Genomic DNA, 207,688 nt, shown 5'->3' with positions numbered 1-207,688 from the left:
AGTTTCTTTCCTTTGACAGTCAGAAACCTAGACAGGAAGCGGCGTGCGGCCGTTAAGGCGCTCCGAAACACCCACGGATACAGCAGGGGAGCCAAAATCTCCGTCGAATTCGTTCGGGTCGATCGCGTCCGCATCGGCGTCGGCTCGGCGTCCACATCGGCGGCGGCTCGGCGGCGGCTCGGCGTCGGCTCGGCGTCGGCTCGGCGTCGGCTCGGCGTCGGCTCGGCGGCGGCGGCAGCGGCGCGGCACCGGCACCGGCACCGGCACCGAGCATAATCGCCTCGGAACACTCCAATCCGCGGACCTTCAGCGCCCACGGTCATTGGGCACACTCATCTGGCCGGGGAGGGGTCAGTTGGTGAGGGACTAATTGAGGATGAAGAACTGGTCCGCGATCTCGACCCGGGAACCACGCGGCACCAGATAGCGCCGGCCGGGTTCGCAGCGCACCGCCACCGCATCCGGGCGACGGATGATGGTGCCATTGCCCGAGTACCGGTCACTGACCCAGAACTCGCCATCGTACTGGCCGAACTCGAGGTGGCTCTTCGACACCGAACGGCCGAGGTCGTTGATCTGCACCAGGATGTCGACGCGTTCGGTCGGCTGGGGCAGCGGCCGGCGACCGATCAGGCCGGTGCCGAGGGCCGAGATCGTCTCCCCCGTGCTGAACTGGAGCACGAACAGGGACGCGGTAGGGGCGGGGGCCGGGGCGGGTTCCGGAGCCTGGAGCGGCACTGGGCCGGGAGCATCGACCGGAGCCGACACAACCGGCACCACGACCGGCACCGACACAACCGGCACCACGACCGGCACCGACACAACCGGCACCGAGATCACGGAGCGCCGACGGAGCGGCAGGATGACCGTTGTGTCGCTGGGCCGCGGGTCCGGTCGCTTCCGGGTTAGCGGGGTGGCCGTGCTCGAGCTGCCGCATTCGCCGCAGAACATGGCGCCGACGGGAAGCTGCGCACCGCAGATCAGACAGTTCATGGGCGGGCTCCTCCCGGTGCAGGGCCGCTCCCGCTCGGGGCAGATCGGCGAACGGATGCCCCTCCAGCGTACCGACCCAGCGAACGCAACGACACGAGGGCCCGAAGCCGGTCGGTGCGCCTGCTCCCCGCGTTGAGCGAGCGACGCAGGTCGGTGACCGCGGTCCACACGTCCTCGGCGGCGGCATTGCCCGGCCGTTCCGGGGAGAACACGGCACGGTCAACGGCGACGGCCAGTGTCAGAGGTTCCGCTCCCGGCACCAGCGCGGCCACTTCCGTGCGGGTGGCCCCCACCGGAACATCGATGCCATGGTCCACGGCGGCGTCGGCGAATTCTCGCCAGCCGCCCCGAATCCGGTCGAGCGGTGTGGACCGGGTGCGGCGCAGTTGCCGCCTGCGCGCTTTGGCCAGGGCGATCAGCAGGAGGGGCGAGATCAGTACGCCGAGACCGAGGAGCGTCCAGGCGGCGATGGTCGCCGCGGCGAGCAGGAAGACCAGCAGCGGGTTGAGCGGTTCCGGCGGGTCGTCGCTGGTGCTTTCCGGCGGGGCTGGCTCGCGCAGTTCCACCGGGTCGGGGAGGGCCGGGGGCACAACCGACTGCGGCCGGGAAACAACCGACGGGTCATCGGGGGCCCGAGCCGGGATGTCCCGCACGGCCGGGTTCGGATCGATCGTGGCCCAGCCCTCGGTAGAGGAAACCTCAATCCACGCCGAGATGTCGGAACCGACGACGGGGACCGCCTCGGCCCCGGAGGCGGCCTCGGCGCCGGCGGCCGCCTGCGGCACGAAGCCGATGACGACCCGGGCCGGGAAGCCGAGCCGGCGCGCCATCAGGGCCGCGGCCACGGCGTACTGCTCGGCGTCGCCGAGCATGGGCTGGTCGGTGAACAGCTCGCTGATGCGGTCGGCGCCGTGCCCGGACCGGCTCGCCGGTTCGTCCGGAAGGATGCCGTGGCTGATGTAACCATCCGTTTTCAGGCCGTCGAGCATGGCCTGCAGCTGCACACCGGGCGGGTCGCCGGCTTGCACGTAGCGGGCGAGCGTCTGTTCGACCTCGTCCGGCAGAACAGCGGGCACAGGCAGCACGGCGCTGCCGGGTCGCAGGTCGGCCAGGCTGTCCGGTGACCGCGGGATGACGCCCACGCTCTGGTAACCATCGCCCCGGACCAGCCCGGTGAGCACCGCGGCCGTGCCGCTGTTGTCGTTGTAATAGAAGGAGTCGGAGCGCAGGATCCGGGTGGGGCCGTTGAACGTGATGCGTTCGAGCTGTCCGGCGCCGGGCACCCAGACGCCGGTGTAGCCCTCGACGGTCACCGTGAGGGTGGCCGGGTCGCCGTCGACCAGGGACTGGTCGAGACGGTCCGGCAGCCGGGTGAAGGAGCCGGACGCGCTGCTGACCTGGTCGCTGCCGACCGAGTAGACGATCCCGTCGTAGCTGTCCAGGGTGGCCAAGCGGAGGCGGCCGCCGCTCGGGAGGCCGGTCACCTCCAGGAGCACCGCATCCGCCCGCCCGGCCTGCAGGTAACCGCGGAATTCGCTCAGCGGGCTCGGGTAGGCCCGAGGGTCGAACGGCTGCTGCACCCGAGCGCGCAGCACGTCGCGCGGCACGTCGGCCGGCAGCACGACCGCGGCCCCGGTTCCCGCGGCGATCGCCACCGCCACGATCACGGCTGCGCTGACCAGCCCGCGGGCCGCCGCGAGCCGCCGGTCGGACGACGACGCCGTGCTGCGGCGGGATTGCTGCAGGGCGAGCCGCACGCCGGAACGGCGGCGCATCCAGCGAAACCAGAGCAGCCAGAACAAGAGCACGACAAAGAGGCCGAGACCGGTTCCGATCGGCATGGTCGCGACCGTCGGGCCCAGCACGATGCCGCTGACGAACAGGATGGCGGGGGCCAGTGTGCCGAGCTCGCCGACCGGGGCGCGGAGGGCGACCGACAGCCCGATCACGGTGCTGAGCAGCACCAGAATGAAGGCGGGCACGAGCAGCGCCTGATAGGAACCGACCGGAAGCACGATGGTGACGAGCTGTTTCCAGCTCAGCGCGGTCGCGGCGAGCAGGTCGAGCAGGCCGTCCGGGGTGGGCAGGATGCCGCGCACCGCCCGACCAGGAACGGCCAGTGGCACCCCGGCGAGTAGGTAGACCCCCACGGTGGAAAGCGCCACCAGCCAGGTGCCCCAGCGGAACAGCGCCCCCAGTATGGCGACGACGGTACCCAGCCCGAAGGTGACGCCGACCAGCACGATGAACTCGCGGCTCTGATAGACCGGCCAGAGCGAGGCGCTCGCGATCAGGGTCGCCAGGAGCAGCCCGACGGTGTTGCCGACGATGAAGCGCCAGTCCAGACGGATGCCGCGGACCGCCATCCCGCCTCGGCGCGCGCCGCCCCTCCTCACCCACCGCGCGCTCATGCCGCCTTCGTTCGGGCGAGACTGTGCTGCAGGTCGTCGAGGTAGCCGATGGTGAGCACGCTCAACTCGGCCACGCGGCGGAGGCTGGGGACGGTCTCCGGGGCGCAGATCACGGCGACCACGTCGACGCCGGCCGGAAAACGGCTGGCGGCCGTGCGCACCTGCGTGAGGGTGGTGGCCGACCCGCACACCAGGAAGGCCACCGAGATGCCGGCCACGGTGTCCGCTGCGGCCCTGGCCAGCTCGCTGACCGGCAGGGCGGCCAAGGAGCGTTCCACGCCGCTGAGATCGTCGAGCAGCCGGGTGCGGGTGAGGGTGCTCAGCGGACGGAGTCCCGGCATCCGTCGTCGGCTGGAGTCCGGCGGCACCGCACTGGCGACAACGGAGACCGTGCGCGCGTCGCGGATGGCCCGCACCCCCAGGCTGCCGGCGACGCTGACGGCCATCTCGAATTCGTCCTCGCCGGCATAATCGGACTGCGCCAGGCTGAGAGCGACCATGAGGTGGCTGCGGCGGGATTCCTCGAACTGGCGCACCATGTAGCGGCCGGTCTTCGCGGTGCTCTTCCAGTGGATGGTGCGCCGCTCATCCCCGGGCACGTATTCGCGCAGCGCGTGGAACGAGACGTCGCTGTTGGTCAGGTCACGGGTGGGATTGCCCTCAAGGTCGCGGATGAAGCCCGTGCTCATGCTCGGGATCGAGACCGTGCGCGGGTGCACGAACAGCGAGACCTGTTCGGCCCAGACGATCTCCCGGCGCAGTAGCCCGATCGGGTCGGCGCGCGCCGTCCGCACCGGACCGATCGGCATCACGCCGCGTCTGCGGGTCGGCACGATGAAGACGTCCGAAAAGTCCTCACCGCGGGCGAGGCTCGGCATCGAGAATTCGGCCAGCCCGGAGCCGACCCGCACCTCGACGCCCACGCCCGGCAGTCTCCGGCGGGTCGGGTTCCGCACGCTCACCTGGCCGGGCACCCGCTCCCCCACGACCACCCGATCCACGGGCAGGTGCAGGTTGATCTCGAACGCGTTCCGACCGATCAGGAAACAGGATGCCGCCACCAGGAGCACGAGCCCGGCCCAGCCGATCACGATCAGCTCGGTCCAGCCCAGCGCATAGCCGAACAGGAACGAGACCCCCACGACCGCCAGGACGGCCCAGCCGAGCGGGGTGACCACGGACAAGACCGCACGCAGGGCGCCAGCGACACGAGCACCGCATTCCCACCCGAACCGGACTCCCGCCGCGACGAAGTCGGCCAGCCGGCCGTCACCGGAGACTGCGACCGGCAGAGTAGCGGGCGGCGCGGGCGCGAGCAGCGCAGGCGCGGTAGCTGTGCCTGCGCCCGGACCCGGCACGATCTGCGTCACGCAGCCTGCCTGTCGCTGGGCGGCGGAGTCTCGATCAGCACCCGGGCGATCACACTGGAGGCGGTGACGCCGTCGAATTCGGCTTCGGGGTCGAGCACGAGCCGGTGCCCGAGCACGGCGTGAGCCAGCTCCTTGATGTCATCGGGCACCACGTAATGGCGGCCGTTCGCGGCGGCGAGGGTCTTCGCGGTGCGGATCAGCGCGAGCGCCCCGCGCACGCTGACGCCCAGACGTACCTCGGAGCTCGTGCGGGTGCCGTCGATCAGTCGCGCCACGTAATCGTTGATGGTGGCGTCGACGTAGACGGTGCGGGCCAGGGCGGCGAGTTCGACGACGGTCGCCGCGGACACCACCGGAGGCACGGTCACCTCGTGCGCGCGCTGCCCGGCACCTTCGAGGATGCGAATGGTCGAGGCGTGGTCCGGGTAGCCGATGGAGGCCTTCATGATGAATCGGTCCAACTGCGCCTCGGGTAGCCGGTATGTGCCGGCCTGCTCGATCGGGTTCTGGGTGGCGATCACCATAAACGGGGCCGCCACCGGGTGGGTGACGCCGTCGGCGGTGATCTGACCCTCCTCCATCACCTCGAGCAGCGCGGCCTGGGTCTTCGGGCTGGCCCGGTTGATCTCGTCGGCCAGAACGATGTTGGCGAAGACCGGCCCGCGGTGGAATTCGAACGCCCCGCTGCGCTGGTCGTAGATGCTCACCCCGGTGATGTCGCCCGGCAGCAGGTCGGGGGTGAACTGCACCCGGTTGCTGGTACCGCGCACGCTCTGTGCGATGGCGCGCGCGAGCGAGGTCTTGCCGGTGCCGGGCACATCCTCGAGCAGCAGGTGTCCGCCGCTGAGAAGCGCGGTGAACGACATCCGGATGACGTGGTGCTTGCCCAGCAGCACCTGCTCGACCCCGGTCACCAGTCGGTCGAAAACGTCGGCGAACTGGGCCGCCTGCTCCGCGGTCATCGTCATGGGGTGATCACTTTCGTTGGTTCACGGCGCATAGGTATAGGTCTGATTATTCACGGTCACCGCCAGAAGCACGGCACCGGCCGGCGGGGGCGGCGCGCCGGTGCCGAACCTGCAGGTGTTCGGGGAGTCGGCATCCCGCGGGGTCACCGTGGCGTCGCCGGGCACCGAGCAGCCGTAGGCGGCGGGAAGGCCGTTGTTCTGAGGCCCATTGGTCCAGCTGATGACTCCGGTGGCCGGGTCGTAGGCAAGCCCGGTCACGGTGAAGCTGACGGAGGCCTCGGGCGCGCTCAGCGTGCCCGACCACGGCCCGCACGACCCCCAGTCGGTACAGGCCGAAACCTGATAACGCACGATCTCACCGAACGGGAGACTCAGAAGTTCGCGCGGCCAGCCGGCCCCGCCGAAGACGACCTCGGATCTCGGAACGACCCCGCCGGAGCCGTCGACCGCGCGCAGCCGGTAGTCCCGGATGCCCGCACTCGGGTTGATCCCGTCGACGCGCAGATCCCAAGCATCGCCCCGCGCCGCCATGGTGCTCTGCACATCGGTGACAGGTCCGGGCGCCGGGCGCACGAGAACACTCGCCACCGCCGTCGGGGCGCAGCCGCCCTTGTTGTACCCCCAGACGGCGAAGTAGTAGCGGCCGTTGTCCGCGAGGAGGCTGTCGAACACGGTGCTGGTCGCGTCACCGCCGAGCGCCTTCTGCTGGGCGACGATGCCGCCCTCTGTCGGTGGCTGAAGCTCCCCCGACGCGGACACCGTGCACGCCTGCGCACCCGTCGGAACCTGATCTTCGCGCAGCCGCTGCACGAAGTAGCCGCCGATGAGGGCGCCGCGGCCGTCGAACCCGTCCCACGTCACGGTCACCGCTCCGGCGGCGTCGGCCGCGCTGGCCGTGATCGCGCCGGCGCGGGCCGGGCCGAACGGCGTCGCACTCCCCACCGCGCTGTTCCAACCGGCCAGGGCCGGGTAGGCGTCGTTGCGGGCGCTGACCGTAAAGGGAGTGTTCACGCCGTTGACGAGGCCCATCACGTCGACGGAGCAGGTTCCCGCCGCGCAACTCGATCCGGAAGCGCTGACCTCCTCCTGGACGGCGCCGTTCCGGGTCACCACATAGCCGCGAATCGCCGTCCCGCCGCCCACCGGGGCAACGGTGTTCCAGCGCAGGCGCAGCCCGCCGTCGAGCGGCTCCGCAACCAGGCCGGTCGGCGCGGTCGGCACCGAGTCGGACCAGACCCGATCGGACAGCACGGTCGCCTCGGACAGCCCGATCCCGTTCTGCGCGGCGACCGACACTCGCAGAGCATTGCCCTGGCCGTTGCCGGGCGTCGCGACCTGGCAGGAGGTCGCTGAGCAGAGCGAGTTGGACAGCACGGCCCCCGACGCGGCGTCGAGGAGGGAAATCTGATACCCGGTGATCGCCGAGTTGTTGAAGGCCCCGGCGTTGAACGAGAAGGACAGGCCCCGATCGAAGAAGCCGGTGACGCGCAGGCTGGACACCGGGTCAGGTTTGTCCTGCACCGAGATGCGCACGGTGCCCCAGGCGTAGCGGGCAGGGTCGTTCGTCGCGTCGGCCACCTGGTACTGCAGGGTCAGGTCGGTCGGCGCGGCGTCCGAGGCCACCCGGACCGACAGCCGGCTTCGGTCCGTGCTGGGCGTGATGCTCACCCCGGCCGGAACGGCGCCGCCGTCCAGGCCGCGCACCGCGAGCACGCGCAGCGGCACGGACGGGAAAGGATTGGTGGCGCCGTCGTTCGCGAGCACGTCGACGACGGTCGTGCGACCGCGGGGAGCGACCGCGGCATCCGTCACGGGGATGGCGACGGGTCGCATTGACGCGACCACGCGCAGGTCGACCCGGCCGGCTCGGCCCTCCTGAACGCCGTCGCGCACGCCGATCGTGATCGTGCTCCGCGCGCCCTTCGGGGTAGATTCCGTGGCGCGCAGGGTGAGCGTCTGCCCGTCGAGCGCGTAGCTGAAACCGGTCGGAAGCGGGTCGAGCACGGTGTACGCCAGCTCAGGTTGGTCGTTCGGATACGGGTAACTGGTGAGTCGGGTCAGGTCGATGACCTTCTCCTGGTCGGGCTCGAACTCGAGCACCGCTCCATTGAAACCGGGCGGCTGATTCTCGCGGGGCGTGACCTCGATGGGCAGCACGATGGTCGCCGTGCGCCCATCCGGGTCTTCAGGCCCCGAACCGTCGGTGACCTCAAACGAAATGGACGCCGGCCCGAAGTATTTGTCGGTGCTCGCGAACGCGAGGCTGGTGTCGTTCCGGGCCAGGTCGGCCCCGTCCGAATGCGTCGCCCGCACGAGGCTGCGGTCGGTGAGGCGCACCTTTTTTCCGCCGACCGCGACGACATAGTCGTTGATGTCGATGGAGAGCAGCGCCTCGCTCTGCACGGTCAGCGGCGGGGCACCGCGGCGCACCTGGGGTAGGGCGTCGTCGGTCCCGGGAACCCAGATGAACGCGTAGGACACGATGCTCGCGTCCTCCGGGTGCGTCACCGCGAACGGGATGATCTGGCTGGTCGAGCCCACCGTGACCCGGATGCGCCGGGCCGGCGTCACCTCGGCGATTCCCGAGAAACGCTCGGGCACCGTCAGAGCCAATGCGGTGGCCGGCCCTTCCGCGAAGAAGACGTTGGCCAGCACGTCGACGTCGACGGTCCGGGCCTCGAGCACGTCGGACAGCGGCACGTGAGTGTCGCGTGCATCCGGACGCGAGCGCGGGGCGTCCTCGCGGACCACGACCGTGAGGAAGGTGGAACTCGTTCCGCCCCGCACGTTCTGGATTTCATAGATGAAGCCGTAGCGGCCCGGTGTCACGGGTGAGGTCACGGCCACGGTGTCGCCGTCGACGACGGCGGTGCCCGAGTCGGCCTCGCCGCTCGCCTGGCCGCTCGCCTGGCCGCTCGCCTCCACGCCGGTGATGCTCAGGGTGCCGCCGTCGGGGTCGGAGTCGTTTTCGAGCACCCGCACGGCAATCGTGCTGCCGGGGCGCACCACGACTTCATCCGGAGTGGCGACCGGGTTGCGGGCGCCGTCGAGGCGCGGGCTGATCCCCACCCGCACGGTGCCGACGGCCCGGGCCCCGAGCGCGTCGACCACCGAGTAACTGAACGTGTCCGTGCCGGCCGAGTACTCCCCGGCCGTGTAGTCGAGCGAGTCCACGCCTGTGACCGTGACCGACCCCTTCTCCGGACTGGTCTCCTGGCCGACCAGTTGCACGGAGTCGCCGTCGGTGTCGATGCCGGACAGCGGGATCGGGATGCTCACCGTGTCCCCGGCGAGCACACGGGCCGTCACGGTTTTCGGCACGGGGGCGCTGTTCGAGGTGGGATCGGCTTCCCGCACCGCGATGCTGACCTCGGCGTTCGCGAACTGGCCGTCTGGGGCGTTCACTCGGTAGACGGCGGTGACGTTGCCGGCCGTGTCCGGCGCCAGGAACCGCAGCACCCGGCCCGAGACGAAGAGCAGACCGCCGCCAGCGGGCAGTTCGGTCGCGAGCTCCGGCGCCAGGGTGAGGGTGTCGCCCTCGGGATGCTCGTCATTCGCGAGCACGGGGATGTCGATGGCGTCGCCGACGCGCACGGAGATCGAGTCCGGCACGGCGATCGGGGCCTGCTTTTGGGCCGGCGGCGGGATCTCGATCACGGTCACCGTGCCCGCGGCGTCGGCGAGGCCGTTGCTGACCCGGTAGCCGAACACGGCCGTACCGCCCTCGAGGGGTTTGGTCAGGGTCACGCGCAGGATGCGCTGGTCGAGGATCTCGATTCGAAGCCCGCTGTCGGCGGGGACATCCGTGATGCCCGTCACCAGGAGTACCCCACCGGCCGGATCGGAGTCCGTGGCGAGCACGTCCACGAGGGTGGCCTGCTGGCCGCGGATGAATGCGGTGTGCGGCACGGTGACGGGGGCGCTGCTGGCGTCGGGCGCGGCCGTCACGTTAACGCGGATGCGCCCGGTGGCGGTGAGTTCGCCATCCGTCACCGCGTACTCGATCTCGTGCACCCCCACCACGCTGCTCTGCAACCGGAAGGTGCCGGCGTCGAAGTCCGCAGTGATGTTCACCTCGGGTTTGGCCGGCACGCTGCTCAGGCGCAGCGGCGCCGATCCACCGCGCACATGCTCCAGCGGCGACACGGTCGCCTCGCTGCCGGCGGTCGCAAGCACCACGAACGCCTCGGCGACGATGGGCACCGAGCCGCTCGGCCGCACCATCACCGAGAGCGCGCCGGCCCCGCCGGCACGGCCGTCGGAGACGGTGAGGCCCACCGTTTTCGCGCCCCCGCCCGCGCCGGCATCCGTGTAGACGACGGACCCGGCCGGCGTGAAGCTGACCTGGTCCGGTGCGGGCGCGGTCGCCGCCGCCAGATAGAACGGGTCGCCGTCCGGGTCGACCCAGTCGCCCAGCACCGCCGTGGTCACCCGTCCATTGGCGCGCACCGTGGTGTTCGTCGTGCGGGCCTGCACGGGTGCGGCGTTCTCCTCGGGGGAGCGCACCGCGACCGTGACCGTCGCCGAGGCGCTCCCGCCGCGCCCGTCGTCGATGATGTAGTCGAAGCTCAGTGATCCGGATGCCTCCGGCGTGAGGGTCAGCTGCACCTGCTGAGTGTCCGCCACGAGCTCGAGCCGCCCGGCCGACTCGGGCACGGGGGTGAGCGCCGAGATCACCAGCACGTCGCCGTTGGGGTCGAAGTCGTTGAGCAGTACGGGCAGGGTGACGGTGCGTCCCGGCCGGCCGCCGAAAGCGTCATCGACAGCGACGGGTGGCACCTGGGACTTCTCGAACTCCGGCGGGGTGTCGTCAGCCGCCTGCTCGACCTGCTGCTGATCGGGGTCGGTGTCGATCAGTTCGGCCCAGTTGTCGATCAGTTCGTTGCCCTGCTGCACTGCCCAGGTCGTGCCGTTGCGGGCGTCGTTCAGCACGAGTCCGGTTCCGTTCCGGCGGAAGGCCAGCCGGGCGTCCCCGGCGACGCCGGACAGGGTGGCGGTGGCGCCGTCGCTTCCGGTGCCGCCCTCCGCGCCGGCCGCCGCGCAGTCGCGCCAGACGGTGCCGTCCGACCAGGCGGCATGGGCGCAGTAGGCGTCCTGTACAGGCGCGGCGGCGTCCCCGCTCCGGCCGGTGACGAGCGGAGTCAGGCGTCCGCCGGCACGGGGCACCGCAATGAGCCCCTCACGGTGGGCGATGAGAACGCGGTCGCCCGTCACGCTCGGCTCCGACAGGACGGGCTCATCCCCGGAACGGATGCTCCCGGACAGGTCTTCAACCCCCTCCGCCTGGAACAGTCGCCGGCTCGAGGCGTTGAGCAGCGCCCACCGGCCGTCGACGCTGGTCAGCTGGTAGCGGTCATCCTTTTCGCCGGCCGTGAGCGTGACCGTACTGGTAATGGTGTCCGCGGTGAGCAGGTCGACCTGGGAGAGTTCCCCCGTCGCCGGCGTGAAGGCGAACAGCACGCCGGCCTCGTCGAGGCTGACCACGGAGCCGGCACCGAAGGCCAGCGTCGGCTCGGTGGTGCTGTCGAACTCGGACAGCTGGCTCGCGGCCACGCTCCAGACGTCGCCGTTCGCGGTGACCACCGCCCGGTCGCCGGCCAAGAAGACCGAAGCAGCGTCCGGCGGCAGGGCCACGCTGTCGGCCACCTCCGCGGTCGCGGGGTCGAGGATGTCGAGGGCGCTGTTGCCACGGTCCAGCACCAGCACGGTGGCGCCCCGTTGCACCACGTCGAGGCTGGTGCTTCCGGCGCTGACCACCGTGTTCAGTTCGAAGACGGCCGTATTCGCTCGCCCGACGACCTGGCGCGCCTCGTTACTCACCCAGACGGCCGCGTCTCCGAGGTCGAGGCGCTGCGCGGTGTATCCACCGGAGGCGATGGCCACGGTGGCAATGACGGCCACGACCACGGTGCCGCTGAGCGCGGTGGCGAAGAGCGAGCGGTGGCGGGCGAGCCAGCGACGGATCACCCGGCGCCGCCGGACGCGCCCGGAAGGCCGGTGTCGACGCATTTTTCCCCGCTCGGAGCGCCGAGCTTGCCGTCCCGGTTGACCGTGACGGTCACACAGACCCGAGATTGTCCCTGCGGGTCGACCCGGAATTCCGTTCCCCGCTGGATGCTGCTCTGACCGCTGCGCAGGGTCACCACGAAGGTGTCGCCGTCCCGGACCCCGGGGTCGGCCCAGCTGAACACGATGGTTCCAGAGCGGAGCGCGCCATCCACATCACTGACCAGAGGGATGTCGGTGCCGGCCTGGGTCACCAGCACGGTCGCCGCCGTGGTCGCGAGTCCCACGATGATCACCGCCGCAGACACGAGTCCCCATACCGTAAGCGTGCGCCTCCGCTTCTTGGGCCGGGTGGTCACAGTGTCCCCCTGCGGGCCGGTGGTCAGCTGCCCGGTACTCAGCAGTGCCGAGGTCGCCGAGCGCGCGCCGAGGCCGGTTGGCGACGCCTTCCGGCGGCGGCGGCCGGCGTAGGCGTCGACTGAGTTGATGCCCGTGATCCGGGTCCGGTCCTCCTGGTCGGCGGGGGCAGCGACGGCCCAGCCGTCCTGCTCCACCTCGAGGGGCGTCTGCGCGAGACCGAGTTCGGCCTCCACCGATTGAAGCTCTCGGATGAGTTCCAGCACGCTCGGCTGCCGCAGTTCCGGCCGCCGCGACATCGAGCGATTCAGGATGGCGCCGAGCCGGGCCGGCACGTCGGCGCGGTCGAGCGGCGGCACGCGGGCCTTGTTGATGCGGGCCATCATCTGGGCCGAACCGTTCTCGGTACCGGCCACTTCGAACGGGGACATACCGGCCAGGAGCGAGTAGAGGGTGGCGCCGAGCGACCACACCTCCGAGGCGACCGACCCGGAGATCTCGCCGAGCAGCACCTCAGGGGCCGACCACGGAATGGAGAGCCCGATGGCGTCGCTCCTCTCGGCCTCGCCGAGGGTGGCAGCGATCCCGAAGTCCGACAGCACCGGGTGCCCATACGCGGTGACCAGGATGTTGGACGGCTTCAGGTCCCGGTGGAGCACCCCGGACCGGTGCGCGGTCTCGACAGCGCTCGCTATCTTCACACCGATCCGCAGGGTATCCGGCACCGAGAGCGGTTCAAAGCGGTAGCGCTGGCTGAGGGTCGAGGAGCAGTACTCCATGACGAGATACGGTCGTCCGTCCGCGGAGACACTCGCCTGGAAAACCGTGAGAATCGACGGATGCGAGCTCAGCTGGGCCATCAGGTTGGCCTCGGCCTGGAATAGCTGGCGCACGTGATCGTTGACGATCTCGGACAGGAGTACCTTGACCGCGACCTGGCGCCTGGGCATGTTCTGCTCGTAGAGGAACACGTCGGCGAAACCGCCGGATCCGAGCGGACGGAGATAGGAGAATCCCGGCAGGTTCGGCGGCGTGGAGGGTAAGCGCCGTGCCATGTCGCCTCCCGGTGTCATCATCAGTGCGGGTCGTGCGTGAGTAGGCGCATATCGACCGGGTGACTCGACAGGCGCTCCCTAATTTTAGGTGTCTCGCTGCCGGACGGGCGGTAGAAAGCTACCCCAACTCTGGGGGTACGACATCGCCGACGGTGATCACGTCGAGCACGATCACCGTGACGTTGTCGCGGCCACCGTTGTCGAGCGCGGCTTCCAAGAGAGCCCTGGCCGCGTCATCCGCCCGCGGGTTGGAGATCAAGAAATGACGGATGCCGTACGCCGTCAGCTCCTTGGTCAGGCCGTCGGAGCAGATCAGGAGCCGCATCCCGGCCTGCAGGGGGCGGATGCGATAGTCGGGCACGGGCGGTTCGTGGAAGCCCACGGCGCGGGTGACGATGTTGCCGTGCGGGTGCACATCCGCTTCGTCCCTGGTGATCCGGCCCGCGTCCACGAGTTCCTGGACCACGGAGTGGTCGGTGGTAACCTGCTCCAGCACGCCGGAGGTGAGCTGGTACACCCGGGAGTCGCCGATGTTGAACACGATCCACTGCGGCTCGCCGGAGACGACGGCCAGCGCGGCGCCCGTCACGGTCGTTCCGGTGCCAAGGTCGGTCACACCCTCGCCCGAGGCCATGTCGACGACGGAACGGCTGAGCGCGTCGTTGATCGCCTCCGCTTCGACGTGGTCCGTTCCGGCGAGCTCGGCCAGCCGGGTCACGACGGCGGCGCTGGCGACGTCGCCGGCGGAGTGACCGCCCATGCCGTCGGCGACCGCGAAGACGGGAATTTCGGCGACGAGGCTGTCTTCGTTGATCTGGCGGCGGTGCCCGGTGTCGGTGATCGCCGCCCAGGCCAGCGTCACGGTTTTCTGCACCGATGGAAGTACGACGATGGAACCGGTTGAGCCTTGACCAATCTGGGTCACGGTTGTGCCTTCCGAAATTGCCGTGCGATTACTGACCGGGCGTGTTGCCGGCTGCGGGGAGGATCTCGATGATATTACCGTCCCCTAAGTGCACCGTCGTACCGGGCAGCACTGCGAGCGATTGGCCGGAATGGAGCCGTTGCCTGCGCCCGCGTGGCGGAGCCACCACGGTGCCGTTCGTGGAACCGAGGTCGGTGACAACGACAGAGCCGCCCTCCTGTCGTATTTCCACGTGGGTTCCGGAGACGGCGGAGGTGGGCGAGGCAACCTCGATCAGCCGCACCGGCGCGGTGGCACTGATGCGCGGCGCTTGCGGTCGGCGACCGAGCCGGCAGGGAAGGTCCAGCGGGATCTCCTCCCCGTTCGGCAGCCGGAACGCAAAGCGAGCCTCGGCGGCCCGGGCCCGTGCGCCGGCCGCAGGCCCGGGCTGCCCGGGCGCCCGGACGTCGGAGATCAGGGTGTCGGCCCCGGCCGGGCGGGCGAGAACGGTGTCGGCGTCCGCCGCGCGGCCCGCAGAGCCGGAGCGCACGATCGTGGCATCGTCGGCAGGTGAATCGTCAGTCAGCGCAGCGTCGGCCTGCGCTGCGTCGGCCTGCGCAGCGTCGGCCTGCGCTGCCTCGGATTGGCTGTGCTCTGCCAACGACCAGAACAGGGTGTTCGCGAACACGGATCCGAGCCCGAATGGTCGGCCGGAGTCGAGGGCGCGCGAGGAGGCCACGGGTCGCCCGGTGGAACCCACCGTGAGACCGGTCACGGCCCGGAAGTCGGCCAGCAGCCAGGGGCGAATGCTGGCGTCCGAGAACCGGCGCGACCCACCGACCGAGTACACGTCGACCGCGACTTCGCCGCGAAGGACCACGGAGACGGGGATGCCGTCTTCGTCCGTGGGAGCGCGCTGAATGATCACCGCAAAATGCTCGACGGCGTGCTCGCCACCGAGTGGCAACAGGGCGACGAGCTCTTCGGCTTCGACGTGGGGTGCCGTCACCAGCGCGGCCAGGGTCAGGGTGATGCCCGACGGGGTGCCGGCGGGCAGGGCGGCGATGAAGCCGCGCCCCACGACGAAGATCCAGGCGGCTTCGGTGCCGAGACCGGTTTCGTATCCGACGCGCCCCACGGGAATGGTGCCTTTCCGTTACGTTGACGATCAATATTCGGACGCCGATTCAGTGGCCGATCAGGTCGGTGGCCGATGTATGACATGGCGTGCGTGATTTGCGCGTAGTCCGCGAACTCGTACATCGACAGGTCTTTACCGTAGCCGGAGTGCGTGAGTCCGCCGTGCGGCATCTCCGCGACGAGGCCATTGCTCCCGCCGCCGACACAATCGAGCAGTGGGCCGCGGCGCGGGATGAACGTCCGTTCCGGCCACCACGTCGATCCGAACCGAGCCGAGGATCAACTCCGTCCCGAACGAATTCGACGGAGATTCTGGCTGGATCGGCCCTGAACCCGCCAAAGCAGCTGGTTATAACCAAAATCTCCGTCGAATTGGTTATCCACGGTGGCCGCCGTTGACGAAATTGCGAAGGTCGCGAGCGCTCACGGGACTCCCGAGTGGTTCGATGAGCCGGCGGAACCTCCCCATTAGCGACCATCCCAGCGGCGGGAACCGAGCCTGAACCAGGCAAACTCCCAAGGATTCCGTTGTGTTTGACGTGAATTGCTTCGGAATCGCTTGCCTGAGGTCACTCCCGCTGGCATACTCGCTGGATGAGCGTAAACGGGCGCAATGCGGGCAGGCCGGCAGCACTGGATGAGGTCTCGAAGAAGATCATCGAGCAGCTCCAGAACGACGGCCGACGCTCGTATGCCGAAATCGGCAAGGCGGTGGGCCTGAGCGAGGCCGCAGTGCGGCAGCGCGTGCAGAAATTGACGGATGCCGGCGTCATGCAGGTCGTCGCCGTCACCGACCCGATGCAGCTGGGCTTCTACCGCCAGGCCATGATCGGCATCCGCGCGACCGGGGACACTCGACTGCTCGCGGACCGGCTGTCCGCCATTCCGGCCGTAGACTACGTCGTCCTGACGGCCGGATCCTTCGACCTGCTGGTCGAAGTTGTCTGCGAGGACGACGACGAGCTGATCGACCTCCTCAATTCACAGATCCGTGGTCTCGAGGGCGTCAGCTCCACCGAGACCTTCGTTTATCTCAAACTCCACAAGCAGTTCTACAACTGGGGAACACGGTAAAAAAATGACAATCACATTAGCCACCACCGACTCCGCCGCGCCCGTCACCGCAGTCGCCGCCGAAGTTGCCACCGACAGCACCGGCGACACCACAGCCGAGGCGTCGGCCACACCCCGCGTCTACACGGATGCAGAGAACGCCACCCTGCAGCAGAAGGCGAAAGACCACCTCTGGATGCACTTCTCGCGCCAGTCCGTGCTCGAAAGCGGCCACGGCGTGCCGATCATCACCAAGGGTGTCGGCCACCACATCTGGGACTCGAACGGCAAGAAGTACATCGACGGCCTGAGCGGGCTGTTCACCGTCAATGCCGGCCACGGCCGCAAGCGGCTCGCCCAGGTGGCGGCGAAGCAGGCCGAGGAACTCGCGTTCTTCCCAATCTGGTCCTACGCCCACCCGAGCGCCATCGAACTAGCCGATCGTCTGGCCGCAAACGCGCCCGGCGACCTCAACCGGGTCTTCTACTCGACCGGAGGCGGCGAGGCCGTGGAGACCGCCTTCAAGCTGGCCAAGTACTACTGGAAGCTGCAGGGTCGCCCCACCAAGCACAAGGTCATCTCCCGCAACGTGGCCTACCACGGCACCCCGCAGGGCGCCTTGGCCATTACGGGCATCCCGGCCATGAAGGAAATGTTCGAACCGGTCACCCCCGGCGGATTCCGCGTCCCGAACACCAACTTCTACCGCGCCGACGAGCTGGGTTCCGGGCTCGGTGACGACGTGGAGAAGTTTGGCCTGTGGGCCGCCAACCGCATCGAAGAGATGATTCAGTTCGAGGGCCCGGAGACCGTGGCCGCGGTGTTCCTGGAACCCGTGCAGAACTCTGGTGGCTGCTTCCCGCCGCCCCCCGGCTACTTCAAGCGGGTGCGCGAGATCTGCGACCAGTACGACGTGCTGCTGGTGGCCGACGAGGTCATCACCGCTTTCGGACGCATCGGCAACATGTTCGCATCCACGACCTTCGGGATCGAGCCGGACATGATCACCTGCGCGAAGGGCATGACCAGCGGCTACTCCCCGATCGGCGCCACCATTATCAGCGACCGCATCTACGAGCCCTTCAAGCACGGTGACACGACCTTTTATCACGGTTACACTTTCGGTGGCCACCCGGTTTCCGCGGCCGTGGCCATGGCCAACCTCGACATCTTCGAGGAGGAAAAGCTCAACGAGAACGTGCGTGAGAACTCGCCACTTTTCCGGGCCGAGCTCGAGAAGCTGCTCGCCCTGCCGATCGTGGGCGACGTGCGCGGCGAGGGCTACTTCTTCGGAATCGAGCTGGTGAAGGACAAGGTCACCAAGGAGACCTTCAACGACGCCGAGTCTGAGCGCCTGCTGCGCGGCTACCTTTCCAAGGCGTTGTTCGAGGCCGGGCTGTACTGCCGTGCCGACGACCGCGGAGACCCCGTCGTGCAGCTCGCTCCCCCGCTGACCATCGGCCCGGCCGAATTCAGCGAGATCGGCGACATCCTGTACGGCGTGCTGTCGGAGGCGCCCAAGTACCTGTAGCCGCTATGGCCAACCGGATGCCTGAAGCCGGTTACCTGCCGCCGGAAGTCCGATAGCGGCATTCCGCTCAGGCGTTTTCGGGTTCGTCCGGAGGGACCGCAAACGCCCAGTCTGGTAGGTGCCCCGAACCGAAAACGGTGTGGAGCAACTCAGCCATGCCGTACTGCCGGTCAATGGCGAGTGCCTGGTCGACGAAGATTCCGGCGACCGACCCGCGCCCCATCGCCCACGACAGCCAGGCCAGCATGCACAGCGGCGCCGGTCTGGCCGTGCGCGGCGCCAGAGCGACCAGCACCTTCAGCAGTCGGATCGCCGGCTCGATGCGTTCGGGGTCGGGGCGCTCCCGGCCGAGCCCGAGCATAAGGTCGCTCGTGACCCGGGAGTGCGGACTGTCGAGTCCGTCGGACTGCTCCTCAGCGATGATGTCGTCCAGGCTCCGCCCCGTGGCTCGCTGCAGGATGGCATACCGCAGGTTGAGGCAGTGCGTGTTGCGGCCGACCGTCTCTCCGAAGGCGAATTGCAGCATCATCTGGTCCCGGCAGGCCGGCCCCTGCATCAGGAACAGCAACGCGGCCGCGTCGTCAAGCCCCAGGTTCTGCGGGTCAAAACCGAGCGCCGCCTCCGCGGCCACCACCGGGTCGAGGATGTCACCGGCCAGCTCAAGCAGTTCGGGCATTGTGCCTGCCTGGCCGCCGAGGCGTTGATAGCGCGCCAGCCGGCGGCCGAGCCGCTCTCTCATCGACGGGTCGACCACCGGCAAGTCCGCGCGACTCTGCAGCGTCGCGAGGTCGCGGCGAACCTCGTCGGGGATGGCCCGGTGCACCTCGGAGGCGGCGATCGCGCGGAGCGGATGCCCGCCGGCCGGGCAGTCCGGGTCGAAGTACGAGCCCCACCCGTCGGCGGCCACGCACAGGGCGTCCCGAAGCAGGAAACCGGAGAGCCGGGCGCGAGCGCACAGCACCTCGACGAAGCGTTCCTGCGGCAGGCCGGCCACAGCCACGATGTTCTCGTCGCTGTAGACGACGGGCACCAGCGCGTCGACGTCCGGGATCTTGCAGAGCGTTCCCACGAGCGTGGTGGCGATGCGCTTGAGCACCTTCTCCGGTGCCGCAGGGTCGGGCAGGTTGAACCGCATCGCCCCGCAGGTACGGTTGCCACGGAAGGCGACGAGCACCAGGCTCTTCTCGGGCAAGAACCCGGCGAGCTGCGGCACGAGCGCGAGGAAGTCATGTGCTTCCCTGGTCTTGACGATTGTCCTATTCATGGGTCCACCCTCTCCGGAGCCGCCTCCACCTCCCGATCCAAGCCGGGTCGGTGCACGACTCGGCGGATTCACATTCTGGGGAGGACTGGCCACGTACTCTGGTTCAGACGGATGCGGCCGGTGGGCAAGCGCACGACACCGACAACAGGACGAGGTTCACGGATGGCATTCTCAATTTTTCTGGATGTGTTGCTGCTGGTCGTGCTGTTCGGCTACCTGATTTCCGGATACCGCAACGGCCTCATCGGCAGCATCGCCGGAATCGCCGGACTCGCGGCGGGTGCCGTCGCCGCCTACTTTCTGGTGCCGCTCGTGGGCACCTGGGTTCCCGCCGCGGAGTGGCGCACGGCCGCGACCCTCGCGGCCGCAGCTGTTCTGCTGATCGGCGGCCTCTCGCTCGGACGCTCCATCGGCAGGATCCTGACTCCCCAGGGCACTCGCAACAAGCTCCGGGTCGTCGACCGCGTGCTCGGCGCCGGCGCAGCCGTCGCGGTGTCGGCCCTCGTGGTCTCGATGATCGCCTTCAGCGTCGGTGCCCTCGGGGTCCCCGTGGTGTCGTCGGCGGTGAGCTCGTCGAGCGTGATCCGCTCGATCGACTCCCTGACCCCGGACCAGGTGAAGAGCTTCCTGGCCCAACTGCGCTCCATCGTGGTGACCGAGGGCATCCCGCGTGTCGTGGAGGCCTTCAACGGCGAGGCCCCGGTCGTGCCGAGCGTGGGCACCGACAGCGACGCCCTGCGCGCGGCGAGCGCGTCGGTGATGAAGATCAGCGGCACCGCCTATGCGTGCGGGCAGAACCAGTCCGGCAGCGGTTTCGTGGTCGCTCCGGAACGGGTACTCACCAACGCTCACGTCGTCGCCGGGGTGGAGGAGCCCGTCGTCGTCACGCCCGACGGCAGGTCCCGTTCGGGTCAGATCGTCTACTTCGACCCGATCGTGGACCTCGCCGTGATCGCAGTGTCGGGGCTCGATGCTCCCCCGCTCTCAATTGGCGACAATCTTCCCCCGGGCAGCCTTGCGGTGAGCAGCGGCTATCCCTTCGGCGGGCCATTCGAATCGGCGCCGGCCGAGGTCGTCGCCGTGGCCCCGGCCCTGGTAGCCGACATCTACGGGCAGGACCCGTCCTCCCGGCAGATCTACACGCTGGCTGCCGACGTCGACCACGGCGAATCGGGCGGCCCCTTGCTCAGCGAGGCCGGTATCGTAACGGGCGTCATCTTCGCGAAGTCGACCACCACCGAGAACCTCGGTTACGCCCTCGCCATGGAGGAAGTCGACCCGGTCGTAGAGCAGGCCGCCACGCTCGGCTCCCCGATCTCGTCCGGCACCTGCATCAGTGGCTAACTGAGTGAGTCCTCGTCGACTGACTGTGTCGCTGCCTGCGGTCAAAACTGACTGTGCCCGGTGGACCCTGGTCCTCCAGGGCCGGACGCCGCACCCGGTACCGAACCAATTCGACGGGGTGGGCGGAAGAGCCAGTCGAAAACCCCCGTCCGCGAACTCTCAGTGGCCGCGGCCATGAGGACTCGCCCATCTGGTCCGCGATGGCAGACTAGACAGGTCCTGAACCAGCGGGACCACAGGAAAGGCTCACTGTATGACGATCATCGCCGCCGCCGACGGTTCGGCTCTGGGCAATCCCGGCCCCGCCGGATGGGCCTGGTTCGTCAACGATTCCTGTTGGGCCGCCGGCGGCTGGAAGCACGCCACCAACAATCAGGGCGAACTGAAGGCCGTGCTCGAACTGTTCCGGGCCACCGCGCACCTCGACGACGACCTTCTCGTGCTGTGCGACAGCCAGTATGTGATCAACTCCATCACCAAGTGGATGCGCGGTTGGAAGGCCAAGGGCTGGCGCAAGGCGGATGGCAAGCCCGTGATGAACCTGGATCTGCTCCAGGAGCTCGACGAAGCTCTGGCCGGACGCCGCTACCGGTTCGAATGGGTCAAGGGCCACGCTAACCACCCGCTCAACGAGGCCGCGGACAGCCGGGCCCGAGCCGTGTCAGAGGCGTACCAGCGGAACGCGCCGATCAACGCCGGCCCCGGCTGGGTGCGGGGGGGCGATGCCGCACCGGTTCGGCGCCCCGCGCTGACCTCGGCCACGAAGGTACGGGCCGTCGCTTCGCCTGCCGCCACCCCGAAGCTCCCGGCCGGCCCGTCGCATCCGGAGCTGTTCGCGTTCGACGATCCGGATGCCTCCCACACCGTGTCTCTGCAACTCTCCGCCGACGAGCACGCCCGTCTGACCGATCGTGCCGCCAGGCTCGGCGTCAGCGTCGGAGAACTTCTTCACGGGCTTATCTGACCTCGGTCTGCTTCACCGCGTTCTTCGACGCGGTCTTCGCCGCGTTCTTCGGCGGCAGAAGGGTGTTCGCCTCGTCGAGGGACATGCCATTGGTCTCCGGGATCTTGGTCAGCACGAACACGAATGACAGCGCCGCGAACAGCGCATACAGGCCGTAGGTCAACGGCAGCGAGACTGCCGCCAGTGTCGGGAACGTGACGGCGATCAGGAAGTTCGCGATCCACTGGGCCGCTGCGGCGATACCGAGCGCCTTCACCCGGATGGTGTTCGGGAACATCTCGCCGAGCAGCACCCAGACCACCGGGCCCCAGGACGCACCGAAGAAGACCACGAACACATTGGCCGCAACCAGGGCGATCCCACCCCACGCACCGGGCAGGCTGATCTCGCCGCCCACAGTGACCGCCTGGCTGAAGGCGATCGCCATCGTGGCCAGCGACAGCGTCATGCCGATGGAACCGGTCATCAGGATCGGCCGACGTCCGATCCGGTCGATCAGGGCGATGGCGATGAAGGTGACCGCGATGTTGGTCAGGCCGGTGAACACCGAGATGGTGAGCGAGCTCGACTCCTCGAAGCCGACCGCCTTCCACAGGGTGGTCGAGTAGAAGAAGATCACGTTGATGCCGACGAACTGCTGGAACATCGACAAGAGGATGCCGATCCAGACGATCGGGCGCAGGCCGAAGGCCTTGCCACGCAGTGACCCGGTACGCTGACCCAGCGTGTCGGCCTTGATCGAGGCACGGATGTCGCGGATCTCGCGGTCCACATCGCCGTTGGGCCACACCTTCTGGAAGACCGCGCGGGCCTCCGTCTCACGGTCTTTCAGCACCAGGAACCGAGGGGACTCCGGGAGGATCTTCGCGATCACGAAGTACACGGCGGCGGGCAGCGCGCAGGCCAGGAACATCCAGCGCCAGGCGTCGATCCCGAACAGGGAGGGCTCACCCGCGCCTCCCGCGGTGTTGGCGAACAGGGCGTCGGATAGCAGAGCAGAGAAAATACCGATCGTGATGGCGAGTTGCTGGAGCGATCCGAGGCGTCCCCGAATCGCTCGCGGTGAGATCTCGGCGATGTACGCCGGCGCCACCACGGATGCGAGCCCGATGCCGAGACCGCCGACGATGCGCCAGAGCACGAGGTCGTAGATGCTGAAGGCGAAGGCGGAACCGACCGAACTGACGAAGAACATGATCGAGCCCAGAAGCATCACCGGAATTCGACCGTATCGATCGCCGACCCGGCCGCCCAGGTAGGCCCCGGCTGCGGCGCCCAGTAGCGCGCTCGCGACCGCGAAGCCGGTGAGGGTCGCCGTGAGCGCGTACTCGTCTTGAATGGCATTCACCGCGCCGTTGATCACGGACGCGTCGAACCCGAAAAGAAACCCGCCGAAGGCTCCCGCCACTGCCAGCGCAATGACCTTTCCGTTCGTGGATGGTTTCTCAGTCTGGGTCATCGTCAGGGCCTCTGTCCTTTTTGTTGAACAATCCGAAAAGACTACGCCCCAACGAAGGGGTGCCGAACCTCGGCGGAACCTGCGCCCGCCATCTCCCTGTGCTATCCATAACTCATGACGCGATTCCTCGGAGTTGACCTGGCCTGGGCCGAAGGCAGCACGTCGAAACCGGCCAATGAATCCGGCCTGGCTTGCATCGACGAGAGCGGCCGGGTGCTCGACGCCGGCTGGGCCCGCGGCACGGATGCTGTGATGCGCTGGATCGACTCCCTGTGGGAACCCGGCGCCGTGCTGGCGGTTGACGCGCCCCTGGTGGTGAACAACCCCACCGGTATGCGCCTGTGCGAGCGGGAAACCGGCAGTCGCTACGGCCGCTGGCATGTCTCCGCGAACGCGTCGAACCTCGGCCGCCCCTGGGCCGGCGGGGTGACGATCCGCCGCCGATTGGAAGCCTCCGGCTGGACCTACACCGACGGCCTCGCGCCGATGGATAAGACCACCCCCAGCTTCTTCGAGTGCTACCCCTACACGACGCTCGTGGGTGCGGCGGAGTTCGGCTACCTCGACAAGCGACCCCGCTACAAGCGCATGGGCACCTCTCTTCCGCCGGACGAACGCCGGACTGCGCGGGCCATGGTCTGCGATGACCTCATCCAGCGGATCTGGGGGCTCACCCGAGCGTCGCCGCCGCTCGACCTGGGCTCCCATCCCGTCTCGGACGCCCTGGTGACGGAGCATTCACCGTTGGTCGACCGAGCCTACAAACACCGGGAGGACCTGATCGACGCCCTGCTCTGCGCCTGGACGGCCTCGCTCTGGTGGCACCGGGGCACGGAGCGCTGCCAGGTTCTCGGCGCCCGGGACAACGTGTCGGAGCTCGGTCACCGACCGACCATCATCGCGCCGGCCCGGCCGGAGCAGCGCCGCGGCGACGAAGGGGCGCGGCTCGTCACCGCACCGGGTACCAGCGCGTCCTGACCCGCTCGGTCACCTGCCACGACACCGGCTCCACGTGGGTGCGGGCCGCGACGAGCACTCGGTCGCCGACCCGGAGGGCCATCGCGGCGTCATCCGCCGTGAAGCGCACGATCGCGCGCGGAGAACCGGCCACCACGGCAAGATCGGATGCCTCCACGGTCGTCAGCTCCGCGGCGGCGGCCGTCAGATGCGGCAGGACGGAGTCCGGGGCGATGCCCGAATGGAGAGCACCGATGATCAGGGTGATACGGAAAGACGGCATCCAGTCAGCGTAGGCGGGTGCGAACGAACAGGTGTCTACCGGTCTCAGGTGTTTCCCGACGTCCCGACAGAACCGACGACCCGACGACCCGACGACCCGACGATTCGACGGAATCGAGGCCCACCATGATCTGGCGCGGCCCTCTTCTAGCACTGCAGGCGTTCCTGACACTCACCTCCCGGTCGGGAGGTCTAACTCTGCAACTCGGGCTGGACGTGCTCAGTCCCCGGTGGCCGACGCGGAATCCGGCTCCGGCTCCGGCTCCTGCCCCGGCCCCGGCCCCGGAAAGCGCACCTCGACCCGGGTCCGGTCCGCCAGCTCGTCCCCGGCCGGATGAGTCAACTCAATGATCACGACGCTCGGTGACTGGCCGAGCAGGTCGAGGATGGATCCGATCTCCAACCCGGAGTAGGGGTCGTCGACATCGAGCACCTCCGGCCGCATCCCGAACAGAGGGTCGGACTCGGCGATCATCAGCACGGCGCCGCGGTGTTCGGCCTGTTCGAAGATGCGGCCGAGGTTGTCCTCGGTGGCGGCAGCGCTGGCTCCCACGACCTCGTTCAGGGGCACCGTCACGAGAGGCTTGCCCAGTTCGTTCGCGACGGATGCCGCGGCCTCGGCCTTCGCCACGGCATCCGCTCCCGTGAACACGGCGAGCGCACCTGCCCCGGCCAGCTTCACGACATCACGGACGGTTCCGACCACTGCCGTGCGCTCGGCTGCGTCCAGGGTGAACGAGGCCATCACGCCGAAGGACAGTCGCAGCGGTGCATTGGATGCCAGCCAGAGGGAGGTCAGCACCTCGTTGGTCAGCGGCGAGGGTGAGAGCCAGACCTGCAGGTTGTCTGCCGAGCCGATCGGGACGTTCAGCACGGGATGGCGTTCGATGGCGGCCCGCGCTGCACCGAAGGCACGGTGGCTGCCGGCATCCGTGTCGACGTCGTCGCCGGGAAAAGCACTCACCAGGTAGTGCAGCTCCGAAATCACTCGGCTGGGTCCCCTCTGGGTCTCCTCCCGATAACTGATCAGGCTGTCGTAGTAGAGGAACAGGTTGATGGAGGGGCCGATGACACCGGTGCGGGGTGCGCCGAGCACGTAGGCCGTGACCTGCAGCCCGATCGGCGGAGAAGACAGCAGTCGTTGGAGCGCGACGGTCGTCGAGGCGATGGCCTGGCCGTAGTTGGTGAGCGACGACATAGGGACCCCGGCTTCTGAGAGCTTCTGGATGCGAAAGTGAGCAGACAGTGCCACGGTACTCCGGCTCACCAACCAGGTCGAGGAGTTCGGCTGCACCACGGCGGAACCGGCCCGGTGCCCATCCCGCGGATGCCGTAGCCTGCTTCGATAGATGTGTTCCTCGCGATGTCCGCCTCAGTGAAGGAGTTCCATGGACTACTCGGCAACGATCGTGGCCCAGACCCACGTCACCAAGCCCGACGCACTGCGGCTGATCGCGGAGGCGGCCGGGTCGACCGTGCGAAATGCCGGGACGGCGCATCCGTTCGTGCCCCTCGTCGGCGGCGGTCGCGTCGAAGTGGAGATCCCCAAGTTCGGCGAGGGCCCGCCGCTCGCGATCGATGTCTTCAACCCCCACGGGGCCGAGCAGGCTCGGGCTTCGGCACTGTCATTGCAGGCTGCCCTCGCCAGCGTGACCGATTGGCCGACCGAGGTCAGGTAGCCGCGTGCGCGGCAACCCGCCCAGATAGACCCCCACCCGCCGCTGGACTCCTCCCCCCTTCCCGACGCGGATCAAGCCCCAGCAAACCTCGATGCGACGACCGCGTCCCGATGACGCGCTCCCGAGGTCTCCCTCCCGCCTGCCATCCGCGGCCAGACCCCTGCACGCCTCGCGGCGCACCTTATAAGGTCGGCGCAGGTTGGATCCTGCGCCGGCTTCCACGACCCGCGCCGCCCTGTGCCTGGACTCAAGCTCTGACTGACCTACAGCACCACACACTTGCGCGGCAGCTCGCTCAGGGGAAGTCGAGGGCTGCTCGGGTTACAGGTCACCTGCTGAGAAGTTTGACTCTAACGGTGTCGTGGTTGACCTACGGGCCGCGACGGACTCACGAGGCGCCCCGCGGGCGACGCTCACCACTCGGTGCGTGCACGCTCCTGCTCGACGACCTCTTCCCGGTCGACCAGGCGGCGCAGTCCGGCGAGCGGTTGCGCCATACGGTGATTGCCCCGGATGCGTGGCTCCACCCGGTCGAGGAAGGCCCAGTACCCGGCGGTGAACGGGCATGCGTCCTCGCCCAGGCGTTTCTTCGGGTTGAACGTGCACGCGCCACAGAAGTCGCTCATCTTCGAGATGTAGGCGCCCCCGGAGGCATACGGCTTCGTGGCGACGATCCCGCCGTCGGCGTGCTGGGACATCCCGACCACATTGGCGGGCATCACCCATGGGGCGCCGTCGACGAAGGAGTTCGTGAACCACTCGGTGAGCTCGGCCGGTTGGTAACCGCGCTGCAGCGCCCAGTTGCCGAGCACCATCAGCCGCTGAATGTGGTGCGCATAGCCCGTGCGGCGCACCTCGTCGAGCACATGGCTGAGGCACTTCGCCCGCACGGAACTGCCATCGAGCTCAAGGAACTCCCGCGGCAGGGCCACCCGCGCCTCGAGGTGGTTGCTGCGCCGCACGTAGTCCTCACCCAGGTGCCAGTACAGGTGCCAGACCCAGTCCCGCCAGCCCATGATTTGGCGCACCACGGCCTCCACGCTCTGCAGTGGGGCTCCCCCGGTCTCGTACGCGGCGACTACGGCGTCGATCACCTCCCGCGGATGCAGCAGCCCCAAATTAAGGGGAACGCTCAGCCTGGCGTGGGCCATCGTCTCATCCCCGAGCAGCGAGGCATCCTCGAAGGGGCCGAAGTCGCTCAAACGCGTCTCGACGAAATCGGCGAGCGCCACAAGCGCTTCCGCCCGGGTGGCGGCGAACCGGCGGGGTCCGTCTTCGCCGATCAGTCGAATGCGCCCCTCGGCCTGCCACCGGTCGAGGTCGGCGCGCACCTGCTCGTCGATGTCGTCCTCCACCGGATGGAAGGGGTCCGGCAGCCCCAGGCCCACCGCTCCCTTCGGCGGCGGCTGACGGTTGTCGTGGTCGAAGTTGAACCGGCCGCCCTCGGGATCGGGCCCGCGCATGAGCAGCCCGGTTTCCGTGCGTGCACGGCGATAGAACTGATCCATGATCAGCCGGGACGGCGGTCTCCCCGCGGCCCAGACGGCGAAGTCGGCCTCACTGGTCACGAAGCCGCGGCTGGGTAGCACCCGCGCGCCGAGCTCGTGAACCAGCGCGCGGGAACCCCACGAGGTGGGGTTGACCACCTCGAGGTCCCGGCCGGCCAGCACATCCCGGTAGTGCTCGGCGCGCAGGTACTCGACCCGATCACCGAGCTCCCTGGCCCGGTGCCTGAGGGCGCTGAGAATGAGGTGCGCCTTGGCGCGATGGTAGGGGCGCCGACCGAGAACGCCGACGGACTCCACCATCAGGATCGGTCCGCCGTCGTCGAAATGCGGGCCGAGCTGGTCGGCGAACAGAAAGCGAGGCACTGCCATGGCTTCGAGTTTAGATGCTTTGCCGCACGCAAGGTTCGAGGCCGATGCCCAGCCGCGACGGGTTAGCCTCGGACCATGGGCAGGTTCGTGGACAGTTGGCGGTCGCATCTTCTGGTGACCTTTTCGGGGAACGGGTCTGGTCGCCCGCAGTGGGTCGAAAAAATCGAACAGGGCGACGATATCGGCTTCTTCGGTCCGGGCTCCGCCTCCTGGGCCGTGCATGGTGGGATGGCGACGATGGTCGCCGGCATCCGTGCCCTGCTCATGCAGACCCTTCATCCCGGCGCGATGGCCGGCGTGCACGATTGGTCGCGCTATCGGGAAGACCCGCTCGGACGGCTCTCCGGCACCATTCAGTGGCTCGTCACCGTGACCTTCGCCGACACGACCCTGGCCGAGCACGAGTCGTCCCGCGTGGGGCGCTTCCACGACCGGGTCACCGGCACCTACCGCGACGCCCACGGTATCGAGCGCCCCTATGCCGCCGGGGACCCCGAACTGCTCGCCTGGGTGCACATCGTTTTCACCGACGCCTTCCTGGCCTCGCACACACTCTGGGGCGACCCTATCCCCGGCGGGGCCGATAGCTACGTGCGCGAATGGGCCAAGGCCGGAGAACTCGTCGGCGTGCACAATCCGCCGCGCTCCGCGTCCGAACTGCAGGCACAGCTGGATGCGTTCAAGGATGCCGGCATCCTCAAGAGCGACGAACGCGTGGCCGAGGCGGTGCGCTTCATTCGCAATCCTCCGCTCCGGCCCGCCATGATGCCCTTCTACCGGGTCATGTTCGCCGGCGCCGTCGCCTCGATCCCCCGCGAATACCGCGAGCTGCTCGGCCTGCGGCGCTCCCTGCTCCCGGTGGTCTGGGGCACCGGAGCCGTTCTCCGCCTGGTGCGCCTGCTCCTTGGCCGGTCGTCGACCTCAGAGGATGCCGCCCGGGCCCGTATCGCGCGTCTCTCCGCCGAGAACCCCGCCTAGACTGCACGGATGCCTCCGCGCCCTGACCTCTCGCGTACGGGCGCGACTCGCACTCGCCGCTTCCCCTTCCGACTGCTGGTGATCGGGCTGGCTGCCCTCGTTCTGACCTCACTGGGAATCTTCGCAGCCGTCAACCCCGACCTCTCGGAGACCGACGGGGACGTGCAGGTGACCCGCCCCACTGACCGCCCCCTGCGCGTGCTGTTCGTGGGCGATTCGATCAGCTACGGCCTCAACGCGGAACTGCAAGACCTGGGCTTCCGTCCGCTGATGGTCGATGCGCTCGCAGAGGGCGGCCCGGTTCAGGAATTCCACAAGAATCGGGCCGGTGCCACCACCCGCACGGTATCCAGGCTGGTCGATGTGCCGGAGAACCTCGACCTGGCCGTGGTCGAGCTGGGCACCAACGACGTGCTCGACCAGACCGCGCCCGACGAGTTCGCGCTCAGCTACCGGTCACTCCTGGACCGCGTGCACACCGAATCTCCGGGCGTCCCCCTCGTCTGCGTTGGCACCTGGGGCAGCGCGGATGAGACCGACGCGTACAACGACATCATCGACCACGAGTGCGCCCGAGAAGGCGGCGCCTTCGTCAGCCTCTACGACCTCTATCTGATCGAGGCCAATCGCGGCCCCGCCGGACGGGATGTCTTCGGCGGCACGAGCGATCGTTTCCACCCCAATGACGCAGGCTACCGAGCGATTGCCGAGCACCTTCTGGGCCGCATCAGCATACGCTGAACTGTTTTGCATATCGCGGGGTGAAAGTACACCCCCTTGATGATTTCCTCTCTGTGAGGAAACCTCCAAGCATGAGACAAAACGACTGGGTACTCACCGTCCACTGCCGGGAGTGCGGGATCGGCGGCACAGCCCAAGTCGGAACCGACCGGCGCATCGTCTGGCCGGTGATCGTGCACGAGGGCGACTGCGAACTCGCCGATGACAAGGACCTCGTGGAGTCCCGCTCCGGGCATCCCGTGCATGGGGTCCGCCAGTCGGCTTACGCGCTGTGACGCCCCGCGGCACCCCGAACGAGTTCGACGACGGCCAGCCACGTGCGGCCTGCCGTTAGACCTCCGAGGCGAAGAACGCGCCGATCGCCTTCCGGAGAGCGACCGGGTCGCTCACGTGGCACAATTCGCGGGCGGAATGCATCGAGAGCAGCGGGATACCCACGTCGACCGTGCGGATGCCGAGCCGCGTGGCGGTCAGCGGGCCGATTGTGGAGCCGCACGGCACCGTGTTGTTCGACACGAATTCCTGGTATTCCACGCCGGCCTGCGCGCAGGTTCGGGCCCAGAGGGCCGCACCCGCCGCATCCGTCGCGTAGCGCTGAGTGGCGTTGATTTTCAGCAGCGGGCCGCCCCCGGCGACGACCATGTTCGCCGGGTCGTGCTTCTCCGGGTAGTTCGGGTGCACCGAGTGACCCGCGTCGGCCGACACGCACCACGAGCCGGCGTAGGCGCGCAGGCGATCACTGACGGATGCCCCGAGTCCTACCCCGATCCGGGTCAGGATATCGCCCAGCAGCGGCCCGCTCGCACCCGTTCGGGTCTCGGAACCGAGTTCCTCGTGATCGAAGGCCGCGAGCACCAGGATCTGACCGGCCGGTGCCGGGGCTCCGATCAGGGCGACCAGGCCGGCGTGCACCGAGGAGAGATTGTCCATGCGCCCCGCGGCGAAGAGTTCGCGGCCGAGGCCGAACCGGGCCGGATTGGCCGTGTCGGCCGTGAGGATGTCGTAGCCGGCGACCTCCTCTCCCGCCAGCCCGGCCAGGCCCGCCAGATGCCCGACCAGGTCGGCCTGACTCGTTTCCCCCACCCCGAACACCGGGGTCAGGTGCCGCTGACGATCGAGAGTGAGGCCGGCGTTGGCGTCCCGGTCCAGGTGGATGGCCAGCTGCGGGATGCGGCAGAACGGGCCCGTGCGCACGAGGTGTTCGGTGCCGTCGATGGTGGTGAGGCGGCCGGCGAGTTCGAGTTCGCGGTCGAGCCAGGAGTTGAGCAGAGGACCGCCGTAGACCTCGATCCCGGCCTGCAGCCAGCCGTGGGCGCCGATGGTCGGCTTCGGCTTCAGCTTGAAACCGGGCGAATCGGTGTGCGCCCCCAGAATGCGAAACGGTGTCGTCGGGCCGGCCCCGTCCGGCTGCACCCAGGCGACGACCGCGCCGTCGCGCACGAGGTAGCGCCGTCCGGGCGCACCGGACCACTCCTCGGTTTCGCTCACCCGGTCGAAGCCGGCGGTGTCCAGGCGTCGGGCAACCTCCGCGGCAGCGTGGTACGACGACGGGGAGGCGGTGATGAACTCGGCGAAATCGTCGATGTAGTCCGGTGTGGATGTCATGGGTCATATCCAACCACCCTGCGTACTATGTCCACATTCAGGGCCGAGCAGTCACGGCCAGGCATTCACGGCCCAGAGGAGCGCCCATGAACCAGCCGAACCAGCCGAGCCAGCCGCCGCACCCGGCCCGCGCCGCCTTCGACGCCGTGATCTTCGACCTCGACGGCGTGGTCACCGACACGGCCGCCGTGCACGCCCGGGCGTGGAAGGCCCTGTTCGACGAGGCACTGCCGGGGCTGACGAAGTCGCCGGTGCCTTCGTTCGAAATCGAGAGCGACTACCGGCGGTACGTCGACGGGCGGGCGCGGGAGGACGGCATCCGTGCGTTCCTGGCCTCGCGCGGGATCGAACCGACGCATGGCCGGGCGACCATCGACGCTCTCGCCGGCCGCAAGCAGGAGCTGTTCACCCGCGAGCTCGCCGTCGGCGGCGTGCAGGCGTTCCCCGGCACGCTGGAGCTGCTGCGCCGGTTGAAAGAGCAGGGGCTGCCGGTGGCCCTCGTGACAGCGAGCCGCAACAGCGCCGCCGTGCTGACCGCGGCGCGCCTTACGGGCCTATTCGACGTCACGGTCGACGGCACCGACGCCGTGCGGATGCGCCTGGCCGGCAAACCCGACCCGGCCCTGTTCCTCGAGGCGGCCCGGCGACTGCACGTGACGCCGGACCGCACAGTGGTCGTCGAAGACTCCGAGGCCGGGGTGCAGGCCGCGGCGCGCGGCGGATTCGCCCTGGTCATCGGCATGGAGCGTACGGGCGACAGCCGGCTGCGCTCGGCCGGCGCCGATCTCGTGCTCACCGACCTCGCCGACCTGGACCTGGCCGGCCTGGACCCCGCTCTGACCGGGAAGAACCGCGGCTGGGCCGGAGGCGAGACCGGCAGCGACCCGTGGTTGCTGCGCTACATCGGCTATGACCCCGCGACCGAGGGGCTGCGGGAGGCGCTCTGCACACTCGGAAACGGCTACTGGGGCACTCGCGGCGCGGCGGCCGAGTCCACCGACGACGGCGTGCACTACCCCGGAACCTACCTCGCCGGCGTCTACAACCGGGTGCAGACGACCCTCGGCGAGCGCACCGTCGAAGACGAGCACCTGGTCAACGCCCCCAACTGGCTGCCGCTGGGATTCAGGGTGGCCGACGGGGACTGGTTCGACGTCGGCCACACCGAGCTGGTCACCTATCTGCAGGAGCTGGACCTGCGGCGCGGCGTGCTGACCCGGGTCATCCGTTTGCGCGACGAGGCGGGGCGCACCACCCGGGTGACCTCCCGGCGGTTCGTGTCCCAGGCCGCCCCGCATGTGGCCGTGCTCGACACCACGTTCGAGGCGGAGGACTGGACCGGCCCGGTGACCGTGCGCTCGGCCCTCGAGGGCCGGGTCTTCAACCGCAATGTTGCCGCCGACCGGCTTCTCACCAACGCTCACCTGATTCCCCACACCGGCACGCAAATCGACGCCGAGACCGTGCTGCTCGAGATGGAGACCACGCAGTCCGGCATCCACATCGCCCTGGCGGCCCGCACCCGGGTGCGGAGGGACGAGCAGCCGGTCGAGCCCCCGCGGCACCTGCTCACCGACGACGCCGGCTGGGTGGCGCACGAGTTCACCCTGGATCTGGAGCCGGGGCATCCGGTCAGGGTGGAGAAGACGGTCGTCGTCACCACCTCCCGCGACCGGGCCATCGCCTCGCCGGCCCGGGCGGTGGCCATCTGGTTGCGGCGCCTGCCGCACCCGGCGGACCTGTTGGAGGCGCACGAACGGGCCTGGCAGGTGCTCTGGGACGAGTTCGCGGTGGGCATGCGCGCGAGCGATCACCAGTCGCTCGCGCTCAACCTGAACACCTTCCACGTGCTGCAGACGGTGGCGGCCGTCGACGCCGACCTCGACGCGAGCATGCCGGCCCGAGGGCTGCACGGCGAGGGGTACCGCGGGCACGTCTTCTGGGACGAGCTGTTCGTCTACCCGATTCTCACCCTGCGCCGCCCCGACCTGAGCCGCGCCCTGCTCGGCTACCGGTACCGGCGCCTGGGCGAGGCCCGCGCGGCCGCACGGGGCATCGGCCGCGAGGGCGCGATGTTCCCCTGGCAGAGCGGCATCGACGGGCGTGAGGAGACCCCGACGAACCTCTTCAACCCGCTGAACCAGCAGTGGATGCCCGACAATTCCCAGAACCAGCGACATGTGGGCCTCGCCGTGGCCTACAGCGTCTGGGAGTATTACCAGTCCACCGGCAACACCGAATTCCTGATTCAGCAGGGTGCCGAAATGCTGCTCGAAGTGGCTCGTTTCTTCGCCAGCCTGGCCCGCTACGACGAGGTGGACGACCGCTACGACATTGACGGGGTGATGGGGCCGGACGAGTTCCACGACGGTTACCCCGGGGCGTCGGGCCACGGCCTCCGCAACAACGCGTACACGAACGTGATGACCGCGTGGGTACTGCACCGCGCGGTCGACACCGTGGCTCTGTTGCAGAACCGGTACTGCGGGCCCCTCTGGAACCGGCTGCGACTGCGGCCGGACGAGGTCGACCAGTGGGCCCGGATCAGCCTGCGGCTGCGGGTGCCGTTCCACGCCGACGGCGTGATCAGCCAGTTCGAGGGCTACGAGGGCCTGCCCGAGTTCGACTGGGACGCCTACCGGGCCCGGTATCCCTCGATCGCCCGCCTCGACTTGATCCTCAACGCTGAGGGCGACAGCACGAACAACTACCGGCTCTCCAAGCAGGCCGATGTGCTCATGCTGCTCTACCTGCTCTCCGCCGAGGAGCTGCGCGAACTGCTTGAGACCATGGGCTACGAACTGCCGCCGGAGGCGATTGTGCGAACGGTCGAGTTCTACTCGGCACGCTCCACGCACGGCTCCACGCTCAGCAACGTGGTGCACTCCTGGCTGGACGCCCGGCGCGACCGGGAACGGTCGTGGGACTATCTGACCCGGGCCCTCGACAGCGACCTTGGCGACATCCTCGGCGGCTCCACCCACGAGGGCATCCACCTCGGCGCGATGGCCGGATCGATCGACATGGTCGTGCGCTGCTACACCGGGCTGGAGATCCGGGAGAACATGCTCTGGCTGCATCCCGTGCTGCCGAAGGAGCTCGCGGAGGTCACCTTCGCCATCAACTACCGGGAACAGCCGATCCGGCTGAAGCTGACTCCCGGCAACGTGCGCCTGCAGCTGCGGGCAGGCGGCGCCGCTCCGATCCGGGTACGGGTCGAGGGCAAAGAGGCCGTGCTTGCGCCCGGCGAGACCCGCGATTTCCCGCTCGGTTAGCGTCGGTTGTCCCGGACTCCTGAAACCACTATCCCTGTGGGCCAAGGCCGCTCGGGGCAGCCTCGGGGTTGGCGAAGGCGGCCAGCAATTCCCCGATGCGGTGGCCACGATCCAGAGGGTGGCGAAGCGGCATTCCCGTGTTGAGGCGATAGATGTTGCGCCGTCCCTCCCGTTCGCGCTCGAGATAACCGGCGTCTTCGAGTTCGGTGACGATGCGTTGAGCCGCCCTCTCCGTGATGCCCACCTGGGCCGCGACGTCGCGCAATCGCACATTCGGGTTCTCCGCCACGCACAACAGCACGTGCGCGTGATTGGTTAAAAACGTCCACTGCGCCATTCTCCTATTCTCACCCAACTGACCATTGTTTCCTCACACGTGAATCCCGACACTCGATGCGTGCTATGTTTTTCGTGTTTTATGAATCGTGAGAGAAGGAGCAGCTTTGAACGAGAATGCGACGGTGGCAATGGTCCTGGCGGGGCCGTGGGTTGCCGTGCTCGCCTCAGCGATCGCCGGGCGTCTCGGCCGGAGCGGTGATCTGGTCGCTCGCATTGCCGCGGCGGTCGTCGGTCTGGGGTTCGTCTTTACGGCAGCCGTCGCCATTGCCGTGTCGACCCTGTGGACGGGTTCAATCCAGGTGGGCTTCGGGGAGACAAGCCTGCAACTCGATGCCCTGGCACTGATCATGTCGATGCTCGTTCTGGGGCTGTCCTCCCTCATTCAGGGGTTCGCCGTGCGCTACCTGCGCGGGGATCCTCGTCAGGTCTGGTTCGTGGTGACCGCGAACCCGCTCACCGGGTTCACCGTGCTGATGGTGTGTGCAGGGTCCGTGGCCCTGTTCGCGTGCGCCTGGGTCGGCGCCGGCGCCGCACTTGTGCTGCTTCTGGCCACCTACTGGCCGCTGGCACAGGCGCGGGAGGGTGTGTGGCGCACCGCGGTTCGCTTTGGTGCCGCCGACACCGCGTTCCTCCTCGCGGTGGCAGTGCTGCTCGTTGGTGCCGGCGGGGACGTGTCCTTCGATCAGCTCGGCGCCGGTGCGTCCGGCCTGAGCGCGCCGGCCCAGCTCACCCTCGCGGTAATGTTGGTCCTCGCCGCCCTGGCCCGATCCAGCCAGATCCCATTCCAGGGCTGGTTGCCGTTCACTCTCGGCGCCCCGACACCGGTCTCTGCGCTGTTGCATGCCGGGGTGGTCAACGCGGGCGCCATCCTGCTTCTGCGGTTCGCGCCGGCGATCGCCCCTCACCGGTCCGTGATGATCGTCGTCTGCGTGGTGGGCGCGGCCACCCTGGTGTTCGCGTCGGCGGTGCGCCTGGCACGCCCGGACGTGAAGGGCCGACTGGTATTCTCCACGATGGCGCAGATGGGGTTCATGATCATGGCCTGCGGGTTGGGCCTGTTCGCGGCTGCAATCTTCCACCTGGTTGCCCACTCCCTGTACAAATCGACACTCTTCCTCGGCGCGGGAACCGGAGTGCGACAGCACGCCACCGACCGCGACCTTCCCACCCGCACAGCCCCGTCGCGCCTGGTGGCGGGCCTCGCGGTGGCCATCTCCGTGACCGTAACGGTTGCCGTACTCGTGGCAGCCAAACTGGTGCTCTCCCCCGCCGTGTCGCCCTCCAGCATCGGCCTGTTGGCGTTCGTCGCCCTGACCGCCGGCGTCACCCTGGCCGTGGCACTGGCAACCCACTTCTCGATCCGCACGATGGTGGTCGGCACCACGGTGACGGCGGCCGTCGGAATCGGCTACGTAGCCTTCCTGCACCTGTTCACGGGAGCACTGCAACCCGGGGTGCCGGTCCAGGGGGCCCCTGGCTGGCTGCTCGTTCTGCCCGCGGTCGGCCTGATCGCCGTCGAGCTGCTGGCTCGAAGCAGCACCGGTGCGGTCTGGCTGCGCGATCGTGTCTACACGTCCGCACTTGCCGCCTCCCTGCCCCGTAACCCCATCAGAACTGGAGCACCCCTGTGAGTCTGATCCTACGCGCGCAGGTCGCTGCCGCCGCCCACGACATCGTTCCGGCCTGGCCGTTGGACTCCTTCATCGCCGTGAACCCGCTGGCCGGCCGCGAATCTTACCCATTCGAAACCGAAACAACCGCGGAGGCGGCAACCACCCGCCCCGGGAGCGCCTACCTGGCTGACTATCAGCGCGGTCGAATCACCCGTGATGACATCGACGCAGCACTCCTCGAACGTATCCCCCAGCTGGCCGACCGACGCTTGCGGATCGGCACCGCAGCCGTGTCCGCGGTCCGGGTTGCCGAACTCGATATGCGCCTGGTCGCAGCCGCACCTGCCCCCGAACCGGTTGCGGTGGCGGAGCTGACGTGGCTCGATGAATACCTGGCCGTCTGGGTTGCCGGCTATCTGTGTCCGGACCCGGCGTGGCCCATGCCACACCATGCCGACGGGTTCTACCGGGCCTGGCGAACCCTGGCCTGCCTCGATCCGTCCCTCCCCCGCACGGTTCGGCGCACCCTCACCACACTTTTGCCCGAACCGGACGCGGCGCTGGCGCACGCCCTGCAACGCCTCGGCATCACGGCGGCCGACGTCCCACGTGCCCTTCGGACCGCACTCGGGCACCTGCCCGGGTGGGTCGGGCACATCAAATGGCGGGCCGAGAAGGTCGGCGACATCGACCTGACCTCGTACCTGGCCGTCCGATTCACGGTCCAGGTTGCGCTCGGAATTACCCCAGCAGCCGACCAGACAACACAGACGGCACAGCGCGACCACACCACGCTGACCTCGGCACCGTTCTGGTTGCGGGCCGAACGGGTTGCGCAGGCGCTTACCGCCGCACGGCCGAGCCGCGAGGACGTCGCCGCGGTCGCTCGGGTTCTGTCCACCCATCCGATAACCGACCAGCGGTACACCTGGCAGAAAGCCTACGAACTGAACTACCGCACCGCCCTGATCGGGGCACTCCGCTCCACCGTCGAGACCCGGGACGGCCGCAACGTGCAGTTGGTGATGTGCATCGACCCCCGGTCCGAGGGGTTGCGCCGCCACCTCGAAGAAAGCTCCTCCGTCGAGACGTTCGGTTTCGCCGGCTTCTTCGGCGTCCCCATCCGGTTCGCCCGCTACCAGGCGCGCGGAGCAATCGACTCGCTCCCGGCACTGCTGAGCGCGCGCCACCACATCACCGAGATCCCCGTCGACCACGAACAAGCACACAGAGTCGTTGCCGCTGGAAAATTCCGAGACGCCCTGCGGCATGCCGTGCATACGGCGGACTCGACAGCGGCGACACCGTTCGCGTTCGCGGAAACGGCAGGATGGTTCTACGGCGGCATCAGCATCCTGCGCACCCTCACCCCGCGCATCCACGCACGGATCGTGCGCGCCCTCTCCCTCTCGCCCCGGGACCTGCGCAGTGACGTGACGATCGCGGACGCGTTCACGCTGGACGAGCGAGCCACGTTGGCCGAAACGGCCTTGCGGATGATGGGCCTGTCCCAGTTCGCCCCGCTGGTCGTTTTGGCAGGTCACGGCTCCGAATCGGAGAACAACCTCTACCAGTCCGCACTGGACTGCGGCGCGTGCGGCGGTAATCCGGGGCACGCCAACGCCCGCGCCGCCGCCGCCATCTTCAACGACCCAGAGGTGCGACTGCTGCTCGCCGACCGCGGGCTGCCGATTCCCTTCGACACGTTCTTCGTGGCCGCCGAACACAACACCGTCAGCGACATGGTCACCGTGCTCGACCGCCACCTGATCCCCGACAGCCACACGAGTTCGGCAGACCGCTTCGAGCAGCTTCAGCGCACCGCGGCGGACAAATTGGTGACCGAACGCGCCCGGCACCTACCGGGAGCATCACCCCGGCATTCCCCGGCACGACTGCGCGGACGTGCCCACGACTGGGCTGAGGTGTATCCAGAGCTCGGGTTGGCGGGAAACGCCACCATGATCATCGGACCCCGCGATATAACCAGGAACGTTGATTTGGGCCGGCGGGTGTTCCTGCACTCCTACCGCACCGAACTGGATCCCACCGGGGCCGCCCTGGAGACGATCATGACCGCCCCCCTCGTCGTGGCGCAGTGGATCAACCACCAGTACTACTTCACAGCCCTGAACCCCGACACTCTCGGCGCAGGAACGAAAACCATCCACAACGCCATCGGCACACTCGGCGTGATCTCGGGCCACAGCGGCGACCTCCGCCGCGGCCTGCCGTGGCAATCCGTGGGTCTGGGCACGGAGCTGTTCCATGAGCCGATGCGCCTCACCGTCGTTGTCGAAGCACCGCTGGCCCGCATCGGAGAGATCATCTCGCGCAACCAAGTCCTGCGAGATCTTTTCGACAATGACTGGATCACCCTCACCGCACGAGATCACCCCGCTGCCCTCTGGCACCGCTATACCGCCTACGGCTTCACAGCGACCGCAACCGCTACTCCCGCCGCCACTGCCACCCCGATGGAAGGACCACACACATGAACAATCTCACCAAGATGACCCGACTGGAGATCGTCGTGCCTGCGCGCGACGCCCCCGCCATCCGCGAGCTGGTTTCCTCCGCCGGCGCCACCGGGTACACCTCCGTCTCCGGTGTCTCCGGCATCGGACACCACGGACAACACTCTGGATCCCTGCTCTTCAACGAGTACGACACCCTCACCATGCTCATCACCGTGTTGCCCCCCGACAAAGCCGACGAACTCATCAACGCCGTGCGCGAGCTGCTGAACACCTCCAGCGGCGTCATGTTCGTCGCCGAGACCTACGTCTCAAGGCCCGACTACTTCCAATGACTTCCTCCCACGCCTACTATGCTGGGCGCCTGATCACCTTCGCCACCATGCACGGCAAGGAGCACCTCGCCCAACAGGCATTCCGCGACATTCTCGGCGCGACAGTCAGCGCTGCGGGGGGCCTGAACACTGACCAGTTCGGGACCTTCGCCGGCGATATCCCACGCACCCTCAGCCCCCGCTCGGCAGCCCGCGCCAAAGCGCGACTGGGTATGCAGATCGCCGACACCACTCTTGGACTTGCCTCCGAAGGCAGCTTCAGCTCCGGATTCGGTCCTCTCGTTGAAAACACGGAGATTCTCCTGTTCATCGACAAAACCCTGGGGTTGGAACTCGTCGAGGGCGCCGTGAATATCTCCGCGCTGCCTGGAGGCAGACGCGTCGACAACGCCGACAGCGCTCTCGCGTTCGCGTCAGCCGCGGGATTCCCCGAACAGGGAGTGATCGTGCAGAGCACAAACGATAATCACCTGACTGTCTACAAGAACTTCACGCAACTCAGCGACCTCGAGGAAACCGTCGACATGCTTCTGACGGACCAGTCCACCGTCACGATTCTGCCGGACTACCGAGCGCACAAATCGCCAGCGCGGGCAGAGACGATTCGCAGGCTGAGTTATCAGATGGCTCGTCGCCTCGCTACACCCTGCTCCCTGTGTCAAGCACCTGGGTTCGGTCAGGTAGACATCGAACGCGGCGTTCCCTGTTCCGACTGTAGATCAGCGACCGCATTGATCGCCGCGGACCTCCACGGCTGCGGACGCTGTACCCACAGGACCCGGATACCGCGTGGCCAGGCCACCGCCGACCCGCAATGGTGCGACTATTGCAACCCGTAGCGAGGTCAGGCGTTATTCGTGCTCCCCGTCGGCCTCATGCATGGTGGTCCGCGGCGCGCCTCAGACCTCGGACTGCAGGGCCGCCCGGGCGAACGCGGCCCCACCGGGCGTGACGATCCAGCGCGTGTAACTGCTGGTGCCGGCATCGAACACACCGAGTCGGCGCAGCAAGCGCCACTTCGGCAGCACCAGGTTGAACGCCGCGTCACTGGAGAGCGGGGCACCGTCGGCCCGCACCCAACCGATGGTCTCCAAACTGAGGGCCAGCAGCTGTTTGAACAGCTCGGCCTCGTCAAAACCCCGCCGCGCGATGAGTAGGAGCAGCAGCCTGGTGGCGTCGGACTCGGCCGGGTCGCGGCTCTGGTGCGCGGTTCTGGCCAGATGCCACCACAGATCGCGCGGCGCCTCGACGAGCGCCCGGCCGCGACTGGTCTGCAGCAGCATCCCCTTGCTCACTCGGAGCAGGCCCACGCTGCGCAGGTGTGCGCGCAACTCCAGCAGAGGCAGGAAGTGGCTCTCCCGGCTGGCCGTGACGGGCCAGCCCCAGTCGAGCTGGGTCGAGGCTTCCACGACCACCGCGGGCGGGAGGTAGCCGGCCTGGGTCAGACGGATACCGTGCTCACCGACGCGGCGCAGCATCCACTGCACGGGCGCCACCATGCGCTCCATCGCCCGCACCGGCAGCAGAATGGAGTCGGTCACCCGTGCCTCCGCGAGCACCAGGCGGAACCCGGCGACGGAGTCGGGGTGCATGCGTGTTTCGAGTTCCTGGACGACCTTCACGGTGCGAGCATAGCGAGGTGTGGCCGCGGAGCCTGATGCGACCGATCGTGTCGGGCATCCGCTCTGCCGTAGCCTTGGATCATGGCCAGAGACATTGCAACCACCACCACAGTCGACCTCGCCGAGATGCTCGCTTTCGTGCGCCCGAGGCACCGGATGCTGCTGGCCACCACCCGCACCGACGGCCGCCCGCAGATCTCGCCCGTGACCGGCGGGGTCGACCCCTCCGGCCGAATCGTGATCTCCTCCTATCCTGCCCGGGCGAAAACCCGCAACGCGGAGCGAAATGTGCTTGCCTCCGTACTGGTGCTCTCGGAAGACTGGGACGGCGGCTGGATCCAGGTCGACGGCGACGCCGAGGTGCTGCACATGCCCGAGGCCGGCGACGGGCTGGTCGAGTACTTCCGCTGCATCTCCGGCGAGCACTCCGACTGGGCCGAGTACCGGGCGGCGATGGCGCTTCAGGACAAGTCCCTGATCCGCATCACCCCCAGCCGGTGGAGCCCGATCGGCACGGGCGGCTTCCCGGCCGACGTCGCCGCCCGGTTCGACGCACTGTAGCCGCGCTCGCAGGATCGGCGTCGCGGCGCACCCTGGGGAAGCAGGCGCACGTTCGTCCGTGCGCCCGCTTCCATAACCTGCGCCGCGAGGCCTGGCGCCCGGCGCGCTGTCACCAGCATCTGCGAAGCTGGACGGATGACCGACACCCGCGCCGCCGCCCTCGAGATTCTGCGCAACCTGGTCGGGCGTGACGACGCCGACTTCCACGAGGGACAGTTCGAGGCGATCGAGACCCTCGTCGACCAGCGCCGACGGGCCCTGGTCGTGCAACGCACCGGGTGGGGCAAGTCGGCCGTCTACTTCGTCGCCACGCTGCTGCTGCGCCGCCAGGGAGCCGGCCCCACCATCCTGGTGTCGCCGCTGCTCGCCCTGATGCGCGACCAGGTGGCCGCGGCAGCCCGGGCCGGGGTGCGCGCCGTGTCGATCAACTCCTCCAACCCGCACGAGTGGGCAGAGGTGCAGCAGCAGCTGATCGACGACGAGGTCGATGTGCTGCTGGTGTCGCCGGAGCGACTCAACAACCCGAAGTTCCGCGACGAGCAGCTCCCCGCGCTCCTCGCCCGGGTGGGCCTGCTCGTCGTCGACGAGGCCCACTGCATCTCCGACTGGGGCCACGATTTCCGGCCCGACTATCGGCGCCTGCGCGACCTGATCGCCCAGATGCCCGCCGGGGTGCCGGTGCTGGCGACCACGGCCACGGCGAACAGCCGCGTGGTGACGGATGTCGCGGCACAGCTGGTCTCGACCGGCGCGACGGTCGCGAACGGCGCAACCGGCGTGGCAGGCGCTGAGGTGGTCACCATCCGCGGCCCGCTCGCCCGGGCATCCCTGCGCCTCGGCGTACTGCGCCTGCCCGACTCGCGCACCCGGCTGGCCTGGCTGCTCAGCCACATCGACGAGCTGCCCGGTAGCGGCATCATCTACACCCTCACCGTCTCGGCGGCGGAAGACACCGCACGTCTGCTGCGGGAGGCCGGGCACCCGGTGCGCGCCTATACCGGGCAGACCGACACCGCGGAGCGGGAAGAGTCCGAGGGCATGCTCAAGCGCAACAAGGTCAAGGCCCTCGTCGCCACCAGCGCCCTGGGCATGGGGTTCGACAAGCCCGACCTCGGCTTCGTGTTGCACCTGGGTGCCCCCTCCTCCCCCGTGGCCTACTACCAGCAGGTCGGCCGCGCCGGCCGCGCCACCGAGAACGCCGACGTGCTGCTGCTGCCCGGAGTCGAAGACGAAGACATCTGGCAGTACTTCGCCACCTCCTCGATGCCCAGCCAGCACAAGGCGGAAGCCGTGATCGGGGCGCTCACGGAGCACGGATTGGCCCCGCTGTCCACACCGGCGCTCGAGGCCCGCGTCGACCTCAAGCGCAGCCCGCTCGAGCTGCTGCTGAAGGTGCTCGACGTCGACGGCGCCGTGCGCCGCGTCACCGGCGGCTGGGTGTCCACCGGCCGGCCCTGGTTCTACGACCGGGAACGCTACGAACGCATCGCCGCCGCCCGGGTGAGCGAGCAGCAGGCGATGCTCGACTACGAGCGCACCACCGGCTGCCGGATGGAATTCTTGCAGCGCGCGCTCGACGACGACACCGCGGTGGCCTGCGGCCGCTGCGACAACTGCACCACGGCCTGGTTCCCCGGCGACGTGCGGCCCGAGATGACCTCGGCCGCCGCTCGAGCCCTCGACCGGGTCGGCGTGGCTCTCGAGCCGCGCGCGCAGTGGCCCACCGGGGTGGCGAGCCTGGGCGTGAACGTGCGCGGCAACATCCCGACCGGCGAACGGATGCTGCCCGGCCGCGCCCTCGCCCGCCTCACCGATCTGGGCTGGGGCGGCCCGCTACGCGACCTGTTCGCCACCCAGTCCTCCGACGCGCCGTCCACGGATGCCCCGGCGAGCCCAGCCCTGATCCAGGCCTGCATCCGCGTGCTGGTGGAGTGGGGCTGGGACGAACGGCCGGCCGCGGTGGTGAGCGTGCCCTCGCGGCGGCATCCGTTGCTGGTCGGATCGGTGGCTCGGGCGTTCGCCGAGGCCGGCCGCCTGCCCTGGCTCGGCTCGCTCGACCTCGTGAACGGCGGCCCCACCGGCACGGCGGGCGGCAACAGCGCCTACCGGCTCTCCAACGTCTGGGACCGTTTCGCGGTGGGACCGAAGCTGGCCGCGGCCCTCGACACGGTGCAGGGCCGACCGATCCTGCTCGTCGATGACCTCGCCGACAGCCGCTGGACGCTCACGGTTGCGGGCCGCCTACTGCGTCGCCAGGGGGTGGCGGCCGTGCTGCCGTTCGCGTTGGCGTTGAAGTCCTGAGCTGCCGGAGAACTGAAGCTTTCGCCCTGACGTCAACGCAGCGCGCGCAGCTTGACCGTGCGCTGCAAGCCGACCTCGTCGGCCCGGACTCCCCCGACCGTTCCGCAGTGGGCTGACTGCATGGACAGGCGCACCAGGTCAACGCCGCGCAGCCCCGGCCAGCCCTGCACCAGGTGGCGCCAGGTTGTTGGCACAGCTTCCAGCCCCCAGCGGGCGGCGGTCAGCGCGCCAGCGACACCTGCTACGGCGTCGGTGTCGCCGCCGCCGCGCGCCGCGACTTCGATGGCGCGACGCACCTGGCCGGCATCCGTTCCCCGGGCGTACGTGATCGCCGACCAGGCAGCCTGCAGGGTCTGCACGACCCAGCCGTTACCCGGGAAATCCGCGGGCCGTTCACGCTCGGCATCGTCGAACCGGGTAGACCAGTCCGCGCGGCGCTCGCTCGTCAGGGCGGACAGGCCCACCCGAATGTCGAGTTCGCCCTCGAGCACGGCGTGCCGCAAAGCGAGCCCGAACAGCACGCAGGCATCGCCTGCCTCGGTTTCACGGTGCGTCAGCTCGCTGACCAGGCGCGCGGCCTCGGCCAAGGCGACCGGATCGCCGAGGAACGCCAGCGCCACCGGCGCGGTTCTCAGGAGCGATCCGTTGCCGGCGCTGCGCCCGTTGCGATCATGCTGCTCCCTCGCCCCGCGACGCACGGAGTCGGCGTTCGGCTCGCTGCCCGAGAGCACCGCCCCCAACTGCACGCCCGCGTACGGTGCCGATTTCGCCCAGGCCACCCATTGGGCCACGACGATGTCGAGGACCGAGTCGTCTCTGAGATCCCCGCCCTCCGCCGCGGCGATCGCGAGCGGCACCGCCATGGCCGTGTAGTCGGTCCACTCGCCGGGTACCCAGTGGAAGCCGCCGCCGCCGCGCATGCTGACCGGGGTGGTTTCCGGTAGCGGCCCGGCAAACTCGTAGCCGGCCCCGAGCGCGTCCCCGCAGGCCATGCCCAGCAGCACCGCTGCTGATCGGTCGTGTTGGTCGGCAGTCAGCTTCATTGCAGGCTCCTTCGGGTCGGGCCGATTCGGGTCGGGTAAGGACCGGAGTACCTGCACATCCGAGAACGAACATCGGGTGCACGGGTCGAGCGCAGCCTATTCCGGCCCAAAATCCCCGGCAAGGCCATTGACCGGGGCCTAACCGGTGTGTGACGCGGCGCGTCACGGGAATACTTACCGGGGCGCACTCCTTGTTAGTCTTCAGACATCGCTTTTCGGCGATGAATACGCACCTGCAACCTCGGTTAGGCCAGAAAAATGAAGCTCAAGATCCTGTCGGCGGTATTACTCACAGCGCTCACCGTGTCGCTGGCCGGCTGCTCCGCGAGCACCGACACCGACGACGCAACCACCACCGGCGCCGACACCTCGCTGTCCTCCGTCATAGACGCGGGCGTGCTCATTATCGGCACCGAGGGCACGTACCGCCCGTTCACCTTCCACGAGGGTGGCTCCGGCGCACTGGCCGGCTACGACGTCGAGATCATCGAGGCCGTCGCAGCCGAGCTCGGAGTCACGGCCAAGTTTGAGGAAACCCAGTGGGACGGCATCTTCGCCGGCCTCGAGGCCGGCCGCTTCGACGTCATCGCCAACCAGGTCACGGCCACCCCGGAACGCGTCGCCAAGTACAACTTCTCGACCCCCTACACGTTCTCGACCGGCGTGATCGTGGTCAAGAGCGACAACACCTCGATCACCTCCTTCGAGACCCTGGCCGGCAAGACCACCGCCCAGTCGCTCACCAGCAACTGGAACACCCTCGCCACCGAGAGCGGCGCACGTGTGCAGGCCGTCGAGGGCTGGGCCCAGTCGGTCGCCCTGGTCGAACAGGGCCGCGTCGACGCGACCGTGAACGACAACCTTACCTTCCTCGACTACCAGAAGCAGACCGGCGCCACCGGGCTCAAGGTCGCCGCGAACACCGACGAAAAGTCCGCAACCTCGTTCGCTTTCGTCAAGGGAAGCACGGAGCTGACGGACGCCGTCGACGCGGCCCTCGAGAAGCTCGCCGCCGCCGGCACCCTGACGTCGATCTCGGAGAAGTACTTCGGGTCCGACGTTTCCCAGTAACCCCGTCCAGCCATGAACCAATCCGCCTGGGACCTGTTCTGGACCTCGCTCGGTCCCATCGTGCAGGGGGCGATTCTCGGCACCATCCCGCTGGCGCTCGCCTCGTTCACGATCGGTCTGGCGCTCGCGCTCGGGCTGGCGTTGATGCGCCTCTCCCGGCGCCGGTGGGTGTCCGGCATCGCCCGGGTCTACATCTCGATCGTGCGCGGTACCCCACTGTTGGTCCAGTTGTTCGTGATCTTCTACGGCCTGCCGTCGCTGGGCATCCTGATCGATCCGTGGCCGAGCGCTGTGATGGCGTTCTCGCTCAACGTCGGCGGCTACGCCGCCGAAGTGATTCGGGCTGCCATCCTCTCGGTGCCCAAGGGACAATGGGAGGCGGCCTACATGATCGGCATGTCGCACCGTCGCGCGCTGACCCGGATCATCCTGCCGCAGGCCGCCCGTGTCTCGGTTCCGCCCCTGTCGAACACCTTCATCAGCCTGGTCAAGGACACCTCCCTCGCCTCGCTGATCCTGGTCACGGAGCTGTTCCGCGAAGCACAGCAGGTGGCCGCCTTCAGCCAGGAATTCATGCTGCTCTACCTCGAAGCCGCCCTGGTCTACTGGGTGATCTGCCTGGGCCTGTCCTCGGTGCAGAGCGTTCTCGAGAAGCGATTGGACCGCTATGTCCCCCACTGATCCGATTGATCCGACCGAACCGACGGCCCCGGATGCCGCGGCGACCTCCGACGCCCTGCTCCGCGTGCGCGGGCTCCAGAAGAGTTTCGGCGCCAACCAGGTGTTGCAATCCATCGAGCTGACGGTGGGTCGCGGCCACGTGCTCGCCCTGATCGGACCCTCCGGTTCCGGCAAGACCACCATCCTGCGCTGCCTGAACGGCCTGGAACTGGCCGACGGCGGAACGATCGACGTGGCCGACGAACTGTCGGTCGACTTCGCAGCCATTCCGGGGAAGAGTCAGCGTGCGGCTCTGCGCGACCGGTCGGCCATGGTCTTCCAGCACTACAACCTGTTCCCGCACAAGACCGTACTGGAGAACGTGCTGGAGGGGCCCGTGGTGGTGCAGCGCCGCCCGAAGGCGGAGGTCGAAGCGGAGGCGCTCGCGTTGCTCGACCGCGTGGGCCTCAGCGCCAAGAAGGACAGCTACCCGTTCGAACTCTCCGGCGGCCAGCAGCAGCGTGTGGGCATCGTGCGCGCGCTCGCCCTGCGCCCGCAGCTGCTGCTCTTCGACGAGCCCACGTCATCCCTCGACCCGGAACTCGTGGGCGATGTTCTGCGCCTGATCAAGGAACTGGCGGTGGAGGGCTGGAGCATGGTGATCGTGACCCACGAACTCGAATTCGCGCGCGAGGTAGCCACCGAGGTGGCCTTCGTCGACGGTGGCCGGATCGTCGAGCATGGCGACCCGAATCAGCTGCTGCGCCACCCGAAGGAGGAACGCACCCGGCAGTTCCTGCACCGGCTGCTGTTCCCCTTCTAGGTGCACATCCAGGCGTGGGGCCGACCTCGCCGGGCAGCGGCTCAGCCCCTCACCTGTCCGTCAACTCTTGTGCCCGGAGTCGGGCTGATCCGCTGGTTCAGTCTCGGAATGATCCGCTGCCCGGAGTGAGCCGGCATGAGCTCGCACCGTGGGATCCTGGCGTGTCTTGATCAGGCTGGCGACCGTGGTCACGGTCAAGACCACACCGATGACGATCAGGCTGAGATTCGTGCTGATCTCCGGCACTCGGCCATCAAGGCCGTGTGCCCAATGCAGAACGAGTTTCACACCGATGAAGGCCAGGATGAGGGACAGGCCGGTCGACAGGTAGACCAGCCGGTCGAGGAGCCCCTTGACGAGGAAGAAGAGCGCACGGAGCCCGAGCAGCGCGAAGGCGTTGGCGGTGAAGACGATGTACGCCTCATCGGTGATTCCGAAGATCGCCGGGATCGAATCGAGTGCGAACAGGAGATCGGTGCTGCCGATCGCTATCAGCACGATAAACAGCGGTGTCACCGCGCGGCGGCCGGCGCTCCGCGTGAACATTCGACCGTCGACATAGTCGTCGGTAACGGTCAGGCCCCGACGGGCCACCCGGACCAGTACGTTGTCTTGCACGTCAGGGTCGACGTTACGGTGCCGGAAGAGCTGTACGGCTGTGAAGATCAGCACCAGACCGAAGATCAGGAACATGAATGAGAACAGCGAAAGCAGGGCGGAACCCAGTGCAATGAAGATCGCCCGCAGAATGAGTGCCAGGAGGATCCCGAAGATGAGAACTTTCTGCTGGTATTTTTCCGGGACCGCGAAGGTCGACATGATGATCACGAAGACGAAGAGGTTGTCGATGGACAGGCTCTTCTCAACGATGTACCCGGCGAAGTATTCCGCGCCGAACCCCCAGCCCACCTGCGCCGCGAAAACGAGACCGAACAGGATCGCGACCGCGATGTACAGCACCGACGAGAGTGCGGCCTCCCGAAACTTGACGACGTGCGGCCGGGCGATGGCCAAACCCAGGTCCAACGCGAGCAGACCCAGAATGACGGCGATGGTGAGCGTCCAGCGGAGCGCAGTTACTTCCAGCAACTGTGACCTTCCTGTCGTGTCCTCAGCGAGAATTTCAGCGTGAGCCTACTCATAAGAGGAACCAAATAAGCATGAACGTCAACAGTATCCTGCCTCTGCTGCTGTCCCCCTTCCGGGCAAGCGGCCTGCCCTGCTAAATCCCCAGCTCGTCCGCACTATTCTTTTCCAGTGACTTCAACAGCGATCTCTCCGGTGGGCTCCGACTCAGCATCGCCCTCCACCTTCCGGCAGCTTTCCGGTCTGCTGCGGATCGGCATGGGACTGCTGCTCCTCGCGAGCATCATTACGCAGATCACCGACCAGCTCTGGAACGACGCCTTCGTGGCGACCGAGTATTTCGGCTACTTCACCATCCAGTCGAGCCTGATGAACGTGGTCGTGCTGCTCGTGGGAGGTTCCCTCGCCCTTCGTCGAAGCACGGATTCCCAACTCCTCACCGGGGTGCGAATGTCGGTACTCACCTACGCGGTCGTCACCGGGGTCGTCTACAACGCGCTGCTGCGCAACGTCGTCTCCGATGGCTTCATCGGTGTCGGCTGGCCCAACGAGGTGTTGCACGTCTGGGCGCCGATCTTCATCGCGCTGGACTGGATCCTCTCGCCCGGGCGCCCGGCCCTGGCCTGGAAGCGCCTCGGTGTTGCCCTGATCTACCCGCTGGCTTGGGTGACTTACGCCGTGGTGCGGGGCACCCTGACCGGCTTCTACACCTATCCCTTCCTCGAACCGGCCCAGCCGGGCGGCTACGTGACCGTGATCTTCTACGTGCTCGGCATCGCGACCTTCATCACCGGTCTCGCCGCGGCCGCAATCGCCGCGAGCCGCCTCCGGCCACAGGTTTTGACGACCGAACCTGTGGCCTGATCCGCTGTCGCGGTCAGATCGATCGCGTTGGCGGCGCGAATGTGCTGAACGCGGCGATCATCTCGTCGACGCTGTGCGCCGCGGTCGACGGATGCCGGAACGGCCGGTTCCGCTCGATGCTGTAGTGATTGCGCCGCCCCACCCGTTCGCGGCGGATGTAGCCGGCCGTGACCAGGTCCGCCATGATGCTCAGCGCCGCCCGGGTTGACACCCCTACCGTGTCGGCGAGCTCCTGCACCCGCGCATCGGGGTTCCCCGCGATAGCCAGGAGCAGGTGCGCGTGGTGGGTGAGGAACGTCCACGGCTTGCCGGGGGCATCCGTCGGTCCAGGCGGCGGAACGGGCGGCGGTTCGGGCAGCATCTCGGTCATCGGAGGGTCTCGTTCACCTTCTTCTGCTCAGCCTTCTGTTCGGCCTTCTGCTCGGCATTCTGTGCCTTCTGCTCGGGCGTGCGGGCCGATCGGCGCCAGACCGGCTCCATCTGGGCGAGTTCCTCAGGGGTGGCCTCGCGGAACGAGCCGACGGGAGCGGCCTCGAACTCGCGCCGCCCCTGGCCCCGCGTGGCCCGGAGGCTGAGCATGACCGACACCGCGATGATCAGCGCGATCACAGATAGGGAAACGGTCGTCGGGATGTAGAAGACGTCGAGCAGCAGCATCTTGACGCCCACCCAGATCAGCACCAGCGAGAGACCAATCTTCAGGTAGACGAATCGGTGCATGAGGTCGGCGAGCAGGAAGTACATCGCCCGGAGGCCGAGGATTGCAAAGGCGTTGGCGGTGAAGACGATGAACGGTTCACTGGTGACCGCGAAGATGGCCGGGATGGAGTCCACGGCGAACACGACATCCGTCACCTCGACGAGCACGAGAACCGCCAGCAGCGGTGTGGCGAGCAGAATGCCGTTCTTGCGCACGAGTAAGCGCTGGCCGTGGAACGTCTCGGTCATCGGGATGAAGCGGCGGAAGAGGCGCAACACTTGGGATTTCTCGGGGTGCGCGTGCTCGTTGCGGGTGCGGATCATGCGGTAGCCCGTGAAGATCAGGAACGCAGCGAACACGTAGAGAATCCAGGAGAAGTTCTCGATCAACACGGCGCCCGCGGCGATGAAGATGCCGCGCAGCACGAGCGCACCGAGAACGCCGAGGAACAGCACCCGGTGCTGGTACTGGCGCGGCACCGCGAAAGCGGCGAAGATGATCGCCCAGACGAAGACGTTGTCGACCGCGAGGGACTTCTCGATCAGGTAGCCCGCGTAGTACTGCTGCCCGAACTCGGCCCCGGCCGTCACCCAGATCACGACGCCGAAGGAGATGCCGATGAGCACCCAGATCACGGACCAGATCGCGGCTTCGCGCACTCCGATCACATGGGCCTTGCGATGGGCGAACAGGTCGACGGCGAGCATGACGGCGATGATGCCGAACACCGCCAGCCAGGCGTAGAGGGGAACGTCCATGGGGAATGCCTTCCAGTCACTGCTTCGACTGGAGGTCTGGTCCAACCCGGATCGGGTCCCTGTGGCCGGGCTCCGATGACGGAACCGTAATGACGACCACACGCTGGGGATTACTCCCCTCCGAAAACAAGTGAAGCATACTTCACCCTTTGGCGCAAACAGCGGGGTTGACTGCGGCGGTTGAGCACTTCCGCCGCCGCGACTACCGCGCACTGGAACAACGGAGGATCCCATGACGGGTTTTGTCGACAAAATCGAGGACGCGGCCATCCGCAACTCGAATTTCCGCCAGGTGCTGTACACCGCCCGGGGGCTGCAGCTGGTCGTGATGGCGCTGGAGCCGGGCGAGGACATCGGGGAAGAGGTGCACCCGGATCGAAACCAGTACTTTCGGGTGGAGAAGGGCAAGGGCGAGATCTGGATCGACGGCACCAAGACGAAGATCAGGAAGAACTCCGCCATGGTCGTGCCGGCCGGCGCGCGGCACAATGTGCTCAACACGGGCGGCAAGGTGCTGCGGCTCACGGAGCCGAAGCCGAAGCAGAATTCACGCCAGGCGAAGCCGTCCGCCACGCAGGCTACGGCAAAGCCGACGTCGAAGACGGCCGCCAAGCCCGCCGCGAAGACACCACGCAAGCCGGCGGCAAAGCGCCCCTCGACGAGGGCGCGGTCCGCCGACACCAGCTAGCTGAGTGCGGCCTAACGAATTCGACGGAGATTTTGAGCATTTCGGGCTGAAACGGATGTTTGGGGCCGGTTTTGAGCAAAATCTCCGTCGAATTGGTTCGAGACCGCCTGGCTGGCGCCTAGCGGGTCCGGGCTCCGGCAGGCGCCGGCCGCACCCGCTGCGCCTGCAGCGTGCGTTCCCGCATTGCGAGGAAAAGCGGGAAGGTGAAGGCGAAGGCTGTCAGACCCGAGAGCACCACGTAGAGCCAACCCCGCTTCATCCCGATCCGCCTGGCCTCGACGATGATCAGGATGCTGCCGGCCACCGCCACCACCAGCAGGTCAACGGTCAGTGACGACACCGCCGGACCGCTGTTCACCCAGTCACCGACGAAGTCGCGTAGCTGCACGATCGCCAGCAGGTTGAAGGTCCAGGTGCCCACGAGGCCGCCGAGGCTGAGCGCCAGGTAGACGGCGGCGAGCGGGGTCCAGTTTTTGGTCATACGTCATTATTGCCGCCCGGTAGGGTCGAAAGCCGACCCTGGGAGCACCATGCCACACGCATCTCGCAAGCCTGCGTCAACCCGCAGCCGGCGTTCCAGGCGACGGCCCGTCACCGCCCTGATGGTGGTCCTGCCGCTCCTGGCTTTGGTCTGGGCGATCGTGGTCGGCGTGCCCGGCGTCACACCGGGCGAGACATCCGTTCCCTTCCCGGTCGGATCCACGGCCGCGGCCCCGGTGACCGGCGACGCGGCCGACCTGCTCGCCACCCTGCCGGTCAAGGGCAAGGCCGCGAAGACCGGCTACGACCGCACCGGCGAGTTCGGCTCCGCCTGGCGCGACGTGGACGACAACGGCTGCGACACCCGCAACGATATCCTGGCCCGCGACCTGGCCGCGATCGTGACCGACGCGTCCTGCCGGGTCTTGAGCGGCCAGCTGCTGGCGCCGTACACGGGCGAATCGGTGTCGTTCGAGCGCGGCGAGACCACCTCGATGCTCGTGCAGATCGACCATCTGGTCGCTTTGTCGAACGCCTGGCAAACCGGCGCCGCACAACTGACCCGGGAAGAGCGGATCGCCCTGGCCAACGACCCGCTGAACCTGCTGGCCTCCGACGGTGTCTCCAACTCGCAGAAGGGCGACGGGGACGCCGCCACCTGGCTACCCGCGGAGAAGTCGTTCCGCTGCGAATATGTGGCCCGCCAGATCTCCGTGAAGGCCACCTACGGCCTATGGGTGGCCCCGGCCGAGCACGACGCCATGGTGCGCGTGCTCGCGACCTGCCCCGGCCAGCCTGCCTACTCGGCCACGCCCGGTCTGGACTAGTCCCGCGCCGGCACAGCACGAACCGGCACAGCCCGGCTACACCGACACGAGGACCTCGTCGATCTCGCTGAAGCCCTGGTCGGTGACGGTGATGACCAGCTTGGCCGGGATCTGCTCCTTCATGGAGTCGACATGGCTGATCAGACCGATGGTGCGGCCGCCGGCGCGGAGACCGTCCAGGGTGCTCATCGCGGTTTCCAGGGTGGCGCCGTCGAGGGACCCGAAGCCCTCGTCGACGAACAGGGTGTCGAGGGCGATGCCGCCGGCCTGGTTCGACACGATTTCCGCCAGCCCGAGGGCGAGGGCCAATGACGCCAGGAACGTCTCGCCGCCGGAGAGCGACTGGGTGGGGCGGGCCCGCCCGGTGTGCGCGTCCCGGATCATCAGCCCGAGCCCGGACTGGCCACCACGGAACTGCACCGAGTCGTCGTGTTCGAGGGTGTAGCGGCCCCCGGTCATGGTGCGTAGCCGGTTGTTGGCCGCTGCAATGATCTGCTCGAGCTGCGCGGCGAGAACGTAGGTCTCCAGGCGCATCCGTTTCGTGTTGGGTTCGTCGCCGTGCACGGCCGCCGCCAACTCCCTAACCTGCGTCTGCGTGGACAGAAGCTCCGCGCCGGCGTCGAAGTGCACGCGGGCATCCGTGACCAGGCCGGTCATGACGGCCACCCGCTCCCCCAGGGAGCCGCGTTCGGCCAGCGCCGCATCCCGTTCCGCCGCCGCCGTCACCAGGGTTTCCCGGGCCGGACCGACGTCGGTCAGGCCGGCGGGAAGACCCGTGAGTGCCGGTTCAGCCAGCACCGAGCGCGCCGCCGCGCGCGAATCGTCGTGGCCGCGGATCAGCTCTTCCAGCTGCCGCACGTCGGCGTCGTTCTGGTGGGCGGCGGCCACGTCCTGCTCGTCGACGAAACCTTCGCGGTCCAGCTGAGCCTGAACGGATGCGCCGGCGGCGTTCCGCAGGCTCCGGCGCTCACGGCTGTGGTCGAGGGCCTCGCCGAGGGCCCGCGCGGAGGCCAGCTCTGCCCGCAGCCGATCGACCCGGTGGCCCACCGAGGCGAAGTCGCCGCGCTGGGCGGACACTCGGTCGTCGATGGCCTGTCGGGCGCTGCGGCGCTCGGCAAGCTGCACGGCCGCCTCATCGCGGGCGGAGCAGAGGCCTGCCAGGGCACGGCCGGCCTCGTCGAGTTCGGCCCGCAGCCGGCTCTTGTCGAGGCCGAGCGCTGCCGCCCGCACGCCCGCGTTCACGGCCGCGGCGAGGGCCACCTCGGACGCGGCCATTTCGGCGACGATTTCGTCGATGGTGCGCTCCCCGGCCCGGGCCCGGGCCTCGGCCAGGTCGGTGGCCACGGTGCCTGCGGCGGCGTGCGTCTGATCGAGTCGGGTCTGCGCCTGCTTCAGGCATGCCCGTGCCGCCACGATGTCGGCTTCGGTGACCGGTTCTTCGTCGCCGGTGGCGGGAGCCGGATGCGCGGTCGAGCCGCACACCTCGCACGGCTCCCCCGGCACGAGGTGCGAGGCCAACTCGACGGCGTGGCCGGCCAGCCGCCGGTCCACAAGGGTCTGGTAGCGCACCGCCGCCGCCGCGTTCTCGCCGGCGGCGACCGCGTCGGCCCGGTGCGCCACCTCCAGCTCCGCGTCGAGACGCCGCACCTGGCCGGCCGCGCCCTCGGCCGCCCGCAGCCGCTCCGCCTGGGCGCGCGCCTCGGGCTCGCTTGCCGCCGCCAGCGCGGCCGCCGCCAGGGCCTCGTCGACGTCATCCATCCGGTCCGGCAGCTCGTCCAGGAGCGCCTGGGTCTGCTCGACGGATGCCACGTGCAGGGCGAGCTCCTCCTGCAGCGTCACAATCTTGGCCTCGATGCCGGGCAGCAGCCGTTCGACGTCGAGAACGTCCTTCAACGATCCGAGCCGGCCCAGGAGATTCTCGATGACGGCCTTGAGGCTCTCAGTCGTTTCCACCAGACCTGGGTCGTCCTGGTACTCACGCCAGGCGCCGTGCGCGTACGATTCGCCGACCAGGGCACGTTCGAGCGCTTCCTCCGCCTCCCGACGCGTGCGGAGCGCCGGCCACACGCGGGACGCCCGGTTCGCGGCCAGCACGGCCGCCCGGTCGAGGGCGACCGTCACCTGCCGGGCCTCGAGAACGGCCAGGGCCGAGTGGGCTTCGTTGCGGCGGTCCTGCTGGCTGCGCAGGTCTTCCTGGGCCTGCACGTCGGCGGCGGCCAACTCCAGCGCCGACGTGGCCCGTTCGGCCCCCGCCGACGCCTCGGCCAGCAGCTCGTCCAGCTCCGCCAGGGCGGCGTCGAACCAGGCCCGGTCGCGACTGCCGGGCGCGTCATCGGAGTCGTCGCCGGGCAGGTCTTCGCGCTGCAAGTGCCGGGACGCGGTGGCCGCCAGACCGGCCAGGCGCTGGCGCACGGATTCCAGCCCATCATCGAGCGACTTGCGCCGGCTGATCAGCCCGAGTTCGAGCTGCTCGAACCGGGCGGTGCCGAAGAGGGTGCGCAGCACCCCTCGCCGGTCATCGGTCTTGGCCAGCAGGAACCGCTGGAACCGGTTCTGGGCCAGCAGGATCACCTGCAGAAACTGGTCCTGCTTGAGCGGCAGGATGCGGCTGAGCTCGTGCCCGACGTCGACCGGACGGGTCGCCACGCTGCGCCAGCCCTCAGGGGTGTCCCGGTCGTCGTGCAGGTCACGGATGTCGAGGCGCGCGTCGGGCGGTGACATGGTCGTACCCGGGCCACGCTTCTTGTTCTTCTCGTACCTGGGTGTGCGGTAGATGCGGTAGTCGTTCTCGTGCAGTGCGAATTCCAGCTCCACGAAAGTAGGGTCATCCGGTTCGCAGTGGTCACTGCGCAGCTGGGACTCCGTTCCCTCATAGCGCGGCACGCTGCCGTAGAGGGCGAAGCAGACGGCGTCGAGGATGCTGGACTTGCCGGCCCCGGTCTTGCCGGTGATCAGGAAGATTCCATCGGCATCGAAGCGCTCGAAGTCGATCACCTGTTCGTTCTTGTAGGGGCCGAATCCGGCGATCCGCAGGCGTTTGATCTTCATCGGCTCAGCTCCCTCAGGTCACCCTCGGTGAGGAGTTCCGCCACCAGGTCTCGTTCGAAATCGGATTGGCCGACCCCGTTGCGCACGAACTCGAGGAACCCGGCGACAATCTCGCGGTCACTCTGGCGGTCGATGCGCTCACCGTAGCTGACGGCATCCGAGTCGACGACGACAGCGGGCCGGTGCTCGAGCGTGACGCAGTGCGGGAATCGTTTCTGCAGGCGCCGGATGCCGTCGAGGGGACGCACCTGGTCGGTCAGGATTGCCGACACCCAGTCGGGCTCGAACTCGGCCAAGGCGTCATCGGTCAGGAGCTGTTCGATCTCGCCGGTGAGCACGCTGAGTCGCCGCGGGACCGGAAGCTCGATCCATTCGATGTCGGCGGCAGGGCCGGCCTGGAGCTCGACCAGCCAGCAGCCCCGCGGTTTGCCGGCCTCCGAGAAGGAGTAGTGCAGTGGTGCTCCCGAGTAGCGCACGCGGTCGGTGAGGTGGGCCCGCCCGTGGATGTGGCCGAGGGCGACGTAGTCCAGTCCTGTGAAGACCGACACGGGCACCAGATCGAGGCCGCCCGCGGTGATGTCCCGCACGGTATCGGTCGCCGCGGCCGCGGGCACTCCCGCCGCGAAGCAGTGGCTGAGCACCACCGATCGCCCGCCGCGCACGGCCAGGTCATCGCGGATGCGCTGCATCACGACGGTGAGCACCTGCTCGTGGGTCTTGAGCGGTTCGCCTGCCGGCCCGTGAAAAACGCTGAGGTGCCGGACCAGCGCCGGCTCCAGGTAGGGGATGCCATAGAAGTGCACTGGCCCGTGCTCGTCCGGCACGGTGACCGGTTCGAGGAACTGCTCCGGCCGGGTCAGCACATGGACGCCCGCGAGTGCGGCCCACTCCGCCTGGAAGCCGAGGCGGGTGGCGGAGTCGTGGTTGCCGCTGGTCATCACCACCGTGGCCCCTGCCTGCTTGATTTCCCGCAGCACCGCCGCGAGCAGCGTGTAGCTCTCGGCCGACGGCATGGCCGAGTCGAAGATGTCGCCGGCCACCGCCACCACGTCGATCCGGCGCTGCCGCACCACCTCCACCAGCGCATCCAGCACCTGATGCAGGGCATCCAGGGTCGAATGGGTGTGGAAGGTTCGCCCGATGTGCCAGTCGGAAGTGTGCAGGATCTTCATGATGCTCACGCTATCGCCGACGGCCGACACCCGGCGGCACCCGGCGGCGCCGGGCAGCACCGGGCAGCACCGCGCAGAGGGTTCTTTGTTTGTCTTTGTTTTTCTTGACAAACAAAAACAAACACAGGTAAAGTTTTTGTATTCTACAAATTCGTGGTTTCGGCCACTCAGCGTCGAGGAGGTCGCCATGTTCGCCGAAGAACGTCAGGCCCTGATCGTCGATCTGGTCACCAGTTCGAACCGGGTCACGGTCAGCGATCTCGCCTCCCGCTTCGATGTCACCCCCGAAACGGTGCGCCGCGACCTCGACAGCCTCGAGGGCGCCCGCCAGCTGCGCCGGGTGCACGGCGGCGCGGTCGCGTTCGACCGGCAAAGCATGTCCGAGCTCAGCCTCGAAGAACGCCAGACGCAACGGCAGGACGAGAAGCAGCGCATCGCGGCCGCCGCCCTCACCATGATTCCCTCGAGCCAGACCGGCTCCGTCTTGCTGGATGCCGGCACCACGACCGAGCTGCTCGCCGACCTCCTGCTCGACTGGACCCCGGCAGCCCCCGGTGACGAACTCCTGGTCATCACCAACGCGGTGCCGATCGCCACGAAACTCGCCGGCAACGACGCCATCTCGTTGTATATCCTCGGCGGCCGCGTGCGCGGCCTCACCCGCGCCGTCGTCGGTCCCAGCACCATCGCCCAGCTCGATTCGTTGCGGCCCGACATCGCGTTCGTCGGCGCCAACGGCGTGCACGCCGAATTCGGTTTCAGCACTCCGGATGCCGTTGAATCCGCCGTGAAGACAGCCATCGTCCGTTCGGCCCGTCGTGTTGTCGCACTGGCCGATTCGTCCAAGCTCGACAAGGAAACCCTGATCCGCTTCGCGGCCCTGGGCGACATCGACGTGCTGATCGCGGACGCTCTCCCATCAGATGAACTTGCCGCAGCCCTGGCCGCGGCCGACGTTGAGGTTGTGATCGCGTGATCATCACGCTTACTCCGAATCCGAGCCTGGATCGCACCATCGAGCTCCGCGCCCCGCTGGCCCGCGGCGAAGTTCAGCGCGCCGCTTCATCCCGCGAAGAACCGGGCGGCAAGGGCGTGAACATCGTTCGCGCCCTCGAGGCCTCGGACATCCTGAGCCTCGCCATCCTCCCCGGCGACGAGTTGGACCCCGTTCTGGTGGCCCTCCGGGCCGCGGGGGTGCCCCACCTCGGCATGCCGATCGGCGCCACGCTCCGGAGCAACGTCGCGCTGACCGAGATCGACGGCACCACCACCAAGGTGAACGTGCCCGGACCGGTGCTGACCGCCGCGCAGCAGAGCGACCTGATCGAACTCGTGCTGGAGAAGGCGGAGGGTGCCAGCTGGCTCGTGCTGGCCGGATCGCTGCCGCCTGGAGTGCCCGTCGACTTCTACGCCGACATCACCCGGGAGCTCCGCAGCCGGTTCGGCGCGAGCGCCCCTCGGGTGGCCGTCGACTCGTCCGGCGCGCCCCTCGCCGCCGCCGTCACGGCCGGACCGGACCTGATCAAGCCCAACGCGGAAGAACTGGCCGAGCTCACCGGCATCCCCGACCCGGAGAGCCTCGAGGGCAATCCGGTGCTCGTGGCCCGCGCCGCCGAGCGTCTCGTCGCCACCGGAGTTGGCGCCGTGTTGGCCACCCTCGGTTCCCAGGGTGCCGTGCTGGTGACCGAAGACGGCGCCTGGCTCGCGAAAACGCCGCCGATCAACGCGCGCAGCACCGTCGGAGCCGGCGATTCATCCCTGGCCGGCTACCTGCTCAGCAGCATCGCCGGCGGCTCCGCCCCCGACTCTCTCCGCCAGGCCGCAGCCCACGGGGCCGCAGCCGCGTCCCTGCCCGGATCAACCGTTCCGGCACTGCACCAAACCAGACCGGGCGACGTCACCCTGACGTCGCTCAACACCCATCCAAAGGAGGATGTCCAGTGAGTGCACTGATCACCCCGGAGCTTGTCGCTCTGGATAAGAACCTCGGAGCCGCACCCTCGAGCGTAATCCGGCATCTTGCCGAGCTCGTCGTAGGCGCCGGCCGCGCCACCGAGATCGAGAGCCTCTACGCGGATGCCCTCGCTCGCGAAGCGAAGACGGCAACCGGCATCCCCGGCGGCCTGGCCATCCCGCATTGCCGTTCGGCAGCGGTTACCGAGCCGACGCTGGCGTTGGCCCGACTGACTTCGCCGGTCGACTTCGGCGCCGCCGATGGCCCCGCGGACCTCGTCTTCCTGATCGCCGCTCCCGAGGGCGCGGACCAGGAACACCTCAAGATCCTGGCCAAGCTCGCCCGCTCGCTGATGAAGGCCCCCTTCACCGCCGCGCTGCGCGCCGCGAAGACCCAGGCCGAAATCGTCGAACTGGTCACCAGCGTCGTCTCCCCGGCTCCCGTGGCCGCCGGCGGCGTCGTCGGCGCCGGCGCCAACGTCGGAAGCACGCCCGCCGCATCCGCCGGTGTCAAGCGCATCGTCGCTGTGACCGCCTGCCCGACCGGCATCGCGCACACCTACATGGCTGCCGAATCGCTCGTTGCCGCGGCGAAGGCCGCCGGCGTCGACCTGCAGGTCGAAACCCAGGGCTCGGCCGGCCTCACGATGCTCGACCCGGCCGTCATCGCCGCGGCCGACGCGGTCATCTTCGCCGTCGACGTCGACGTTCGCGGTCGCGAGCGCTTCGCCGGTAAGCCCGTCATCCAGGTGCCCGTCAAACGCGGCATCGACGAACCGGCCAAGCTCATCCACGATGCCCTGGCCGCGGCCCAGAACCCCAACGCCCGCCGCGTCGGCGGCACCGTCGGTGCGGCCGAGGCCGAGGAGACCAGCGAGCACTTCGGCCAGAAGGTCAAGCGCGCCCTGCTCACCGGTGTCAGCTACATGATCCCGTTCGTCGCCGGTGGAGGTCTGCTGATCGCCCTCGGATTCCTCCTCGGAGGCTACGAGATCACCGAGGTCGCCGACACGGTCACCCTGGAGAACAACCTGTTCAACCTGCCGGAAGGCGGCATGCTGACCTATCTGGGAGCGGTCTTCTTCAAGATCGGCGCGCTGTCGATGGGCTTCCTGGTTCCGGCCCTGGCCGGCTACATCGCCTACGCGATCGCCGACCGTCCCGGAATCGCCCCCGGTTTCGTCGCCGGTGCCGTCGCCGGGTTCATGGGTGCCGGTTTCCTCGGCGGCATCGCCGGTGGTCTGCTGGCCGGTGTCGCAGCCGCCAGCTTCGCCAAGCTCGACGTGCCGCGCTGGCTGCGCAGCCTGATGCCCGTCGTCATCATCCCGCTGGTCGCGTCGATCGTCGCCTCGGGCCTGATGTTCCTGGTGCTCGGTGGCCCCATCGCGCTGCTGACCACCGCTCTGAACGAGTGGCTGTCCGGCATGACCGGCGCCTCCGCCATCCTGCTCGGCCTGATCCTGGGCCTCATGATGGGGTTCGACCTCGGCGGACCGGTCAACAAGGTTGCCTACGCCTTCGCCGTCGCCGGTCTCGGCACCGCAACCATGGCCAACCAGGCTCCGTGGCAGATCATGGCTGCGGTCATGGCCGCCGGCATGGTTCCGCCGCTCGCCATGGCCCTGGCCACGGTGCTCGACCGCCGACTGTTCACTGTCGCCGAGCGCGAAAACGGCAAGGCCGCCTGGCTGCTGGGTGCGTCGTTCATCTCCGAAGGCGCCATCCCGTTCGCTGCCGCAGACGTGCTCCGCGTGATCCCGGCCTCCATGGTGGGCGCCGGCGTGACCGGTGCTCTCTCGATGGCCTGGGGCGTCACCTCGAAGGCCCCGCACGGCGGAATGTTCGTCTTCTTCGCCATCGACAGCTTCGCGCTCTTCGCCCTGGCGATCGCGATCGGAACCGTCGTAACGGCCATCCTGGTGATCGCGCTGAAGCGATACGCTCGAAAGACACCGTTGGTCACCGCGGACGCAGCAGCGCCCGCCCTGGTCAACGCTTAACCGCACGTCGGCCGCTCCGAGAAATTCGGGGCGGCCGACGCGTAGCATCAATAGCGCAGTATTTCTGCTGCGCAAGAATAGAGGTTGTCCCGTGCAGAATTTCACTGGTGTAGGCGTAAGCCCCGGCCGGATCATCGGATCCGTTCGCCAGATGCCCAAACCGATCAGCGAACCCCCGGCAGGTGAACGCCTGGATGCGGCGACTACGCCCGAAGTCGCAACGGCAGAGCTGCGGACAGCCTCCAAGGTGGTGCAAACCGAGCTTCAGCGTCGCGCCGAAGCCGCCACGGGCGCCAGCAAGTCGGTTCTCGAAGCCACCGCGCTGATGGCCACCGACCCGATGCTGATAAAAGCTGCAGTGAAATTAATCGTTACCGGAACATCCGCCGAACGCGCGATCTGGGAGTCCGGCGCATCCGTCGCCGAGATGCTGCACAACCTCGGTGGCTACATGGCCGAGCGGGCCACGGATGTCCTCGACGTGCGGGCCCGGATCGTCGCCGAGCTGCGCGGCGTCACCGCCCCCGGCATCCCCCAGTCTGACGAGCCCTTCGTGCTCGTAGCCGAGGACCTCGCCCCGGCCGACACCGCCACCCTCGACCCGAACAAGATCCTCGCCCTGGTCACCAGCGGCGGCGGACCGCAGTCGCACACCGCGATCATCGCCCGCGCCCTCGGCCTGCCGGCCGTCGTCGCCGCCGCCGGCGTCGACGCCCTCACCGATGGCACCGAGGTCTACGTGGACGGCGCCGCCGGAACCCTCCAGGTTGACCCCGGCGACGACGAGCGCACCGCCGTCACGGCGTGGGAGCACGTCGCGGCCAGCCTGTCCGTGTTCGACGGCACCGGCACCACCGCCGACGGCCACCTCGTTCCGCTGCTGGCCAACGTGGGCGGGGCCGCTGACGCGGTCAAGGCCGCGGCCGCCGGCGCAGAGGGCGTCGGACTGCTCCGCACCGAGTTCTGCTTCCTCGAGCGCGACATCGAGCCCACCATCGATGAGCAGGTCGTGGCCTACCGCGGCGTGTTCGACGCGTTCCCCGGCAAGAAGGTCGTCGTGCGCACGCTCGACGCCGGCGCCGACAAGCCTCTGCCGTTCCTCACCGACAGCACGGAGCCCAACCCGTCGCTCGGCGTGCGCGGCTACCGCACCGACCTGACCAGCCCCGGCGTGCTCAAGCGCCAGCTCACAGCCATCGCCACCGCCGCGCAGGCCTCCTCCGCCGTGGTCTGGGTGATGGCTCCGATGATCGCCACAGTCGACGAGGCCGCCGACTTCGCCGCCATGTGCCGCGTCGCCGGGCTGAAGACCCCCGGCGTCATGGTGGAGGTTCCCTCCGCGGCGCTCCGCTCCGCGAGCATCCTGACCGAAGCCGAATTCGTCAGCCTCGGCACGAACGACCTCACCCAGTACACGATGGCCGCCGACCGTCAGCTCGGAACCCTCGCCGCGCTGAACTCGCCGTGGCAGCCCGCCGTGCTCCAGCTGATCCAGCTCACCGTCACGGGGGCGATATACGAGGGCCACAACAAGCCCGTCGGCGTCTGCGGCGAAGCCGCCGCCGACCCGGTTCTCGCCGTCGTACTCGTCGGGCTGGGTGTCAACACCCTGTCCATGACGGCCCGGTCGATGTCCGCCGTGGGCGCCGTGCTGAAGTCCGTGACGCTCGAACGGGCGCAGGAACTTGCCCAGATCGCCGTTTCGGCCCGTAATTCGGACGAAGCGCGTACCCGCGTGCGCGCCGGATTGCCCATACTTGAAGAGCTGGGTCTCTAGCCGCTTCGGATTTACGTCGCATCGCATCATCGCCGGCGAGCCACCCCTTCGCCGGGCACCAATTAGGAGGAACCATGTCCGAACGTAAAGCCACCATCGCGAGCCGTGTCGGCCTGCACGCGCGCCCCGCATCCATCTTCGCGGCGGCCGTCGGCGATCTGACCCTCGAGGTCACCATCGCCCTCGAGGCCGACCCGGCCGAGGACGCGATGGATGCCTCGAGCATCCTGTCGCTGATGAGCCTGGGTGCCGCCAACGGCGACATCGTCGTGCTGCGCGCCGAGGGCGACGGAGCCGATGAGGCTCTCGAATCCCTCGTCAAGCTCCTCGAAACGGACCTCGACGCCGAGTAGCACCCCCGACCGAAGGCACCCTCAGTCCGCGCGAATCATGCCGGAGCGAGGGTGCCTTTTCGTGGGTCAGGCTCCGACGCCGGAGGTCAGGCCCGGTCGGGCGTGACCAGGGTGATGAACGCGCTCAACTGGGCCAGGCTCTCCACACTCGAGGGCAGGGTCTCGGTCAGGGCCGGCGAGTAGACCAGCCAGGCCGCCCACTGGGCACGGGAGATGGCCACGTTGAGCCGGTTTGCCAGGAGCAGGAACTCGAGGCCGCGCGGTACGTCCTCTGCTGCGGAGGCGGCAAGCGAGACCACGGCGACCGCCGCCTCCCGGCCCTGGAACTTGTCGACGGTGCCCACCGGCACGTCACCCAGGCCGGCCTGCACGAGGTGGCGGCGCAGCAGCTCGACCTGCGCGTTGTAGGGCGCCACGACGATCACGTCGCCCTGCGCCAGCGGTGCGCTCCGGCCACCGGATGTCCAGGGTCGGCCGAGCAGACCGGTCACCAGTGAGACCACGGCTTCGGCCTCCTCCACCGACGAGGTGGAATTGAACCGGTGCGGCACGGGCACCGGGTGCAGGCCCGGCTCCACAGCCTCGAGTCGGCGATCGGAGGGGTGCGAGCGCAGCCGCCCCTCGTAGGACAGCGCCGACACCGGAGCGCAGATCCTCGGATGCATGCGCCAGCTGGTCTTCAGAAAGTAGCCGAATTCCGGCGGGAGCACCTGGTGTCCGTCGCTGAGCCAGCCCAGAGCCGAGCCGTCTACCGGTTCGGGGTGCGTGCCCTGGCTGACCTGCGGCAGCTGTTGCGGGTCGCCGAGCAGCAGCAGGCGCTCGGCCGCGACGGCTGCTGCGATGGTGCTGGCGAGGGAAAACTGGCCGGCCTCGTCGATCACGAGCAGGTCGAGGGAGCCCCGCGGCACCCGGTCGGCGTTGCTGAAGTCCCAGGCGGTGCCGCCGAGCACCCAGCCGCCGGACTGCCCGGTGAACCGGGCGAAGGTCTTGGTATCCAGGAGGGTCCACGGCACCGGCTTTTTCTCGTCGCCCTTTTTCGCTTTCTTCCCGACCTGGCCGGGCTCCAGCCCCGCCTCGATTCCGGCGGCGAGTACGGCCCGGAGCATGTTCTCGACCGCGGCGTGGGACTGCGCGACGACGCCCACGCGCCAGCCGTGCCGCACGACGAGGTCGGCGATCACCCTCGAGCCGACGAAGGTCTTGCCGGTTCCGGGCGGGCCCTGCACCGCGAGGTAGGACCGGTCGAGCACAAGCAGGGTGTCCCGGATGGCGGTGCGCACATCCCCCTCACCGTCGCCGTCGCCGGCACCATCGCCCTCGCCGTCCCCGGCACCGGCACCATCGCCGGGGCGCGCCGGTGGCTGCACCAGGGGCTGCGCCGGCCCACTTGCCCCGAGCAACCGGGGCGGGCGTCGGCGCAGCAGGTCGAAGGCCGCGTCCGGCAGCGGTTCCGGCCACCGGGAGAGCACGGCGCGGCCCCACTCCGAGATCGCGGTCACCTGGCTACCGGCTGGCGGCGGGGTGCCGGGGGTGAGGGCGATCGGCATTTCCCGGTGGGCGGGTGCATCGCGTTCGAGCACCTCCTCGACCAAATAGACCGACTCGTCGATCACGTCGATGATGGTCGCCCTGTTGTGCGCGGTGCGCGCTCCGGGGGCGTCGCTGCGGCTGATCGGCGGGTAGGGCAGGTCGTAGAGCAGGAACGGCTGCTGCCCGACCGTGAGCGAACTGCCCGGCGCGAGTGCCCCGGTCAGGCGCAGTACCCGGCGGTCGAGCGACTGGCGGCCTTCCCGGTGCCAGCCCAGGTGCAGGGCTGCTGTTTCGACGATGAGTACGTCCCTGGTGTCCGCCCAGTCGTCCACGGGCGCGCCCAGGCGACTGTAGTGGTCCCACCAGAACGATTTCTGCTCCCGCCGGTGGTAGTCGATCGCCGCCGAGGCGAGGGCGAGCGCGGTCTGGTCGGCGGTGCGCTCGGCCGGCGGAACGTCGGCAAGCAGCGCGGAGAGTTCCCGGTAGACCGGGTCCGGTTCCCGCACCGGCAGGGGCACGCCCGCCAGGGTCGCCGGCGACGCTGCGGTGGCGCCCGGCTGCTCGGCGGCGCGGGCCAGCAGCCAGTCGCGCAGGCGCAGGGTGGAGCGGCAGTCGTACGCGTTGTAGCGGGCGATGTCCGTGAGAATCTGCTCTGCGGCATCCGTCTGTCCGGTGGCCAACAGGGTGCGCGAGCGCACGTATTCGGTGATCGAATCGGCGGCGTTGGCCACGCCCTCGCGTTCCTCGAGCCCCATGTAGAGCGGTTCGAGCTTCTTGAGCGAGTAGCTGCGGCTGCCGATGCGTAAGCCCTGCCGCACGATCGGGTAGAGGTCAACGAGCACATTCCGGCGCAATAGGTCGTCGACCGCTTCTTCGCCGACCCCGTGCCGGGCGGCAAGGCCGAGCAGGTGGGTGCGCTCGTAGGGGGCGTAGTGGTAGATGTGGAGCCCCGGATGCCGCGAACGGCGCTCCCGCACATACTCCAGGAAGTCGATCAGGGCCTGACGTTCCTCGGCGTGGTCGTGCGCCCAGAAGGTGCGGAAGGTATCGTCCGGCAGGGCCAGACCGAACAGATAGTCCAGCCCCCACTGTCCGTTGCCGGCCTCCTGGTAGAGCGGGTCACCCTCGAAGTCGAAGAAGATGTCCCCCGCGTCGGGTGCGGGCAGCGCCGCGAGGGCGGCCGGGTTGATGATCTCCCAGTTCAGTGGCCGGCCGGGAGCTCGGGGGGCGATCTGCAGCCGGGCCTGCCCCTGCAGGGTCGCTAGCGTGGCGTCTGACAAACCGGGGACGGGCTCGCGCCGCGCGGCGAGGTCGTCGATGGAGCGGACGCCCGCGGAGCGCAGCCGGGCGCGCTGGCTGAGCCGCAGGTTCGCGACCAGGAGCACGTCCCGGTGCTGCTGCACCTGCTCCTCGCACAGGTCACAGCGGCCGCAGGCGGCGTAGCGAGGGTCACCCCACGGGGTGGGTGCAGGGTCGGCGAGGCGTTCGTCGACCAGCCGCTCGAGGCGGGCGCGCCGGGCGCGGTAGACCGGCAGGATGTCCTGCAACCGGTGCGAGCTCGTGCGGCCGTCGCCGAGCAGAAGGTGCACGTTCTCCCCCGTCGGGATGCCCATCCGCTGCAACTGGTCGCTATACGCCGCCAACTGCAGCAGCGCCGTGATCTTCGCCGAGCGTGCCAGCTTCGTGTCGTAGACCTCGTAGGTCGCGGCATGGTCGGCGGGGTCGGCGGGGTCGCTCGGGTCGCCGCTCCCGGTGCGGATGATGAAGTCCGCGTAGCCCAGGAATCGCCCGTCGAAGAACGCAGCCTGGAACACCACCTCGGCCCCTGCGCGCAGGGCCGCCTCGCTCATTTCAACGGCGGAACCGATGTCGGCGAGGTCGCCACGTTCGATCTCGACGACGGTGCGGGCCGCGCGCAGCTGTTCGAGCATCCGCAGTTCGTGGGCGTCGCCCAGCGCGGCGGTGCGCTGGAGCATGGCGTCAGCGGCTGCCGGGGCGGCGTCGATGCGTCCCAGTTTCGCGTCGAGTCGGCGCAACAGTGCCCACTCGCACGCGGCCGCGGCGCTGAGGTCGCTCGCCGAGTAGACAACGGTGGCAGGGTCTGGCAGGAACACGTCGATCTCCTCTTTGCGCACGCACAACCACACCGGAAGCGCTGGTCACGGTGGTTTCGAGGCTAGCCGACACCACCGACCAGAACAGGGGGTGCCGCGCCCTTCCCCCTGCAGCCGTGCTCAACTAGGGTTGGCCTACACGCGGCAGACGAGGTTTTTGATGGCTGTCCGCGCGGCGGTTCACTGTTGATCCGATTCTGGCCGATTGCGGGCCCGATGTGCGACGACCGAGTGCCGTATCCCTGCAACCAAGCGAGAAGGAACACACCGTGACTGACAGCCAGAACCCCGTACCCACTGCCAACGCCACCGGCCCCGACGCCCACAACATCAAGGACTGGACCGACCTCGGCAAGGAGATGTGGTCCTACCTGACCGGCAAGAGCGCCGCCATCAACTACAGCTTCATCGACATGACGGTGGAGGTGCCGCGCGACATCGGCCCCGACGCCCCCCGTGCCACTTGGAAGCTGAACGGCACACTGCGGGTCACCACGAGCGAGGGTTCAGGCACCGAACCGCTCACCAAGTAGTCATGAGCCCCACCACCCGCCTGGACATCGACCTGGAGTTCTCCCTCGCGGAGCCGGGCACACCGGGCGACACCACGGAGGCAACCGGCGCCGAGCAGATGGGCGGAACCATCACGGCCAGCGGCCTCGACGTCGAGATCTTCTCCAGCAAGCCCGAGATGTTCGTGCGCACCAGCACGATGAAGCTGAAGGAACTCCGCGGCCTGGCCGGCGACCTGGCCGAGCGCGGCCTGACCGTCTCCGTGTCCGGCCCCGACGGCCTGATCATCCGGCTGGGAGCCGTCAAGGCACCCGTCATCCAACGGCTGCTGACCGGTTCGTCGCACATTACGCTCGGCAGCCGGGCCGCGCTGGTTCCGCTCCTGCGGCGGCGCAGTGCCGCACCGGAGGCGGGCCTGTCCCTGCCGTTGCCGCCGGCCACCCTGTTGCCGTTGGTGCCGACCTTCGACCGGCGCATCCGTCGCCGGGTGACCACGACGCACTACACACCGGGGGCAGGCCGGCCCCGGCTGGTTTTTGTGATCGGCTCGAAGAACTGGAACGGTCAGATGCCGCGCGAGTTCGATCTGCTGCCGACGGTCACCACCATCGGTTCGGCCCCGGATGCCGACCTGCAGCTGGCCGGTCTGCAACCGTTCCATGCCGAAATCCGCCACGACGACAACGACGAGTACATTCTGTATCCGCTCGGCGACGTTTCCGGCGGAGCCAAGCGGAATTACCGGCAGGACGAGAACGACGGGCAGGTCCTGCGCACCGGCGCCCGGATCGAAATGGGTCCGTGGCGCATGGCCTACTTCCGTGAGGAGTATGCCGACCACGGCCGCCCCCACGGCGGTCGCGTGGGCGGGGAACTGTCCGTGCAAAAGCCGCAACCGAGCCGCCGCGCAGCCCGGTTGGAGCGCGAGGCCAACGCCGCCGGTGCCGGCACCACGAACGGCGGCACCGAGCCGATGACCGCGCGGCCGGGGCCGGTGGACGACTCCGAGATCTAGGGTCAGGTCCGGGTCGGCAGATCCTGGCTGCGCCACTCGCGGCGCACGCTGTGGAAGCCGGCACACGGTAGAACGTGTGCCGGCTTCTCTAGTATGAATCGCGACGGATTCCGCCGAGCCCTGCGCCGCCCTGCGCTGCCCCACGCTGCCCTGCCCTGCCCTGCCGCCCTGCCCTGCCCTGCCCTGCCCTGCCCTGCCCTGCCCTGCCCTGAACCAATTCGACGGAGATTCTGAGGAAAAAGCGGGTTAACGGGCTGTTTGGAATGATTGTGGGCAAAATCTCCGTCGAATTCGTTCGGGATTCGCGGTGGAGCACGGGGTGGCGGGTGGGGTGACGCACGGGGTCGCGGGTGGATGCAGAGCGCACCCGTGCGGCTGCAAATCCGGCGGGTGTTGTGGCCAACTCAGGAGATCCGTCCGGCCGGGACGGACATCCGCACCCGTTCCGCACTGGTCCGTGGGAGCCGGGCAATGCGGGCGACGGATGTCCTGAGTTGGCCACACGCGCAGGCTCGGCCGGGCCTGACCCGCGGCAGGTCTCCTGCGTTGGCCACACGCGCAGGCTCGGCCGGGCCTGACCCGCGGCAGGTCTCCTGCGTTGGCCACACGCGCAGGCTCGGCCGGGCCTGACGCGCGGCAGGTCTCCTGAGTTGGCCACACGCGCAGGCTCGGCCGGGCCTGACCCGCGGCGGAGCCCGGGATTCCCACACCCGCGAAACCCCCTGGCCGTCAGGTACACGCAGCTAGACGGGCTCCCCCGCGGTCTCGGCCGCCGGGATACTCTGGCCGGGGACGGCATCCTCGCGGCGCGACTCCGCGTGTGGCGCGGTGCCGGAAAGCCGTAGCGTCGCCAGGAAGCCGAGCACGAGGAACCCGGCTGCGGCGTACGCCGAGTAGCGGGTGCCGTCGCTGAACGCCTCGCGGGCGGCATCCGCCAGCTCGGGGCTCTGCTCTTCGAACGACGGGATCACCGAGCCCGCACTGTCGACGACCGCGTCGACGATCTGACTCCGGGTCTCGGCAGTCAGCCCGGGCACCTCGGCCAGCTTCGCATCGAGCGACGTACCGACCGTAGTGAACAGCACGGTGCCCAGCACCGCGATGCCGAGCGCCGAGCCGATCTGCCGGGCGGTGCTGGACGTGCCGGAGCCCTGGCCGCTCTGCGCCACCGGCACATCCTTGAGCACGACGCCGGTGAGCTGGGCGGTGGCCAGCCCCACGCCGATGCCGTAGACGAACAGGAACGGCACCACGACGAGCCAGGTGGACTCGGCCGTGATGACCAGGCCGAGGCCGGCGACGCCGATGATCTCGGCGACGATCCCGAACCGCACGATCGTCTCGGGTGAGATCTTGTTGCCGAACGCCCCGGACACCCCGCTGGCCACGAACGAGCCCAGCGCGAGGGCGAGCAGCACGAATCCGGTCTGCAGGGCGTCGTAGCCGAGCACATTCTGCAGCCAGAGCGGCAGTGAAAGGATGATGCCGAACTCACCGAGGGAGACGATCATGGCCGCGATGTTGCCGTTGCGGAACGACGGGATCGAGAACAGGGAGAAGGCGAGCAGGGTGGTCATGCCGGCCCGCTGGCGGTAGAGCCCCCAGTAGATGAAGGCCACGCCGGACACGACGGTGATCAGGAACACAAATGGAATAATCGACAGCGAGTACGGCCAGGTCCAGTCTCCCGCAACCGGCGCTTTGTCGGTGAGCCACCAGCCGTAGGTGCGTCCCTCGATCAGCCCGAAGACGAGCGACGCGCTGGTGATCACCGAGAGCACGGCGCCGACGACGTCGATGCGGCGCGGCTCGCCGGCATCCTTCGATTCGAGCACGAAGACCAGTACGCCGACGACGATGACGATGCCCAGTGGCACGTTGATGCCGAATGCCCAGCGCCAGGAGAAGGAGGTGGTGAGCCAGCCGCCGAGCAGGGGGCCGACGGCCACCATGCCGCCGATGGTCGAGCCCCAGATCGCGAACGCGATGCCTCGGTCACGGCCGCGGAACGTGGCGTTGATGATCGAGAGCGTGGTGGGCAGCACCATCGCACCGCCGACGCCCTGGATCAGCCGACCCAGGATCAGGAGTTCGCCCGTCTGCGCGAGCGCCGCGAAGACGGATGATGTGGCGAAGACGATTACGCCGAGAATCAGGATGCGCCGTCGACCGAACCGGTCGGCAAGCGTTCCGAAAACCAGCAGCAGGGCCGCGAAAACCAGGGTGTAGCTCTCCTGCACCCACTGCACCTGGGTCGAGGTGATCGCCAGGTCGTCGACGATCGAGGGGATGGCCACGTTGATGATCGTGGAATCGACGATGATCAGGGCGACGGCGACGCTGATGAAGACGAGACCGGCCCAGCGCCGGCGCGCCGAGGTGACGCCCGCCGGGGTGACAGGCAGGGTGGCCGGATCGCTCACGCGGTGACCGATCGGGACGTGGCGGATGTGGCGGACGTGACGGACCTGGAGGTGCGCACGCGCACGGTGATGGTGGCGATCAGGATGGCGGCCACGGCGACGATCGCCGCGATCGCCGTGGGAGTGGAGAGCAGGGCGCCGGCCAGCCGGGCCATGGCCACCCAGGCCAGGCCCCAGCACAGCGACGCGGCCGGGGCGAGGCGGCCGTGGCCGTAGATCGCGAGGACTACGCCGACCAGCCCGGCGACGGCGATGACCAGCACCGCCCACAGGTCCGCGCTGAGGCCGAAGCCTTCGAAGCCGGAGGCGACGAGCACCGCGGTGACGTTGGCGGCGGTGGCGATGGCCACCCAGCCGAGGTACAGGCCCACGGTGCCGTCGGCGACGATCGTCTCAATCAGGTTTTTGGGCCGGGTGCGGAGCGTGAGCTGGAACGCCCGGATCAGCACGACCAGCAGAAGCACGATCACGGGCACACTGAGCCAGAGCAGGTCGAACTGGATGCTCAGGATCCAGGCGGCGTTCAGCACGAGCGACGCTGCGATCGGGTAGCCCAGGGCGCGTTGGCGGTCATCCGTTCTCTGCGCCGGCAGGAGCTGCCACAGGGCGTAGGCGATGAGGCCGAGGTAGATCGCGGTCCAGATGCCGAAGGCCGGCCCGTCGGGGGCGATCGGGGTGGCGTCGGCGGCGAGCGCTCCGCCTGACGCGTTCTGGATCGGGGTTCCGCCGGCGGCGCCGGACCCGATGAACGATCCGACGACGGCCAGGATCACGCTCGCCAGCACCACCGTTTGACGCAGTGGATCGCTGCTCTTATTCATCTCGGTCTCCCAACAATCTGCCACCTTAATAGTCGACGGTTTCATCCTGACCTCTTCCGCCCCCTGGAGTATGCGAAACTGCCGCATGCGCATCAACGGAGTGCACCACATCGCCATTATCGCCAGCGACTACGACGTGTCCAAGGCCTTCTACCTCGACGTTCTCGGCTGCACGCTCGAAGCGGAATACTTCCGGGCCGCGCGCCGGTCGTGGATGGGCAAGCTTGCCCTGAACGGCCACTACCTGATCGAACTGTTCTCTTTTTCCGACACCCCGCCCCGGAAGAGCGGCCCGGAAGCGCTCGGACTGCGCCACCTCGCGTTCGAGGTCGACGACGTACCGGCCGCGCGCGACGAGCTGATCGGCAAGCACGTCGAGGTTGAGGAACTGAGGGTGGACCCGAACACCGGCAAAGCGATGTTCTTCTTCCGCGACCCCGACGGGCTGCCGCTGGAAATCTACGAGCGCTGAGTCGGGACGCTATTGCTCCGGGCTGCTACTGCTCGGTCACCAGGTGGAAGACCACTCCGTCATCTTGCACGGACACGCGCAGGCGGTCGAGACCGGAGACCACCAGGTCGGCCTCCAGGTCGGCGGCCCGATGGGTGCCGACGACGCCGATCGTGGCGCAGCCGGCGGCGCGGGCGGCGGCAAGGCCGGCTGGGGCATCCTCGACTACGACGCAGCGGGCCGGGTCGACACCGAGGCGTTCGGCAGCCAGCAGGAACGGCTCGGGGAACGGCTTGCCGCGGCTGGTGTCGTCGATGGTCACCACCGTGAGCGGCGCGGGGAAGCCGGCGGCGTCCAGGCGCACCAGGCACAGCTGCCGGGCACAGGACGTGACGATCGCCCGGCGGTCCTCGGGGATGCTCGCCATGAGTTCCGCCGCGCCGGCCAAAATCCTGACGCCATCCGTGTCGGCCAGTTCGAACTCGGTCAGCCGGGTGACGGATGTCTCGACCAGCTCCTCCGCCACCAGGGTCGCGATCATCTGACGCGCCGGCACCCCGTGCTCGGGGCCGGTGAACGACGGGCCGAGGCCGACCTCGGCACCCCAGCGCAGCCAGGACCGGGTGACCGCCTGAGTGGAGTCGACCAGGGTGCCGTCCATGTCGAAGAACACCGCCTGGAAGACCTGCCCCTGCAGGGCCTCCTCCCAGGAGGTTTCGAGCGGGGCGATTCCGGGCTGCGTCATTGTGGTTCCATTCGTCTCTGGGCTGGTACCCCTCAAGTCTGCGCCCTCACGGAACTACGCTATGACTCATGACCACTCCTCCCCGCGCGGTGCAGAAGCCACAGCAGCGCAGTTTCCATGACGACGTGTTCACCGACAACTACGAGTGGCTGCGCGACAAGGACAGCCCCGAGGTGATCGCGCACCTCGAAGCCGAGAACACCTTCACGGATGCCCGCACCGCCCACCTGGCCCTGCTGCAGGAGCAGGTCTTCGAGGAGATCAGGGGCCGCACCCAGGAGACCGACCTCAGCGTTCCGGTGCGACAGGGCCACTGGTGGTACTACACCCGCACGATGGAGGGGAAGGAATACGGCATCCACTGCCGTGCGCCGATCTCCGCGCCGGACGACTGGACCCCGCCGGTGCTTCCCGAGCAGATCCCCGAACAGACCAGCGGGCAGGCGAGCGGGACCGCCGGTCTCCCGGGCGAGCAGATCGTGCTCGACGACAACGCCGAGGCAGCCGGCCACGAGTTTTACTCGCTCGGCAGCACCGACGTGAGCGGCGACGAGAACCGGCTGCTCTACGCCGTCGACACCGAGGGCGACGAGCGGTACACCCTGCGCGTGCGCGACATCGCGACCGGCGAGAATCTCGCGGACGAGATCCCGAACACCGGCGAGGGTGCACTGTTCGACCCGAGCGGCCGCTACATCTTCTATACGACCGTGGACGACGCCTGGCGGCCCGACACCGTGTGGCGACACGAGGTGGGAACCGCGGTCGCCGCCGACATGTCGGTCTTCCACGAACCCGACGAGCGCTTCTGGGTGGGCATCGGCCTCACCCGCAGCCGCAGGTTCCTGCTGATCGAGGCCGGCTCGAGCGTGACCACCGAGACCCGGCTGCTCGACGCTGCCGACCCGACCGGCGAGTTCGCCCTGGTGTGGCCGCGGCTGGACGGCGTCGAGTACGACGTGGAGCACGCCGTGCTGAACGGCCAGGACCGCCTGCTGATCGTGCACAACCACCACGCGGTCAACTTCGAGCTGGTCAGCGTCTCCGTCGCCGACCCGCGGGGTGAGAAACGGATTCTGCTGCCCCACGATACGGCCGTGCGCCTCGAGAGCGTCGACGCATTCCGCGACTTCGTGGTGGCCGAATACCGGCGGGACGGACTCACCCGCGTTGCCGTGAGCGCCGAGGCAGCCGACGAGGAACTCGATTTCGTCGAGCTCGGCTTCGAGGAACCGCTGTACTCCGTGGGCACGTCGGCCAATCCCGAGTGGGACACGCCGACCATCCGTCTCGATTACACCAGCTTCGTCACGCCGTCGACGGTCTACGACCACGTGGTCGCCACCGGCGAGCGCCGGCTGCGGAAGCAGCAGCCCGTGCTCGGCCGCTACGACCCGACCCTGTTCGAGCAGCGCCGCGAGTGGGCTACCGCCGCCGACGGCACGCGCATCCCGATCTCCCTCGTCTACCGGCGTGACCTCGTCGTTCCGGGAACTCCCGCCCCGACCCTGCTCTACGGCTACGGCTCCTACGAGATCAGCATCGACCCGTCGTTCAGCATCGCCCGGCTCAGCCTGCTCGACCGCGGCATGATCTTCGCGATCGCCCACGTGCGCGGCGGCGGCGAGCTGGGTCGACTCTGGTACGAGAACGGCAAGAAGCTGCACAAGCGCAACAGCTTCACGGACTTCATCGACAGCGCCCGGCACCTGATCGACCAGGGCTACACCAGTCCCGACCGGCTCGTCGCCGAGGGCCGCAGCGCCGGCGGCCTGCTGATGGGCGCCGTGGCGAACCTGGCCCCGGAACTGTTCTCGGGCATCCTCGCCGGGGTGCCGTTCGTGGACGCGCTGACGTCGATCCTGGACCCGTCGCTTCCGCTGACCGTGATCGAGTGGGACGAGTGGGGCGACCCGCTGCACGACCCTGAGGTGTACGCCTATATGCGCGGCTACTCCCCCGTGGAGAACGTGCGCGACACGCACTACCCGCGGATACTCGCCGTGACCAGTCTCAACGACACCCGAGTGCTCTACGTCGAGCCGGCCAAGTGGGTGGCCCGGCTGCGCGAGGTGGGAGCGGATGTTCTGCTGAAGACCGAGATGTCGGCCGGCCATGGTGGGGTGTCCGGCCGGTACAGCCACTGGCGTGAAACGGCGTTCGACTTCGCCTGGATCATCGATGCCGCCAGGGCGCATCCGTCGAGGGAAGCGGCGGTCACCGCGGTGTAGCTGAGTGAGTCTCAGCCAGGGCCCGAGCCCCGTGCCCGAGCCCGAGGCCTGGCGACATCTCCGACCCGAACGAATTCGACGGAGATTCTGCCCAAAACACCCCCAAACAGCCCGCATAAGCAGTTTTCCGGCAAAATCTCCGTCGAATTGGTTCAACCGCGGACACTGCGCTCCGACCGCGCTGCCCACATGAGAGCATGGAGCCATGTCTGATGCCGGGTCTCCCCCGGCGCGGGCGGACTGGAAGCGGATCGCGGGACCCGTGCCCGGCGAACCGGGTGGGACCACCGATCTGCCCGTTCCGATGGGCCTCCTATTCGAGCTGCGAGAGCAGACGCCCCGCACGAACGACCGCTGGCGTGGTGCGACGGCCCGGCCGGTCACGAACGTGCGCCCCGGGCAGGGCGAGATCCGGCTCGGGGTGCGCCCGGTCATCCGAAGCGCCCGTGGCAACTGGGTGCGCACGGACGTGGCGTGGAACCAACTGGGCTTCCACCGCAACCGCCTCAACCTCAACCGCGAGCACCACCGCTGGCTGAGCCAGATCCTGGCCCTGCACCGGGCCGTGCGCGGCGTATACACCAGCCAGGAGACGGACTGGATCTACCTCGACGACTTCGTCAGCCCGCTGCTCTGGACCCTCTTCGACGAGGCCGAGACCCTGGGGCTGCGTCTCGTGGGCAGCACGAAGGATGCCACGGTCAGCGTGGGCCGCGCGGCCCACGTGAGCCTCGACGCAAGCCGGAACGCCGCCGGCGCGTTCAGCAACACAGGCGCCGCCGGCGCGTTAAGCAACACAGCCGCCGCCGGCACCCAGGGTCTGCTCCTGACCACCCGGCTCCTATTTGACGGCACCCCGCATCCCCCCGAGCATTCCGGGGCGATCGGCGGCCACGGGATCTACGGCTATGCCCTCGGGCCGCGCCCGGTGTTCACCCTGGCCCCGACCGTCGACGGTCCGCTCACCGCCGAGCAGCGCCGGCTGCTCGGTGCGCCCGGCACGGTTCTCGTGCCTGCCGACGAGACGGCCGAGTTCCTGGGCGACTTCTATCCGGCGCTGCGGCGCACCCTGCCGGTGATCAGCACGGATGGCTCCGTGCGCTTCCCCCAGGCCGACCCACCTCTGCTCGTGCTCACCGCCTGGTTCCGGCCGAGGCAGGCGCTGGAGCTGGCCTGGCATTGGGAGTACCGCGAGGGTTCCCTGCTGAAGAAGCTGCCCGTGCTGTCGTCCACGTCCACGTCCACGTCCACGTCCACGCCCACGCCCACGTCTCCCTCGACCGGAAGCCGCGACGAGCCCACCGAACGGGTCATCCACGAGCGGGCCAGGCGTCTCCTCGAGGAGGCCGGCCGCCCCGACGCAGGCCCGGCCGCGACATCCCTCACCCTGCGCGGCATCGATGCGGCCGAGGTGGCCGAACGTGCGCTCCCGCGGCTGGAAGCGCTGCCCGGCGTGCGCGTGGACATCCGCGGCACCCGGCCCGACTACCGCGAACTGACCGAGACTCCTGAGCTCACAATCAGCACGGTCGAGACGGACCAGCGGGACTGGTTCGACCTGGGCGTGATCGTCACGATCAATGGTCGGAGCGTGCCGTTCGGCCCGCTGTTTAAAGCTTTGGCGAAGGGGCAGGCGAAGCTCCTGCTGGTCGACAACAGCTACCTGTCGCTGCGGCAGCCGGCTTTCGAGCGCCTGCACGAACTGATCACCGAGGCCCGCGCCCTGCAGGAATGGGACACCGGCCTGCGCATCAGCCGCTATCAGGCTGCCCTCTGGAGCGACTTCGAGGACCTCGCCGACGACACCGAGCAGGCCGTGGCGTGGCGGGCGGCCGTGTCCGGGCTGATCGGCTTGTCCAAGGGCGCCGACGACGCCGAGCACGCCCCGCACGCCCCGCTGCCGACCGCCGTGCACGCCACCCTGCGCCCATACCAGGCGCAGGGCTTCACCTGGCTGACCTTCCTCTGGCAGCACCAGCTGGGCGGAATCCTCGCCGACGACATGGGCCTCGGCAAGACGCTGCAGACGCTCGCACTCCTGGCGCACGCGACCGCGCAGCCGGCCGAGCAGGCCCACCCAGCCGGGCACGCCCACCCGGCCGATCCGGCCCAGCGGCGGCCGTTCCTGGTCGTCGCCCCGACATCCGTCGTCGCCACCTGGCGCTCCGAGGCCGCCCGCTTCACGCCCGGCCTCGACGTTCGGGTGATCACAGCCACCGAGGCGGCCGACGGCATCCCGCTGACGGATGCCGCGGCCGGCGCCGACGTCGTCGTCACCTCCTACACGCTGTTCCGTCTCGACTTCGAGGCCTACCAGGCGCATGGCTGGGCCGGGCTGATCCTGGACGAGGCTCAATTCCTGAAGAATCGTGCCACCCGGGTGCACCTGTGCGCCCGCGACCTGACGACGCCGTTCAAGCTCGCGCTCACGGGCACGCCGATGGAGAACAGCCTGCTCGAGCTGCATGCCCTGTTCGCGATCGTGGCACCGGGCCTGTTCCCCTCCCTTCGGCGGTTCACGGAGGAGTATGTGCGCCCGATCGACCGCGGCGACACCCCCGAGGTGCTCACGCGGCTGCGCCGGCGCATCCGCCCACTGTTGCTGCGTCGCACCAAGGCGGTCGTCGCGCCCGAGCTGCCGCCCAAACAGGAGCAGGTGCTTGAGATCGAGCTGAACCCCCGGCACCGCGCGCTCTACGACACGTTCCTGCAGCGGGAGCGGCAGAAGCTGTTCGGCCTGATCGACGACCTCGACAAAAACCGGTTCATCGTGTTCCGCTCGCTGACCCTGCTGCGGCTGCTCAGCCTGGACCCGTCCCTGGTCGACGAGAAGTACGCCGGAGTGTCGTCCAGCAAACTCGACGCCCTCTTCGAACAGCTGGACGACGTCGTCGCCGAAGGTCACCGCGCGCTCGTCTTCAGCCAGTTCACGTCGTTCCTGAAGAAGGCGGCCGCGCGGCTCGAGGCCCGGGGCATCCCCTACTGCTACCTCGACGGGTCCACCCTGCGCCGCTCCGAGGTGATCGACCGGTTCAAGACCGGCAGTGAGCCGGTGTTCCTGATCAGTCTGAAGGCCGGCGGGTTCGGCCTCACCCTGACCGAGGCGGACTACGTCTTCCTGCTCGACCCGTGGTGGAACCCGGCCACCGAGACGCAGGCCATCGACCGCACCCACCGCATCGGCCAGACGAAGAACGTGATGGTCTACCGAATGGTCGCCACCGGCACCATCGAGGAGAAGGTCATGGCCCTGCAGAAACAGAAGGCCGAGCTCTTCGACCAGGTGCTGGGTGACGCCCCAGCGGATGCGTCGGGGTTCAGTGGGAACCTCACGGCCGACGACATCCGCAGCCTGCTGGAGAGTTAGACGGACAGCTCCCGGGCGATCTCCGCCGCCCATTCGTCGATCGCGACCCAGTTGCGGAAGTCGCCCTCGGGCAGCAGCTCGCGCCCACTCGGGATGCGCCGCACAAGTTTGTCCCGGCGGCCGAGCACGGTCGGGTCGAGCGCACCGAAGAACACCCGCATTCCGCGCGGCTGGAGCGACTGGCCGAACTCCTCGAACTGCTTCGGCTCACTCTCCTTGAGCAGATCTCGCCCCTGGGCGTCCTTCCCCGCGGTGCCGAGCGGCCCGCTGCTGAACAGCCACACCGGATGCGCCGTGATCAGTTCCTGGTGGCGCCGCACGAACTCCGTCGCGTCCTTGCGCCACGACCCCATGTAGGCGGAACTGCCGATCACGAAGGCATCGTACTCGTCCACCTGGTCAACGGATGCGACCGGCCGGGCCACAGCATCCTGCCCGGCCTCCCGCAGTTTGCGGGCGATGCGCTCGGCGATTCCCTCGGTGGCTCCGTACTTGCTCGAAAACCCCACCAGTGTCGTCATGATTGCCTCCAGCTCGTCGGTCGTTCACTCAATCGTAGGGCGGTGCGCCGCCGCGCCCCGTCCACGATTCCCCACCCCCAATCGAGCGGGTCGGTTGGTTCTCCGTCTTCCGCCGCTGCTAATCTGAGATTAGATAACGTGGGGGTTCCGTGCAGTTGAATTCAGGGGCGCCCTGCGGCCGCCTAGTTCGAGGTTTCTTTGCCAGGAGCGCCTCCTGGTCCGCCTGGCTGATGGCCGTTTTCCTGGGCAGCTACGTCATCGGCCTGCTGATGCCCGACGACGGATTCCACCTCTTCGTCGACGGCTGGCTGGCGTCCCTCCTGAAGTTGTCCATGGTCGTCGTGTGCTGGGCCGCCGTGACGCGCAAGCGCTCGCGGAGCCGAGTGCGGATCGCGGCCAGCGGTCTGGAGCGATTCCGGCATCCCGAACTCCTGCTCACGGCCGCGGCGGTCACCATCATCGCGATCGTCGATTCCTATTCCCTGTGGATGCTGATCTGGGGTGCCGAGATGTTCCCCCGCGTGAGCGAGGTCGGCTACCTCCTGTTCTTCGCCCTCATGCTATTCGTGCTGGTCATCATGGTGCGCCGCCAGCTGCGCGGCATGGTCTGGTCGGTGGTGCTGGACAGCGCCATCGGTGCACTCGGCGCGGCCTCGGTGCTGGCCGTGCTGCTCGGCCCGATGGCGAACTCAGTCGACGCGGCCGGGGCGAACAAGGCCATCGCCGCCGCCGTCGCCTACCCCCTGTTCGACCTGCTGCTGGTTGCCGTCGTCGTCGCACTCACCACCTCGCAGGGCCCGGTTGCCGGCCGCCGCTGGATCCTCCTCGTCTTCGGCCTGCTGATGTTCACGTCCACCGGTCTCGTCTTCGCGTTACTCGAAACCAGGTACGTTCTCGGCACTCCTCTGGACGCCGGCTGGGCCGTGGGTCTGGCCCTGATCGCGGTGTGGGCGGATGCCTCGTCGCGACCAGATCTGGTTCGGAACAACTCCTCCAACGGCGTGGCGGCCCTGGCGCTGCCGGCGGTGTCGACCGCGGCCGGCCTGGGTGTGCTGCTCCTCGCCAGCCAGACGCCGGTTCCCCACATCGCGATCGGGCTGGCGGCGGCGACCCTGGCCCTCGCAGCCGTTCCCCTGGTCTCCCGGCAGGTGGCCCTGCGTCGCCAGTCCAAGACCGACGAGCTGACCGGTCTGCCGAACCGGCGTGCGCTGTACGCCGAGGTCTCGTCGAGACTGGCCGACGACAGGAGCCGGAACCGGGCGCTGCTACTGCTGGACCTGGACCGCTTCAAAGAGGTCAACGACAGCCTCGGGCATGACGCCGGCGACCGGTTGCTCGTGCAGGTCGGCCGTCGTCTGCTGGAAGGACTGCAGTCCGGTGACCTGCTCGCGCGGTTGGGCGGCGACGAGTTCGCCGTCCTACTCGAGCGCACCGACCAGGTGGAGGCCGAGGCGGTGGCCAACAAACTCCGGGCCACCCTGGCCCAGCCGTTCACCCTGGAAGGCATCTCCCTGCAGACCAGCGCGAGCATCGGAATCGCGCTCTACCCCGACCAGGGCGATGACCTGACCGCACTGCTGCGCAAGGCCGACATGGCGATGTACAAGGCGAAGGCGACCCACAGCGGCCACCACGTCTACCGCAGCGCGGACAACCGCCACGGTGACGCCCGTCTGCGCACCCTGCAGGAGTTGCGCCTCGCCCTGACCGAGGACCAGCTGGTTCTGCACTACCAGCCGAAGATCTGCCTGAAGACCGGGTTCGTCTCAGGCGTCGAGGCCCTCGTGCGCTGGAACCACCCCGAGCGCGGTCTGGTGTTTCCCGACCAGTTCCTGACTCTGGTCGAAGAGGCCGGTCTCATGCACGCGCTGACCCAGGAGGTTCTGCGGAAGGCGTTGGACCAGTCCGTGCTCTGGGCGGCCCAGGCCCGTACCCTGACGGTTGCGGTGAACCTGTCCGCCAGCTCACTGATCGACGCCGATCTGCCCGAACGGGTGGGCACCATGCTGTCGGCCCGCGGTCTTCTGCCCACCGCGCTGATGCTCGAGATCACCGAGGACTTCCTGATGGCCGACCGCGACCGAGCCCGGGACATCCTGACCCGGTTGCGCGCCAGTGGTATCCGGATCTCCGTCGACGACTTCGGCACCGGTTACAGTTCGCTCGCCTATCTTCGTGACCTGCCCATCGACGAGCTCAAGCTGGACCAGTCCTTCATCTTCCCGATGGCCGACGACGCCCGGGCCGCCGCACTGGTGGCCTCCACGATCGACCTCGCGCACGGCCTCGGCCTGAAAATGGTCGCCGAGGGCGTGGAGAACAGCGTCGCCTACGACGAGCTGGTGCGCTACGGATGCGACTTCGCCCAGGGATACTTCATGTCACGCCCCCTCTCCGCCGCGGCACTCGACGAGTGGCTGACCGCGAGGCAGAGCGCGGCGGCCCTGCCATGACCGGCGGCACCCGTGAGCGGTTCCGCTTCGGCGCGCTGACGCTCATGCTGGTACTGGTCATCGCCTACACCCTCGGCCTGGCCCTGAAGGGCGATGACTTCAGCCCTCTGGTCGACGGCTGGCTCGCCATGCTCTCGGTGTGGGCACCCGTGCTCGTGGGCTGCGCCGCCGTCTACCGGGTCGGGCGCGGGCAGATCGAGGTGGGCCTCGCCACCGCCGCTCTGACCATGAACGCCCTGGCGGACACCTACTACCTCGTCAGCGCGGATGCCGACGGTGCGTCACCGTTTCCCTCGCCGGCCGACATCGGCTATCTGCTGTTCTACCTGCTCCTGCTCTGGGCGCTGGCGGTGCTCGTGAACCGGCAACTGCGCGGATCGGCCTGGTCCGTCTTCCTGGACACCGCCGTGGGTTCCCTGGGTGCCGCCGCAGTGCTGGCCGTCATCCTCAGCCCCGTCTTCGATTCCGCCGCCGCGGACCCGCTCAGCCTCGGTGCCGTCATCGCGGCCGCCTATCCGGTGCTCGACCTGCTGGTGGTGGCGGCGATCGCCGGGATCGTGGCGTCGCACGGGCCGGATGCCGGGAAGCGCTGGATGCTCCTCGTCGCCGGCCTGGTGGTCTTCGCCGGCGCCGACACCGTCTTCGCGCTGCAGGGTGACCTGTACACGGTGGGCACCCTGCTCGACGCGACCTGGAACATCGGGGTCGTACTGATTGCGCTCTGGGTGGACGGCACCTCCCTCCCGCGCCCGGTGCGGGATCGCAGGGCCACGGCCACAACCGTGTCCGCTCTGGCCGTGCCGATGGTGTCGACGATCGCCGGACTCGGGGTTCTGATCCTCGCCAGCCAGGTCACGGTGTCAAACCTCGCCGTGGCCTTGGCCGGGGCAACCATGGCGCTGGCGGTGGTGCCGCTGGTCGGCCGGCAACGGGTTCTGAACCTGCTGGCGCGAACGGACGACCTCACCGGTCTGCGCAACCGCCGCGCATTCAATGCGGACGTGCCCACCCGCCTGGCAGCGGTCGAGGGCCGGACGTGTGCCCTGCTGCTGCTGGACCTTGACCGGTTCAAGGAGGTCAACGACAGCCTCGGCCATGACGTGGGTGACCGGCTGCTGATCCAGGTCGGCATCCGTTTGAACCGGCAGCTGCGTGCCGGAGACCTCCTGGCCCGCCTCGGCGGCGACGAGTTCGCGATCCTGCTCACGGACTCCGCGCGGGAGGATGCCCTGACGGTGGCCGTCAAACTGCGCGCCGCGCTGGCCGAGCCGTTCATTCTGGAGGGCATCACGTTGCAGACCAGCGCCAGTGTCGGAATCTCCCTCTATCCCGACCAGGGCAAAGACCTGACGGCGCTGCTCCGCAAGGCCGACATGGCCATGTACAAGGCGAAAACGAGCCGCGGTGGCCACCACGTATACGACAGCGACGACGACAGCCACGGCGAGACCCGGCTGCGCACCCTGGCCGAACTGCGCCTCGCTCTCACCGATGAGCAGCTGGTGCTGCACTATCAGCCCAAGGTCGACCTCGGCAGCGGGGCGGTGCGGGACGTCGAGGCCCTTGTGCGCTGGAACCACCCCGAGCGCGGTCTGCTGCTGCCCGATCAGTTCGTGCCGATCATCGAAGAGGCCGGGCTGATGCACACCCTGACGCAGGTCGTGCTGCGGCAGGCGCTGGACCAGGCCGTGCTCTGGCAGGCGCAGGGGCATCCGTTGACCATCGCCGTGAACCTGTCGGCCAGCTCACTGGTCGACACGGAACTGCCGGACCGGATCGGTGCCATGATCGCCGCCCGCGGTCTGCCCTCGTCGATCCTGGCCCTGGAGATCACCGAGGAATTCCTGCTCAATGACCGGGGCCGGGCCCGAGGCATCCTCACCCGGCTACGCGAGCAAGACATCCGCATCTCCGTCGACGACTTCGGCACCGGCTATAGTTCGCTCGCCTACCTGCGCGATCTGCCCATCGACGAGCTCAAGCTCGACCGATCCTTCGTCTTCCCGATGGCCGGCGATGCCCGAGCCGCGACCCTGGTGTCCTCGACGATTGCGCTGGCCCACAGTCTGGGGCTGCGCATGGTGGCCGAGGGTGTGGACAGTGGCGCCGCCTACGACCAGCTGGTCGGCTTCGGCTGCGACTTCGCGCAGGGCTTCCACCTGTCGCAGCCGCTTTCCGCCGCCGAGCTGGACACCTGGCTCGCCGACCGACGAGTCGCAGATACCGCGTCGGCGCACGCGTGTGAGGTCGCACCCGCCGTGCCGCCCGGTGACCTTGTCGCGGAGCCGGCCGAGGTGTAGACCCCCCCTGCAAAGCGCGCCCTGTTCCCGTGGGGAGAGCACCGGGACGCGGATTGGGGATCATCATGACGCGGCGACGCTCACCACTGCGACGGATGCTGGTGGTCCCTCTTCTCCTGATTACGGGTTCGCCCGCTTGCTGGGGAGTGCGATCAGGGTCTGGTCCGGATTGACTTCGACTGGTGGTCGAAGCCAGTAGTCCGTTTCGGTTCGGATGATGCTCCATTGCTGGTTGTGCAGGAGCAGGTGGTGTGGGTGGCAGAGCAGCACTCCGTCGGCGAGGTCGGTGTAGCCGTTGTCGTTCAGCCAGTCGTTGATGTGGTGGGCTTCGCTCCAGGCGGGATCTGTCGCAGTCGACCCAGCGGCATCCGCCGTCGCGAACCCCCATTGGGGAAGGTACGCCGGGACGGACGGGATGTCGAAAGGCACCGACGCAGCACCGACGCAGCGCCGGCCGCGGCCCGGTTCTACACTGGGTGGAGCCGCGGGCCAGACCGACCCGGCACTCCCGGAAACGAGGAACCCACCCGATGGACGCGTCTGCTCAATCGGAGAAATCAGCTCAATCGGAAATATCGGACCCGATCGACCGTCTCGCAGTCGATCCCGCCGTTACCGATGCCGCCGAGATCGCTCGCCGGCTCGAGACCGACGCCGCCCGGGGCCTCACCGGCGCCGAAGCCGCGCGTCGCCTCACGGCCGAGGGCCCGAACGAGCTGCGCAGCGTGCGCCCGGTTCCGTTCTGGCGCCGGATCCTGGCCCAGTTCAACGACCCTCTGATCTACCTGCTGCTGGTCGCCACCGCGGTGTCAATCGGCGCCTGGCTGATCGAGGGGGCACCCGGCCTGCCCGTGGACGCCATCGTGATCGCCGTGATCGTAGTGCTCAACGCCGTGCTCGGCCTGGTGCAGGAGGCGCGCGCCGACAACGCCGTGGCCGCCCTGTCCACCATGACAGCGGCATCCTCGACCGTCATGCGCGACGGCCTGCTCACCACCGTGCCCAGCACCGAGCTGGTGCGCGGCGACCTGCTGGTTCTGGGTGAGGGCGACAGCGTGGGGGCGGATGCCCGCCTCACCGAGGCGAGTTCGCTGCGGATCGCGGAGGCCTCCCTCACCGGCGAAAGCGAGGCCGTCACCAAGAACCCGCGCACCCTTCCCGCCGCGGCCGCCCTCGGCGATCGCCTGAACACGGTCTTCAAGGGCACCGCCGTCAGCCAGGGCGTCGGCCGCTGCATCGTCACCGGAACCGGCATGAACACCGAGGTCGGCGCCATCGCCACGATGCTTGACCGCACCGAGGCGCACCCCACCCCGCTGCAAACCGAGATCGGCCACATCGGCAAGCTGCTCAGCGTCGTCGTGATCGCGATCGCCACGGTCGTGATGCTCACCATCGTGCTCGTGCAGGGCGTGTCCACGCCCGCCGACTTCGTGACCGTGTTCCTGCTCGGGGTATCCCTCGCGGTCGCAGCCGTTCCCGAGGGGCTGCCGGCAATCCTGTCGGTGATCCTCTCCATCGGGGTACAACGGATGGCGCGGCAGAACGCCGTTGTCAAGAACCTGAAATCCGTGGAGACCCTGGGCTCCGCATCCGTGATCTGCTGCGATAAGACCGGCACACTGACCCGCAACGAGATGACGATCCAGCAGTTGCTGACCGCCTCCGGCCGGGTAGATGTGACCGGGGTGGGCTACCGCCCCGAGGGCGAACTGCGCCAGGGCGCCGAACCGCTCACAGACCCGGCACTCCGCTTTGAGGCCCAGCTGGTGCTGGGCGTCGGTTCCCTCGCCGGCAACGCCCAGCTGACCGAGCAGGACGGCGAGTGGGAGATCCAGGGTGACCCCACGGAGGCCGCGTTCCTGGTGGCCGCGGCCAAACTCGAGGGCACCACCGGGCACATGGCCCGGTTCGAACGTCGGGGTGAGATGCCCTTCACCTCGGAACGCAAGATGATGTCCACCCTGCACCAGGAGACCGGCGACGACAGCCTGCGCATCTTCAGCAAGGGCGCGCCCGACGTGCTCCTCGAGCGCTGCGCCTACGTGCAAGTCGGCGAGACGGTCGTACCTCTGACCGCCGAGCAGCGGCCACGGATGCTTGCCGACATCCAGGCGCTCTCGGCTCAGGCCTTCCGCACCCTGGGTGTCGCCTACCGAGTCGCCGACGAGAACACGGCGCCGCTCGACGAGGCCGACGAGCAGGGCCTGATCTACGCCGGGGTGGTCGGCATCATCGACCCACCCCGCGCCGAGGTGACGTCAGCCGTCCAGGAAGCCCACCGGGCGGGCGTGCGTGTGATCATGATCACGGGCGATCACCCCGCCACGGCCGCGCGGATCGCGAGTGACCTGGGGATCGTCGAACCGGGGGCGACGGCGCTGGCGGGAGCAGACCTCGACCACCTCGACGAGCCGGGGCTGCGGGAGGCGGTGCGCGACACATCCGTGTTCGCCCGCGTCTCCCCGCGGCACAAGCTGCGGATCGTCGACGCCCTGCAGGCCAACGGCGACATCGTGGCGATGACCGGCGACGGCGTCAACGACGCCCCGGCCCTGAAGTCCGCCGACATCGGCGTGGCCATGGGCATCACGGGCACCGAGGTGACCAAGGAGGCCGCGAAGATGATCCTGGTCGACGACAACTTCGCCACCATCGTCGCCGCGGTGCGGGCCGGCCGGGTCATCCTCGACAACATCAAGAAGTTCCTGCGGTACCTGCTGTCCTCGAACATGGGCGAGGTGCTCACCGTGTTCGTCGGCGTGCTCCTCGCCGGGGCGCTGGGCCTGACCGGCGCCAGCAGCGAGACCGTGGTGCTGCCCCTGCTGATCACCCAGATCCTCTGGATCAACCTGATCACCGACTCCGGCCCGGCCCTGGCGATGGGCGTCGACCCGGAGATCGACGACGTGATGGCCCGCCCCCCGCGCGGGATCAACGACCGTATGATCGACCTGCGCATGTGGGTGGGCATCATGTCGACCGGCCTGGTGATGGCAGTGGTCACCCTCGCCACGATCGACCTGTTCCTGCCCGGCGGGCTGCTGCCGGCGCTGGAACCCGGCACGGACGGCCTCACCGTGGCGCGCACCGCGGGGTTCACCACCCTGGTCTTCGCCCAGCTGTTCAACACACTCAACGCGCGCTCCGAGCTGACCACCGCGTTCCACCGGCTGTTCGTAAACCCGTGGCTGTGGGGGGCGATCCTGCTCGCGATCCTGTTGCAGGTGGCCGTGGTCGAACTCCCGCTCCTGCAGACCGCGTTCGGCACCACCTCGATGGACCCTCTGCACTGGGCCGTCTGCGTGGGCATGGCATCCGTCGTGCTGTGGGTCGAGGAACTGCGCAAGTGGATCCTGAGGGTGCGCGCCTGACCTCTCCCGTTCCGTGCTCGACGCGTGCGATCTCGTTTCCGCAAAGCGCATTACGATCGGGGCATGAGCCTGTCAGGACCACCGGAACCCACGGCGACGGAGCCGGTATCCGCGCCCCGCCGCAACGAAACGGATGTCCAGCGCCTCGACCGCAATTGGCTCTCGCTGTTGCAGGAGCTCAGAGTCACCCAGACGGGCACCCAGATCGTGGGTGGTTTTCTGCTCGCCCTCGCCTTCCAACCGCGGTTCACCGAACTCGACCTGTACCAACTGACCGTGTATCTGATTCTTGTCGCCACGGCCACCACCACCACCGTTCTGGCGCTCGGGCCGGTCAGCCTCCACCGGCTGCTCTTCGGGAAGCATGCGATGAAGCAGATCGTACGGGTCGCCGACGTGCTCGTGCGGGCCACACTGGTCGGTGTCGCCGTAATCCTCGCCGGCACCACCCTGCTGGTCTTCGACGTGGTGCTGGGCCGAACGGCCGGTCAGGTGGCCGGGGCCGCGGTGCTGCTGGTCATCGTGGCGGTCTGGCTGGTCCTGCCGCACCGGGCGAAGCGCTGAGGACGACGCGCGGGGGTCGACTGGCGGCGGACGACGCGCGGGGATATCGGTGGGACGGCTTCGCCGCATCAGCAGGCGCCCCACTGGCCCGCGCCTGCCGTCGTTGCGGCGTCCTCGGCCGTACGCAGCAGCGGGTAGTGCGCGTCGTTCGGCGGGATCATCAGCGACTCGGCGGCGCCGCCGGCGACGAGCTCGTAGTTGACGAATCGCCCGTCCCCGGTCCAGAGATAGAACAGGCTACGGCCGTATCGGTCAGTCGGGTCCTGGTCGGCGGTGACCCAGGTGCGGCTGCCATCGGGGAGGAGCGCCCGCAACTGCTCCGCGGCCTGATCGCCGAAGCATTCGGCGCTGTCCCCCACCTCCGGCGTATCGATTCCGAGCAGTCGTACCTTGACGGCATCCGTCGTCGCCACCAGGGCGTTCGGCTGGTCCGTTCGCAGAAAGAGCGTGTCGCCATCATGCACATGCTCCACGGTCATCGGGACGGCTCCGCTCGGTCGTGCGGGGATGCCGCCGACCGCTGTCTCGACGGTGCCGTCCGCGGCGGTCGCCACCGGGCCGGTGCTCTCGCCGGAGCTCTGGCCGGAGCCTTGGCTGGCCGAGCTCGGCATGCTCTCGAACTCGGTCACCAGAAATCCCGACTGCTGGACCCAGGCGAAGCCGAGTACTCCGAGAACGAGAACACCGATCGGCACGCGCGAGCGGCCCTGTCGTCTACCCATTCCCCGAGACTAGGGCAGAGCCAGGCAGGCACACGCCACCCGCCGTGTCTGACGAGTCCGAGGCCCGGGAGCACCTCCGTCGCGAACGAATTCGACGGAGATTTTGCCGGAACCGGCCCCGAAAACTCCGAAAAAGCTGCTTTTCACGAGAATCTCCGTCGAATTGGTTCGACGCCGGACAGGGCAGGCCGGGCACGTGGCGAGAGGGCGCTCCGGACGTCTGACCGGCTAGGGCGCTGCGGTTTCCTCCACGGCGTGGAACCACGGCGGGTACACGACGACCTTGGGCTTGTGCGCCTCGGCGGCGAAAATGCTGCGCACCGCGTCGCGCACCTTGTCGTTGGCGACGCCGACGAGCGTGACCAACTCGAACGGGAACGACTCGGTGACGAGCAGTTCCGCCTCCCGGATCTTCTGCGATTCCTGATCGGCGCGCAGCGAACGCAGCATGCGGTCGGCAGTCTCGGGAGCAGAGCCGAACCTGGTCAGGGCCCCCGCGGCATCCCCGTTGGCCACCGCGACGCTCGCTGCGACGGTTTCCTCGGCGCCGGCCTGGGCGTCGAGGAGCTTCTTGACCGTGCTGACCAGAATGACGAAGTCGTACGTCGGAGAGCGGTGCGCCTCCGGCGACAGGCGCGGGTCGTTGGATTCGGTGAGGAGGCTGTCCCACAGGCGCGCATTGGGCGAGAGGAAGAACGGCACGTAGCAGGCGACGCTCGCGCTGTCGTCTCCGGCGACGAGCGCGGCACGCCGGGCCGCGCGCTGCGGTGCCGACGACAGGTCGACGACCGGCCGGGCGGTCCAGGCGTCGCTCGCGTCGGCAAGCAGGCGCCCGCTGTTCAGGATGCCGGCGAGGTTGCGGATGTGGGTGACGTGGTAGATCCGCTGCTCACCGACGTTGTCGTGGGAGGATTTCGTGCTCCTGACCGGCTTCACGGTGCTGGCGGCCTTGGCGGTGGCCGGCTTCGCGGTAGCGGTCTTCGCGCTCAGGGTGGGATTGGGTCCGCCCAGGGTGACGGTGCGCGGTGACGGCGAACTGCGAAGCGACGGTGCGCGGCCCGTCGACTTGCTCCGGCTGGCGCGGGTGGCCACGCCGGGCACGATTTCGGGAGCGGCCTTCGGGAAGCAGCTGGCGCAGAGGCCGCCCTCGAGTCCATGGATGCATTCGTCGCTCAAACTAGAAAAACCTTTCGTGTGCGTGGCCCCCACACTCTTCAAGTCCGATGCTTGAAGACCACATATCAACGGTACGGTCATTTCTGACCTTGTGGTGACCGATGGCGGGATCCGTTCGGCGCATTTCGGCCTGAGGGTGAGTCGCACATGCCTTGTCGGCCCCGGCGAAGGGTGCTACTACCGACGTATGAGCAGCGTTGACGATATCGACGAGGACAAGATCGAGGTCGGCAAGCCCAGGGAATGGGCGGCGGGGGTGCCAGGCGTCACCCATGCACTGGGGCCGGCCTTCCGGCAGATGGGTGTGCCGCGCAGCCTGAAGGCACTGACTGCGATGAACCAGCGGGACGGTTTCGACTGCATGAGCTGCGCCTGGCCGGATCCCGATCGGCGCAAGACGTTCGAGTTCTGCGAGAACGGCGCCAAGGCGGTGACCTGGGAGGCAACGCCGATCACGATCCCGGCCGAATTCTGGGCCGAGAACCCGATCAGAGAGCTGCTCACGAAGTCGGAGTACTGGCTCGGCATGCAAGGCCGCCTCGTGCAGCCGGTGCACAAGCCGGCCGGGTCCGAGCACTACCGGCCGATCACCTGGGACGACGCGTTCAAGCTGATCGGGGACACCCTCCGCGGACTGGAATCGCCCGACCAGGCGACGTTCTATACGAGCGGTCGCACCTCCAACGAGGCGGCCTTCCTCTACCAGCTGTTCGTGCGCGCCCTCGGCACGAACAACCTGCCGGACTGCTCGAACATGTGCCACGAGTCGACCAGCCACGCGATGGCGGAGACCGTCGGGATCGGCAAGAGCACCGTCACCTACGCCGACTTCGCCCGTGCGGACCTGATCATCATCATGGGGCAGAACCCGGGCAGCAACCATCCGCGGATGCTCACGGCGCTGGAAGAGGCGAAGGAGGCGGGCGCCGCCATCGTCGCCGTCAACCCGCTCTTGGAGGCCGGGCTGATGCGCTACAAGAACCCGCAGAAGGTGCGGGGCGTCGTCGGGGCCGGAACCGTGATGGCCGACCAGTACCTGCAGATCCGGCTCGGCGGCGACATGGCCCTCATGCAGGCCCTCTCCCGACGGGTGCTCGACGCCGAGGCCGCCCGGCCCGGAACCGTGCTCGACCATGCGTTCCTGCGCGAGAATTGTGTCGGGCTGGAGGAGTTGCGCGAGCACCTCGCCCACCAGGATGACGGTGCGGTCCTGGCGGCCACGGGGTTGCGCGCGGCCGAGATCGACGAGCTGGCCGACCGGTATCTGCGGGCGGACCGGGTCATCATCACCTGGGCGATGGGCATCACCCAGCACAAGAAGGCCGTTCCGACAATCCGAGAGATCATCAATCTGCTCCTACTGCGCGGCAACATCGGCAAGCCCGGCGCGGGGGCGTCCCCGATCCGCGGGCACAGCAATGTGCAGGGCGACCGCACCATGGGCATCTGGGAGAAGATGCCACCGGCGTTCCTGGACGCCCTGGAACGAGAATTCGGGTTCGACCCGCCCCGCGTGGACGGCCTGGACAGCGTCGACTCCATTCGCGCCATGCGCGACGGCCTGGTCACGGTCTGGATCGCCCTGGGCGGCAACCTGGTCGGCGCGATCTCCGACACCGTCGTCGCCGAGGCCGCAATCCAGAAGACGGTGCTGAGCGTGCAGATCTCCACCAAACTGAACCGGTCCCACGCTGTGGTCGGCGACCAGGCGCTCATCCTGCCGACCCTGGGCCGCACCGAGATCGACCTGCAGGCCACCGGCCCGCAGTTCGTGTCGGTTGAGGACACGGTCTCCGCGGTGCACTCGTCCACCGGCCTACTCCCACCGGTGTCGGATCAGCTGCTCTCCGAGGTGGCCATCGTGTCGCGCCTCGCCCGGGCCGCCCTCGACGGCACCGCCTCGATCGACTGGGCCGGTTTCGAGAGCGACTACGACATCATCCGTGACCACATCTCGCACGTCATTCCGGGCTTCGCCGACTTCAACCAACGCATCCACCAGCAGGAAGGTTTCTCCCTGCCCCATGCGCCGCGCGACCTGCGCACCTTCCCGACCCCCAGCGGCAAGGCCCTGCTCACGGTCAACGAACTCGAGCCCCTCGAACGGCCGCCGGGGCGCCTGCTCCTGCAGACGCTGCGCTCGCACGACCAGTTCAACACCACGATCTACAGCCCCAACGACCGCTACCGGGGCATCAAGAACGGCCGCCAGGTCATCTTCGTCAACCCGGAGGATGTCGCGGAGCTGGGTTTGATCAGCGGCATGCTCGTCGATGTGCACAGCGAGTTCAGCGACAACGTCGACCGGGTGCTGCGGCGGTTCCGGCTCGTCGCCTACCCGAGCGCCCGCGGCTGCGCCGCCGCCTACTTCCCCGAGGCCAACGTGCTGGTGCCCCTGGATTCCACCGCGGAGGGCAGCAACACCCCCGTCTCCAAGGCGGTGCTGGTGCGGCTGGAACCCTCGCGCTGACCAGATACACACCCCGACCAGAACGAAAGCAGGGCGCCCGATCCGCTGCGGCCCGGCGGCGGAGGGCCGCACGTCGAAATCGAAGATTGCCGTGGGATGTAAACGATAGAGCAGGAGTTTCGGGCTGGTCGTCGAGGCTCACCTCGAATTCCGCCGCGAGGCGGATGTCGACGCGAGGCGGATGGCGCCGCCGCGGGGCGCCGACAGGTGCGTGACGCTCACGGTGAGCGCCATCATCACCGCGCGCAGCACGAGCGACTGCCAGGTGAAGATCGTGGCACAGAAGTCGAGCACGCCGCTGACCTTGAGCAGCTCCGGCGGCAGGGAGGCGGCCGTGGCCTGCAGCAGAGCCGCGGACGACGACAGCCCGAGCGCCCACACCGCGCCGAGCCCCCTGAAGGCCGCGGCCCCGAGGACCCGGTAGTCCACGCGCAGGTCGCCCCGGCGGGCGATCGCCCGGGCCAGGAGCCCGGCGAAGACCAGGCTGAGCCCCCAGTTGAGAAACGACACCGACATCGACAGCAGGACCACGAAGCTCACGGCGGTCGCGGCGCTCTTCGACACTGTCGCCAGCCAGCCGATGATGGTGTGTGCTTGCCTGCACGCAGACCGGGTCCGCAACCCGGCCGACGACCTGCGCCCCGCGCAGGGGTGCAAAACACCGATCAGAGGTGGCGTTCACCGGCATCGGGCCGTCCATTGCGGAGATTTTTCTGTGGGAGGTGTCGGAGCGCGTGCTGCCGCGCTGAGCGCATCCGTTGCCGCGCTAGAAAGTACGCAGAATAGTCAATTTTCCTAGACATCCGAGTCGAGGTCTGCCTACACTCAAAACTCGCGAATGCCGTTCTCTGGGCTGGGGAACTCGTTTTCAGAATCGAAACTGAGCTCCGAATGAACGACGACAACTTGCTTCCCACGCCGGCCTGCGCTTCCTGCTGCGACCCGATGGCGCCGGTCGGTGGCGGCTGGTGGTGCGATCACTGCCAGGAGTTCGCGTAACCGCTCGCGCCTCGGCCGGTCGCGTTCTCGGCCGGTCGCGTGGCTCCGCGCGCGGCATCCGCACCCTGAACCCCTAACGAACTCGACGGAGATTTTGCCTCTACAAGCCTGTTTCGGGCCGAAACGGGTTCTCTCTGGCAAAATCTCCGTCGAATTGGTTGGATAGGGCAGGGCAGGGAGGTTGGGTAGTGTGGTTGGGTTCCACCATCGCCTGTCCGGGCACCAACCCAGAGGAGTCCCATGTCGATCACCGTTAAAGGCGTCATCGCTCGATCGAAGGGCGCGCCGGTGGAGCTTGTCGACATCGTCATCCCCGACCCTGCACCCGGTGAGGTCGTCGTCGACATCGAGACCTGCGGCGTCTGCCACACCGACGTGCACTACCGTGAGGGCGGCATCAACGACGAGTTCCCATTCCTGCTCGGCCACGAGGCCGCCGGCCGGGTCAGCGTCGTCGGCGAGAGCGTCACCCACGTCGCCGTGGGCGACTTCGTCGTGCTGAACTGGCGCGCCGTCTGCGGCGACTGCCGCGCCTGCAAGCGCGCCGAGCCCTGGTACTGTTTCAACACTTTCAACGCCACCCAGAAAATGACCCTCACGGACGGCACCGGGCTCAGCCCCGCCCTCGGCATCGGCGCCTTCGCCGAAAAGACTCTTGTGCACGAGAAACAGTGCACCAAGGTCGACCCTGCCGCCGACCCCGCGGTCGTCGGACTGCTCGGCTGCGGCATCATGGCCGGCATCGGGGCCGCCATGAACACGGGCAACGTGACCAGGGGCGACTCGGTCGCCGTGATCGGATGTGGCGGCGTGGGTAACGCGGCGGTCGTCGGGGCCCGGCTCGCCGGGGCATCCGTCATCATCGCGATCGACCGCGACGCGAAGAAGCTCGCGACCGCCCAGACGCTGGGCGCCACCCACACCATCGACTCAGCCGGCCTCGACGAGGACGGCGTGGTCGCGGCCGTGCAGGCACTGACCGGCGGGTTCGGCGCGGATGTCGTGATCGACGCCGTCGGGCGTCCCGAGACCTGGCGGCAGGCGTTCTACGCCCGCGACCTGGCTGGCACCGTCGTGCTGGTGGGCGTGCCGACCCCCGAGATGATGCTGGAGATCCCGCTGCTCGACGTGTTCGGCCGGGGCGGTTCTCTGAAGTCGTCCTGGTACGGCGACTGCCTGCCGGAGCGCGACTTCCCGATGCTGACCGACCTCTACCTGCAGGGCCGCCTGCCGCTGGACGAGTTCGTCAGTGAACGAATCGGAATCGGGCATATCGAGGAGGCATTCGCGAAGATGGCCCGCGGCGACGTGCTGCGCTCCGTGGTCGTGCTCTGATGACGGCGCGGATCGAACACCTCGTCACCTCGGGCAGCTTCAGCCTCGACGGCGGCACCTGGGACGTGGACAACAACGTCTGGATCGTCGGTGACGACGACGAGTGCGTTGTGGTCGACGCGGCCCACGACGTCGACGCCATCCTCGCCGCGGTCGGCGACCGCAAGCTGGTGGGCATCCTCTGCACGCACGCGCACGACGACCACATCGGTGCCGTCGCCGGGGTGCAGGCCGCGCACACCGCGCCGACCTACCTCCACCCCGACGACATGATGCTGTGGGACCGGGTCTACCCGGATGCCCCGCCGAGCCGTCCGCTCGAGACCGGCCAGCGCATCCGGGTGGCCGGTATTGAACTCGAGGTGCTGCACACGCCGGGGCATTCTCCCGGCGCCGTCTGCTTCTATGCGCCCGCGCTCGGCACGGTCTTTAGCGGCGACACCTTGTTCCATGGCGGACCCGGCGCGACCGGCCGGTCGTTCAGCGACTTCCCCACGATCCTCGCCTCGATCAAAGGCAAGCTGCTGATGCTCCCGGCGAGCACCGTCGTGCTCACCGGCCATGGCGAGTCGACGACAATCGGCGCCGAGGCCGGGCACCTGGATGAATGGATCGCCCGCGGCCACTAGAGCGTGACCCCGGAAGACTGCCCGGAAATCCGTCGAGCGGCGCCGCCGATGTGGTCAGAATCCGTTTCTGGCAGCACGGACTGTGGCTAACTCAAGAGATCCCCACGCGCCGGCGACGCCCACCGCGTGATTCCGCGGCACATGTGCGGCCAAAAGACATTGCGTTGTCAGATCTCCTGAGTCAGCCACACTGCGGCGGAGGCTGGTTCGGGACACCGACTGCCCGCGGGCGACCCTGACCGGGCTCAGGCATCCGTCGGTTCGGGCCATCCACCGTGGCTAATTCAGGAGATCCCCGTGCCCGGCCGGCACCCGCCTCGTGATTCTGCGGCCGATGCCGGCCCACACTCATCAGGCTCGCCATTCTCCTGAGTTAGCCCCAAACGGCCGGTGGCAGCAGGCAGTAATAGTGGTCAGCAGCGCGGCAGCAGCGCGGCAGCAGCGCGGCAGCAGCGCTCAGCGACGGATGTCCGCAGCCGGCAGGTCAGCGGCGCACGATCGAGCGCAGCAGCCGCACTACCACGGACAGGGACGCCATGTCGTCCTGACCGAGGGCGTTGACCTCCTCGAACACGCTGCGAGCCCGTCCCAACTGTTCCGCGTTGAGCGCCTCCCAGGCGAGCAGTCGGGCGTCGGCGTGGCCGGCATGTGTTTCCTTCAGCACCGCCCGCGTCATATCGGCGACCGTCGAGTACAGGTCGTCGCGGAGGGCGGCGCGGGCCAGGGCCTGCCAGCGGTCCTTGCGCGGCAGCACGGTGATGCGCTCCAGCAGGTTGTCCACCCCGAACCGGTCGTAGACCGTGTAGTAGACGCCGGCGACGTCGGCCAGAGGCTCATCGACCTGCGCGGAGATCTGCGCCACATCCAGCAGGGCGAAGGCCTCGAAGAGTTCGGCCCACCGGCGACCGAGGTTCTCCGGAACGCCCCACTCCTGGGCGGTCTCCAGCAGGGACTGCACGCGTTTGAGGTCGCCGCCCTTGAGGTAATCCTCCAGGTGGGCGCGCATCAGGTCCATCTGCGGTTTGTACTGGGCCACCACCTCGCCCACCAGTCGCGACGCCCCCTGGTTGACCTGCCAGCGCACGGCCCGGTCGAGCAGGCGACGGATGTCCAGGTGGATCGACGTCCAGTGCTTGGTCGGGAACGACGACGGCAGGGCGTTGACCTCGGCCACGAGCACGTCGATTTCGAAGATCTCCCGCAGCGCGACGAAGGCTTTCGCTACCGTGGCCTGGTTCGCCGAGGTCTCCTCCATAGCCCGGAACGCGAAGGTCACGCCGCCGAGGTTGATCATGTCGTTCGCGACGACGGTGGCGATGATCTCGCGGCGCAGCGGATGCGTGTCGAGCTCGGCATCGAAGCGCTCGGACAGCTGCACCGGAAAGTACCGGCGCAGGGTTCGGCCGAACCAGGGGTCGTCGGGCAGGTCACTGTCCCGCAGCGTGGTCGCCAGATCGATCTTGGCGTAGGCCGCCAGCACGGACAGCTCGGGTGAGGTCAGGCCCTGGCCCGTTTCAAGGCGCTCCCGCAGCGTCGCCGTGGTGGGCAGCGCCTCCAACTCGCGCTTGAGGTCGCCCGAGGCCTCCTGCCAGTCCATCAGCCGTTCGTAGCTCGGGCTCCAGGTGGTCACCTTCGCCCGGTCGTTGAGCAGCAGGATGTTCTGGTCGACATTGTCTTCCAGCACCAGCCGCGCCACCTCGTCGGACATGGAAGCGAGGAACTCCGACCGCTCCGACTCGGCCAGCTTGCCGGCGGCCACCATCCGGTCGACGAATATCTTGATGTTGACCTCGTGGTCGGAGCAGTCCACCCCGGCGGAATTGTCGATCGCGTCGGTGTTCAGGATCACGCCGGTGAGGGCCGCCTCGATGCGCCCGAGCTGGGTCATCCCGAGGTTGCCGCCCTCGCCGACGACCTTGACCCGCAGATCCCGGCCGTCGACCCGGATGGCGTCGTTCGCTTTGTCGCCGACCTGCGCGGCCGTCTCGCTGCTGGCCTTCACATAGGTGCCGATGCCGCCGTTATAGAGCAGGTCGGCCGGGGCGGCCAGGATGGCGCGGAGCAGTTCCGGCGGGCTCAGCCGCACCGTCCCGTCCGGCAGCCCGAGTGCGGTGCGCACCTCGGCGGAGATCGGCACCACCTTGGCCTGGCGCGGGAAGACCCCGCCGCCGGCACTGATCAGGCTGGTGTCGTAGTCCGCCCACGACGACCGTGGCAGGGCGAAGAGGCGCGCTCGTTCCTGGAAGGAGCGCGCGGCATCCGGATTCGGGTCCAAGAAAATGTGCCGGTGGTCGAAGGCCGCCAGCAGACGGATGTGCTCCGAGAGCAGCATGCCGTTGCCGAAGACGTCGCCGGACATGTCGCCTACGCCGACGACCGTGAAGTCCTCGGCCTGCGTATCGACGCCCAGTTCGCTGAAGTGGCGCTTGACCGACTCCCATGCGCCGCGGGCGGTGATGCCCATTGCCTTGTGGTCGTAGCCGATCGAGCCGCCGGAGGCGAAAGCGTCGCCCATCCAGAAACCGTATTCGGCGGCGACGCCGTTGGCGATGTCGGAGAAGGTGGCCGTGCCCTTGTCGGCCGCGACGACCAGGTAGGAATCGTCGTCGTCGTGGCGCACCACCCGGGCGGGCGGCACGAGCCGCTCCCCCTCCGCCGTGGTCACCAGGTTGTCGGTGAGGTCGAGCAGCCCCCGGATGAAGGTCTTGTAGCTCCCGATGCCCTCGGCCATCCAGGCCGCGCGGTCCAGCGCCGGATCGGGCAGCTGCTTGGCGAAGAACCCGCCCTTGGCGCCGGTCGGCACGATCACCGCGTTCTTGACCGTCTGCGCCTTGACCAGGCCGAGCACCTCCGTGCGGAAGTCCTCCCGCCGGTCCGACCAGCGCAGCCCGCCGCGGGCCACCTTGCCGAAGCGGAGGTGTACGCCCTCCACCCGCGGGGAGTACACCCAGATCTCGTACTTCGGCCGCGGGAACGGCAACAGATCGATCGTGGTCGGGTCGAGTTTGATGCTCAGGTAGGGCTTGTCCTGGAAGAAGTTCGTGCGCAGCGACGACTCGATCAGGTTGATCAGGGTGCGCAGCACCCGGTCGGCGTCGAGCGTGGTGACCGCTTCCATGGCCGCCGTCAGCTCATCCTTGACCTGCAGGCTGCGACGGATGCGTTCCGGCTCGGCCAATTCCGGATCGAACCGGGCCTCGAAGAGCGCCACCAGCCCTCGGGTGACGGCCGGATTTGCCAGCAGGGTATCGGCGATGAAGCCGTAGGAGTTGGTGTTTCCGGCCTGGCGCAGGTACTTGGCGTAGCTGCGCAGGATGACGACCCGGTGCCAGGGCATGCCCTCCCGCAGCACCAGTCGGTCGAGGCCGTCCGATTCGATGGCCCCGCTGACGGCGGCGCCGAAGGAGTCGGCCAGGAGTGCGCCGGTCGCGACCGGGTCCACACCTTCGGGGTAGCTCAAGCCCAGGTCGTAGAGGTAGAACGCGCGGCCGTCGGCGGTCTCGATCTCGAAGGGCACCTCGTCGAGCACCTCGATGCCGAGGTTCTGCAGGAACGGCAGGATCTGGCTCAGGCTCTTGGGCTCCATCATGTAGAGCTTGATCCGGGCATCCTCCGCCGTGACGCCGCGTCCTGCGGTGCTTCCGTCGTCGGCGTCGATGACCGTGTCACCGGCGCCCGTGCCGGTCGGAAGATACACGTTCAGCGCCGGCCGGATCGGCCCGGTCCCGGCGGCCTCCGCCGCGGCGGCGGCCGCGGCGCCGGCCTCGAATCGCCCGATGTCCTGCACGGCCTCCTCGAGCTCGTAATCCACCCGGTAGCTGGCGGGGAACGCCTCCGACCAGAGTTCGGAGAGGCGCTCCGCCTCGTCCAGCGGGTGGCTCTCGCGCAGTTTCTCGCCGATCCCCTCGGGCCAGGACCGCACCGCCATCACCAGCCGGTGCTCCAGCGCGACGGCGTCGACGACGCCGACCGTGTCGTTCTTCTGCAACCGGATGCGGAAGAACAGCCGGGCCAGCGCGGACTCGGTCATCCGGGCCTCGAAGTCGACGGACTCGGCGTGGAAGGTGTCCCGCAGCTCCTTCTCGATCCGCAGCCGCACGGCCGTGGTGTACCGGTCGCGGGGGAAGTAGACCAGCGCGGTCATGAACCGGCCGTAGACATCCGGGCGGAGGAAAAGCCGGGTGCGCCGCCGCTCCTGCAGACGCTGGATGGCCAGCGTGGTGGTGAACAGGGTGGGCACGTCGATCTGGAACAGCTCGTCGCGGGGGTAGGTTTCCAGGATGCCGAGCAGCTCCTTGCCGCTGTGCGACCCTGGCGGGAACCCGGCCTGGTCCATCACGGCGTCGACCTTTTCGCGCAGGATCGGCACGTCCCGCACCGAGCTCGTATACGCCGTGGCGGCGAACAGGCCGATGAAGCGCTGCTCCCCCCGCACGTTGCCGTCCGCATCGAAACTCTTGATCCCGATGTAATCGAAGTACGCCGGGCGATGCACGCTGGAACGCGAGTTCGCCTTGGTGATCACCAGGGCGCTGCGCTCGCGCGCCTTGAGCCGGCCGGCATCCGTCAGGTGCTGAATCTGGTGCCCGTCTTCGGTGGAGCGCAGCAGCCCCAGGCCGCTGCGGTCACGGATGCTCAGCACGTCCTCTCCGTCGACGGTCTCCAGGTCGTACTCCCGGTAGCCGAGGAAGGTGAAGTTGTCGCGGTCGAGCCAGCGCAGCAAGTCCTGCGCCTGCTTGATCTCCTGGATGCCCTCGGCGTGGGCGACGTCGCCGAGCGCGTCGGCGATCTCCACGGCCTTCGTTCGCATGGCCTGCCAGTCCTCGTTGGCGGCGCGAACGTCGCCGAGGACCGTGGCCAGCCCGGCGACCAGAGCAGCCCGCGCCTCGTCGTTGGCGGTTTCGATCTCGATCGCGATCCACGACTCGACCTGGGTGACGGTCTCGTCGACGTCACCGGGCCGGGCGCCGTCGCCTCCGTGCACGCGGGTGACGCCGAGGAGCTCGTTGGTGTTCCGGTCGCGGGTCACGACGAGTAGCGGGTGCACTTCGAGGTGGATGGCCGAGTGCTGGCGCACCAGCTCGGCGGTCACCGAGTCAACCAGGAAAGGCATGTCGTCGGTGACGATGTAGACGATGCTGCGGCCGGCTTCGTTCCGGATCTCGATGTTCGGGGTGCTGGGGGTGCGGCTCTGGGCGACCTGCCAATGGTGGACGGCCCGCTCGCGGAGGGTTCCCCCATCGGAGTTCTGCCGGTCTTCCCCGGCCAGGTGCTCGTAGTAGTCGCCCAGGAAAGCGTCGAGTGTGCTGCCTGCCGGTGATTTCCCGGTGCGGGTGGACTCAGACGTCATTGAAATAAGCCTCCATCAGAAAATCTCCGCGTCATTGCGGATCACGTGCGTACGACCCAAGGCATGCAACAGCCACGCCCCTGTCTACCATCGTAGATTCCGTGGCCGGGTTCCACAGACCGAACCACCGCGCAGTCGTGGATCCGTCGCAAAGTGCACGCGCGTAGGCTGACCCGATGCGCGCGATCATCGTAGACACCCCCGGCGGCCCCGATGCCCTCACCCTCACAACGGTGAGCGACCTGCCCGTCGGGGCCTGCGACATCCGGATTCGGGTCGCCGCGGCCGGCGTGAACCGGGCGGATGTCGCGCAGCGGCTGGGCAGCTACCCGTCGCCGGCCGGGGCGCCGCAGTGGCCCGGGCTGGAGGTGTCCGGAGTCGTCAGTGAAGTCGGCGCCGAGGCAAAACGGTTCGCGGTCGGCGACCGGGTGTGTGCCCTGCTGGCCGGCGGCGGCTACGCCACCGAGGCCGTGGTGCACGAAGACCTGGCCCTGTCCGTGCCCGAATCCGTGGACCTCGTCGAGGCGGCGGGCCTGCCGGAGGCGCTGGCCACCGTGTGGTCGAACGTGTTCCTGAGTGCGGGGCTGGCCGCCGGGGAGACGCTGCTCGTGCACGGCGGCGCCAGCGGCATCGGCACCACCGCGATCCAGCTGGGCGTGCTCGCCGGCGCGCGGGTGGCCGCGACGGCCGGCTCAGCCGAGAAGCTGGCGGTGTGCCGCAGCCTGGGCGCGGAGATCCTGATCAACTATCGCGAGCAGGATTTCCCCACCGAAATCCAGGCCGCCACAGAGGGGCGCGGCGCCGACGTGATCCTCGACATCATCGGTGGCTCCTACGCGGCCCGCAACGTGGCGGCACTGGCGGTCGACGGCCGCATCATGGTGATCGCCAACCAGAGCGGCGAGAACGCCGACTTCAATCCGTTCCATCTGATGCAGAAGCGCGGCCGGTACTGGGGTACCACCCTCCGCTCCCGCCCGTTCGAGGAGAAGGCGGCCATCATGCGGGCCCTCAGGACGGATGTCTGGCCCTGGCTCGAATCCGGCCGCTTCCGCCCGGTGATCGACAGCATTTTCCCGTTCGAGAAGGCCGCCGAGGCGCACCGGCGGCTGGAGGCATCCGTTCACGTGGGCAAGATTCTGCTGGTCGGTGATTGAGCCCTTCGGGACTCGGGACTGAAACATGCGCTGGAAAAACGGTCTGATGGGAGGACAAGTTTTGAACAGCATCAGTCTGTTCGTGCCGATCCTGCCCGGCAAGCTCGACGCCTGGAAGCAGTTCACCAGGGAGTCGAACGCGCGCATGCGCGAGCACACGGAGTCGCGCCGGCGGGCCGGCATCACCTGAGAAACTGGCACACCGAGAGCCAGTGGGTGGCCACGGCTAGTTCCGACACCGAGTGAGGATGCCGCCGTGGATCCAGAGCTGCTCCACGTTGGTCGGCTTCCACTCTGTCGGCGACCTCCGGCGACACGAGGTCGGCCAGCCATCCGTCCCGAACGAATTCGACGCCGAACCCGGCGCTCGCCCGTGCTGAACAGCGTCCGCGCGGTGCAGTCAGCTCTGCCAATCCGGGAGCGATGCAACCAACCGATTCGGACTCACTAGTTCTGGGCAGGCGGGGCGCGGTGAGCGCCCCGCGGGCCTGCTACCGTAAACGCTGTCGAATCCCCACCCGATTGGAACCACCCGCATGAAGAACTGGTCCTTCACCACCTGCGCCGTCGCCGGGTTCAGTTTCAGTGCCTTCGGGGTGGCCCTGATCATTCTCAACGCCGTGACGGCCAACGCGTTCCTCACCGTCCTGCTCTGGATGGCGGGCGTGGCCCTCCTGATCGGCGGATCCCTGTCGGTGCGTGCCCACCTGCTCTGGTCGCGCGGCGACACCCAGTAGACGGGGCCCCGCCCTCGACGCTCAGTAGTCGAGGCCCCGCCCCTTAGATCGCGAATTCGCCGCCCGGAGCGCGCTCCGTCTCGGCGAGGCTGGCCGGCGCATTCGTGGCGTTCACCGACTCGTCGCTGTAGGTGGACGTGACCAGGATGGGCAGGTGGTCGGAGGTGCCGAGGGGCAGCGTCTCGACACTGTCGATGGTCAGCCCGATGGAGGTTGCCAGGTCGAAATGCCCGCGGAAGAACTTGTAGCGCGTGTACGTTCGGGTGTCGCTCAGGGTGAGGTCGTAGCCGGACTGGGTGATGTGGTCGCCGAGGCGCCCCTTGAAAATCGGGTAGTTGTAGTCGCCCACCATCAGGGTCGGCAGGCCCGGCCCGAGCACGTGCAGTTCTTCGTGCGCGGTGCGGATCTGGTTGCGCCGCAGAGAGTTCAGCGCGGTGAGCGGCGCGGCGTGGAACGAAGCGACGACGATTTCGCGGTGGGCGGCGAGGTCGGTCAATCGGGTGCCGATCAGGCGCTCATGCGCGGGGGTCAGCACGCGGTCGTGCAGTGACTTCTTGAGCGCGAAGGTCTGGGTGCGCTCGTTGGTGAACCGGTCCATGCGATAGTAGATCGCCAGGCCGAGTCGGTTGCGCACAGTGGAGTCGGCGAGGTGTAGGAGACCGATCTCCTCGGGGAGCTCAAGGGTGTCGCATTCCTGCAGACACAGGACGTCGGGATCGTAGTTCTCGGCCAGGGCGATGAGCTCACCACTGGCACGATTCTTGCGGAGGTTATAGCTGATGACTTTCACGACTGACCTTTTTCGACTCGACTCGACTCGCTGAACACCCACCTAGCCTACGTTTGCGACGCAGAAATGCTATATCGGCTGGGTGAATTCTCGGCGGCCCCCATGCGAGACTCGGGGCATGATGCAGGATGCGACGGCCACAGTGACGGCCACAGTGACGGCAACGGTGACGGCCACGGTGGAGTCGGTCAGCCGAGACGAACGGCACGCGTTCAGCAAGCCGACGGTCCCGGACATCCGTTTGATCGCGGGATTCGGGGTGGAGGGCGACGCTCACGCCGGAGCCACGACGCAGCACCGCTACCTGATCGTGAAGGATCCGACCAGGGCGAACCTCACCCAGGTGCACTTCATGCCCGCCGAGCTCTTCGACGAGCTGCGGGGGGCCGGCTTCGAGGTCTCCCCCGGCGAGCTGGGCGAGAATATCACGACCCGCGGGCTGGATCTGTCCGGCCTTCCGCGGGGTGCCCGGCTGCGGCTCGGCACCGACGCGGTCGTGGAGATCACCGGGCTGCGCAACCCGTGCTCACTGATCAACGGGTACCAGAAGGGGCTGATGAAGACGCTGATCGACACGGATGATGCCGGTCAGGTGATCCGCAAGGCGGGGATCATGGGAATCGTCGTCACCGGGGGAAGCGTCGCTCCCGGGGACCCGATTCAAGTGCGGCTGCCGGCCGGGGAACACCTGCCGCTCGGCGTGGTCTGACGCTTGGGTAACGGCAGTCGGCGACCCTGCTAGTCTCGGCCTCACCTGACCTGTGGAGGAGCCCCGATGGCACGCAAGAACTACACCCCCGATCAGAAAATTTCCCGCCTCCGCGTCTACAACATCGTGGCCGGCTCACTGCACCTCGTGCAGGTCCTGGGCTTCGCATACGTGCTCACCCTGCTCAGCACCCAGGTCACCTTTGCCGTCACCGCCGACTATCTGTCGGCTCCTCCCGGCGTGCCGCTGCCGCCCGAGCGGGTGACCCTGTTCGACGTCAACGTGGGCATCGGCGTCGTCTCCTTCCTGGCGCTCTCGGCCTTCTTCCATTTCCTGATCTCGTCGCCGAAATTCTTCCCCCGCTACGCGGCGGGGCTCAAAGCCAACCGAAACTACTTCCGCTGGGTCGAATATTCCCTGAGCTCCTCGATCATGATCTGGCTGATCGCCCAGATCACCGGCATCACCGACATCGCGGCCCTGTTCTCGATCTTCGCCGCCAACGCCGCCATGATCATGTTCGGGGCACTGCAGGAGAAGTACGAGACACCCGGCAACGGCACGTTCCTGCCCTTCATCTTCGGGTCGATGGTGGGCGTGGTGCCGTGGGTCGTCATCCTGATCTACTTCATCGCCCCCGGCTCGAACACCGAGGCCGCACCGCCGGCCTTCGTCTACGGCATCATCATTTCCCTCTTCCTGTTCTTCAACACGTTCGCCGTCAACCAGGTGCTGCAGTACCGTCAGGTCGGCGGCTGGCGCGACTACCTCCGCGGCGAGCGCGCCTACATCACGCTGAGCCTGGTCGCCAAGACCGCGCTGGCCTGGCAGGTGTTCTCTGGCGCGATCATCCCGGCACTCACCTAGAGCAATCCTTTAGCCGACCAGCTCGGGCCTAAACTGGTTCCGGGCACGGCAGGAGCACCACCCCCGTGCTTCGAAGCTGGTCCGCAGCGCCACCTCGTAATCGTCCCGGGCGAAACCAGGGACAGCTGTCGTCTCACCGACGTTCCGGGTCAACAACGACCCCGCATGGCGACGGCTACAGCGTCGACGGACGAGTGCCCGCAGAGCGTGCACTCGGGGAGTGGGCACCCCCAGCGCGGCCGCCCGCGTCGGAGCCATCGAGGAACTCGAGGATGTCCGGCAGGAGGCGTGGGTCTGAGATCGCGGCCATGTGCCCCTTGCCGGGGTAGAGGATGAGGCGGGCGTTGGGGATGCGCGCCACCGTCTCGCGGAACAGCTCGGGCGTGTAGAAACCGTCCCGGTCACCACCGATCAGCAGGGCGGGCGCTTCGATCTCGCCGAGCCGGTCGCGCAGGTTGAAGGCGTCTTCGGCGCGAATGGTGGTGATCAGGTCGGGGCTGGCCTTGCCGAACGTGCGGGGTCCGAGCATCCAGCCCATGCCGGCTGCCAGCCGACTCGGGGGCTTGTCGCCGAGGACACTAAACATCTCCCGGCTGGCCTGCCGCGGGCGCCCGGCAAGAACCTCTTCAGCGACCCGACGCTGCACCTTCTTGCCGTTTGGCCCCAGGGTGTAGGCCGCGCAGACCACGACGAGACGCTGCACCACATCGGGATGGTCGGCGGCGAGTTGCAGGGCGATGCTCCCGCCGGTCGACGTGCCGATCACGTCGATGGGCCCCGGAAACTCCAGGCGCAGAGCGTCGGCGTAGTCCCGGGCGATGTCGGCCATGCTGGCGTTCGGGTCGAGGCCCGGGCGCGGGGTCAGCCTGAGCACGCGATGCCGGGCCGCCACCGGAGCCAGCATCCGGGTCACAAGCATGCGCTCGACGCCGATGGTCGGTTCAAAGTTCTGGGTGAGGCCCGGGATGGCCACCAGCGGCGAGCCCGTGCCGAACCTCAAATAGGGCATCCCTCCGAGGAGGGTGCCCGTTCGCCGAGCCATGGTGCGCGCATCGGTGACATTCTGTGTTTGTGTCGCGGGGGGCATTGAATTGACCCTTTCGTTCATTGACGGTTCCGGATGCCGTCAGCCGGCTCCGCGGAGAGCGGTGCGGCAGAGAGTGGTGCGGCAGAGAGCGGTGCGGCAGCGATCGGCCCGGCAGCAACCGGCTCTGGCGTGGCCGGCTGGGCAGAACCGTTGGTGACACTACCCGCGCCGCGGGACCCCCGAAAGCGTCCCGGCAGATTCGGCCGGGGTTCAGGAGAGTCTTCCCACCCTGAAGCGAACGAGAGGAACGTGATTTTCGAGCGAAGTGGTGCCAGCATAAGGAGTGGGTCTGCACCTGGGAAGGGGCGCCCGACTGCGGGGTCGCGTGACAAATGGGCAGCGGCATCCGTCTAGATGAGTGAGAACCCATTGACGGAAGGCACCAGCTTCCACCATCGAACGGACCCCACATGACGAGCACCGATCTGCACCACGACGACCTAACCGATGACGTGAGCGCACCCCGGCTCGCCGCGGTCGTCTACAACCCCATAAAGGTTGACGTCGACGAGCTCCGGGACGCCGTCGAGGCCCAGCAATCGGCCGCCGGCTGGCCGGAGACGCTGTGGTTCGAGACGTCAGCTGAGGACCCGGGGCAGGGACCGGCCCGGAAGGCGATCGAAGCCGGGGCCACCATGATCATCGTGGCAGGCGGCGACGGCACCGTGCGCGCCGTCGCGGAAGCCGTCCACGGCACGGAGTGCGCACTGGCGCTGCTGCCGTCGGGCACCGGCAACCTGCTCGCCCGCAACCTGCAGCTGCCCCTCGCCGACACCGGGCTGGCCCTGCAAGCCGCGTTCGCCGGCCAGGACAAGGTGATCGACGTGTGCCTGATCGACATCGAGCGGGCCGACCGGTCGGTCGACCGGCACGCCTACCTGGTGATGGCCGGGCTCGGCCTCGATGCCAAGATGCTCGCGAACACCGACGACGGCCTCAAGGCGAAGGCCGGCTGGCTGGCCTACGTGAAAGCCATGATCGCCGTCGGCAAGGACGACAGCGATCTCCGGTTCCGGTACCGGCTCAACGCGAAGCCCGAGCAGGCGATGCGCGCGCACACCATCATGGTCGGCAACTGCGGGTCGCTTCCGGCTAGCATCGAGTTGATTCCCGACGCCGCCCTCGACGACGGACTCTTCGACGTGGTCGTACTGAAGCCGGAGGGCTTCGGCGGCTGGCTGCAAATTCTGTCTAAGGTGCTGTGGGAGAACGGCGTGCTCAGCCGAACGGTATTGGGCCGCAAACTGCGCACCAATGATGTCGACGCGCTCAACTACGCCACCGGCACGAAGCTCGTGCTGCGGCTCAACCGTCCGGAAGAGATCGAACTCGACGGCGACGGGTTCGGCACCGCCGTGGCCTTCAAGACCTGGGTGGATGCCGGTAGCCTCACCCTGCGCGTGCCGAGCGACGCCGCGTAGGCGGCGCGGGGCATCCGTCGCCCTTTCCCGTTCCACTCTGCTCGACGGGCGGGAGGTGCGCCGCTCTGCGGATGGCATGCCACCAGCGAAGCGGCGCGGCACCCGCGCCGGCACGACGGACCACGGATGCGTTGACGGCTGCACACCCGGCAGTCGTCAACGGCCGCCGCCACCGCCTCCGCCACCGCCACCGCCGGAGAACCCGCCGCCGCCGGAGCCGCCGGAGAAACTTCCTCCGCCGCCGGAGTATCCGCCGCCGCTGCTGGAGCTGACGGGAACCGTGGCAGAGGTGAGGACCGAAGCGACCCAACCGTTCATGGCGACGCCGAAGCCGCTCGCGGTGAAGCCTCCCTGCGACACGATCCAGCCCGGCGCCGGCGCCCCGTGCTCGTAGAGCACGACGAGCTCCTTCGCCCAGTCCCGTTCGACGCCCCAGAGCACCGCGAAGGGGAGCAGCTCCTCATAGAGCTTGACCAGTTCGACGGTGTCGGGTGTTTCGGCGGCATCCGTCACCGGGCTCGGCAGCGCCCCCGAAGCGACACCCGGCATGGCAGGCATCGTGGCCCGCAGCGCGCCGTCCGGGCTCTGCAGCATGCGGAAACGCTCCTCTTCGGCGAGCTCTAGATAGACCTTCAGTCCCTTGAGGTAGTCGCGCTGATCGGCCCCGGAATCGGTGAGCTGCACCGTGCCCTGGGCGAGGTAGAGGGCCAGGTAGAGGAACAGCGCTGCGATGACGGCGACCGTCATCACCTCGCCGAACTTCGGGGAGCCGTCGATCAGCGCCACCGCACCGAGGACGGCCAGGGCCGGCAGCAGCACGACGGCCATTCCGATGGCGATCCACCTGCCGCCGCGGCCGGTCACCTTGGCCCGCCAGCCGCGCTCGATGACCGACGCTGTCGCGGCGGGGAGGAACGCGCTCAGTTTGGCGGCGAGTGTGCTGTCGGCGACCCCCAGTTCCCGCGTCGCTCCGATCGTCAGGCGGGGGAACAGCGTCTCCAGCAGCTTTCGCTCCTGAGCGTCCACGCCTTCCACGGTCAGCAGCTGCAGCGTGTAGTCGCCGCCGCCGGCGCTGACCGGATAGTCGAGGATGCGCACCGTGCCGCGCACCGCCAGGCTCACAATCTGCGCGGCGATAGCCGTCTTCGACCGATTCGCAAGGTCCCCCGCCTCCAGCAGGTTGTAACCCTTCGGCACGCTGTACTGGGCGATGATGGTGCCTCGGCCGCGGGCGTCGCGCTGGCCGAGTCGGCGACGGATGAAGGCGAGCACGACCCCGAGAAAGCCGACAGCCGCCACCAGGAACAGCAGCCCGGTCGCCGGTTCTCCCCCGCCGTTGTCCGAATCGCTCGCACTGTAGCTGGCCGAGGCCGGCACCGACACGAAGGTGCCGGGTGCAAAGCCGATGGCCACGGTCAGGTTCTGCCGCGGACCGAGACCCTGCACGGACGAGGTGAACAGCTGGCCCGTGGATCCGGGCACTGCGGCATCCGTGGTCTGGCTGATCTCGCACCGGGCGCCGTCGTCCTGGGCCCCGGAATAGCAGGCGGTGTCGCCGGTGAGGAACTCGGCGACGCTCGGGTCGACGTGCACGCGCGCGGTGACGGAGCCGAACGACTGGTCGAACCCGGTGCCGTTGGTGTCCCAGTAGAGCTCGTCGTCGTCGGTGTCGGCGAACGCGCGCACCACGTTCTGCTGCGTGTAGGTGATCGTGTAGGTCTGCTGGCCGCGCACGAACTCATCGGTGCCGATCGGCATCTCGGTGACGGAGCCCTGGTCATACGTCTCGAAGTAGACGGGGGCTCCGGTGGCGTCGGTGACCGATTCGACGGTGGTGTTCAGCGGCACCCCGTTGTAGTCGTTGGGGAGGAGGCGCACCATGCCTCGGTTCTGGTCGAAGTTCGGGAACTGCGCCACGAACGTCTCGACCGTGCGCAGGGTGGAGTGCCCGGCGTCGTCACGGGAGAGGTAGTAGTCGGCCTCGAAGGAGGTGAATGTGAAGTCACCGGTGTCTGCCGACGCGGCCAGGGGCGTCCCGACGGCCGGCATCCCGAGCGCGAGCGCCGCCGAAACCGCGAGCGCGGCGATGACCTGCACGAATCGACGTAACGGATGTCTGGACGGTGCGATCCCGTGCATATTGCCGCTCCCTGTTTCTGTCGGAGCCGGGAGCCTCGATGCGGCGTCGACCGCGCCGAGCCGTGCTGTCCCCACAACATCCGCCCTTCGAAGGCTAGTGCAGCACGGGTCCCTTCGGTGCATGCGAACCGACAGCTGAGAGCCCGGCAACGAGAAAACCGGTCGGCCCCTCCACGAGGGGACGACCGGCTTTGGTGCTACGGGTAGTCAGGGCATCAGTACCAGTTGTTGGCTTGCGAGTGAGACCAGGCGGCGCACGGGGTGCCGTAGGAGGAGGCCTTGATGTAGCCGAGGCCCCATGCGATCTGCGTGGTCGCGTTGGTGGCCCAGTCGCTGCCGGCCGTCGCCATCTTGTTGCCGGGCAACGCCTGCGGGATGCCGGTGGCACCGCCGTTGGAGTTCACGGCGTCGTACTTCCACTCCGATTCCTTCTGCCACAGCTGGTTCAGGCAGGAGAACTGGTCGGCGCCCCAGCCGTACTGGGACGCGGCCATGGCCTGAGCCGTGGCGCGCGCGCCGGCAGGAGTGTTGCCGGAGGCCAGCGACTGGGCACGGGTGGCTTCAGCGGCGGCGGCCTGAGAAGCGGCCTCAGCGGCGGCGGCGGCCTCAGCGGCGGCCTCAGCGGCGGCGGCCTCGGCGGCGACCCGATCGGCTTCGATCGACGCCGCGGTGACGGCGGCAGTCTCGGCCTTGGTCTGGGCGGTCAGCGAGGTGATCTCGTCGAGAGGGAGGATCTCGTAGCTGGCGAGCGAGCTGGCGACCGCGGCGAGGCCGGAGGCATCCACCTTGTCCTGGGTGGCGGCGATGACCTGATTGGCCTCGTTCAGGGTGATGGATGCCGAGTTGTCGACGTGCGCCTTGGCGACCGCGCTGTAGGCGCCGAGCTGTTCACGGTGCAGGCCGGTGCTGTCGGCGAGTTCGGTTGTGGCCGAGACACGGTCCTGGGTGGCGGAGGCGGACTGACCGGCGAAGCCGGCGCCGACTGCGAGGCCGGTGACGGCGAGCACACTGGTGGCGATGAGCACGATGCGGTGCGGACGGTTGATCTTGGTGGGGCCGGTGGTGCTGTTGCTGCTGGGAATGCTGTTGCTTCGCTTATTTTGGGCAGCGAATCGGATGCGGATTTCTTCGGGTGTTTCGGGCATGTATGTGCGCTTGACTTCCGTGTTACGCAAGCTCGCACGCGTGCGCGCGCCAACTCACTGAGCAGCGGGCCTGCGCTTTCGGGGGACGGCGCAGACGAAACTTATACTCTGTCTCATGTTTCTGAACAAACGCTCAGTATTCTGTGAAAGTCATGGGTAGCCGGGCCGGGACACCGGGTTCGGCGGGCCCCGCGCGGCGGCCCTGGTCTCGCTGTGCGCGTGCTGCGCCGCTGCGCCGATGGCGTGCCACGCGCGGAACGGCGCAGTTACCGCGCCCGCGCGGCGCAGCTGCCGCGCGGCGAATGAAGAACGCCGCGGGGATCGCGAACAGCGAGATCACGGCGCCGCACAGGAACGCGGCTGGAGCCCGTGATGAGCAGTTGGGTGGGCCCGGAGCGGTCGGCAGCCAGCCCGCAACCGAGCCGATGCCGCCGGATTCCGCATTCAGGTTGCTGAGGCCGTAGACGAGCTGGCCGAAGCCGGGCGCCGAGAGGATGACCAAGACCACATCGATCGGCGTCTTGCGCGGAGTGGTGACGTTCTTCAGCCCCAAGCCGCCCACGACGAGCACGCTGAGGGCGATCAGGAGCACGAGGTTGAACATTTAGCGCCAGCCGAGCACGCTGAGAATGGCGCCCGAACTGCTGGAGCCAATGCAAGGGCGACCGAGAAGACGATGGTCAACAGCAGCGCGAATATGGTCGTCGTGCCGGTGGCCCGTACGATTCAGGCGGCCAGCAGCGTCGGCGGCAGCGTGGCGGTCTCGTGCGCGGCGAGGGATTCAAACCGCGCCGCTCCGGGCGGATCTGCGGGATTCAGCCCGTCGCTCCCCGTGTGTTACGCCAAATGGCGAGTGCTGTGGCGCCGTCAACGACCGCGCCGCAGGATGGGTGGCATGCCCAGACAAATTCGCTTCAACGCTTTTGACATGAACTGCGTCGCGCACCAGTCCTCAGGAATGTGGCGGCATCCGCTTGACCAGTCCTGGCGATACAAGGACCTCTCCTATTGGACCGACCTGGCCAGGCTGCTCGAGCGAGGCACTTTCGATGGCATTTTCATCGCCGATGTGCTCGGAACGTACGACGTCTATGGCGGTTCGAACGAAGCAGCGATCCGGCACGGGGCCCAGGTTCCCGTGAACGACCCGATTCTGCTCGTCTCCGCCATGGCGGCGGTGACCGAGAACCTCGGGTTCGGCGTGACCGCGGGTACAGCGTACGAGCATCCGTACCCGTTCGCACGACGGATGTCGACGCTCGACCATTTGACGAAGGGTCGCGTCGGCTGGAACGTCGTCACCGGTTATCTGCCGAGCGCCGCCCGCAACATGGGGCATGAAGACCAGTTGGAGCATGACGACCGTTACGACGTCGCCGACGAATATCTCGAGGTGCTGTACAAGTTGTGGGAGGGCTCGTGGGAAGACGATGCCGTCATCCGCGACCGGGAGACCGGGGTGTTCACCGATCCGAGCAAGGTGCATGAGATCGGGCATTACGGCAAGAACTTCACCGTGCCGGGGATCCACCTGTCCGAGCCGTCGTTGCAGCGCACGCCGGTGATCTATCAGGCCGGGGCATCGCCGCGCGGTATCGCCTTCGCCGCCGGCAACGCCGAGGCGATCTTCGTGGCCGCTTCGACCAAGTCCGGCCTCACCGCGACTGTGAGCAAGATCCGGGATGCGCTCGAGCAGGCCGGTCGAGACCGGTACTCCGCGAAGATCTACACGCTGCTGACAATCATCACCGACGAGACCAGCGAGAAGGCGCACGCAAAACATCAGGACTACCTCTCCTACGCGAGCGAAGAAGGCGCCCTGGTGTTCATGTCGGGCTGGATGGGCATCGATCTCTCCCGGTATGACCTCGACGAGCCGATCGGCAACGTGAAGAGCAACGCGATCCAGTCGGCGGTGGCAAATTTTCAGGCCGCGAATGATGACGGCTCCGAGTGGACCGTGCGTGACATCGCGAAGCTCGGCGCAATCGGCGGCCTGGGGCCGTTCATCGTCGGCTCACCGGAAGAGGTTGCCGATCACCTACAGGAGTGGGTCGCCGATACCGATGTTGACGGGTTCAACCTCGCCTACGCGATCACACCCGGAACGTTCGAAGACGTGGTCGAGTTCGTGATTCCCGAGCTGCGTCGTCGCGGGGCCTACCCGGAGGAGTACGTCGAGGGCACTCTACGCAACAAGTTGCACGGGCGCGGCGACCGTCTGCCCGAGGAGCACCACGGAGCCGATTATCGACTCGGGGTGAACCAATCCGTTAGGTGACGAGCGGCGACCGCCGCTCGCCCTATGCAATCCCCGACTGCACCAGCAGCCGGGGGAAATCCGTGCGGCGGCGCCCGGCCAGTTAGCACCTGCTCACGCTCGCGCCGCAGCACGACCGGCGGCCGCGCGGTGGCGGCGGCCAGAATGCGGGCAATGGTCTCGGGCCACGGCACTCGGTGAGCGCGGGTACTGCGCCTATGTCCGCACCCGCCGCAACCGGATCGGACCCTTCGCCGTCGACGGATCGACCACGGCCCCGCCCTGCGTGATCTGCAGGTCACCGCGGGCGACCATGCGGCGTGCGGCGCGTCGGGCCGGCTCCATCAGGTCGTTCCAGCCGTCACCGCCGACCACTTTCGCCGCCTCGGACGGGCAGATCGTGGCATCCGTCGCCCGCGCACTGAGCAGTGTCGCGATAGCCTCTTCCAGCTTGAGGTCGGTCGCCGTGACCCCATGTGTGCGGCAAGCGGTCGAGCAGTACTTCACCGACTCCCAGTTGTCGGCCCACTTCATGCGCCACTCGATGCGCCGCCCACACGAGGCGCACGTCTTGTCCGCCCGGTCACGGGCGGGGTCAGAATCGGCGGGCTTTCGTTGACGGTGGGCCATGCCTTCTATCCTGCGGGATGGCGCGGGTCGCCGAGAGCCGCCGAGAGCCGCCGTTTGCGCCGAGCGTCGCCGTTCCAGCGGCGATTCTCGGCAGAATCGGCGACTCTCGGGGCTGCAGGGCGCCGGGCAGGGCGCCGGGCAGGCCGCCAGGCAGGGCGCGCCCGACCCATCGGCGCCGCGGGCGTGACGAATTCGGCCCGCATCCGTCTTATCAGTGACGGATGTCTCAGCCCCCGTGAGCGCCCAGGCCACCCGACACTGCCGGAGGCTAGGATTTTTGCACCTGAACCCGAAGGAAATCCCGTGACGAGCACCGACCGAGCGCGTGTCGAACGATGGCGCGCAGCCGCTGTTCCTGCCCGTAGCCGCAGCATCGAGGTTGATGGGCATCAATTCACCGTGCACTCCCTGAAGAGCACCTCGCCTTCGCCGGACGCGCCGACCTACCTGCTGGTCCACGGCATCGGGGCGTCGCACCGCTACTACCGCCGGGTGCAGAGGAGCCTGGCCGCCATCGGGCATACCCATTCGCTCGATCTGCCCGGATTCGGCGGCACCCGCCGGCCCGTTCGGCCGCTCGCTGTCGAAGAATACGGCGCCCTGCTCGGCCGGCTACTTGATCGACTCGAGGTGCCGCGGGCGGTCCTGGTCGGCCATTCGATGGGCGCCCAATTCGTCACCGAGGTGGCCCGGCAACGCCCCGATGCCGTCTCCCACCTGGTTCTGATCGGCCCTGTCACCGATCCCCGCCGGTCGACAGCCGTGCAACAGGCGCTGGGCCTGACCCGGGATGTGGCCAAGGAGTCGCCGTCGGGCAATCTGATCGTGTTCCGTGACTACCTCGAGTGCGGCCCGCGCTGGTTCTCCACCGAGCTCGTCCCCATGCTCGGCTACCGCACCGACCTGGCCCTTGGCGAGGTGCACTCCCCCATCCTCGTGATCCGAGGCACCAACGACCCCGTCTCGGGCAGCACCTGGTGTGCATCGCTGGCCGCCGCCGCGCCGGACGGGCATGTGTTCGAGGTCGCGGGGCACCGCCACCTGGTGCACCACAGTGCCGCCGTGCAAACCGCCGCCATCATCGAGGGGCACGCCCTGCGGCTTCCGTCGGTCGCGCACCCGGCACAATGATTCGCCGTCTCCTGAACCCCCGTCTGCTGAGTCGCCATCTGCGCGAGGCCTGGTGGTGGCTGCTCGACTATGTCTATGCGGCGACCGGCCAGACCCGTGCGTTCCTCTCCCGCGCCCGGCCCACGGACTTCCGCTCCGGTACCAAAGCCCCGATCGTGATCATCCCCGGGGTGTATGAATCCTGGCAGTTCATGCGACCGTTGATTGAGATACTGCACGGCCACGGGCATCCGGTGCACGTGGTGGCGAAGCTCGGCCGCAACCGGCGTTCTCTGGCGGATGCCGCCGCGACCGTGGCCGCCTACCTCGAGCGGGAGAACCTGAACGGCGTCGTCATCGTGGCGCACAGCAAGGGCGGCCTGATCGGCAAACTGCTCATGACGACGGATGACCCGGGCCGCCGGGTGAGCGGAATGACCGCGATCAGTGCTCCCTTCGGCGGTTCCCGCTATGCGCGCTACTGGGTCGTGCCGAGCATCCGTGCCTTCGCTCCCGCCAACGTGGCCCTGCACGACCTCGGCCTGGACCACCGGGTCAACGACCGCATCACGTCTATCTACGGGGTGTTCGACCCGCATGTCCCCGAGGGCAGTGAACTCGTCGGCGCCCGCAACATCCAGCTCAGGGTCGGCGGGCACTTCCGCATCCTCGGTGACCCGGCGGCCGTGCGTGCCGTGCTCGACGCGGTGACGGATGCCGCGGAGTCGGCAGTCTGACTCCGGGTCGCAGATCGACCTTCGGTCACGCGGGGAAGGTGCTTGCCCTGCTGCACGCGGAGCCTGACCGCTCGGGCTGATGTTCAGGCGCAGGGAGGACTCCGCCCCGACTACTTCGCCGCGACAGTGCGGGCGCGGCGCGTATGGCGCTTCGTCGACGAGCCTCCTCGCCCGTAGACCAGGTACATGGTGAACCCCATGATGATCATGAGCAACACGGTGTAGACGAACGTGATCGACATGGAGTCAAGGTTGTTCTCCCCCTCCGTGCTGGCCTTGATCGCAACACCGAGGGGTTGGTAGAGCGGGTGATACAGGAACACCGCGGCGTCATAGTCGTCGAGCAGGCTGTTGAAGTTGAGTGCCGTGATCGCAGCCGCGGTAGGGAGAACCAGCGGAACCAGAACCGTGCGAAGGGTGAACATCGACCCGGCACCGAGGATGCGGGCGGCATCCTCGAGCGACTCCGGCACCGATGCGAAAGCCGCCTTGAGCAATCGCAGGGTGAACGGGATCTTCACGATCACGTAGGCGATCAACAGGAGACTCGTCGTTCCTGTGAGCACCTGGCCGCCGACCATCGGGTTTGGGCGGTCGAACGTCATGACGAGGGCGAGGGCGATGAGAATCGTCGGCAGGATCCAGGGGATGTGCAGCAGGTACTCCAGCGTGGCGGTCAACAGGTTGCGGTGTTTCTGCAGCAACCGTGAGACGAATAGCATCCCGCCGACCACGATCACCGACGCCAGCGCGCTGTAGACGACGCTGACCACGAAGGGTCGGAGCACTGCGGGTGTGCCGAAGACCGTGGCGTAGTTGTCGAGCGTGAACGAATCCCAGCTGATGCTTCCCGTGACGATGGCACTCGAGTGCACGAAGGAAAACAGCACGATCAGCAGCACCGGCGTCGCGTAGACGACGAAGAGAGCGTAGGCGGCAACGTGCACGGCAGCGTTCGCCACTGGGTTCGGGATTCTCTGCTTCTGCAGCGGGGTCGCCACCTTCGCCACCGAGAAGTACACCCCCGACTTTTCGACCCGGTTCATCATTGCCAGCAGCACGATGGTCGCCAGGCCGAGGATCACGGCGAGCAGCGCGGCGAGGTCACGCGACCCGGTGCTCTTGGAGAAGGTGAGGATCATCGGGGCGATCGTTTGGAAATCGGTGCCGCCCAACACGAGCGGCGCTGTCAGTGCGCCGAGACCGGTCAGGAACGTGAGAACTGTCACGGCGAAGATCATCGGGCGCAGGGCGGGCAACACGATTCGCCAGAGGATGCCCATGGTCGACGCGCCCATATTGCGTGCCGCCTCGATGGTCTGGTAGTCGATCTTCGCCAGCGACGATCCCAGGAAAAGCATATGGTTCGTCGTCGTGGCCAGCGTCATCACGACGACGACCGCGAAGTAGCCGGAGAACCAGTTCGGGTCGATCTCAGGAAACCAGTTGCGCACGGCGTTGGTGACGAATCCGTAGCGGCCGTAGATGAAGTTGTAGCCGGCGGCGAGCACGATGCCCCCGTAGATGAGGGTGGTGGCGTAGCCGAGCCACAGCATCCGTGCGCCCCGGATCTTGAAATAGTCGGTGACGAGAACGATGAAGATGCCGACGACATTCACCGTGACGGCCAGCGTGGCGGCCAGCGCGAAGCTGTGCCAGAGGCTGTTCATCGCGCGTTCGGAGCTGACCAGTTTCTCCACGGCCCGAAAGCTGAACTGGCCCTCCGGAAAGAAGGTTCTGATGAGCAGGTTGGCGTTCGGGAAGACCAAAAACGTTGCCACGAACCACAGCGTCACCAGGGTGATGATGACGACGAACGGGGATCGGAACATTGAAGCCCACGACGAAGTGCGCACGGATGCCCCCCTCTAGTACTGCAGGATCGACGACGGGTCGATATACAACTGCGCCGCAGAACCCGGTTCCAGCGCAGATCCGCCGCCCTCGGGCACCAGTGCACGAATACTGCTGCCATGACTGTCGATTGTGTAGGTGCTGTGCGAGCCGTGGTAGGAACGGCCGGCGACGACGCCGTCGAGCCGGATCGCATCCGTGTTGCCCGGGGGCGCCTGCAACGACACCTTCTCCAGGCGCAGGTACGACGTTTTTGCCGGTGCAAGACCGGTGCCGCCGCGCTGGCGCAGCTGGTGCACGACGTCGCCCGAGAGCTTGTTCATCGCACCGACGAAGGTGCACACGAACTCGGTGCCGGAGCGGTTGTAGATCTCCTCCGGGGTGCCTACCTGCTCGACCACGCCGTGGTTGAACACGGCGATCCGGTCGCTCATGGTGAGTGCTTCTTCCTGGTCGTGCGTGACGTACACCGTGGTGATGCCGAGTTCCCGCTGCAGGTTTTTCAGCTGTTCGCGCAGCTGCACGCGCAGCTTGGCGTCGAGATTGGAGAGGGGCTCGTCGAGCAGCAGGATGCGCGGCTTGAGCACGAGAGCCCGGGCGATGGCGACCCGCTGCTGCTGGCCACCGGAGAGTTCGGACACGTTCTTCGCGAGCTGCTCCTCGATGAGCTCGACCTGCGCGGCGATCTCGTCGACGAGCAGCGCCGTTTCGGCCTTCCTGGTCTTTCGCACCCGCAGGCCGAACGCGATGTTCTCCCACACGCTCATGCTGGGGAACAGCGCGTAGTTCTGGAAGACCATGCCTACGCTGCGTTTTTCGCTCGGCAGCCGGGTGGCCACCTTCCCGTCGATGTAGATTTCACCCCGGGACGGTTCGATGAACCCCGCGAGCGTGCGCAGGGCCGTCGTCTTGCCGCACCCGGAGGGCCCGAGCAGGGTGAAGAACTCACCCTGCTCGATCTCGAGGGTCAGGTCGGGGATGGCGATCTTCTCGCCGAAGCTCACTTCGACATTCTCGAATCTGATCATGACTGTTCGTGCCCGGGCCGAGACTTAGGGCAGGTACTCGAGCTCGGTCTTCTCGACCCACTCGGAAATACGTTCGCGGGTCAGCGACCAGTCGATGTCCTGCTTGGGGAGGGACTCGATCAATTCGACGACCGCGGGAAGCGCCTCTGCGCGAGCCTTCTCATTCACCGGGTAGGACGCGAATTCGGCGGCGAACTCGCCCTGCACCTCGGCGCCGCCGAACCAGTCGATGAACTTCTCGGCCTGCTCCTGGCGCGGCGTGCCGTTGATGACCGCGATCTGTTCGGTGACGTAGGGGACACCGTCTTCCGGGCTGATCACGCCGGTCTTGGTGGCGTATTCGGCGTCGCGGCTGGTGATTCCGCTGCTCGGAAGCACGCCGTAGTCGACCTCGTCGCGGGTCAGGCGCGCATACAGGTCGGTGCCCTCGACGGCTGGCGAACCGTGCTCGTAGTAGTCCTGCACCTGCTTCCAGCCGGCATCCGAGATGCCCAGGTCACCCTTCTCGTCGGCATAGGGCGCGAGCAAGCCGGCGAGCACCAATTGCGGGGTGGCCTGGCCGAGGCTGGTGTTCACTTCGTATCGGCCGTCGTATTCGGCGTCGTCCCACAGGTCGCTGACCTGTTTCGGGGCGTCTGCGCTCTTCACGGTGTTGGTGTCGTAGACGGTGACGATGGCCTGTTCGACCAGGGGCCAGAACGCCCCGTCCTTGGCGTCGCCGGCTTTCTTGTCGACATCCCCGGACCACTCCGGCGTGTAGGCGGCAACGGCATCCTCTGCCTTCAGCGTTTCGAAGAACATATTGTTCAGGCCGAAGACAACATCGCCCACCGGGTTATTCTTCTCGGCGACGATGCGGTTGGCGAGGTCGGCCCCGCCCAGCCCCACGATCTCGATCTTCATCCCGGCCTCGGCCGCCTTCGCCGTCACCCATTCCCCACGCCCATCCGAATTGGAGTTCGTGTAGACGATGAGGGTTCCGGAGGATTCCCCCGACGACGACGCCTCGCCTGCCGTGCTGCTGCATGACGTCAACGCGACGGTGCTGAGAAGCACGGTCGCAAGGGTGGCCGCGGTGAGGGTGCGCTTGTGCAAGAGTCAGTCCTTTTCTGGGCCGCGAGAGGGCAGATGGCCACTCACCGGCCGAATCAAGTTTTAGCAACGGTTCGTTCACACTAAGGCGCAGCAAATCCAGCTCCAGGCCATCTGAACGAAAGTTCGTCTGGCGTTAACTGGCTGTACTGACGCCGTTGGAAGCGATGCCGCAGTTGATGTCTTGCGCACGCAGCTGATGCAGAAATACCCGGGTTTTACTCGGCGCTCGCTCCCCCAAGAGCGCACACGATGGGCGCAGGTCGGCGGTTGGCCATTCAATGGGCTGAAGCTCCGGCGACGCTGGGGGTGAGCGTTGGCGCGATAGAGCGTTCGGCGGGCGCGGGCCGTCACTCCCTGCTCAGAGCGCACGGTTCACGGTGCACATTGCTCACGCCGCCGGAGCGAACCCCGCCGACACGTCGATCAACACCTTCCCGACAACGCCGCTCTCGACCAGGGCATGGGCATCCGCCGTGTGCGCGAGGTCCGTGCGGTGCAAAGGTAACCCTGCCTCCTCCCCCACGCTCAGTGCGCCGTCGACGAGGGCGGCGGTGATGTCCTCGGCCGCCGCCCGAATCACGTCGGCGCCCACCGTGTAGAGCAGCACGAACTGGTAGCGCACGTTGAGGCTGAAGTGCTGGCGCACGTCGAGCGTCACCTGGTCGCCGCCGTTGTTGGCATAGACCGCGATCGACCCCCGATTACGGATGACGGCCAGGTCCAGCCTCGCGTTCTGGGCCGGTGCGACCTCCACGATCAGGTCCACCCCTCCGGTGCGATCGCCCGGATCTGGGCCATGACGTCCGGGTCGGTGTAGGTGAGCACGTGCTGCGCGCCGGCGGCTGTGGCGAGCGCCGCTTTCGCCGGTCCGCTCACGGTCGTGACAACGGATGCCCCCGCCCATCGGGCCAGCTGGATCGCCGCGTGCCCGACCGCACCTGCTCCGCCGGCCACGAGCACCACCTTGCCGGCCAGGGCGCCCGGGTGCAGCCGCCGCGGTCCGTCTTCGGCCACCGTCAGCGCCCGGTACGCCGTGATCGCCGGCACTCCGAGGCTCGCGCCCTGGTCGAAGCTGGCATTTTCCGGCAGCAGGAAGACCCGCTCCGCCGGAAGCACGGCGTACTCCTGGGCCGTGCCGCTGTTCGCGCGCTGGTACGCGGCGAGCGCCAGCCACACCCGGTCGCCCACGCCGACGTGCTGCACGCCGGCGCCAACCGCCTCAACGATGCCGGCGCCGTCCTGCCCGGGCACGACGTCGTCAAACGCCAGCTCTTGGCCCGGTGCCGAGCCGCGGCGCGACTTCCAGTCGGTGGGATTCACGCCGCTGACCACGATCCGGACCCGTACCTCGTCGGCTCCGGGTTCGGTCACCGGCCGATCGACGAGCTGAAGCACGGACGGGTCACCGGTCTGGCTGTACACAATTGACTTCATGTCAGGGGTAACGCGGGTGGGAGTGGAAAGGTTCTCGCCTTGCTCTCTTCTCGGGCTTCGGCCCTACGACGCGCACCAGTGCGGCATCACCGATCGCGCAGGCATACCGAAAATCGCACGAAACCGCCTTCCTCACCGCGACTCCGCAGCCGCCCCGCGCCCAAGCTCGGAGCATGTCCACCCCCTTAGACGACCCCAATTTCCGAAGCGCATTCGGCGCAGCCGGCATGGTCCACCGGCCAAGCATGGCCAATGACCTTCTTCAGGAGATGGCACCGCTCTTAGCGGAAGATGGCATAGATATCAATGATCCGTCGAGTTTCGACATCGCTGCCTTGAACGCGGCACTCGCACGCGCGGTTGAGCGAGCACACCTGGAACGATTCACGCCGATCGGCGTGACCAGGTCGAATACGTTGACCGTGCTCCCAGCCGGTACAGGTGTCAGAACCCAGCCCCGAAGCACTCCGAACAGGAACAGAGGGCGACCCCGCACCGCGGGGCCGCCCTCTGGCGAAACGTCGAGCCGGTGAACCTAAACGGCCTCGGCCGCCGCTTCCTTTTCCGCCTTGCGACGAGCCTTCTCGGCGTCGAGAACGGCCTTCTCGGCCGCCTTCTCTTCGGCGATCCAGACGTCACGCTTGGCCCCGGGCACCCAGCCCTTGTCCACAACGTGGATCTGGTAGACGATCGCGACGCTGACGAGCACCACGGCGATGAGGATCGCAAGGACGACCCCGAGTCCGCCGCCCACACCGACGCTGACACCCACGAGGGTGCCGAACCAACCGAAGTCGGCGTCGCCGAAGGTGCTGTTGGCGAAGCCGAAGTCGCCGAGGACCAGCAGCAGGATGGCGGGCAGGATGGTGATGATCACGCCGTTGACGAAGCCACCGAGCATGGCACCGAGGCGTCCGCCGGTCGCGTTGCCGTAGACACCGGCTCCACCACCGGTGAAGAAGTGCGGCACCATGCCGGGGAGGATCAGTGCGAGCCCGAACATCGGGTTCAGCCAGATTGCCAGCACACCTAGCGCAAGGAGGCCACCGGCGAACGAGCTCAGGAAGCCGATGAGCACTGCGTTGGCGCCGAACGGGAACACGATCGGGATGTCTAGCGCGGGACGCGCACCGGGCACAACCTTCTCGGCGATACCCTGGAACGCGGGAACCAGCTCGCCGAGCACCGTGCGCACACCGTAGAGGATGACTGCGACACCCACACCGAACTGCAGGGCCTGGGCAAAGGCCGCCATGATGAACGCGCCGGCGTCGGCGGAGCCGAAGATGTCGAGCGCCTCCTGCAGCGGCAGGGCGATGAGGCCCCAGATGGCGAAGACCATGTAGATGAGAACCATCGACAGTGAGGTGGCGACCATCGAGTCGCGCAGGAATTTGAGGCCCTGCGGGAACTTGATCTCTTCGGTCGACTTGCTGCGGTGACCGACGGCCTGGCCGGCGGCACCGGCAGCGATGTAGCCGAGGGTGCCGAAGTGGCCGATCGCGATGGTGTCGTTGCCGGTGATCTTCTTGGTCCAGGGGTGCGCGAACGCGGGCATGACCACCATGATCACGCCGAGCAGCAGAGCGCCGATGACGACCACGAGCCAGCCGGCGCCGTCTCCGAATCCGACGGAGAGCACCACGGTGAGCATCGTGGCCATGAAGACCATGTGGTGCCCGGTGAGGAAGACGTACTTCAGCGGGGTGAAGCGGGCCAGGGCCAGCATCACCAGGAACCCGAGGGTGAGCACGTAGGCGCTCTGGGCGCCGAACTCGTCCTGCGCGATGGCGGTGATGACCTCGTTGGTGGGAATAACACCCTGGGCGCCGGTGACCGCGAGGATCAGTTTGCCCAGCGGGTCGAGGGAGCCCACCACGACGCCGGCGCCGGCACCGAGGATCAGGAAGCCGAGGGCCGCTTTGAGGGAGCCGCCGATCACCTGTCCGGCGTTGCGCTTGAGTGCCATAAGTCCGATGGCGGTGATTATGCCGATCAGGTAAGCCGGAACGTTGAGGATCTGTTGACCGATGAAGTTCAGTACGACGACGAGCCACTCCATTGTGGGAGCTCCATATTCTGTGAGAAGGGAAGGTGAAAGGGGTTACTCGACGGCGGCGGTGAGCTTCTCAGTGATCTCCTCGAGATCGAAGAAGTTGTTGATGACGATGACCTCGGCGGGAACATCGCCGAGTTCTTCGGCCAGCTCCGCCGAGGTGAGCACGATCTCGGCCGTCTGAGCGGCACCGCGAGCCACGCCCATATCGGCGGCCTCGACATCCGCATCGATACCAAGCTTCGCGAGAACCTTCTCGGCGTTCATTTTCAGGAGCACGGACGTACCGATGCCCATTCCACAGACGGCGACGATCTTCATGGGGTGCCTTTCGATTGGGTGAGATCAGAGAGTAGAAGAGTGGGGTGGATGCGTGTGCCGCGCGTTACGCGACTGCGGCGAACCCGCCGAGCACGGCGCGAACGTCGGCCGGACTGGTGGCCGCGGTGAGGCGCTCCATGGCCGAGCTGTCGGAGAGAACACCGGCCAGTGCGCGCATCACGGCGAGGTGAGCGTCGTGGTCGACGGCGGCGAGCCCGATCACGAGGTTGACGGGGTCGTTGGCCTTGTTGCCGAATTTGACGGGGGTGGCCAGGCTCACCCAGCTGAGTCCGCCGGTGAGAACCGCCGGAGACGGCCGGGAGTGCGCCAGGGCGATGCCCGGGGCGATGACGATGTAGGGGCCGTGCTTTTCGACAGCGTCGATCATCTCGTCGGTGTAAGCATCCGTGGTTGCTCCACCCAACACGAGGCCGTCGCCGGCGAGACGGATCGCGGCACGCCAGTCGGCTGCATCCGCCTGGGTCACGATGGACGACAGTGCTTCGGCGAGGTTGAGTGCCACGAATGAACTCCGTTGTTTGGATTCGATCCACCCCTGATTGCGAGGGCGATTGGGATGATTGTACAAGCCTGAGCGACCTTTTGTCTATAAATGTACTAAAGTTTTTGAAATTGACTCTCTAGCGTCGCCAAATGGCGTCGTAGGCAACGAATGGCGGGCGCGGCCAGTGTGGGAACTGCCGAGGCTCCAGCGCGAGTTAGATCGACGGAACGAGCGGGGAGAGACCGGGCAGGGCGCCACGGGTTAACCGGCTGATGCGGTCGGCCTCGAAGAGTGCGTCCTGGGCGATGAGCGAGGCTCCCGTGATGCCGGCGATGTGGCCGAGCCGGGATTTCTCCACCACCAGCCCCTGCAGGGCGAAGTCCCGGGCGCCGGCGAAGATAGCGTCGCGGATGGCGCCGAGGAAGGGCTCGCCGGCCTGGGCGAGGTTGCCGCCGACCACCACGGCCTGCGGGTTGAGCAGACCCACCACGTGCGCCAGGCTCTGCCCGATGGCGGTGCCGGTCTCGCTGAGCAGCCGCCGCACCTCGGGGTCGCCCTGGTTGGCGAGGCCGACGATGTCGTTGCTGGTGCGCACCCGGTAGCCCCGGCGCTGCAGCTCGCGGCGGATCACCGCACCGCTGGCGCTCGTCTCGAGCCGTTCGGTGCGGGCTCCGCCGGAGCGCACCGGGCTGAGATCGCCCGCGCCTCCTCGGGAGCCGTGGTAGATCGAGCCGTCGAGCACAAACGCCAAACCGACCCCGATGCCGGCTTTGAGCACCGCCACGTCTCGGTATTCGCTCCAGCCTCGCCGCGCCTCGGCGAGCGCCATGATGTTCACGTCCCGGTCCACGGCGAATACGGCATTGTCAAAGCGGCCGGCGAAGTAGTCCTTCACCAAAACGCCGTCCCACTGCGCGTCCACCTGCCCGGTGGCGAGCCGCCCGGTCACAAAATCGACCGGGCCGGGCACGCCCACGCCGATCCCCACCACGTCGGCGCGGGTCTTGCCGAGCCGATCGAGCATGTGGTCGAAGACCTGGCCGGCCCATTCGAAGATCTTGGCCGGCCCCTCGCTCAGCCCGATGTCGGCTTCATCCTCGCTGAGAATGGTGGAGACCAGGTCGGTGATGGCCAGCCGGGTGTGCGATCCACCAATGTCCACGGCGAACAGCAGGCCGGCGTGCGGATTGACCGCGAACTCCTCGGGCGGGCGGCCGCCGCGGGAATCGAGTTGCCCCACACTCACCACGATCGACGCGAGCAGCAGTTCGTCCAGGCGCCGCGCCAGGGTGATCCGCGACCAGCCGAGCTGGTCGATGAGGCCGCTGCGGGTGGTGGCGAGGCCGGACCGGATCAGACCGAGCACCACGCCCGAGCCCGTAGATAAAGTGTGAGCCATCGAATCCTTACCCCTCCGACGCATCCGCGGGTGCACTGCACACTCGCCGGATCCGTTATTGACTTAAGTACATTTGTATACCAAAGTGTCTCCCATGGCTACCGAATCAACAAATCCCACGTCAACGACGACGCAGCCCGAGCTCGACACCCGCGCTGTCGCGAGTGCCCAAGCCCTGGCCGCCCACATCGTGCAGGCCAAAGGACATGGACACGGCGGCACCGCCATGGCATTGGCGCCATTGTCCCACGTCTTGTTCTCCCGAGTTCTGCGTCACTCCCCCGCCCACCCCGACTGGCCCGCCCGCGACCGCTTCGTTCTTTCCGCCGGTCACGCCAGCCTTCTGCTCTATACCCAGCTGTTCTTCACCGGCTACGGCCTCACCCTCGACGACCTCGCCAAGAGCCGCTCCCTCGGCTCCAAGACGCCCGGACACCCCGAGGTGCATCACACCGTGGGCGTGGAGATGAGCACCGGCCCGCTCGGCCAGGGCGTCGCATCCGCGGTGGGCATGGCCATGGCAGCCCGGCACGAGAGCGCCGTGTTCACCCCCGGCTCCACCCTGCTCGACCACACCACCTGGGTGCTGGCCGGCGACGGATGCCTGCAGGAGGGCGTCTCCGGCGAGGCGTCGAGCCTGGCCGGCACCCTCGGCCTCGACAACCTGGTTCTCATTTGGGACGACAACGGCATCACCATCGACTCCAGCACCGCCGACACCTTCACGGAAGACGTGCGCGCCCGGTACCGGGCCTACGGATGGCGCGTGCTCGAGATCGACACCCCCAACAACCTTGATGCCCTGGAGGCCACCCTCCGCGCGGCGGCGGAACGCACCGGCCGCCCCACCCTGGTTGCTCTCCGCACGGTCATCGGTGCCCCCTCCGCAAAGTTCGGCGGCAGGTCGGCCGCGCACGCGGGTGGGTTCGGCGCCGACGAGCTCGCCGCGGTGAAGACGACACTGGGCTTCGCCCCCGATGCTCCCCTGCAGGGCCTCGTCGCCCCCGAGACCCTCGAACACACCCGCGGGGCGCTCACCCGCGGCGATGAACTGCACCGCGAATGGGAGGCCGACCTGGCCTCCTGGAGCACCCTCGACCCCGAGGCCGCAGCGCGCTGGATTGCCTTCCGCGGCGGCGAGTTCGACGCGTCTGCTCTCGACTCGGTCAAGGTCGGCAGCCCCGGCGACCTGATCGCCACCCGCAAGACCAACGGCGCCGTGCTCCGCGCCCTGCAGGGCGCAGTTCCCCTGTGGGGCGGCTCCGCAGATCTCGCCGGCTCCACCACCGTAGAGGTCGACGGCGACCGTTTCTCCGCAACCAACTCGGCCGGCGAGTTCATCCGGTTCGGCATCCGGGAACACGCCATGGCGGCCATCCTCAATGGCATCGCCCTGCAGGGCCCGTGGCGCCCGTTCGCCTCCACCTACCTGGTCTTCAGCGACTACATGCGCCCGAGCATCCGTCTCGGCGCCCTGATGGGCCTCGGCGCGGTGTACGTCTTCACCCACGACTCCGTCGCCGTCGGCGAAGACGGCCCCACCCACCAGCCCGTCGAGCAGATCGCGTCGCTTCGCACCGTTCCGAGCCTCGACGTGGTGCGCCCCGCCGACTCCATTGAGGTCGTCGCCGCCTGGCGTCGCATCCTCGCCTCCCCCGACCGGCCTGTCGCGCTCATCCTCAGCCGGCAGGATCTGCCGGTGCTCGAGAGCAGCGACACAACTCCTGCAGGCGTCACGGCCGGCGGCTATGTGCGCTGGCAACACGGCGACGGTGACGACCTGGCCATCCTCGCCACCGGCAGCGAGGTCCACCTCGCGATCGATGCCGCCGCCCGCTTGGCAGAGGAGGGCATCTCCGCCCGCGTGGTCTCCCTGCCCTGTGCCGAGTGGTTCGCGGAGCAGAACGCCGACTACCGCGAATCGGTGTTACCGACCGCCCTGCGCGCCCGCGTCGCCGTCGAGGCGGGCCGCGGCGACGCCTGGTACCGCTGGGTCGGCCTCGACGGGTGCGTGGTGTCGATCGAGGAATTCGGCGAGTCGGGCAGCGGCCCCGAGGTGCTGCGTCGCCGCGGCATCCACCTCGACGCGGTCATCGCCGCCGCGCACGTCACCCTCGGCGCGCACCCCGGCACGCCGCAAGGCACCTCCAAACCCCTCACCAACGAAGAACGCACCTCATGATCACTCTCGCCCCGACGCCACAAGCGTCGCCCGCCAGATCGACCACACCCTGCTCACGCCCGAGGCCACCGCCGCAGAGTTGACGGCCCTCATCGCCGAGGCGATCGAGCTCAGCACCTACTCCGTCTGCGTATCACCGTCGATGCTGCCGCTCTTGATCCCCGCCGGCGCCGACCTCAAGGTCACGGTCGTCTGCGGCTTCCCCAGCGGCAAGCACCACAGCTCCGTCAAGGCCGCCGAGGCCGCGCTCGCCATCGAGCAGGGCGCCGATGAGATCGACATGGTCATCGACATCGGTGCTGTCAAGCCCGGCCGGTTCGCCGACGTGCAGGCCGACATCGCGGCCGTGCGCGCGAGCACCCCCGCACCGAAGGTGCTCAAGGTCATCAGCGTGCGCAGCTTCGACGATGCCCGCGCTATGATCGCTGCGGGCGCGAGTCGCCTCGGCGTCTCCGGCAGCGCCGCACTGCTCAGCGGCAGCACGCACGCCGTCCCGACCGGCACCTACTGGGCGTCCGTGCCGGCCTCGCCGGACTCGATTGGGCGGACAGGTCTGCTCGCCTGGAACCGTCGCATCGTTCCGCGCGCGTTCGCACTGCATGCGCTCGACAAGGGGCCGACGTGGCCGCCGACAGGGTCGCCCACATTCAGCCTGATCCCCCGCCGAAAAGCACCCCTAGTTCGGGTTATGTTGCCTTACCGACAGTGACCCGTGGCCGGGCGCGACGACACATTTTGCGGCGTAGATCGGAACTCCGCCGTGCTCCGCTGTCTGGGTGAGGATGAGGACCGCCGCTGACGGCCCTATGTTCAGCAGTTTCGCTCGCGTGGGGCCAGCGTCGGTTGCGACGATCTGGCACACGCTGTTTGTGAAGACGTGGCCGTTTGCCTGCATGGATGCGAGGAGTGTCCGTGGTTCGGCGGCGATCTCCGAGAGTTCGGATGCGATTCGCGCGCTCACATCACTGAGGTAGCGCCCAGCGGGGAGATGCTCTTGAACAGTGGCAACGGGAACGCCATCCTGCAGCAAGACGCTCTCGCGGATCCAGGCGTTGGCAGCCGGGTCGAGCGAGAGCCGGTGGGACACGAAGTCTGTAACCCCTTCCAACTCGAAGCGCACCGGCTGGACAGTCAACGTCATGTTCGGGTCGGCTAAGGCGACCTCAAATGGCCGCAGCTGCTCCAGTCCTCCGTGCGGGATGAAGTCCGTTACGAATCGTCCAACTCCGCGACGGGTGACCAGTAACCCGTCTTCTTCGAGGAGCATCAGCGCCTCGCGTACGGGTGTGCGGCTGACGCCGAGCATTGCCGAGAGCTCTGTTTCCCTCGGCAGCATTTCGCCGAGCCGGAACACACCAGAGCGGATTCCATCTGCGAGCCGCGTGTAGACGGCGACTCGAATCGGCTGGCCGACGGTGAGGTAGAGCTGCTGGTGAAAGAACGGGTGCGGTTCCAAACGGGTCGTCACGAGACCTCCTTGTCACCCCGAACGTATCACATTTGATATGCTACCTGAGAGGTATAACTTCATACTATTCAGACGAAGGGGTCAACATGAGTTCAACCACCACGAGGGTCGGATCACCGTCAACGATGAAGGGTCTGCATCCCCCCACGAACAGCACGCCGCACATTGATCCGAAAGGGGTGGACATCGCCGAGACGATCCTCCTTCCGGGGGACCCGCTGCGAGCGAAATTCATCGCCGAGACCTACTTCGACGACATCCGGTGCTTCAACGAGGTTCGTAACATGTTGGGTTTTACGGGCATTTACCGGGGGCGTCCCGTGTCCGTAATGGGCACGGGTATGGGCATCCCCTCCATCTCGCTCTATAGCTATGAGCTGATCCACTTTTTCGGGGTCAAGAACCTGATCCGGGTGGGCACCTGCGGCGCCATGCAGAAGAACATGGAGCTCTACGACGTAGTTATCGCCCAGGGCGCGTCGACCGACTCCAACTACCTGCACCAGTTCAACCTGCCCGGTTCATGGGCGCCGCTGTCGTCGTACAGGCTGCTCGAGCACGCCAAACGGATCGCCGACGAGCGCGGTCAACGCACCCACGTGGGCAATGTGCTCTCGTCCGACCTGTTCTACGGCGCCGATCCGGACGCCATGGGGAAGTGGATGAAGATGGGCATCTTGGCCGCCGAGATGGAGTCGGCAGGTCTGTTCGCCAACGCCGCGGCCGGGGGCGTCGATGCGCTGGGCATCTTCACTGTTAGCGACCAGCTCGTCACCAACGCCAAGACCACCCCCGAGGAACGGCAGACCGCCTTCACAGGAATGATCGAGATCGCGCTGGAACTGATCTGATGAGCAACGCGACTCACGCCAAGCGTCCAACTCCGGTCTTCAACCCGACCCGGGCCGTCCCCATCCTGCTGTTCCTCTTCGTGTTTTCGCTGGTGCTGGACAATGGCTTCAAGTTCATGTCGCCGGCGCTGGCGCTGGATCTCAACCTGCCCGTCAACACTGTCAGCCTGCAAGCCACGCTGACCGGCATCCTGATCGGTATCGGTGCCGTGGTGTACGCCGCGCTGGCCGACTCGATCAGTATCCGGAAACTCATCATTTTCGCGATCCTCGTGATGACGATCGGGTCGATCGTCGGCTTCATCTTCCAGGCCAACTTCTGGCTGGTCCTAATCGGCCGGCTGATCCAGACCGCCGGTCTGGCGGCCGCCGAGACCCTTTACGTGATCTACGTCACCAAGCACTTCAGGGGCGACGAGCAGAAGAAGTACCTGGGCTTCAGCACCGCAGCCTTCCAACTGTCGCTACTGATCGGCACCGTCGGCAGCGGCTTCATCGCCACCTACATCGGCTGGGCGGCCTTCTTCCTGGTCACGTTGCTTTCCCTGCTGACCATCCCGCTCGTGCTCCGCACGGTTGCTGCGGAGGAAACGAACGACAGCCACGTGGACGTGCTCGGGCTTTTCCTGATCGCGGTGTTCGCCACCGGCATCATCCTGTTCATGCAGAACTTCAACCCCTGGTACCTGGTGCCAGTCGTCGCGGGGCTGATCCTGTTCATCTGGCACATCCGAACCAACGACAACGCCGTGATCACCATCGCGTTCTTCGCCAACGCTCAATACTCGCTGATGATCATCGTGGTATTCGTCATCTACTCGGTCCAGCTCGGCTACACCTTCCTCTTCCCTTTCCTGGTATCCGACATCTACGGCTACAACCTGGGTGAGGTCTCCCTGCTGCTGATCCCCGGCTACATCGCCGCAGTGATAGTCGGCTCGGCCACCGGCAAAATCGCCCGGTTCCTCACATCCAAGCAGGCCATCACCACGGCGTTGATCGTGATCACCGCCTCGATGCTGATCCCGGCTCTGGTGGTGGACAAGTGGATCGGGATCTTCGTGATCTCGATGGTCTTGTTCGGCATGGGCTTCGCGTTGATGTACGGCCCCCTCGTATCGACCGCCATTGGGCGGGTGCCGGTCGAGAAATCCGGTATCGCCATCGGCTTCTACAACCTCACCATCAACATGGCAGTGCCGATCGGCATCGCCTACACCGCAACCCTGATGGACCTGAAGCCCAACCTGCTCGGGGGCATCGCCGGCACCGACTCGGCGGCCTCTTACGGAACGGTGTTACTGATTCTCGCGGCGGTCGCCGCCCTCGGCCTGGTGCTCTACCGCGTCTTCGTCGTGGTCCTGGAGCGCCGAGGCGAACCCGAACCCGCACCCGTCACCAACTAAGGACACACCATGATTTCGACCCCCACCGTCCCCCTCAGCGCCGCCATGGTCGCCCAGCACATCGATCACACCCTCCTGAAGCCCGAGGCCACGGCAGCAGACGTGACCGCACTCATCGCGGAGGCCGTCAGGCTCGGCACCTACTCGATCTGTGTGTCCCCGTCGATGCTGCCGCTCAGCATCCCCGCCGGCACCGACCTCAAGGTCGCGGTCGTCTGCGGTTTCCCCAGCGGCAAGCACCACTCCGCCATCAAGGCCGCCGAGGCCGCCCTCGCCATCGAGCAAGGAGCCGACGAGATCGACACGGTCATCGACATCGGTGCCGTCAAGGCCGGCCGTTTTGAAGACGTGCAGGCTGACATCGCGGCCGTGCGCGCGAGCGTTCCGGCACCGAAGGTACTCAAGGTGATCATCGAATCCGCTGCGCTGACCGATGCCGAGATCGTCGGCGCGTGCCAGGCATCCGTCGCCGCGGGAGCCGACTTCGTCAAGACCTCCACTGGTTTCCACCCCGCCGGCGGAGCGACCGTGCACGCGGTGCGCCTGATGAAGCAGACCGTGGGCGACCGAGCCGAAGTCAAGGCCTCGGGCGGGGTACGCAGCTTCGACGATGCCCTGGCCATGATCGAAGCCGGCGCGACCCGGCTTGGTGTCTCGGGCAGCGCGGCACTGCTCTCCGGTGCGTCTTCGGCCGAAGGCGCCGGGGGCTACTGACCTTCGGCTGGGCGCGCACATTCCATCTTGTGTGAGCCCGGCGCGCATGTTCTTACCGGCCGGCCGAGACGTCGATCAGTACCTTCCCGACAACCCCGTTCTCGACCAGGGCATGGGCATCCGCCGTGTGCGCGAGGTCGGTGCGGTGCAGCGGCAACCCTGCCTCCTCCCCCACGCTCAGCGCGCCATCAACGAGGGCCGCGGTGATGTCCTCGGCCGCCGCCCGAATCACGTCGGCGCCCACCGTGTAGAGCAGCACGAACTGGTAGCGCACGTTGAGGCTGAAGTGCTGGCGCACGTCGAGCGTCACCTGGTCGCCACCGTTGTTGGCATAGACCGCGATCGACCCCCGATTACGGATGACGGCCAGGTCCAGCCGCGCATTCTGGGCCGGCGCGACCTCCACGATCAGGTCCACCCCCTCCGGCGCGATCGCCCGGATCTGGGCGACGACATCCGGGTCGGTGTAGGTGAGCACGTGCTGCGCGCCGGCCGCCGTGGCGAGCGCCGCCTTCGCCGGACCGCTCACGGTCGTGACAACGGATGCCCCCGCCCACCGGGCCAGCTGGATCGCCGCGTGCCCGACCGCACCAGCTCCGCCGGCCACGAGCACCACCTTGCCGGCGAGGGCACCCGGGTGCAGCCGGTGCGGCCCGTCTTCGGCCACCGTCAGCGCCCGGTACGCCGTGATCGCCGGCACTCCGAGGCTCGCGCCTTGGTCGAAGCTCGCATTCGGCGGCAGCGGGAAAACACGCTCCGCGGGTAGCACGGCGTGCTCCTGGGCCGTGCCACTGCTCGCGCGCTGGTACGCCGCAAGGGCCAGCCACACCCGGTCGCCCACGCTGACGTGCTGCACGCCGGCGCCGACCGCCTCCACGATGCCGGCACCGTCCTGGCCGGGCACGACGTCGTCGAACGCCAGCGCCTGGCCCGGTGCCGAGCCGCGGCGCGACTTCCAGTCGGTGGGATTCACGCCGCTGACCACGATCCGGACCTGTACCTCGTCGGCTCCGGGTTCGGTCACCGGCCGATCGACGAGCTGAAGCACGGACGGGTCACCGGTCTGGCTGTACACAATGGACTTCATGTCAGGGGTAACGCTGGTGGGGGTGGAATGTTTCCTCTGTTATTTCCGATAGCTGATGCCAGTCGCACAAGGCGCTTCCGAAGTGCCGAACCCAGCCCGTCCTGACTGATCTCAGGAGATATTGACGTACCCCGAGCATGTCGGCCAAAGGTCACTTGTCACATGCGATCCCATCACCGTCACGGTCGAGGCCGTAAACATCAGTACCGACGATACGGAGCGGTCCATCTACGTACGCCGGGCCGTCGCCGCTGCCGCCCTCACAGTCGACGTCGCTGGAATTCGGTACACATACGTCCGCGTAGTTCGAATTGCAGGGGTCAATCGGATCAGGAGCTGGCGGGGCCGGCTGGCGTGACCCGACAGAGGTCACTTCAGATATCGGCTGCAGCGTGACCTCTTCACGTCTGACCTCTCGGGATACTTCCACGCCGTCGACGGATTTGACGAGATAGGTTGTGGTTGTCTCACCGTTAGCACCCGCAGTTGTGATGGCCGAAGCACCCACATCGATGTTGGGATCTTCAACCGAAGTGACCTCAAATGGAATGGCTGCTACCAGCTGAACTTCCGACTCGGTCTTGACCGGAGTGGGAGTTGGGCTTGGCTTCACGACTTCGTCAACTTGGACCGAACCCGAAGCCGACTTGGCCACGCTGGCACTGTCGGGCGTTTGCGGGCGCGTCACAGCATTAACCCCGGTCCCTACCAGCATCACCAGGAGTCCCGCTCCCAGCATGACTGCCCCGGCTGATCTGGAGCGAACCCGAAAGGACTTTGCGGAGCCAGTTACAGCCGCGTAGATCCCGACAATGGCAGCGACGAGGCCGATCAGCGCGATGATCGACCAGAACGCTCCTCCGATAATGGCCACCACACAGAAAAGAGCCAGGATCGCGATTCCGCTCCACCGCCAACGGAGGGCGATTTTTCCGTTCGGCTCCCGCAAACGATCAACGAGTGGGCCGAATGTGCCTTTGAGGCTCATCGCGTCGCCTCGAGTTCGGGACCGTCAACGTTGCTCAGAACAGATGAATCGATGGCAGAGACGAGCACATTGACCCCCAAGGTCAGTAGACACGACAGTAGGTCCCACGTTATCGCGCCGGTCCACCTCAAGTCGCGCCCCACTTAGGGGCGAAATTTAGGCCCTCGCCCAGCACTGTTCCAACGGGAACGAGGCTAGCGAAAGCAGTTAAGCCACTTGAGCCGAAGCCGCAAAGTACTCGTAGAGGCTCGACTCGATTGGGCTCGCCAGGCCAAGCGTCATGGAAACCACATCATGTCCGCTCTCTCCGGACATTTTTGTCTGGCGAGCATCCTGCGATCTTGCTCTGCCTAGATAGTAGAAGTCAGTTCCCTCTGCATCGTCTTTCTTGGCGAATACGTGAAGCGGGAGACGATTCTCTACAATCGCTTTCACCTCGCCACTCGCGAGCGTTCTCCTGCTTCGGGTGTACCACGTCAGGGTTGACGAGTTGAGGAACTCATCTTCGTACTTCGTGCTCTCGGACACGTCTGACCCCTTGTGGTACGTCACAAAAATGGGGCAACTGTTCGAGAAATAGTCGACCTTATATCCGTAGATGGTGCTCTGCTGATTGGACTGCCAATTGAGTAAACGGCAGACATCTTTACGAGAGTAGCGTTGACCGATTTCAAGCTGTCCGCTCCACTTGTATCGGTGGCGCGCAAGATACAGTCCCGCGTCAACGACATCGCGAACGTGCATTTGGAAGAGTGGGCCTGCACCCCATGCCTCAACAAATTTCTCGCTGAGGTGGTAGGCCCCATCATGAAGATAGACGATCGGGGCGGCACCGAACTTCGTGGCTTCGGCTTCGGTAAAGAAAGTTAAACTTAATACGGCCAGGACGGAATCGAGAGTCGCCTGATCGCTGGCCAGCTCGCTCCCCCCAAGCTCAGTTTGATAGTCCTCAACCGTCACTCCGCCAGAACGTGACAGCAGCTGGTCGAGAAGCAGCAGCTCATGGGGCCGCTTTCCGTTGAGTAGTTCTCCGGAGAGGAAAGTCAGGACCGCGTCTTCGAAGGCGTCGGCCGAGACATCTGTTGCCCCGACCTTATTGAGAAATCTCCAGTAGTTTTTCTGCTTGGTCGCAATGACCGTCGGGTCGACGGTATCAAAGCGGGCAAAGTCCGTGAGTAGCGGTGAGCGACCCAGTCGGTTCTTGAGATCGACAAAGGATTTCTTGAGGTTTGACATGCTGTCAAGAGTTGTCGTCGCGAGGGAAGCAAAGATCTTCTCTCTCGAAATCGCATCAAAATTAACGCTCGAGAGGCCAGCTATTGCGCCAGCTTCTTGTGCATCGATGATCTTCTTGCGGATCGCATCCTTGTTGAGGGTGCTGTCACCGAAAAGCGCGATAGGAATCAAGTAGTTGTTGTCATAGTTGCCAATGAAGTCAATCACCACGAGGTGGTCCTTGCCGGCAGCCTTGCGCAGCCCTCGACCCAACTGCTGCGTGAAAACGATGCTCGACAACGTTTGCCGGAGCATGACCACCTGGTTGACCGAGGGGATGTCAATGCCCTCGTTGAAGATGTCGACAGTCGCGATGTAGTCAAGTTCACCGCGTTCCAGCATCTGCACAGCCAGCTCCCGCTCCTCAACCGAGTGTTTCCCACTCAAGGCACGAGTTCGAAGTCGTTGCCCGTGGACATCGCGCTGGTTGAGAATTCCAGAGAGTTCGGCCGCTTCGGCATTCTTACTGCAGAAGATCAACCCTTTGACCGGCACACCAGCGTGGCCATACTTCTCGATGGACGTGATCAGATGGTCAACTCGCTCAGGCGCGACCAACCGGCTGAGGTCCGCTACCTGGTCGATGACTTCGCCGTTCGACTTTATGTAGTCCGTGACGCCGTAGTAGTGGAATGGCGCCAACATGTCGGCCTCGAGCGCTTTCTGCAAGCGGATTTCGTACGGCACGTTGAAGTCGAACAGCTCAAACACGTTGAACTCGTCCGTACGTTCTGGAGTTGCCGTCATCCCGAGAAGAAAATCCGGCTCGAGGTGATCGATAAGTGTGCGGTAGCTAGCAGCGCCAGCGCGGTGGACTTCGTCGATCAGCACGTAGTCAAAGGTGTCAGGCTTAATTGCGAGAAGATTCTCTGGCCGAGAAAGCGATTGAATTGATGCGAACACATAGCGCCGATCGAGCTCTTTCTTCGATCCGACGAACTTGCCGAAGTCGCTGTCCGGGGCATTGAGCACGCGCTGAAACTCATCAATCGCCCGGTCCAGAATCTGCTCACGGTGCACGACGAACAACATACGTTTGGGCGCGTAGGCACGAACGTCGAGCGCGGAAAGGATTGTTTTTCCTGTCCCGGTCGCCGAAATGACGACTGCACGGCTCTCCCCTGCGTCCCGCAAAGCCTGAATCTCAGCGAGCGCTTCTACCTGCATTGAGTTTGGGAGGATCACTCCTCCCGGCAGCGCATCACCGAGCGATTCAGTCCCTGGCGCTCCTCGAAGAGGGTTGTTAGGCTGCGGAGTCCACGTCAGTGCGTACTCATCGATCCATCTCCGCGTCAAGGCGGTCGAAGCATCCATATGCGCCTGGACTGCGCAATTCAGCTGCTCCACGATGTCCCCATCGGGCAGAGCCGAGAAGCGCAGATTCCATTCCTGGTTTCTCAGCAGCGCCGAGGCTGTCAAGTTGGAGCTGCCTACGATCGCTGTGGTGCTCGACTCCTGCTCGAATATGTAACCTTTCGCGTGGAACCCAGCGGCGGAGTCTGGATACACGTAGACATCGACGCCATCGAGGTTGAGGAGTTCACGGAACGCGGCAGGCGAGTTGAAGCCGAGATAAGTAGAGGTGATGATTGTGCCCGTTCCTCGGTAGTCGAGGAGTGCCTGTTTGAGCAGGGCGATCGCGCTCGGCGCGATGAACGCGACGGAAAACACGAAATTGCACGATCGTTTCAGCTCATCAAGGATCGCCTTGAGCATCGTCTGGCCATTGGAATTCGACACAAGAGCGGGATGGAAGACCTGGTCGGATTTGACGTGTGAATCTAAGAATCCAAAAGCGTTGTCGAGCGTTAGTTGACTGCGAGTCTCACTCAAACCAAGAAGTCCTTCATGACTCGCTCGACCGCAGGAATGTCGGCGGGGGCCCACTCGAGCTCATCGAGTTCGGCGGCTTGCACCCAGCGAAGCTCCGAGTGCTCTGTCAGGCGAGGTTCCTTACCGATGAGCGAGCAGTAGTACGTCGTTAGGACGACGATACCGAAGTCGTACTCGTGCTCGGTGGTTTCGATATGTTCGCCAATTTCTGCAGAGCAGAGTAACTCTTCTTCGAGTTCGCGGAGTAACGCTTGCTTCGGTGACTCGTTCGACTCAATCTTGCCTCCGGGGAACTCCCACATACCGGGCAACGACATTGTCGAACTCCGCTGTGCCGCAAGGATTGTCTGCCCTCTGGTGAGGACGGCGGCGACGACTTCGATTCTTTTCTTCAAGTGCTTACTCCGTTACTTGGCCGTCGATGCGTATTGCCAGCTTAGCCAGCGGCGGTGAGCCGCTCGTGTCAGGTTGGTGAGGCCAGTAGCTCCGAGCAAGACCGCCATTTCGCCTCCTACAAGTGCCCCGCATGGCAAACTGTTGGCTCCTCAGCGATCACGGCCGGGTGCGGATCGCGCTCGGTGATCAGGAACGACGCAGCAGGGAGCTCAACCCTGCTTCGCTCACAACGGGGATGCCATAGTCGCGAGCCTTGCGCGCCTTGCCCGACAAGGAGTCGGGGTCGGCCGCGACGACCAGACGGGACTTCTTCGTTACGCCGGCTCCGGGCATATACCCGTGCTGCGTGAGTTCGGCGTGCCAATCGGCACGCGGCCGCAGCAGCTCCCCGGTGAGAACGACGATGTCGCCCACGGTCAGCGCGAAGCGCTCCGGCGACGCGACAGCCACCTTCACGGTTCCGGCAACCGGCGGCGCCACCATCGCAGTCGCAACCGCCGCGGCCGGAAGCCCCAGCAGCTGCGCCACGGTGACGAGGTCAGTGATTTCGGCCTCGGTGAGAACCATGTCAGCCCAGGCGAGTTGCACGAGGTCGTCGAAGTAACGTTCGTGCAGGGCCTCACAGGTGGCGCGGCCGATGCCGAGGTCTTCGGCGAGTTGCACGAGCGCCTGCGCCTCGTGCGTTGACAGCTCGCGGTCGAGCAGGGCGAGGTCCAGGAGGGCGAGGTAGTCCAACTGCTCCGCCGGCCCGGCGAACTCGGGAAGCTTCACCGTGATCCGGTCGAGCCATGATGCGGCCTTGACCGGTCCGGCGGGGGCAACATCGTCGCGGGACACCCACTCCGACGCCTCTCCGTGGAAGGGCGGCCAAGGCAACGCGGCGGCGTCGGATACGCTGCGAGCCCAGCCCGGGGCATCCGGAGCCTCGGCGATGTAGGCGCCCAGTAGTTTGGCGGTCGCTACGGCATCGGCCAGGGCGCGGTGCGCGTCGACGAGGGGGATGTCGTACGCGGCACAACAGTCGGAGAGCTTTCGACCGGAGCCGGGGAGGAACTCGCGCGCCAGCTGCATGGTGCAGAGCGCCTCGAGCCCCAGCTCAGCTTCATAGTCGAGCCGATCCAGCTCCGCGAGCAGGAATCCGGTGTCAAACCGCGCATTGTGCGCTACCAGCACTCGCCCTGAGATGAGCTCAATGAGCTGGGGTGCGATCTGCTCGAAGGTCGGCGCCTGCATGACATCGGCCGCGCGGATGCGGTGGATGTCCTGCCTGCCGAGGTCGCGGCCGGGGTTGATCAGCGTGTCCCATCGGCCGGTGATACGGCCCTGTTCATCCACGTGAACGACGGCAACCTCGATGACCCGATGACTCGACTTTGCGAACAGCCCGGTCGTTTCGAAGTCGATGACCGCATACCCCTTGCCGCTGCCGGCCGACACTTCGCTCTCATCCCGGTGTGCCGGACGGCGGTGCAGACTGGTCATAGGACGCCTCCCATCAGGATGCTGACGATGGCTGCTGACATTGGAGGCCCCGCCACAAGCAGCGCAGCCACGGATGCCACGAAGCCGAACGCTCTCCACTGCGTGCGCCGCGTTCGCGCCGCGAGAACCTCGGCATCGAGCGCGTTAAAGCGAGCCAGCACGTTCTCCGTGGGAGGGAACAGCGGGGCCGGCCACGTCGCCGGATCGTCGATGACCGCGGCGAGCTCCGCCAGGTCACCGGCGTTCAGCACCACGGGACGCTTCACGAGCCAGCGTCGCAGGCCAGCGGCGGATGTGACTTTCACCTGTTCCGGCTTCACCTTGACGGTCAGCGACTTGGGGTTGACCAGCGCGAGCACGGGCTGCGCGGCCGGGAGCAGCGGCATCTGTTCTCTCAGCAGTTTCGTGACCCGGCCGGCTTCGTATTCGGCGTTGCGGATATAGGGCTGCTTCTGGCCGGACACCATCAGGCCCCGCCCGGCCACCCAGACGGTCTTGCCCGCGTGGTGCTTCGTGTTGATGGTGAAGATGCCGCCTGGTCCGATGACGATGTGGTCGATGTCCGCGCCCTTTTTGCCGATCGGAAGGGCGTGGAAGGACGACCACTCCAGGGGCAGAGTCGCGAGGATCTGGCCGACCACGATTTCGCCTTTGGCACCCAGATACCAGCTGACGCTGTCGCTGCGCAACGGAGAGTTGCCGCAGAACCGCGCGAACGTGCTGCGCGGAGGCGTATCGGCGTGCTGCCGCAAAAGCTCCTCGATGACCGCCTGGGCCGCGAACTGCTGCCTCATTGTTGGCGCGTGAATATTCATGGTTCCCCGTTTCCCCNGGGGGGGGGGGGGGGGGGGGGGGGGGGGGGGGGGGGGGGGGGGGGGGGGGGGGGGGGGGGGGGGGGGGGGGGGGGGGGGGGGGGGGGGGGGGGGGGGGGGGGGGGGGGGGGGGGACTGGCACGATGCTCGTCACCGGCATCGACCCAATGAGGAGCACCGGATGGCTGAGCAGTCCCGCGAACGAGTCGGCGTCTATTTGGACTTCGACAACATTGTCATCTCGCGCTACAACCAGCTGCACGGCAAGAACCAGCTCGCCAAAGACAAGGCGCGCAATCACGTGTCGTCGAACCCCAAGGCGGACCCTGAGGTCACCGCGCGCATCCACCAGGCCATGATCGACGTGGGCGCCGTGCTGGATTATGCGTCGTCGTTCGGGTCAGTTGTGGTCAGTCGCGCCTACGCTGACTGGTCGGCGGCGGTCAACGCGAGGTACCAGCGCCAGCTCACCGACCGCGCTGTCGACCTGACGCAACTGTTCCCGACCGTCTCGTCGCTGAAGAACGGCGCAGATATCCGGTTGGCCATCGACGTCGTCGAGGACGTGTTGCGGCTCACCGACCTCACCCACGTCGTCATCGTCGCCGGGGATTCCGATTACGTCCCGCTCGCCCAGCGCTGCCGAAGGCTGGGTCGCTACGTCATCGGTATCGGCGTGTCCGGCTCGACGAGCAGTACTCTCGCGGCCGCCTGCGACGAGTTCGCCGACTACGACTCCCTGCCCGGTGTCACGAGTGCGGCAACGCTGATTTCTGTGCCGACCCCCTCGGCCCCGACCCCGCCAGCGACCCCGCCAGCGCCCCCGATCCCGCCGGCCAAGGAGGTTCCATCCAAGAAGACGGATGCCGTCGCATCCGTGGCTCCGCTTCCTCTCGTTTCGGCCGCGGTGCCCGCACCCACAACCGATGCCACGCCCACGCCCACTGCCCGGAAGGCGGCGACTCCGCTGCTCCTGCGAGCGATGGAGCTGCTGGCGAAAAACGATCAGGAGTGGCAACACGCATCGGCGCTGAAGCTCCAAATGAAACGAATGGATCCATCATTTCAGGAGCGGGCGCTCGGCTTCACCCAATTCTCCGATTTTCTGAAATCTCGGTCTTCGGTCGTTGAGGTCGAGCAGAAAAGTCCGGCGAGCCCGGTTCTGCTTCGCCTGCGAGCCTGAGCCGGAGCCGGGCGGTCTCTCACCAGCGTCGAGAGGGGTCGCCGGTGCCTCAGAAGACGAGCCCGTGCCGCTGCATCAGGGGCATGGTGGCCTCGAAGTCGACCTCGCCGCCGTATTCGGCCGCCAGCGGCGGAAGCGTTGCCGGATCGTACTCGCCCCCCGGTTCGGCCAGCTGGCGGAAGAGCTGTTCGATTCCGCCAGGCACGATCAGCTCGAGCACCCGCAGAGGCTCTTCGCCGGCATTCCAGAAGGTGTGCCAGCGACCCCTCGGCTTGAAGACCAGGTCGCCCGGCGAGGCAACGACTTCGTCGCCGTCCTCGAAGACTCCGAGCCGCCCGGCAAGCACAAGACTGTACTCGTCTTCCCGGCTGTGCCGGTGGATCGGTGCCGCGAGGGTGCGCGGCGCCAGCAGGTGTTCCACGACCGCGATTGCTCCACCCGAGTCAGCACTGTCAATGAGGTACCGGTCCAGAGCGCTGGCGTCTCCGGTCGACTCGATGTCGCGGGCAGTCTTCACACGGATGCCGGCCGACCCGGCTCGGTTCACGTTCATGATTCCTCCTCCTAGTGCGGGGACAGCGGGGTTGACGCGTACAGTGCGAACGCTAGGCCGCCCCCAGCTGATTGGATACCGGGATGGCGCCCCGGTTGAGGTCATTTACGACCCGTCACGGGCGCGCTCAGGTCAGCGCAAGCGTGCTCTTGCACCGCGGATACCTGCGGCATCCCAGGAACGGCCCGCGCTCGCCGGTGCGCTCAGCCATGAACGCAGGGCCGCACCACCCGAGGGTTAGGCTGCAACGTGTGAAATCAGCAGCCGTGCCCACCGCCACCGAACGGCTGCCGGAGCGCGCAGCCGTGATCGACCTCGACGCGATCAGACACAACGTTCGCCACCTCGTTGCGCTCGCCGCCCCAGCCCGGCTGATGGCGGTCGTCAAAGCGGACGCCTACGGTCACGGGGTTCTCCCCGTCGCTCGCGCGGCGCTCGAGGCGGGAGCGGAGTGGCTCGGCGTGGCACACATATCGGAGGCACTGGCACTGCGCGCTGCGGCCATCCCGGTGCCGGTACTGGCCTGGCTGAACACCACAGACAGCGACTTCGCCGCGGCAATCGCCGCGGACATTGATCTCGGATGCTCCGGCTGGGAGTTGCCGCTCATCGCCCTGGCCGCGCAGCAGCAGCAAAAAACCGCACGCATTCATCTCAAGATTGACACCGGTCTGGGCCGCAACGGCAGCACCCCCACGGAGTGGGCCGAGCTCGTGGCCCGCGCCCGACAGGCGGAAGCCAGCGGATCTGTGACCGTCGTGGGCATCTTCTCGCACCTCGCGGTGGCCGATGAACCCGACCGCGTCGAGACCGACGAACAGGTTGCGGCATTCACGACGGCCGTTGCAGTGGCGCAGGAGGCGGGGCTGAGCCCGATGGTGCGGCACCTCGCCAACAGCGCCGGCACGCTGTCCCGCCCCGACACGCACTTCGATCTGGTGCGGGCGGGGCTGGCCATCTACGGCCTGTCGCCGTTCGCCAACCAGACCTCGAACGACCTCGGATTGCGCCCGGCGATGACCCTGCGCACGCTCGTATCGGTGTGCAAAGACGTTCCCGCCGGACAGGGCGTCTCCTACGGGCTCGACTACCGCACCACGGCCCCGACGACGCTCGCCCTGATTCCATTGGGCTACGCCGACGGCATTCCGCGCATCGCCACGGGAGGCCCGGTGCGAGTCAACGGCGTGACCTATCCCGTGGTCGGGCGCATCGCCATGGACCAGATGGTCATCGACCTCGGTGAGGCCGCACTCGTGGCCTCCGGCTCGTCGGTGATCGGTGCCGAAGCGGTGCTGTTCGGCCCCGGCGACGACGACGCATCCGTTGACGAGTGGGCGGCGGCCGCCGGCACCATCAATTACGAAGTGGTCACCCGCATCAGTCCCCGCGTTCCCCGCGTCTACCGAAACGTCTGAGACCAATCCGGGCAGGCCCGTCAGAGGCGCGGACGGCCAGCCCAGCGGTCGGCCTTGAGGGCCAGGTGCAGCTCAAGGCGCGCCTGCCCGCCGAGCGGGTCGACGCCCAATGCGGAACGGATGCGTCCCAGCCGGTTGTAAATACTGGTTCGGTGCAAATGCAGGTGCTCTGCGACCTCGGCAACGGACCCGTTCTTGTCGTAGAGCATCTCGAGCACGGGCAGCAGTTCCCCGTTTCGGTCGAGTGCCCGGAGTTCGGAGAAGAGCGCTGACTCGGACGGCAACACGTCTCGACTTGCGACGGCCAGGAATTGGTAGACCCCGGTAGCGCGAAACGATACGAGCGTGCCGAGCTGGGTATCAACCCTGGCCGCTTGCACGGCGCTCCGCGCCTCGGAGTAGGCACCGGGCAGCCGTCGCAGGTCGGTGAAGGGCTCGCTCAGCCCGATCAGGGCGGGTGCAGCCACCTGCCCACCGCGGCGGGACACCTCGAACTCAAAGCGCATTCGAACCTCGGACAGGTCGAAGCCGTCAATCTCGTCGTGGAGCAGCAGAACGGCATGCGTTTCGGTGCCGGCCGAGAACAGCACGGTATTGATGCCAAGCGTGGCATACAGTGCGGCGAGACGGTGCAGCAGGCCGCTCTTGGCGGGGTCGCGCTGCGCGTTGTCACCGCGCTCGAGCAGCGCGGCGAGCCGCCAGGGTCCGCGCCCGTGCACACCAGGCCAACCGTCCACCGCCACGCCGGCATTGCGGTCCCCCAAGCACGCGGCGAGGAATTGGGCCTCGTCGGTGCGCCGCGCTTTAGAATCGGCGCTGGAACGGTTGAGCAGCATCTCTGCGAGGGCGTCCATCTCCGGGCGGATGAGCCGCAGCTCACGCAGAATCACATTGGGCGTTTGCTCGTCGTCGAGCTGGAGGACCCACAGATACCCCACCCGGAATCCACGTGCCAGCAGCGGCACGCACACGCGGCCCAACATTCCGAGGTCGGCGTTGGCCGGCACGGGAACCGGCTTCACTGCCGAGGCGATACCGTGGCTGAGCTGCCAGGCGCTGACATCGGGCGGAACAACCTTGCTCAGCAGAAAGTTCGTGCGCACTCGGTCGGCCGTGGGTTGATGCGCGCTATACGCGAGCAGCCCGCCGTCGAGGTCTTCAAGCGAGAGAGCCCGGTCAATTCGCGCGGCGATGTTGACCACTGCTTGGTCAATATCGGCCGTTTTCATAGATTCAATCTAACGGAGCAGCGTGGACGTCAGGAGACGATCGACGCACCTGGGCGCTACAGATGTCGAGCCGACTGCGGGGTGTCTGCACGATGAATCCGCCCCTGACCACCGGCCTCGGGAAAGACAAATACCTGTGTAAACGGCAATTTTCTGCCTTGTGCACCGCGCGACGGGGTTGCCCTCGGCCTCCGTTGTCCCCATGGCGGAGCCGGGGCGGCCTTTAAATCCGGGTTTATCATTTTAAAGCTGACCAAAGTCGATCAGCAGGCGTCTACAAGAAGCAGGAGTTCCCCATGATCATTGGCGTTCCAACCGAAGTCAAGAACAACGAGTTCCGCGTGGCCATCACCGCCGCCGGAGTGCACGAAGCCAAGATTCACGGCCACACCGTGCTGGTACAGGCCGGCGCGGGAATCGCCTCCGGCTTCGCTGACACCGACTACGAAGCCGCCGGTGCAACCATCGTCAAGACCGCCTTCGAGGTGTGGGCCAGCGCCGACATGATCCTCAAGGTGAAAGAGCCGATCGCGGCCGAGTACTCGTACTTTCGTGAGGGCTTGATCCTCTTCACCTACCTGCACCTCGCCGCCGAGCCCGCCCTCGCCAGCGCCCTGCTCGAGTCCGGCGTGACCGCGATCGCTTACGAGACCGTGCAGAAGGCTGACCGTTCACTGCCGCTGCTTGCCCCGATGAGCGAGGTTGCCGGACGCCTCGCCGTTCAGGTCGGCGCCGCGTCGATGACCCGACCGGGTGGTGGCCCGGGCATGCTGATGGGCGGGGTGCCCGGGGTGCGGGCCGCCAAGGTGACTGTGATCGGTGCCGGCGTCGCTGGCTCCAACGCCGCCGCCATGGCCATCGGGATGGGCGCTGACGTCACCATCCTGGACATCAACATCGACCGCCTGCGCGAACTCGACGCCCAGTACGCCGGACGTCTGAAGACCACCGCCTCGAACGCCTACGAGATCAACCGTTCCGTCACCGAGGCCGACCTCGTGATCGGCTCCGTGCTGATCCCCGGCGCCAAGGCCCCCAAGCTCGTCACCAACGAGCTCGTGTCGCGCATGAAGCGGGGCTCCGTGCTCGTGGACATCGCGGTCGACCAGGGCGGCTGCTTCGAGGGCACACACGCCACAACGCACGAGAACCCCACCTTCCCCGTGCACGGTTCGATCTTCTACTGCGTCGCCAACATGCCCGGCGCCGTCCCGCAGACGTCGACCCTCGCGCTGACGAACGTGACTCTGCCCTACGCTTTGTCGATTGCCGACCGTGGCGTGCGTGCAGCATTCGAGCGGGACGCCGCCCTTGCCGGTGGCCTGAACATCGCCGCCGGAAAGGTCGCGAACCGCTCGGTCAGCGTCGCCCTCGACCTTCCGCTCACGGATTGGACCGACCTCGTCTCAGAGGTCGAGCTCGCGCTGGTCTAGCAGCACTGGTCGCGGATGCCGGGTACGGCCTGATCGGTCGGCCCCGGCATCCGCGACCCACAATTTCTGCAGAGATCGGTGACCCCGACACTGTGCCCATTGCCTGGACTACAAGGAAGTATCTCCGATGTCGCAAGTGAAAACCAGCACGCATCCAGCGCCGAACGCGCAACCACACCTGGCACGATCGCTCTCGAACCGTCATATCCAGCTCATCGCCATCGGCGGTGCGATCGGAACGGGCCTGTTCATGGGCTCGGGGAAGACGATCTCCCTCGCGGGGCCGTCCGTGATCTTCGTCTATATGATCATCGGCTTCATGTTGTTCTTCGTCATGCGGGCCATGGGCGAGTTGCTGCTCTCCAACCTCGAATACAAGTCGTTCAGCGACTTCGCCGGCGACCTGCTCGGGCCGTGGGCCGCCTTCTTCACGAGCTGGACGTACTGGGTGTGCTGGATCGTCACCGCCATCGCCGAGCTGATCGCGATCGCGCTGTATACGAGCTTCTGGTGGCCCGATCTGCCGCTATGGATTCCGGCGCTCGTGGCGGTAACGATTCTGCTCGGCTTCAACCTCACGAGCGTCAAGGCGTTCGGCGAGACCGAGTTCTGGTTCGCGCTGATCAAAATCGTGGCAATTGTCACGCTTATCGTCGTGGGCCTCGTGATGGTGTTCACTCAGTTCCAGTCCCCCAACGGCACCCCGGCGAGTTTCACCAACCTGTGGAACGACGGCGGGATGTTCCCGACCGGCCCGATGGGGTTCATCGCCGGTTTCCAGCTCTCCGTGTTCGCGTTCCTCGGGGTCGAGCTCGTGGGCACCACGGCCGCCGAAGCGCAGCACCCGGAGAAGAACCTTCCCAAGGCAATCAACTCCATTCCCATTCGCATCATGCTGTTCTACGTTCTCGCCTTGATCATGATCATGACGGTCACGCCGTGGCGTGAGGTCCGCGCCGATGTGAGCCCGTTCGTGGCGATGTTCGCACTCGCAGGGCTCGGCGGGGCCGCGGCCGTGATCAACTTCGTCGTGCTCACGAGCGCGACATCCTCAGCGAACTCCGGTCTGTATTCAACATCCAGAATGCTTTTCGGGCTGTCGGTCGAGGGCACGGCATCGGGGCGGTTCCAACGTCTGACCCGCCACAAGGTGCCGGCCAACGCCCTGCTGTTCTCGTGCATGTTCCTGCTCATATCGGCTGTGCTGCTGTATTCGAGTTCATCGATCATGGCCGTGTTCACCGTGGTGACAACAATGGCGTCGGTGCTGTTCATCTTCGTGTGGACCATCATCGTGGTGAGCTACATCGTGTATCGCAAGCGCCGCCCGGCGCTGCACGCAGCATCCAAGTTCAAAATGCCCGGCGGCGTGTACATGAGTTATGTCCTGCTCGCGTTCTTCGTATTCCTGATCTGGGCGCTCACCCAGAAGACGGATACGCTGCAGGCGTTGGTCGTGACGCCGGTGTGGTTCATCGGGCTCGGCATCGCCTGGCTCATCATCCGCCGTCGCCCCGAAATGGCCGCTAATCAAGAACTTCACCGGGCGAGTGTCGAGGCCGATCGGGCTTTGGCGCTCACCTTCCGCGACTGAGGGTCGAGACGAGCCGGTCAGTCCGAGGCAGCGCGGTGCTCAGCCGGCGTCATAGGGGAGACATCTGCATGTACTGCAGCCTGTCCGCCTCCCGCCGGGCGTCCCGGAGGAGCCTCACCGTTCGCAGCACGAACCCGATCAGCGCCAGCACAGTGGAGACCGCGACCAAGTAAAGGGAAACCGTGACCATGAGGGCCGGCCTCTCCATTTCCACTCCGGGGTAGCCGGCTCCGAACTGCCACAGGGCGTATCCGGCACCGGCAAGCAGAACCACCAGGCCCAGGCTGCCCAGGAACAGCTTCGGGCCGTCGCCTCGCAGAAGCTGCACGATTCCGTCCAGGAGGAACGACGCCGCGAACGGCAGACACACCGTGCCCATCAGGATCCCGCAGTGCGCCACGACCAGCGCCCCCGTTGCGAGCAACACGTTATCCGAACTCACGCTTCAGTCCCCCAACTGATTGGCTTTACTGCAAAGTTCAAGCCTAGGTGGGGGCGCGCCGCGAAAGAGGGCTTTGGCCTGCTTTTTTGTCCCCAGTGGGGGTGTCCCGGCAGTGAATATGGATGCCTGCGCCAGGTCTGGAACAGACTCCACACCGATTCGGAGGCTCCTGATTCGCCCTGCCGAAGCCGTGAGGGGTCACAAATCGACCTTCAATCGACTCAGGAAGGTCGATTTGCGACCCCTCACAGCCGTCTTCAGCCACCGTGGCGGTTGGCGCTATCGAAAGTCGGTGACTTTGGGCCGCCGCTAACGTCATGGAGATGCGGCGAACACCTCGTCAAGCGTGACCAATTCGTTCCCGCCGAAGTATTTTTGTACGTCGGCGGGACATTCCACGGCAGCGATAGAAGGGGGCATATAGACACCAACCCGGTCGCCCACGAACTCGACCTCGATGCTGACGCAGACCAACACGTTGGCAACCCTCGAATTGAATCCACTTCCGGTGGAGCTTTGCCCCGATGCGGCGTAGCTAACCAGCACCTTCGGGTAGGACATTGATCGATCGACTACCGCTCCGAACGCCGCTCCGCGAGCCCAACCGGGTGTCTGTTCATCTGTGTCTTCGCGGATTGTGGCGAACGCCGGCTTGGGCCAGACGTCTCCTGTGGACACCGCATCCAAGTAGCTGTCGAGGTTGTGGCCAATGGCGCTTTCGATGGCTAGGGCGGAGACCTTCTCTATGCTGATCCTGGCCTCAAACATTGCCTCCTCTCGTATATTCGGACGCGAACCTGAGCACGCCGAAAGAGGGAGGATCAGGCACAAAACGAGAGCGGTCTCAACAACCCGTCGTCCTGAATGCCACGGCGCCTTTACGTCACTGTTTAATCGGGAGAGCGTGGAAGGCTGCCTCATCGATGGCGCCTCAATACTCATGGATCCCCCGATTCCCTGGGCCGAATCTAGCGGGCGGGGAACGCTGACTACAGCCCCAGAACGGGCGGGCCGCCCTTACAGAATCGATGACTACTCGAGCGTCAGGAAAACTGTCGCAAGACGCGGCCAATCTCCTGCTGATTCCAACTCCTTCAGAAGCGCGCGCGATTGCCAGAAATGCTTTGATTCCATGTGCCAAGACCCAATTCCAGCCTGGCTACGCTCTCCGAGGCGCTCCGTGGCCAACTTGATGGCAACGAATAGCGACATCTCGTCGGTCACGGACTGGGGCCCAGCCGCGGCTATGGCATCCTTGAGTCCGGCCCAACGAACCGGTTGAATTCCATCGACGGTCAAATTGCTCGGCGTGAATGTGGACCGATCAAACTCGTCGATCTGCCAGCGGCTCGCCACCCGGAACTCCCACTTATCGAGGTCGAGCGGGTCGCAATCGGCCAAACAGGTCGACGTACCAAGGCAAAGACATACACATCGGCGTGAAGTCGCTTCGGCTTCCCACCAATGTCAGTGTGGGCGTTTCCCTTTCGCACTTTCCAACGCGGTTTTGTTTGAGAACGCGGATCAGACTTATTCCAGGCCTGAACAAGGCCTGAGGTCTTGACCTCGATGCGGGTGCCGCTGAGCGCCAGCACGTCGTACGCGTCCTACTCGACTCGACTCGCGGGAATTGCGTCTACGGCGAGGCCAACCACGTACTCGGCCAGGTGCCCGCGCAGATTGTTCGTTCGCGCATCTCCCATCCCGAAACGCCAGAAGTCGACCACCTTGGCCTGGGGTCCGTTCCGGAACTCATCGGCTGATTCCAGTTGCCATTTCGCACGAGTCATGCGGCCCCCTCGTTCTGTTTGTTGCTCCAGTCGCAGCCCGAGATGACCCCGCTTGCGCGCCAAGGTAGGCCCAGAGCAGGGGCCACGGAGCATCAGTGACCGAATGTCGGTGGCCCCTGAGACCCTGAACTCCTTCCGACCGGGAGCGCCACGGCCTGGAGGCACCCGATGACCACCCACACCGAAACCGCGCTGTTCCGCCTGATCGACAACTCGGCGACGTCACCCGTGATCCTGCACGCACCGCACGGCGGGCGTGCGATCCCGGCGGAGCACCTGCACTCCTACGTCATCTCACCGGCCGAGTTGGAGGCCGAGAAAGACATCATGACCGACCACTTCACCGACGAACTCGTCGGGGCCATCACGGGTGCGAGCGCGGTCATCAACGGGCTCTCGCGGTTCGCGGTCGACGTCGAGCGGTTCCCTGGCGACACCGAAGAGATGAACGCGGTCGGCATGGGCGTGCTCTACACCCACGGCGCGAGGAGATCCGGCGGGTGTCCGCCGCCGACGAGAAGCTCCTGATGGACTACTTCACCACCTACTCGGCCCGGTTCACCGAGCGCGTGGACGCGACACTGGCCGTGCACGGGCGAGCCGTGATCTTCGACGTTCATTCCTACCCGGAGGCCCTGCTGTCGGATGAGCTGCACGGCGGCGGCTACCGGGCACCGCTCTGCGTCGGGTCGGAGCCGTTCCACGCATCCGTCGACCTTCTGGCCACGGTTGGCGGATGCTTCCCTGACCTCGACACGCACGCCAATGCGCCGTTCGCGGGCTCGTACGTGCCGCTCAAGCACTACCGCAGCGATGCGCGGGCGAGTTCGGTGATGCTCGAGATTCGCCGGGACGTCTACATGGATGAGGCCACGGTGACTCGCAAGCCGGAGGGGTTCGCGCCGTTGCAGGTTTCGCTGCAGCGGCTGGTCGACCAGGTTCGATACGGCTAAAACGACGCAGACGGTCACTACCGGAAACGTACGCGCTCTCCCACGGTCGCGCGCAAACCATCGAGTTGCCACGACGCGCCTTCGTCAATCCCGGGCAAGCCCTGTGGCGAGTAGCGCTTGATGGTAGCGGTAGTCCAGACACCTGGTAGCGGCGGTCGGGCATCCGTTTGCATCGGAACGGTGCCGGTCAGAACGGGGCCTCATCGGGCAGCGGTGGCCGGGCGGGTCTCGGCGGCCCGGCGCCGGCCCGAGACGCACCCGCGGGTGCACCCGGAGTGGCGATCGGGGTGGCCGGTTCCGTCACGAATGGGCGTCCGGTCGGTGAGTGCCAGGTGAGGATGCCGCCTTGCTCTTGTTTCACCGTCCACCCGGTCTCCGTCTTCAACGCATGGCAGCCCGGACAGAGATGGGCAAGGTTGTCGTGGGCGGTGTGGCCGAGGTCTTGCCATTCATGGGTATGGTCGAGATCGGCGCCGCGCGCGGGCTGGTTGCAACCGGCGAAGCGGCAGGTTTCGTCGCGCAGGCGGAGAAACCGCCGGAGCTCTTTCGTCACCTTGTAGCGTGTGCGGCCGACCGAGAGCACGACCCCGGTTTCGGGATGAACCAGGATGCGCGTGAAGCTCGGTGCTCGCGAGGCCAGGTCGCGGGCCGTGTCGGGGTCAATCGGCCCGTAGCCCTCGAGGTAGCCGGGTTCTTCGCTGTGGCCGAGGAGGGTCATCACCGGGACCGTGATCTGGACCGTGGCACGGATGCCCGTGCCGATTCCCGACGGAGTCACCCCGTCGATCAGCAGGTCGGTCATCACGTCGGTGCGCATCTGGGTGGGGGAACGCGGCTCCCCCGGCCCCTGCAGGCTGCGCGCGGCATCGTTTGCCCGGGCGAAGATGGCGTGCACGACGTCGGCGCTCGTGGTCAGGCTCAGCGTCGCCATTCCGTCGGGCTCCGCCTGCACCCAGGAGGTGCGTTCCGCGAAGGACTTCTCCCGCCGGGCGGTGATGGACTCCGGGTGCAGGCGCTCGCGGAGCACGCGGGCCTTGTGCTTGAGCTTGGCCGCCGTCAGAGCGCGCGCGGCCGGCAGCAGCGCCTCCTCGAAATCGGACAGGGCCGCGGCGGGCACCGAGAGGGCCTGCCCGATGATCACCTGGGCATGCCGGTAGCTGATCTCGCCGGCTTGCAGCGCCGCCCGGGTGCCGGGGAGGTCTTCGGCCAGGGCCCGGGACTCGGCGATCAGACCCTCGGCGGTGGGTGCGGGGATGCGCAAGGTGCAGGCCAGTTCGCTCGAGAATTCGCGCCGGGCGATCTCGTCGGGGTCCCACCGGGAGCTCGTGTTGCGGGGAGCGCTCGCGGCCGTGGCTTCGCTGAACCTGCGGGCGTCATCGATCAGGTCGGCCCGCTGCGCGAAGCCCCGCGCGAGGCTGCGGTCGACGGCGGCTATCGCGTCGAAACGCGAGCCGAGCTGGGCCTGCGAGGTGCTGACTGAGGTGGTCATAGCAGTCACGTTACGGGGTGCCACTGACATTCGACGGCCGTGGCACAGGAGTGTGAATGAGCTGGTCAAAGTGGTTTTGTGGAGGAGTAGTCGGGGGTGTGCGGTGAGGGCCGAGGGGCAGCCGTGGTGGCCATTCGGCAATCCGTTTGCCGACCAGAAGCGGCTTGGCGACACCCCTCGAGGCTTCCGACCGAAGCGATGCTCCTGCGCGTAGGCTCCGGCCAAAGCATTGCATTCGTCCTGACACATGCGATCCCGCGTGTTCTGGACTTCCTGGAATCGTCAATACCGGTGTCACACGAAGTGAACTGGAGCGGAGATGGCTTCTCGCGGAAACGCCAACGAACCGAGGATGTGGGTCGGCGTCGTGCAACCGCCGCAAAGCCGCTGGCCGGGCGTTGTGGGTGGGCTGCTAATCGGCATCCTTACGGCTGTCGCCACGTCCCTGCTGCTCCTTGCGCTCACTCCGCTCTTCAAGAGCGCGCTCGCCGAGGCCGACTGCGATGATCCCCGCGGGCTGCACCTGGTGTCAGGGGTCGGCGCCGAGAGTTCCAGTGCCCTGACGGAATCCGACCCCATTGTTGTCGAGCATCCAGCCGCTTTGGCGATCGATGGGGATCTCGGCACGTCGTGGGTGGAGGGCGCTGACGGTCTAGGCAAGAACGAGACGCTAACTCTGACTCTGCCTGGCACACCCGATGTGCAGCTCGTCTGCGTGATCAATGGCTATGCGAAGTCGGAGGCCTTGTTCCTCCGCAATGCCCGGGTGAGGCAGTTCACCGTGAAGACCGACCAGGGCATCCAACCCTCCATGCTTCGTCAGAAGCCGGTCGCCGACTATGCCGCGTATCAAAGCCTGGCAATCCCGAAGGGCAGCACCACAGAGATCGTGCTCACGATCGCCATCGCGGTGGGCGGCGTGGGCGGCGACCGGGCGGCAGACACCTCAATCAGCGAAGTCGAGGTGTGGGCGAGAGACTGACCGCGAGCTTCCCACCTCCCCCAGGTTTGACCGCCGCACATGCTCAATACTGCCCGGGTCCGCGCGGGACCCGACGGGTGCAGACTGGCCGCTGCGACCCTGCCCACGGCATCCGTCACCTCGCCCAGCAGCCGGAAGGCAATGTGCCAGCGCTGCCCGTAGAGCACCACGTCGATCGGCTGCCCGGGTGCCAGTTCCACGAGCTGGCCGTCGCCGAGCTCGGTGAGGCATTGTTGCTCGGGCAGCAGCCCCCAACCGAGGCCGAGCGCCACCGCGCGGGCGAAGTCAGCCGAAGTGGGATGTGGTGGCGCGGGACATCCGCGCTCAGTGAACCTTTGTTCAGGAGCCCTCCGCTCAGGAGCCCTCTGTTCAGCCTGCGCGAACCAATTCGACGGAGATTTTGGCCGAAACGACCGAAAATGGGCCTCCCAGGCACTTTTTCATGAGAATCTCCGTCGAATTCGTTCGGGGCTTGGCGAAGGAACGGCAGCGGGAGCGGACGGGAGCGGACGGGAGCGAACGGGACCCGGACGAGGACGGGAGAGGGTGGGACCCGGACGGGGGAGGGCGGGCGGGAGCGGGTGCGGCTTTGGAGGGGAGCGGGTTCTACTCCGCGCACCACACCCCGGCCTGCATCGTCGCCGTGACGCATAGGCCCGCGTCGAGCACGATCAGGTCGGCGCGGAGGCCGGCGGCGAGCCGACCGCGGTCGGGGAGGCCGATCATGTCGGCCGGGTTCTGGGTGGCCGCCCGCACCGCGACGGCCAGCGGCACTCCGGCGGTGTGCACGGCGTAGCGCACGGCTTCGCTCAGGGTGAGCACGCTGCCGGCGATCGTGCCGTCGGCCAGGCGCGCCACGCCGTCAGCGACGCTCACGTCGAGGCCGCCGAGCTTGTAGGCGCCGTCGTCCGCGCCGGCGGCGGCCATGGCATCCGTGACGAAGACGGGCCGCGACGGGCTTTCGATGATGAACCGTACGACGGCCGGGTGCAGGTGCACGCCGTCGGCGATGAGCTCGGCGAAGACGTTCGGGTCTTCAAGCAGGGCGAGAGCCGGGCCGGGCTCACGCTGGTGGATCTGCCGCATCGCGTTGAATACGTGCGTGCCGGCCGTGGCCCCCGCCGCGATCGCCTGCCGCGTCAGGTCGTAGTTCGCGTCGGTGTGCCCGATCGCGGCCACGGCCCCGTGGCCCGCGATCTGCGTCACGGCCGCTAGCCCGCCCTCAAGTTCAGGCGCGATGGTGACCATGCGCACGGTGCCTCGTCCCGCCCGCATCAACCGGTCGACGGTCTCAGTATCAGGCTCGCGCAACAAGCTCTCGTCGTGGGCCCCGCGGTGAGCCGGACTCAGCCACGGGCCCTCCAGGTGAATGCCGGCCAGCACTCCCCGTTCGACCAGCCCGGCCAGGGCTGCCACAGTGCGCTCGAATTCGTCGAGGGGACCGGTGACGAGACTGGCCATCATCGTGGTCGTGCCGTGGGCCCGGTGGGTCGCGGTGATCCGCGCCACGGCTGCGTCGGTGTCGGCGTCGTTGAAGCTGCTGCCGCCGCCGCCGTGCGTGTGGATGTCGACGTAGCCGGGCGCCAGGGTGCTCTGCTCGAAGACCTGGTCGGGAGGGCGGGGCGGCTCCCCCGCGCCGCAGGCCACAATCAGCCCCGCACGGATGTCTACCCACCCCGGCGTGTGCACCGCATCGGGTGCGATCACGGCCCGGGCAGCGAGGAGCATCGAGTCGACCTGGATGGGTGCGGGCGGGGTCATGAGGGTGTCTCCAGGAGTCAGCGAGTTGCAGGGAACGGGGGTCGGGGTCGAGTCAGGGAGTGCTGCGTCAGATCCCCTGCCAGGCGTGCTTGTTGGCCCAGGCGTACTTGTAGTAGGCGAGGTTCTCGAGCCGGGAGGCGGCGGCCTCGTCGACGATGACCGTCACATGCGGGTGCAGCTGGATGACGGATCCCGGCTTGCTCGACGTGATTGGTCCCTCGACGGCGGCGGCGATGGCATCCGCTTTCTCCTCGCCGAAGGCCAGCAGAATGAGGTGCCGGGCCCGCAGAATGGTGCCCAGACCCTGCGTCATGCAATGGATCGGCACGTCGTCGGGGGATGCGAAGAACCGCGCGTTGTCGACGCGGGTCTTCTCGGCGAGGGTCTTGATTCGCGTGATCGACGCGAACGACGACCCCGGCTCGTTGAACCCGACGTGCCCGGTGCGGCCGATGCCGAGAATCTGCACGTCGATGCCGCCGGCGGCGCGAATGGCTGCCTCGTAGTCGACGCCCGCGGTCTCGATCGTGGCCAGATCGCCGTTCGGCACCTGGATGTTCTCGGGGGTGAGGCCGATCGGCACGACGGCGTCGCGGGTGATCACGGAGCGGTAGCTTTCCGGGTGGTCGGCGGGCAGGCCGACGTATTCGTCCAGTGCGAAGCCGCGCACCCGGGAGACGTCCATCGGGTTCTCCGCCAGGGAGGCGGCGAGCGCCGCATAGACCGAGAGCGGGGTCGAGCCGGTGGCCAGGCCCAGCACCGCGTCGGGCTTCTGGGTGATCAGTGCGCGAATGGATGCCGCCGCGAGCGTTCCCGCCGCGGCCTTACTGTCAACAAAAACTACTTCAGCCATTTTTCGTACTCCAGATTCTGGATTGTGTGGACTAGACCGACGTCGAGGAGGCGGAGTCCGGCGCACTGGCGTCGGGCACCTCGTCGTCGCCGCGGCCGGGGGTCTTCAGATTCCACTTGCGGATCACGAAGCGGAACAGGAAGTAGTAGATCGCGCCATACGCCAGTCCGATCGGGATGAGCAGAAGCGGCTTCTCGGCGAGGCCGAAGTTGAGCACGTAATCGAACAGACCCGCGCTGAAGCTGAAACCGTCGCGGATACCCAGTGCGTTCACCAGGGCCATCGACGTTCCGGTGAGGAAGGCGTGGATGACGAAGAGGGGGAACGCCACGAACATGAACGAGAACTCCAGGGGCTCGGTGACGCCGGTGAGCATGGCGGTGAGGGCACCGGAGAGCATGATGCCACCGACGATCTTCTTTTGGGTCGGCTTCGCCTCATGCCAGATGGCCAGGGCTCCAGCGGGCAGGGCGAACATCATGATCGGGAAGAACCCGGTCATGAAGGTTCCGGCGGTGGGGTCGCCGGCGAAGAACCGCGCGATATCGCCGCTGGCGCCGTTGTAGTCGCCGATCACGAACCACACCACGGAGTTGAGGATGTGGTGCAGCCCCACGGGGATGAGCAGCCGGTTGGTGGTGCCGTACAGGAAGCCGCCCCAGATGTCGTTGGAGGTGACGACATCGCCGAAGGCAGTCAATCCGCCGGCGAAGGCCGGGTAGACGAAGCTGAGCAGAACACCGAGTGCGAGCGCCACCACGGCGGTGATGATCGGGACGAAGCGTCGACCACCGAAAAAGGCGAGGTAGCTGGGCAAGGAGATGCGGTGATATTTCTGCCAGAGCACCGCAGAGACGATACCCATCAGGATGCCGCCGAGCACGCTGTAATCGACGAGAACCTGGGGGTCACCCTTGGCCGGCAGCCCCAGTACGAGAGGCGACATCGCCTCACCGACCTTGGAGAAGACGAGATAGCCGACCACGGCCGCGAGGGCGGTCGAGCCATCGGACTTCTTCGCGAAGCCGATCGCGACGCCGACCGCGAAGAGCAACGGGAGGGCCCCGAACAGCGCCCCGCCCGCCGAGGCGATGACGGCTCCGCCCGTTTCGAAGCCCGGAATGGCGCCGAGCAGGTCAGGCTGACCGATGCGGAGAAGCAGCCCGGCGGCAGGCAACGCCGCGATGGGCAACATAAGGCTGCGGCCGACTCGCTGAGCCTGGCCCAGGCCCGGTATTTTTCGTCGCGTCCCGGCGTCTTCGGTGATGCTGGACATGAATTCCTCCTGTGATGGGTGTGGTGTGTGGGCCCGGCTTCATGCCGGGCCGGAGATCAGAGCTGGTGCCGGAGATTCAGGGTCATGTGAATCTGGTAGCGATCACCGCGGTACCAGGACGTGACGTACTCGATGGCGGCTGACCCCGCCGACGAGGTGCGCCGGAAGACGATGAGCGGCGCCCCCGCGGTGACGCCCAGCGTCTCCGCGAGTTGGGGACCGGCAGCATCCGCCCAGACCGCCTGCTCGGCGTTGTCGATGCGCAGGCCGTATTCGGTCGCGAACGTCGCGTACAGGGAGCGGGTGAGGTCTTGCTCGCCAAGATTCGGCAGCAGCTCCGCCGGATAGTAGCCGCGTTCGAGGGCCATCGGGGTGCCGCCGGCCAGCCGGAGCCGTTCGACGACCTGCACCCGGGCGCCCGCGCCCAGACCGAGTGCCGCCCGCACATCGAGCGGTGCCTCGATCAGCGCGGTGGCCAGCAGGAGTGTTGCCGGAACAAGGCCGCGGCGGCGCATGTCCTCGGTGAAGGAGGCCAGGTGCAGATCGCTCTGCACGCGCTCGCCCGCCACGAAGGTGCCTTTGCCCTGGATGCGGTAGAGCAGACCCTCCTCGACCAGCTGACGGATGGCCTCCCGCACGGTCGACCGGCTGACGCCGTATTTCGCCATCAGCTTGCGCTCGGGCGCAATCGCGGCGTGTGGAGCCAGGGTCTCCTCGACCAGATCCTGCAGGATCGAGCGCAGCTGCGTTTGCTTGGACACCGGCCCGGCTGCGAGCATTGAACTCTCCTCCTGGGTCTGGCTCATGGCGTTGCCTTTCACTTGTTGATCGGTTCGGTCGGCGTCGAGCCCGAGTGGTGTAGTACCACTTCCACTGAGTGGTCCGTACTGGTACGATCCAATAGTTAGATCATGAAGGCAGGGCACCCCACTTGTCAACACCGAGTGCGGCCCGGGCCTTCGATCGAATCAAAGTCGATGAGCCCGTCGCAGTGCCCACCACAGAAGGAACAGAAGATGACTAGCAAAGCCGCGCAGATCCTGGCCGCCCTCGGCGGAAAAACCAACATCGTCGAAATCGAGGCGTGCATCACTCGCCTGCGCACCGAGGTGACCGACCCCGCGGCCGTGAACGAGGCGGCGCTCAAGGCCGCCGGAGCGCACGGTGTCTTCCGTTCCGGCACCATTGTGCAGGTCGTCGTGGGCCCCGAAGCCGACAACCTGGCCGAGGACATCGAGGACCTGCTATGAGCCCGGCCGCACCCGTGAGCGCCTCCGTGGTCGCCCCCGTCATCGTCCTTTCCCCTGTGCCCGGCCGCGCTGTGGCGCTCGCCGAGGTGCCCGACCCCACCTTCGCCCAGGCCATCGTGGGCCCGGGCGCCGCAATCGACCCGCCCCGCGGCGTGGTCGACGCCATCGCCCCGATCAGCGGCACGCTGCTCAAGGTATTCCCGCACGCCTACGTGATCGTCTCCCCCGACGGTCTGGGTGTGCTTGTGCATTTGGGTATCGACACCGTCGAACTGCACGGCGAGGGCTTCACCCTGCGCGCACAGCAGGGCGACCACGTCTCTGCCGGCGACATCATCGTCACCTGGGACGTGTCGGCCATCGAGGCCACCGGGCGCAACCCGATCGTGCCCGTGATCATCCTCGAACAGAAGGCGGAGAACATCACGCTGGCGGATGCCGTCACGGCCGGCGCCCAACTCGAGTCCGGCGATGTTTTCCTGACCGTCACCCGCTGAGCGTCCACCGCTGACCGTCGACCGCGGACGCATCCGCCGGGGGATTCATGGCGCTGGCGCTGGTACTGGTGCTGGTGCTGGTACTGGTGCTGGTGCTGGTACTGGTACTCGTGCTCATCGTGCTGCCGCTTGCGGCTCGCCTGCGGCCAGGTCGGAGGTTACGCGGGAGGCCGCGTCGCCGATCTCGGAGAGCAGCACCGTCAGGCGCCGCCGGCACCCGTTTCCGGACGGTCGTCGCCGACCTCTTCCTGCGCCATCGCCCGAGCCGAAGCCTCGGGCACCCACATCACGTCGCCGTGCTCGGCGTTGGCTCCCCGGGCCAGCACGAACATCAGGGACGACAGCCGGTTCAGGTACCGCGCGGTGAGCGGGTCGACGGAGGTCGGGTGCAGGTCGATGGCAACCCACACCGCTCGCTCGGCACGGCGCACGACGCCACGCGCCTGGTAGAGCAGTGCGGCTGCGACCGTTCCGCCGGGGAGCACGAAGCCGCTCAGGTCGGCGGCCTGCTGCGCAAAGTGATCGACGGCACGCTCGAGCCGGACAAGGTGCGACTCGCGGATGCGTGCCGGCGCCGACTCGGGGTCGTCGAGGGGCACGGACAGGTCGGCCACCAAATCGAACAGGTCGTTCTGCACGCTAGCGAGCGTACTGGTCACCTCGATGGGCAGGCCACCGGCAGCCATGGCCAAGCTGACGGCCGCGTTGGCCTCGTCGCAGGCTTCGTAGGCGGCGACACGCACGTCGGTCTTGGCCACGTCGCCGTGCCGGCCGAAGGTGGTGCGGCCGGAATCGCCCTTGCCGGTGTAGAGGGCCGGTTGGGCCGGTGCGAATTCTCCGAGGTCAGCCATAGCGGACACTATAGTAATCGCCGCGCCATCCGCGTAGCGTTTAGGCGAGCCGCAAGCAGTTTTCTTCTCGCACCTCCCGCGGCAGTGACGTGACGGGAACTGTCCGATCGACGGGTGTTCGATCACCGAGGAGCGATATGTCCAAGGATTCAGCAGATGGCATCGAGTCGGAACTCGGGGACGCGGTCAGTGAACCGCACCGAGAGGGCCTGGGCACCATCGACAAAACGGTTTTCGGCGTTTCCGCCGGCATCATCGTGGTGATCTGTCTGGTCGGGGTGCTGTTCACCGAGACCGTGGGCGACGTATCAGCATCCGTTCTCGGCTGGGTAACCGGCAACCTCGGCTGGTTGTTCATTCTCGGGGCGTCGGGCTTCGTCATCTTCTCGTTGGTGCTGGCCTTCGGGAGGTACGGCAGCATTCCGCTCTCCCGCGACGGGCAGAGCACCGAGTTCTCGACAGTCTCCTGGGTTTCCATGATGTTCAGTGCAGGCATGGGGATCGGGCTGATGTTCTTCGGCGTGTACGAGCCGGTCACCCACCTGGCGACGCCGCCGCCGTTCGTCGACGCACCGGCGAACAGCCCGGAGGCTGCCAACGCGGCCATGGCGTACACCTTCTTCCACTGGGGTCTGCATCCGTGGGCGATCTATTCGGTGGTCGGCTTGGCCCTGGCCTACTCCACCTACCGGATGGGCCGCGGCAACCTGATGAGCGCTCCGTTCCAGGCCCTGTTCGGCAAGGAACGGATCGAGGGCAAGGGCTGGGGCAAGCCGATCGACATCCTGGCGATCATCTGCACCCAGTTCGGTTCGGCGACGTCGCTCGGGCTGGGCGCACTGCAGATCGCGGCCGGTGTCTCACTGCTTCGTTCCGGGCAATTCGAGGAGGATCCCGGAACGGTCGTGCCGATCATCATTATCTGCGTGCTGACCGTGGGGGTCGTGTTCTCCGCGGCGAGCGGGGTGGCGAAAGGCATCAAGTGGTTGAGTAACACCAACATGGTGCTGTCGGCCCTACTCGTCGTGTTCGTCTTTGTGGTCGGCCCGACTGTCTTCATCCTGAACCTGTTGCCGTCGTCGATCGGCGTCTATCTGGCCGATCTCGTACCGATGAGCTTCCACTCGGCGGTGTTCGGCGGCGAGGAGTGGCTGGCGAGCTGGACGATCTTCTACTGGGCGTGGTGGATCTCCTGGACCCCGTTCGTGGGCACCTTCATCGCCCGGATCTCCCGCGGCCGCACCATACGTGAGTTCATTCTCGGCGTGCTTCTGGTGCCGACGGGGGTCAGCATCCTGTGGTTCGTCGTCTTCGGCGGCATGGGGTTGAACCTGCAGCTGAACGGTGTCGACATCGCCGGCACCGGCAGTGCGGCGGCCGGCTTCTTCGCGGCGTTGCAGCAGTATCCGTTCTTCATCGGCTCGGCTCTCGTAGTGATGGTGCTCACCGCCGTGTTCTTCGTCAGCGGGGCGGATGCGGGCGCTCTCGTGCTCGGGACGCTGTCAAGTCGCGGTCGTAAGGAGCCCTGGAAGCCGCTGGTGATCCTCTGGGCGATCCTCACCGGCGCCGTCGCTGCGGTTCTGCTGTTCGTGGGCGGGCTGGGTGCCCTGCAGACGTTCACCATCCTGGCGGCGACCCCGTTCGTTCTGATCATCATCGGGCTGTGCGTGTCGCTCTATGTGGATCTGCGTCGTGACCCGTTGCGCCAGCGCACCGTCGGGCCGGTGCGCACCTCCTCGGAGGCGCTGGGCGCGGTCCCGTTCACGAATGCGACCGCGGAGAGCATCGACCTGGGCGTGCAACCGGATGCCGCGTCTCCCCTCGACCCGGATGGCCATCGGCCCTGAGACCGGCTTGTTTTTGCAGGCCGATCGCTCACGCCTCGGATTTGAGCGCCTGCAGGAACGCGGTGTTCGGATGCGCGTGCGGCAGGACATCCGTCACCTCGCGCAGCGCCTGCTCGATCGGGATCCCCCGGTGTCTCGCAGCGTAGAGCGCACCAACCGCGGGCGTGCGACTGACCGCTTGCACGCAGTGCACGAGCACGGTGCGTCCCTCGGCGCGCAGGGCCGCGATGACATCGACGGTGTCCGTGAGCACGAAGTCGAGGTTGGGGTTGGCCTTCTCTGCTGGCTCGTCGATCAGCCAGACCGCAACCTTGTTCTCCGCACGGATGCGGCCGGGAACCTGTGTGCGGCCGACCCGGCAGAGCGACACGACGGCGTCGATTTCCACCGGCAGGTCACCCAGGATGCCGATCGCACCGAGCCAGACACCATCGTCGTGCGGGTGCCGCACGAAGGTGGAAATGTCGCCGGAGGTGGAGTAGGGCAGGTGATCGGCGGTAGGCCAGGTGGTGGCGGCACGGTCTTTGCGGGACCGACGGTCGAGTACGGCCACGTCGCGGCGCTTGACTGCACCAGGCTCGTTCCGGTCGGTGCTGGCCCGGTCTCGGCGCTCGGCCAGCACCGGGGACCCCGACACGCTCGACCATCGGGATCGCCCACCGTTCGCGCGGGCGGCCAGCACACCGCGGCGCACCAGTTCGTCGGCGCGCAATCCGCCCGGCCAGCCGTGCACGATGCGGCGCCAGGCGGCCGGCACCGCGGATGCGCCATAGCGCGCCCCGAGCAGCCCGCCGGCGATCGCGGCGACCGTGTCGGTGTCGCGGCCGCCGCGCACGGCGATCTCGAGGGCGTCCTGCAGGTGCCCGGCGGGGGTGGCGGAGACGGTTCCCGCGCCGGAAGCGCCACCCGGCGCGCTCCGTGGCTGAATGATCGCCGACCAGGCCGCCTGCAGCGCCTCCACGACCCAGCCGTTCCGGCTGAAGTCGGAGGGAACGCCGGCCTCGGCCACGACGAAGCGCGCCTCCCAGAGCGCGCGGCGGTCGGCGGGCAGGGCGTCAAGGCCGACCCGAACGTCGAGGGTGCCCTCGAGCACCGCGTGCCGAATGGCCAGGCACCAGAGCACGCAGGCGTCGCCGGCATCCGTTTCATAATGGGTGAGCGTGCTGATCGTGCGGGCGACGCCGGCGAGCGCCACCGGGTCGTCGAGGTAGGCGAGCGCCACGGGCGCCGTGCGCATGAGCGAACCGTTGCCGCCGCTGCGGCCGTGCCGGTCGTGATGGGCACGGGCGACGACGCGCACCGCGGATGCCGTGGGCTCGGTTCGGGAGAGCACCGCGCGCAGCTGGTTGCCCACGTCCGGTGCCGTGCGGGCCCACTCGACCCAGGCAGCCACGATCTCGTCGAGCACGGCCTCGTCGCGGAGGTCCTGACCGGCCGCGATCGCGTTGACGATCGGCACGGCCATGGAGGTGTCGTCGGTCCACTCTCCGGGAGCCCAATCGAACCCGCCGCCGCCCCTCATCGTAACCACGGCGTCGCTCGCGAGCGGCGGGCCGAACTCGTAGCCGGCGCCGAGGGCGTCGCCACAGGCCATGCCCAGCAGAACGCCGGCGGCGCGGTCCAGTTGTGCGGACGTCAGTTTCAAGCGTTTCCCCCGTGCAATCGTGCGATCGTGCAGTCAATGAAGTCGGGCTCCGGCTGGCCCGTTTTCCGGGCCCCCCGAGGCACAAACCCCCACGTCGAGCCTACGGGCGAAACGCCGCATCCGTCGCCGCCGCATTCGAGGGTCAGTGCCGGCCGTGAATCGGGGGGGTCGTTCGTTTCCCCGCCCACGGCCCTGCAGCACCTCCGCCCCTAACGAATTCGACGGAGACTTTGCCCATAAACCCTGTTTTCGGCCTCAAACCGACCCTTTCGGCAAAATCTCCGTCGAATTGGTTCAAGGCCGGGCACGGCGCTCTGAATGGGGGGGGGGCTCCTCGGGTTCTACGCCGCCGACAGCACCACGGCGGTAACCATCTGGTCCCGGCCGGAATCCTTGGCCTGGTAGAGGGCCGCGTCGGCGCGCGCGAGCCAGTCCGCCACGGTCTCGCCCGGGGAGAGTTCGGCCAGGCCGACGCTCACAGTGCAGGCCAGATCGGGCGCCAGGGCACCCCAGTGGTAGCCGCGAACGGAGGCCAGCAGGCGCTCGCACGCCTGCTCGGCACACTCCAGGGTGGTGTCGGCGAAAACGAGCAAGAACTCCTCGCCGCCCACGCGCACGGCCATATCACTGTCCCGGGTGACGGCGCGCAACAGGGTGGCCATGGCGTTCAGCACCTCGTCGCCGGTGGCGTGCCCGTGCTCGTCGTTGACCCGCTTGAAGTGGTCCATGTCGATCATGGCCACGCAGATCGGTTGCCGGGTGTCACGGGAGCGGCCCATCAGGGGCGGCAGCTGGCGGTCGAGCGCCCGGCGATTGGGCAGTCGGGTCAGCGGGTCGGTGTTCGCCTGGTGGTCCAGATCGTCGGCACGGATGCGCAGCCGTGCCGCATCGAGCTGCGACCGCTCCGCCTCGTGGCGGGCCTGCTCGATCCCCAGGGTGTTGATCAGCATCTGGGACTGGATGCCGGCCGTCTCGGTCGTGCGTTTCAGGATCAGGGCGTGCAGCTTCTCGAAGTGCCCGAGCGCCTGCTCGAACCGGCCGGACTCCTTGTGCATCTCGAACAAGGCCTGCTGCAGCTTGATGTGCAGAGCCGGATCGTCGTCGAGGGCGGCGACCAGCAGCTGGGCGTTCATCATCGCGGTTGCCCCATCGAGGTCACCCTCGGCCCTGGCCACCTCGGCCAACTGCGCGTCGTTGTTCTCCTCGAGACTGCGGAACCCGTGCGCCTTCGCCAGACGGCGGGCCCGGCCGGCCTGCTCGCGGGCCTCTTCGTGCTCGCCGAGTTCGATCAGGATGCTGACCAGGTTGGTGCGGGCGATGCTCTCGTAGAAGTTGTGCCGTTGGGCGTGGGCCACGGCCACGGCCTCCCGCACGAGCAGGAGGGCCTGCTTCAGGCCCATCTCCACGTTCATGCCCTGGGCGCTCTGCCTCTGAGCCTGGATCAGGCAGGTGTCACCGAGGTTGTTGAGACCCACGAACCGCGCCTCGGGGTCATCGATCGTGCGCGTGAGGCCCAGCGCCTGCCGCCCCAGTTCGAGCGCCCGTTCGGACTCGCCCATGCCCTCGTGCACCATCGACGAACGGCTGAGCGCCCAGAATTCGGCCAGGGCGCTGCCACTGCCGCGGGCCGTCTCCACTGCCGCGAGCACGTGGCGCAGCGCCGGTTCGTAGAGCCCCGTGTCGCTGTAGGCCAGCACCAGGGTGCAGTGCACCTTGGACTGCCGCAGCAGATCGCCGGTGCCGTCCAGGAACTCCAGCGCCAACAGTCCCTGCTGAACGGACGCCTCATAGTCGCCCAGTCGCAGCCGATGCAGCGCCAGCAGTTCACGGGCCTGCGCCTGCTGCAGCAGCGTCGCGCCGGCCCGGGCCAGCACCGCCTCGGCCTGCCCGACACCGTCGAGATGGCTCCCGCTCGCGCTCAATCGCTCGCAGTCGGCGAGGAGGTCGTCGATCGAGGATTCTGGCGCTGGTTCTGGCGCTGGTTCTGGCGCTGGTTCTGGCGCTGGTTCTGGCGCTGGTTCTGGCGCCGGCGCTGCGTGAGGCGCTGCTGGTCGTGGCAGGTCGATGGCCGGTTGTCCCCCTGAGTCTTGTGCGGCATCCTGGTCTGAATGCATGTTCAGTCCCCCAACTGTTCGTGCTCAGACTGAACCTAGCAGTCGGCCTGCCTCAAAAACCCGGTTCTCGAGGGCATCGACGATGGCCCTCTGCCCCAAAACGAGGCGCACGCACGCCGACCCGCGGGGCACTCAGGGTGCCGACCTAGGATGAGTTCATGACCGACCTCGCCGCTCCCCCTGTTTCCGACGCCCAGCGCCTGACCGTGTTCGGGGCGGAGTGGTGCGGCGACTGCCGCCGCTCGAAGAAACTGCTCGATACGCTGAACGTCGACTACGATTACGTCGACCTCCTGCTCGTGGGGGACGGCGCCGACCGTGCCCACGCGATCAGCGGCCGCACCCAGATCCCGGTGATCCTGTTCCCGGACGGCACCCACGTGGTGGAGCCCAGCGATTCGACTCTGCACGCGAAGTTGACCCAGCTCGGCAGCATCCGCTAACCGGCTCGCTCGCCCTCTCCGCAGCGGGGGCCGGCTCGCCTGCCCGAGTGCCCGCGCCCGATTCAGGGGAAGTAGTCGGCGAGCACGCGCGCGGTCACGAGCGCGAGCTTGCGGTCGAGCCTCTCATACAGGGGCATCAGTGCCGTGGCGCCCGAGGTCGTGTGCACCACCCCGGCAGAGTCGAAGATCGCGATCGGCTCGAGGTCGCGCAGCAGCGCCCAGAACGGCTGGTAGAAGTACACGCTGCGACCGCCCGCCTCGAACTCATCGAGGGTCATCGCGACATACTCGGCCCGCGCCCGAACGGTGGAGGGAAAGTCGCGGAAGAACTCGCATCCGGGGTTTTCTGGATCTTCGTCGTGCAGCATGGGCGCCGGAACCGCGTACCACTCGTACCGGTCGTTGGTCGCGGTGGCCAGCGCGCTGGCGATCACCCGGTAGGTCAGCGCCCGGGCGGACGTGGCCGGTGTGGTCTTCGGGATGCCGAGTCCGGTCGCCACCTCGATACGCTTGACGATCGTGTGCGGGTTGAGCGTGGCCAGCATCTGGATCCAGCTGATTTTCTGCACCACCCCGTTGACCAGGAATTTGCAGCCGCCCTCGAGGTCCCACTGCACGCTCATGCCGTCCTGCTCGTCATGCACGATCAGGAGGCGGTCGGCCTCGTCGACCTCCACCCCGGAGATGCGGAGATGCGGATGCCGCCGCACCAGTTCGCTCGCGATCCACCACATCTGGGCGGTGAGGAAGCGGTCCGCCGGCGGGTGGTAGACCTCGTAGCCGTCGACCTCGCTCTCGCTGACGCCGCCGCTGTCGCCACCGCTATCACCGCTGTCGCCGCTGTCGTCACCGCTGCCGCCGCCGCTTTCGCCGTCACGGCCGGGCAGAAAATTCTCGCCGGAATCGTTTGACTCTGCATCACTCATAGTCGCGTCCCTCCACTCGATGCGGCTCTGCCCGCTCATCATCGTCGATCCGGGCCCCGAGCGAAACTCCCCGTTCGAGGTCGGTCGGCGCACGGGGTTCCTGCACAGCCGGACCCGTGCGGTGATTCTGCACACGCTGCGTCGGCCCCGAGGTCCCGACCCCGGCCCGCGCCTACGGTACCGGCATGACCATCGCCGCGAGCCGTTCCCGTTCCCGTCACCGCTTCTCCGCCGATTCCGTGGGCGCCTACCTGCACGAGATCGGCCGTGTGCCGCTCCTGACCAAGACGGATGAGATCGAGCTCGCCCAGCGCATCGAGGTCGGGCTGCTCGCAGCGGAGAGACTCTCACGGCTTTGGCCGGGTGCTTCCGGCGAGGGGGCCGCCGACCTCGGGGAGGAGCTCCGCTGGCTCGCGGCCGACGGCGGGCGGGCCATGAATCACCTGATCTGCGCGAATCTCCGGCTGGTGGTGTCCGTGGCCCGGCACTTTACCGGCCGCGGGCTCGACCTCCTCGACCTGATCCAGGAAGGCAATCTCGGCCTGATCCGGGCGGCCCCGCGTTTCGACCACACCCGCGGTTTCAAGTTCTCGACCTATGCCACCTGGTGGATCCGCCAGAGCATTCAACGCGCGATGGCCGACCAGGCCCGAACCATCCGTCTCCCGGCCTACCAGGTCGAGGCGCTCACCGCCCTCAACCAGGTGCAGCACCGGCTGCGGCAGCAGTTCGGCCGCGACGGCACCATCGCGGAACTCGGCCAGGCCAGCGGGCTCACCACGCAACAGATCCTGACGCTGCGGAACCGCACCGGCCAGCCGCGGTCGATCGACGCCCCGGTCTGGGCCGACCTCGGCAGCGGCCTCGAGAACGTGCCCTTCGGCGACACCATTGCGGATGTCGCGGCGCTCGACCCGTGCGACGCCGCCGGCCGCACCCTCCTGCTGGAGCGCCTCGCCTGCCACCTCTCCCTCCTGCCCGACCGCGAAGCCAGCGTCCTGAGCATGCGGTACGGCCTTGGCGGCGACATCCCGAAGCCCCGGCGGGAGATCGGAGCGCACTTCGGTGTGTCCTACGACCGGGTGCGGCAGATCGAGCTGCAGGCCCTGGCCCGGCTGCGGTCTCCGTTGGCCTCCGGGCGGGTTCCCGGGGCGCGGGTCAGCGCCAGCGCGGAGACGGCGGAACGGGGCGGCGGCAGAATCGCGGCAGCATCCGTTTCTCGAAGTGCTTGACGGCGAATCCTCCGCGAGCGTAGCTTCAAACTGTTGCCCCGGACCCCGGCGACCGCACCGGAAAAGCCGACTGAGGGGGTTCGATGTTTGGGAACGCGGGTGCACAACCGCCGAAGGATGTCGACGGCCGGGATTTGATCTCCGAGGCGTCGTGCTCGGTTCCGCCGGGGCTGGCGTGTCCCGCTGAGAGCAGCATCTCCCTGGCGAACGACGATTCGGTCGGGAACTGGCTCGAGGACTTGCCGGAGCGTTCCTGGGATGTCGGCCCGGGAGAGTAGTCCCGTCGGCCCGGCCCGAGGCGGCCCGAGCGGCGCATTCGCCCTCGCGCGGGAGCTGCACGTGCCTGGGAATGAATCCACAGAAACATGTGTTTGCATAGAAGTCGGCATCACGCCGGACTGCGCAGCTCAGAAAGCGCATGCCAGACTCGACGCCAACAGCACACCGACCAGCTTCCCGCCAGAAAGGGACCCCGTGACTCCGCACACCTCCGGACTGCACCACGTCACCGCGATTGCCGGTGCACCGCAGCGCAACATCGACTTCTACGTGACCGGCCTCGGCCTGCGGCTCGTAAAGAAAACGGTTAACTTCGACGACCCCGGCACCTACCACCTCTATTACGGGGATGACGCGGGCCGCCCGGGTTCGCTGCTCACCTTCTTCCCCTGGACGGGCATCTCCAGCGGGCGCCCCGGCTCGGGCCAGTCCACGTCCACCGCTTTCTCGGTGCCGGCCGGCAGCCTCGGCTGGTGGGCCGGCCACTTCAGGCAACTCGGCGTCGAATCCGAATTCGTGCGCCGCTCCGCCGACGAGGAACGCCTCTCCCTGCGTGACCCCGACGGCCTGCAGCTGGACCTCGTGGCCTCGTCGACGGTTGATCCGCGCAATCCGTGGGACTCGGCATCTGTGCCCGCCGAGTACGCGGTGCGCGGCCAGCATTCCTCGGTGCTCACCGTCGCCGACCCGACCGGCACCGTCGAGATGCTCACCCGCGACCTCGGCATGCACGTGATCGAGGAGACAACCGACCGCATCCGGGTGGGTGCCGGCGACGGAGCCCCCGGCAACATCGTGGACATCCTCGCCGACCCGAACGGGCAGGTCGGCCTGACCGCCGGCGGCAGCGTGCACCACATCGCGTTCCGGGTGCCGGACAAGACCACGCAGGAGCAGTGGCGCCAGGAACTCGTCGCGCGCGGCTACGGCGTGACGGCGATCCTCGACCGGCAGTACTTCACGTCGATCTATTTTCGCGAGCCCGGCGGCGTCTTGTTCGAGATCGCGACGGACACCCCCGGCTTCGACATCGACGAGCCACTGCTGGAACTGGGCCGCTCGCTCAAGCTGCCGCCGTGGCTCGAGCCCAGCCGGGACCAGATCGAGCGCGCCGTCGTTCCGATCACCCTGCCGAGCGAGAACAACCCGGCCCTCGTCGCGGAGAAGTAGGACCCTCGATGACCGAGCAACGCGACTCCCCACAGACCGATCTCGACTGGGTGCACGTTTTCCGGGCGGGTTCGCCGACGGCATCCGGCGACTCGGGCCCGCCCGGCTCAGACCCCACGGATGTCTCCGCCCCCGTGCTGTTGATGCTGCACGGCACCGGCGGCGATGAGCAGGAGATCCTCACCCTTGCCGACGCGCTCGACCCCGGCGCGACCGTGCTCGCCCCGCGCGGTCGGGTCACCGAGGGCGGCATGCTGCGCTGGTTCCGCCGCCTCTCCGAGGGCGTGTTCGATGTCGAGGACGTGGTGCTGCGGGCCGGCGAACTGGCCGGTTTCATCGCCCGGGCCCGGCAGCACTACGACCTCGGCGGGCGCCGCATTATCGCCGTGGGCTTCTCCAACGGGGCCAACATCGCCCTGGCCACGGCCCTGCTGCACCCCGACGTTCTCGACCGGGTCGTCGCGTTTTCCGGCATGTTCCCGCTCGACGATCGCGCGCTCGCCACGGACCTCGCCGACACGACGGTGCTGATGCTCAACGGACGCTCCGACTTGATGGCCCCGCTCGCGAGCGCCGACCGGGCCGTCGCCACCCTCATCGGGCGCGGCGCCCAGGTCGACCGCGAGCTGCGCGACGGAGGTCACGGCATCGCCGCCACGGATGTCGCCGCCGCCCGAGCCTGGCTGGCCCGCCCCATGCAGACCCGCGCGTAGGCGTGCCGTGAGGGAGCAGCCCGTCGGGCCGGGCCTCGATTTCGAGTATCGAACGCAGCGACAGCGCGTGCTCTTCGGCACCGGGCGGGCCGGCGAGCTGCTCGGCGAGGTGCTCGGCAAGGTGCTCGGCGAGCAGCCGGCCACGGTGCAGGCCGGCGGCACCGTGCAGGCCGGCGGCACCGGCACCGGCACGGCGAGCGTGATCGCTACGGCGGGCACCTTGAGCGCCAGCGGCACCCCCGGCGCCCCGCGCGTGATGGTGATCGCGACCCGGCGGGAACTGGAGCGGTCCGCGGCGGTGCTCGCCGGCATCCGTTCGGTGCTGGTGTTCGATGAGGTCGTGCAGCACGTTCCGGCGGAGTCGGCCGAGCGCGCCCATCGGGCGGCCCAGGCGGCTCGCGTCGACGTGATCGTTGCCCTCGGCGGCGGGTCGGCGATCGGGTTGGCCAAGATTCTCGCGTTGCGCAGCGAGCGGACCGGCGGACTGCCGATCGTGGCGGTGCCCACCACCTATTCCGGTTCGGAGGCCACCGCGGTCTGGGGGCTGGTCGAAAACGGGGTGAAGACCACCGGGTTCGATCTGAGGGTCCTGCCCGGCACCGTGATCTACGACGCCGACCTCACGCTGTCCCTCCCTCGCGAGCTGAGCGTGTCCAGCGCGCTGAACGCCCTCGCCCACGGCGTCGACGCCTTCTGGGCCCCGGGCGCGAACCCGGTCAGCGCGCTGCTCGCCGCTGAGGGAATCCGGATGCTGGCCCACGCCCTACCGCGAATCGCCGTGGCTCCCGGGGTCGGCCCGCACACCGCGGAGGCGGCCGGCTCGGACACATCGGGGAGCGATCCGGTTCTGGGGGGCGGCGGCATCCACGGAGCCCTGGCCGCCCGGAAGGATGCCCTCTATGGCGCGTATCTGTCGGCGAGCGCGTTCTCCAGCGCCGGTTCGGGCCTGCATCACACGATCTGTCACGTGCTGGGCGGGACTTTTGGGCTGCCGCACGCGCAGACGCACGCCATCGTGCTGCCGCATGTGGTCGCCCTCAACGCGCCCGCCGCCACCGAGGCCGAGGCGCGGATAGCCGCCGCCCTGGGCTCGCGCACCGCCGTCGAAGGGTTACTCGCCCTGCGGGACAGCCTGCACGCACCGACTGCGCTGCGGGACTTCGGGTTTCAGGAGTCGGACATCGCCCGGGCCGTGGCACTGGTCCTGCCGGCCGTTCCCGCGTCGAACCCGCGCGCGGTCACCCCCGACGACCTGACTCTGCTGCTGCGGAATGCCTGGTCCGGCGCCGCCCCGGGCGGGCGCTAGCCGCTGGGCGGGCGGCGCGGCCGGGCGGTGTGGGCGGTCTCCTCGGGCGGTCTGCTCAGGCCGTCTCCTCGGGCCGCGTTCCGATCACTCAGCGGTCCGTCTCGTCCGCGAACCGCCCAGCGTCGCCGTTTCTGCCCAATGACGCCGCTCTACCGGCGACGCTGGGCAGCAACGGCGACTCTCAGCGCAGCAGCGGGTCTCTGGCGCCGAAACCGACACGTGCGGTCGAGTGTCACGAGGGAGTGGCCCCGCCGACGCCAACACGCACCCCGCAGGCCCCGCCCGCCGCTCCCATTTGCCGCAGACACCTGCCGCGCTAGGCTGCCAGCGGAAAAAAGGGAGACACGATGAGCAACACGGAAAGCGGCGGCGGGGCCGAGCGGTACAACACCAACCAGAACGGGTCCGAGCAGAGCATGGTTCCCGTCGAACGGACCCCCGCGGAGGCCACCGACCGCCTCTCGCGGAAGTTCGTGCAGGAATCGAGGCTGCGCATCCTTCGGAGCACGGCCGCCGTCGCCCGGTCCGAAGTCGACGCGCTGGCTGCCGTGCACCTCGACCCCGACACCCTCGAGGACCTGCTCGACACGGCCAGCCCGCGGGCGGCCGCACGATTGCGCACATCCGAGCACGAGATCAGCGTGCGCGTCGCCGACGCCCGTGAGAAGGCGGAAGCGGCCGAGGCCGCATACGAGCAGGCCGTGCTCGACGACTTCGACGAGGCCGAGCGCTAACCACACCGAACACGTCACACGAAGACGGATGCCGCGCATTGGCATCCGTCTTCTGCTGCCGCCTCTCGCCCGCGACAAAGCGCCCTCTGCCGCCGCGCCCCTCCGACGGCGTGTCCCTAGTCCGGCGCATCCCTCCTACGCCGTGTCGTGGTCCCGCTCCGCCTGCGCGATTCGGCCCACCGTTTTGAGGAAGCTGTCCGGGTTGAGCGAGATGGAGTCGATGCCCTCCTCCACCAGAAAGGCCGCGAAGTCGGGGTAGTTGCTCGGCGCCTGCCCGCAAATGCCGATCTTGATCCCGGCGGCGTGGGCCTTCTGAATGGCCTCGCGGATCATCTGCTTCACGGCGTCATCGCGTTCGTCGAAGAGGGCGGCGAGGTCCTCGGCGTCGCGGTCGACGCCCAGCACCAGCTGGGTAAGGTCGTTGGAGCCGATCGAGAAGCCGTCGAACCGGGTGGCGAAACGCTCCGCCAGGATCACATTGGCCGGAATCTCACACATCATGTAGATCTGTAGCCCGGACTCGCCGCGCACCAGCCCGTTCTCCGCCATCACCGCGAGCACACGGTCGGCCTCGGTCACGGTGCGGCAGAACGGCACCATCACGATCACGTTGTCGAAGCCGATCTTCTCCCGCACCTGCTTTATCGCCCGGCACTCGAGGGCGAAGCCCTCCCGGTAGCGCTCGTCATAGTAGCGGGAGGCGCCACGGAAGCCGAGCATCGGGTTCTCCTCCGAGTGCTCGAAGACCGACCCGCCGATCAGGTGCGCATATTCGTTGGTCTTGAAATCGCTCATCCGCACGATCACGGGGTCAGGATGATACGGCGCGGTCAGCTTCGCGATACCGAGTGCGAGCGTTTGCACGAAGTATTCCTTCGGGTCCATATATCCCCGGGTGAGCTCCTCGATCTGACGGATGGCGGCCCGGTCGGTGACCCGCTCCGGGTGAACGAGCGCCATCGGGTGGATCTTGATCAGGTTGTTGATGATGAATTCCATCCGGGCCAGCCCCACGCCGTCGGCAGGCAACCGCCACCACTCGAAGGCGGCGGCCGGGCTGGCGATATTGACCATGACCTTGGTGCGGGTTTTCGGCACGGTGCCAAGGTCGATCTCCTCGGTTTCGAAAGCCAGCTTGCCCTCGAAAACGTAGCCCTCGTCGCCCTCGGCGCAGGAGATCGTGATCATCTGGCCATCCGTGAGCGTGTCGGTTGCCATCCCGGTGCCGACGACGGCCGGCACGCCCAGCTCGCGGCTGACGATCGCGGCGTGGCTGGTGGGACCGCCGTGGTCGGTGACGATGCCGGCCGCGCGGGTCATGATCGGCACCCAGTCCGGATCGGTCATCTCGGTGACCAGGATGGCGCCGTCGACGAACTTCTCGATGTCGGCGGGGTCCTTGATCACGCAGGCCACGCCGCTCGCGATGCTGTCGCCGATCGCGACCCCGGTCACCAGCAGCGGCCCCGTCTCGGTCCGGGTACTCACCGTGAACCGGGTGCCGCTCGCCTGCGAGTGCACGGTCTCCGGGCGCGCCTGCACCAAGAACAGTTCGCGGGTCAGGCCGTCTTTGGCCCATTCCATGTCCATCGGCCGGCCGTAGTGGTTCTCCACGATCACGGCCCAACGGCCCAGTTTCACGATCTCCGCGTCGGTCAGCACGAACGCCTGTCGCTCCCGATCGGGGGTGTCGATGGTGCGGGTGCGGGCGCTGCCGCCCTTGGCGTAGACCATCTTGCGGGCCTTCTCGCCGAGAGTTTTCTCAATGATGGGCGTGCAGTCGGGCTGGTCGAGCAGCGCCTTGAACACCAGATATTTGTCGGGATTGACCGTGCCCTGCACCACCGTTTCGCCGAGCCCCCAGGCGGCGCTGATCACGGCCACGCCCGGAAAGCCGGTGTCGGTGTCGATGGAGAACATCACCCCGGAGCCGCCGACGTCGGCTCGGATCATCTGTTGCACGCCGATCGAGAGCGCCACCTCGAGGTGGTCGAATTTCTTGACCTCGCGGTAACTGATCGCCCGGTCGGTGAAGAGCGAGGCGTAGCAGCGGCGGCAGGCGTCGAGCAGATCGCGCTCGCCCGTCACGTTGAGGAACGTCTCCTGCTGACCGGCGAAGCTGGCGTCGGGCAGGTCTTCGGCGGTGGCGCTGCTGCGCACGGCCACGGGCAGGTTCGGATGCCCGGCCTTCTCCGACAGTTCCCGATACGAGGCACGGATGCCGTCGGCAATGTCCGCGGGAAACTCACCCCCCAGGAACAGTTCGCGCAGGGCCTCGCCCGTGACGCGCAGCGAGGCGCGGCCGTCGTGGAACAGGTCGAGCTGGCGCCGCAGTGCCGGCTCGATCCCGTTCGCCGCGATGAACGCGCGATAGGCGTTCGCGGTCGTCGCGAATCCGTCGGGCACCTTCACGCCATCGTCGCTGAGGGCACGGACCATCTCGCCCAGCGACGCGTTCTTGCCGCCGACCTGCGGAATGTCACCCAGTCCGATCTCGTTGAACCACACCACACTGCTCTCGAGCATTGTTCTTCCACCCCTCTGTGAGTTCTGCGACCCGGTGATCTACGGCCCTGCGGCTCTACGGCCCTGCGGCCGCGTGGCCGCGTGGCCGCGTGTCACGCGGATTGCGCCACGTGATGGCAACCTACTCCCCCCGAAAGTGTCTCCGGCTCGTTGAACCGCGCCCCGAACGAATTCGACGGAGATTTTGCCAAAATCCATCCCAAGCACACCGGAAAGCCGCATTTTCGCCAGAATCTCCGTCGAATTGGTTCGACGTCGAGCATCCGTGCTTGCCAGGCTGGGCAGGCCTGCGGGCTCGCGGGAACGACAGTTCCGGTCGAGTTCGGCCCGCAGACCTGTCGCACTCGACCGAAGGTGTCGAGCTCGGCAGCGGATGGCCAGAGCCGCACCGCACCACCGCCGCACCACACCACTGCCGCACCGCACCACACCACCGCCGCACCGCACCGCCGCCGGCACCACCGCCGCACCACCGCACCACCGCACCACCGCCGGCACTGTCAGTGGCTCCTGAGACTCTGAAGTACTCCCCACGAGGGAGCCTCAACCAGGAGGTACAGATGACTGATCCCAACTACACCGCTCTGCTTCTCGTGATCGACCGGAGCGGCTCGATGTCCGGCATCCGTGACGACATGGTCGGCGGCCTGACCGCGATGCTTGCCGCACAGGCCGCCGAGCCGGGCCTGCTCACCGTGGATATCGTGACCTTCGACGACGAAATCGAGCACACCCACACCCTCGCCGACCCGAGCGATATCGCCGTCGAGCTCGACCCGCGCGGCATGACGGCGCTGCACGATGCGATCGGCATCGCCGTCACGGAGTTCGGCGAGACGCTGCGGGTGCTGCCCGAGCACGCGCGTCCCGGCACCGTGCAGGTCGTGGTCGTGACCGACGGCGGCGAGAACTCGAGCAGCGAATACTCCGCGGATGCCGTGCGCGCGCTGATCAACCGGCAGACCGAATCGTACAGCTGGGACTTCGTGTTCCTCGGCGCCAACCAGGACGCCGTGCTCACCGGGGCCGCACTCGGCTTCGACTCCGCCAGCTCCATGACCTTCGCTGCCGCGTCGGGTGAGGTCGCCGCGATGAGCGCGAACCTCGGTCGCTACGTGACGGATGTGCGCAAGAAGGAGAAGCGCGGCTTCACCTTCGAGGAGCGCATCGAAGCCGGAGGTGATGGCGTGTAGGCAACGATTGGGTGAAGTTCAGGAGGCCGGAACCCCTGTTGGCGGAGTGCGTGAAAACTGCCCCTAGTCTCGGATTCAGACAGATTCGATTCGTTGGAAGCGGTCCCGTGGGGCGTGCGATGGTGTGCGTGGAGGACGCCCGCTTGCCGTGGGACCGGGGGCTCTATTCGGGGTGAAGTCGGCCCTGATAGGCCCTGCCGGCGCGAAGAAACCCGACGTGTAGCGTCGGGGACCGCTCCCACAGTGGCCCTGTCCCAGACCCGCATCGTGCGGGACTGGCGACAGGTAGTACCACCATGTTCCACTTCTACGAATCATCCGTCGGCACTTCCCCAGCCCGCGCATCCACGGCCCGGGAGCGGGTTCTGGCACTGCTTGTCGTCGTCGCCGTGGTCGGCGTCGGCAGCGCCGGACTGGGCGGAGCGGCCGTCGCCGGCTCACTCCCCCAGAGTCCGGTCGAGCTCGGCACAGCGGACTCCTTCGCGATCCTGTCGAAGACCGGCGTGACGAACGTCTACGCATCCGCAGTCAACGGCAACGTCGGGGCCAGCCCGATCACCGGCGACGCGGTGCTGCTGACCTGCCCTGAGGTCATGACCGGCACCATTTCACTGTCGACGCCGCCGGTCCGCCGTGCGCGGTGACGGACCCGAGCTTCCTGAGGACATCCGTCGGTGACATGGAAATCGCCTATTCAGACGCGGCGGGGCGCACGAACCCTGACTTCATCGACCTTGGTGCCGGCGAAATCGGCGGTCTCACGCTCAAGCCCGACCTCCACAAGTGGAACACCGACGTAACCATCTCCAGTGATGTGCGCCTCACCGGCGGCCCGGACGACGTCTTCGTGTTCCAGATCGCCGGCAACATCGACCTGGCCTCGGCCAAGAACGTGACCCTGGTCGGCGGAGTGCAGGCCAAGAACGTGTACTGGCAGACCGCCGGTGCAGTTTCGGTCGGCACCACCGCGCACTTCGAGGGCACGATCCTGAGCAAGACCATGATCGCGATGAAGACCGGCGCGTCGATCACCGGCCGGTTGCTGGCCCAGACCGCCGTCACGTTGCAGAGCAACTCTGTGACGAAGCCGGCCCTGTAACCACCGGTCGGCCGTATTCGGGAACCGGTTCGGCGGCATCCGTCGTCGCCCGATTCTCGGGCACCAGTCCACAGCCGCCCGCGCGAGTGTGGCCAACTCAGGAGAAACCGCCACCGCGGCCGAAACTTTCCCGCGTTTCCGGGGCTGCCGGGCAGCATCCGCCCGCATCTCCTGAGTTAGCCACGAACGCACCGGCTCCGCTCACGACGGATGCCGATGGGCGGCTCACGGGCGGCGTCGGAACCCCGCGCGGGGTTTACGCCGCTGCGCTGGAGGCGCGCCACGGGCGCAGCGGCGCAGCACCCGCGCAGCAGCGCAGCAGCACCGGCAGCACCAGCGCAGCAGCAGCGCAGGTTGAACAGTCCGAGCACGAGCCTGGGCGCGGTGACCCGCCTGGTCAGCGGCGGGGCCGCCACAACCTTCCAGCCTCGGCGATCGGAGCGGCGAAGAGGCCCGGTTGACCGGGAGAGGCCCGGTTGACCGGGAGGGGCCCGGCGTGCACGGAGGTGCTCGGCGGCGGGTTCTGTTACCGGTCCTTGATTCTGCATATGTGCGGTTCAGTGCCTGCGTCGGTGCAGTCCTTGAGAGTGGTGTTCCCGGGTGAGTCAGTCGTTCTCGGTTCGGCGAGCCGGGCTTCTCAGCGCGGGCCGTGCCAGGGTGTGAAACAAGCATGCGATCGGGAACCGAACCCGAATCGATTCCCGATCGCACTGCCAGATCAGGACGAGATCCCTAATCTCGCCCGGCTTCCACCGTTGCAGTCGTGCGCCTACCCAAGGGGACGACAAAACGGAGGTGTGTCCACCGCGCCACGAGACGACAGAGACGAGGCTGAACGGCCGCATCTGGTGTCGGCCTCGAGGGAGGTGAGGTTCATCTGGGGCGGTTCCTTTTCATTCGGTAGGCCGGCTGACCCGAGGGTTCCGTGCCTTTGCGACCCCGCCTCACGACGGGTGTGCCCTTGCGATTGACGTGAAGGTGACCGTCACTCCAGCGACCAGTCGGTCACCTGAAAGAAACCTATCAGCCAGGTTCGGCGCGCAACCGGCGAGGCTAAAACTTTCGCCGCTCGAGGGCCCCCCAAATCGAGGGGTGCGTCCGGCACAGACTCGGGGTGACGGATGCCGAAGCGCGCTTTCCCGGCGCCGAACTCCTAGCAACGGGCGAAGGCCCGGGCTAACGTTGCAGTCGTGGGCGGAGCCGCTCACACTGCTCTGTTGTAGTGCTAAGAGGGGGGTCTCCATGACGGTCACCACAGGCGGTACCTACGTCGCCGCGGCAAAAACAATCGCCACAACCGCACATCTGGGCCAGGTCGACAAGCTCGGCACCGCCTACATCGACCATCCCCGTCGCGTTTCCGAGCGCCTCAACGATCCCCTCGAGCAGGCCACCGCCTGGCTGCACGATGTGCTCGAAGACTCGAACATCACCCGCCACGACCTGCTCAAAGCGGGCATCCCGGGCGGTGTGGTCGAGGCCGTCACGGTGCTCACCAGAACGGATGCCGTCAGCGACGCCGACTACTACGCCGGCATTCGCGCCAACCCGATCGCTCTCGCCGTGAAGCGCGCCGACATCGCCGACAACCTGGAGCCCTGGCGGGTGGAACAGTTGGACGCGAGCGCGCAGAAGAGGCTCGCGGTGAAATACGGGTCGGCGCTGGCGGCGCTGGGTTAGGCCGGCTCGGGGCTCCCTGCTGCGGTCGAACCACGCTGCGGTCGACTCACGCTGCGGGTTGACCCCTGCTGCGGGTTGACCCGCGTCGGCCTCCGTGCCGTCATCCAACACCGTTTCCAGAGTGCCGGTGACGCAGTGACCCCAGTGCACCAGCGGGTGGGAATCCGTCCGGACGATGGGCTTGATGCAGTCCGTCCAGGTCGAGGCCTAGGCTTCCATGTCGTCGTGGGTGACGATGCGGCCCAGCTCGATGCCGCCATCCGGGAGCTGCCAGAAGTGCATTCGGCGCGCGGCGGGGGTGTTCTGCTCGATCGAGACGCGCATGCAGCGGGCGCCGTCCCAGCGCAGCAGGTGCGGGTCGGCCGGCCCTGCGCCCTGGCGCAGCGCGTGCAGGTGCCGCCCCTTGAGGGTCTTCACCCGGCCGGTGAGCACGTCGACGGATGCCTTGAACGCCTTGGCCAGCTGGCCGTCGTCGAGCCCGGCGAGAGATTCGGTGAACCGCTCCCCCAGCACGTAACTGTGCGGCAGCTTCCATTCCTCGCGGTCCGATTCCGGAACCCGGTCGACCCAGGCGAGGAGGATCTCATGCCGCACCCAGCCGGAGGGTTCCTCCCAGGCGGCTCGCCGCGACTCGTATTCGCTGACCGCGGAGTGGGTGGGGACGGTGCGGCGGGATTCGCGCAGCATCCGTCGTTGGGCCCGCTGGTCGTCGCGCAGCTCCGCGACCGTGTGGCGCAGGGTGGCGAGTTCGACGAGGGCATCGCGCAGTTGCAACTGTGCGGAGCGGGCCTGCTCGCGCAGTTTGGCGAGGTCGGAATCGGTGGCGCCGGCCTCGGAAAGCTGGTTCTCGAGACGCACGATGCGGGACTTCGCCTCGGCGAGGGACAGCTGGGTCGATTGCAGCGCGGAGTGTGGCGCGGGAATGGGCGTGGGCGTGACCCGGAACGGGGTGGCCCCCGTTGTAACCGGACGCAGGGCGTGCACGCGGCCCGGCCCCGGCGATGGGCGCGGGTGAAGGCGGTCCGATGTCGGGCCTGCTGTGATCAGGACCGTGACCCCGGAGACGCCGGCCGCATCGAACACCCCGGCAGCACCGGAAACGCCGGAACCACCGGAAATGCCGATACGGGCGACCCCCGCGGCGCGGCGGGCCGATGCGGAGGCACCCACGAGCGCGGACTGGCTGTCGAGTTCGACCACTGCGGCGGCGCCTGCGTCTTCCTCGACCTGAGGCAGCAGCGGACGATTTTCCTGCAGCCAGGGAGGTCCATTCCGCACGGCACACAGCGACGGCAGAACGGTTTCGTCGTCGTCGACGTCGCTCAGGCACAGGTGCAGGGCGCCGCTCGGCAGGTGGATGACCCGGGCCGCCACGACGTCACCCTCGGAGAGCAGGGCATCGACCTTGTCAAGCGAGTTGGCCGAGATATCGGCCCGGGTGATCGTGAGCGCCAGGTGCGGGTGCAGGGCCAGAACCGCCCGCTGCGCACTGACTTTCTGCACCAGAGCGAGCGTGATGCTGCCGTGCGGGTAGCGCTTCGCGATCGTGGCCACGGAGGGCGGCTTGATCTCGACATTGAGACGATGGGTGGGTGCGTCGAGCGCGCCCTGGATGCGCTGACCGGTCTGCAAAGTCCAGTCGAGGGGTACCGGCGGGTAGGTCAGCTCCTGCCAGACGGTGGCCATGCCGCCGCCGTCGAGTTCGACCAGGGCCCGGGAACCGCCCAGCATGAACCCCTTGACGGTGCCGTCCACGGTGATGACGGATGCCGGGGCGAGCGCGAAGAGGCCGGCCTGATGCGCGTGGGCGAGGGCATCCGTCACCAGCTGATCGGTGGCGTGTTGCGGGTCGCCGTGCGTGAACCGAAGCCGGGAACGGGCCAGGTCGGCGAACGCGTCGCCGACGGGGAAGGAACGGCCGGCGCTGCCGTAGACCTGGAACTGGGCCGGGAGCAGATCGCCGAGCTGGCGGGTGAGCTCGCCCGTCTCGATCAGGAAGACGCGCGCGACGTCGCCGATCTGGCCGGCGAGTTGGTCGATTCCGATTTCGGGCAGGCTGGTGCCGAACGGCGACGACACCACAACCCAAGGACGATCTCGGCCCGCATCGTGCAGACCGTTGGCGAGTTGTTGCACCGCGACGCTGGTCTCCACGCGGATGTACACCACTGACTCCCCTTCCAGCCTTCGTGAGAGGCTGTGTGACGAGGGTACGCCTGTCGCCTGTGAGAATGACCCCGAGCGTTAAGGTTCAGGGTGTAGGAAGCCCGAAATCATGTTTTTTCCGATGGTCTCACGGGGTCTCTCACGGGGTCTGTCGCGGGGGTTGTCGCGGGGGTTCACGGGGACGCGAGTATCCCCACGACCAACGTCATCGCCGAGTTCAGCACGATGAAGGCGGCCACCGCTGCCACCGCCAGCTCGAGCGGCAACAGCACCGTGCGCTGCAGAGCGGCGGCGCGCACCTCGGAGTCGAGCCGAGAGAAACTTTCGATCAGGCCCTCGCCGGAACCCAGCGGCACATCGATCCACATGTCGGGGTCGTCGAGCAGTTCAATGACGCGCAGACGATCCGCCGGGCCCAGCACGATCGGCAGGGACGTCAGCCACGGAACGAGCTCGGCGGCATCGAGAACCGTCACCGGCACCGGCGCTGACCGCACGTCGATGCTGCGCGCACCGACGAGGACGACCAGGGGAATCACGGGAATCGGGAGCGGACGGCGGTCTTCCAGCAGCGTCGTGACCCGTTCCGCCTCGAATTTCGCGTGACGCAGGTAGGGCACCGGCCGACTGTCGACCAGAACGCTGCGTTCCTCCACGAGCACGCGCTGGCGGCGGTGCTGTTTGGTGTTGATGGTGATGACGCCGCCGGGGCCCACCAGCACGTGGTCGATGTCCCAGCCGTGTCCGCCGATCGGCAGCGCGTGGAAGACCGCCCACTCCGGCGACAACGTCGCCAACTTTTCGCCGACCACGATCTCGCCCTGGGCGCCCAGGTACCAGCCCTCACAGTTCACGCCGAGCGGGGAACGCCCCAGAAACCGGGCCCACAGGGTTCGTGGAGGAGTGCCGCTCTGCTCGCGCAGCAGCTTTTCGATCATGAATTGGGCCGCGAAGCGCTGGCGCATTCTGGTACTTTCCAACGTCATCTTTTCTGATCCCCCACCGTCGATTGTAACGGCTCACCCCAACGGGTGGCACTCCCTTTGGGGACGGGCCCGAACCGGCCACCTACGATGGTCGGATGGTAAACAACATGAAGGTCGTGCAAACTCAGCTCGGGCTGCTCGAAACCCACATCAACACGATCAAAGAGGATGCCGCGACACCCCGCGGGGTGGAGGAGTCTCTGGTGGCCATCTGCACCGCGCTCGACGCGCTGACGGACGAGGTCCGCCGCCGCCTGCCCGAGTAGGCCCCCGCTTCGGGAGCGTCGTTCTGGCTCAGGCCGTCGCGAGCGCGGCTTCGATGAGCCGGAACACGACGTAACCGGCCGCGATGGCGCCCGCCGCGGCGAACAGGACCCACAGCATCCGTCGGATGCCGGCCGATCGCACCCGCGTATCGAGCGCCGTGAACCGCTCGCGCACATCATCGGGGGTGGTGTCCGGCAGCACGTGCCACACGTGCGGGCTGTCGAGAAGGTCCGCCACCTCCTGCACCTCACCGGCCGACAGCACGGGGTGGAGCCTGACCAGCCACCGGCGCAGTTCGTCCGCGTCGAGCACTTTGACCTGCTCGGGCTTCTGCTCGATGGTGAGCAGCCGAGGGTCTACGAACACGATCACGGGCTGCACGGGCGCGACCAGCGGCATCCGTTCTCGCACCAGGCTCGTGACGCGCTCGGCCTCGGATGCGGCGTTGTGCAAATACGGCACGGACTCGCCGTCGACCCGCAGTGTGTCCCGAGCGACACGGATGTCATTGCTCGGGTGGTGCTTCGTGGTGATCGTGAAGATTCCGCCGGGTCCGACCACGAGGTGGTCGATCTCGGCGGTCGCGGAGCCGACGGGCACGGCGCGCAACGCCGTCCACTCGGGTGGGAGCGTCGCCAGGATGGAGCCCACCACAATCTCTCCTTTGGCCCCGAGATACCAGGACATGCTGTCAGCGCCGTGCGGGGATAGACCGAAGAACCCCGCGAACCGCGACCGTCGGGGCACGCTCCCCTGAACCCGCAGCAGCTGCTCGGTGACTGACAGCGCCGCGAGGCTCTCCTGCATCGTGGCACTGTCCACCGTCATCGCAATCCCCTTTGCTGACTCGAATCTAGCGACTCGGGACGGGGAGCACGCAGTCCCCGAAGGGGGGTGTCGACGGCGTGGCGACTGGCGCACCGGGTTCGCCCGCGATGCCGGTGCCGATGCGGGTACCGGTGCGGCCTACGACCAGACGTCGCGGTGGTCTGTGGCGAACTGCCGGAAGGTGGTTGCCGGATCGCCCGAGAGCCGCCGGATCACCCGGTTCGGGCACGCGGAAACCCCCAGGCGCACCACCCGGTAGATCATCTTCTGCACGGCGATGAAGTCGGCCTCTGCGCCCTGCTCGGCCAACCGGGAGAGGTAGTCGTCGACGCTCGGCCGCGCATAAACGATGCGCCACCCGAGCACCTCCGAGAGGATGTCCGCCACCTGGTAGTAATCCAGCGACTGCTCGCCCGACAGCGTGTAGGCACTGCCGAGGTGCCCCGGCTCGGTGAACACCCGCGCGGCGACGCGCCCGATGTCACGGGCGTCGACGAATGCGGTGCGCGCCCTGGCCGCCGGAAGATAGATCTCGCCGCGCTCCCGGATGCCGTCACGGTACACGGTCGACAAATTCTGCATGAAGAAGTTCGGTCTCAAAAACGTGTACGGGGCCCGCTGACGCCGCAGGTGCTTCTCCACGGCGTGGTGGGGAGTGGCCGGGTTGAACTGAACACCCTGCAGGGAGAGAAAGACGATCTGGCGGATGCCGTGCGCCAGCGCCGTGTCGATCACCGGGATGAGGGTGTCCGCCACGTTCGCGATCGCGGGCGGGCGCAGCAGGAACAGCCGGTCGACTCCGGCGAAGGCGCCGGCCCACCCGGTCGGGTCGGAGAAATCGAAGGCACGGGGTGTGCCGGCCGGCGGGTCCAGGGCGAATTCGGAGCCGGCCGGGTTCCGTACCGCGGAGATGACGCTCTCGCCGGTGGACGCGAGCGCCGCGGCCACGGCCCGGCCGACGGTTCCGGAGGCACCGGTGACGAGGATGCTGCCCATCAGATGCCCGTGGAGTCATCGCGAGCCGGGGTGGGAGAGGAGCCGGACATGAGTCACACCTTTCGTCGAATGCATTTAGTTTAGCCACTAAGGCAAATTGACACGGTGGAGGGCGCGGCGGCAGGAACGGTGGCATCCAAGCCGCCCGGAGTCCCCCAGACTGGGGGTGTGAATGCAATCAGGGTGCCCGGAATCCGACAGTCAACTTGGATCGCGGCTGCGGTGGCCGCCACGGTCGCCGTGGGTGCCGGTGCCGCCGGAATCGCGGCCGCCACGGGTCTCGGCGACGACGAGACCACCCTGACCGACACCGAGCTGGCGCGTGCGAGTCGCGCGGCCCTGACCGAGGTCGGGCCAGCCACGGTGACGGATGCCCAGCGCGGCCCCGCCGAGTCTCACGCGCTTTCCGAGTCCTCCGAGTCCTACACGGTCGACACCCGACTTCCGAACGGCGTCGAGGTCGCGGTTCAGCTCGATGAGACCTTCACCGTCGTGTGGGTGAGTGCACCCAGCTGGAGCGGCGACGCGGCATCCGTGGCCGAACCCCGCGTGCTGACCGCTGCGGAACTCGCAAGCGTCGACCGCACGACTGCCGGCCAGGCGGCCCTGGCCGAGGTCGGCAGTGGCACCGTGACGGACTTCCGCCGCAGCAGAGCGCTCGACCACGCCTTCGAGGTGGAGGTCACCCTCGACGACGGCACGCAGCGCGTCGTCGAGCTCACCGAGCGCAGCCAGGTCGTGAGCGCCAACCGCCCGACGCCGCGCTGAGCCGCGCTGAGCCGAGCTGCGCCGAGGTCGCCGGCCGGGCGGCGCTGCGCCGCCCGGCCGGTACGAATCGTTAGCTCGCAGATGGTGACAAGGTGACCGGTGACGAAGTACCGTTGCCGAGTAGGTCTGAAATTGCGTACTCAGAACGAACAACAATGACGTCGGCCCCCCGCACCAGCGGCTCCACCTGAGTGAGGTTCCTCGGGTGGCGCCGCGCGTCTTGCCCGGGCGCGTGCTGTGTCGCGTCCGCTGGGCGTCACCGCTCGACGAGGATCCCGTCTTCGTCGCAGTAGATCGTGCGGCCGGGGGTGAACGTCACGCCGGCGAACCGGGCGACGGCATCCGTGACTCCAGCGCCGGCCTTCGAGCTCTTGCGCGGGTTGCTGCCGAGGGCCTTCACGCCCAGCGGCATCCCTCCGATGGCCACCCGGTCGCGGATCGCACCGTTGATCACCACGCCGGCCCAGCCGTTCTGCACCGCGAGGTCGGCGATCATGTCGCCCATCAGCGCCGTATTCAGCGAGCCGCCGCCGTCGATGACGAGCACCTCGCCGGCGGCGGGCGTCGACAGCACCGACTTGAGCAGGGCGTTGTCCTCGAAGCAGGTCACGGTGCGGATCGGGCCGCTGAACCGGGCGAGGCCACCCAGGTTCAGGAACTGGAGCGAAACGGATTGCAGGTCTTCCCCGCGCTGGTCGTACAGGTCGGCGGTCAACAGCATTGGTGTCCTCCAGGGGTCCGGTGCGGTGCAGGCTTTCTCCCTCAGGCTAGCTGCTCGCTCAAGCTCGCTGCGCTGCGGGACATCCGTCAGCCGTCAGGTCTAAAATCTGATGTCAGTGACGGATGCCGTGACGCCGGCCAGCACATCGGTCAGCACCTCCACGCCGATGCCCGGTCCCGTGGGAACGCGCAGGTGCCCGTTCTCGAGCACGAACGGCGCGGTCAGGTCCTGTTCGTAGTATCGGCTGGAGGCCGAGGTGTCCCCCGGCAGCACGAAGTTCGGCAGCCCGGCCAGGGCCACATTCGCCGCCCGGCCGATTCCGGTTTCAAGCATTCCGCCGCACCAGACGGGCACACCGTGCGCGGCCGCCACATCGTGGATGCGACGGGCCTCCAGGTAGCCGCCCACCCGCGCCGGCTTGACGTTGATGATGCTGCAGGCACCGAGGGTGATGGCAGTGGCCGCATCCCGGGCCGATTCGATCGACTCGTCGAGGCAGATGGGGGTTCTGATCCGTTTCGCCAGGTTGGCGTGGCCGAGCAGGTCGTCCTCCTTCAGCGGCTGCTCCACCAGGAGCAGGTCGAATGGGTCGAGCCGGGCGAGGTGACGGGCATCCGCGAGGGTATATGCGGTGTTCGCGTCGACCTGCAGCAGCAGCTCCTCGCCGAAGCGCTCGCGCACGGCACGCACCGGCTCGAGGTCCCAACCGGGCTCGATCTTGAGCTTGATCCGAAGGTAGCCCTCCTCCAGGTAGCCGGCCACGGCCTCGAGCAGCTCGTCGATCGAGTCCATGATGCCCACCGACACACCGGCCGGCACCGTGTCGCGCACGGCGCCGAGGTAGCCGCCGAACGAGATGTCGGCCTCCTTCAGCTGCGCGTCGAGGATGGCCGTTTCCAGCGCGGCCTTGGACATCGCGTGCCCCTTCACCGGCTCCACGGCCCCGGCGACGCGTTCGGCGGTGAGCCGGTCGCCGAGCGCCTGCAGCCTCGGGATCAGGTGGTCGCGAATCACGACGTCGCTGCCGTCGAGGAACTCCGAGCTGTAAAGCGGACTCGTATCGGCGGCGCACTCGGCCCAGCCCTCGGCATCCGCGGTGGTCACCCGCACGATCGTGACCGCCCGCTCGGTCGACGTGCCGAACGAGGTGCGGAAGGGCCGCACGAGGGGAATGTGCACGCGCCGCAGTTCGATGTTCTCGATTTTCATGACAGTTCCTTCGGTGCGAGGGTGCCCCGCGGAGGCGGTCTCCCCGAGGCGAGTGCTTCGATGAGAGTACTGCCCGAGGCTGGTTTTTCGGTGCCGCAACCCGACCGCAACCGGGCGAAACCTGCCACGACCTGCACCGCCCACCTGCTCGGCCCGGGTGACGGATGCCTGGTCGGTGACTGCTCAGCGGCGGCCGTCGACCGCGTCGACGGTGAAGAGCGCGGCCTGCTCCGGGGCGAGCAGCGGCGCGGGCAGCCCGACGAGAGCGAGCACAGCTCCGGTCAGCGTCACTGAACCGTCGGTACCAAAAGCACCGGCGGCACCGGACGAGCCCGGCTCCGCCAGCCAGGCCGGCGGGGCATCCTGGATCGTGCGCGGGGGCACGCCGAGCGAAAGCGGTGCCACCCGGTAGCGCCGCTCGGGCGCGAGACCGGGGAACCGCATCCGCTCCGGCAGTGCCGCGCGCGGGGCGGCGAGCGCCACCTGGGCGAACAGGGCCGAGTTCTGGTCGGGCGAGACGACACCGTGCAGCTCGAGGGCCGGGTCGCTGGGGTCGGCCCGAACGACGACACCGGAGTGCAGCAGCGGCCGCAGCTGCTTGTAGCGGGCGATCCAGGTGGCGATCTGCACCCGCTCGGACTCGTTCGCGCGGGTCAGGTCCCACTCGATGCCGGCGCTGCCGAACAGGGCGGTCGCCAGCCGGAAACTGAGCTCGGAGGTGCGCCCGGTGGTGTGTGCGGTGGCCGCGCCGAGATGCCCGCCGAGGTACTCCGGCGGTAGGAGCACGCTCGAGTACCGCTGGATCTGCTGCCGCTCGAGCGGGTCGTTGGTGTCGCTGGTCCAGACCCGATCGACGCGCTCGAGAATTCCGAGATCGACCCGGGCTCCCCCCGACGCGCAGGACTCGATCTCGACGCCCGGGTGCTCGGCACGCACGGCATCGATGAGCCGGTACAGCGCCACCGTCTGCCGGTGGGCGGAGCCGGCCAGCAGGTCGCGATTGTGGTCCCACTTCAGGTAGGCGATGGGGTACTCGTTGAGCAGGGCGGTGAGGCGGGCGAACACCCAGCCGAAGGCATCCGGGTTGCCGAGGTCGAGCACGCGCTGGAACCGCCAGGTCAGCGCCGGCGACGAAACACCGACGGATGCCGAACCAATACCGGCCCCAGAACCCCCGACACCAGCCGCGTCCACCCCGCCGAGCACCCACTCCGGGTGCGCGCGGGCGACGTCCGAGTCGGCGCTGACCATTTCGGGTTCGACCCAGAGACCGAAGTCCATGCCGGCCGCGTGCACATGCTCGATCAGCGGGTGCAATCCGCCGGGCCAGGTGACCGGGTCGACGAACCAGTCTCCGAGGGCCCGCCGGTCGTCCGAGCGGCCGGTGAACCAGCCGTCGTCGAGCACGAAGCGCTCCACCCCGACCACGGCCGCCGCGTCGGCCAGGCGGGCCAGAGTCGACAGGTCGTGGTCAAAGTACACGGCCTCCCAGGTGTTCAGCACGACCGGGCGGTGCCCGGTGATGGTCGACCAGGAACGGACCCACGGATGCAGCCGCGCCGAGAGCCCGTCCAGCCCGGCAGCCGAGTACACGGCCACCGTCCACGGGGTGGTGTGGCTCGCGCCGGGGGCCACTCTCAGCTCGCCGGGTGCCAGCAGCTCGCCGCTGCCGAGCGCCGAGTAGCCCAGCGCGCTGTTCTCGGCCCAGACGTGTTTGTCGCCGCTCCAGGCCAAGTGGGTGGCCCATACCTCGCCGGTGCGGAAGCCGAACCCGGGCGTTCCGGCCGCCATCAGATAGGAGTCGTCGTGGCCGGGGCGGCCGTGACGGGACTCCCGGCTCCACACGCCGTGGCCGAGCGTACTGCGCTGCGGCCGACGCTCGTGGGTCCACAGCCCGGTGAAGTCAAGCAGTTCCCCGGCGCGGTCGGGCACCGGCAGGATGACGTCGAGCGAGCCAAGCTCGAAGGGTGCGGAGGCAGGGTCGTCACCGGTGTTGGTGAGGGTGTGGCGCAGTCGCAGCACACCCTCGACCGAGAGTTCGAGGTCGGTGCGCACGGTCACCCGGGCCGCGGCATCCGTCAGAAAGATCGTCAGGGCCTGTGTGCCGGGCAGCGTGCGGCCGGAGGCAGACGGCACGCCCGCCCGCACACCGCCCGACTGAACCTCGGTGAGGCGCAGATCGAGGGCCACGCCGCCGCACCCACCGGGCCGGAACCCGCTCACGCCCGGACGCCCGCTCCAGCCTGCCGCGAGGGTGGGCAGTAGCGAGAGCCGCAGGGGCACGTCGATCGAACTCGGCGAGATGGCCGGCACGGATGCGTCGGCCAGCGTTTCCAGCAGTTCACCGTTCAGGTCACCCAGGTCGGCACCCCAGTGCACGATGACGGGCACGCCCGTGCCGCGGGCATCCAGCACAAGGCTGGTGCCCGCGGCACGGAGGTAGGGAATCGACACAGTGGAGCTGATGCTACTTGGTGACCGGGATCGACTGAGCCTCGAGAGCGTCGATCGTGCTCTGCTGGGCGCTCGTGAGAGCATCCGTCAGAGTTCCGCTACCGGTGACGGCACCCTTGAAGCCGTCGGAGGTGTCGTTGTAGACCTGTGTCATGGTCGGGCCCCAGATGAAGTCGGGCGAGACGTGATCGGATGCCTCGGCGAACACGTCGTAGATGGCCTGGCCGCCGTAGAACTCGACGCCTTCCTTGAGGGCCGGCAGTTCGAGGCCGCTCTTGGCGGCCGGGTACAGGTTGGCCGACTTGTTCAGCATCGTGAGCGCCTCGTCAGAGGTGTTCAGCCACAGCGCGAACTGGGCCGCCTCGTAGGGGTGCTCGGAGCCCTTGAAGACTGCGGTGGACGAGCCACCCCAGTTGCCGGCGGCGTTCTCGCCGGCAGCCCACTGCGGGGAGAGGGCGACGGACCAGTTGCCGGCGGTGTCCGGAGCGCCGCTGGCGATGGAGTTCGCACCCCAGGCTGCGGAGTTCCAGGTCCAGTTGGATCCGGTGTTGTAGGCGTTGTTCCACTCGTCGGTCCACGGCGGGTTGGTCGAGACGAGGTCGCGGTCGATCAGGTCCTGCCAGTAGTCGGCGACCTTGACCGACTCGGGGCTGGTCAGGTCGATGGTCCAGTTCTCGCCGTCGTTCTCGAACCAGCTTCCCCCGGCCTGCCAGACGAATCCGGCGAACTGGTTGATGTCACTCTGCGAGAAGTTGGTGATGTAGCCGCCGGTGGCGCGCACGGCTTCGGCGGCAACCGCGAATTCTTCCCAGGTGGTCGGGATCGCGATGTTGTTGGCGGCGAAGAGGTCGGCACGGTAGAACATCGCCATGGGCCCGGCGTCCTGCGGCACCGCGTAGGCTGCGTCTTCTTCACCGAAGTTGACCTGTCCCCAGGTCCAGTCCACGAAGTCGTCCTTGGCGTCGAGAACACCCTCACAGGCGGCGAGGTCCATCAGGCCGTCCTGCACGCGGAAGTTCGGGAGGGCGTCGTATTCGATCTGGCCGAGGTCGGGCGCGTTGCCGGCCTTGAGCTGGTTGAAGAAGTTCTGGTACGTGCCGCCGTTGCCGTTCGGGCCGGTCTGCACCTTTACCTGAACGTCGGGGTTCTCCTCATTCCAGACTGCGGCGACGTCTTCCATCCCGGGGATCCAGGTGGTGAACGTGAGGTCGACCTTGCCGTCGGAGGGTTCGCAGGCGGCGGCGTCGCCACCGCCGGACGTGCTCGAGCCCGACGCACAGCCGGTCAGAACGACCGTGGCTGCGGTGAGCAAGGCGACGGCGGCTGCTCTCTTCTTGATCTGCATTGTTCTTCTTTTCTCTTGGGGGTGGAGGTGGTGCAGCTAAGAGGGGGTGAGGCCGGCTACTTCACCGAACCGGCGCTGAGGCCGTTTCGCCAGAAGCGCTGGAGCAGCAGGAAGATGATGATCAGCGGGATGATCGACAGCAGGGCGCCGATCAGAACGTAATCGCGCAGCACGGGGATCTGGTTGACCTGCGAGTTCCAGGCGTAGAGGCCGAGCGTGACCGGGAACAGGGTCTCGTCGCGCAGCATGATCAGCGGCAGGAAAAAGTTGTTCCAGATGGCGACGAACTGGAAGAGGAAGACGGTGACCAGGGCCGGCACCATCATCCGCACCGAGACCGTGAAGAAGGTGCGCAGTTCGCCGGCGCCGTCGAGGCGGGCGGCCTCGATCAGCTCGTCGGGAACGCTGGCCGACGCGTAGATGCGGGAGAGGTAGACCCCGAACGGGCTGACCAGGCTGGGCAGGAACACCGACCAGAACGTGTTGGTCAGGCTGATCTGGCTGAAGATCAGGAACAGCGGCAGAGCCAGCGCCGTGGCGGGTACGAGCACCCCGCCGAGCACGACGTTGAAGATCAGTTCGCGTCCCGGGAAGTTGTACTTGGCCAGTGCGTACCCGCACATTCCGGCGATGATCGTGCCCACGAGGGCACCGCCACCGGCGTACAGCGCGCTGTTGAGCATCCACTTGAGGTAGACGCCGTCGCGGTAGGCCACCAGGTTTCCGATGTTCTCGAACAGGGAGAAGTCGGCGAACCAGAGCGGGTTCGTGCTGTTGAACTGGGATCGGTTCTTCGAGGCCGCGACCAGCAGCCACCAGATCGGCACCAGGAAGTAGATCGTGAAGACGCCCATGACGACCATGGCGCTGACCCGGGCGAACGGGCTCTCGCGCTGGGCGCGCGGTGCCTTCGCCTCGGTTGAACGGATGCCGCGAGCCGGCTTGGCGGGGGTGGTGGGGGTCAGGGTGCTCACTTGGCTTCCTTACGCTGCGTGAACTTCAGGAACGTGAAGGAGAGGATGAACGTGGCCAGGGCCAGCACAACGGAGAACGCGGCGGCCAGGTTGAAGTTCGGGATCGACGAGGTGGAGTACACCGTCAGGTTCGGGGTGAACGTGCTGGTCACGGCCGAGCTGAAGCTGCGGAAGACCTGCGGTTCGGCGAGCAGCTGCAGGGTGCCGATGATCGAGAAAATGGCGGTCAGGATGATCGCCGGCATGATCAGCGGAATCTTGACCGACCAGGCGATGCGCAGCTGGCCGGCGCCGTCGAGGCGGGCGGCCTCGTAGAGTTCGGTCGGGATCGCCAGCAGCGCGGAGTAGATGATGAGCATGTTATAGCCTACGAACACCCAGGTGACGACGTTGGCGATGGCCCAGAGCACGAGGTCGGCCGAGAGGAAGTTGATGTTCTCGGTGACGGCGCGAAACGGCGACAGATTGGGTGAGTAGAGGTAGCCCCACATGATCGCGGCGATGACGCCGGGGACCGCGTAGGGGACGAAGAACGCCAGCCGGAAGAATCTCTTGCCGCGCACGAGCGGCGAGTCCAGCAACAGGGCGAACAGCAGCGCGAGACCGAGCATGATCGGAACCTGCACGGCGCCGAAGGCGAGCACCCGGGTGATCGACTCCCAGAACGGCCCATTCTGGAACACCAGGATGTACTGGGTCAGTCCGCCGAAGACCTCGGTGGCCTGGCCGAAGGTGCCCTCGCGCTCGATCACGAGCAGTGACTGGTAGATCGCGTAGCCGATCGGGACGAGGTAGAACAGGGCAAATAGGGTACCGAACGGCAGCACGAACGCAAGGATCGCGCCCGTGTGCTGCACGCGGGGCTTCGCTCCGGGGGCCTTGGCTGGCTTGGCGGCGCGGGGTCTCTTTCGGGCAGCGCTGCCCGGGGCATCCGTCAGGGGAACGGCAGGTGCGCTCATGATGAGGGGTCCTCTCTAATCACGCGGACGGCTCCGGCCGGCACGCGCACGATTCGACCGACGGGTTCGTCGGTGACGAGCTCGTGGCCGGCGGCCGGAAGCTCGACGTCGCCCGAACCGTGGTTGATGATGAACAGATAGCTGTGGGTGGAGCTCACACGGCGCACGACCTCGATGGCTCCGGTGCGCTCCGGGCCGACCGCGGTGACCCGAGCCTCCTGGGCGATCCTGCGCAGGACGTCCCGCAGGGCGCCGGCCTCCAGCGCGGTGGCGACGTACCAGGCGGTGCCGCCTCCGTGCCGGTTGCGGGTGATGGCGGGGATGCCGGGCAGCGGCCCGTCGATGTAGCTCGCGACCACCTCGGCGGTGTCGATGCGCAGGCGTTCGCTCCACAGGCTCGCGGCGGCGCCGGTGTCGAGAGCGAGAACGTGGGAGGGCAGCAGCGGAGAGAACTCCTCCACCGTGATGCCGAGGATCTCGCGGAACGCGCCGGGGTAACCGCCGGTGCGCACCCGGTCGTCTACGTCGACGATGCCGCTGAAGAAGGTGATCAGGGCGTGGCCGCCGGCGGCGACGTAGGCGTTGAGATTCTCGGCCTGCGCGTCCGAGACCAGGTAGAGGCACGGGACGACGACGAGGCGGTAGCCCGAGAGGTCGGCATCCGGGGAGACGATGTCGACCGTGACGCCGAGTTCGTGCAGGGCCGCGTAGGCGGCGTGCACCTGGTCGAGGTAGCGCACCGCGTGGGACGGACGGGATTCGCCGTCGCCTGCCCACCAGGATTCCCAGCTGAAGATGATCGCGGCATCCGCGACGACCCGGCTGCCGGTGACCTCGGCAAGACGATCCAGGGTTGCGCCCAGGGCCACGACCTCGCGCCAGAGCACGGTGTCGGTGCCGGCGTGGGGCACCAGGGCGGAGTGGAATTTCTCCGACCCCTGCGGGGAGGCGCGCCACTGGAAGAAGCAGACGCCGTCCGCACCGCGGGCGACGTGGGCGAGGGAGTTGCGGGTCATTTCGCCGGGCGCCTTGGCCAGGTTGTGCGGCTGCCAGTTGACGGCACCGGCGGCCTGTTCCATCAGGAGCCAGGGCTCACCCTGGGCGAGCCCGCGGGTGAGGTCCGCGGCGAAGGCGAGCTCGGTGGCCGGGTCGGCGAGGCGGTGGTCGAGGTAGTGGTCGTTGGCGACGATGTCCATGTCGCCGGCCCAGGCCCAGTAGTCGAGGTTGCGGATGTGCGCGGTGACCATGAAGTTGGTGGTCACGGCCACGTTCGAGTGGCGGCGCAGCACCGCGCTCTCGCGGCGATAGTAGTCGAGCAGTTCGGCGGAGCTGAACCGGTGGAAGTCGAGCACCTGGCCGGGGTTGTGGCTGGACAGCGTGAGCCGCGGGGTGAGGATCTCGGCCCACTGGCCGTACCGCTGGCTCCAGAAGGAGGTACCCCAGGCTGCGTTGAGAGCATCGATGGTGCCGTAACGCGCCTGAAGCCAGAGACGGAACGCGGCGGCGGTGTCGTCGCAGTAACAGAGCGCGTTGTGGCAGCCCAATTCGTTGGACACGTGCCAGAGGGCGATGGCCGGGTGGTGGCCGTACCGCTCGGCGACCTTTTCGACCAGGGCCAGCGCGTGCTCACGGAACACGGCCGAGCTCGGGCACCAGGCCTGGCGACCGCCGGGGAAACGGGTCGTGCCGTCGTCGGCGACCGGAAGGATCTCGGGGTGAAGTGTGGTCAGCCACGGCGGCGGCGACGAGGTGCCGGTGCCGAGGTTGACCCGGATCCCGTTGGTGTGGAGCAGCTCGATGATCGTGTCGAGGGTGTCGAAGTCGTACTCGCCCGCACGCGGCTCAAGGTTCGACCAGCCGAAGATGTTGATGGCCACCAGGTCGACGCCGGCCTCGCGCATGAGGCGCACATCCTCGGCCCAGGTCTCGGGACCCCACTGCTCCGGGTTGTAGTCACAGCCGTAGGCGATGCCCTCGTGCACGAACGGGTGGGCCGGGGCCGCACCGTTCGAAGTGGCTGCTCGCGAGTTCATGTGCTCCCTGACTGTGGCGTGCACTTCGTGGTGACGACACCGTGGTGACGATTCTGTGCTAACTGTTCTGTGAACGTGCACAGAGTCGGGAGAAAAACACTCCGTTGGGTTTTCTGTGAACGTACACAGAGTATGTATCTCCCGGCGGTCGTGTCAAGCGCGGAGTGTGTGCGGGAGCGTTACAGTTATCGAATGGTGACAATCCCGTCTCGACGCAAACGCGCGACGATCCACGACGTCGCCGTGGAAGCCGGAGTTTCCCGCGGCACGGTCAGCCGGGTCGTGAACGACGAGCCCTACGTCTCGGCGTCGGCCCGCATCGCCATCGAGGCGGCCATCGAGAAGGTCGGCTATGTGCCGAACAACGCCGCCCGCAGCCTGGTCATGCAGCGCTCGGAGGCCGTCGGTTTCATCGTGCACGAGCCGCACTCCCTGTTTTTGGACGACCCCAACATCGGCGGAATTCTACTCGGCGCCAACACCGTGCTCTCCCGCGCCGACTACCAGATGGTCAGCCTGGTCATCGACTCCCAGCGCGACACCGAGCGCGTCGCCCGCTACCTCAGCGGCGGTTTCGTCGACGGGGTCGTCATCGTCTCCGCTCGCCAGGAAGACCCGATCACCCGGGTGATCGAGAAGCTGCGCCTTCCGGCCGCCTTCGTGGGACATCCGCCCGACCTGCGCCAGCTTCCCTTCGTGGGCATCGACAACCGGGCGTCGGCGCGCGCCATCACCGAACGCCTCATGCAGACCGGCCGCACGCGCATCGGCATGATTGCCGCCGCGCTCGACCGCGACTCCGGCGCCGACCGTCTGGCCGGCTTCACGGATGCCCTCGGCGACCGCTTCGACCCGGCTCTCGTGGCCCGCGTTCCGCTGTACACCTTCACCGACGGGGCCCTCGGCATGCGTGCACTGCTTCAGCGTGACCCGCTGATCGACGGCGTGTTCGCCGCCTCCGACGCGGTCGCGGCCGGTGCTATGGAGGCGCTGCGCCATGCCGGGCGCACCATTCCCGGAGACGTCGGCATCGTCGGCTTCGACGACAGCTCCTGGGCGCTGCGCACCCAGCCGCACCTGTCCACCGTGCACCAGCCCGCCTTCGGCCTCGGTGAGCGGGCGGCCGAGTGCGTGCTGGGCCAGTTGCGCGGCGAAGAGCAGCCGGCCGAGGGCATATTGCTCGAGACTCCGATCGTCTGGCGTGACTCCGCCTGAATCGGGGGTTGGCGGTGCAGGGCCATGGCGGCAGCATCTGGCTTCGGGCTGGCCGGAGCACTCCGGCTGCGCGTCTCCCCCACCGCGCGTGGCCAACCCCCACCCCGCGTGGCCAACCCCCACCCCGCGTGGCCAACTCAGGAGAATGCTCGGGCCGGTTAGGGGCATCCGCGTGTTTCCGTGGGATTTTCGGTGCACGACGGATGCCCGCGCTGGATCTCCTGAGTTAGCCACAGCGCGGGTTGGTGAACGGGTCGGGTGAACGATGGATGCGGGCTCGCCTGCGGCGGGGCACACTGGAAGCATGGTTCGCAAGCAGGTTGTCGTGCGCGGGGTGGTGCAGGGAGTCGGGTTCCGCTACTACACCCAGGCCGAGGCGCGCCGACTCGGGCTCGCGGGTCATGTGCGCAACCGCGGGGACGGTGCGGTGGAGGTCGAGCTGGAGGGCGACGCGGCAACCGTCTGGGTGATGCTCTCGTGGCTGCAGCACGGCCCGCCGTCGGCCCGGGTCGAGGCGGTCGAGGTCACCACGATTCCGCCGCTCGGCGAGACCGGGTTCCGGATCGGCTTCTGAGCGGAACGGCCGGCTGAGCGGCGGCATCCGGTTGATACCGAGGTCAGCGGGCACCCGACCGGCTGGCGTAGCGTGGGAGCATGTGCGCGCGAGCTGCCGATCCCGCTCGGACGGACCCCCCGAAGCGCGTTCACTCGGCGGCGACGAGATCGGGCGTGCGCGCACTCACTGCGGCACCCGTACGCCGGGCCCTCGCCCGAACTTCTCGGACGCAGCCCGTGCACACCGTGCGCCGCGGGTTCGGCATCGGCCGCCTGCTCCTCGCCGGCCTGGGCGTGGTGGCCCTCGCCGGCTACTTCGATTACGTGCTCGGTTTCGCCACGTTTCAGATCTACAACTACTTCAGCTATTTCACCGTGCAGAGCGGTATGGCCGCGATCGTCGCCTTCGCCGCTGCCGCATTCGTCGCATTTCGGCACACGACCGACCCACCCTGGCTGAACTGGTTCCGGTTGCTTGTGACGACCTACATCACCGTCTCCGGGATCGTATTCCTGACCATCGTCATCCAGTCCTCCTCGCTGGACTACACGATCGAGGTGCCCTGGTCGAGCCAGTTGCTGCACTTCTGGATTCCCACGATCGCACTCCTTGACTGGCTGACGGATGCCGGCAAGGCCCGCCTGCCCTGGAAAATCCTGGTCTGGGTTCTCGTGGTGCCCTCGATCTGGGGAGTGTTCACGCTCATCCGCGGGTCGATCGTGGGGTGGTACCCGTATTTCTTCCTCGACCCGGTGCAGGTGCGCGGCCCGCTCGAGACCGTGATCTACTGCCTGGTCGCGCTGCTGCTCTTCACCGCGATCGCCGCCGTACTCACGGCCACGTCGCGGCTGCCCCCGCGGGCGCAGGGGCGCGAACCTACAGCGGCGTGAAGGTGTATTCGCTGGTCAGGTGCCCGCCCCGGCAGGCGCCGCAGTGGAGCACCCCGGATGCCCGCATCGCGAGGACCCGGGGTGTGCATTGCACGACCTTGGTGCCGCAGCACGGCGAGACCGCCAGGTAGGCACCGGGGGCGGTGGGTTGGTGCCCGTTCAGGCCACGAATGTGGTGAGTGCCTTCACAGGGCAGGTCAGGGTCGACGTCCAGAAGGACGACGGATTCGCGGTCGATGTCGATGTCGAGGAGGATATCCATGGGGAGCACAGCAATCGCACGGTCAAGCAGAAAAGTGGAGCAGTCGCGGGCGGGGGTGGTGCATCCCGGTGACGACCGCACTGGGATGGCCGGCGGAACGAGCCCGGCCTGGAACGGGGGCATCCACCCGTCAGGAATCCGTCGGCAAGGCCAGTCCGGGTAACGACTGGACCTCTGGGCGCTGCACCACGACGGGCTGCGACTGCATGAGAACGTGCCCCGAGTGGGAGCCAGAATTCATCGACTGGACGTTGGCAGGTGGGTACACCACGAATCTCAGAATTAAGACGGGTGGACAATCGCGAGGCGCCGGCCGGGGATTCGGGGAGCGGCGTGGTGCGGACCTACTCCGTGGTCGGGTTGTCGGTCGGCACGGCCGAGTAGAACGGCTCGAGGCTGCTCAAGGCGGCGGCGAGGAACTCGTCGTCGTCGACCTCCGCGAGGCGCAGAGCGGTCTCCGCCGCAACCAGGCCCACCAGCACCGGTTCGCCGGTGAGCGGAACCATGTTGATCCAGACGCGGAAGTCGTCGTCGCCGCCGACCGTGGACCAGAGCGGGGCATCCGTGTCCCAGAACGGCTTGTCGAATTGCAGCCAGATCTTGTCGAGCGTGCCCATGCCCAGGGCCGAGATGGCACCGCGGTGCGTGAAGGGCAGCGGCGGGTCGAACTCCATCACTTTGGTCTTCAGCACCCCCAGCGGCACGGTGACGACGACCCGGTCGGCGGAGAGCGACTCGCCGGTGCCGAGCCGGAGGCTGGTGCCGGCTTCGCTGTAGGCGATTTTGGTGACCACGCTCGACCCGAGCATGTCGATGCCGTCGCTGAGGTCGGTAAGCAGGGTGGCGAAGCCGCCCAGCACGATACGATCCTCGCCGGGGTCGGTGTCAGGGTCGGCCTGAGGGTTGGCGTCCGAGTACCAGGAGGACTGCTCCGGAACAGGGCCCCCTGCCAGTGGGTCGAGCACCACCGTGATCTGGTACTCGAGCCAGTCGGCGTCGGAAACGCCGGTGTCGGCATCCGTCGTCGAGAGCTTGGAGGCTCCCGAATCAGCAAGGGACTGCGCGATGGACACGTCGGTGGGCTGCTCGGCGGCCCAGGCCAGCGCCGTGGCGACTGCCTGCGCGCCGGTGTCGGGCACCTCCACGACCGTGCCGGCCGCGGTGCGGACCTCCGGCGGATCGGTGAAGGGGGCCGTGGCGACGCCGCGGTCGGTGAGGTCCTCGTCGAGGGTGGTCTGGCCGGTGCGCCGGACGAAAGCCGCGCCGAGCTCGATCGGGAATGGCCAGTCCTTGTCGGTGACGGTGTCGATGCGGCCGCCGATGCGGTCGCGGGCCTCGACCAGGAACACGTCGAAGCCGGCGTCCTGCAGGTCTCGGGCCGCGGTGAGTCCGGCGATTCCGGCGCCGATCACGGCGATGCGCTCCCCCGGGCGCGCCGCTGCGAGCACGTCGCGGGCGGCGCGCTTCCCTGAATCGCGGGCGCCCTGCACCGTGCCCGGCGCGTCGGTGGAGGTGGCCTCACCGGCGAAGAAGAGGCGGTCGTCGACGGGCTGGCCGAGCGCGGCGCGCTGCTCGGGCGTGGCGCCCACCGCGGGGTAACTGAAGGAGCCGCGGGCGAACGGGTCGGCCGACCAGGACGTGCGGCGCATGGCCGCCGGCTTCGGGACGAGCGAGGGTGTCGACGTCGGCTTGGGCGTGACGGGTGCCGAGGGCCGCGGAGTCGGCGTCACGCACGCGGTGAGCGCGACCAGGCTCAGGCCGGAGACTGAGCCGAGCAGAAAGGTTCGTCGTTTCATCGCTGTGTCGGCACCAGGTATGGCGCCGACGTCCTCCTCTCCGAGCGGGCCGGGCAGTACGACCAAGCTACCGCAGAGCCGGGTGAAGTGGCCGGTCGGGTGGGGGTGGGGTGGGGTCTGCGCACGTGTCTTCGGAGATTGTCGCGACACGCGGCATCCCACCCTGAAATACGGCGTTTCGCGAAAATCTCCGAGTTTGCGTTCGCCGGTGACGCGGTGGCGGTCTAGCGTGCGCTGGTGGCGGTCTAGCGTGCGCTGGTGGCGGTCTAGCGTGCGTTGGTGGCGGGCGGGGTCCTCGTCAGCGCGTCAGCTCACAGCACGTGGCTGGCAGCAGACGATGGCAGCACACAGCACGTCAGGCGAGCCGATGCTGCAGGAAGCCGTCCTCGAGCAGCTCCCGCACGCGCGGGAGCAGGTCCGCGGCGAGTTCGCGCTCATCGACGTCGAGCAGTTGGGCCAGCGCAGCGACGATCGAGCCGACGTCGAGCTCACCGTCAGAGGCGCCGACCAGGGCGGCGAGGCCGGTGTCCAGCGCGATCAACCGGCCGAAGCCGGTGCCCTGGTGCAGCGTCATCAGGGTGGGGTCCTCCTGGCCGGGCCAGTAGTGCCGTACCTCGGTGACATCGGATGCGACGGCGAGCCGCGCGCGGGCGAGGCGGGCGTCATCCGTTGCCGCGTGCCAGTCGTGGGCGGCGAGGCAAGCGGCAAGATGGCTGCCCATGCCTCCTGGATTGTGGCCGAGGGTGCCGGGGAGGCGTTCGAGCCGACGGAAGGTGGGGGTGCCGGCGGCCGGGCGGCGCAGCAGCATGTAGCCGAAGCCGACCTGACTCACGCCGCGCGCCGCGAAGTCGTCGAGCCAGGCCCCGTAGAGGCGGTCGAAGTCGGCGGTGTCGGAGCGGGTGCCGCCGTCGCGGATCCACGTCTCGGCGTAGAGCGTGGGGGCCTGCACCTCGCGTTCGATGATCCAGGCGTCGAGTGCGGCGGCATCCGTGGCCTGCACGGTCTCCTGCTGGCCCCCGTGCGCACCCTCGGCACCGGCCCTCGCGGCACCCTCGGCCCCGGCGGCACCTTCCGCCCCGGGCGTATGCGAATTCGACGGAGATTCAGCTCCCAGAGGGGCCAAACGCGCCGAATTCGGGCTGTTTGGGGCAAAATCTCCGTCGAATTCGTCAGGGCGCAGCGGGACGGAAGCTGGCGATGCAGGGGATGCGACAGGGGTGACAGGGGTGACGGGGGCGGCGAGCCAGGCGGCCAGACGCTCGAAGGCATCCTGGCCGGCGTGGTACTCCCAGTTCCCGAGCAGCTGGGCGACGCCGCCGGGGGTGAGATGTTCGGCAGCGCCGCGCACGACCGCCTCGACGAGCGCGTCGCCGACCAGGCCGCCGTCGCGGTATTCGTAGGCCGGCACACCCGGCACACGCGGGGTGATCACGAACGGAGGGTTGGAGATGATGTGGTCGAAGCGCTCCCCCGCGACCGGTTCGAACAGGCTCCCGAGGCGAAACTCGATATTCCCGATCTCGTTCAGCTCGGCGTTGAGCGCGGCAAGCTCCAGGGCTCGCACCGAGATGTCGGTGGCTACCACCCGGTCGGCGTGCCGGGACGCGTGCATGGCCTGGATTCCGCATCCGGTGCCCAGGTCGAGGGCGCTGGCCACCGGGGTCGGGATCAGGAGCCCGGTCAATGTGAGGGATGCCCCACCCACCCCGAGCACATGGCTTTCGCCGAGCGGGTGGCCGAGTGCGAACTCTCCCAGGTCGGACACGATCCACCAGCTTCCGGCGCCATGCGCGTCGACGAAGCTGTAGGGCCGCAGTTCGAGGAGCGGGCGGAGGGTTCCGGCCGCACCGGATGCACCGGATGCAACAGGGCCGACACCCGGAAGGACATCGGCGTCGACATCGGCGTCGACACCGGCGTCGACGGATACCGCGAGGCCGAGCTCCTCGGCCCCGGCGGCACCCAGCGCGGGGAGGGCGACATCGAGATCCGCTCGGTCGACGGGCAGGCCGAGCACGAACAGGCGAGCCAGTGTGGCGCAGGGTTCGGCGTGCCCGAGCCTCTCCCGGAGACCTTCCAGCCCCCGAAGCGCCGGGACCCGCTGGTTGCGGCGCAACGCGGCATCCGCTTCGATCCCCCACAGGCCAGTGAGGGCCGAGACCGAGAAGTTGGCGGCGGCGAGGTCGGCGCGAAGCCGGTCGATCAGTGCAGAAGTCACCCGTCTATTCAACTGCACCGGCTGCCGCACCGTCTGCCGGACCGGCCGCCGCTACCGGCGCTCCTCCGCCACGCTGTTACCGCCGTCGACGACGATCGTCTGGCCGGTGACGTATGACGCGCCGGGCGAGGCCAGCCAGGCGATCACGGAGGCCACCTCGGCAGCCGTGCCGCTGCGCCCGACGGGCACGAGCGCGCCCTCGACTGCCTCGCTCTCCAGCTGCGACCCGGTCTCGATCCAGCCCGGTGCGACCGCGTTGGCGGTGATGCCGAGCCAGGCCTCATCCACGGCGAGCGCTCGGGTGAGCCCGGCCAGACCAGCCTTCGCGGCCGCATACGTCAGGTCCCCGCGCGACGCCATCACCGGCCCAGACACGCTGGACACTGTGACGATGCGCCCCCAGGCCGCCGCGTGCATGAAGCCGATCACGGTGCGCGTGGCGTGGAAGGCGGTCGATAGGTTGATCGCGAGGCCGCGGTCCCACTCGTCCGGCAACGTGGTGCTCACGTCGCCGTGCAGCATCTCGGCATCGCCGACCGCGACCATGCCCGCGTTGTTCACCAGAATCGTGGGCGCCAGCCCGGCGGTCGCGAGGGAGTCGGCGAGCACCAGCGCGCCGGCCTCGGCGTGGAGGGTGCAGACGATGCCGGATGCCGCGATGCCCCGTTCCGTCAGCTCAGCCGCTCGCTCATGCACGCGTTCGGTCGTGGCGGTGAGCACGACGTGTGCACCGAGCTCACCCAGCATCCGTGCCGCGGCGAATCCGATCCCGGAGGCGCTGCCGGCCCCGGTGACCAGGGCCGTACGACCGGCGAGGTTCCACGCGTCGGGCAGGGCGAAAGCGAGAGGGACGGGGACACCGATAGAAGCAGGGAGTCCGACAACCTCGGGGAGAGTCATGGCGCCATGCTAGCGGCTACCGCGGCACGTCCATCGGGATGGCGGCGAACTCGCGCACGACCAGCCGGGGCGTGACCATCCGGTGCCGGGGTTCGGCCGACTCGGGGGCTCCGTGCACCTTGCCGCCGAACTCGCCGGTGAGCAGTTCGAGCACTCCGGCGGCCACCTCGTCCACTGCTTGGTCGACGCTGGAAAGCCCGATCGCGGCGGCGATGGGGGTGTTGTCGTAGCCGGTGACGGGCACACGCTCGGGGTTCGCGATCATCGCCCCGAGGGCGAGCGAGTCGCTCGCGCAGAGCACGGCATCGATCTGGCCGGCGTTCTGCCGCAACTGCTGCATGGCCGCGGTGCCCTGGCTGACGCCGTCAGTGGTGACGATCTCCAGCTCGGCCAAGTCCCGCTCCGAGACGTCGCCGCGTTCGATCATCGCGTCGTACCAGCCTCGTCGGCGGTCATCGCCGGTGCCCGACGGGCTGGGCCAGCCGATGTAGGCGATGCGCCGGGCTCCGGTCTCCTGCTGTGTCCGCGTGGCGGCGTGCAGGCCGGACCAGCCATCCACATCCACCCACAGGTGCTGCGGGTCGTTCATATCGTCGACTCCCCACGGCCGCCCGAAGGTGACGAAGGAGATGCCGTTCTCGATCAGCCATCGGGTGCGTGGGTCGCCGGCGAACGTCGACGTGAGCACGAAACCATCGACATCCGCGCCGTCGTTCAGGCGCCGGAACTGGATGATCTCGTCTTCGGGGCTCGTGGCCGTGAACAGCAGCACCCGCAGCCCCTGGGCGTCGGCCTGCTCGGTCACGGCGTGCAGAAACCGGTCGAGCACCGAACCGGAGATGCCGTCGATCACCGGGTCCAGCCGGATGCCGATGGTCGAGCTGCGCCGCGTGCGCAGCCGGCGGGCGGAGGCGTGCGGCCGGTACCCGAGTTCGGCGATGGCAGCCTCGACCCGCTGGCGGGTGTCGGTGCGCACGATGCCGGGCGAATTCATCACATTCGAGACGGTCTGCCTGGAGACGCCGGCCGCGAGCGCGACATCCGTCACCGTGGGGAACCCACCCATCGCCGCTCCTGCCCCACGCCCTTGTCGGACGCGCCTGCCCCCGTGAATTGAACGATCAAATATTGTTCTGCACAGAATACCGTGTCTCGACGGATCGCGGAAACACGGTGATTAGATCGATCAAAAAAAAGTTTGATCGATCAAATGAATTCAGCTATCGTGACCGTTACACAAGCAAACGCGCATCGATGCGCGACTCAAGGAGAAACAAGATGCAACGACGCAACTCCCGCTGGCTGATCGGAACCGGGCTCGCCGTGGCCGGCGCCCTCACCCTCAGCGCGTGCGGTTCCGGATCCGGCTTCGGCGGCGACACCGCCGATTCGGGCGGAGAGCTCACGAGCGATTCCACCCAGGGGCTCAACATTCTGATCGGTTCCAGCGGCGACGCCGAGACCGCCTCCGTCAACGCCGCCGTGGCCGCCTGGTCCGAGACCTCTGGCACCGACGCCAAGGTCAGCGTCGCCAGCGACCTCAACCAGCAGCTCGCCCAGGGCTTCGCGGCCCAGAAGCCCGCCGACGTCTTCTACCTGTCGACGGATGCGCTCGCCGGCTATGCCTCGAACGGCTCGCTCCTGGCCTACGGCGACGATCTGGCCAACAAGGACGACTTCTACCCGAGCCTGGTCAGTTCCTTCACGTACGAGGGCGACTTCTACTGCGCGCCGAAGGACTTCTCGACCCTGGGTCTGATCATCAACGACGACCTCTGGGCTCAGGCCGGGCTGACGGATGCCGACATCCCCACCACCTGGGACGAGCTCGCGGCCGTCAGCAAGACGCTCACGACCGACAGCCAGGTCGGACTCGCCCTCGGCGGCGAATACGCCCGTCTGGGCGCGTTCATGGCCCAGGCCGGCGGCAGCCTGATGAGCGAAGACAACACCGAGGTCACCGCGAACAGCGCGGAGAACGTCGCGGGCCTCGAATACGCGCAGACCCTCCTGAACGACGGGGTAATGAGCTACGCCAGCGAAATCGGTGCCGGGTGGGGTGGCGAGGCGTTCGGCAAGCAGCTCTCGGCCATGACCATTGAGGGCAACTGGATCACGGGCGCGATGAAGAGCGACTTCCCCGACGTCAACTACACGGTCGCCGAGCTGCCTGCAGGCCCGGAGGGCCAGGGCACCCTGCAGTTCACCAACTGCTGGGGAATCGCCGCCGACAGCCCCAACCAGGCCGGCGCGCTCGAGCTCGTCGAACAGCTCACCAGCAAGGATGCCCAGCTCACCTTCTCGGAAGAATTCGGCCCGATGCCCTCGATCAAGTCGGCCGCCGAAGACTGGAAGAGCGCCAACCCCACCCTGGTGGCCTTCCTCGACGGCGCCGACTACGCCAAGGGCGTGCCCAACGTGCAGGGCGCCGCGGATGTCACGAGCGACCTGAACGCCCAGCTCGAGTCGCTGAAGACCGGGGACGCGCAAGCGATTCTCGATTCCGTGCAGAAGAACCTCGAAGCACTGCTGAAGTAGTCCACGATGTCGACGCCTGCACGCACGGCTCGCCGCTCGAATATCCGGGGCGGCGAGACCGCCTCGGGGTGGCTCTTCACCGCCCCGATGATCATCCTGCTCGGCTTGTTCCTGGTCATCCCGGTGCTGATGGCCCTCTGGGTCAGCTTCTCCGACTGGAACGGCCGCGGCAGCCCCTTCAGCGGCACAGTGTCGTTCGTGGGCCTCGACAACTACTCCGCCCTGGTCGGCGGCGGCGGCCTGGCCGAACAGGACTTCGGCACAGCGCTGCGTAACAACGCCTGGTACGTCCTCCTGGTCGTGCCGACCCAGACCATGCTGTCGCTGCTGCTGGCCGTGCTGGTCAACCGGCAGATCCTGCGCGGCCGCGGCTTCTTCCGCACCGCGTTCTATTTCCCGTCGGTGACCAGCTCGGTGGCCATCACGGTGCTCTGGCTGTTCCTGTTCAGCGCCAGCGGCGCCGTCAACAAACTGCTGGCGTTCATCGGCGTCAACGGACCGAACTGGTTCAACGACCCCAGCGGCGTGCTGCACAACATCCTCGGAGCGTTCGGCGTCGAGACCGGCCCGGCCGCGCTCACGGGCAACACGTTCCTCGGAATCTCTTTCTGGGAGTGGCTCGCCGGGCCATCCGTGGCCATGAGCGCCTTCATCCTGATGGCCGTGTTCACCACCAGCGGCACGTTCATGCTGCTGTTCATCGCCGCGTTACAGAACCTCAGCGGCGACGTCGTCGAGGCCGCCATGATGGACGGCGCCAACGGCTGGCAGCGGTTCTGGCGGGTCACCCTCCCCCAGCTGCGACCGACCCTCTTCACCGTGCTCACCCTCGGCCTGATCGGTGCCTGGCAGGTCTTCGACCAGATCTATACCGGCACGCAGGGTGGACCAGGCAAGACCACGCTCACTCCGGCCTATCTCTCCTATCAGGCCGCTTTCACCAACCAGGCCTGGGGCCAGGGCGCCGCGATCGCTTTCATCCTGTTCGTCATCATCGTGGCCTTCACGCTGTTCCAGCGCGCTCTGCTCGCCGAACGCAAGGTCTCCAACCGGCGGATGCGTCCGTATCTGCAGAGCCCGACATCCGGAGGTTCGAAATGAGCACCACGGTGAGAACCCGCGAGCGCACCGTCTCTCCCTCCCGACGCCTGCGCGCCCTGGGCCGGGAACAGTTGCCGACCCGCGCGATCGCCGGCCGGTCACTGCTGTACGCGATCCTGGTCGTACTGGCGATCATCTACATCGCCCCGTTTCTGATTCAGGTCGCCACCTCCTTCAAAACGGATGGCGATGCCGCCAGCAATCCCATGTCGCTGCTGCCGCAGACCTGGTCCACGGCCGCGTACGAGAGGTTGTTCCTCAACTCGGACTTCCCGGTCTGGTTCCAGAACTCCGCCATCGTCACCGTCTTCGTCACCCTCGGCCGCGTCTTCTTCAATTCCCTGGCCGGTTACGCCCTCGCGCGGCTGCACTTCCGGGGCCGCACCGTGATCTTCGCGCTGCTCATCGCCGTGATGAGCGTGCCCGGGGTCGTGCTCCTGATCCCGAAGTTCCTGGTGATCAACCAGCTCGGCATCTACGACACCTACGTTGCAATGATCGTGCCGCTGCTCACGGATGCCGCGGGCGTCTTCATCATGAAAAACTTCTTCGAGTCGATTCCGGCGAGTGTGGAGGAGCAGGCACGCATCGACGGGGCCAGCACCTTCCGGGTGTTCTGGTCGATCGTTCTGCCGATGGCCCGGCCGGCCCTGGTGACCATCATCATCCTGTCGTTCCAAGGGTCCTGGAACGAGCTGTCCCACTTCATCGTGGCCACGCAGTCCCCCGAGCTGACGACGCTGACCAAGGGCGTGGCGTCACTGGCCTCCGGGCAGCTCAGCCAGGGCACGCAATACCCACTCAAGCTGGCCGCGGCGGCGATCATGACCATCCCGGTCGCGGTGATGTTCTTCATCTTCCAGAAACGCATCATGAACACCACCGATGGGGCGGTGAAGGAGTAGTCCTTCTCTCCACCCTTTTCCTTCCGTTCCCTCGCTACTTCCGTTCCTTCTGTTCCTTCCGTTCCTTCTGTTCCTTCTGTTTCTTCTCTACTTCCATCCCTTCTCTACTTCCATCCCTTCTCTACTTCCATTCCTTCTGTTCCTTCTGTTCCTTCTGTTTCTTCTGCAGATCCGCACCACAACCCCCTCTGGAGTCGTACCTCGCTCATGTTCTCTCACCCCGTTCAGCCTCTGCTCCATGACTCCGCCATCGTTCTGGCGGCCCCGACCCAGGCGTGGTCGCGGTCCGACGGGCAGACCGACAAACCCATCCACGGCTTGTACCACGCGGACACCCGGATCCTCTCCGGCTGGTCCCTGCTGATCGGCGGCCGGACCGGCGAAGCGATCGGACACGCCCAGCGCGGCGCGGGACAGGTCACCTTCACGTCGCTGCTCCGCCACCTCGACGACCGCACCGCCGACCCCCGGCTGCGGCTCGAAGTCACCCGCACGGTCACCGCGGGGCGCCTGACCGAACGGATCGAGATCATCTCGGGACTCGAACAGGCTCTCGACACGACCGTGTCCGTGCGCCTGACGCCCGATTTCGCCGATATGCAGACCGTGAAGGCCGGCCTCGCGGGGGCCGCCGAGCGCGACGCTTTCGGGGGCGTGGACCTGCCCGCGGCACCGGATGTCGTTGTGACGGAGGCGAGCGGGGGCATCCGTCTGTCGACCGACACCGTGGCGGCGCTGGTGGGGGTGAGCGACGACGGGGTGCTGACCGGCTCGACCGCCGAGGCTGACACCGAGGTCACCGGCACCTGGTCGGTCACCGTGCCCGCGAAAAGCAGCATCACCGTGGAGTGGACCGTCGAGATCGCGCACGCGGCCACCGTGGTGCAGGCCGCATCGGGGCTGCCTGAGTGGTCCGGGGTGTCGGTGCGCTCCGGCGATGAGCGCCTCGGACGTTGGGTGGCACGTGCGCTCGACGACCTGACCGGTCTGCGGATGGCCACCACGACGAGTCCGGCCGAGCCGTTCCTGGCCGCCGGCGCCCCCTGGTTCTTCACCCTGTTCGGCCGGGATTCCCTGTGGGCGGCGCGCTTCCTGCTGCCGCTCGGCACCGAGATCGCGGGCTCCACGCTGCGCCTGCTCGCACAGCTGCAGGGCACCAAGAGCGACACCGAGACCGCGGAACAGCCCGGCAAGATCATGCACGAACTGCGCCCCGATGTGTACTCGATGCCCGGCGAGAGCCTGTCGCTGCCGCCGCTGTACTACGGCACCGTCGATGCCACCCCGCTCTGGATCTGCCTGCTGCGCGACGCCTACCGTTGGGGTTTGGCCACCGAAGAAGTCGAGGCTCTGCTGCCTGCCCTCGAAGCGGCCCTCGGCTGGATGCGCGACTTCGGCGACAGCGACGGCGACGGCTTCCTCGAATACGTCGACATCACCGGCCACGGCCTCGCGAACCAGGGCTGGAAGGACTCCGGCGACTCGATCCAGTGGCGCGACGGCAGCCTCGCCGATGGACCGATCGCCCTCTGCGAGGTGCAGGCCTACGCCTACGAGGCCTATATCGGCGGCGCCGAACTGCTCGACGCCTTCGGCAGGGCCGGCGGCGACGCCTGGCGCGCCCGGGCGGCCGCGCTCCAGACCCGGTTCCGGGACTCGTTCTGGATCGACGCGCCCGCCGGCCGCTACCCGGCCGTCGCCCTCGACGCCTTCAAGCGCCCGGTCGACACCGTGACCAGCAACATCGGCCACCTGCTCGGAACCGGGCTGCTCTCCGCGGAGGAGTCCGCCCTCGTGGCCGCCCGGCTCGTGTCTCCGGAGTTGAACTCCGGCTACGGTCTCCGCACGATGTCGACGGACTCCGTCGGCTACTGGCCGCTGAGCTACCACGGCGGCTCGGTGTGGACCCACGACACCGCGATCGCGATCGCCGGTCTGGGGCGCGCCGGTTTCGGTGCCGAGGCCGGCATCCTGATCGAGGGGCTGCTCGCGGCGGCCGAATCATTCGACTACCGTATGCCGGAACTGCACTCGGGCGACGCGTCCTCCCTGGTTGCCGCCGCGGTTCCCTACCCGGCCGCCTGCCGCCCGCAGGCCTGGTCGGCGGCGGCGGCGGTCTCCGTGCTCGGCACCGTGCTCGGCCTGGAACCCGATCCGGTCACCGGCCAGGTCACCTCCACCCCGATCATCCCCGCGGTCGTCGGCGACGTTGCAGTGCGCGGCCTCCGGACCCCGCCGGCGCCGGCCCGCGCCGGCTAGCCGCGGCCCGGTCCGGCCCGTCGGCCGGCCCGCGGCCCG

Annotated in this window: 167 protein-coding genes, 3 pseudogenes and 1 riboswitch; of the genes and pseudogenes, 82 read left to right on the top strand and 88 right to left on the bottom strand. The window is 67.6% G+C overall.

What is annotated here, in order from left to right:
- Nucleotides 1–366: 366 nt before the first annotated feature.
- The 8 genes from E3O47_RS14095 to E3O47_RS14060 all read right to left on the bottom strand — a co-directional run bounded on the left by E3O47_RS14095 (nucleotide 367) and on the right by E3O47_RS14060 (nucleotide 15,202).
- Entirely contained in the window at nucleotides 367–993 is a 627-nt protein-coding gene (locus tag E3O47_RS14095) for an FHA domain-containing protein (protein ID WP_134420956.1), read from the bottom strand.
- Nucleotides 990–3,404: a transglutaminase-like domain-containing protein gene (locus tag E3O47_RS14090; RefSeq protein WP_233191180.1), complete on the bottom strand. Its 2,415-nt coding sequence runs from the start codon at nucleotides 3,402–3,404 to the stop codon at nucleotides 990–992. The genes E3O47_RS14095 and E3O47_RS14090 overlap by 4 nt, the downstream gene beginning before the upstream one ends.
- Nucleotides 3,401–4,774 (bottom strand): DUF58 domain-containing protein, encoded by a 1,374-nt coding sequence (locus E3O47_RS14085; RefSeq protein ID WP_233191182.1) that lies wholly within the window; start codon nucleotides 4,772–4,774, stop codon nucleotides 3,401–3,403. Before E3O47_RS14085 ends, E3O47_RS14090 begins: the two co-directional genes overlap by 4 nt.
- Nucleotides 4,771–5,742: a MoxR family ATPase gene (locus E3O47_RS14080; RefSeq protein WP_104099631.1), complete on the bottom strand. Its 972-nt coding sequence runs from the start codon at nucleotides 5,740–5,742 to the stop codon at nucleotides 4,771–4,773. The genes E3O47_RS14085 and E3O47_RS14080 overlap by 4 nt, the downstream gene beginning before the upstream one ends.
- Before the next feature lie 21 nt (nucleotides 5,743–5,763).
- Nucleotides 5,764–11,709 (bottom strand): Ig-like domain-containing protein, encoded by a 5,946-nt coding sequence (locus tag E3O47_RS14075; RefSeq protein WP_104099632.1) that lies wholly within the window; start codon nucleotides 11,707–11,709, stop codon nucleotides 5,764–5,766.
- Nucleotides 11,706–13,160 (bottom strand): serine/threonine-protein kinase, encoded by a 1,455-nt coding sequence (locus E3O47_RS14070; RefSeq protein ID WP_134343316.1) that lies wholly within the window; start codon nucleotides 13,158–13,160, stop codon nucleotides 11,706–11,708. The genes E3O47_RS14075 and E3O47_RS14070 overlap by 4 nt, the downstream gene beginning before the upstream one ends.
- A gap of 118 nt (nucleotides 13,161–13,278) precedes the next feature.
- Nucleotides 13,279–14,076 carry a protein phosphatase 2C domain-containing protein gene (locus E3O47_RS14065; protein ID WP_233191185.1) on the bottom strand — a complete coding sequence of 266 codons (798 nt, stop codon included), beginning with the start codon at nucleotides 14,074–14,076 and terminating at the stop codon, nucleotides 13,279–13,281.
- A gap of 37 nt (nucleotides 14,077–14,113) precedes the next feature.
- Nucleotides 14,114–15,202, bottom strand: a complete 1,089-nt coding sequence (locus E3O47_RS14060; RefSeq protein ID WP_166785405.1) for an FHA domain-containing protein — start codon at nucleotides 15,200–15,202, stop codon at nucleotides 14,114–14,116.
- Nucleotides 15,203–15,798: 596 nt separating this feature from the next.
- Here E3O47_RS14060 and E3O47_RS14055 point away from each other — a divergent pair.
- The gene (locus E3O47_RS14055) at nucleotides 15,799–16,278 is read left to right on the top strand and encodes an Lrp/AsnC family transcriptional regulator (RefSeq protein WP_104099637.1); all 480 of its coding nucleotides are present in this window, start codon (nucleotides 15,799–15,801) and stop codon (nucleotides 16,276–16,278) included.
- Nucleotides 16,279–16,282: 4 nt separating this feature from the next.
- Nucleotides 16,283–17,788 carry an aspartate aminotransferase family protein gene (locus E3O47_RS14050; RefSeq protein ID WP_134401955.1) on the top strand — a complete coding sequence of 502 codons (1,506 nt, stop codon included), beginning with the start codon at nucleotides 16,283–16,285 and terminating at the stop codon, nucleotides 17,786–17,788.
- A 67-nt stretch (nucleotides 17,789–17,855) separates the two neighbouring features.
- Here the strand turns inward: E3O47_RS14050 and E3O47_RS14045 are convergent, their stop codons facing one another.
- Nucleotides 17,856–19,052 (bottom strand): DUF4192 domain-containing protein, encoded by a 1,197-nt coding sequence (locus E3O47_RS14045; RefSeq protein ID WP_134375053.1) that lies wholly within the window; start codon nucleotides 19,050–19,052, stop codon nucleotides 17,856–17,858.
- 162 nt (nucleotides 19,053–19,214) lie between these two features.
- Between E3O47_RS14045 and E3O47_RS14040 the strand changes: the two genes are divergently transcribed.
- Entirely contained in the window at nucleotides 19,215–20,396 is a 1,182-nt protein-coding gene (locus tag E3O47_RS14040) for a MarP family serine protease (RefSeq protein WP_134401954.1), read from the top strand.
- 253 nt (nucleotides 20,397–20,649) lie between these two features.
- Nucleotides 20,650–21,360 (top strand): RNase H family protein, encoded by a 711-nt coding sequence (locus tag E3O47_RS16880; RefSeq protein WP_134401953.1) that lies wholly within the window; start codon nucleotides 20,650–20,652, stop codon nucleotides 21,358–21,360.
- Here E3O47_RS16880 and E3O47_RS14030 read toward each other — a convergent pair.
- On the bottom strand, nucleotides 21,353–22,924 hold the full coding sequence (locus E3O47_RS14030) for a sugar porter family MFS transporter (RefSeq protein WP_255570370.1): 1,572 nt from the start codon (nucleotides 22,922–22,924) through the stop codon (nucleotides 21,353–21,355). The genes E3O47_RS16880 and E3O47_RS14030 overlap by 8 nt on opposite strands.
- Nucleotides 22,925–22,933: 9 nt before the next feature.
- On the opposite strand from E3O47_RS14030, the gene E3O47_RS14025 reads away from it, so the two are divergent.
- A complete protein-coding gene (locus E3O47_RS14025) occupies nucleotides 22,934–23,797 on the top strand; it encodes a DUF429 domain-containing protein (protein ID WP_134401952.1) in 864 nt (287 codons plus the stop codon).
- Here the strand turns inward: E3O47_RS14025 and E3O47_RS14020 are convergent.
- Both E3O47_RS14020 and E3O47_RS14015 read right to left on the bottom strand, forming a co-directional pair.
- Nucleotides 23,769–24,059, bottom strand: a complete 291-nt coding sequence (locus tag E3O47_RS14020; RefSeq protein WP_134401951.1) for a hypothetical protein — start codon at nucleotides 24,057–24,059, stop codon at nucleotides 23,769–23,771. The genes E3O47_RS14025 and E3O47_RS14020 overlap by 29 nt on opposite strands.
- Nucleotides 24,060–24,278: 219 nt before the next feature.
- Nucleotides 24,279–25,256, bottom strand: a complete 978-nt coding sequence (locus E3O47_RS14015; protein ID WP_134401950.1) for a Pvc16 family protein — start codon at nucleotides 25,254–25,256, stop codon at nucleotides 24,279–24,281.
- A 190-nt stretch (nucleotides 25,257–25,446) separates the two neighbouring features.
- Here E3O47_RS14015 and E3O47_RS14010 point away from each other — a divergent pair, with 190 nt between their 5' ends.
- Entirely contained in the window at nucleotides 25,447–25,737 is a 291-nt protein-coding gene (locus tag E3O47_RS14010) for a hypothetical protein (protein ID WP_104099644.1), read from the top strand.
- Between the two features lie 413 nt (nucleotides 25,738–26,150).
- Here E3O47_RS14010 and E3O47_RS14005 read toward each other — a convergent pair whose 3' ends face one another.
- Nucleotides 26,151–27,614 (bottom strand): cryptochrome/photolyase family protein, encoded by a 1,464-nt coding sequence (locus tag E3O47_RS14005; RefSeq protein WP_104099645.1) that lies wholly within the window; start codon nucleotides 27,612–27,614, stop codon nucleotides 26,151–26,153.
- 75 nt (nucleotides 27,615–27,689) lie between these two features.
- On the opposite strand from E3O47_RS14005, the gene E3O47_RS14000 reads away from it, so the two are divergent.
- The 3 genes from E3O47_RS14000 to E3O47_RS13990 all read left to right on the top strand — a co-directional run bounded on the left by E3O47_RS14000 (nucleotide 27,690) and on the right by E3O47_RS13990 (nucleotide 29,608).
- Nucleotides 27,690–28,592, top strand: coding sequence for an oxygenase MpaB family protein (locus E3O47_RS14000; protein ID WP_134401949.1), 903 nt, complete (start codon nucleotides 27,690–27,692; stop codon nucleotides 28,590–28,592).
- 9 nt (nucleotides 28,593–28,601) lie between these two features.
- Nucleotides 28,602–29,333: an SGNH/GDSL hydrolase family protein gene (locus E3O47_RS13995; protein WP_134342020.1), complete on the top strand. Its 732-nt coding sequence runs from the start codon at nucleotides 28,602–28,604 to the stop codon at nucleotides 29,331–29,333.
- A gap of 71 nt (nucleotides 29,334–29,404) precedes the next feature.
- Complete coding sequence (locus E3O47_RS13990) at nucleotides 29,405–29,608, top strand: hypothetical protein (protein WP_104099648.1); 204 nt, start codon at nucleotides 29,405–29,407, stop codon at nucleotides 29,606–29,608.
- 55 nt (nucleotides 29,609–29,663) lie between these two features.
- Here E3O47_RS13990 and E3O47_RS13985 read toward each other — a convergent pair whose 3' ends face one another.
- A complete protein-coding gene (locus E3O47_RS13985; RefSeq protein WP_134415524.1) occupies nucleotides 29,664–30,938 on the bottom strand; it encodes a M18 family aminopeptidase in 1,275 nt (424 codons plus the stop codon).
- A gap of 86 nt (nucleotides 30,939–31,024) precedes the next feature.
- Between E3O47_RS13985 and E3O47_RS13980 the strand changes: the two genes are divergently transcribed.
- The gene (locus E3O47_RS13980) at nucleotides 31,025–34,213 is read left to right on the top strand and encodes a beta-phosphoglucomutase family hydrolase (RefSeq protein ID WP_134420950.1); all 3,189 of its coding nucleotides are present in this window, start codon (nucleotides 31,025–31,027) and stop codon (nucleotides 34,211–34,213) included.
- 28 nt (nucleotides 34,214–34,241) lie between these two features.
- Here the strand turns inward: E3O47_RS13980 and E3O47_RS13975 are convergent, their stop codons facing one another.
- Nucleotides 34,242–34,550, bottom strand: coding sequence for a winged helix-turn-helix domain-containing protein (locus tag E3O47_RS13975; protein WP_104099651.1), 309 nt, complete (start codon nucleotides 34,548–34,550; stop codon nucleotides 34,242–34,244).
- 106 nt (nucleotides 34,551–34,656) lie between these two features.
- On the opposite strand from E3O47_RS13975, the gene E3O47_RS13970 reads away from it, so the two are divergent.
- The 4 genes from E3O47_RS13970 to E3O47_RS13955 are packed head-to-tail and all read left to right on the top strand — an operon-like array spanning nucleotide 34,657 to nucleotide 39,816.
- Entirely contained in the window at nucleotides 34,657–36,183 is a 1,527-nt protein-coding gene (locus E3O47_RS13970; protein WP_134420948.1) for a proton-conducting transporter membrane subunit, read from the top strand.
- Nucleotides 36,180–38,663 carry a DUF2309 domain-containing protein gene (locus E3O47_RS13965; RefSeq protein ID WP_134420946.1) on the top strand — a complete coding sequence of 828 codons (2,484 nt, stop codon included), beginning with the start codon at nucleotides 36,180–36,182 and terminating at the stop codon, nucleotides 38,661–38,663. The genes E3O47_RS13970 and E3O47_RS13965 overlap by 4 nt, the downstream gene beginning before the upstream one ends.
- Nucleotides 38,660–38,977 (top strand): DUF190 domain-containing protein, encoded by a 318-nt coding sequence (locus tag E3O47_RS13960; protein WP_104099654.1) that lies wholly within the window; start codon nucleotides 38,660–38,662, stop codon nucleotides 38,975–38,977. Before E3O47_RS13965 ends, E3O47_RS13960 begins: the two co-directional genes overlap by 4 nt.
- Nucleotides 38,978–39,024: 47 nt before the next feature.
- Nucleotides 39,025–39,816, top strand: coding sequence for a DUF6671 family protein (locus tag E3O47_RS13955; protein WP_134420944.1), 792 nt, complete (start codon nucleotides 39,025–39,027; stop codon nucleotides 39,814–39,816).
- Between the two features lie 60 nt (nucleotides 39,817–39,876).
- On the opposite strand, the gene E3O47_RS13950 is transcribed toward E3O47_RS13955, so the two are convergent.
- Nucleotides 39,877–40,599 carry a hypothetical protein gene (locus E3O47_RS13950; protein WP_104099656.1) on the bottom strand — a complete coding sequence of 241 codons (723 nt, stop codon included), beginning with the start codon at nucleotides 40,597–40,599 and terminating at the stop codon, nucleotides 39,877–39,879.
- Between the two features lie 81 nt (nucleotides 40,600–40,680).
- Between E3O47_RS13950 and E3O47_RS13945 the strand changes: the two genes are divergently transcribed.
- Together E3O47_RS13945 and E3O47_RS13940 are read left to right on the top strand one after the other, a co-directional pair.
- Nucleotides 40,681–41,160: a PPOX class F420-dependent oxidoreductase gene (locus E3O47_RS13945; protein ID WP_134420942.1), complete on the top strand. Its 480-nt coding sequence runs from the start codon at nucleotides 40,681–40,683 to the stop codon at nucleotides 41,158–41,160.
- Between the two features lie 135 nt (nucleotides 41,161–41,295).
- Nucleotides 41,296–43,461 (top strand): DEAD/DEAH box helicase, encoded by a 2,166-nt coding sequence (locus E3O47_RS13940; protein WP_134375079.1) that lies wholly within the window; start codon nucleotides 41,296–41,298, stop codon nucleotides 43,459–43,461.
- A gap of 32 nt (nucleotides 43,462–43,493) precedes the next feature.
- Here E3O47_RS13940 and E3O47_RS13935 read toward each other — a convergent pair whose 3' ends face one another.
- Complete coding sequence (locus E3O47_RS13935; protein ID WP_134342012.1) at nucleotides 43,494–44,504, bottom strand: ADP-ribosylglycohydrolase family protein; 1,011 nt, start codon at nucleotides 44,502–44,504, stop codon at nucleotides 43,494–43,496.
- Nucleotides 44,505–44,762: 258 nt separating this feature from the next.
- Between E3O47_RS13935 and E3O47_RS13930 the strand changes: the two genes are divergently transcribed.
- From E3O47_RS13930 to E3O47_RS13920, 3 genes are read left to right on the top strand one after another with little or no spacing between them, the layout of a single operon-like run.
- Nucleotides 44,763–45,575, top strand: coding sequence for an amino acid ABC transporter substrate-binding protein (locus E3O47_RS13930; RefSeq protein WP_134420940.1), 813 nt, complete (start codon nucleotides 44,763–44,765; stop codon nucleotides 45,573–45,575).
- A 12-nt stretch (nucleotides 45,576–45,587) separates the two neighbouring features.
- On the top strand, nucleotides 45,588–46,256 hold the full coding sequence (locus tag E3O47_RS13925; RefSeq protein WP_104099661.1) for an amino acid ABC transporter permease: 669 nt from the start codon (nucleotides 45,588–45,590) through the stop codon (nucleotides 46,254–46,256).
- Nucleotides 46,243–47,058, top strand: coding sequence for an amino acid ABC transporter ATP-binding protein (locus tag E3O47_RS13920; protein WP_134342010.1), 816 nt, complete (start codon nucleotides 46,243–46,245; stop codon nucleotides 47,056–47,058). Before E3O47_RS13925 ends, E3O47_RS13920 begins: the two co-directional genes overlap by 14 nt.
- Before the next feature lie 60 nt (nucleotides 47,059–47,118).
- Here E3O47_RS13920 and E3O47_RS13915 read toward each other — a convergent pair whose 3' ends face one another.
- Entirely contained in the window at nucleotides 47,119–48,147 is a 1,029-nt protein-coding gene (locus tag E3O47_RS13915; RefSeq protein ID WP_104099663.1) for a TerC/Alx family metal homeostasis membrane protein, read from the bottom strand.
- A 168-nt stretch (nucleotides 48,148–48,315) separates the two neighbouring features.
- Here E3O47_RS13915 and E3O47_RS13910 point away from each other — a divergent pair, with 168 nt between their 5' ends.
- Nucleotides 48,316–49,008, top strand: a complete 693-nt coding sequence (locus E3O47_RS13910) for a Pr6Pr family membrane protein (protein WP_134375084.1) — start codon at nucleotides 48,316–48,318, stop codon at nucleotides 49,006–49,008.
- A 13-nt stretch (nucleotides 49,009–49,021) separates the two neighbouring features.
- Here E3O47_RS13910 and E3O47_RS13905 read toward each other — a convergent pair whose 3' ends face one another.
- Nucleotides 49,022–49,378, bottom strand: coding sequence for a winged helix-turn-helix domain-containing protein (locus tag E3O47_RS13905; RefSeq protein WP_134420938.1), 357 nt, complete (start codon nucleotides 49,376–49,378; stop codon nucleotides 49,022–49,024).
- A complete protein-coding gene (locus E3O47_RS13900) occupies nucleotides 49,375–50,466 on the bottom strand; it encodes a TerC family protein (RefSeq protein ID WP_104099665.1) in 1,092 nt (363 codons plus the stop codon). The genes E3O47_RS13905 and E3O47_RS13900 overlap by 4 nt, the downstream gene beginning before the upstream one ends.
- Nucleotides 50,467–50,698: 232 nt before the next feature.
- On the opposite strand from E3O47_RS13900, the gene E3O47_RS16830 reads away from it, so the two are divergent.
- Nucleotides 50,699–51,154 (top strand): cupin domain-containing protein, encoded by a 456-nt coding sequence (locus tag E3O47_RS16830; protein ID WP_134420936.1) that lies wholly within the window; start codon nucleotides 50,699–50,701, stop codon nucleotides 51,152–51,154.
- Between the two features lie 118 nt (nucleotides 51,155–51,272).
- Here E3O47_RS16830 and E3O47_RS13890 read toward each other — a convergent pair whose 3' ends face one another.
- On the bottom strand, nucleotides 51,273–51,635 hold the full coding sequence (locus tag E3O47_RS13890; protein WP_104193930.1) for a DUF2834 domain-containing protein: 363 nt from the start codon (nucleotides 51,633–51,635) through the stop codon (nucleotides 51,273–51,275).
- A gap of 49 nt (nucleotides 51,636–51,684) precedes the next feature.
- On the opposite strand from E3O47_RS13890, the gene E3O47_RS13885 reads away from it, so the two are divergent.
- Entirely contained in the window at nucleotides 51,685–52,461 is a 777-nt protein-coding gene (locus E3O47_RS13885; RefSeq protein WP_104099136.1) for an HNH endonuclease family protein, read from the top strand.
- Between the two features lie 36 nt (nucleotides 52,462–52,497).
- Here the strand turns inward: E3O47_RS13885 and E3O47_RS13880 are convergent, their stop codons facing one another.
- Nucleotides 52,498–55,509, bottom strand: a complete 3,012-nt coding sequence (locus tag E3O47_RS13880) for an AAA family ATPase (RefSeq protein WP_134420934.1) — start codon at nucleotides 55,507–55,509, stop codon at nucleotides 52,498–52,500.
- Nucleotides 55,506–56,681, bottom strand: a complete 1,176-nt coding sequence (locus E3O47_RS13875; RefSeq protein ID WP_134420932.1) for an exonuclease SbcCD subunit D — start codon at nucleotides 56,679–56,681, stop codon at nucleotides 55,506–55,508. The genes E3O47_RS13880 and E3O47_RS13875 overlap by 4 nt, the downstream gene beginning before the upstream one ends.
- A gap of 187 nt (nucleotides 56,682–56,868) precedes the next feature.
- Here E3O47_RS13875 and E3O47_RS13870 point away from each other — a divergent pair, with 187 nt between their 5' ends.
- From E3O47_RS13870 to E3O47_RS13850, 5 genes are all read left to right on the top strand, one after another.
- Entirely contained in the window at nucleotides 56,869–57,657 is a 789-nt protein-coding gene (locus tag E3O47_RS13870; protein ID WP_104099255.1) for a DeoR/GlpR family DNA-binding transcription regulator, read from the top strand.
- Nucleotides 57,654–58,625 (top strand): 1-phosphofructokinase family hexose kinase, encoded by a 972-nt coding sequence (locus E3O47_RS13865; RefSeq protein ID WP_134420930.1) that lies wholly within the window; start codon nucleotides 57,654–57,656, stop codon nucleotides 58,623–58,625. The genes E3O47_RS13870 and E3O47_RS13865 overlap by 4 nt, the downstream gene beginning before the upstream one ends.
- Nucleotides 58,622–60,634 (top strand): fructose-specific PTS transporter subunit EIIC, encoded by a 2,013-nt coding sequence (locus tag E3O47_RS13860; protein WP_104099253.1) that lies wholly within the window; start codon nucleotides 58,622–58,624, stop codon nucleotides 60,632–60,634. The genes E3O47_RS13865 and E3O47_RS13860 overlap by 4 nt, the downstream gene beginning before the upstream one ends.
- A gap of 91 nt (nucleotides 60,635–60,725) precedes the next feature.
- Nucleotides 60,726–62,411 (top strand): phosphoenolpyruvate--protein phosphotransferase, encoded by a 1,686-nt coding sequence (gene ptsP / locus E3O47_RS13855; RefSeq protein ID WP_134420928.1) that lies wholly within the window; start codon nucleotides 60,726–60,728, stop codon nucleotides 62,409–62,411.
- Between the two features lie 74 nt (nucleotides 62,412–62,485).
- On the top strand, nucleotides 62,486–62,764 hold the full coding sequence (locus tag E3O47_RS13850) for an HPr family phosphocarrier protein (RefSeq protein ID WP_104099251.1): 279 nt from the start codon (nucleotides 62,486–62,488) through the stop codon (nucleotides 62,762–62,764).
- Nucleotides 62,765–62,850: 86 nt separating this feature from the next.
- Here the strand turns inward: E3O47_RS13850 and E3O47_RS13845 are convergent, their stop codons facing one another.
- Complete coding sequence (locus E3O47_RS13845) at nucleotides 62,851–66,408, bottom strand: TM0106 family RecB-like putative nuclease (RefSeq protein ID WP_134420926.1); 3,558 nt, start codon at nucleotides 66,406–66,408, stop codon at nucleotides 62,851–62,853.
- Between the two features lie 269 nt (nucleotides 66,409–66,677).
- On the opposite strand from E3O47_RS13845, the gene E3O47_RS13840 reads away from it, so the two are divergent.
- Nucleotides 66,678–66,941: a hypothetical protein gene (locus E3O47_RS13840; RefSeq protein WP_174720110.1), complete on the top strand. Its 264-nt coding sequence runs from the start codon at nucleotides 66,678–66,680 to the stop codon at nucleotides 66,939–66,941.
- Between the two features lie 2 nt (nucleotides 66,942–66,943).
- Nucleotides 66,944–67,936 carry an FHA domain-containing protein gene (locus tag E3O47_RS13835; protein ID WP_174720167.1) on the top strand — a complete coding sequence of 331 codons (993 nt, stop codon included), beginning with the start codon at nucleotides 66,944–66,946 and terminating at the stop codon, nucleotides 67,934–67,936.
- A 743-nt stretch (nucleotides 67,937–68,679) separates the two neighbouring features.
- On the opposite strand, the gene E3O47_RS13830 is transcribed toward E3O47_RS13835, so the two are convergent.
- Together E3O47_RS13830 and E3O47_RS13825 are read right to left on the bottom strand one after the other, a co-directional pair.
- Complete coding sequence (locus tag E3O47_RS13830; RefSeq protein ID WP_241986215.1) at nucleotides 68,680–70,359, bottom strand: MFS transporter; 1,680 nt, start codon at nucleotides 70,357–70,359, stop codon at nucleotides 68,680–68,682.
- Complete coding sequence (locus tag E3O47_RS13825) at nucleotides 70,356–71,180, bottom strand: tryptophan-rich sensory protein (RefSeq protein WP_134420924.1); 825 nt, start codon at nucleotides 71,178–71,180, stop codon at nucleotides 70,356–70,358. Before E3O47_RS13825 ends, E3O47_RS13830 begins: the two co-directional genes overlap by 4 nt.
- A gap of 85 nt (nucleotides 71,181–71,265) precedes the next feature.
- Here E3O47_RS13825 and E3O47_RS13820 point away from each other — a divergent pair, with 85 nt between their 5' ends.
- On the top strand, nucleotides 71,266–71,652 hold the full coding sequence (locus E3O47_RS13820) for a VOC family protein (RefSeq protein WP_104099249.1): 387 nt from the start codon (nucleotides 71,266–71,268) through the stop codon (nucleotides 71,650–71,652).
- Nucleotides 71,653–71,677: 25 nt separating this feature from the next.
- Here E3O47_RS13820 and E3O47_RS13815 read toward each other — a convergent pair whose 3' ends face one another.
- A complete protein-coding gene (locus E3O47_RS13815; RefSeq protein WP_134420922.1) occupies nucleotides 71,678–72,376 on the bottom strand; it encodes an HAD-IA family hydrolase in 699 nt (232 codons plus the stop codon).
- Between the two features lie 22 nt (nucleotides 72,377–72,398).
- On the opposite strand from E3O47_RS13815, the pseudogene E3O47_RS13810 reads away from it, so the two are divergent.
- Nucleotides 72,399–74,607 (top strand): annotated as a pseudogene (locus E3O47_RS13810) (S9 family peptidase).
- Between the two features lie 205 nt (nucleotides 74,608–74,812).
- Complete coding sequence (locus tag E3O47_RS13805; protein ID WP_134420918.1) at nucleotides 74,813–77,974, top strand: DEAD/DEAH box helicase; 3,162 nt, start codon at nucleotides 74,813–74,815, stop codon at nucleotides 77,972–77,974.
- Here E3O47_RS13805 and E3O47_RS13800 read toward each other — a convergent pair.
- Nucleotides 77,971–78,495: a flavodoxin domain-containing protein gene (locus tag E3O47_RS13800; RefSeq protein WP_104193986.1), complete on the bottom strand. Its 525-nt coding sequence runs from the start codon at nucleotides 78,493–78,495 to the stop codon at nucleotides 77,971–77,973. The genes E3O47_RS13805 and E3O47_RS13800 overlap by 4 nt on opposite strands.
- 230 nt (nucleotides 78,496–78,725) lie before the next feature.
- Here E3O47_RS13800 and E3O47_RS13795 point away from each other — a divergent pair, with 230 nt between their 5' ends.
- Nucleotides 78,726–80,948 (top strand): EAL domain-containing protein, encoded by a 2,223-nt coding sequence (locus E3O47_RS13795; RefSeq protein ID WP_134420916.1) that lies wholly within the window; start codon nucleotides 78,726–78,728, stop codon nucleotides 80,946–80,948.
- Entirely contained in the window at nucleotides 80,909–83,248 is a 2,340-nt protein-coding gene (locus E3O47_RS13790; protein ID WP_166785404.1) for an EAL domain-containing protein, read from the top strand. Before E3O47_RS13795 ends, E3O47_RS13790 begins: the two co-directional genes overlap by 40 nt.
- A 120-nt stretch (nucleotides 83,249–83,368) precedes the next feature.
- Here E3O47_RS13790 and E3O47_RS13785 read toward each other — a convergent pair whose 3' ends face one another.
- A complete protein-coding gene (locus tag E3O47_RS13785; protein ID WP_134420912.1) occupies nucleotides 83,369–83,677 on the bottom strand; it encodes a hypothetical protein in 309 nt (102 codons plus the stop codon).
- Between the two features lie 101 nt (nucleotides 83,678–83,778).
- On the opposite strand from E3O47_RS13785, the gene E3O47_RS13780 reads away from it, so the two are divergent.
- Both E3O47_RS13780 and E3O47_RS13775 read left to right on the top strand, forming a co-directional pair.
- A complete protein-coding gene (locus tag E3O47_RS13780; RefSeq protein WP_134420910.1) occupies nucleotides 83,779–86,622 on the top strand; it encodes a cation-translocating P-type ATPase in 2,844 nt (947 codons plus the stop codon).
- Between the two features lie 63 nt (nucleotides 86,623–86,685).
- The gene (locus E3O47_RS13775; protein ID WP_134401067.1) at nucleotides 86,686–87,186 is read left to right on the top strand and encodes a DUF6328 family protein; all 501 of its coding nucleotides are present in this window, start codon (nucleotides 86,686–86,688) and stop codon (nucleotides 87,184–87,186) included.
- A gap of 68 nt (nucleotides 87,187–87,254) precedes the next feature.
- Here E3O47_RS13775 and E3O47_RS13770 read toward each other — a convergent pair whose 3' ends face one another.
- Together E3O47_RS13770 and E3O47_RS13765 are read right to left on the bottom strand one after the other, a co-directional pair.
- A complete protein-coding gene (locus E3O47_RS13770; RefSeq protein ID WP_134420908.1) occupies nucleotides 87,255–87,908 on the bottom strand; it encodes a thermonuclease family protein in 654 nt (217 codons plus the stop codon).
- 228 nt (nucleotides 87,909–88,136) lie between these two features.
- Nucleotides 88,137–89,084 (bottom strand): DarT ssDNA thymidine ADP-ribosyltransferase family protein, encoded by a 948-nt coding sequence (locus tag E3O47_RS13765; protein ID WP_166785403.1) that lies wholly within the window; start codon nucleotides 89,082–89,084, stop codon nucleotides 88,137–88,139.
- A 187-nt stretch (nucleotides 89,085–89,271) separates the two neighbouring features.
- Between E3O47_RS13765 and E3O47_RS13760 the strand changes: the two genes are divergently transcribed.
- A complete protein-coding gene (locus E3O47_RS13760) occupies nucleotides 89,272–91,554 on the top strand; it encodes an FdhF/YdeP family oxidoreductase (RefSeq protein ID WP_134415547.1) in 2,283 nt (760 codons plus the stop codon).
- Between the two features lie 138 nt (nucleotides 91,555–91,692).
- On the opposite strand, the gene E3O47_RS13755 is transcribed toward E3O47_RS13760, so the two are convergent.
- A complete protein-coding gene (locus tag E3O47_RS13755) occupies nucleotides 91,693–92,118 on the bottom strand; it encodes a TIGR00366 family protein (protein WP_241986214.1) in 426 nt (141 codons plus the stop codon).
- A gap of 675 nt (nucleotides 92,119–92,793) precedes the next feature.
- On the opposite strand from E3O47_RS13755, the gene E3O47_RS13750 reads away from it, so the two are divergent.
- Together E3O47_RS13750 and E3O47_RS13745 are read left to right on the top strand one after the other, a co-directional pair.
- Nucleotides 92,794–93,888 carry an S-(hydroxymethyl)mycothiol dehydrogenase gene (locus tag E3O47_RS13750; RefSeq protein ID WP_134420904.1) on the top strand — a complete coding sequence of 365 codons (1,095 nt, stop codon included), beginning with the start codon at nucleotides 92,794–92,796 and terminating at the stop codon, nucleotides 93,886–93,888.
- Nucleotides 93,888–94,517 carry an MBL fold metallo-hydrolase gene (locus E3O47_RS13745; protein ID WP_134420902.1) on the top strand — a complete coding sequence of 210 codons (630 nt, stop codon included), beginning with the start codon at nucleotides 93,888–93,890 and terminating at the stop codon, nucleotides 94,515–94,517. The genes E3O47_RS13750 and E3O47_RS13745 overlap by 1 nt, the downstream gene beginning before the upstream one ends.
- Nucleotides 94,518–95,001: 484 nt before the next feature.
- On the opposite strand, the gene E3O47_RS13740 is transcribed toward E3O47_RS13745, so the two are convergent.
- On the bottom strand, nucleotides 95,002–99,867 hold the full coding sequence (locus E3O47_RS13740; RefSeq protein WP_134415549.1) for an NAD-glutamate dehydrogenase: 4,866 nt from the start codon (nucleotides 99,865–99,867) through the stop codon (nucleotides 95,002–95,004).
- A gap of 176 nt (nucleotides 99,868–100,043) precedes the next feature.
- On the opposite strand from E3O47_RS13740, the gene E3O47_RS13735 reads away from it, so the two are divergent.
- The 3 genes from E3O47_RS13735 (at nucleotide 100,044) to E3O47_RS13730 (ending at nucleotide 101,761) form a co-directional block, all read left to right on the top strand.
- On the top strand, nucleotides 100,044–101,024 hold the full coding sequence (locus E3O47_RS13735) for an NAD(P)H-quinone oxidoreductase (protein ID WP_134420900.1): 981 nt from the start codon (nucleotides 100,044–100,046) through the stop codon (nucleotides 101,022–101,024).
- Nucleotides 101,025–101,085: 61 nt separating this feature from the next.
- A complete protein-coding gene (locus tag E3O47_RS16825) occupies nucleotides 101,086–101,214 on the top strand; it encodes a hypothetical protein (protein ID WP_255409004.1) in 129 nt (42 codons plus the stop codon).
- A gap of 346 nt (nucleotides 101,215–101,560) precedes the next feature.
- Nucleotides 101,561–101,761: a hypothetical protein gene (locus tag E3O47_RS13730; protein WP_134415742.1), complete on the top strand. Its 201-nt coding sequence runs from the start codon at nucleotides 101,561–101,563 to the stop codon at nucleotides 101,759–101,761.
- A 43-nt stretch (nucleotides 101,762–101,804) separates the two neighbouring features.
- Here the strand turns inward: E3O47_RS13730 and E3O47_RS13725 are convergent, their stop codons facing one another.
- Nucleotides 101,805–102,551 (bottom strand): endonuclease/exonuclease/phosphatase family protein, encoded by a 747-nt coding sequence (locus tag E3O47_RS13725; RefSeq protein ID WP_104099287.1) that lies wholly within the window; start codon nucleotides 102,549–102,551, stop codon nucleotides 101,805–101,807.
- 118 nt (nucleotides 102,552–102,669) lie between these two features.
- On the opposite strand from E3O47_RS13725, the gene E3O47_RS13720 reads away from it, so the two are divergent.
- Together E3O47_RS13720 and heR are read left to right on the top strand one after the other, a co-directional pair.
- Nucleotides 102,670–103,260, top strand: coding sequence for an MOSC domain-containing protein (locus E3O47_RS13720; protein WP_233191111.1), 591 nt, complete (start codon nucleotides 102,670–102,672; stop codon nucleotides 103,258–103,260).
- Between the two features lie 66 nt (nucleotides 103,261–103,326).
- On the top strand, nucleotides 103,327–104,127 hold the full coding sequence (gene heR, locus E3O47_RS13715; RefSeq protein ID WP_104099288.1) for a heliorhodopsin HeR: 801 nt from the start codon (nucleotides 103,327–103,329) through the stop codon (nucleotides 104,125–104,127).
- A gap of 175 nt (nucleotides 104,128–104,302) precedes the next feature.
- Here heR and E3O47_RS13710 read toward each other — a convergent pair whose 3' ends face one another.
- Nucleotides 104,303–105,136 (bottom strand): alpha/beta hydrolase, encoded by an 834-nt coding sequence (locus tag E3O47_RS13710; RefSeq protein WP_166784785.1) that lies wholly within the window; start codon nucleotides 105,134–105,136, stop codon nucleotides 104,303–104,305.
- Between the two features lie 488 nt (nucleotides 105,137–105,624).
- Between E3O47_RS13710 and E3O47_RS13705 the strand changes: the two genes are divergently transcribed.
- Nucleotides 105,625–106,635, top strand: a complete 1,011-nt coding sequence (locus E3O47_RS13705) for a diacylglycerol kinase family protein (protein WP_134420898.1) — start codon at nucleotides 105,625–105,627, stop codon at nucleotides 106,633–106,635.
- A 156-nt stretch (nucleotides 106,636–106,791) separates the two neighbouring features.
- On the opposite strand, the gene E3O47_RS16225 is transcribed toward E3O47_RS13705, so the two are convergent.
- From E3O47_RS16225 to E3O47_RS13690, 3 genes are all read right to left on the bottom strand, one after another.
- A complete protein-coding gene (locus tag E3O47_RS16225; protein WP_194085917.1) occupies nucleotides 106,792–108,774 on the bottom strand; it encodes a DUF2207 domain-containing protein in 1,983 nt (660 codons plus the stop codon).
- Nucleotides 108,775–108,989: 215 nt separating this feature from the next.
- Complete coding sequence (locus tag E3O47_RS16155) at nucleotides 108,990–109,919, bottom strand: hypothetical protein (protein WP_174722154.1); 930 nt, start codon at nucleotides 109,917–109,919, stop codon at nucleotides 108,990–108,992.
- Nucleotides 109,920–110,052: 133 nt separating this feature from the next.
- Nucleotides 110,053–110,523, bottom strand: coding sequence for a hypothetical protein (locus E3O47_RS13690; RefSeq protein ID WP_134415736.1), 471 nt, complete (start codon nucleotides 110,521–110,523; stop codon nucleotides 110,053–110,055).
- Nucleotides 110,524–110,814: 291 nt separating this feature from the next.
- Between E3O47_RS13690 and E3O47_RS13685 the strand changes: the two genes are divergently transcribed.
- Entirely contained in the window at nucleotides 110,815–112,200 is a 1,386-nt protein-coding gene (locus tag E3O47_RS13685; protein WP_104099292.1) for an LLM class flavin-dependent oxidoreductase, read from the top strand.
- Between the two features lie 195 nt (nucleotides 112,201–112,395).
- Here the strand turns inward: E3O47_RS13685 and E3O47_RS13680 are convergent, their stop codons facing one another.
- Nucleotides 112,396–112,809 (bottom strand): DUF2256 and DUF3253 domain-containing protein, encoded by a 414-nt coding sequence (locus tag E3O47_RS13680; RefSeq protein WP_134415734.1) that lies wholly within the window; start codon nucleotides 112,807–112,809, stop codon nucleotides 112,396–112,398.
- Between the two features lie 303 nt (nucleotides 112,810–113,112).
- Between E3O47_RS13680 and E3O47_RS16080 the strand changes: the two genes are divergently transcribed.
- Together E3O47_RS16080 and E3O47_RS13670 are read left to right on the top strand one after the other, a co-directional pair.
- Entirely contained in the window at nucleotides 113,113–113,940 is an 828-nt protein-coding gene (locus E3O47_RS16080; RefSeq protein WP_166784784.1) for an alpha/beta hydrolase, read from the top strand.
- Nucleotides 113,937–114,656 carry an alpha/beta hydrolase gene (locus E3O47_RS13670; protein ID WP_174722153.1) on the top strand — a complete coding sequence of 240 codons (720 nt, stop codon included), beginning with the start codon at nucleotides 113,937–113,939 and terminating at the stop codon, nucleotides 114,654–114,656. The genes E3O47_RS16080 and E3O47_RS13670 overlap by 4 nt, the downstream gene beginning before the upstream one ends.
- Nucleotides 114,657–114,766: 110 nt before the next feature.
- On the opposite strand, the gene E3O47_RS13665 is transcribed toward E3O47_RS13670, so the two are convergent.
- The 8 genes and pseudogenes from E3O47_RS13665 to E3O47_RS13630 form a co-directional block, all read right to left on the bottom strand.
- A complete protein-coding gene (locus tag E3O47_RS13665; RefSeq protein ID WP_166784783.1) occupies nucleotides 114,767–116,488 on the bottom strand; it encodes an iron ABC transporter permease in 1,722 nt (573 codons plus the stop codon).
- 36 nt (nucleotides 116,489–116,524) lie between these two features.
- The gene (locus E3O47_RS13660) at nucleotides 116,525–117,538 is read right to left on the bottom strand and encodes an ABC transporter ATP-binding protein (protein ID WP_134415728.1); all 1,014 of its coding nucleotides are present in this window, start codon (nucleotides 117,536–117,538) and stop codon (nucleotides 116,525–116,527) included.
- Between the two features lie 24 nt (nucleotides 117,539–117,562).
- The gene (locus tag E3O47_RS13655; RefSeq protein WP_134342823.1) at nucleotides 117,563–118,633 is read right to left on the bottom strand and encodes an extracellular solute-binding protein; all 1,071 of its coding nucleotides are present in this window, start codon (nucleotides 118,631–118,633) and stop codon (nucleotides 117,563–117,565) included.
- Between the two features lie 388 nt (nucleotides 118,634–119,021).
- A pseudogene (locus tag E3O47_RS13650) lies at nucleotides 119,022–120,067 on the bottom strand (NADPH:quinone reductase).
- A gap of 535 nt (nucleotides 120,068–120,602) precedes the next feature.
- Nucleotides 120,603–122,129 (bottom strand): PTS ascorbate transporter subunit IIC, encoded by a 1,527-nt coding sequence (locus E3O47_RS13645; RefSeq protein WP_134415724.1) that lies wholly within the window; start codon nucleotides 122,127–122,129, stop codon nucleotides 120,603–120,605.
- Nucleotides 122,130–122,171: 42 nt separating this feature from the next.
- On the bottom strand, nucleotides 122,172–122,444 hold the full coding sequence (locus tag E3O47_RS13640; protein ID WP_134342816.1) for a PTS sugar transporter subunit IIB: 273 nt from the start codon (nucleotides 122,442–122,444) through the stop codon (nucleotides 122,172–122,174).
- Nucleotides 122,445–122,508: 64 nt separating this feature from the next.
- Nucleotides 122,509–122,967: a PTS sugar transporter subunit IIA gene (locus E3O47_RS13635; protein ID WP_134401085.1), complete on the bottom strand. Its 459-nt coding sequence runs from the start codon at nucleotides 122,965–122,967 to the stop codon at nucleotides 122,509–122,511.
- A gap of 196 nt (nucleotides 122,968–123,163) precedes the next feature.
- A complete protein-coding gene (locus tag E3O47_RS13630; protein ID WP_134342814.1) occupies nucleotides 123,164–124,348 on the bottom strand; it encodes an ROK family protein in 1,185 nt (394 codons plus the stop codon).
- Between the two features lie 94 nt (nucleotides 124,349–124,442).
- Between E3O47_RS13630 and tkt the strand changes: the two genes are divergently transcribed.
- Entirely contained in the window at nucleotides 124,443–126,530 is a 2,088-nt protein-coding gene (gene tkt / locus E3O47_RS13625; RefSeq protein ID WP_134420896.1) for a transketolase, read from the top strand.
- 37 nt (nucleotides 126,531–126,567) lie between these two features.
- Nucleotides 126,568–127,008: pseudogene (locus E3O47_RS13620) on the top strand (2-deoxyribose-5-phosphate aldolase); the annotation flags it as partial.
- Between the two features lie 198 nt (nucleotides 127,009–127,206).
- Here E3O47_RS13620 and E3O47_RS13615 read toward each other — a convergent pair.
- Nucleotides 127,207–127,998 (bottom strand): GntR family transcriptional regulator, encoded by a 792-nt coding sequence (locus E3O47_RS13615; protein WP_104099167.1) that lies wholly within the window; start codon nucleotides 127,996–127,998, stop codon nucleotides 127,207–127,209.
- Between the two features lie 86 nt (nucleotides 127,999–128,084).
- Here E3O47_RS13615 and deoD point away from each other — a divergent pair, with 86 nt between their 5' ends.
- Genes deoD through deoC form a run of 3 tightly spaced genes read left to right on the top strand, consistent with a single transcriptional unit; the run spans nucleotide 128,085 to nucleotide 130,969 of the window.
- Nucleotides 128,085–128,849, top strand: coding sequence for a purine-nucleoside phosphorylase (gene deoD, locus E3O47_RS13610; protein WP_241986213.1), 765 nt, complete (start codon nucleotides 128,085–128,087; stop codon nucleotides 128,847–128,849).
- Nucleotides 128,849–130,255 carry an MFS transporter gene (locus E3O47_RS13605; protein WP_134374073.1) on the top strand — a complete coding sequence of 469 codons (1,407 nt, stop codon included), beginning with the start codon at nucleotides 128,849–128,851 and terminating at the stop codon, nucleotides 130,253–130,255. The genes deoD and E3O47_RS13605 overlap by 1 nt, the downstream gene beginning before the upstream one ends.
- Nucleotides 130,256–130,264: 9 nt before the next feature.
- Nucleotides 130,265–130,969 (top strand): deoxyribose-phosphate aldolase, encoded by a 705-nt coding sequence (gene deoC / locus E3O47_RS13600; protein WP_134420894.1) that lies wholly within the window; start codon nucleotides 130,265–130,267, stop codon nucleotides 130,967–130,969.
- Nucleotides 130,970–131,021: 52 nt separating this feature from the next.
- On the opposite strand, the gene E3O47_RS13595 is transcribed toward deoC, so the two are convergent.
- From E3O47_RS13595 to E3O47_RS13570, 6 genes are all read right to left on the bottom strand, one after another.
- The gene (locus E3O47_RS13595; RefSeq protein ID WP_134420892.1) at nucleotides 131,022–132,056 is read right to left on the bottom strand and encodes an NADPH:quinone reductase; all 1,035 of its coding nucleotides are present in this window, start codon (nucleotides 132,054–132,056) and stop codon (nucleotides 131,022–131,024) included.
- 151 nt (nucleotides 132,057–132,207) lie between these two features.
- Entirely contained in the window at nucleotides 132,208–133,044 is an 837-nt protein-coding gene (locus E3O47_RS13590) for a G5 domain-containing protein (RefSeq protein WP_241981787.1), read from the bottom strand.
- 207 nt (nucleotides 133,045–133,251) lie between these two features.
- On the bottom strand, nucleotides 133,252–136,152 hold the full coding sequence (locus tag E3O47_RS13585) for a DEAD/DEAH box helicase (RefSeq protein ID WP_134420890.1): 2,901 nt from the start codon (nucleotides 136,150–136,152) through the stop codon (nucleotides 133,252–133,254).
- On the bottom strand, nucleotides 136,149–136,547 hold the full coding sequence (locus E3O47_RS13580) for a (deoxy)nucleoside triphosphate pyrophosphohydrolase (RefSeq protein WP_134420888.1): 399 nt from the start codon (nucleotides 136,545–136,547) through the stop codon (nucleotides 136,149–136,151). Before E3O47_RS13580 ends, E3O47_RS13585 begins: the two co-directional genes overlap by 4 nt.
- Before the next feature lie 187 nt (nucleotides 136,548–136,734).
- The gene (locus E3O47_RS13575) at nucleotides 136,735–138,030 is read right to left on the bottom strand and encodes an exonuclease domain-containing protein (RefSeq protein ID WP_134420886.1); all 1,296 of its coding nucleotides are present in this window, start codon (nucleotides 138,028–138,030) and stop codon (nucleotides 136,735–136,737) included.
- Nucleotides 138,027–138,824, bottom strand: coding sequence for a nuclease-related domain-containing protein (locus E3O47_RS13570; RefSeq protein ID WP_198418037.1), 798 nt, complete (start codon nucleotides 138,822–138,824; stop codon nucleotides 138,027–138,029). Before E3O47_RS13570 ends, E3O47_RS13575 begins: the two co-directional genes overlap by 4 nt.
- Nucleotides 138,825–139,023: 199 nt before the next feature.
- On the opposite strand from E3O47_RS13570, the gene E3O47_RS13565 reads away from it, so the two are divergent.
- The gene (locus tag E3O47_RS13565) at nucleotides 139,024–140,025 is read left to right on the top strand and encodes an NYN domain-containing protein (protein ID WP_134420882.1); all 1,002 of its coding nucleotides are present in this window, start codon (nucleotides 139,024–139,026) and stop codon (nucleotides 140,023–140,025) included.
- 49 nt (nucleotides 140,026–140,074) lie between these two features.
- On the opposite strand, the gene E3O47_RS13560 is transcribed toward E3O47_RS13565, so the two are convergent.
- Nucleotides 140,075–140,578, bottom strand: coding sequence for a cupin domain-containing protein (locus E3O47_RS13560; RefSeq protein ID WP_134420880.1), 504 nt, complete (start codon nucleotides 140,576–140,578; stop codon nucleotides 140,075–140,077).
- A 251-nt stretch (nucleotides 140,579–140,829) separates the two neighbouring features.
- Here E3O47_RS13560 and alr point away from each other — a divergent pair, with 251 nt between their 5' ends.
- A complete protein-coding gene (alr, locus tag E3O47_RS13550; protein WP_241986212.1) occupies nucleotides 140,830–141,996 on the top strand; it encodes an alanine racemase in 1,167 nt (388 codons plus the stop codon).
- Between the two features lie 20 nt (nucleotides 141,997–142,016).
- On the opposite strand, the gene E3O47_RS13545 is transcribed toward alr, so the two are convergent.
- Nucleotides 142,017–143,225 carry a PucR family transcriptional regulator gene (locus tag E3O47_RS13545; protein ID WP_134420874.1) on the bottom strand — a complete coding sequence of 403 codons (1,209 nt, stop codon included), beginning with the start codon at nucleotides 143,223–143,225 and terminating at the stop codon, nucleotides 142,017–142,019.
- Nucleotides 143,226–143,521: 296 nt separating this feature from the next.
- On the opposite strand from E3O47_RS13545, the gene ald reads away from it, so the two are divergent.
- On the top strand, nucleotides 143,522–144,658 hold the full coding sequence (ald, locus tag E3O47_RS13540; RefSeq protein WP_134420872.1) for an alanine dehydrogenase: 1,137 nt from the start codon (nucleotides 143,522–143,524) through the stop codon (nucleotides 144,656–144,658).
- 127 nt (nucleotides 144,659–144,785) lie between these two features.
- Nucleotides 144,786–146,252, top strand: coding sequence for a D-serine/D-alanine/glycine transporter (gene cycA / locus E3O47_RS13535; RefSeq protein ID WP_134393754.1), 1,467 nt, complete (start codon nucleotides 144,786–144,788; stop codon nucleotides 146,250–146,252).
- A 49-nt stretch (nucleotides 146,253–146,301) separates the two neighbouring features.
- Here cycA and E3O47_RS13530 read toward each other — a convergent pair whose 3' ends face one another.
- The 4 genes from E3O47_RS13530 to E3O47_RS13515 all read right to left on the bottom strand — a co-directional run bounded on the left by E3O47_RS13530 (nucleotide 146,302) and on the right by E3O47_RS13515 (nucleotide 148,484).
- Nucleotides 146,302–146,694 carry a hypothetical protein gene (locus E3O47_RS13530; RefSeq protein ID WP_134342788.1) on the bottom strand — a complete coding sequence of 131 codons (393 nt, stop codon included), beginning with the start codon at nucleotides 146,692–146,694 and terminating at the stop codon, nucleotides 146,302–146,304.
- 315 nt (nucleotides 146,695–147,009) lie between these two features.
- Nucleotides 147,010–147,462: a hypothetical protein gene (locus E3O47_RS13525; protein ID WP_134420870.1), complete on the bottom strand. Its 453-nt coding sequence runs from the start codon at nucleotides 147,460–147,462 to the stop codon at nucleotides 147,010–147,012.
- Between the two features lie 264 nt (nucleotides 147,463–147,726).
- A complete protein-coding gene (locus tag E3O47_RS13520; protein WP_134420868.1) occupies nucleotides 147,727–148,050 on the bottom strand; it encodes a hypothetical protein in 324 nt (107 codons plus the stop codon).
- Nucleotides 148,051–148,301: 251 nt separating this feature from the next.
- Nucleotides 148,302–148,484: a hypothetical protein gene (locus tag E3O47_RS13515; RefSeq protein ID WP_134420866.1), complete on the bottom strand. Its 183-nt coding sequence runs from the start codon at nucleotides 148,482–148,484 to the stop codon at nucleotides 148,302–148,304.
- Between the two features lie 168 nt (nucleotides 148,485–148,652).
- On the opposite strand from E3O47_RS13515, the gene E3O47_RS16655 reads away from it, so the two are divergent.
- The gene (locus E3O47_RS16655; protein ID WP_241986211.1) at nucleotides 148,653–149,012 is read left to right on the top strand and encodes an N-formylglutamate amidohydrolase; all 360 of its coding nucleotides are present in this window, start codon (nucleotides 148,653–148,655) and stop codon (nucleotides 149,010–149,012) included.
- Complete coding sequence (locus E3O47_RS16650) at nucleotides 148,985–149,437, top strand: N-formylglutamate amidohydrolase (RefSeq protein ID WP_241986210.1); 453 nt, start codon at nucleotides 148,985–148,987, stop codon at nucleotides 149,435–149,437. The genes E3O47_RS16655 and E3O47_RS16650 overlap by 28 nt, the downstream gene beginning before the upstream one ends.
- 187 nt (nucleotides 149,438–149,624) lie before the next feature.
- Here E3O47_RS16650 and E3O47_RS13505 read toward each other — a convergent pair whose 3' ends face one another.
- Nucleotides 149,625–150,926 carry an HNH endonuclease signature motif containing protein gene (locus tag E3O47_RS13505; RefSeq protein WP_166785401.1) on the bottom strand — a complete coding sequence of 434 codons (1,302 nt, stop codon included), beginning with the start codon at nucleotides 150,924–150,926 and terminating at the stop codon, nucleotides 149,625–149,627.
- A 319-nt stretch (nucleotides 150,927–151,245) separates the two neighbouring features.
- On the opposite strand from E3O47_RS13505, the gene E3O47_RS13500 reads away from it, so the two are divergent.
- Nucleotides 151,246–151,908: a hypothetical protein gene (locus tag E3O47_RS13500; protein WP_134415694.1), complete on the top strand. Its 663-nt coding sequence runs from the start codon at nucleotides 151,246–151,248 to the stop codon at nucleotides 151,906–151,908.
- Nucleotides 151,909–152,514: 606 nt separating this feature from the next.
- On the opposite strand, the gene nagA is transcribed toward E3O47_RS13500, so the two are convergent.
- From nagA to E3O47_RS16820, 4 genes are all read right to left on the bottom strand, one after another.
- Nucleotides 152,515–153,669 carry an N-acetylglucosamine-6-phosphate deacetylase gene (gene nagA / locus E3O47_RS13495; protein ID WP_241973077.1) on the bottom strand — a complete coding sequence of 385 codons (1,155 nt, stop codon included), beginning with the start codon at nucleotides 153,667–153,669 and terminating at the stop codon, nucleotides 152,515–152,517.
- Between the two features lie 67 nt (nucleotides 153,670–153,736).
- Complete coding sequence (gene nagB, locus E3O47_RS13490; protein ID WP_104099480.1) at nucleotides 153,737–154,522, bottom strand: glucosamine-6-phosphate deaminase; 786 nt, start codon at nucleotides 154,520–154,522, stop codon at nucleotides 153,737–153,739.
- Between the two features lie 31 nt (nucleotides 154,523–154,553).
- A complete protein-coding gene (locus E3O47_RS13485; RefSeq protein WP_104099479.1) occupies nucleotides 154,554–155,798 on the bottom strand; it encodes a PTS transporter subunit EIIC in 1,245 nt (414 codons plus the stop codon).
- Between the two features lie 56 nt (nucleotides 155,799–155,854).
- Complete coding sequence (locus E3O47_RS16820; protein WP_134401103.1) at nucleotides 155,855–156,604, bottom strand: GntR family transcriptional regulator; 750 nt, start codon at nucleotides 156,602–156,604, stop codon at nucleotides 155,855–155,857.
- Nucleotides 156,605–156,775: 171 nt separating this feature from the next.
- On the opposite strand from E3O47_RS16820, the gene E3O47_RS13475 reads away from it, so the two are divergent.
- Complete coding sequence (locus tag E3O47_RS13475; protein ID WP_255408595.1) at nucleotides 156,776–157,048, top strand: PTS glucose/sucrose transporter subunit IIB; 273 nt, start codon at nucleotides 156,776–156,778, stop codon at nucleotides 157,046–157,048.
- Entirely contained in the window at nucleotides 157,045–157,545 is a 501-nt protein-coding gene (locus E3O47_RS13470; protein WP_104099477.1) for a PTS glucose transporter subunit IIA, read from the top strand. Before E3O47_RS13475 ends, E3O47_RS13470 begins: the two co-directional genes overlap by 4 nt.
- Here E3O47_RS13470 and E3O47_RS16815 read toward each other — a convergent pair.
- Together E3O47_RS16815 and E3O47_RS13460 are read right to left on the bottom strand one after the other, a co-directional pair.
- Entirely contained in the window at nucleotides 157,535–157,663 is a 129-nt protein-coding gene (locus E3O47_RS16815) for a hypothetical protein (RefSeq protein ID WP_277870375.1), read from the bottom strand. The two genes, E3O47_RS13470 and E3O47_RS16815, sit on opposite strands and share 11 nt — an antisense overlap.
- Before the next feature lie 82 nt (nucleotides 157,664–157,745).
- On the bottom strand, nucleotides 157,746–158,396 hold the full coding sequence (locus E3O47_RS13460; RefSeq protein ID WP_104099476.1) for a cob(I)yrinic acid a,c-diamide adenosyltransferase: 651 nt from the start codon (nucleotides 158,394–158,396) through the stop codon (nucleotides 157,746–157,748).
- 137 nt (nucleotides 158,397–158,533) lie between these two features.
- On the opposite strand from E3O47_RS13460, the gene E3O47_RS13455 reads away from it, so the two are divergent.
- The gene (locus tag E3O47_RS13455) at nucleotides 158,534–160,243 is read left to right on the top strand and encodes a BCCT family transporter (protein WP_134415692.1); all 1,710 of its coding nucleotides are present in this window, start codon (nucleotides 158,534–158,536) and stop codon (nucleotides 160,241–160,243) included.
- A 28-nt stretch (nucleotides 160,244–160,271) separates the two neighbouring features.
- Here E3O47_RS13455 and E3O47_RS16635 read toward each other — a convergent pair whose 3' ends face one another.
- From E3O47_RS16635 to E3O47_RS16070, 3 genes are all read right to left on the bottom strand, one after another.
- On the bottom strand, nucleotides 160,272–161,888 hold the full coding sequence (locus E3O47_RS16635; protein WP_241973076.1) for an ADP-ribosylglycohydrolase family protein: 1,617 nt from the start codon (nucleotides 161,886–161,888) through the stop codon (nucleotides 160,272–160,274).
- Nucleotides 161,889–162,229: 341 nt separating this feature from the next.
- Nucleotides 162,230–163,810, bottom strand: coding sequence for a GGDEF domain-containing protein (locus E3O47_RS13445; RefSeq protein ID WP_134342783.1), 1,581 nt, complete (start codon nucleotides 163,808–163,810; stop codon nucleotides 162,230–162,232).
- Entirely contained in the window at nucleotides 163,807–163,986 is a 180-nt protein-coding gene (locus E3O47_RS16070) for a hypothetical protein (RefSeq protein ID WP_166785400.1), read from the bottom strand. The genes E3O47_RS13445 and E3O47_RS16070 overlap by 4 nt, the downstream gene beginning before the upstream one ends.
- Before the next feature lie 174 nt (nucleotides 163,987–164,160).
- Here E3O47_RS16070 and E3O47_RS13440 point away from each other — a divergent pair, with 174 nt between their 5' ends.
- The gene (locus tag E3O47_RS13440) at nucleotides 164,161–164,445 is read left to right on the top strand and encodes a glutaredoxin family protein (RefSeq protein ID WP_134374113.1); all 285 of its coding nucleotides are present in this window, start codon (nucleotides 164,161–164,163) and stop codon (nucleotides 164,443–164,445) included.
- A 62-nt stretch (nucleotides 164,446–164,507) separates the two neighbouring features.
- Here the strand turns inward: E3O47_RS13440 and E3O47_RS13435 are convergent, their stop codons facing one another.
- Nucleotides 164,508–165,371 carry a hypothetical protein gene (locus E3O47_RS13435; RefSeq protein ID WP_134420860.1) on the bottom strand — a complete coding sequence of 288 codons (864 nt, stop codon included), beginning with the start codon at nucleotides 165,369–165,371 and terminating at the stop codon, nucleotides 164,508–164,510.
- A gap of 185 nt (nucleotides 165,372–165,556) precedes the next feature.
- On the opposite strand from E3O47_RS13435, the gene E3O47_RS13430 reads away from it, so the two are divergent.
- From E3O47_RS13430 to E3O47_RS13410, 5 genes are all read left to right on the top strand, one after another.
- Nucleotides 165,557–166,603, top strand: coding sequence for a sigma-70 family RNA polymerase sigma factor (locus tag E3O47_RS13430; RefSeq protein WP_134420858.1), 1,047 nt, complete (start codon nucleotides 165,557–165,559; stop codon nucleotides 166,601–166,603).
- A gap of 474 nt (nucleotides 166,604–167,077) precedes the next feature.
- The gene (locus tag E3O47_RS13425) at nucleotides 167,078–168,052 is read left to right on the top strand and encodes a ring-cleaving dioxygenase (protein WP_134420856.1); all 975 of its coding nucleotides are present in this window, start codon (nucleotides 167,078–167,080) and stop codon (nucleotides 168,050–168,052) included.
- Between the two features lie 8 nt (nucleotides 168,053–168,060).
- Nucleotides 168,061–168,765 (top strand): alpha/beta hydrolase, encoded by a 705-nt coding sequence (locus tag E3O47_RS13420; RefSeq protein WP_134420854.1) that lies wholly within the window; start codon nucleotides 168,061–168,063, stop codon nucleotides 168,763–168,765.
- A gap of 7 nt (nucleotides 168,766–168,772) precedes the next feature.
- Complete coding sequence (locus E3O47_RS13415; protein ID WP_241986209.1) at nucleotides 168,773–170,071, top strand: maleylacetate reductase; 1,299 nt, start codon at nucleotides 168,773–168,775, stop codon at nucleotides 170,069–170,071.
- Nucleotides 170,072–170,418: 347 nt separating this feature from the next.
- The gene (locus E3O47_RS13410; RefSeq protein ID WP_134420852.1) at nucleotides 170,419–170,805 is read left to right on the top strand and encodes a hypothetical protein; all 387 of its coding nucleotides are present in this window, start codon (nucleotides 170,419–170,421) and stop codon (nucleotides 170,803–170,805) included.
- Between the two features lie 135 nt (nucleotides 170,806–170,940).
- On the opposite strand, the gene ppsA is transcribed toward E3O47_RS13410, so the two are convergent.
- A complete protein-coding gene (ppsA, locus tag E3O47_RS13405; RefSeq protein WP_134420850.1) occupies nucleotides 170,941–173,331 on the bottom strand; it encodes a phosphoenolpyruvate synthase in 2,391 nt (796 codons plus the stop codon).
- Nucleotides 173,332–173,891: 560 nt separating this feature from the next.
- Here ppsA and E3O47_RS16065 point away from each other — a divergent pair.
- The 4 genes from E3O47_RS16065 (at nucleotide 173,892) to E3O47_RS13390 (ending at nucleotide 177,303) form a co-directional block, all read left to right on the top strand.
- Nucleotides 173,892–174,524: a vWA domain-containing protein gene (locus tag E3O47_RS16065; protein WP_166785399.1), complete on the top strand. Its 633-nt coding sequence runs from the start codon at nucleotides 173,892–173,894 to the stop codon at nucleotides 174,522–174,524.
- Nucleotides 174,525–174,820: 296 nt separating this feature from the next.
- Entirely contained in the window at nucleotides 174,821–175,168 is a 348-nt protein-coding gene (locus tag E3O47_RS16275) for a hypothetical protein (RefSeq protein WP_198418036.1), read from the top strand.
- A gap of 35 nt (nucleotides 175,169–175,203) precedes the next feature.
- A complete protein-coding gene (locus tag E3O47_RS16270) occupies nucleotides 175,204–175,623 on the top strand; it encodes an ice-binding family protein (protein WP_198418035.1) in 420 nt (139 codons plus the stop codon).
- 896 nt (nucleotides 175,624–176,519) lie between these two features.
- Nucleotides 176,520–176,593: riboswitch (cyclic di-GMP riboswitch) on the bottom strand.
- A gap of 272 nt (nucleotides 176,594–176,865) precedes the next feature.
- On the top strand, nucleotides 176,866–177,303 hold the full coding sequence (locus E3O47_RS13390) for a phosphohydrolase (protein ID WP_134342162.1): 438 nt from the start codon (nucleotides 176,866–176,868) through the stop codon (nucleotides 177,301–177,303).
- A gap of 207 nt (nucleotides 177,304–177,510) precedes the next feature.
- Here the strand turns inward: E3O47_RS13390 and E3O47_RS13385 are convergent, their stop codons facing one another.
- Both E3O47_RS13385 and E3O47_RS13380 read right to left on the bottom strand, forming a co-directional pair.
- Entirely contained in the window at nucleotides 177,511–179,472 is a 1,962-nt protein-coding gene (locus E3O47_RS13385) for a hypothetical protein (RefSeq protein ID WP_134342163.1), read from the bottom strand.
- Between the two features lie 170 nt (nucleotides 179,473–179,642).
- A complete protein-coding gene (locus E3O47_RS13380) occupies nucleotides 179,643–180,434 on the bottom strand; it encodes a nuclease-related domain-containing protein (RefSeq protein ID WP_166784811.1) in 792 nt (263 codons plus the stop codon).
- A gap of 116 nt (nucleotides 180,435–180,550) precedes the next feature.
- Here E3O47_RS13380 and E3O47_RS16060 point away from each other — a divergent pair, with 116 nt between their 5' ends.
- Nucleotides 180,551–180,721, top strand: a complete 171-nt coding sequence (locus E3O47_RS16060; RefSeq protein ID WP_166784810.1) for a hypothetical protein — start codon at nucleotides 180,551–180,553, stop codon at nucleotides 180,719–180,721.
- A gap of 28 nt (nucleotides 180,722–180,749) precedes the next feature.
- On the opposite strand, the gene E3O47_RS13375 is transcribed toward E3O47_RS16060, so the two are convergent.
- Together E3O47_RS13375 and E3O47_RS13370 are read right to left on the bottom strand one after the other, a co-directional pair.
- Nucleotides 180,750–181,550: a nuclease-related domain-containing protein gene (locus E3O47_RS13375; RefSeq protein WP_134401111.1), complete on the bottom strand. Its 801-nt coding sequence runs from the start codon at nucleotides 181,548–181,550 to the stop codon at nucleotides 180,750–180,752.
- Between the two features lie 138 nt (nucleotides 181,551–181,688).
- Nucleotides 181,689–182,546, bottom strand: coding sequence for an SDR family oxidoreductase (locus tag E3O47_RS13370; protein WP_134401112.1), 858 nt, complete (start codon nucleotides 182,544–182,546; stop codon nucleotides 181,689–181,691).
- Between the two features lie 168 nt (nucleotides 182,547–182,714).
- Here E3O47_RS13370 and E3O47_RS13365 point away from each other — a divergent pair, with 168 nt between their 5' ends.
- Nucleotides 182,715–183,314, top strand: a complete 600-nt coding sequence (locus tag E3O47_RS13365) for a hypothetical protein (RefSeq protein ID WP_134401113.1) — start codon at nucleotides 182,715–182,717, stop codon at nucleotides 183,312–183,314.
- A 256-nt stretch (nucleotides 183,315–183,570) separates the two neighbouring features.
- Here E3O47_RS13365 and rraA read toward each other — a convergent pair whose 3' ends face one another.
- The 7 genes from rraA to E3O47_RS13330 form a co-directional block, all read right to left on the bottom strand.
- Nucleotides 183,571–184,035 carry a ribonuclease E activity regulator RraA gene (gene rraA, locus E3O47_RS13360; protein WP_104099347.1) on the bottom strand — a complete coding sequence of 155 codons (465 nt, stop codon included), beginning with the start codon at nucleotides 184,033–184,035 and terminating at the stop codon, nucleotides 183,571–183,573.
- Between the two features lie 99 nt (nucleotides 184,036–184,134).
- Complete coding sequence (gene menC, locus E3O47_RS13355) at nucleotides 184,135–185,244, bottom strand: o-succinylbenzoate synthase (protein ID WP_134416154.1); 1,110 nt, start codon at nucleotides 185,242–185,244, stop codon at nucleotides 184,135–184,137.
- A gap of 183 nt (nucleotides 185,245–185,427) precedes the next feature.
- A complete protein-coding gene (locus E3O47_RS13350; protein WP_134416152.1) occupies nucleotides 185,428–187,698 on the bottom strand; it encodes an alpha-galactosidase in 2,271 nt (756 codons plus the stop codon).
- A 13-nt stretch (nucleotides 187,699–187,711) separates the two neighbouring features.
- On the bottom strand, nucleotides 187,712–189,043 hold the full coding sequence (locus E3O47_RS13345) for an extracellular solute-binding protein (protein WP_134420846.1): 1,332 nt from the start codon (nucleotides 189,041–189,043) through the stop codon (nucleotides 187,712–187,714).
- A 56-nt stretch (nucleotides 189,044–189,099) separates the two neighbouring features.
- Nucleotides 189,100–189,906: a carbohydrate ABC transporter permease gene (locus E3O47_RS13340; RefSeq protein ID WP_104099356.1), complete on the bottom strand. Its 807-nt coding sequence runs from the start codon at nucleotides 189,904–189,906 to the stop codon at nucleotides 189,100–189,102.
- Between the two features lie 107 nt (nucleotides 189,907–190,013).
- Complete coding sequence (locus E3O47_RS13335; RefSeq protein ID WP_104099343.1) at nucleotides 190,014–190,976, bottom strand: sugar ABC transporter permease; 963 nt, start codon at nucleotides 190,974–190,976, stop codon at nucleotides 190,014–190,016.
- A complete protein-coding gene (locus E3O47_RS13330) occupies nucleotides 190,973–193,009 on the bottom strand; it encodes a beta-galactosidase (protein ID WP_134420844.1) in 2,037 nt (678 codons plus the stop codon). Before E3O47_RS13330 ends, E3O47_RS13335 begins: the two co-directional genes overlap by 4 nt.
- A 192-nt stretch (nucleotides 193,010–193,201) precedes the next feature.
- On the opposite strand from E3O47_RS13330, the gene E3O47_RS13325 reads away from it, so the two are divergent.
- The 3 genes from E3O47_RS13325 (at nucleotide 193,202) to E3O47_RS13315 (ending at nucleotide 195,670) form a co-directional block, all read left to right on the top strand.
- Nucleotides 193,202–194,224 carry a LacI family DNA-binding transcriptional regulator gene (locus tag E3O47_RS13325; protein WP_104099341.1) on the top strand — a complete coding sequence of 341 codons (1,023 nt, stop codon included), beginning with the start codon at nucleotides 193,202–193,204 and terminating at the stop codon, nucleotides 194,222–194,224.
- A gap of 304 nt (nucleotides 194,225–194,528) precedes the next feature.
- Entirely contained in the window at nucleotides 194,529–194,798 is a 270-nt protein-coding gene (locus tag E3O47_RS13320; protein WP_134420842.1) for an acylphosphatase, read from the top strand.
- 218 nt (nucleotides 194,799–195,016) lie between these two features.
- Entirely contained in the window at nucleotides 195,017–195,670 is a 654-nt protein-coding gene (locus tag E3O47_RS13315; protein WP_134342173.1) for a Pr6Pr family membrane protein, read from the top strand.
- On the opposite strand, the gene E3O47_RS13310 is transcribed toward E3O47_RS13315, so the two are convergent.
- The 5 genes from E3O47_RS13310 to E3O47_RS13290 all read right to left on the bottom strand — a co-directional run bounded on the left by E3O47_RS13310 (nucleotide 195,657) and on the right by E3O47_RS13290 (nucleotide 201,912).
- Nucleotides 195,657–196,055 (bottom strand): hypothetical protein, encoded by a 399-nt coding sequence (locus tag E3O47_RS13310; protein ID WP_134420840.1) that lies wholly within the window; start codon nucleotides 196,053–196,055, stop codon nucleotides 195,657–195,659. The two genes, E3O47_RS13315 and E3O47_RS13310, sit on opposite strands and share 14 nt — an antisense overlap.
- Nucleotides 196,056–196,276: 221 nt before the next feature.
- On the bottom strand, nucleotides 196,277–197,728 hold the full coding sequence (locus E3O47_RS13305) for an NAD(P)/FAD-dependent oxidoreductase (RefSeq protein ID WP_134420838.1): 1,452 nt from the start codon (nucleotides 197,726–197,728) through the stop codon (nucleotides 196,277–196,279).
- A 355-nt stretch (nucleotides 197,729–198,083) separates the two neighbouring features.
- The gene (locus E3O47_RS16630) at nucleotides 198,084–199,946 is read right to left on the bottom strand and encodes a methyltransferase (protein WP_241986208.1); all 1,863 of its coding nucleotides are present in this window, start codon (nucleotides 199,944–199,946) and stop codon (nucleotides 198,084–198,086) included.
- A gap of 51 nt (nucleotides 199,947–199,997) precedes the next feature.
- Nucleotides 199,998–200,846, bottom strand: coding sequence for an SDR family NAD(P)-dependent oxidoreductase (locus tag E3O47_RS13295; protein ID WP_104099336.1), 849 nt, complete (start codon nucleotides 200,844–200,846; stop codon nucleotides 199,998–200,000).
- Nucleotides 200,847–200,862: 16 nt separating this feature from the next.
- Nucleotides 200,863–201,912 (bottom strand): LacI family DNA-binding transcriptional regulator, encoded by a 1,050-nt coding sequence (locus E3O47_RS13290; protein ID WP_104099335.1) that lies wholly within the window; start codon nucleotides 201,910–201,912, stop codon nucleotides 200,863–200,865.
- Between the two features lie 212 nt (nucleotides 201,913–202,124).
- Here E3O47_RS13290 and E3O47_RS13285 point away from each other — a divergent pair, with 212 nt between their 5' ends.
- From E3O47_RS13285 to E3O47_RS13270, 4 genes are all read left to right on the top strand, one after another.
- Nucleotides 202,125–203,384 (top strand): extracellular solute-binding protein, encoded by a 1,260-nt coding sequence (locus E3O47_RS13285; protein ID WP_134342176.1) that lies wholly within the window; start codon nucleotides 202,125–202,127, stop codon nucleotides 203,382–203,384.
- A gap of 6 nt (nucleotides 203,385–203,390) precedes the next feature.
- Nucleotides 203,391–204,485, top strand: a complete 1,095-nt coding sequence (locus E3O47_RS13280; RefSeq protein WP_104099333.1) for a sugar ABC transporter permease — start codon at nucleotides 203,391–203,393, stop codon at nucleotides 204,483–204,485.
- Nucleotides 204,482–205,390 (top strand): carbohydrate ABC transporter permease, encoded by a 909-nt coding sequence (locus E3O47_RS13275; protein ID WP_134342177.1) that lies wholly within the window; start codon nucleotides 204,482–204,484, stop codon nucleotides 205,388–205,390. Before E3O47_RS13280 ends, E3O47_RS13275 begins: the two co-directional genes overlap by 4 nt.
- 207 nt (nucleotides 205,391–205,597) lie before the next feature.
- Entirely contained in the window at nucleotides 205,598–207,649 is a 2,052-nt protein-coding gene (locus tag E3O47_RS13270) for a glycogen debranching N-terminal domain-containing protein (protein ID WP_134420836.1), read from the top strand.
- The last annotated feature ends 39 nt before the right edge of the window (nucleotides 207,650–207,688 follow it).

It is taken from the genome of Cryobacterium sp. TMT2-17-1, from assembly GCF_004402765.1.
Classification (GTDB): Bacteria; Actinomycetota; Actinomycetes; order Actinomycetales; family Microbacteriaceae; genus Cryobacterium; species Cryobacterium sandaracinum.
The sequence above is the reverse complement of the archived record's forward strand: the minus strand, read 5'-3'. Positions and strand labels throughout refer to the sequence as shown.

Excerpts from the sequence above, each read along its gene's own strand:
- E3O47_RS14095 (WP_134420956.1), bottom strand. The coding sequence starts at position 993 with ATGAACTGTCTGATCTGCGGTGCGCAGCTTCCCGTCGGCGCCATGTTC.
- E3O47_RS14090 (WP_233191180.1), bottom strand. The coding sequence starts at position 3,404 with ATGAGCGCGCGGTGGGTGAGGAGGGGCGGCGCGCGCCGAGGCGGGATG.
- E3O47_RS14080 (WP_104099631.1), bottom strand. The coding sequence starts at position 5,742 with ATGACGATGACCGCGGAGCAGGCGGCCCAGTTCGCCGACGTTTTCGAC.
- E3O47_RS14070 (WP_134343316.1), bottom strand. The coding sequence starts at position 13,160 with ATGGCACGGCGCTTACCCTCCACGCCGCCGAACCTGCCGGGATTCTCC.
- E3O47_RS14055 (WP_104099637.1), top strand. The coding sequence starts at position 15,799 with ATGAGCGTAAACGGGCGCAATGCGGGCAGGCCGGCAGCACTGGATGAG.
- E3O47_RS14050 (WP_134401955.1), top strand. The coding sequence starts at position 16,283 with ATGACAATCACATTAGCCACCACCGACTCCGCCGCGCCCGTCACCGCA.
- E3O47_RS14045 (WP_134375053.1), bottom strand. The coding sequence starts at position 19,052 with ATGAATAGGACAATCGTCAAGACCAGGGAAGCACATGACTTCCTCGCG.
- E3O47_RS14040 (WP_134401954.1), top strand. The coding sequence starts at position 19,215 with ATGGCATTCTCAATTTTTCTGGATGTGTTGCTGCTGGTCGTGCTGTTC.
- E3O47_RS16880 (WP_134401953.1), top strand. The coding sequence starts at position 20,650 with ATGACGATCATCGCCGCCGCCGACGGTTCGGCTCTGGGCAATCCCGGC.
- E3O47_RS14025 (WP_134401952.1), top strand. The coding sequence starts at position 22,934 with ATGACGCGATTCCTCGGAGTTGACCTGGCCTGGGCCGAAGGCAGCACG.
- E3O47_RS14020 (WP_134401951.1), bottom strand. The coding sequence starts at position 24,059 with ATGCCGTCTTTCCGTATCACCCTGATCATCGGTGCTCTCCATTCGGGC.
- E3O47_RS14015 (WP_134401950.1), bottom strand. The coding sequence starts at position 25,256 with ATGTCGTCGCTCACCAACTACGGCCAGGCCATCGCCTCGACGACCGTC.
- E3O47_RS14010 (WP_104099644.1), top strand. The coding sequence starts at position 25,447 with ATGGACTACTCGGCAACGATCGTGGCCCAGACCCACGTCACCAAGCCC.
- E3O47_RS14005 (WP_104099645.1), bottom strand. The coding sequence starts at position 27,614 with ATGGCAGTGCCTCGCTTTCTGTTCGCCGACCAGCTCGGCCCGCATTTC.
- E3O47_RS14000 (WP_134401949.1), top strand. The coding sequence starts at position 27,690 with ATGGGCAGGTTCGTGGACAGTTGGCGGTCGCATCTTCTGGTGACCTTT.
- E3O47_RS13995 (WP_134342020.1), top strand. The coding sequence starts at position 28,602 with ATGCCTCCGCGCCCTGACCTCTCGCGTACGGGCGCGACTCGCACTCGC.
- E3O47_RS13990 (WP_104099648.1), top strand. The coding sequence starts at position 29,405 with ATGAGACAAAACGACTGGGTACTCACCGTCCACTGCCGGGAGTGCGGG.
- E3O47_RS13985 (WP_134415524.1), bottom strand. The coding sequence starts at position 30,938 with ATGACATCCACACCGGACTACATCGACGATTTCGCCGAGTTCATCACC.
- E3O47_RS13980 (WP_134420950.1), top strand. The coding sequence starts at position 31,025 with ATGAACCAGCCGAACCAGCCGAGCCAGCCGCCGCACCCGGCCCGCGCC.
- E3O47_RS13975 (WP_104099651.1), bottom strand. The coding sequence starts at position 34,550 with ATGGCGCAGTGGACGTTTTTAACCAATCACGCGCACGTGCTGTTGTGC.
- E3O47_RS13960 (WP_104099654.1), top strand. The coding sequence starts at position 38,660 with ATGAACAATCTCACCAAGATGACCCGACTGGAGATCGTCGTGCCTGCG.
- E3O47_RS13955 (WP_134420944.1), top strand. The coding sequence starts at position 39,025 with ATGCACGGCAAGGAGCACCTCGCCCAACAGGCATTCCGCGACATTCTC.
- E3O47_RS13945 (WP_134420942.1), top strand. The coding sequence starts at position 40,681 with ATGGCCAGAGACATTGCAACCACCACCACAGTCGACCTCGCCGAGATG.
- E3O47_RS13940 (WP_134375079.1), top strand. The coding sequence starts at position 41,296 with ATGACCGACACCCGCGCCGCCGCCCTCGAGATTCTGCGCAACCTGGTC.
- E3O47_RS13935 (WP_134342012.1), bottom strand. The coding sequence starts at position 44,504 with ATGAAGCTGACTGCCGACCAACACGACCGATCAGCAGCGGTGCTGCTG.
- E3O47_RS13930 (WP_134420940.1), top strand. The coding sequence starts at position 44,763 with ATGAAGCTCAAGATCCTGTCGGCGGTATTACTCACAGCGCTCACCGTG.
- E3O47_RS13925 (WP_104099661.1), top strand. The coding sequence starts at position 45,588 with ATGAACCAATCCGCCTGGGACCTGTTCTGGACCTCGCTCGGTCCCATC.
- E3O47_RS13920 (WP_134342010.1), top strand. The coding sequence starts at position 46,243 with ATGTCCCCCACTGATCCGATTGATCCGACCGAACCGACGGCCCCGGAT.
- E3O47_RS13905 (WP_134420938.1), bottom strand. The coding sequence starts at position 49,378 with ATGACCGAGATGCTGCCCGAACCGCCGCCCGTTCCGCCGCCTGGACCG.
- E3O47_RS13900 (WP_104099665.1), bottom strand. The coding sequence starts at position 50,466 with ATGGACGTTCCCCTCTACGCCTGGCTGGCGGTGTTCGGCATCATCGCC.
- E3O47_RS16830 (WP_134420936.1), top strand. The coding sequence starts at position 50,699 with ATGACGGGTTTTGTCGACAAAATCGAGGACGCGGCCATCCGCAACTCG.
- E3O47_RS13890 (WP_104193930.1), bottom strand. The coding sequence starts at position 51,635 with ATGACCAAAAACTGGACCCCGCTCGCCGCCGTCTACCTGGCGCTCAGC.
- E3O47_RS13885 (WP_104099136.1), top strand. The coding sequence starts at position 51,685 with ATGCCACACGCATCTCGCAAGCCTGCGTCAACCCGCAGCCGGCGTTCC.
- E3O47_RS13880 (WP_134420934.1), bottom strand. The coding sequence starts at position 55,509 with ATGAAGATCAAACGCCTGCGGATCGCCGGATTCGGCCCCTACAAGAAC.
- E3O47_RS13875 (WP_134420932.1), bottom strand. The coding sequence starts at position 56,681 with ATGAAGATCCTGCACACTTCCGACTGGCACATCGGGCGAACCTTCCAC.
- E3O47_RS13870 (WP_104099255.1), top strand. The coding sequence starts at position 56,869 with ATGTTCGCCGAAGAACGTCAGGCCCTGATCGTCGATCTGGTCACCAGT.
- E3O47_RS13850 (WP_104099251.1), top strand. The coding sequence starts at position 62,486 with ATGTCCGAACGTAAAGCCACCATCGCGAGCCGTGTCGGCCTGCACGCG.
- E3O47_RS13835 (WP_174720167.1), top strand. The coding sequence starts at position 66,944 with ATGAGCCCCACCACCCGCCTGGACATCGACCTGGAGTTCTCCCTCGCG.
- E3O47_RS13825 (WP_134420924.1), bottom strand. The coding sequence starts at position 71,180 with ATGAATAAGAGCAGCGATCCACTGCGTCAAACGGTGGTGCTGGCGAGC.
- E3O47_RS13820 (WP_104099249.1), top strand. The coding sequence starts at position 71,266 with ATGCGCATCAACGGAGTGCACCACATCGCCATTATCGCCAGCGACTAC.
- E3O47_RS13815 (WP_134420922.1), bottom strand. The coding sequence starts at position 72,376 with ATGACGCAGCCCGGAATCGCCCCGCTCGAAACCTCCTGGGAGGAGGCC.
- E3O47_RS13805 (WP_134420918.1), top strand. The coding sequence starts at position 74,813 with ATGTCTGATGCCGGGTCTCCCCCGGCGCGGGCGGACTGGAAGCGGATC.
- E3O47_RS13800 (WP_104193986.1), bottom strand. The coding sequence starts at position 78,495 with ATGACGACACTGGTGGGGTTTTCGAGCAAGTACGGAGCCACCGAGGGA.
- E3O47_RS13795 (WP_134420916.1), top strand. The coding sequence starts at position 78,726 with ATGGCCGTTTTCCTGGGCAGCTACGTCATCGGCCTGCTGATGCCCGAC.
- E3O47_RS13780 (WP_134420910.1), top strand. The coding sequence starts at position 83,779 with ATGGACGCGTCTGCTCAATCGGAGAAATCAGCTCAATCGGAAATATCG.
- E3O47_RS13775 (WP_134401067.1), top strand. The coding sequence starts at position 86,686 with ATGAGCCTGTCAGGACCACCGGAACCCACGGCGACGGAGCCGGTATCC.
- E3O47_RS13770 (WP_134420908.1), bottom strand. The coding sequence starts at position 87,908 with ATGGGTAGACGACAGGGCCGCTCGCGCGTGCCGATCGGTGTTCTCGTT.
- E3O47_RS13760 (WP_134415547.1), top strand. The coding sequence starts at position 89,272 with ATGAGCAGCGTTGACGATATCGACGAGGACAAGATCGAGGTCGGCAAG.
- E3O47_RS13750 (WP_134420904.1), top strand. The coding sequence starts at position 92,794 with ATGTCGATCACCGTTAAAGGCGTCATCGCTCGATCGAAGGGCGCGCCG.
- E3O47_RS13745 (WP_134420902.1), top strand. The coding sequence starts at position 93,888 with ATGACGGCGCGGATCGAACACCTCGTCACCTCGGGCAGCTTCAGCCTC.
- E3O47_RS13740 (WP_134415549.1), bottom strand. The coding sequence starts at position 99,867 with ATGACGTCTGAGTCCACCCGCACCGGGAAATCACCGGCAGGCAGCACA.
- E3O47_RS13735 (WP_134420900.1), top strand. The coding sequence starts at position 100,044 with ATGCGCGCGATCATCGTAGACACCCCCGGCGGCCCCGATGCCCTCACC.
- E3O47_RS13730 (WP_134415742.1), top strand. The coding sequence starts at position 101,561 with ATGAAGAACTGGTCCTTCACCACCTGCGCCGTCGCCGGGTTCAGTTTC.
- E3O47_RS13720 (WP_233191111.1), top strand. The coding sequence starts at position 102,670 with ATGATGCAGGATGCGACGGCCACAGTGACGGCCACAGTGACGGCAACG.
- heR (WP_104099288.1), top strand. The coding sequence starts at position 103,327 with ATGGCACGCAAGAACTACACCCCCGATCAGAAAATTTCCCGCCTCCGC.
- E3O47_RS13710 (WP_166784785.1), bottom strand. The coding sequence starts at position 105,136 with ATGCCCTATTTGAGGTTCGGCACGGGCTCGCCGCTGGTGGCCATCCCG.
- E3O47_RS13705 (WP_134420898.1), top strand. The coding sequence starts at position 105,625 with ATGACGAGCACCGATCTGCACCACGACGACCTAACCGATGACGTGAGC.
- E3O47_RS16225 (WP_194085917.1), bottom strand. The coding sequence starts at position 108,774 with ATGCACGGGATCGCACCGTCCAGACATCCGTTACGTCGATTCGTGCAG.
- E3O47_RS16155 (WP_174722154.1), bottom strand. The coding sequence starts at position 109,919 with ATGCCCGAAACACCCGAAGAAATCCGCATCCGATTCGCTGCCCAAAAT.
- E3O47_RS13690 (WP_134415736.1), bottom strand. The coding sequence starts at position 110,523 with ATGTTCAACCTCGTGCTCCTGATCGCCCTCAGCGTGCTCGTCGTGGGC.
- E3O47_RS13685 (WP_104099292.1), top strand. The coding sequence starts at position 110,815 with ATGCCCAGACAAATTCGCTTCAACGCTTTTGACATGAACTGCGTCGCG.
- E3O47_RS13680 (WP_134415734.1), bottom strand. The coding sequence starts at position 112,809 with ATGGCCCACCGTCAACGAAAGCCCGCCGATTCTGACCCCGCCCGTGAC.
- E3O47_RS13670 (WP_174722153.1), top strand. The coding sequence starts at position 113,937 with ATGATTCGCCGTCTCCTGAACCCCCGTCTGCTGAGTCGCCATCTGCGC.
- E3O47_RS13665 (WP_166784783.1), bottom strand. The coding sequence starts at position 116,488 with ATGTTCCGATCCCCGTTCGTCGTCATCATCACCCTGGTGACGCTGTGG.
- E3O47_RS13660 (WP_134415728.1), bottom strand. The coding sequence starts at position 117,538 with ATGATCAGATTCGAGAATGTCGAAGTGAGCTTCGGCGAGAAGATCGCC.
- E3O47_RS13645 (WP_134415724.1), bottom strand. The coding sequence starts at position 122,129 with ATGGAGTGGCTCGTCGTCGTACTGAACTTCATCGGTCAACAGATCCTC.
- E3O47_RS13640 (WP_134342816.1), bottom strand. The coding sequence starts at position 122,444 with ATGAAGATCGTCGCCGTCTGTGGAATGGGCATCGGTACGTCCGTGCTC.
- E3O47_RS13630 (WP_134342814.1), bottom strand. The coding sequence starts at position 124,348 with ATGGCTCACACTTTATCTACGGGCTCGGGCGTGGTGCTCGGTCTGATC.
- tkt (WP_134420896.1), top strand. The coding sequence starts at position 124,443 with ATGGCTACCGAATCAACAAATCCCACGTCAACGACGACGCAGCCCGAG.
- deoD (WP_241986213.1), top strand. The coding sequence starts at position 128,085 with ATGAGTTCAACCACCACGAGGGTCGGATCACCGTCAACGATGAAGGGT.
- E3O47_RS13605 (WP_134374073.1), top strand. The coding sequence starts at position 128,849 with ATGAGCAACGCGACTCACGCCAAGCGTCCAACTCCGGTCTTCAACCCG.
- deoC (WP_134420894.1), top strand. The coding sequence starts at position 130,265 with ATGATTTCGACCCCCACCGTCCCCCTCAGCGCCGCCATGGTCGCCCAG.
- E3O47_RS13595 (WP_134420892.1), bottom strand. The coding sequence starts at position 132,056 with ATGAAGTCCATTGTGTACAGCCAGACCGGTGACCCGTCCGTGCTTCAG.
- E3O47_RS13590 (WP_241981787.1), bottom strand. The coding sequence starts at position 133,044 with ATGAGCCTCAAAGGCACATTCGGCCCACTCGTTGATCGTTTGCGGGAG.
- E3O47_RS13575 (WP_134420886.1), bottom strand. The coding sequence starts at position 138,030 with ATGACCAGTCTGCACCGCCGTCCGGCACACCGGGATGAGAGCGAAGTG.
- E3O47_RS13570 (WP_198418037.1), bottom strand. The coding sequence starts at position 138,824 with ATGAGGCAGCAGTTCGCGGCCCAGGCGGTCATCGAGGAGCTTTTGCGG.
- E3O47_RS13565 (WP_134420882.1), top strand. The coding sequence starts at position 139,024 with ATGGCTGAGCAGTCCCGCGAACGAGTCGGCGTCTATTTGGACTTCGAC.
- E3O47_RS13560 (WP_134420880.1), bottom strand. The coding sequence starts at position 140,578 with ATGAACGTGAACCGAGCCGGGTCGGCCGGCATCCGTGTGAAGACTGCC.
- E3O47_RS13545 (WP_134420874.1), bottom strand. The coding sequence starts at position 143,225 with ATGAAAACGGCCGATATTGACCAAGCAGTGGTCAACATCGCCGCGCGA.
- ald (WP_134420872.1), top strand. The coding sequence starts at position 143,522 with ATGATCATTGGCGTTCCAACCGAAGTCAAGAACAACGAGTTCCGCGTG.
- cycA (WP_134393754.1), top strand. The coding sequence starts at position 144,786 with ATGTCGCAAGTGAAAACCAGCACGCATCCAGCGCCGAACGCGCAACCA.
- E3O47_RS13525 (WP_134420870.1), bottom strand. The coding sequence starts at position 147,462 with ATGTTTGAGGCCAGGATCAGCATAGAGAAGGTCTCCGCCCTAGCCATC.
- E3O47_RS13515 (WP_134420866.1), bottom strand. The coding sequence starts at position 148,484 with ATGACTCGTGCGAAATGGCAACTGGAATCAGCCGATGAGTTCCGGAAC.
- E3O47_RS16655 (WP_241986211.1), top strand. The coding sequence starts at position 148,653 with ATGACCACCCACACCGAAACCGCGCTGTTCCGCCTGATCGACAACTCG.
- E3O47_RS13505 (WP_166785401.1), bottom strand. The coding sequence starts at position 150,926 with ATGACCACCTCAGTCAGCACCTCGCAGGCCCAGCTCGGCTCGCGTTTC.
- E3O47_RS13500 (WP_134415694.1), top strand. The coding sequence starts at position 151,246 with ATGGCTTCTCGCGGAAACGCCAACGAACCGAGGATGTGGGTCGGCGTC.
- nagA (WP_241973077.1), bottom strand. The coding sequence starts at position 153,669 with ATGACCCCGCCCGCACCCATCCAGGTCGACTCGATGCTCCTCGCTGCC.
- nagB (WP_104099480.1), bottom strand. The coding sequence starts at position 154,522 with ATGGCTGAAGTAGTTTTTGTTGACAGTAAGGCCGCGGCGGGAACGCTC.
- E3O47_RS13485 (WP_104099479.1), bottom strand. The coding sequence starts at position 155,798 with ATGTCCAGCATCACCGAAGACGCCGGGACGCGACGAAAAATACCGGGC.
- E3O47_RS16820 (WP_134401103.1), bottom strand. The coding sequence starts at position 156,604 with ATGAGCCAGACCCAGGAGGAGAGTTCAATGCTCGCAGCCGGGCCGGTG.
- E3O47_RS13475 (WP_255408595.1), top strand. The coding sequence starts at position 156,776 with ATGAGCCCGTCGCAGTGCCCACCACAGAAGGAACAGAAGATGACTAGC.
- E3O47_RS13470 (WP_104099477.1), top strand. The coding sequence starts at position 157,045 with ATGAGCCCGGCCGCACCCGTGAGCGCCTCCGTGGTCGCCCCCGTCATC.
- E3O47_RS16815 (WP_277870375.1), bottom strand. The coding sequence starts at position 157,663 with ATGAGCACGAGTACCAGTACCAGCACCAGCACCAGTACCAGCACCAGC.
- E3O47_RS13460 (WP_104099476.1), bottom strand. The coding sequence starts at position 158,396 with ATGGCTGACCTCGGAGAATTCGCACCGGCCCAACCGGCCCTCTACACC.
- E3O47_RS13455 (WP_134415692.1), top strand. The coding sequence starts at position 158,534 with ATGTCCAAGGATTCAGCAGATGGCATCGAGTCGGAACTCGGGGACGCG.
- E3O47_RS16070 (WP_166785400.1), bottom strand. The coding sequence starts at position 163,986 with ATGCCGCACAAGACTCAGGGGGACAACCGGCCATCGACCTGCCACGAC.
- E3O47_RS13440 (WP_134374113.1), top strand. The coding sequence starts at position 164,161 with ATGACCGACCTCGCCGCTCCCCCTGTTTCCGACGCCCAGCGCCTGACC.
- E3O47_RS13435 (WP_134420860.1), bottom strand. The coding sequence starts at position 165,371 with ATGAGTGATGCAGAGTCAAACGATTCCGGCGAGAATTTTCTGCCCGGC.
- E3O47_RS13430 (WP_134420858.1), top strand. The coding sequence starts at position 165,557 with ATGACCATCGCCGCGAGCCGTTCCCGTTCCCGTCACCGCTTCTCCGCC.
- E3O47_RS13420 (WP_134420854.1), top strand. The coding sequence starts at position 168,061 with ATGACCGAGCAACGCGACTCCCCACAGACCGATCTCGACTGGGTGCAC.
- E3O47_RS13410 (WP_134420852.1), top strand. The coding sequence starts at position 170,419 with ATGAGCAACACGGAAAGCGGCGGCGGGGCCGAGCGGTACAACACCAAC.
- ppsA (WP_134420850.1), bottom strand. The coding sequence starts at position 173,331 with ATGCTCGAGAGCAGTGTGGTGTGGTTCAACGAGATCGGACTGGGTGAC.
- E3O47_RS16065 (WP_166785399.1), top strand. The coding sequence starts at position 173,892 with ATGACTGATCCCAACTACACCGCTCTGCTTCTCGTGATCGACCGGAGC.
- E3O47_RS16275 (WP_198418036.1), top strand. The coding sequence starts at position 174,821 with ATGTTCCACTTCTACGAATCATCCGTCGGCACTTCCCCAGCCCGCGCA.
- E3O47_RS16270 (WP_198418035.1), top strand. The coding sequence starts at position 175,204 with ATGGAAATCGCCTATTCAGACGCGGCGGGGCGCACGAACCCTGACTTC.
- E3O47_RS13390 (WP_134342162.1), top strand. The coding sequence starts at position 176,866 with ATGACGGTCACCACAGGCGGTACCTACGTCGCCGCGGCAAAAACAATC.
- E3O47_RS13380 (WP_166784811.1), bottom strand. The coding sequence starts at position 180,434 with ATGCGCCAGCGCTTCGCGGCCCAATTCATGATCGAAAAGCTGCTGCGC.
- E3O47_RS16060 (WP_166784810.1), top strand. The coding sequence starts at position 180,551 with ATGGTAAACAACATGAAGGTCGTGCAAACTCAGCTCGGGCTGCTCGAA.
- E3O47_RS13375 (WP_134401111.1), bottom strand. The coding sequence starts at position 181,550 with ATGACGGTGGACAGTGCCACGATGCAGGAGAGCCTCGCGGCGCTGTCA.
- E3O47_RS13370 (WP_134401112.1), bottom strand. The coding sequence starts at position 182,546 with ATGGGCAGCATCCTCGTCACCGGTGCCTCCGGAACCGTCGGCCGGGCC.
- rraA (WP_104099347.1), bottom strand. The coding sequence starts at position 184,035 with ATGCTGTTGACCGCCGACCTGTACGACCAGCGCGGGGAAGACCTGCAA.
- menC (WP_134416154.1), bottom strand. The coding sequence starts at position 185,244 with ATGAAAATCGAGAACATCGAACTGCGGCGCGTGCACATTCCCCTCGTG.
- E3O47_RS13345 (WP_134420846.1), bottom strand. The coding sequence starts at position 189,043 with ATGCAGATCAAGAAGAGAGCAGCCGCCGTCGCCTTGCTCACCGCAGCC.
- E3O47_RS13340 (WP_104099356.1), bottom strand. The coding sequence starts at position 189,906 with ATGGTCGTCATGGGCGTCTTCACGATCTACTTCCTGGTGCCGATCTGG.
- E3O47_RS13335 (WP_104099343.1), bottom strand. The coding sequence starts at position 190,976 with ATGAGCGCACCTGCCGTTCCCCTGACGGATGCCCCGGGCAGCGCTGCC.
- E3O47_RS13330 (WP_134420844.1), bottom strand. The coding sequence starts at position 193,009 with ATGAACTCGCGAGCAGCCACTTCGAACGGTGCGGCCCCGGCCCACCCG.
- E3O47_RS13325 (WP_104099341.1), top strand. The coding sequence starts at position 193,202 with ATGGTGACAATCCCGTCTCGACGCAAACGCGCGACGATCCACGACGTC.
- E3O47_RS13320 (WP_134420842.1), top strand. The coding sequence starts at position 194,529 with ATGGTTCGCAAGCAGGTTGTCGTGCGCGGGGTGGTGCAGGGAGTCGGG.
- E3O47_RS13310 (WP_134420840.1), bottom strand. The coding sequence starts at position 196,055 with ATGCCCCCGTTCCAGGCCGGGCTCGTTCCGCCGGCCATCCCAGTGCGG.
- E3O47_RS13305 (WP_134420838.1), bottom strand. The coding sequence starts at position 197,728 with ATGAAACGACGAACCTTTCTGCTCGGCTCAGTCTCCGGCCTGAGCCTG.
- E3O47_RS13295 (WP_104099336.1), bottom strand. The coding sequence starts at position 200,846 with ATGACTCTCCCCGAGGTTGTCGGACTCCCTGCTTCTATCGGTGTCCCC.
- E3O47_RS13290 (WP_104099335.1), bottom strand. The coding sequence starts at position 201,912 with ATGGGTGGGTTCCCCACGGTGACGGATGTCGCGCTCGCGGCCGGCGTC.
- E3O47_RS13285 (WP_134342176.1), top strand. The coding sequence starts at position 202,125 with ATGCAACGACGCAACTCCCGCTGGCTGATCGGAACCGGGCTCGCCGTG.
- E3O47_RS13280 (WP_104099333.1), top strand. The coding sequence starts at position 203,391 with ATGTCGACGCCTGCACGCACGGCTCGCCGCTCGAATATCCGGGGCGGC.
- E3O47_RS13275 (WP_134342177.1), top strand. The coding sequence starts at position 204,482 with ATGAGCACCACGGTGAGAACCCGCGAGCGCACCGTCTCTCCCTCCCGA.
- E3O47_RS13270 (WP_134420836.1), top strand. The coding sequence starts at position 205,598 with ATGTTCTCTCACCCCGTTCAGCCTCTGCTCCATGACTCCGCCATCGTT.